This window comes from Microbacterium sp. SD291 (assembly GCF_017355365.1).
In the GTDB taxonomy this organism is placed as follows: Bacteria; Actinomycetota; Actinomycetes; order Actinomycetales; family Microbacteriaceae; genus Microbacterium.
In genome coordinates this window covers 1-187,531 of record NZ_JADIJR010000003.1, presented here as the reverse complement: position 1 = coordinate 187,531, position 187,531 = coordinate 1, and the positions used below count along the sequence as shown (strand labels likewise).

Genomic DNA, 187,531 nt, shown 5'->3' with positions numbered 1-187,531 from the left:
TCGGCTGCTCACCCACCCGATCACCGGGGCGCTGCTCGCGGTGGACCGGTATCGGCCGTCCGCGCACCTGCGACGGTTGCTGCGGGCGCGGGATCAGCGGTGCCGGTTCCCGACCTGCGGATACCCCGCCGCCGGCTGTGACCTCGACCACACCCACGATGCCGCCCACGGCGGCCCCACCAAAGACACGAACCTCGGCGACCTCTGCCGCAGGCACCACGTCTTGAAGCACCACTCCCCGTGGCAGGTCGAACAGGTCGAAGCCGGGGTGTTCGCCTGGACCAGCCCCACCGGCAAGGTCTACATCGACCGGCCGCCACCCCCGAACACCGTCACCTTCACCGAAGACGACACCCCACCACCCTTCTGACCCGGGAGGCGGACGAACGCGGGGAGGCTGAGGAAACCACAGGGCGGCACGCCGACGGGATCCGCGAGGTGCGTCCTCGAGACATGAATCCTGCCCCGGCCATCCGCTCTCGGGCTAGCGTGGAGTCATGACCAGTGCATCCAAGGCCAAGACCCTCGTCGGACTCTACGAAGCACCGCAGATCCTCCGCGTCGTGAACGTGTGGGACGTCGTCACCGCACGCGCGGTCGCGGCATTGCCCGAGACAAAGGCCATCGCCACGGCCGGTCACGGTATCGCCGCATCGTTCGGATACAAGGACGGCGCGATCCCGCGCGACGTCATGATCGACATGATCGGCCGTATCGCGGCATCAGTCTCCGTGCCCGTCACCGCCGATCTGGACGATGGCTACGACGACGCGGGGGAGACGACCCGCCTCGCGATCGCCGCCGGCGTCGTCGGCGCCAACGTCGAAGACCGTCTCAAGCCGCTCGACGAGTCGGTCGCTGCGGTCGAGGCGATCGTGAAGGCCGCTGCCGCAGAGGGCGTGCCGTTCGCGCTCAACGCCCGCACCGACGCCTTCGTCCGCGCCGGTGCGCGCCCGGTGAAGGAGAGCATCGCCGATGCGATCCAGCGCGGCCGCGCCTACCTCGACGCCGGCGCGACCTGCGTCTTCGTGCCGGGCACTCTCGACATGAACGTCACGCGCCAGCTCGTCGAGGGCATCGGAGAGCGCAAGATCAGCGTGATCGGCCTGCCCGGCGCCCTGGCCGCCTCCGACTACGAGAAGCTCGGTGTCGCCCGCATCTCCTACGGTCCGCTTCCCCAGCGCGTCGCCCTGGCGGCGCTGCAGGAGCTCGCCGGAGACCTGTACGCAGGCGGCGTCATCCCGACCGGACTCCCCGCGCTCAACTGACCAGGCCCGCGAAGGCGGGTGATCACGGTTCACTAGACTTGGCCCGTGGTCACTCGTCTCTCGAACTTCTTCCTCCGCACGCTCCGTGAAGACCCTGCCGACGCAGAGGTCACCAGCCACCGTCTGCTGGTCCGCGCCGGATACATCCGCCGCGCTGCGCCGGGAGTCTTCACCTGGCTCCCGCTGGGCCTGAAGGTCAAGGCGCGCATCGAGGCGATCATCCGCAAGGAGATGGGCGACGCCGGTGCGCAGGAGGTCCACTTCCCCGCGTTGCTCCCGCGCGAGCCGTACGAGCTCTCCGGGCGCTGGGAATCCTACGGCGACGGCATCTTCCGCCTGCAGGATCGCAAGGGCGCCGACTACCTCCTCGCCCCGACGCACGAGGAGATGTTCACGCTGCTCGTGAAGGACCTGTACTCCTCGTACAAGGACCTGCCGCTCACGATCTACCAGATCCAGGACAAGTACCGCGACGAGGCACGCCCTCGCGCAGGCCTGCTCCGCGGCCGCGAGTTCACGATGAAGGATGCGTATTCCTTCGACGCCTCGGATGCCGGGCTCGAGGTCAGCTACCAGGCTCAGCGCGACGCCTACGAGCGCATCTTCCAGCGCCTCGGCCTGGAGTACGTGATCGTGAACGCCGACAACGGCCTGATGGGTGGTGCCCGCAGCGAGGAGTTCCTGCACCCCACCCCCGTCGGCGAGGACACCTTCGTGCGCTCGCACGGCGGCTACGCCGCGAACGTCGAGGCCTTCACCACCGCGGCACCCGAGGCCATCCCGTTCGACGCCGACGCGACTCCCGTCGTCTTCGACTCTCCGGACACGCCCACGATCGAGACGCTCGTCGCGCACTGCAACACCCACCTCGAGGGCGAGTACACGGCGGCCGACACGCTGAAGAACGTCGTGCTGGCGCTGACTCACGTGGACGGCACCCGAGAGCTGGTCGTCGTCGGCATCCCCGGCGACCGCGGCGTCGACGAGAAGCGCGCCGAGGTCGCCTTCGCGCCCGCAGAGGTGTCGACCGCGACCGAGGACGACTTCGAGAACAACCCGCTGCTGGTCAAGGGCTACATCGGTCCCTGGTCGCCGACCGGCGCCGTCCTCGGCGAGGAATCGGCCACCGGCATCCGCTACCTGGTCGACCCGCGCGTCGGCGAGGGCACCGCCTGGATCACGGGCGCGAACATCGATCAGAAGCACGCGCACTCGGTCGTCGCCGGTCGCGATTTCTTCGCAGACGGCATCGTCGAGATCGCCGACGTCCGCGCCGGAGACCCGGCGCCGGACGGCTCGGGTCCCGTGGAGCTGGCGCGCGGCATGGAGATCGGCCACGTCTTCCAGCTCGGCCGCTTCTTCGCCGAGACCCTCGGGCTCAAGGTGCTCGACGAGAACGGCAAGCTCGTCACCGTGACGATGGGCTCGTACGGTATCGGCGTCACCCGGATCCTCGCGATCATCGCCGAGCTCCACAACGACGACAAGGGCCTGATCTGGCCGGCTGCCGTCGCGCCCTTCGACGTGCACGTGGTCGCGGCAGGCCGGGACCAGGTCGCGTTCGAGGTGGCCGAGAGCATCTCGGCCCAGCTCGAGGCAGCCGGTGCCGACGTGCTCTACGACGACCGTCCCAAGGTCTCGCCCGGCGTCAAGTTCGGCGACGCCGAGCTCGTCGGCGTCCCGAAGATCGTGATCGTCGGACGAGGAGCCGCAGACGGCCAGGTCGAGCTCTGGGATCGCAGCACCGGCGAACGAGACACACTGTCCGTCGCCGATGCGATCGAGCGGCTCTCGCGCCGCTGACTCCCGCACGCAGCGTCGCGCCCGCCACCCGCGGAGCGCGGCGTTGCGGCGCGCGACCCGGGTCGCGTGACACGCTGGAGACATGACAGACGAACAGCTGCCCGAGGCCCTCAGCGCAGAGATCAACGCCGTGCTCGACGACGCCGGCGTGAACTCGGATCGCCGGCTGATCATGCGGATGCTGCGCACGGCCGTCCTCCTCGGGGAGGACGACACCGACCGGCTCGACCTGAAGATCGCCTCGGCGGCACTCGCCGAGATGCGCGACGCCTTCCGGCTGTTCGCGCCGTACCGCGGCGTGCCGAAGGTGACCGTCTTCGGATCCGCCCGCACCAGGCATGACGACCCGCTGTACATCCAGGCGCGTGACGTCGCCGCAGCCCTCGCCGACGACGGCTGGATGGTGGTGACGGGCGCAGGCCCCGGCATCATGCAGGCCGCAGCCGAGGGCGCCGGCCCCGAGCGGTCGCTCGGCGTGTCGATCCGCCTGCCTTTCGAGGAGAAGGCCAACGCGTTCGTCGCCGGCAACGATCACGTCGTCGCGATGAAGTACTTCTTCACGCGCAAGCTCATGCTCATGAAGGAGTCGCGGGGATTCATCTGCCTCCCCGGCGGGTTCGGCACCCTCGACGAGATGTTCGAGCTGCTCACCCTGCAGCAGACCGGCAAGGCCGAGCCGATGCCGATCGCGCTCCTCGACGCGAAGGGCGGCTCCTTCTGGCAGGGACTGCGCCGCTTCATCGACGAGGATCTCGCGCCGACCGGCGTCATCTCCGCCGGCGACTTCGACCGGGTGGTCATCACCGACTCGATCGAGGCCGCGCGCGCCGAGATCACCGGATTCTGGCGGAACTACGACTCGCTCCGGTGGGTGGGGGACACCCTGGTGATCCGAATCCGGGTCGCGCCGACCGACGACGAGCTCGACACGCTGAACGAGCGGTTCGGCTCGATGCTCGAGTCAGGGCGGATCGAGCGCTCGGCGCCGCTCGCCCCCGAGCGCGCGGACGAGGACCTCCTGGATCTGCCGCGGCTCGTGCTCGACCTCGACCAGCGCCAGGTCGGCAGCCTGTTCCGGCTGATCGGCGCGATCAACGAGCTTCCGTCTGCTCCCGATCTCAACGAGAGCGGTTCAGCCGCCGTTCACCCTGCTGTCACCTGATCCGAGGAAGCTGACCTCCGCAGCATCCCGACGAGGAGGACCCGATGACACTGGCAGACAACATCCGACGCCCGCTTCCGATGGCCGATCACGTGCGCGGCAAGCGCTCGGCCGTCACCTGCGAACTCAAGTGCGCGAACGCGTGTCTTGGGCCGGAATGCAACACTTCCGCCAACCCCGATTTCCGTTCGATCGCCTCCGCGGTGTTCTCGCGCCGTGCCCTGTTCGGCCTCGGTGCCGCCGCGGCCGTGGCGATCGCCGTCGGCGCCGGACGCGAAGCGCCCCTCTCCACCCCCGGGGCCGGCGCCGCCGGAGACCTCGGAGTCTCCCTCGGCAAGCCCGGCAGGGCCGGCCTCGCCTTCGGCGCGATCAAGCCGGTGGCAGCGGACATCGACGCGATCACCGTCCCCGACGGCTACACCTGGAAGCCGATCATCCGCTGGGGCGACCCGCTCTTCTCGCGCACGCCCGCCTTCTCGCTCGCCGCGCAGACGCCCGAGGCGCAGGCGGAGCAGTTCGGCTACAACTGCGACTACCTCGACATCGTCGCAGACCCGAGCGGCAAGACCGGCGTGCTCGTGAACAACCACGAGTACGTCAACCCGAACATCATGTTCCCGGCGACCACGGATGCCGCAGAGCTGCGCCGCCGTGGTGACATCTACAAGGCCGCCCAGGGCATGTCGGTCGTCGACATCTCCCGCGGCGAGGTCGGCGAGCCGTGGTCGTACGTCGTCGACGGGCGCCGGAACCGCCGCATCACGGTCGAGACGGTGTTCGAGCTGACGGGACCCGCAGCGGGCTCCGATCTCGTCAAGACCGCCGCCGACCCCGAGGGCCGCTGGGTCCACGGAACGCTCGGCAACTGCGCGGGCGGCACCACGCCGTGGGGCACCATCCTCTCAGGCGAGGAGAATTTCAACGGATACTTCGCCTGGGCGGCCGACACCGCTGAGCAGAAGCGCTACTCGAGCACGAGCACGACGTCCACGTCGACCGGGTGGGAGACCTACGACCCGCGCTTCGACGCTCACGACGCCGACTTCGTGAACGAGCCGAACCGCTTCGGCTACATCGTCGAGATCGACCCTCAGGACCCGACCTCCACGCCGCGCAAGCACACCGCGATGGGCCGGTTCAAGCACGAGGGTGCGAACGTCCACGTGGCTTCCGACGGACACGTCGTCGCGTACATGGGTGACGACGAGCGCAACGACTACCTGTACAAATTCGTGTCGAAGAACCGCATCTCCGGTTCCCGCAAGAAGAACCTGGGCCTGCTGAGCGAGGGCGACCTGTACGTCGCGAAGTTCAGCGGCAACTCGCCGGTCGCGGAGATCACCGGAACCGGTGCGCTGCCCGCCGACGGCGCGTTCGACGGCACCGGCACCTGGGTCGCGCTGACCAAGGGCGGCAAGAGCGTCGTCCCCGGCTTCACGACCGAGCAGGTGCTCGTCTACACCCGTCTCGCGGCCGACGCCGTCGGCGCGACCAAGATGGACCGCCCGGAGGACGTCGAGCCGAACCCGGTCACCGGCAAGGTCTACGTCGCACTCACCAACAACTCGCGGCGCAGCGCCGTCGACGAGGTGAACCCCGTCACCGGCAACCGCTACGGCCACGTGGTGGAGCTCACCGAGACCGCCGGCCACAGCGGCACGACCTTCGGCTGGAGCATCCTGCTGCTGTGCGGCGACCCCGCCACCTTCGAGAACGCGTACTTCGCCGGCTTCCCGAAGGAGCTCGTCTCACCGATCTCGTGCCCTGACAACGTGGCGTTCGACTCGGAGGGCAACCTCTGGATCTCCACCGACGGAGCGCCGAGCACGATCGGCCTCGCCGACGGCCTGTTCAAGGTCCCGCTCACCGGATCGGAGCGAGGCCACGTGCAGCAGTTCCTCGCCGTTCCGCGGGATGCCGAGACCTGCGGCCCCGTCATCCACGACAAGGAGGGGCTGGTCTTCGTCGCGGTGCAGCACCCCGGTGAGGACGGCACCTTCGAGGCGCCGAACTCGCTCTTCCCCGACTACGGCTCCACCGCACCCGGTGACGTTCCGAACGCACCGCGGCCGGCGGTCGTGCAGGCATATCGCGCCTGAGCGCACCTGACGCGGAGAACGCGGAGACGAAGAAGCGGATGCTCAGGAGCCCTGGGCGTCCGCTTCTCTCGCGAGTATCGCAGCCGCGAAGGCCGTGAGGTCGACCGGCCGATCCAGGATCCGCTCCGCCGCACGGTGCCCTGAGCCGAACGCCGCGCCCACGGTCGCGGGCTCATCGCCCCACGTCGCCTCGCCTGCGAAGTGCAGCACGCCGTCGACGGGACCTGCGAGAGCATCGTGGTCGTGATGCGATGCCCCGATGGGCAGATGCGAGTATGAGCCGAGCGAATACGGGTCGAGGCCCCAGCGGGTGATCCAGTGCGCCGCAGGGTCGCCGACCCGGTCGCCGTACAGCGCGCGCAGCGCCTTCACGGCGTCGGCGACGACCGCGTCATCGGAGAGTTCCTGCACGCGACTGCCGAAGGGCCCTGCGGCGAACGTCAGCAGCGTCGGGCGCCCGCTGATCGCGGACACGTCGTACCAGGAGTGCCAGTGCTCGCCCGCCTCGCCAAGGGCGCGGAGCACGTAGTCGCCCTCCGACCAGAAGCGCTCGGGGAACTGCAGGAAGACTTTGTTGAAGACGCCCATCCCGAGACGCTCGACGGTGCCGGAGAACGAGTCGGGCAGCGGGGGCTCGAATGCGATCGATCCCGACTTGAGCACGCCGAGCGGCACCGTCAAGATGACATGAGCGGCCGTCAGCTCTCCGTGGTCGGTCGAGACGGCGACGCCGCCGTCGGTGCGACGGACGAGACCCGCCATATGGTCGAGACGCACGTCGAGGCCGGCCGCGAGCCGCTTCGGGATCTCGTCGTAGCCCCGCGGGAAGATGACCTCGGCACCGTCGATCGCGTCCTCATCCAGCCCGTGCGCGTCGAGATCGCCGATCCACGCGCCGCACTGCTCCTCGACGCGGTGCCGGAAGAACTCCCTGACGTCGTCGATGCGCTCGGGGTCGAGCCCCGAGCGGTCGAGGGCGCGCTCGGTGACGTCGAGGTAGCTGTCGCCGTCGGCGGAAGCCGCGATCTCCGCGGTGAGGAGCCGGTCGGCCAGCTCGACGTCACCGATCCAGCGGGCGACCGCTGCGGCATCCATCCTCCTGCCGTCGCCGTCGAAGTGCTCCATCGGGCGACCGCCGGCCTGGAAGCTGCCGACGGTGTACTCGATCGTCGGGATGCCGAGCGCCTGCACGAGGTCCCACAGCGGCGAACCCTCGATGCCGTGGATCCAGGACGCACCGAGATCGACGGGAAACCCGGCGGTACGGTCTGTGTGCATCCGGCCACCGATTCGGTCGCGCGCCTCGAGAACGACGACGCGGTGCCCCGCGTCCGCGAGCATCCGCGCACTGGTGAGGCCTGACATGCCTGCGCCGATCACGATCGTGTCGAATGTGCTCACGGCTCTCACGATAGGCGCTCACGGAGGCGGCTGCGGTATCGTTGTACGGATGTCGCGCGTGCGAACAGGCGCGACGAGAGCTGAATAGGGAGCCGTCATGGACATCGAACTGAGTCTTCTGCGTGGGATCGAGAAGGAGAAGGCGATCCCCTTCGACGAACTCGTCGCGATCATCGAGCAGGCCATCCTCACCGCCTACTCCAAGCACGTCGCAGCAGACGGCACCACCCCGGGGGGCGTCCGCGTCGACCTCGACCGCAAGACCGGCCACGTCGCCGTGCTCCAGGTCGTCAGGGACGAAGAGGGCGCCATCATCGGCGAAGAGGATGCCATGCCGGACGACTTCGGCCGGATCGCCGCTTTCGCCGCCAAGCAGGTCATCAGCCAGCGCCTGCGGGACATCGCCGACGACGTCGTGCTCGGCGACTTCAAGGACAAGGAAGGCGACATCGTCGCCGGCGTCATCCAGCAGGGGCCGAACCCGCGGATGATCCACGTCGACCTCGGCTCCGTCGAGGCCATCCTCCCGCCCGAGGAGCAGGTTCCCGGCGAGGAGTACACCCACGGCTCGCGCATCCGCGTCTACGTCACCAGCGTCGCCAAGGGCATGAAGGGGCCGCAGATCACCGTCTCGCGCACGCACCCCGGACTCGTCCGCAAGCTGTTCGCACTCGAGGTCCCGGAGATCGCGGCCGGCCTGGTCGAGATCGTCGCGCTCGCGCGCGAAGCCGGTCACCGCACGAAGATCGCCGTCAAGGCGAACGATCCGTCCATCAACGCCAAGGGCGCCTGCATCGGCGAGCTCGGCCGTCGCGTCCGCGCCGTCACCGAGGAGCTGGCGGGGGAGAAGATCGACATCGTCGACCACGACCCCGACCTCGCGACCTTCGTCGCCCACGCGCTGTCACCGGCGAAGGTCACCAGCTCTTTCGTCCTCGACGCCGGCACCAAGGCCGTGCGCGCCCTCGTGCCGGACTACCAGCTCTCGCTCGCGATCGGCAAGGAGGGCCAGAACGCGCGTCTGGCCGCCAAGCTCACGGGCGCGAAGATCGACATCCAGCCCGACAGCGTCCTCGACTGACGGGATTCCGGTACCCGACCCGCCCGACGCGCGGGCGAGTCGGGGTGAAACGCAGGTGTAAGATGGAACCCGTACGAACGTGCGTCGGCTGTCGCACGCGTGCTCCCCGCGCCGCCCTGCTCAGGGTGGTGGCCCAAGACAACATCCTCGTCGCAGACGAGCGTGCCGTCCTGCCGGGGCGCGGCGCGTGGGTCCATCCGACACAGGAGTGCATGGATGCCGCATTGCGGCGCCGTGCCTTCGGGCGTGCACTCCGTGTGTCCGGAGATCTGGACACGCAGACCATCGAACAGTACCCGCCAATGAACAAGGGCTGAACGGCTATGGAAACAAAGTGAACGGCTCGAAATGAGTCCCGTCCGCGACTAGTGGTCTGCCCTGCCTGGGGCCGACCGACCCAGACAGGAGAATTGTGGCTGCCAAACCACGCGTACACGAGATCGCCGCCGAACTCGGCGTCGACAGCAAGATCGCACTTGCAAAGCTCAAGGAACTCGGAGAGTTCGTCAAGAGCCCGTCTTCGACCATCGAACCGCCGGTGGCGCGCAAGCTGCGCGCGGCGATCGAGGCCGACGCCTCGCTGAAGCCGTCCGCTGACGCGGCCCCGGCTGCGAAGCCCGCCGCCAAGCAGGCTGCCAAGCCCGCCGCGAGGCCCGGTGCACCCACCCCGGGCCCGAAGCCCGGCCCCAAGCCCGCTCCGGAGGCACCCGCGCCCGCAGCGCCTGCTGCGCCCGAGGCCCCGGCCCCGGCCCCGGCTCCCGCGCAGGCCGCGGCGGAGACCACGGCACCTGCCGCTCCTGCCGCTCCCAAGCCGGCCGACGGCGCCGCACCCACGCCGGGTGCACCGCGCCCGGGCAACAACCCGTTCTCCTCGGCGCAGGGGATGGGTCAGCGTCCCGCTGGTCCTCGCCCCGGCAATAACCCCTTCGCCTCGGCGCAGGGCATGGGCCAGCGTCCGACCCCCGGCAACATCCCGCGTCCGCAGGCGCCTCGTCCCGGCGCGCCGCGTCCGGGCGCGCCTCGTCCCGGTGCCACTCGTCCCGGCGCTCCGCGCGGCGGGCAGGGCGGGCGTCCCGGCGGCGCACCGTTCCAGCAGCGTCCCGGCGGCCCCGGTCGTCCCGGCGGTGCCGGTGGCGCCCCCGGTGCCGGTCCCGGCGCACGCCCGGGTGGTGGCGGCGGCTTCGCCGGCCGTCCCGGCGGCGGCGGCGGTCGCGGTCGTGGCCCCGGCGGTGGCACCGCAGGTGCCTTCGGCAAGGGTGGCGGCAAGAGCAAGCAGCGCAAGTCGCGGCGGGCGAAGCGGCAGGAATTCGAGATGCGGAGCGCCCCGGTCGTCGGCGGCGTCAACGTCACGCGCGGCAACGGCGAGATCATCCGCATGCGCCGTGGCGCATCCATCGCGGACTTCGCCGACAAGATCGAGACGCTGACCGGCTACACCGTGCAGCCGGGAACCCTCGTCACCATCCTCTTCAACCTCGGCGAGATGGCCACGGCCACCGAGTCGCTGGACGAGGCGACCTTCGAGGTCCTGGGTGCCGAGCTCGGCTACAAGATCCAGATGGTCTCGCCCGAGGACGAGGACAAGGAGCTCCTCGAGGGCTTCGGCCTCAACCTCGAGCAGGAGCTTGAGGAGGAGGACGAGGACGACCTCGAGATCCGTCCCCCGGTCGTCACCGTCATGGGTCACGTCGACCACGGTAAGACCCGACTCCTCGACGCGATCCGTCAGACCAACGTCATCGAGGGTGAAGCCGGCGGCATCACCCAGCACATCGGCGCCTACCAGGTCTGGACCGAGCACGAGGGCATCGAACGCGCCATCACGTTCATCGACACCCCTGGTCACGAGGCGTTCACCGCCATGCGTGCCCGTGGTGCGCAGGTCACCGACCTCGCGATCCTGGTGGTCGCGGCCGACGACGGCATCATGCCGCAGACGGTCGAGGCGCTCAACCACGCCCAGGCGGCGAACGTGCCGATCGTGGTCGCGGTGAACAAGGTCGACAAGCCGGACGCGAACCCGGCCAAGGTGCGCCAGCAGCTCACCGAGTACGGTCTGGTCGCCGAGGAGTACGGCGGAGACGTCCTGTTCGTCGACGTGTCCGCGCGGGCGAACACCGGCATCCAGGACCTTCTGGACGCTGTGCTGCTCACCGCCGATGCAGGTCTCGACCTGACGGCGAACCCGAACAAGGCCGCTCGTGGTGTCGCCATCGAGGCGAAGCTCGACAAGGGTCGCGGTTCGATCGCCACGGTGCTCATCCAGTCCGGAACGCTTCGGATCGGTGACGCGATCGTCGCAGGCACGGCCTACGGCCGCGTCCGCGCGATGGTCGACGAGAACGGCGATGCGGTCGAAGAGGCCTACCCGTCGCGTCCGGTCCAGGTGCAGGGTCTGAACTCCGTGCCCCGCGCCGGTGACGTGTTCCTCGTCACCGACGAGGACCGCCTGGCCCGCCAGATCGCCGAGAAGCGTGAAGCGGTCGAGCGCAACGCCCAGCTGGCCAAGGCCCGCAAGCGCATCTCGCTCGAGGACTTCACCCGCGCACTCGAAGAGGGCAAGGTCGAGTCGCTCAACCTCATCATCAAGGGTGACGTGTCCGGTGCCGTCGAAGCGCTGGAGGAGTCGCTCCTCAAGATCGAGGTCGACGACTCGGTGCAGCTGCGCATCATCCACCGCGGTGTCGGCGCGATCACCGAGTCCGACGTCAACCTCGCGACGATCGACAACGCGATCATCGTGGGCTTCAACGTCCGTCCCGACACGAAGGCGCGCGAGCGTGCTTCTCGCGAAGGCGTGGACATCCGGTTCTACTCGGTGATCTACAACGCGATCGACGAGGTCGAGAACTCCCTCAAGGGAATGCTCAAGCCGGAGTACGAAGAGGTCCAGTCGGGCGTCGCCGAGATCCGCGAGGTGTTCCGCTCCTCGAAGTTCGGCAACATCGCCGGTGTCATCGTGCGATCGGGAACGATCACGCGAAACGCCAAGGCGCGCGTCATCCGCGACGGAGTCGTCCTCGCGGACGGCCTGGCCATCGAATCGCTCAAGCGATTCAAGGATGACGTCACCGAGGTTCGCACGGACTACGAGGCCGGTATCGGCCTCGGCAAGTTCAACGACATTCAGATCGGCGACGAGATCGAGACCATCGAGCTCATCGAGAAGCCGCGCGGCTGATCAGTTCGATATCTTCGGGCGAGGATGCACTGCGCATCCTCGCCCGAAGGCTTCGTGGAGAGGAAGAGAACAATGGCTGGTGAACGACAGGCCCGTCTCGCCGATCGCATCCGTGTGATCCTCGCCGAGCGGCTGGAGAAGGGGCTGCGCGACCCGCGCCTCGGATTCGTCACGCTCACCGACGTCCGCGTGAGCGGCGATCTGCAGCATGCATCGGTGTTCTTCACGGTGCTCGGCACCGAGGAGGAGCGCGTCGCCAGCGGCGCCGCGCTGGCATCGGCGACCGGGATGCTCCGCAGCGAGGTGGGACGACGGCTCAGCACGCGTCTCGTGCCGACTCTGGAGTTCATCCCCGATGCGCTCCCCGAGAACGCGGACCACATCTCCGCGCTGCTGCGCGAGGCTCAGGAGCGCGATGCGGCAGTGGCAGGCATCGCCGCCGGCGCCGTGCACGCGGGCGACGCGGACCCGTACGTGAAGCCGCGGGAGATCGAAGACGACGAGTGATCCACAGGATGCCGCCCGCGGGCGGCATCCTGGAACCCTGGCATTCCGAACGCGGATTTTGCTAGCCTGAGCGCACTTGCGAAGGCAGCGCCGCCCTCGCTCGGCTGAGGGGGGATCAGCATCGACGTCCACAGTGCGCACGAAAGGCCGGCACCGGCACCGGAGAGGCTTCTGGCGACGCTCGAGACCCTGCTCGTGAACGACGTCGGCTGTGCCCCGCACATCGCGGCCAGGCTCTTCGCCGAGCTCGGCGGCGATCAGGTGACGATCCGCGACGTCGCACTGCGGCTCGATCCGGCTCAGCGCCAGGGGCTGCGACCGCTGCCGTCGCCGCTGCCGATGGTCGCCTCGATCGAGGTCCGCTACGACAGCATGGACCTGCCGCCGCGCGATCTCGATCTGCTCGTCGCCGCCGCGGTCCGCCTCGATGACGATCTCGCTCCGCTGCTCGCGTTCGACGGGCGCTCAGCCGAGGAGATCGCGACGAGCGCGGCCGGCCGTCATCTGCGCGTGCGCGCCGGCCGGGTGCGGCTGCGGGATCCGCTCCTGCTCGTCTGGATCCGCGCGAGCACTCCGCCGTCGGCGGAGGCGAGCGTCCACGAGCGGCTGAGCGCCGTCTTCGACGCGCGAGAGGATCGCGTGAGCGCGGACTGGCACCGCGCGAGGGCGTCGCTGCAAGCCGAACCCGCCACCGCTCCGGAACTCACCAGGATAGCGCGGGAGCTGTCTGAGGCGGGCCACCAGGATCGTGCCCTGCTGCTGGCGGCCGAGGCCGCGGCGCACGCGGAGGGGCGCGACCTCGATGAGGCGCGCCTCGTTGCCGGGGCGACCTCCATCGCGGCCGGGTACGCGACCGAGGCGGCCGCGTGGCTGGGGTCGCTGTTCTCCGATGGGGCTGAGCGGTACCGGCTGCAGGGGCTCGGCGCCCTCATCGTCGCTCAGGCGCATCTTCACGGGGCGGTGCCGGACGTGGAACCGGGTTCCCTCCGGCCGAGCACCGACGACCGCGAGGACTGGTACGGCTGGGCGCGCGCAGCGGCCCTCGGCGCGGTGCTGTGCGCGGAGCGCGGCGATCGCCGCCGGATGCGCTCGTGGCTCGATGCGCTCAGGGAGGGCTGTGCCAGGGTCGGCGCCGAACAGGATCTCCGTGATCCGGTCGTCTCCCTCGCCTGGCTGATCGCCGGCGAGGGGGAGGCGGGGGATGCCGCGGGATCCGGTCCGCTCACGGGAGGGCTACTGCAGGCCCTCCGCTCTGCGATGACGGGGGACATCGACGGCGGCCTCCGGGTGCTCGCGGTCTCCGAATCGGGCATCGGAACTGAGGTCGATCCCTTCGTCGCGGGATTCGAGCACAGCCCGATCGTGAAGGCGTACCGTGCCGTCGTGGAGGCGCTGCTGCTCGTGTGGCGCGGTGATCTCGGCGTGGCACGCGACAACCTGCTGCGGGCGTCGTGCGAACTCCCCGTCGCGCTGCCCTTCGCCGGTCTCGGCGTGATCCTCGCGCGCCGTCTCGATCTCGCGGTGCTCGGGCGACTCGGCCCGTTCGCCCTGTCGCTGACCGGGGCGCTGCCCGCGGCCCTGCGCATCGACCGGTTCGTCGACCGCGGCATCCGCTCCTACCTCGCGGGATCGTTCGAGGAGGCGTCGTCCTACCTGCGGCTGTGGAGCGATCGCGGCGCTCCGCAGGCGTCGCTGTCGGTTCCCGGGCTGGAGGAGATGGCGCTTGGCCCGGACGGCGTCCCGTCCTCCGGCAGGCGGATCGAGCCGCCCGACGCGGCGCTCGCCCATCACCTCATGACGCGGATCGCGACCACGCCCGATTCGCGCTGGCGAGCCGATGGTCCGAACATCGTCGACGCCGCACGCTCGCTCTTCTCACCCTTCGCCAGGGCCCGCGTCGAGACGATGCTCGGCATCCGCGCCGTCATCCGCGAGGATCACGCCGCCGGCCGCTCGCACCTGAGGACCGCTCGGGGCCTGTTCGAGGTGGCGGGCGCGGCGGCATGGGCGCACGCGGTCGATGAACGGCTCGCCCGCGTGGACCCGGTGACCGGCAGCGCACAGGCGATCGCCGACCCGCTGTCCGCATGCCGGAGCATGTGGGAGGCGATGCTGACGGCGCGCGAGCTCGAGGTGGCGATGCTGGTCGTGGGCGGCGCCACGAATCGCGACATCGGAGAGGCGCTGAGCGTCTCGGTGCGAACCGTCGAGGTGCACCTCGGAAGGGTCTTCGTCAAGCTGGAGGTGCGCACCCGTCTCGAGCTGACGGTGCTCGCGCACCGCACGGGTCAGTACGCCTGATCGCCCCGGCGCGGCAGCGAGAGCATCTCTCCGTCGGCCTCGGCCAGCCCGTCGGAGATGAGCGAGTCGATCGCCCTGTCACGCTGGCGCCGGTCGGGCCATTCGGGCAGCACCGCGTCGAGCAGGACGCCCGCCGGCGCGGCTTCGCGCAGCATCCGGAGCACGGCCCCTCTCGCCTGGCGATCCGAGCCCTCGTACGTCGCCTGGCGCCGGCGGGTGTCGCCGGTATCCGGCCGGCCGGCGCCCACCCAGGCGCACGAGCCGAGCAGCGGACACGCCTCGCATCGGGGCGCGCGCGCCGTGCACACCGTGGCGCCCAGTTCCATCGCCGCCGCGTTGAACACGGCCGACTCGGCGGCCGATGCAGGCAGCAGCGATTCCATGAGCGCGAGATCGCGGCGCGACGGGGGAGCGGGGTGAGCAAGGCCGAGGATCGCCCTCGCGAGCACCCTGCGCGTGTTCGTGTCGACGACCGGATGCCGGTCGCCGTAGGCGAACACCGCGACGGCCCTGGCTGTGTAGTCGCCGATCCCGGACAGCGCGAGCAACGCATCGACATCGCGCGGGACGACGCCGTCGTGCCGCTCGGTGATCTCGACAGCGGCACGATGCAACCACAGCGCCCTCCGCGGATAGCCGAGGTTCGCCCACTGCTGCACGACGTCGGCGGGCGCGGCCGCCGCCATCTCGCGTGGTGTCGGCCACCGGGCGAGCCACGCCTGCAGGTGCGGGATCACCCTGATCACGGGTGTCTGCTGCAGCATGAACTCGCTGACCAGAGTGCCCCAGGCCCCGTAATCGTTATGGAACTTCGCCCGTCGCCACGGCAGATCGCGAGCGGCCCCTCGGTACCATTCCGGAAGACGCGGCATCCCCGACGGGGCGGGAGTCGGCATCAGGGACACCCCGACAGCCTAGGCGACTGCCGCACCGGACCGGAGACAAGGGGCATCGCATGAAATGGAAGCACAGCAGCATCCTCGCGGTATCGACTGTGGCGCTCGTCGGCCTCGTCGGCTGCGCGCCGACATCGACCGGCGAGATGCCGACATCGACGCCGACGCAGGAACCGTCCGCAGAGCCGAGCACGGAGCCGAGCACCCCGGCGGAGCCCGACCCTGCGGACCCCTCGACGTGGATCATCAGCGACGCGGGTGTGGGGCCGATCGAGATCGGCGGAGATCTCGCCGCCACTCTCGGCGAGCTGCCGGACACCTGGCGCAACGACACCGAGAACTGCGCCTGGACGGCGTGGTGGAGCGATGCGGATGCCGGGTACGGCATCTTCTTCGTGCGAGGGACTGAGAGCGAGACCTCCCCGATCGGAGAGATCTCGGTGCACCGCGAGGCCGAGGGGACGGTCGAAGGCGTGGGCCCTGTGACGGCGGACGGGCTCGGACTCGGCGCGACGAACGAGGAGGTGCTCGAACAGCACCCCGATGCGCAGGAGGGCACGGCGCAGATCGGCGGCGGCACCTGGATCATGCTCGACGGCGACGCCGAGGCCCATGTCTTCTTCGAGTTCCGCGAAGGGGAGAGTGCGGCCTCCGACGTGACCGTCACCACCCGTTCCGAGCCGTCGTACGAGGTGTGCGGCTGAGCGGCCCGCCGCGCAATAGGCTTGAGGGATGGTCTCGCCCGGCATCCTTCTCGTCGACAAGCCTGCTGGACTGACCAGCCACGATGTCGTCGCGCGCACGCGCCGCGCGTTCGGCACCAGGAAGGTCGGCCACGCGGGCACTCTCGACCCGATGGCGACGGGGCTTCTCGTGCTGGGCATCGAGGGCGCCACGCGGCTGCTCACCTACATCGTCGGCGCCGACAAGACGTATCAGGCGACCATCCGGCTCGGCCAGTCCACCAGCACCGACGACGCCGAGGGCGAGATCCTCACCACGGCGCCCGACGGCTCCTGGGACGGCGTGACCGATGAGCGCGTCGCCGACGGCATCCGCGCCCTCACCGGCGCCATCTCGCAGGTTCCCAGCTCCGTCTCCGCGATCAAGGTCGACGGCAGGCGGGCTTACGACCGTGTGCGAGCGGGGGAGGAGGTGGTCCTCGCCGCGCGGCAGGTCACCGTCTCGAGGTTCGACGTGATCGCGCACCGAAGAGGCGAAGGCGTCTTCGACCTCGACGTGGTCGTCGACTGCTCGTCCGGCACGTACATCCGCTCCCTGGCTCGCGACCTCGGCGCAGGCCTCGGCGTCGGCGGGCACCTGACCGCTCTCAGGCGCACCAGGGTCGGCGACTTCGACGTGACGGATGCCGTCGGCATCGAAGACCTCGCCGGCGCACAGACGCTCACGCCTGCCGCCGCGGCCGTCCGCGTGCTTGACGCGCTCGCCGTGTCGGCCGACGAGGCCAGGGACCTGAGGCACGGCAAGCGCCTCGGCGGGCAGGCTCCGCGCGTCGAGGGGGCCCTCGCTGCGGCCATCGACGAGGACGGCGTCCTCATCGGGATCGTCGAGAAGCGGGGAGACGACCTGAAGAGCGCGATGAACATGCCGGAGGCGGCTCGATGATCCAGTGGCTGAGCATCGTGCAGATCGTCGTCGCCGTTGCGGCCGGCGTGTTCGGCATCGTCGCGGGACTCGCTGGTCGCCGCCCGAGCGACTACACGGTCGGAGCGCTCGCGCTCGTCGAGGTGCTGCTGGTCGTGCAGGTGATCGTCGCGATCGTCGCGCCGCTCGCGGGGAACCCGCCGACGGGAGACCTCCTCGAGTTCTGGGTGTACCTGGTGTCAGCCGTGCTGCTGCCCGTGGGGGCGGTGCTCTGGGCGCTCATGGAGCGCAGCAGATGGAGCACCGTGATCCTCGGGGTCGCCGGCCTCGCCGTCGCGATCATGGTGTGGCGGATGCAGGTGATCTGGACGATCCAGGTCGCGTGAGCGACCAGGGCGCTGAGCCGCCGCAGGCCGGGGGCGCAACTAAGATGGATGAAGCTATGAGCACCTCCGTCCCCTCCTCCAGGATGACCGGCATCGGCCGTGTCCTCGTCATCGTGTACGCGGTGATGGCGCTTGCCGCGACCGGTCGCAGCTTCGTCCAGATCGTGCGACGTTTCGACGAGGCGCCGCTGGCGTACTCGCTCTCCGCGGTCGCCGCCCTCGTCTACATCCTCGCGACGCTCGCGCTCGTGCTCGCGCGGCGACGGGGCTGGTACACGGTCGCGTGGGTCGCGATCGTCTTCGAGCTGACGGGCGTGGTGATCATCGGCGCGCTGAGCCTCCTGCACCCCGAGCTGTTCCTGCACGACACGGTGTGGTCCCTGTTCGGCCGGGGCTACCTGTTCATCCCGCTCGTGCTCCCGGTCTTCGGCATCTGGTGGCTGCGCACGCACCGCCCGGCCGCCGCGGAGGGCTTGGTCGAGCGGGCCGAGGTGAAGGCGTGATCGTCTTCCGGCATCCCGATGAGGTGCCGGACGACTTCGGCCCCTCGGTCGTCGCGATCGGCAAGTTCGACGGTGTGCACGCCGGCCACCGAGCCGTGATCAGGCGGCTGAAGGAGCGGGCCGCGGCATCCGGTGCGCGTGCGGTCGCCGTCACCTTCGACCGCAACCCGCTGGCCGTGCTGCGCCCCGACCGCTGCCCCGAGAACGTCGTCACCGTCGAGCGCAAGCTGGAACTGCTCGGTGAGCTGGCGCTGGACGCGACTCTCGTGCTCACCTTCGACGAGCAGCTCGCCGCGCGCAGCGCAGAGGAGTTCGTGGCCGACATCCTGGTCGGCGCACTCCAGGTGTCGACCGTGCTCGTCGGCGAGGACTTCCGCTTCGGGCACGGGGGAGCGGGCACGCCCGGCCTCCTGCGGGAGCTCGGACCCCGCCACGGCTTCACGGTGGAGATCGTTCCGGACGTCTACCTCGAGGGCTCCGAGCGGCGGGTCTCCTCGACGTGGATCCGCGAGCTGCTCATGGAGGGCGACGTCGCCAGGGCCGCGGAGGTGCTCGGCAGGCTCGTCGACGTGCGGGGCGAGGTGGTGCACGGCCTGAAGCGGGGTCGGGCACTCGGGTTCCCCACCGCCAACCTGTCAGCGATCGTCGACTCCTTCGTGCCTGCCGACGGCGTGTACGCGGGCTGGCTGGTCGATCACGACACCGGCATCCGGCATCCGGCGGCGATCTCGGTCGGCACGAACCCGACGTTCGACGACGTGCTCGAACGGCAGGTGGAGGCGCACGTGATCGGTGAGAGCAGCCTCGATCTGTACGGCCACGACGTGACGGTCGAGTTCGTGCAGCGGCTTCGCGGCATGGTCGCCTTCGAGGGGATCGAGAAGCTGAAGGATCAGATGAAGGCTGATGTGCGCGATGCCGAGCGCGTGCTCGGTGCGAGCGCCTGAGACGCCTGCTGAACTTCCGGGGAACTGTGCGTGTCACGCTCTGCGCCGACCTGCCGGGATGGCGTAGACTGACCAGCGGTTCCTGATGATCCTCGCGCGTCCGTCGCGCATCACCGGGTTCCGGATCTACTGTTCGTACAGTCCGGTGACGCCCACCGACGACGGCGTGATCTCACGCCGCATACGGACATCGAGACGGCCCCGGCATCCAGCGATGCCCCGGCCCTCACGCTCAGGAGGAGCATGCCGACTACGGCAACCGCCGCCACGCGGCGCAGGAAGACGTCCCGTCGCGATGATGAGGCACCGCTCATCCCGATCCTCGCGCGCAAGGTGCGCGAGATCGAGGCGAAGTCCCAGCGCGGGAAGCTCGGTCCCACCAACCGGGTCAAGTTCCAGGTGATCGCCTTCCTGGTGCGCGAGGAGCGCGCCAGGGTGAAGGCGGATGCCGAGCTCGCCGATGCGGCGAGGGCCGAGCTGCTGAAGCGGCTCGACGGCGTCGCCACGATCCTCGCGAAGACGGCGGCGCGGGACACCTCGCTGATCCAGCTGCTCGAGGCCGATCAGGCGACATCGCCGGTGGCCAAGCGGATGCGACGCGACTGGCTGCTCGAATCGGGAGCTGAACTCGCCCCCGAGGAGCTCATCATCGCCGACATCGCCCCGGTGCAGGTGTCTGTCGTGCCCGCGGCGATCGCAGAGCGTCAGGTGACCCCTGCATCCGTTGAGGCGCGCCAGCTCGCGAACCCGTTCCTCGCCCCCGATCTCACCCCGCGTGCCACCGGCACCCCGCGTCGTCGTCTGGACGGCTGGGAGCTGATGGGGCCGCTGTACAAGGCGTTCGAGACCGGTGCCGGCGGATCCGCGGCGACCATGGAGCTGCCTCCCGCGCCCGAGTTCGACCACATCTCGCCCAAGGGGCTCGAGATCATGGTGCATCAGTCGCGCTTCCTCGAGGAGGTGCGCGCCGGGCACCGGAGCTTCCTGCTCGCCGACGAGCCCGGCCTGGGCAAGACCGCGCAGTCGGTGCTGGCGGCATCGGTCGCCGGCGCGTTCCCGCTGCTCGCCGTGGTTCCGAACGTCGTCAAGATGAACTGGGCGCGTGAGGTCGAGCGCTGGACCCCGCAGCGCCGCGCCACCGTCATCCAGGGCGACGGCGACGACATCGACGCGTTCGCCGACGTGTTCATCGTCAATTACGAGATCCTCGACCGGCACCTGTCCTGGCTCGCGTCGATCGGCCTGCGCGGCATGGTCGTCGACGAGGCTCACTTCATCAAGAACCTCTCGTCGCAGCGTTCGCAGAACGTGCTCTCCCTCGCCTCGCGGATGCGCGAGCGCACGCCAGGCGGCAACCCGCTGATGCTGGCGCTCACCGGCACCCCGCTCATCAACGACGTCGAGGACTTCGACGCGATCTGGCGGTTCCTCGGCTGGACGACGGGGGAGAAGCCGGGCCCTGAGCTGATGGAGAAGCTCGATGCGACAGGCCTGACGCCGGCGGACAAGGCGTTCTACCCGGAGGCCCGCGACGCGGTGATCTCCATGGGCATCGTCCGGCGGAAGAAGAAGGACGTCGCGGCCGACCTGCCCGACAAGCTGATCGCCGACCTGCCGGTGCAGCTCGACGACGAGTTCGGCCGCGGCATCCGCCAGGCCGAGCGCGAGCTCGGGGAGCGGCTGGCTGCCCGATACCGGCGAATCCTGGACGCCAGGGGCGACCGGGGTCTCGCGCCCGGCGAGATCGACGAGGACATCGTCAGGCTCGTCGCGCAGAACGAGCTCGAGGAGTCGAAGTCGGCCGGCACCGGGGGAGACAACGTCTTCACGATGGTGCGCCGGATCGGCCAGGCCAAGGCGCAGCTCGCTGCGGACTACGCCGCACAGCTGCAGCGCTCGGTGGGCAAGGTCGTGTTCTTCGCCAAGCACATCGACGTCATGGACCGAGCGGAGGCGCACTTCGCCTCGGTCGGCATCCGCTCGGTCTCGATCCGCGGGGATCAGACCTCCACGACGCGGCAGCAGGCGATCGACGACTTCAACAGCGACCCCGACGTCGGGATCGCGGTGTGCTCGCTCACCGCGGCGGGCGTCGGCCTCAACATGCAGGCCGCGTCCAACGTCGTGCTCGCCGAGCTCTCGTGGACCGCTGCGGAGCAGACGCAGGCCATCGACCGGGTGCACCGCATCGGCCAGGACGAGCCGGTCACGGCATGGCGGATCATCGCCGCGCACACGATCGACACCAAGATCGCCGAACTGATCGATCAGAAGCAGGGGCTGGCCGCTCGCGCGCTCGACGGCGAGCCGCTCGACGAGACCGCCGCAGAGCCGATTCAGCTCGCGGCGCTCATGCACCTGCTTCGCCAGGCACTCGGCGCCGCCTGAGCGGGCGTTAAGAACACTCCTTCTTGTCGCTGTTTCGGCGAAGATCTGGTTGATTCCTCGAATTTCTCCCAGATCGTCTCGAATCAGCGGCAAGATTGCTGGTTTTCGTCGTCTCGAATGGCGCACGGCGGCGTCGGGGCACTAGTGTCGATCGCAGGCAGCGTCGCCGTTACCCCTTTTCCCGAACGTCTGAAGGCACCAGCATGAAGATCGGCATCCTGACGAGCGGCGGCGACTGCCCCGGACTCAACGCGGTCATCCGCGGCATCGTGCTCAAGGGCATCACCACGTACGACCTCGAGTTCGTCGGCATCCGCGACGGCTGGCGCGGCGTCGTCGACGGTGACTTCTTCCCGCTGACGCGGCACGAGGTGAAGGGTCTGTCCAAGGTCGGCGGAACGATCCTCGGCACGAGCCGCACGAACCCGTACGAGGGCGAGCGCGGCGGGGCGGAGAACATCGCCAAGACGCTCTACGGCCACAAGATCGACGGGATCATCGCGATCGGCGGTGAGGGCACCCTCGCGGCGGCCGACCGGCTCGCGAAGGACGGCATCAACGTGATCGGCGTGCCGAAGACGATCGACAACGACCTCCAGGCCACCGACTACTCATTCGGCTTCGACACCGCGGTCAACATCGCGACCGACGCGATGGATCGTCTGCGCACCACCGGCGACTCCCACCAGCGGTGCATGGTCGCCGAGGTCATGGGACGCCATGTCGGCTGGATCGCCCTGCACGCCGGGATGGCCGCGGGTGCGCACGCGATCTGCATCCCCGAGGTGCCGATGTCGATCGACGACATCGCCGAGCTCGTCACGAGCGCGCACGACCGCGGGCGGGCGCCTCTGGTCGTCGTCTCCGAGGGCTTCAAGCTGCTCGGCATGGACGAGGCTTACAGCGACAAGGGCCTCGACGCGTTCAACCGCCCTCGCCTCGGCGGCATCGGCGACCAGCTCGCCCCGGCGATCGAGCGGCTCACCGGCATCGAGACGCGCGCGACCATCCTCGGACACATCCAGCGCGGAGGCTCGCCTTCCGCCTTCGACCGCGTGCTGGCGACGCGACTCGGCCTGCACGCCGCCGACGCGATCGTCGACAAGGCGTGGGGGCAGATGCTGGCGATGCAGGGCACCGACATCGTCCGGGTGCAGTTCGCCGAGGCTCTGGGCGAGCTGAACACTGTTCCGCGCAGCCGCTACGACGAGGCCGCAGCGCTGTTCGGCTGAGGCCCTGGCGCGTGTCGCGCCGAGATCAGGGCGACCATGCGAGATCAGGAAGAATCCTGCGAACGCTCCTGATCTTGCGACGTCGTCCTGAGCTCGATCAAAACCCTGTCAGGCCGCCCGATGCAGGCCCTGTGCCATCGCCGCGCGAACGATCTCCTGGATCAGTTCAGGCTGGAACAGCACCTGCTGGTAGTCGAAGCGCAGCACGGTGTAGCCGCGCAGTCGCAGACGCGCGTCGGCTTCGATGTCACGACGGCGATCGGCCGCGCTGCTGTGATGTGCGAAGCCATCCAGCTGGACGATCAGTCGATCGCCGATCAGCGCGTCGACACGGTGTCCGTCGATCCACACCTGCTGTCGGACGGCGACGCCGATGGCGCGCATCAGTTCGACGAAGTGGGTCTCGAGGCCCGAGTCCGACAGGCCGGTGCAGAGTGATGCGATGCGGCTGGCGCGCTCGCTCCGCCAGGCGATGCGCACCAGGACCGCGTGATCGATGAGCTTCTGCCTGAGGGCGGACTCCCAGATCGCGAGAGCGTGAGCGGGATCCTGGCAGCGAGCCACGTTGTGCAGCACATTGATCAGCGGGTCCATGACGGCGCGCCGTGCCACCGGCGCGGGGCCGGTCGACCAATGCATCCGAAGTCCGGTGGTGCTGATCCGTCCGGCCGACGGAGCGACCGCGACGTGGAGATCCTCATGATCGGGGGTCCAGAGGCCCAGACGCTCGGCCGCAGTGACGCAGGTCAGACGGCCGCCGACGCCGACGGCAGCCAGGACACGCGCATCGCAGTCGCTCAGAGCGATCCACGAGCGGCGGATCCGCAGCATCCTTCCTGTTCTGACGCCCTTCGCGATCGCGTGCCCGCTGAAGCCTGCGGCTCGGATGTCTGAGGTGTGCGCGGCGCCATCGCAAGCAGAGAGCCAGTTCTCGAGAAGCATCCGAACACTCTGCTGTGGAATGCCGCCGCGCGGGCAGCCATCGACTCGTTGTGGAGGGATTCGGTCAGAATCGCGTTCTGTGCAGAGGGAGTCGCCCCTCGTCCGAATCAGGACGACCGAGCCGGATCAGGAGCATCCGCGGGGATTCTCCTGATCTCACGACGTCGTCCTGATCTCGGGGAGGGCGGATGCTGTCAGGAGGCGAGGTCGAGCACGTCCAGGATCCAGGCGAGCTCGAAGGCGCGCTCCTTCCAGGAGTTGTACCGCCCGCTGACGCCGCCGTGACCTGCGACCATCTCGCACTTGAGCAGCACGTCGGATGCTCCCGCCTCACGCAGCCGCGCGACCCACTTCGCCGGCTCGACGTACATCACCCTGGAGTCGTTCAGCGACGTCACCGCGAGGATCCTCGGGTACGCGACACCTTCGCGCACGTTCTCGTACGGCGTGTACGACTTCATGTACGCGTAGACGTCGGCGCCGTGCAGAGGGTCGCCCCACTCGTCCCACTCGATGACGGTCAACGGCAGTGACGGATCGAGGATCGTCGTCAGGGCGTCGACGAACGGAACACCGGCGAGGATGCCGGCGAACAGCTCCGGTGCGAGATTGGCCACAGCGCCCATCAGCAGGCCGCCGGCGCTCGCGCCCTCCGCGACCAGCCGGTCAGGTGAGGTGACGCCGGTCGCGACCAGGTGCTCCGCGCACGCCACGAAGTCGGTGAACGTGTTGCGCTTACTGAGCAGCTTGCCGTCCTCGTACCACTGCCGGCCCATCTCGCCGCCGCCGCGCACGTGCGCCACCGCGAAGATCACGCCGCGATCCAGCTCCGACAGCCGCGCCACCGAGAAGCCGGGGTCGATCGAGTGCTCGTACGAGCCGTATCCGTACAGATGCAGCGGACGCACCTGCGCGCCGGGTTCGCCGAAGGATCGCTTCCACACCAGCGAGATCGGAACCTGCGTGCCATCGGATGCCGCAGCCCACGCGCGCCGCTGGCCGTAGTCGCCCGGCTCGTAGCCGCCCAGCACAGGCACCTGCTTGCGCAGCACCAGCTCGCGGGTCGCGAGGTCGAGGTCGTACACGGTGCCAGGTGTGACGAACGACGCGTAGCCGAGGCGCAGGAAGGGGGAGTGCCACTCGGGGTTGCCGCTGACGCCCGCGGAGTACAGGGGCTCGTCGAAGGCGACGTCATCCAGTGCGTTCGTGGCGTAGTCCAGCAGCGCGACGCGCTCCAGACCCTCGCTGCGGTATTCGACGGTCGCGAAGTCACGGAACGCGTCCATGCCGAGCAGGCGCCGACCCGGTTCGTGGGCGACGACGATGCGTCGCCGGCCCTGCGGGTCGGATGCTGCGACGGACACGAGCTCGAAGTCGAGCGCCTCCTCGTTGTGGAGGATGTAGAGCCGGTCCTCGCCGTCGACGACCGCGTGCTCGAAGGAGTACTCGACACCCTCGTGGCGCGGCCAGATCAGCTGCGGCGTCGCGGTGAGCTCGCCGGTCAGGTCGACGATGTGCTCCTCGCTCGTGATGCTCGAGCCGACGCCGATCACGAGGTACCTCCGGCTGCGGGTGATGCCCGCGCCGAGCCAGAACCGCTCGTCCGGCTCATGGAAGAGCTGCACGTCGTCGGTGACCGGCGTCCCGATGCGGTGCAGCCAGAGCGTATCAGGACGCCAGGCGTCGTCCCTGGTCGTGTACAGGACGCCGGTACCGTCGGGAGTGAAGAAGGCGCCGCTCGTGTTCGGGATCTCGTCTGCGAGGGTCACGCCCGTCGCGAGGTTCCGCACCCGCACGGTGTAGAGCTCGTCGCCCTCGAAGTCCGTCGACCAGAGCAGCTTCGTCGCATCGTCCGAGGTGTCGAATGCGCCGAGCGAGAAGAACTCGTGCCCTTCGGCCTCGGCATTCCCGTCGAGCAGGACGACCTCCCCCGGCACGGGGACGCCGGGTTCCAGCTGCGGGGGAGTCCAGTCGCCTTCGGCCGCTGCGGTGCGGCAGTGGATGCCGTACTGGGCGCCCTCCTCCGTACGGCTGTAGTACCACCAGTCGCCACGGCGGGTCGGCACCGACAGATCCGTCTCCTGGACGCGGCCCTTGATCTCCTGGAAGAGCTCCTCGCGGAGGCCCTCCAGGTGCGCGGTCGCCGCATCCGTGTGCGCGTTCTCGGCCTCGAGATGCGTGGTCACCTCCGGAGACTCCTTGTCGCGCATCCACTCGTACTGGTCGTCGAAAGTATCGCCGTGATGAGTGCGAGGAGAGGAACGTCGGTCGGCGATCGGGGCTTCAGTCACGGAACCAACGCTAGTCCAGGTCGAGTTGACCGGGCACAGGGACGGTGGGAGGATCTATCGGGGCCGGTTAACGGAAGTCAAACCCACGGTGAACTCTTCGTTCATCACGTCGATCCCGTCGACACCCATCTCTTCCTCAACGACCGAAAGCGAACGGTGGAAACCGCAGCCCTCATCGTCGTGCTGGTCATCGCGCTGGCACTCTTCTTCGATTTCACGAACGGCTTTCACGACACCGCCAACGCGATGGCGACGCCCATCGCGACGGGTGCGCTGAAGCCCAAGACCGCGGTCCTTCTGGCCGCAGTGCTGAACCTCGTCGGAGCATTCCTGTCCACAGAGGTCGCCAAGACCGTGTCCGGCGGCATCGTCCGCGAGGACGCGATCCGGGAGATGGGCGCGGAGGTGTTCCTTCCCCTGATCTTCGCCGGCCTCATCGGCGCGATCACCTGGAACATGCTCACGTGGCTGCTCGGCCTGCCGTCCAGCTCCTCGCACGCGCTGTTCGGCGGCCTCATCGGCGCCACGCTCGTCGGCGTCGGCTTCGCGGGCATCGACTTCGGCGTGGTGCTCTCCAAGATCATCCTCCCCGCCATCATCGCCCCGCTCACCGCCGGCCTCATCGCGTTCGTGGCGACGAAGATCGCCTATTCGATCACCCGCCGGTACGACGGGAAGCCTGACGGCCGCGACGGCTTCCGCTGGGGCCAGATCTTCACGTCCTCGCTCGTGGCGCTGGCGCACGGCACGAACGACGCGCAGAAGACCATGGGCATCATCACGCTGGCATTGATCACGATCGGATGGCAGTCCGATGCGCATCACGAGCCGGAGTTCTGGGTCATCGTCGCCTGTGCGTTCACGATCGCCCTCGGCACGTACCTCGGCGGCTGGCGGATCATCCGCACGCTCGGCAAGGGGCTGACGGACGTCAAGCCCGCGCAGGGATTCGCCGCGGAGAGCTCGACGGCGGCCACCATCCTCGCCTCGAGCGCGCTCGGCTTCGCCCTCTCGACCACGCAGGTCGCGTCAGGATCCGTGATCGGCTCGGGTCTCGGCCGTCGCGGATCGATGGTCCGCTGGGCGACCGCCGGGCGCATCGCGATCGGCTGGCTGCTCACGCTTCCGGCTGCGGGTGCGGTCGGCGCGGCCGCCGCGCTCCTCGTGCAGTGGCTCGGCAACTGGGGAGTCGCGATCGATGCGGTGCTGGCGCTCGTCATCATCATCGGACTCTTCCGGCGTTCCCGCCGCGACGCGGTCACCCACGCCAACGCGATGAGCGATGTGGCCGAGTCTGGTCTCGCCGTCGAACTTCCGGACACGCCGCCGCCGACGAAGCGCCAGCAGCGCATCGAACGAGCCAGGGCAGAGGCCAAGGCGAGGGCGGATGCCCGTGAGAAGGCGAAGGCGGATGCCAGGGCCGCGGCCAGGAAGAAGGCCGACGGCAAGGCGGCCAAGAAGAAGGCCGAGGCCAAGAAGCCGGCGGAGAAGAACAAGCCGAAGAGCAGCGAGGAGTCGAAGTGAGCGTCGCAATCGACTGGATCGCATTCGGCCAGGTGTTCCTCGCAGCGCTGATCGGCGCGTGCACGATCGTCACCTTCTACGCGATCGGCCTGCGTCTGCTGGTCCGCAGCGGACACGCTCCTGTGGTGAGTCCGGCCGAGTTCACCGACGCGATCACCGTGATCTCCGACAAGGAGCTCAGGCGCGCGGCGAAGCAGGCGGCCAAGGCCGCCAGGAAGAGCCCCCTGACCGAGGGGCAGAAGAGGCTCGCTCTGCTCGGGGCGTACGGATGCTTCGCCATGTGCGCGGCCGCAGTGATCACGGGCATCGTGATCATCGTCATCGGCCACTGACGATCATGCACGCCGCGGCCTAGGCTGGGGCCATGTCCGCGCCAACCGCCAGCGAGTTCGTCTTCGGCCGTCATCGGCCGGCGTCGCATGTCCTGATCCATGTCAGCGACCCGCATTTCCTCGCGGCGGGCGCGCGACTCGGCGGGCGCTATGACGTCGAGGCCAGCTTCTCCCGGACCCTCCAGGCGATCAGGGCGGTCCATCCGAATCCCTCGGCGATCGTCGTGACCGGGGATCTCACGGATCTCGGGGAGCCGGAGGCCTACCGCCGCCTGCGCGACGCGGTGGAGCCGGTCGCGGACGCACTGGGCACCGAGGTCGTCTGGGTCGCCGGCAACCACGACGAGCGACCCGCCCTCAGAGCCGGCCTTCTCGACGTCGACGCGACGGAGGATCCGGTGACCTCCGTCCGCGACCTCGACGGCCTCCGCGTCATCGCCCTGGACACCAGCGTTCCCGGCTGGCACCACGGCGACATCGACTCGGAGCAGCTCGCCTGGCTCGCGGACGTGCTGAGCGAACCCGCCCCGAACGGCACGCTGCTGGCGATGCACCACCCGCCGCTGCCGAGCCACCTGGCCCTCTTCGACATCCTCGAGCTCCGGCATCAGGACGAGCTCGCCGAGATCATCCGGGGCACCGACGTGCGCGGCATCCTCGCCGGTCACCTGCACTATTCCTCGCACGGCATGTTCGCAGGAGTCCCGGTGAGCGTCGCCTCCGCCACCTGCTACACGATGAACATCGCCCGCCCCGCCGCCGACGTGAACGGGATGGACGCCGCGCAGTCGTTCCAGCTCGTCCACGTCCATCCGGACACGATCACGCACAGTGTCGTCCCCGTCGTCGAGGCGGAGACGGGCGACTACTTCTCGGAGGCATGGCTGCAGCGCATGGCCGTTCTGACACCGCAGGAACGGCTCGAGGCGTTCTCGCGCAAACCGGGCCGCCAGACGGATCTCCCCGCGTTCACGGCGTAGACTGGTGGCATCCCCCGCGTTTCTCACCCGCCACGACCCACAAGGATGTGACATGGCTTCTGCCACGCCCGCCCGCACCCGTACAGAGACAGATTCGCTCGGCAGCATGGAGATCCCTGCCGATGCGTACTGGGGAATCCACACCGCTCGCGCCGACGCGAACTTCCCGATCACGAAGCGCCCGATCTCGGTCTATCCGGACCTCGTCGTCGCCCTCGCGATGGTCAAGCAGGCCAGCGCCCGTGCGAACAGGGAGATCGGAGTCCTCGACGCCGAGCGCGCCGACCTCATCGACCGCGCCGCGCAGCGCGTCATCGACGGCGAGTTCCACGACCAGTTCACGGTCGGCGTCATCCAGGGCGGCGCCGGCACCTCGACGAACATGAACGCGAACGAGGTGATCACCAACATCGCGCTCGAGATGGCCGGGCGCGAGAAGGGCGACTACGCGTTCCTCTCGCCGATCGATCACACCAACCGCAGCCAGTCCACGAACGACGTCTACCCGACGGCCGTCAAGATCGGTCTCTCGCTCACGCTCCGCTCGCTCCTCGACGAGCTGGACATGCTGCGCCAGTCCTTCCTGCGCAAGGCCGGGGAGTTCCACGACGTACTCAAGGTCGGTCGCACGCAGCTGCAGGACGCCGTGCCGATGACGCTCGGCCAGGAGTTCCACGGCTTCGCCAGCACCCTCGGCTACGACCACACGCGCCTCACCGAGAACGCGTGGCTGATGTACGAGATCAACATGGGCGCGACGGCGATCGGCACCGGCATCACCACGCACCCCGACTACGCGACGTCCGTGCTCAAGCACCTGCGCGAGATCTCCGGTCTCGACCTCGCCACCGCCAGCGACCTCGTCGAAGCCACCAGCGACACCGGCTCGTTCATGTCGTTCTCCTCGTCGCTGAAGCGCAACGCGATCAAGCTCTCGAAGATCTGCAACGACCTGCGGCTGCTCTCCTCCGGCCCGCAGGCGGGTCTCGGCGAGATCAACCTGCCCGCGATGCAGGCCGGATCCAGCATCATGCCAGGCAAGGTCAACCCGGTCATCCCCGAGGTCGTGAACCAGGTCGCATTCGCCGTCGTCGGCGCCGACATGACGGTGACCATGGCAGTCGAGGGCGGCCAGCTGCAGCTGAACGCCTTCGAGCCGGTCATCGCGCACTCGATCTTCCAGTCGATCACCTGGATGCGCCAGGCGATGTGGACCCTCCGCGTCAACTGCGTCGACGGCATCACCGCGAACCGCGACCGGCTCGGCGCCATGGTCGGCGCCTCGGTCGGCGTGATCACGGCGCTGACCCCGTTCATCGGCTACGCCGCGGCCGCGGCGCTCGCGAAGACCGCGCTGCTGACCAACCGCAACGTGGCAGACCTCGTCGTGGAAGCCGGTCTGATGTCACGCGAGGAGGTCATCAAGCAGCTCTCTCCCGCGCGCCTGTCTGGACTCGAGGCCGTCACCGCGGCCATCCCGATCATCGCCGCCGAGGATCTCATCGAGCTCTGAGCGCGGACCGCGATCTGACCGGACGAGAAGAGGGGGGATGCGGCAGAGCATCCCCCTCTTCCGCGTCCGGCGTCAGCCCAGGATGCGGCAGTGCGTCGTGAGCTCGCCGATGCCGTCGATGCCGACCGTCACGGTGGAGCGGTCCCGGAGGAAGATCTGCGGATCGCGTGAGTAGCCGGCACCCCCCGGGCTTCCGGTGGAGATGAGCGTGCCGGGCAGCAGCGTCAGCGACTGGGAGAGGTGCGCGATCAGCTTCGCCACCGAGCGGACCATCTGCCCCGTACTGGAGTCCTGCACCGTGTGGCCGTCGACGACGGTCCAGATGTGGAGATCCTGGGGGTCAGGGATCTCGTCGGCCGTCACCGCGAAGGGGCCGGTCGGAGTGAAGCCGTCGAATGACTTGCACCTCGACCACTGCGCCTCGGCGAACTGGATGTTGCGGGCGGTGATGTCGTTCACGGCCGTGTAGCCCCAGACGTGATCCAGCGCGCGATCCTCGGTCACGTCCTTGACGTGCGTGCCGATCAGCACCCCGAGCTCGGCCTCGTAGTCGACGGCCTCGCTGAGAGCGCGCGGCCAGGTCGTGGTCTGCTCGTGGCCGGTGAGGGAGTTCGGCCACAGCGTGAACACGGTCGGCGCGGCGTCGGTCTTGAGCCCGAGCTCGCTGGAGTGCGCCGCGTAGTTCAGGCCGACCGCGAGGACCGCCGGGGGAGCGATCACGGCAGAGGCGAATGCCCAGTCGCCGAGAGGATGCCGTGGCGCAGAGCCCTCGGCGAGGGCCGCGCGCAGGGCGACGAGCGCGTCATCGCCCCTCTCGATCAGGTGCTGCAGGGTGGCAGGCGCGTCGGGAAGGAGGTCAGAGACGAGGATGGCGTCGGCATGCTCCACCACGGCGAGATTCGCAACGGGGGAGTCAGCACGGCGCAGATGAGCGAACCGCATACCTCTACGGTAGCCGGTGGCATGCCGGAAATGGCTGGAGGAAGTCACCAGAGCCCTGAGATCGTGGTTGTGCGCCATATGCTTTGGCTATGAGTTCCGGAGGACCGTCCCAGCCATCGCCGTACACGCCGCCGCCGGCTCCGCAGCCGCAGCTCCCGCACCACGACGTCGCCCCGCAGCCGCCGGCGCTCCAGCCGCCGGCCCCGCATCAGTACTCCGCCCAGCAGTATGCGCAGTCGAGCTACGCTCCCGCGCAGTTCACGCAGCAGCCCGGATACGCCTCGGTGCTGGCGCAGCCGACGCCGTACTCGCCGCCCGCACCCGTCGCGCCGTCGCCCGCGGAGGGTCTTCCGGCACTGCCGGCCGGCCGCCGGGGCGGGCGCATCGCGCTGTACGGCCTGTTCGGGTTCCTCGGCCTGCTGATGCTCGCGCTGATCGCGTACTTCGGGCTCTTCCTCGGCCCGCTCGCCTCGGTCATCGGCCTGGTCCTGGCCCTCGTCCCGCTGGCCGTCGTGTTCTTCGTCGTCCGGATGATCGACCGATGGGAACCCGAACCCAGGACGCTCGTGTTCTTCGCGGTGGCGTGGGGTGCGATCGCGGCGATCGGACTGACGCTGCTCGTCGACCTCGGCCTCACGCTCGCCGTCGGCCCGCGCGGCGAGGTCGCCGGCGCCGTCGTGCAGGCCCCGATCGTGGAGGAGTTCTGGAAGGGCGTCGGAGTCTTCCTGATCTTCCTGATCGCGCGCCGGTCGTTCGACGGTCCCGTCGACGGCGTCGTCTACGGGGCGCTCGTCGGCGCCGGCTTCGCCTTCACGGAGAACATCCAGTACTTCGCGATCAGCCTCATCGAAGGCGGCGGCGAGCAGCTGACGGTGACGTTCATCATGCGCGCCGTGATGTCTCCCTTCGCCCACGCGATGTTCACCTCGCTCACAGGGCTGGCGATCGGGCTGGCGGCTCGTCGCCACGCATCCGCCGGGTCGGCTCTCGGGTTCGGACTCCTCGGCATGCTGGGCGCGATGGTCCTGCACGGGCTGTGGAACGGATCGTCGTTCGCCGACTTCTTCCTGCTGTACTTCATCCTCCAGGTGCCGCTGTTCATCGGCTTCATCCTCGGCATCGTCGCGCTGCGCCGTGAGGAGGCGAGACTCACCAGGGCCCGCCTCGGCGACTACGCCGCAGCCGGCTGGTTCACGCCCGAGGAGATCACCATGCTCGCGACGCCGGCCGGACGCAAGGGCGCTCTCACATGGGCCTCGCAGCTCCGCGGCGATCGCCGGCCGCTGATGCGCGAGTTCATCAAGGACTCCACCGCATTGGCCGCGGTCCGCCAGCGGGCGATCACCGGCCGCGATCCGATGGCGGCGACCGACGAGCAGGCGCTCCTGGTGCGGACCCGGGCCACGCGCGCCGCCCTCCTGGCCTACTGAGCCGCGTCGGAGCCGCGTCGGAGCTGCGCCGGGGACCTGCCCGCAGCAACACTCAGCGCCCGGTGCTGCGGCGATGCCTGCATGTCTACCGGGCGCTGAGTTGATCTGTAAACAGGGTGCACCCGCACCTCAGCGGGTGTCAAGAGATTCTTTTCAACCGTCCATCGGCTCGACGATGACGTCCAGCGCGACGCCGGGGCACGCGACGCGGGGGAGCCCGGCGAGCCTGCTGCCGCGCACGGAGTCCCCGGTCGCGCAGCGGGGGTCGGTCGAGACGACGACGCGGCCGACGCCGTTCGTCAGCGTGACCTGGTGGCCGAGTGCGGCGAAACGGGGCGTGAGCTCCTTCTCGACGGCGGCCACGAGCAGGTCGAGTCCGGCGACGCCGATCAGCTCCCCGCCGATCTCGGCCGGCACGGCGATCGTGATCGTGTACTCGTCGCTGCACAGGTAGTCGACGTACGGACCTGCGACGTGCGGTTCTCCGGAGGTCATCGGCACCCGGTACCACTCGAGGGCGCTGTAGTCGATGTTCTCCTTGTTCACGGACTGCGAGGCGAGCACGAGCTGCCGGCGATCCTCGCCCTGCCACCAGGCGAGGTGGCTGTGCGCGTCCGCGAGCAGATCGATCGCCGCGATGAACCCGGCGCCGTACACCGGGACGCCGCGCAGATCGAGCGTCTCGAGCGCATGAGGCTCGACCAGAGCGTCGATCCTGGCGCTCGTGAGCGGGCCGCTGCGGCGCACCTCGGCGACCTGGTCCGCGAACGGGCCGACCCAGCCGAGCAGCGCCCTGATCGGTGCGGAGAAGTACTCCTGGACGATCTCTGCTGCCGCCTCGATCGCGGTCTCGGTTCCTGTGGTCATCGCGTCCTCCTGTGCACGTCGATGTCGGGCTTCATCTCAGTCGATCCGGGACTGGATGTGGATGAGTGCGTCGATGGTCTCCGCGACCATGAGCTCGGTGCGCTCCCCGGCGGCCACCGCGTCCGCGGCCTCGACCGCGTCGACGACGGCGGCCAGATGCTCGGCCTGCCTCCTGCGGTCGTCGTTCTCGTGGGCGACGAGGCGGAGGTACGGCGAGAGCTCGGCCTGGAGCTTCATCTGCTCCCTGGTGAGCCTCGCCGACTGGCTGAGCGCGACGATCTCGATCTGGATATCGTCGAGCAGCCGGCGCTGGAGTTCTCCGTCGAGCTCGTCGAGGCGCTCCAGGCGCCTTCGCACCTGCTGCGCCTCCGAGGGATCTGCGCGACGGGCAGCGAGTCGCACGCAGGCGCCGGTGATCGCCGCGTAGTGCGCGCCGAGGTCGCGAAGGGCCAGGCGCGAGGTCGAGCGCACGGCGTCGCGCGCGAACGAGAGCGGGTCGGCGTGCTCGGCCACGAAGCTGCCCCCGTTGCGGCCGCGCCGTGTCGTGACGAGGCCGCGGCCCCTCAGCGCGAGCAGGGCTTCGCGCACGGTGACCGGCGCGACGCCGAGGCTCCTGGCGAGGTCGGACTCGGTGGGGAGGCGTTCGCCGGCACGCAGGTGGCCGCGGGTGATCGCATCGACGAGTCGCCGTTCGACGAGCTCCGCCCTGCCCTCGTCGCCGATGGGCTGGAACAGTGCCCCCTGCAGGCGGTGCGGATGCCGCGGGCTCTCAGGACCCCGCTCTGCGGGCGCCATGGAACCGGCGGCCGGACTCGGCGCTGACATCGATCCCATTCTGCGATTCTCCACCCTCGTCGTCGAACGCGGCAAAACTGCTACTTGAAATATTACCTCTATGTTTATATGTTTAGTGAACCTTCCGAGTTCGACGTTGATCGAGGAGCGCGAGATGATCGCCACAGCACCAGCCGCACCCGCAGTCGGAGACGGCCCGAAGACCGACGGGGCCGTCTCGCTGACCGGCGTCACCAAGTCCTTCGGCGACTTCACCGCGGTCAAGGACCTCGAACTCGAGGTGGCATCGGGGGAGTTCCTCTCGATGCTCGGACCTTCCGGTTCGGGCAAGACGACGGTCCTGCGGATGATCGCAGGCTTCGAGGATGCGACCAGCGGCAGCATCCGCCTCTCCGGAGTCGACGTCACGCGCACGCCGCCGCACGCCCGCCCTGTGAACACCGTCTTCCAGGACTATGCGCTCTTTCCGCACCTGACCATCGCGGAGAACGTCGGCTACGGTCTGCGGGTCCGCGGCGAGGGGAGGACGTCGCGAACCGCGCGCGTGACCCAGTCGCTCGAGCAGGTGCGTCTCGACCACGTCGCCGACCGTCTTCCGCATCAGCTCTCGGGCGGCCAGCGTCAGCGCATCGCCCTCGCCAGGGCGCTGATCCTGCGCCCGCAGGTGCTCCTGCTCGACGAGCCGCTCGGTGCGCTCGACAAGCAGCTCCGCGAGCAGATGCAGATCGAGCTCAAGCAGATCCAGCGCGAGGTGGGCATCACCTTCATCTTCGTCACGCATGACCAGGAGGAGGCGCTCACGCTGAGCGACCGCGTGGCTGTGTTCAACAACGGGCGCATCGAGCAGATCGGCACCGCCAGGGAGGTGTACGAGTATCCGCAGACGGAGTTCGTCGCGCGCTTCCTCGGCTTGTCGAACCTGATCGGCGGCGATCTCGCGGAGGATCTCACCGGCGATCGCAGCACCATGAGCATCCGTCCCGAGCGGATCCGGCTGATCGACCGCGAGGACGCGCCGGAGGACGGCGAGGTGTCTCTCGCCGGAACGATCCGCGAGGTCGTCTACACGGGTCCTGCCACCCGCTATCTCGTCTCGACCGGCGCAGGCGCCGACATCATCGCCGAGCGCCCGAACGCGCACGACCCCTCTGCCCGAGCCGCATTGGGCCGGGGGGACCACGTCCGAGTCGCGTGGACCCCCGGTCACGCGGCACGGCTTCCCGGATGACCCCACACCACCCTGCAGCACCTGACACGAAGGAGCGATCCAATGCGTAACAAGATCCTCACAGCCTCGGCGATGGCCGCCGTCGCCGTGCTCTCCCTTTCCGCCTGTTCCGGCACCACCGAGGCTCCGGCAGGGGGAAGCGGCGAACTCCAGATCGACGTCCCCGACATCCCCATGCTCGAGGAGCTCGGTGACAACGAGGGCGAGGTCAACATCGTCGCCTGGAGTGGGTTCGTCGAGACCGACTGGAGCGACGCATTCACCGAGGAGACCGGCTGCGTCGTGAACCGGCGAGTGGCGGGCACGAGCGACGAGATGGTCCAGCTCATGCGCACCGGCGACTACGACCTCGTGTCGGCATCCGGCGACGCGAGCCTCCGGCTGATCGCCGGCGGCGATGTGCAGCCGCTCAACCTCGACCTGATCCCGAACTTCGGCGACGACATCGTCGAGGGGATGAAGGGCCAGATCTACGACACGATCAACGGCAAGTCGTACGGCATCCCGATCGGACGCGGCGCCAACATCCTGCAGTACGACAGCGAAGTCGTCACGGAGGAGCCGACGAGCTGGGATGTCGCGTGGGAGAAGGACAGCCCGTACGCGGGCAAGATCACCGCGTACGACGCCCCGATCTACATCGCAGACGCCGCGGTCTATCTGATGACGCACGAGCCCGACCTCGGCATCACCAACCCCTACGCCCTCGACGAGGAGCAGCTGGCGGCCGCGATCGACCTGCTCAAGCAGCAGAACAGCATCATCTCCGAATACTGGGCCGACCCGGTGGCTCAGATCACCTCCTTCGCCGGAGGCACGACGGTGCTCGGCACCTCGTGGGAGGTGCTGCGCAAGCTCACCGAGGACGACAGGTTCAAGAGCGTCCTCCCCGAGGAGGGCTCGACCGGATGGTCGGATGCCTGGATGCTCGCCGCGGAGTCGAAGAATCCCAACTGCGCGTACGCGTGGATGGACTACGCGTCCTCTCCCGAGGTGAACGGCGCGATCGCGATGAACTTCGGAATGGCTCCCGCGAACGCCGCCTTCTGCGAGACCGGCGACGAGGCGCAGGCGCACTGCGACTACTACCACGCCACGGATGAGGAGTACTTCGAGAAGGTGTGGTTCTGGACCACCCCGATCGAGCAGTGCATCGACGGTCGCACCGACGTGACCTGCACCAACTTCCAGCAGTGGACGGACGCCTGGCTCACGGTCAAGGGCTGATCCACCCGGGGCGGAGTCCGCACGGGCTCCGCCCCTCACCCCATCCGATCTCACGCGACAGGAACGATCATGAAGCGACGCGCACGCATCGCGGGGCTCCTAGCCCTCCCGATGGCCTGGCTCATCGGCATCTACATCTTCTCGCTCGTCATGCTGCTGGTCACCGCGTTCTGGGTGACCGATCCGTTCACGTCCAAGGTGAAGCCCGGGTTCACGCTGCGCAACTTCGAGCAGCTGGTCGTCAACCCGGCCTACCTCTCGACCTCGCTGCGCACGCTCGGCATCGCTCTCGCGGTGACGGTCGTCTGCATCCTGATCTCGGTGCCGCTCGGCATCTTCATGGCCAAGGTTGCTTCGCCGTGGCTCCGCGGCGTGCTCGCGGCATCCATCACTCTCCCGCTGTGGGCCGGCTACCTGGTGAAGGTGCTCGCCATGCGCATCACTTTCACGGAGGAGGGCTTCTTCAACTGGGCCGTCGCCCCGGTGGGCGGGCGCGGCCCCGGTTTCGGGATCTTCACCGTGGTGCTGACACTCACGTATCTCTGGCTGCCGTACATGGCGGTCCCTGTCTACACGGCGATCCGGCAGCTCCCTCCCAATCTGTTCGACGCCTCGGCCGACCTCGGCGCCGGATCCTGGCGGACCATCCGCACCGTGGTGCTGCCGCTCATCAAGCCGGCGATCATCGCCGGATCCGTGTTCACCTTCTCGCTGAGCCTCGGCGACTACCTCGTGGCGAAGTTCGTCGGCGGCTCGACGCAGATGATCGGCAGCGTCATCGCCTCCAACATCAATCTCAACCCGCCGATCGCGGCGGCCTTCTCGCTCGTGCCGATCGCGTTCGTCGTGATCTATCTCGTCGGCGTCCAGCGCACCGGCGCCCTGGAAAGGATGTGAGGCGATCATGCTGAGACTCTCCCGGACCTCGAAGCTGCTCCTCGGAACACTCGTCGCCGTCATCCTCGCGTTCATGTACGTGCCGCTGGGGCTCGTTGTCCTGAACTCCTTCAACGCGGCCAGGATCGCGAGCTGGCCCGTCAGCGAGTTCTCCCTCGAATGGTGGGGGAAGGCGTTCACGAGCGAGCCGGTGCGCGCGGCGCTGCTGAACTCGGTGCTCGTCGCCGCCGGTGCCACGGCCATCGCCCTGGTGCTCGGCACCCTGGTCGCGTTCGCGCTCCAGCGCTACTCCTTCTTCGGACAGCGCGCCGTGAACCTGCTCGTGGTGCTCCCGATCGCCCTTCCCGGCATCGTGACGGGCGTGGCGCTGAGCAACACGTACAACCAGATCCTCGAGCCGGCCGGCATCCAGGTCGGATTCGCCGGCATGATCATCGCGCACGGCACCTTCTGCATCGTGATGGTGTTCAACAACGTCCTGGCGCGGCTGCGCCGACTCAACCCCGGAATCGAGGAGGCCTCCAAGGACCTCGGGGCGACGCCATGGCAGACGTTCCGGCTGGTCACCTTCCCGCAGTTCCGCAGCGCCTTCATCGCCGGCGGAATCCTGGCCTTCGCCTTGAGCTTCGACGAGGTCTACGTCACGATCTTCACCGCTCCGCCCGGCGTCGACACCCTGCCGCTGTGGATCATGAACCAGATGGCCAGGCCCAATGAGGCCAGCGTCGTGAACGTGGTGGCGACCGTCGTCATCCTCGCCTCGTTCATCCCGGTGTGGGTGTCGCAGCGGCTCGCGAGAGACGTCGACGAGCGCGACTGAGTTTTCGCCCTCAGCGGAGCGTTCGCGTTGACCGGGCAGGGGCGGCTCGGGTTGGATGGAGTCATGACTGATCGCACAAAGCCCGAGTTCGACGCCCCCACCGCTCCCGCTCCCTCCGAGCTCGTCGTCCGCGACCTCATCGAGGGCGACGGCGCCGAGGCCAAGCCGGGCGACACCGTGACCGTGCACTACGCGGGTGTCGAGTTCGACTCCGGCGAGGAGTTCGACTCGTCGTGGGGTCGCGGCGAGACCATCCAGTTCCCGCTGCGCGGCCTGATCCAGGGCTGGCAGGACGGCATCCCCGGCATGAAGGTCGGCGGCCGCCGCGAGCTGGTCATCCCGCCGCATCTGGCCTACGGCCCTGCCGGCGGCGGCCACTTCCTCTCCGGCAAGACGCTGATCTTCATCATCGACCTGGTGGCGGTCGGCTGACCCTCCTTCCGCAGCGCGAAGGCGCCCGTCTCCGTCCGGAGGCGGGCGCCTCGTCCGTCCCGCTGAGAAAGATCTGCATTCGCGGGAATATATGCGTCTGCATGTAAGTTGAGACTGGAGATGCCGCGAACGCGGCCACGTCAATCGCCGCACGCGCGGCCCACGTCTCCAGAGGAGAAGCCATGACCAGCATCGACATCCCCGGCTACCGTCCAGGCACCTGGGTCCTGGATCCTTCGCACAGCGAGGTGACCTTCAGCGTCCGTCACATGATGATCTCGAAGGTGCGCGGCTCGTTCGGCATCAAGAGCGCGACTCTCATCGCACCGGAGAACCCGCTCGAGGCGAAGGTCGAGGCGAGCGTCGACGTCACCTCGATCGATACGAAGGACGAGGGACGCGACACGCACCTGCGCTCGGCCGAATTCTTCGACATCGAGAACCACCCGACCATGGAGTTCGTCTCCACCGGAGCCCGTGTCGACGGCGCCGACTTCTACGTCGACGGCGACCTCACCATCCGCGGCATCACGAAGCCGGTCAGCTTCGAGTTCGACTTCGGCGGCTTCGGCTCGGACCCGTGGGGCAACTACAAGGCGGGCGCCTCGGCGAAGACCGTCATCAACCGCGAGGAGTTCGGCCTGACCTGGAACGCCGCGCTGGAGACCGGCGGAGTCCTCGTCGGCAAGGACATCACGATCACCCTCGATCTTCAGGGTGCACTGCAGGCCTGAGTCTGCGCGCAGTCGAGAACCCCGGGTCCGTCAGGGCTCGGGGTTCTCTGCGTCGTACTGGTGGAACCGGGGGCTGCGACGGGCGAGGAACGCGACCAGGGCGATCACGAGGAGTCCGCCCAGCAGCGGCGGGAACCACAGCGTCGTGAGGGTGGCGAGCGTCCCCGCATAGAGCGCTCCGACGCGCGGTCCGCCTGCGACCACCACGATGAACACGCCCTGCAGGCGTCCGCGCATCGCGTCGGGGACGGCTGCCTGCATCATCGTGTTCCGGTAGATGGAGCTGACGTTGTCGCAGGCTCCGGAGAGCGCCAGCGCGATGCACGCGGCGACGATGAGCCCGACGTGCGGCTGACGCTCCGTCGCCGGCGCCGAGAATGCGCCGATCAGCAGCACGACTCCGAACAGCAGAATCGACGCTCCGTACGCCTGGACCGCGCGCTCGATCCCGCGGCCGTGCCAGCGGTACTGCACCACTCGCCCCGAGAGGAGGCTCGAGCCGAAAGCGCCCACCGCGACGGCGGCCGTGAGGATGCCCGTGGTGACGGCGCCGCCGCCCAGCAGCACGGTGCCGAGAGCGGGGAACAGCACGAGGGGCTGGCCGAATGTCATGGCGATGATGTCGAGGATGTACTGCGCGCGGATATTGCCGGCACGCCGGAGGAACCGCCATCCGTCGGCCAGCGACTGCAGTCCGGGGCGGACCGTCTCTCCCTCCGGACGGAGCGACGGCAGGGTCCACAGGCCGAGGAACATCGACAGCATCAGCACGACGTCGATCGTGTACGTCCATCCGTACCCGGTCAGCGCGACGAGGATGCCCGCGAGTGCGGGCCCCGCCATCACCGTCAGCCCGAAGGCGACGCCGTTGAGTGCGGATGCCGCGGCGAGCATGTCCCGCGGGATCAGGCGGGGCACGATGGCGGTGCGGGTCGCCATGCCGACCGAGTTGGCGGCCGAGTTCAGCATGCTGAGCGCGTAGAGCCACCAGATGGTCTCGCCGCCGGTCCAGGTGAGGGTGGCGAGCAGGGCGGTGGACGCGAACGCGACGGTCGCGGCGATCAGGGCGACGAGGCGGCGATCGAACGCGTCGGCGAGCATCCCGCCGTAGAGCCCGGCGAGGATCATCGGCACGAGGCCGGCGACCGCGATCATGGAGACCGCGAAGGTGCTCCCGGTGAGCCCGAACACGTGCAGCATCACGGTGACGATCGTGAGCTGTCCGCCGATGCCCGCGAGGACGGAGCCGATCCACATCCGGGCGAAGGCGGGGCTGCGCCTCAGGGGGCTGAGATCGATCAGATGCCCGCGCGTCGCGTTCACTCGAAGCCCTCGTCCTGCACCCCTCGAGCGTATCCGAGCGGAGCGCGGCGGAGGCTCCTCGCCCGTGTCACTCCCGGGGATCGATCGCTGGTAGACTCTTCAGGTTGCCGTTTGATCGGCCGCGGATAAAGAGAGCTCGCACATCAGGTGCCGGGCACCGCGCAACAAGCAGAGAGGGGATCGAATCTATGGCACTGGAAGCAGACGTCAAGAAGGCGATCATCGAAGAGTACGCGACGCACCCCGGTGACACCGGATCCCCCGAGGTGCAGGTCGCAATGCTGACGCAGCGCATCAAGGACCTCACCGAGCACCTGAAGGAGCACAAGCACGACCACCACTCGCGTCGTGGCCTGTTCCTGCTCGTCGGTCAGCGCCGTCGCCTGCTGGGTTACCTGCAGGACATCGACATCAACCGCTACCGCTCGCTCATCGAGCGTCTCGGCCTGCGTCGATAAGGCATTGAGCCCCGCGTTCAATCGCGCAGAACATTCTTGAGAAGGCCGCCCCACGGTGTGGGGCGGCCTTCATCGTTCTCAGCCGGCGGCGCACGACGAGCGCCACGCCGAGAGCGGTCATCGCGACCAGCAGAGCCCGGGAAGTGCCGATGCGACTCGTGGTCAGCGGGCCGATCGCGGCTGTCAGGCCGATGCCATGATCGGCAGCGTCGCGAGGAGGATCCGGTCGACGTCGCCGAGGTGGAACTCGGCCGAGGTCCGCACGAGCAGCGTCGAGACCGAGGTGATCGCAGGACGAGCGAGGGCTTCGTGCTGATCGAGCGCAACCGCGGGGCGCGCGTGACGCAGGTGACCCGTGCCGACATCGAGGAGATCTTCGACGCCAGGCTCTGCATCGAGCCCTACGCCGCTCGTCGTGCCGCGCTGAGGGTGCACGCGGGGGTGGAGGATGCCGAGCGCCTGCATGCCATCCTCGGGCGCGTGCTCGAGCCTCCTGTCGCGGGCGAGCTCGGCGAGTCCAACCTCGCGTTCCACCTCGAGATCGTCCGTCTCTCCGGCAACCGCATCCTGGAGCGGAGCCTTCGGCCGATGCTCGGACGGATGGAGTGGATCTTCCATCTGACGCAGACGACCAGGGTGACCGAGCACGCCGAGGAGCACCGCCAGCTGCTCGACGCGATCGTCGCCGGACGGGGCGAGGTCGCCGCAGCCCAGTCGTATGCGCACATCGACCAGGCGAGGGTGTCGATCCTCGAGGCGCTGACGCTCGAGTTCGGCTGGTAGCGGCGCCGGGCCGCGATCAGACCGCCGCGCCGACCAGGTCGGGGTGATGGATCGCCGCGACGTCGGGATGCGCCCGCAGCCGTGACTTCAGCGCGTTCTCGCCGTACAGCGCGTGGATCGGGTTGCGAGGATCGTCCGTGACGCCGGTCGCCTCGGCGGCGAGCTCGGCGGGCAGTTCGATCAGTGGCAGCCGCTTGTCCAGCGCGGGGTTGAAGAAGAACGGGATCGAGATGCGCTCGCCGGGGGCCCTGGGGGAGATGACGCGATGATTGGTCGCCTTCAGGTAGCCGCCGGTCGCGTACTCCAGCAGCTCGCCGATGTTCACGACGAACGCACCAGGCACCGGCGGAGCGTCCACCCAGGTGCCGTCGCGCTCGACCTGGAGCCCGCCCTTGCCCGGCTCCACCCAGAGCAGCGTCAGGACGCCGGAGTCCTTGTGCGCACCCACGCCCTGCTGCGGCTCCGGTGCATCCGTGCCCGGGTACCGCACGATCTTGATGAGGGTCGACGGCTCGCCGAAGTGATCGTCGAAGTAGTGCTCGTCGGCGCCGAGTGACTGCGCCCAGGCGCGCAGCAGCCTCCTGGCTACGTCGGACAGGGCCGCATGCCATTCCGCGACGACCTCCTGCAGGCCGGGCTGCGCCTGCGGCCACAGGTTCGGTCCGATCAGCCGGTTGAACGCCGCCCCTCCCGTGACCGGAGCGCGCTCCGGACCGATGTCGATCTGCTCCCGCCAGTCGGCCTCGCCCTGCGTGCGCTCGCCGCCGATGCGCGTGTAGCCGCGGAAGTGCGGGCTCCGGATGTTCTCGATCGCGAGCTTGTCGGCCTCGGGGAGTGCGAAGAAGTCGAGCGCGGCCCGGTGCAGCCGCGCCTCGAGCTCGGGCGAGACCCCCGTTCCGACCAGGTAGAAGAATCCGACGTCGTGGGTCGCCGCCCGCAGGTCGTCACGGAACAGGGCGGCCGCCTCCGCGCCGGCATCGAGCCGGGAGAGGTCGAGGATGGGGAGCGAGAGTTCAGCCATGACCCGAGGCTAGATCGGCTGTCGAGGGAAGGGGCGAGTGTTGCGCCGGATTACTCCCGCTCGCCGCATCGGAATCCGAGGAGCCGTCTGCCGGATGCTAGAGTCTCGTAAGTAAGGGATGCCTTACCTCATTTTCCTCCAGAGAGTTCCATTCCGTGCTCGCCACCTTCCTGATCGGCATTCGTGAGGGCCTCGAGGCCGCGCTCGTCGTCGGCATCCTCATCGCCTACCTCGGCCGGATGGACCGACGCGACGCGATACCGCGACTCTGGGCCGGGATCGGCCTGGCCGTCGCCCTGGCGCTCGGGATCGGCGCGGTGCTCACCTTCGGCGCCTACTCGCTCACGTTCGAGGCGCAGGAAATGATCGGCGGGCTGCTCTCGCTGTTAGCCGTGGGCATGGTGACCTGGATGATCTTCTGGATGCAGAACGCCGGACGCACCATCAGGGCGACGCTCGAGGGCGGGCTCGATCGCGCGCTGACGGAGGGCGGCCTCTGGGCGCTCATCGCGATCGGCTTCGTGTCCGTGGCTCGGGAGGGCATCGAGACCACGCTTCTGCTGTGGTCCATGGTGCAGTCCTTCGGCGACGTCCCCTCGGCTCTCGTCGGCGCGCTTCTCGGTCTCGCAGCGGCCGTCGTCGTCGGGTGGCTGCTCTCCCGCGGTGCCGTCCGGCTGGATCTGCGCCGCTTCTTCGCCTGGACCGGCGGCTTTCTGATCATCGTCGCCGGCGGCGTCCTCGCATACGCCGTGATGGACCTGCAGGAGGCCGGCGTCCTGCCCGGCCCCTTCACGGGGGCAGCGCCGGTCGATGCGGCGACCGGCGCGGTCGCCGTCGGCTGGGCGGCGCTCCCGTTCGGATGGGCCTTCGACGTCAGCGGAGTGATCGCACCGGCCGGCGGATGGGCGGCCGTCCTGCAGGCGACGGTCGGCTTCATGCCCCGGATGACGTGGCTTCAGGTGACGGCGTGGGCGCTGTACATCCTGGTCGTCGGCCTCCTCTTCCTCCGCGGTGTCCGCTCCGGCAGACCCTCTTCAGCTCGCAACCCTGCGCTCGTCGGAACGGGCAGCACGGCTTCCTCCCTCACCCAGCAAGGAGCAGCATGACCATCTCTCGCAGGATCCTCGGTGCCGTCGCGGCCGCCGGCGCGGCAGCCCTCGTCCTCAGCGGCTGCGTCGCCAAGAGCGATGCCTCCGCGGGGGCGGCGTTCGACGTGTCATCGACCGACGCAGACTGCGTCGTCTCGGCGGCCGGCGCGAAGAGCGGCACCCTGACCTTCGACGTCACCAACGACAGCGGGCAGACCTCGGAGTTCTATCTGCTCGCCGAGGACGGCCTGCGGATCGTCGGCGAGGTCGAGAACATCGCCCCGTCGGCATCCCGCACCCTGACCGTCGTCGCGCAGCCCGGCATGTACTTCACGCTCTGCAAGCCCGGCATGATCGGCGACGGCGTCGGCAAGGCGGAGTTCACGGTCACGGGCGAGCGCATCGCCCTCGACGGCGAGGATGCCGAGCAGAAGCAGCAGGCTGTCGCACTGTACGCCGCGTTCGTGAAGGACCAGGTCGGTCAGCTGCTGCCCGCGGTCGATGAGTTCGTCACCGCATACGAGGCCGGCGACGACGAGGCGGCCAGAGCCCTCTTCCCGCAGGTGCGTGCGTTCTATGAGCGCATCGAACCGGTCGCAGAGGCGCTCGGAACGCTTGATCCGCGCATCGACTACCGCGAGGTCGACGCCGTCGCTGAGGGCCTCGACTGGACCGGCTTCCACCGGATCGAGAAGGACCTCTGGGTGCCGGCGGAGGATGCCCTGAACGCCGACGGCGAGACGCCCGCCTGGCAGGACTGGGCGCCGTCCACGCCCGCCGAGCGTGCCGACTACGGCGATCTGCTTCTCGCCGACGTGCAGGAGCTCTACGACTACGTGCACTCAGGGGACTTCACGACCGCGCTCGACGACCAGGGCATCGGCGGCATATCCAACGGCGCGATCGCGCTGCTCGACGAGGTGGCCACCGGCAAGATCTCCGGTGAGGAGGACTGGTGGTCGGGCACAGACCTGTACGACTTCGCCGCGAACGTGGAGGGCTCCAAGATGGCCTTCTCGCTGGTCCAGGACTTCGCCGCCGCGGGGGGAGACGAGGGCGAGGCGCTGGTCTCGGAGATCCAGTCGGGCTACGCGGCGCTCGAGGAGTCGCTCGCCGCGCACGGCTCGCTGGCGGAGGGATTCGTCGGCTACGCGGAGCTCACCGACGACGACAAGCGCGAGTTCACCGACCTCATCAACGCCCTCGCCGAGCCGCTCTCGCAGCTGACCGGCACCGTGCTGGATTGATCCGGCGGTGAGCGAGAGATCCGCGTCCGCCGGCTCGGACGGCGAGCCGGCGGCTGGAGACGCCCCGCAGGCCGGCCTCAGCCGGCGCGGACTCCTGGGGCTGGCGATCGGCGGCGGCGTCGCGAGCCTCGCTGTCGGCGCGGGGGCCGGCATCGCCGGCGGAGCCGCGATGGAGCGAGCACGGGCGGATGCCGAGGCGCAGACCGCGTACGACTTCTTCGGCGCGCATCAGGCCGGAATCACGACGCCTGTGCAGGAGCACCTCCACTTCGCGTCGTTCGACATGATGCCGCGGACCGATCGCGAGGATCTGATCTCGCTGCTGCAGGACTGGTCGTACGCGGCCTCCCGGATGGTCAAGGGACTGGAGGTGAGCGCGACCGGCGCGGTCGGCGGCGACGCCGAGCTGCCGCCGGACGACACCGGCGAGGCGCTGGGCCTTCCCGCTGCGGGCCTCACGATCACCTTCGGATTCGGCCCCGGCCTCTTCCGGAACGAGGACGGAGACCGCTACGGGATCGCCGCACGGCGGCCGGCAGGTCTCGAGCGTCTGCCCGCATTCCTCGGTGACGACCTCGACCCGCTCGCCTCGAACGGGGATCTGTGCATCCAGGCCTGCGCCGACGATCCGCAGGTGGCGGTGCACGCGATCCGCAATCTCAGCCGGATCGCGTTCGGGCGCGCCCGTCTGCGCTGGTCCCAGCTCGGATTCGGCAAGACCTCGCGGACCACGTCCGCGCAGGCGACGCCCCGCAATCTGTTCGGGTTCAAGGACGGCACGGCGAACATCCTCGCGGACGACACCGCGGCCCTCGACGAGCACGTCTGGGTGGCGGCATCAGATGAGCCGGCCTGGATGGCGGGCGGGTCCTACCTCGTCGCCCGCAAGATCGCGATGCTCATCGAGACCTGGGACCGGGTCAGGCTCGCCGAGCAGAACGCGATCATCGGGCGGGACAAGGGCGTCGGGGCTCCGCTGTCCGGCGGTGACGAGTTCACGGCGCCCGATTTCGCCGGAGCCGCGATCGACGCGAACGCGCACGTCCGGCTCGCGCATCCGGAGCAGAACGACGGCATCCGGATCCTGCGACGCGGATTCAACTTCGTGAACGGCAACAACGACCTCGGCCGGCTGGACGCAGGTCTGTTCTTCCTGTCGTATCAGCGCGATCCGGCGCAGTTCATCGCGCTCCAGCGCAGGCTCTCCACCGACGTGTTGAACGAGTACATCAGGCACGTCGGCTCCGGCGTCTGGGCGATCCCGGCAGGGGCGCAGACGGGATCGTACGTCGGAGCCGCGCTCTTCGCGTGATCCCCGGAGCGCCGGTGTGCCGTCAGCGCGGGCGCCGCGATCCGGTCGGGTCGCTGCGATACCCCTCACGCGAGGCGAGCTGCGGGTCGGTGAAGAGCCAGCCGGGACGCGGCTCCACCAGCGGGCGGAACAGTCGGCGCACCGGTCTGGTCGCGAGTGCGAGTGCGAGGAGCACCGACAGCAGGGTGACCAGCGGGAGCCAGATCCACGTCGGATCGAGGTCCCGGAGCACCCCGGACTCCCGGAACGGGTACAGCACGAACGAGTGCAGCAGGAACACGTACATCGTGTAGCGCCCGAACGGGGTCCACCAGTGGGTGCCCCGGGGGATCAGGGTGAAGAAGGCGGCGCTGAGCAGCACTGCGAGCAGCATCAGGGCGATCCGCACGCCGCCGGCCCACCACTGCTCGCCTCCGAGATCGGCATAGGAGTCCTCGTAGAACAGCCAGTGCCGAAGATCGATGCGCTCCCAGACCTCGATCCAATGCAGTGCCGCGAACGCGGTCGCGCCGAGGACGGCGACGGCGATGACGCGGGTCCACCACGGGCGGACCTCCAGCAGGCGCAGGCGGTCGATGATGTCGTGCTCGCGCAGCCACCAGCCGAGCGTGAAGAACGGCAGCAGGCCGAGCGTCCGTGACAAAGAGAACGTGCTGTCGACGTTCGGCAGGTACCCGACGCCGATCGAGATCGCCACGGTCCACAGCAGGGGCCAGCGCAACAGGGCGAGATAGGGCAGCACGAGCCGGAAGATCCCGAGAGCCAGCAGGAACCACAGCGTCCAGGACGGCTTCGTGATGTTGGGGTCAGCCTGTCCCTCGACGAGCCATTTCGTGAGCGTCCAGACGAACTCGAAGATGAAGTAGGGCAGCAGGATGTCGGTGATGACCCGCGCCATCTGCACCTTGGTCGGCGAACCGGACTTCGAGAAGTATCCCGAGATGATCGCGAACGCCGGCATGTGGAACGCGTAGAGCGCGAGGTAGGAGGCCAGCGCGACGTCGGAGTCGTAGATGAGGCGCTGGATCGCGTGCCCGAGTACCACCAGCACGATGCAGGCGTAGCGCGCATTGTCCCAGAAGGGCACCCGGCGCCGGGGCCGGGGGAGGCTTCCGGTGATCGGTCCTGTCGCATCGGCTCCCGCGCTGTTCATCCTCCGAGGCTACTCCCGGGAATAAAGGTGGCGCGGACGCGTTGACTCATATACATTCAAATGAATAGAAGCGGATGCGCAGTCATCCGATTCGGGAGGCATGGAGAATCATGAGCGAGCAGTCAGGCGCACAGGCGATGCAGTTCGGCATCATGTCGGTCAGCGACATCACCCGCGACCCCACGACCGGCGTCACGCCGAGCGAGCAGGAGCGGATCAAGGCGACCCTCGCGATCGGGAAGCACGCGGAAGAGGTCGGCCTCGACGTGTTCGCGATCGGCGAGCACCACAACCCGCCCTTCTGGTCCTCGAGTCCTTCGACGTTCCTGGCGGCTCTGGCCGCGCAGACCGAGCGTCTCATCGTGTCCACGTCGACGACGCTGATCACGACCAACGACCCCGTGCGCATCGCCGAGGAGTACGCGATGCTGCAGCACGTCTCGGACGGCCGCATGGACCTCATGCTCGGCCGTGGCAACACCGGCCCCGTGTACCCGTGGTTCGGCAAGGACATCCGTCAGGGCCTGCCGCTGGCGATCGAGAACTACGCGCTGCTGCAGAAGCTCTGGACCGAGGACGTGGTCGACTGGGAGGGCAAGTTCCGCACTCCGCTCCAGGGATTCACCTCGACGCCCCGTCCGCTCGACGGCATCGCGCCGTTCGTGTGGCACGGATCCATCCGCACCCCGGAGATCGCCGAGCAGGCCGCGTACTACGGCGACGGCTTCTTCGCGAACAACATCTTCTGGCCGAAGGAGCACTACCAGCGCCTGATCGAGCTGTACCGCCAGCGCTTCGCTCACTACGGCCACGGCACGCCGGAGCAGGCGATCGTCGGTCTCGGCGGTCAGGTGTTCATGGCGAGCTCCTCGCAGGATGCCGTCGCGAAGTTCCGTCCGTACTTCGACAACGCACCGGTGTACGGCCACGGCCCCAGCCTCGAGGACTTCAGCGAGATGACCCCGCTCACGGTCGGCTCCCCGCAGCAGGTCATCGACCGCTACGCCGCGATGCGCGACCACTACGGCGACTACCAGCGCCAGCTGTTCCTGATCGACCACGCGGGCCTTCCGCTGAAGACCGTGCTCGAGCAGCTCGACATCCTCGGCGGCGAGGTCGTCCCGGTGCTCCGGAGGGAGCTCGCCGTCAACCGCCCTCAGACCGTTCCGGATGCGCCGACCCACGCCGCGCGCGTGCAGGCGGTGTACGGCGACGGCCCGACCCGTCAGGCACGCCCCGGGGCGAACCGCGGCGACAACCTCACCGGAGACTCGCCGTACCAGGACACTCCGGCGCCGGCCGGCGCCGCGTTCGGACTCGCAGGGAAGGGTGCCTGACATGTCGACTCGCCGCATCGCAGTGGTGTCAGCAGGACTGTCGAACCCGTCGTCCACCCGCATGCTCGCCGATCGCCTGGCCGGCGCCACGGTCAAGGCGCTCGCCGCGCAGGACATCGAGGCGGTCGTCGACGTGATCGAGCTGCGCGACCACGCGCACGCCATCACCGACAACATGCTCACCGGATTCGCGCCCGCCGCGCTGGAGACGGCCATCAACACGGTAGTCTCCGCGGACGCGCTGATCGCCGTGACGCCGATCTTCTCGACGAGCTACTCGGGGCTGTTCAAGTCGTTCATCGACGTGCTCGATCCGGACGCGCTCACGGGCAAGCCGGTGCTGATCGGCGCGAACGCGGGCACGGCGCGGCACTCGCTCGCGATCGACTACGCGATCCGTCCCCTCTTCGCCTATCTGCACGCCGAGGCGGTCTCGACGGGCGTGTTCGCCGCCTCCAGCGACTGGGGCGGTGCGGGCGACGACGTCGCTCCGCTGTCCTCGCGCGTGGAGAAGGGGGCGAGGGAGCTCGCCGACGCGATCGTCAAGCGCGGCGCCGTCACGGTCGTGGATCCGTACGACCCGGCCACCTATCTCGCCGAGGGGCGCTCGTTCGGGCACATGCTCGGCGGCCTCGCGGGGGAGTGATCCTCGGGGGCGTGACGCCATCGACAATGTCCGAGCGGCATCGTACGGTGGCGTCATGTCCCTCTCCTCTGCGCTCGACCCCGTCCGCCGCGCACTGAGCGGCGCACTCCTGCTCCCCGGAGACGACGACTTCGAGACGGCGCGGCAGCCCTGGAATCTGGCGGTGGCTCAGCATCCCGCCGCGGTGGCGAGCCCGGCCGACGTCGCCGATCTCCGCGTCCTCGTCCAGGCCGCGCGCGACTCCGGCGCCACGCTCGCAGTGCAGCCGAGCGGGCATGGCGCCTCCGGCGATCTCGCCGGCTCCGTCCTCGTCCGCATGGCGGCGTTCGACGCTCTCGACGTCGATCTCGACGCCGGCATCCTGACCGTGGGCAGCGGCGTCCGCTGGGGCGCGGTGCTGGCGGCGCTCGAGGGGACGGGATGGGCAGCGCCGTCCGGCACGAGCCCCGTCGTGAGCGTCGCGGGTTACACGCTCGGCGGAGGACACTCGTGGTTCAGCCGCACCGCCGGCCTCGGCTCCGACAACCTGCGAGCGGCGTGGGTGCTCCGCGCCGACGGCGCGCACGGGCGCGTCGACGACGACAGCGACCCCGAGCTCATGTGGGCTCTTCGCGGCGCGGGCGGCATCGTCGGCATCGTGACGGCGCTCGAGATCGATCTCGTCCGCGCCCCGGCGGTGTGGGGCGCCGGTCTCACATTCGACGTCGCGGACGCGGTCGCGGTGATCCGGGCCGTGCGCGACCTCGCGGCAGATGCACCCCCGACGCTCAACGTGTTCGCGAACTCGATGCGCATGCCCGATGCGCCGCAGCTCCCGGAGGAGATCCGCGGGCGCAGCTTCCTCACGGTGCAGGCGCTGTCGGCAGACGGGGCCGCCGAGGAGCTGATCGATCGAGTGCGCCGTGCCGGGTCGGTGCGCCGCGAGGTGTCGGGGCCGACGTCGCCGGCAGTCCTCGCCGCCGCTTCTCCGGAGCCGACGGAGCCGACCCCCGGCCGGGGTCGTTCGATGGCGCTGACGGCGCTCGACGACTCCGCGATCGCCGCCCTCATGGACTTCCGGGAGCGGCCGGAGCAGTGGCCGATCATAGGGATCGATATCCGGATGCTGGGCGGCGCCCTGGACGCGCCGCGGCGATCCGGGTTCGCGTCGCTCGAGTTCGTGGGCTGGCTGCTGCACGCTCTCGCCCCCGTCATCCCCGGAGCGCCGTCAGAGCCCGGCGATGCGAGCCTCGACGTATTCCGCGATCTCCTCGCGCCCTCCGAGGCCGCGCGGACCGTGACCACGTTCCTGGGACCTGGGCAGACCCTCGACCGCTGCGGGACGGAGGCCGAGATCTCCCGGCTCCGCGCGGTGCGCGACGAGGTCGATCCCGATGCCGTCCTGCACGAGGGGCGTCTGCCGCGCTGATCCCGTGAGCCCTCGCAGGCGAACGCGGTGCTCGTCGCGGTAGCGTCGACGAGGGCACCGCACAACCTCGGATGGAGAGCCATGGAGATCGCAGTCGCAGGCGGAACGGGCATCGCAGGCTCTGAAGTCGTGCGCGTCGCGCAGCAGCGCGGCCATCGGGTGCGGGTGCTCACCCGCGGGAACGGCGTGGACGTGCACTCGGGCGAGGGACTCGACGACGCACTCTCCGGAGCGGACACCGTGATCGACGTGCTCAGCACCTCGACGCAGAGCGCCCGCGTGTCGACCGAGTTCTTCACAGGCACGACGTCGCACCTCCTCGCCGCCGGCAGGCGGGTCGGCGTCGGGCACCACCTCGCACTCTCCATCGTCGGGGTCGACCGCGCCCCGCACGGGTACTACGCGGGCAAGCTCGCCCAGGAGCAGGCGGTGCAGTCGGGGCAGGTGCGATGGACCATCCAGCGTGCGACGCAGTTCCACGACTTCGCCTCCCAGATCTTCCGGAACGCGGCGATCGGCCCCGTTCACCCCGCCGTGCGCATGCGCACCCAGCCCGTGTCGATCGTCGAGGTGGCGACTCGCCTGGTCGACCTCGCCGAGGCTGGTCCCTCCGGGCGGGTGCCGGACATCGCAGGGCCCCGGGAGGAGCAGCTCGCGGACATGATCCGCGCGTGGGCGGAGCACATCGGCCATCGGGGGTGGATGCCGTCGCTCTCGCTCCCCGGCGCGTTCGGGCGAGCGATCCGTGACGGGAGGATCCTCCCCGGTGAGGACGCCGACCTCGGCACCGTGACGTTCGCCGACTGGCTGAACGCCCAGCCGCGCGGCTGAGCAGCCCGGCAGTGCCCCGGCCGTCAGGAGTCGCCGGCGGTCCGTATCCAGCTGTACTCGGTCTCCGGGCGCCCGCGCGCACCGTATCTCGCGCCGCGGCTGATGACCCCGTCGGACGCGAGGTGCTCGAGGTAGCGGCGGACCGCGACGCGCGACATGCCCAGCTCATCTGCGGCCTCGCTCGACGACAGCGGGCCGGCGGAGCGCAGCACCGCCGTCACCTTCGCGAGGGAGGCCGCCGAGAGCCCCTTCGGCAGCGTGATCCGTCCGGTCGTGCGGCCGAGGAGGGCGTCGATCTCGGATTGCGTCGCCTCGCCATCGGTGGAGCGCGCCTGCTCCCGATGATCGCGGTAGGCGTCCAGCCGTTCGCGGAACACCGCGAACGGGAAGGGCTTGACGAGGTACTGGAACACGCCGAGCGCCACCATCTGCCGCACCGTCTCCGCGTCCCGGACGCCGGTGATCGCGATCACGTCGACGGCCGCGGCTCTGGCGCGCAGCATCCGGAGTACGTCGATCCCCGACCCGTCCGGCATCGTGATGTCCAGCAGCACCAGGTCGAAGGCGCGCGAAGCGGGCTGGTCCAGCACCGCAGTGACGGCAGCGCGCGCGCCGGTGCACTCGCCGGCGACCTCGAACCCGTCGAGGCGTTCGAGGTAGGTGCGGTGCAGCTCCAGGGTCAGGGCGTCGTCGTCGACGATCAGGGTGCGGATCATGGCCTTCTCCGTCCGTGCGCCGAGGGGAGCGTCACCCGGAAGGTCGTCGGATCGTCGATGAGCTCCACAATTCCGCCGGCCTCCTCGACGACCGATCTCACGAGCGCGAGACCGACCCCGCGCCCCTGCGCGCCTGCGGGTTTCGTCGAGAACCCGTGGGCGAAGACCTGCTCCCGAAGCTCCGCGGGCACACCGGCTCCGCTGTCGGCGACCTCGAGCACGATCCCGCCCTCCGCGGAGGGGCGCAGCACGACCTCCACCCAGCGGTCGTCCGCAGCGCCGGCGGCATCCATCGCATTGTCGATCAGGTTGCCGAGCACCGACACGCTGTCGACGGTCGAGAGCACCGACCGGGGAGTGTCCGGTTCGATGTGCACCCGCCAGTCGATGCCGCGCTCCTTGGCCTGGGAGGCCTTGCCCAGCAGCAGCGCTCCGACGACCGGGTCGCCGTGGCGGCGTGCGGTCACCTGATCGACGAGCGACTGGCTCTGCCGCGAGGTCTCGGTGAGTATCTCGATCGCCTCGGCGGTGCGCCCGAGCTCGAGCAGCGCGACCGCGGTGTGCATGCGGTTACCGTGCTCGTGCGTCTGAGCCCGAAGCGCCTCGCCCAGCGTGCGGATGGACTCGTACGAGGAGACCGCGTCGCGCACCTGACCGGGCGGAAGGTCCCCGGCGATCCTCCTGGTGACCCGCCGCGCGATCCATGCGCCGAGCGCGCCGATCGCGACGAGCACCGCCGTGATCGCGAGGGAGAGCGGCAGCCGGCGCAGCAGCGTGTCGGCGATCGACTCGGTCGTGACGCCGGCCGCCACCCAGCCGGCCGGGGAGCCCGCCGCGTCCAGCACCGGCACGATCGTCCGGACGGAAGGCCCGAGCGTCCCGGTGAACACCTCGGTGAGCTGCTGTGCCTCGCCCGGGATCGTGCCGAGATACGTCCGGCCGATCTCCGTGCGGTCCGGGTGCGTGACGCGGACCCCGTCGACGGTCATGATCGTGACGAAGTCGAGTCCGGCCGCGTCGATCACGGCGAGGGCGAAGGGCTCGAGTGCGCGGGTCGCCGCACCCCGGTCGCCGATCTCGAGTGCGGAGAGGACACCCGGCGACCTCGCGATCGTCGCCGCCGTCGCAGCCGTGACGCGCTCGGCCTCCGCGCGCACCGCGCGCTGGGCCTCGATCGCGAGGAACCCGGCGACGAGGCCGCCGATCACCACCGAGGCGGCTATGAGGACCAGGAACACCCGGGAGGCGGCGCTGCTGCTGCGAGGCGCGAGGGTCATGTCCCGTCCCTTCGATCGCCTGAGGGCCGCGGTCATCGGTGCCGGGCAATGACCAATACGACCACAAATGGTGCCCGGGTGTGAAGTCGGCGAGCGTGGGGGAACCGAAGGCGAGGTCGCCTGCGGACATGACACGACGACGTTCATGACGAAGGAGAAGAACATGGCCATCACAACGGGATTCACGCTTCCGGGGTTCAACTGGCGGCGCGGCAAGCAGGCCTGGGACCGGCACACCTGGCTGTACGTGTCGGTGCTGATCGCGGTCGTGCTCGGCGCCGTCGTCGGGCTGGTGCTGCCCGAGGTCGGGCAGGCCTTCGAACCGCTCGGCAAGGGCTTCGTCGCCCTCATCAAGATGATGATCGCCCCCATCATCTTCTGCACCATCGTCGTCGGAGTCGGCTCGATCGCCAAGGCGGCGACGGTCGGCCGGATCGGCGGCCTGGCGATGCTGTACTTCATGGTGATGTCGACCTTCGCGCTCGCCATCGGCCTGTTCGTCGGCAACATCATCCACCCGGGTGCCGGCCTCGACATGGCCGGCGCCTCGTACGACACGTCCGCGGCAGGCGAGGCGAAGACTACGCAGGAGTTCATCCTGGGCATCATCCCGGCGACGTTCTTCTCCGCGTTCACGGGGGAGAGCGTCCTGCAGGTGCTGTTCATCGCACTGCTCGTCGGCTTCGCCCTGCAGGGGCTCGGCGATCGCGGCACGTCCATCATGGAGGCGGTCAAGCAGTTGCAGAAGCTGGTGTTCCGCATCCTCGGCATGATCCTGTGGCTCGCCCCGATCGGCGCCTTCGGCGCGATCGCCGCGGTGGTCGGCAAGACCGGCGCCGCAGCGATCTGGAGCCTCGGCATCCTGCTGATCGCGTTCTACATCACGTGCATCGCGTTCATCGTCGTCGTGCTGGGCGTGCTGCTCTACGCGGTGACGAAGGTCAACATCTTCAGCCTGATGAAGTACCTCGGGCGCGAGTACCTGCTGATCGTCGGCACCTCTTCGTCCGAGTCCGCGCTGCCGCGGCTGATCGCCAAGATGGAGCACATCGGCGTCTCGAAGCCCGTCGTCGGCATCACGGTCCCCACCGGCTACTCGTTCAACCTCGACGGCACCGCGATCTACCTGACGATGGCGTCGCTGTTCATCGCCACCGGGATGGGCCAGCCGATGTCGCTCGGCGAGCAGATCGGACTGCTGGTTTTCATGATCATCGCAAGCAAGGGCGCCGCCGGAGTCACCGGTGCGGGCCTCGCCACGCTGGCCGGCGGACTGCAGGCCTACCGGCCGGATCTCGTCGACGGCGTCGGCGTGATCGTCGGCATCGACCGGTTCATGTCCGAGGGGCGCGCGCTGACGAACTTCACCGGCAACGCGGTGGCCACGCTCCTGATCGGCACCTGGACCCGCCAGATCGATCGCGATCGAGTCACCAGCGTGCTCCGCGGCGAGCTGCCGTTCGACGAGTCGCTGCTCGACGGCGTCGACGAGCACGGCATGTCGGCCGAGCGCAGCGCCGCGGACGTGCAGGAGCTCAGCGAGTCGGCCGTCACGGAGATGTCGGAGAAGGAGCGGCGCGCGAAGACGCGTGCCGCATCGCACTGAGCCGCATGACAGGGAGATGAGGATGCGGGAGCAGGCGAACGCCTGCTCCCGCATCCGTGCGGTCAACCGCTCTTGCGTCGGAACTCGCGCCGCGTCTGCGGGGCGTGCGCGCCGTGGACGGCGGAGTCGCCGTCGAGGTGGGCTTCGCCCTGCCGGTGGTGCGCGTTCTTCTTCTCGAGCGCTTCCTTGAATTTGCGCTTCATGTCCTCTGACGAGGGGGTCGCGCCTTCTTCGGTGCTCATGTCCGCCAGCCTAGGGCACGACCCGGGCGCAGTGCCGGTCAGCTCCGCGATCTGCGTGTCAGCAGGTCGATCGCCGCTCCCAGCGCGAGGGCGACGCCGATCGAGACCAGCACGGCGACGACGGGTCCGCCGGGGAGGATCGCCGCGACGACCGCGCCGAGCGACGCCTGGTAGGCGGCCCATCCGGTGGCGGCGAGCAGGACCAGGGCGAGGTACCTCGGCGGGTGGATGCGCGACGCCCCGGCGACCAGGTTGATCGCCAGGCGCGCGAACGGCACGAACCTCGCCGTGAACAGCACCGTGGCGGCTCCTGCATCCAGCCGTCCGCCCGCCCAGGCGAGGGCCTGGCGCACACGCGGGGTGCGCATCCAGCGCCAGCGGTCGATTCCCACCGTCCTCCCGATCAGGTAGCAGGCCGCGTCACCGGCCGCTGCGGCGAGCCCGCCGCAGACGATCACCGCCCAGAGCGGCGGAGCACCCTCGGAGACCGCGATCGCACCGAGCGCCGTCACGGCGATCTCGCCGGGGATCACGACGAAGAAGGCGTCCCCGAGGACCAGCACGCTCATGACGGCCAGGGCCCAGGGGCCGGTGAGCAGATCGATCACCTCTCCAGAGTGCGCATCGGAGGTGAACGGGAACCAAAGGCGGGATAGCCGGTGACCGGCCGTCCAGCATCCGGTGAACATCTGGTGGCCTGCCCCGATTCCGGCCGGAACGGGCGATCCGGGGCGTCATCCTGGGAGCGTGAGAGTCGCGATCGTGACCGAGTCCTTCCTTCCGCACATGAACGGCGTCACAGGATCCGTACTGCAGATCCTGCGGCACCTCGAGAGCACCGGTCACGATGCCCACGTGATCGCACCCGATGCCGACGGCATCCCGCAGCGCATCGGCGGCACGACGATCGAGGCGATCCCGAGCCTGGCGCTGCCCGGCTACCGGAACGTGCGGGTGGGGACGTCCCCGGCGCATCGCGTGGCGGCATCGCTGCGCAGGTTCCGGCCCGACGTCGTGCACCTCGCCTCGCCGTTCGCCCTGGGGTGGCGCGGTGTGCTCGCCGCGGAGCGCCTCGGCGTCGCATCCGTCGCCGCGTATCAGACCGACGTCGCCGCCTACACGGAGCGCTACCGGATCCCGGCGACGACCGGCATCGCCCAGAACCACATCGCCCGGCTGCACCGCCGGGCGACGCTCACGCTCGCGCCGTCGGCCGACTCGGCGCAGCAGCTCGAGTCTCTCGGAGTCGACCGGCTGAGGCGCTGGGGGAGAGGCGTGGATGCCGAGCGCTTCCAGCCGGCCAGACGCAGCGCAGCGCTCAGGGCGCACTGGGGTGGAGACGTGGTGATCGGCTACGTCGGCCGGCTCGCACCTGAGAAGCAGGTCGAGGATCTCGCCGCGCTCCGCGACATCCCGGGTACGCGCCTGGTCATCGTCGGCGACGGGCCGAGCCGACCGCGGCTGGAGAGCCTGCTGCCCGAAGCGCTGTTCCTCGGACACCTCGACGGGCAGGAGCTCGCTGCGGCCATGGCGTCGTTCGACCTCTTCGTGCACCCGGGGGAGAGTGAGACGTTCGGGCAGACCCTGCAGGAGGCGCACGCCAGCGGCGTCCCGGTGATCGCGACGGGCCGCGGCGGCCCGCTCGATCTCGTCCGGATGGGGATCGACGGCTGGCTGTACCGGCCGGGAGACCTGGACGATCTCCGGATGCGCGTCGTGGACCTCGCGGGGGACACCCGCAAGCGCCTGGCGTTCGGGGAGGCCGGCCTCGCAGCCGTGCAGGGGCGCAGTTGGGCGAGCGTCTGCGATCAGCTCCTCGGGCACTTCGAGGAGGCTCGGTCGCTTCGCGGGGTCGACGGGATGCTGCGCGCTCGCCGCATGGTCAGGCCCGAGACGCCCGGCGCCGTCGAGGCAGGGGGCTGGCGGCGCTACGTAGCCCTCGGCGACTCGCTCACCGAGGGGCTCTGCGATCCGGCGCCGGACGGTGCTCTGCGCGGCTGGGCCGACCGCCTCGCGCTTCTGCTGGCCGCTCGGGGCGGACTGCACTACGCGAACCTCGCGATCCGCTCCAAGCGGGTGCGCGACGTGTGCGATCTCCAGGTTCCCCGCGCGCTCGCGCTCCGCCCCGACCTCGTGTCGATCCTGATCGGCGCGAACGACCTGGTGAAGCACCGTGTCGACATCCCGATGCTCGTCGCGCGCGTCGAGGACGCTGTCGTCCAGCTCCGCGGGATCGGCGCCGACGTCGTGCTGGTGACGCCGTTCCTGCCCGGCAGGCGCGCAGCATCCATCTACACCCGCCGGTTCGCCGTCTTCGCCACGGCGCTCAGCGGCGTCGCCTCCCGCACCGGCGCGATCCTGATCGACACGGACCTGCACCCGTCGCTGCGCGAGCGGCCGAACTGGGGCGAGGACCTGGTGCACCTGAGCAGTCGCGGGCATCGCTTCCTGGCGTACCGGGCGGGGGAGATGCTGGGCGTCCCGCATGCGGAGGCCCTCGGCGCCCTCGACGCGGCGTTGCACGAGCACGAGCGGATCAGTGCGGGACTGTGGTGGCGCAGGCACGCGCTGCCGTGGGTGTGGCGCCGCCTGCACGGCCGTGCAGCCGGCGACGGGCGAGTCGCGAAGCACGACGACTACGTCTACCTCGGCCGCACCCCCAGCCGCCGGGACGCCCGCGTGCGCTGACCGGCCGGCCGACCTGGCGAACAGGGAGGTCGCTGGTAGGCTGGATGAGGTCGACTGTGTCGATCCCACAATTTCATATCGACTCACGGAGTGATCGGCGGAGAAGCTGGTCCCCTGTGGTGGGTTCCTCGGCATCGGATGTCGGGTGGCTTTCCACCGGTGGCCAGCGCAGGCGACATTCGCGGGATTGCCCGCGCGCCCGAACCCCGCCGTTCCGCTCCTCTTGAACACGCTCGCGCGTCACACGGATTCGCGAGTCTAAACAAAGAAGGAGAGACCTCTTGGAAGGTCCTGAAATCACCGCCACCGAGGCCGTTCTCGACAACGGCCGCTTCGGCACCCGCACCATCCGCTTCGAGACCGGCCGCCTTGCTCAGCAGGCGCAGGGTTCCGTCGCGGCCTACCTCGACGGCGAGACCATGCTTCTCTCCGCCACCAGCGCGAGCAAGAGCCCGCGTGAGGGCTTCGACTTCTTCCCGCTGACCGTGGATGTCGAGGAGCGCTCCTACGCCGCCGGCAAGATCCCCGGCTCGTTCTTCCGTCGCGAGGGCCGTCCCTCCACCGAGGCGATCCTGGTCTGCCGTCTGATCGACCGTCCGCTGCGTCCGTCGTTCGTCGAGGGCCTGCGCAACGAGGTCCAGATCGTCATCACCGTCCTGTCGATCGCTCCGGGCGAGTACTACGACGCCCTCGCGATCAACGCGGCATCCGCCTCGACCCAGATCTCCGGTCTGCCGTTCTCCGGCCCGATCGCCGGCGTCCGCCTGGCGTTCATCCCGGGTCACGGCGAGAACGCCGACCAGTGGGTCGCGTTCCCGACCGCCGAGCAGGTCTCGGAGGCCGTGTTCGACCTCATCGTCGCAGGTCGCGTCGTGACCAAGGCCGACGGCTCCGAGGACGTCGCGATCATGATGGTCGAGGCCGAGGCGACCGAGGGCAGCTGGAACCTGATCAAGGCCGGCGCCACCAAGCCGAACGAGGACATCGTGGCCCAGGGCCTCGAGGCCTCGAAGCCGTTCATCGCGCAGCTGGTGAAGGCTCAGGCGGAGCTTGCGGCGACCTCGTCGAAGGAGCCGGGCGTCTACCCCGTCTTCCCGGCGTACAGCAGCGAGGTCTACGACTTCGTCGCCGGGCGCTCGTACGACGACCTCGTCGGCGTCTTCCAGATCGCTGACAAGAAGGAGCGCCAGAGCGCGGATGACGCGGTCAAGGACCGTGTCCGCGCCCAGCTCATCGAGGCCGTCGAGGCGGGGCACCTGCCCGCCGGCGCTCCGCTGGAGTTCTCCGCCGCGTACAAGTCGGTGACCAAGAAGATCGTCCGCGGACGCATCCTCACCGACGGCGTCCGCATCGACGGTCGCGGACTGGCGGACATCCGCCCGCTCGACGCCGAGGTGCAGGTCATCCCGCGCGTGCACGGCTCCGCGATCTTCCAGCGCGGCGAGACCCAGATCATGGGCGTCACCACGCTGAACATGCTCAAGATGGAGCAGCAGATCGACTCGCTGTCGCCCACGACGAGCAAGCGGTACATGCACCACTACAACTTCCCGCCCTACTCGACCGGTGAGACCGGCCGCGTGGGCTCGCCGAAGCGTCGCGAGATCGGGCACGGCTTCCTCGCCGAGCGCGCACTCGTGCCGGTGCTGCCGAGCCGCGAGGAGTTCCCGTACGCGATCCGTCAGGTGTCCGAGGCTCTCAGCTCCAACGGCTCCACCTCGATGGGCTCGGTCTGCGCATCGACGCTGTCGCTGCTCAACGCCGGCGTTCCGCTGCGCGCAGCCGTGGCCGGCATCGCGATGGGTCTCGTCTCCGACGAGGTCGACGGTGAGACCCGCTACGCGGCTCTGACCGACATCCTGGGTGCGGAGGACGCTCTCGGCGACATGGACTTCAAGGTCGCCGGAACCAGCGAGTTCGTCACGGCCATCCAGCTGGACACGAAGCTCGACGGCATCCCGTCGTCTGTGCTCGCGGGCGCCCTGACTCAGGCGCGCGACGCTCGTCTGACGATCCTCAACGTCCTGAACGCCGCGATCGACGCTCCCGACGAGATGGCGCCGACCGCGCCTCGCGTCATCAGCGTGCAGATCCCGGTCGACAAGATCGGCGAGCTGATCGGCCCGAAGGGCAAGACGATCAACGCGATCCAGGACGAGACCGGCGCGCAGATCTCCATCGAGGAGGACGGCACCGTCTACATCGGCGCGACCGACGGCCCCTCGGCCGAGGCCGCCCGCGCCCAGGTCAACGCGATCGCCAACCCGACCAACCCCGAGGTCGGCGAGCAGTTCCTCGGCACCGTCGTGAAGATCGCCACCTTCGGTGCGTTCGTCTCGCTGCTCCCGGGCAAGGACGGCCTGCTGCACGTCACCGAGGTGCGCAAGCTCGCCGGTGGCAAGCGCGTCGAGAACGTCGAGGACGTGCTCTCGGTCGGCCAGAAGATCCTCGTGAAGATCACGAAGATCGACGACCGCGGCAAGCTGTCGCTCGAGCCGGTCATCGACGAGGCGCCCGCCGCCGAGGCAGCTCCCGCCGAGGAAGCCGTCGCCGAGTAGGCATCACGCTCGAACCGGAACCCGGGTCCGTCCGCACAGGACGGGCCCGGGTTCCGTCGTATCCGATGTGACCAAACCGTTACGCGAAGTTTCCGCGCCGTTCCGCGGATTGGTCAGAGCACTCGCGGATGTCGCTTACCCTCGAAGTACGCACCGGGGGGTGCAGAAACAGGCAGTGACGCAGATCGGGACGAACCCGATCATCGCGGGGGTGAGGAAATGCGGTTGTTCGGCGTAGGCGCAGGAGCGTCGGCAGAGCGCGCGCAGACCGGGGCCAGCGAGCATCCGTCCGCACCCATCCCGATCGTCGGACCCGGCGTCGGAGAGAGCATCCGCGTCCCGCTCGGCGAGACCGGACTCGAGACCTTCCCGCTCATGCTCGGCGCCGCCGAATTCGGCTGGAACGTCGATCTCGAGACCAGCCACGGCATCCTCGACCGGTACGTCGAGTTCGGCGGCAACGCGATCCACACCGCAGACGGCTTCTCCGGCGGCCGCAGCGAGCACATCATCGGCCAGTGGCTGCGCTCGCGCGGCCAGCGCGACCGGACCCTTCTCAGCGTCCGCATCGGCGCGCACGCAGACAACCCCGGCCTCGGATCGGTGAATCTCGTCCGTGCCGTGGAGGGCTCGCTCACCCGGCTCGGAGTCGATCGGATCGACGTCCTGTACCTCGACGCCACCCTCGACGCCACCACCAACCTCGAAGACAGCCTCGCCACTGTGGAGTGGCTGGTCGAGGCGGGCAAGGTCGGCTCGGTGGGCGCGTTCGGGTTCGCCCCTGAGCGACTCGTCGAGGGGCGGATCCTGGCCTCGGCCGGTTACCCGCGCATCGAGGTCATCGACGCGCCATACAACCTGATCCGGCGGCAGCCGTTCGAGGGAGACCTGCGGCTGGTCGCCGGCGCGCAGAACCTCGCGGTCACCCCGTCGCACGCGCTGGAGCACGGCTTCCTCTCCGGGCGCCATCGGCGTAAGGCGGAGACGCAGCGGGGAGTGCGCGGTGATCAGCTGCGCGGGCACCTCAACCGCCGGGGGATCAAGATCCTCCGTGCGCTCGACCAGGTCGCCGCCGAACTCGTCGTGCCCGTCGCCGCCGTCTCGATCGCGTGGCTGCTCGCGCAGCGCACGATCGCCGCTCCCATCGTGAACACCTTCGCGACCGAGCACGTCGACGAGCTGATGCAGGGCGCGGGCGTCACGCTGTCGCGCACGCAGATCGCCGAGCTCACCCGCGCCGGCAACTGAGCGTCGTCACGCGCCTGTCACATACCTGTCATAGGGTGGAGTGAAGCCCGGCGGATGCTGGCGATGAAGCGAGCGAGTTGTGACGCACTACATATATCTGGTCAGACACGGTGAACATCAGGATGCCGAGCACGGCCTCGCCGACGGACCCCTCTCACCGCGGGGGCAGCGTCAGGCCGAGCTGATCGCCGACCGGCTCTCCGGGCTCCCGCTGAACGCGGTCTGGCATTCGCCGCTGCTGCGCGCGAACGAGACCGCGCGTGCGGTCGCGGCGCGCCTTCCCTCCGTCGACCCGGAGCCGACGGCGCTGCTCTTCGACTGCGTGCCCACCGGGATGACCGAAGACACCCCTGCGGCCTTCGAGCCGTTCTTCGGGTCGATCACCGAGGCCGAGATCGAGGCCGGCCGCGCCCAGATGGCCGACGCGGTGAACGAGTTCCTGGTGCGCAAGACCGGCGACGTGCACGAGGTGCTCATCACTCACAACTTCGTGATCTCCTGGTTCGTCCGCGAGGTGCTCGGCGCGCCGGAGTGGCGCTGGATGACGCTGAATCAGGCGCACTGCGGGCTCAGCGTGATCGCGCAGAAGCAGGGGCGTCCGTGGACGCTCCTGACCCACAACGACACGGGTCACCTGCCGGTCGAGCTGCGCACGGGCATCCCCGACGGCATGCCCGTCTGAGTCGCACCGACCGCCGCGCGGCGCGTCTCGGCGCTCCGCCCGCGAAATAGACTGGATGCATGACCACGCAGGTAGCCCTCGTCGGCGGGACCGGGAAGCTCGGCTCGATCATCCACGCGGTGATCGACGAACTCGACGGCTTCGAGGTGAGCAGGGTCCTCAGCTCGTCGAGCGAGATGTCAGAGCTCGACGGCGCGGAGCTCGTCGTCGACGCCACGACGCCGCAGGTCAGCATCGAAGTGGTCCGCGCCGCGATCGAACGCGGCATCAACGTGCTCGTCGCGACCTCCGGCTGGTCGGCCGAGCGCATCGCGCTCATGCGGCCGCTCGTCGAGGCCGCCGGCACCGGCGCCGTGTTCATCCCGAACTTCTCGCTCGGCTCGGTCCTCGGCTCGGCGCTGGCCGCGGCGGCCGCCCCCTTCTTCGGATCAGCCGAGATCATCGAGGCGCATCGCGAGACGAAGATCGACTCGCCGAGCGGCACCGCGGTGCGCACTGCCGAGCTGATCGCGGCCGCCCGTGCGGAGCAGGGACCGGTGAGCGCGCCGCACGCGGATCAGCGGGCACGTGGCCAGCAGGTCGGCAGCGTGCCGATCCACTCGCTGCGCCGCCCCGGCGTCGTCGCCAGGCAGGACGTCATCCTGTCAGGCCCCGGCGAGTCGCTGACGTTCACGCACGACACGATCGAGCCGGCGCTCGCCTATGCGCCCGGCATCCGGCTGGCGGTGCCCTACGCGCTGAGCGCCGAGGGCGTCGTGGTGGGGCTGGAGAACATGATCGACATCGGCATCCGCTCGTGATGTCGCGCATCGGCGTCGCCCTGATGGGCGCCGCCCTGCTGGTCTATCTCGCCGTGGTGGTCTGGCTCGCGGTGATGTTCATCGCGGTGGGCACACCGGTGTCGATCGGAATGGGCGTCGCGCTGATCGTGCTCGCACCCCTGGGGGCGTGGGCGCTGATCCGCGAGATGCAGTTCGGCTTCGCGGCCGACCGGCTCGGCCGCACGCTCGACGATGAGGGCGGGATGCCGCCGGTCGAGACGGAGCTCACACCGAGCGGCAGGATCGCGCGCGCCGATGCCGGCCCGCTGGTCTCCCGGTACACGGCGGAGGCGCATGCCGCGCCTGCGGACTGGCGCGCGCGCTATCGGCTCGGCGTCGTGCAGGATGCGGCGGGGCGTCGCAAGGACGCCCGCGCCAGCATCCGCGAGGCGATCAGCCTCGCACGCGCACGCCGCTGAGCTCAGGCGAGCGTCGCCTCGAGAGTGATCTCGATCGACAGCGCCTGCGACACGGGGCAGCCCGCCTTCGCGCCCTCAGCGAGCTCCTGGAACTTCTCCGGAGAGATGCCGGGGACGACGGCGTTCACGTTGAGGTGGCTGCCGGTGATGCCGGTACCGGGCTTGAACGTCACGGACGCGCTCGTGTTGAGGCTCTCCGGCGGAGTGCCGTTCTCGGCCAGCGCGAGAGAGAACGCCATGCTGAAGCAGGAGGCGTGCGCGGCGGCGATGAGCTCCTCAGGGGTGGTCGTGGTTTCGCTGCCCTCGCTGCGCGCCTTCCAGTTGATCGGGAAGGTGCCGAGGTTCGATGACGAGAACGCGACGGTTCCCGACCCCTCGAAGAGCGATCCGGTCCAGGTGGCTGCGGCTTCACTGGTGACAGGCATGGTTCCTCCGAGTTCTCGCGCTGCCGGTGCGCAGCGTCGCGTCCCGCCAGCCTACCGACGGCTGTGGCGCCGCGGAACCGTCAGGCCGCCGAGGTGTCGCGCCCGACGATCCCCGCTCGCTGCAGCAGCAGGTAGATCTGGCAGCCGAGGCAGAACGCGAATGCGGCGTTCAGGAACGCGGCGATGAAGGCCGCGGCCGTCGCGATCGGCAGCGCCCACGGGACGCCGATCAGGTGCAGGACGATGCCGATTCCGACGACGAGAAGCCCCACACCCTGGGCGAAGCGCGGCGGACGCGGGTCCTCGAGCTCGTCCGGCGGCGTGAGGCGCGGGCGGATCGCGCTGCGGAACAGCGCACCCCACGGTGCGGTCGCGGGGGAGGTCACGCTCCAGAGGAAGAGCGCAGCGATCACGACCGCGAGAAGGAACCCGGGGTCGAGGACTCGCTGCGCGAGGGAAGCGGAGGCCGCATTCGCCGAACTCCCGATCAGCGCGAGGAACGTCGCGAACAGCAGCAGGATCGCGGTGATCGTGGCCGCGAAGCGCGGGCCGCGTGGGTCGATGCCGGCGGGAGGGGTCATCTCTGCTCCAGTCTTCGCGGCTCAGACGGCTGCGAGTGCCTCGGTGAGGGCGTGCCGGTGCGGCACGCCGTGAAAACGTGCGCGCACGGCGCCGGAGCCGTCGACGACGAACGTGGTGGGGGTCGACAGCACCCTGTACCTGGCCGAGAGCTCGGGGCGGTGCGTCAGATCGACCTCGACGTGGGCGAGCCCGTCATGATCGGAGGCGTAGTCGTTCAGCATCCGCCTCACCTGAGGGCAGCGCGCGCACATCTCGGTGCTGAACTGCACGAGGGTCGCCCGCTCTCCGAGCACTGTGGCCGAGGCGTCCGCCGGATCGAACCGGAGGTGACCGCCGCCCCTTCGCCGGCCGTCGAGGAGCCGCAGAACCACGCCGGCCACCACTGCCAGCACCAGGAGCGCTGCGGCGAAGGACAGGGCGAGTACGGGCGACATGGGTCGAGAGTACGTCCGGCGGAGAGATGCCGGGGCCGATGTTTCACATGATGACGAACGGCCGGATGCCGTCGGCGCCGGGTAGTCTGGCAGTCATGAGCGCAGCCGTCCCGACGCCGTATGAAGACCTGCTCCGTGACGTGCTGGAGACCGGCACGCACAAGTCGGATCGCACCGGAACGGGGACGACCAGCGTCTTCGGCCGGCAGATCCGCTTCGATCTTTCCCAGGGCTTCCCGCTGATCACGACGAAGCGCGTGCACTTCAAGTCGATCGCGTACGAGCTGCTCTGGTTCCTCCGCGGCTCCTCCAACGTGCGCTGGCTGCAGGAGAACGGCGTGACCATCTGGGACGAGTGGGCCGATGAGTCCGGCGACCTCGGCCCCGTCTACGGGGTGCAGTGGCGATCCTGGCCGACCCCCGACGGGGAGAGCATCGACCAGTTGTCCGAGGTCATCGAGCAGATCCGGCAGACTCCCGACTCGCGTCGGCTCATCGTGTCCGCCTGGAACCCCGCCGACATCCCCGACATGGCGCTGGCTCCGTGCCACGCGCTCTTCCAGTTCTACGTCGCAGACGGCCGGCTCTCCTGCCAGCTGTACCAGCGCAGCGCCGACCTGTTCCTCGGCGTCCCGTTCAACATCGCGTCCTACGCGCTGCTGACGATGATGATCGCGCAGCAGGTCGGGCTCGAGCCGGGTGACTTCGTCTGGACGGGCGGCGACTGCCACATCTACGACAACCACATCGAGCAGGTGCGCGAGCAGCTGACGCGAGACCCGTTCCCGTACCCGAAGCTGCGCTTCGCCCGCACGCCCGAGTCGATCCTCGACTACCGCTACGACGACTTCATCGTCGAGGACTATCAGCATCACGCCCCGATCCGCGCGGCGGTGGCGGTATGACCTGGGTCGGACTGATCTGGGCCGAGGCGCACGGCGGGGTCATCGGCGCAGAGGGAGGGATGCCGTGGCATGTGCCGGAGGACCTCGCGCACTTCAAGGAGGTCACGATCGGAGCGCCGATCGTGATGGGACGCAAGACCTGGGACTCCCTTCCTGACCGCTTCCGCCCGCTCGCCGGACGCGAGAACATCGTCATCACGCGCCAGCAGGACTGGGCGGCCGACGGTGCGCGGCGTGCCGCGAACGTGGCTGAGGCCGTCCGCGGGCTGGAGAAGGTCTGGATCATCGGCGGCGCGGAGATCTTCCGTCAGGTGATCGGCGAGGCCGACCGGCTCGAGGTCACCGAGCTCGACCTCGACGTCGCGGGCGACGCATACGCGCCGTCCAAGGCAGGATGGCGCCTGGTCGACGAGGGGGAGTGGCAGACCTCCAGAAGCGGCGTCCGCCATCGGTTCCTCGGATACGAGCGCTGAGATGCCGACAGCACTGATCACCGGCGCCAGTGCGGGCCTCGGTGCCGAGTTCGCACGCACGCTCGCGCGGCGCGGTGCCGATCTGGTGCTGGTCGCACGGTCGGCCGAGGCGCTCGAGGAGGTGGCTTCTGGCATCCGCAGCGACCACGGCGTCGCCGTCGAGGTGCTGCCGGCCGATCTCGCGCTCGAGGGCGACGTCGAGCGCGTCGCCGAGCGGCTTCGAGACGCTTCCGACCCGATCGACCTCCTCGTGAACAACGCCGGGTTCGGCCTCCCGCTGCAGTTCGCCGACAACGACATCGCCGAGGAGGCGCGCCATCTTCGCGTCCACGTCGAGGCGCCGATGCGGCTCATGCACGCGGCGCTGCAGACGATGCGCGGTCGCGGAGGGCGGATCATCAACGTCGCCTCCGTCGCCGGCTTCATCTCCCGCTCGACCTACTCGGCATGCAAGGGCTGGGTGATCGGCTTCAGCCGCTGGGCGAACGCCGAGTACTCCCGTGACGGCGTCACCGTGACGGCGCTCTGCCCCGGGTTCACCCACACGACCTTCCACGAGCGCATGGGCCTGGCCCCGGGGCATGAGGGCGTGCCGGGGTTCATGTGGCTGGACGCTGCGGACGTGGTGCGTGCTGGCCTGCGTGATGCCGCACGAGGCAGGGCCGTCTCGATCCCGTCACTGCGCTACAGGCTCCTCGTCGGGCTCTCCGGCATCGTCCCTCCGTCGCTGAGCTCACGCGTCGCACGACGCGGACGGGTCTGAGGCCTGCGCGCCCTCGCCGTCGTGAGTCGTCACAGGCGCCACTGCGTCTGGGTGAGCGGCATCCGAACCGATACGCTGGAGGCATGACGCACTCGGGCAACCCCTTCGGACAGGTTCTCGTCGCGCTCGTCACTCCGATGACGGCCGACGGCGAAGTCGACTGGCCCGCCGTCGAGAAGCACATCGACGACGTCATCACCGCAGGTGCTGACGGCGTCGTCGTGACGGGAACGACCGGCGAGACCTCTACCCTGACGGACCCCGAGAAGCTCAAGCTCGTCGAGGTCGGCAAATCCGTCTCGGCGGGTCGCGCGAAGATCATCACCGGCGGCGGCTCGAATGAGACGGCGCACGCGATCGAGCTCTACAAGGCCAGCGAGAAGGCCGGCGCCGACGGCATCATGATCGTGACGCCGTACTACAACAAGCCGACCCAGGCCGGCATCCTCACGCACTTCCGGCTCGTGGCCGACGCCACCGACCTTCCGGTGATCCTCTACGACATCCCCGGCCGCACCGGCGTGCCGATCATGTACGAGACGATCCTGCGGCTCGCGAAGCACCCGAACATCCTCGCCGTGAAGGACGCCAAGGGCGACTTCTCCGAGGTGAGCCGCGTGCTCAACCAGACCGATCTGATGTACTTCTCCGGTGACGACGCGAACGTGCTCCCGCATCTCGCGATCGGCGCGACCGGTCTCATCGGCGTCACCGCGAACATCACGGCGGCCCCGTACCGCACGATCGTCGACGCCGTGAACCGCGGCGACCTCGCCACCGCGACGGCAGAGCACAAGCGCCTCGAGCCGCTCGTGCGCGCGGCGATGACGCACGTGCCGGGCACAGTGGCGGCGAAGTACATCCTGCACGGACTCGGGCGCATCTCGAGCCCGCGCGTCCGGCTCCCGCTCGTCGGCCCTGAGGAATGGGAGGCCGCGCTCATCGAGGACGAGCTCGCCCTCGTCAAGGACGTTCCCGGTGCCGACTTCTCCAACTTCCGCCCCGACCGCAACGCGGCCGCCGGCGGTGCCCTGCCCAAGGTGCACGGCACGACGCGCTGAGACAGAGGACGCCGACTCGCGTCACCATGAACGAACGGACGCCAGAAGCGTCCGACTGAGGAGACCGCATGTCATTCCCCATCGCAGATCCCGCAGCGCTCGAAGAGGGGACCCTGCGCGTCACGCCGCTCGGCGGCCTCGGCGAGATCGGCCGGAACATGACGATGTTCGAGTTCGCCGGGAAGATCCTGATCGTCGACTGCGGCGTCCTCTTCCCGGAGGAGCACCAGCCCGGCGTCGACCTGATCCTGCCCGACTTCGAGCCGATCAAGAACCGTCTGGACGACATCGTCGGCGTGGTCCTCACACACGGCCACGAGGACCACATCGGCGCAGTGCCATACCTGCTCCGGCTGAAGAGCGACATCCCGCTGATCGGTTCCGGGCTCACGCTCGCGCTCGTCGAGGCGAAGCTCAAGGAGCACCGGATCAAGGCCTTCACGCTCACGGTGAAGGAGGGGCAGCGCGAGCAGGTCGGCCCGTTCGACCTCGAGTTCGTCGCGGTCAACCACTCGATCCCGGACGCCCTCGCCGTCGCGATCCGGACGCCCGCCGGCATGGTGCTCGCCACCGGCGACTTCAAGATGGACCAGTTGCCGCTCGACGGCCGGATCACCGACCTCCGCGCGTTCTCGCGCCTCGGCGAAGAAGGAGTCGACCTCTTCCTGGTCGACTCCACGAACGCCGACGTGCCGGGCTTCACCCCCACCGAGCGGTCGATCGGCCCTGTCCTGGACCAGGTGATCGGGAAGGCACCCCGCCGGGTGATCGTCGCGAGCTTCTCCAGCCACGTGCACCGGGTGCAGCAGGTTCTGGATGCCGCCGCGGCGCACGGCCGCCGCGTGGCCCTCCTCGGTCGCAGCATGCTGCGCAACATGACGATCGCCGAGGACCTCGGCTATCTGAAGGTGCCCGAGGGGCTGCTCATCGACTACAAGAAGGCGCGCGACCTTCCTGACGATCAGATCGTCTACATGTCCACCGGGTCACAGGGCGAGCCGATGGCAGTGCTCAGCCGGATGGCCAACCTCGACCACGCGATCGAGCCAGGTCCCGGCGACACGGTGATCCTGGCGTCCAGCCTCATCCCCGGCAACGAGAACGCGGTCTACCGCGTGATCGACGGTCTCACGAAGCTCGGCGCGAACGTCGTGCACAAGGCGAACGCCAAGGTGCACGTCTCCGGTCACGCCGCGGCAGGCGAGCTGATCTACTGCTACAACATCCTGAAGCCCAAGAACGTGCTCCCCGTGCACGGCGAGTACCGTCACCTGATGGCCAACGCCAGGCTCGCGCAGGACACCGGGATCCCGGCCGAGCGGACGTTCATCGGATCCAACGGCACCGTGATCGACCTCAACGACGGCGAGGCGCGCGTCGTAGGGCAGCTGGACCTCGGCTTCGTGTACGTCGACGGCTCCACCGTCGGCGAGATCACGGATGCCGACCTCAAGGATCGCCGGATCCTGGGCGAGGAGGGGTTCGTCTCGGTGATCGTCGTCGTCGACGCGGGCACCGGCCGGATCATCAGCGGACCGGAGATCCACGCCCGCGGCATCGCCGAGGACGACTCGGTGTTCGACGACGTGGTGCCGAAGATCATCGCGGCTCTCAAGGAGGCCTCGGGCAACGGCGTGCACGACACGCACGCGCTCTCGCAGGTCGTGCGACGCACCATCGGCCGCTGGGTCAACCAGAAGCTGCGCCGTCGTCCGATGATCGTCCCCCTCGTGATCGAGGCGTGACCCCTCGGCTCACAGCCGGGGGACACATCCCCGTAATCGCCGTGCCCTAGGCTCCTCGCATGTCGGAGCCCTTCTAGATCCGTCCTGCGACGCAGGAAGACGGGAGCTTCCTCGGCGAGATGGTGGTCGAGGCGGCCAACTGGCGCGCGGGCTCCGTGCGGGTGCGGCACGAGATCCTCGCCGACGCCGAGCACCGGCGCTACCTCACGGGGTGGATGCGCCCTGCCGATGCCGGCTTCGTCGCGGTGGATGCAGAGGGACTCCCGGTCGGTGCGGCCTGGTACCGGATGCTGCCGCGCAGCGAACCCGGCTTCGGGTTCGTGGGCACGGCGGTGCCTGAGCTGATCATCGGCGTCCAGCCGATCTGGCGCGCCCACGGAGTCGGCCGGACGCTCCTGCGCCGGCTGCTCGTGCACGCGCGCGAACGGGGGCATCCCCGGATCAGCCTGAGTGTGGAGCGGGACAACTTCGCGAGACTCCTGTACCGGTCTGAGGGATTTGCCGTGGTGGAGACCGGGGCCGCGCGCGACACCATGGTCCACAGGCTCTCCTGAGACCGCCGGATCCGCGGAAAGCCGCGTCATTACGCGGCTTCGTCGGCTGTTCGGCGTAACGTGAGGGCATGGCCAGGAGCACCACGAGATCTGCGCGCGCGTCCGAGAGCGCTTCGCCTCGCCCGAAGCGGCAGGCAGCGCCGAAGGCTCAGGCCGCGCCGAAGAAGTACATCGACGAGATCGACAGGCCCCCGGTGGCGGTTCGCGCCTGGGGTGGCCTCGCTCACGGCGTCGGCGGGCTCTTCCGCGCGTTCGGGCCGGAGACCCTCGAGAAGGACGACCGCAGAGACGGCTTCCCGTTCCTGCTCGTGCTGCTGGCCGCCGCCGGCGCGGTGGACGAGTGGTTCTTCATCGGCAACGAGGTCGCGGCGAACATCAGCGCCTACTCGGTCGGGGGACTCGTCGGCCGCGTCGCCTTCGTGATGCCGGTGCTGCTCCTGCTGCTCGCAGGCTGGCTGTTCCGGCATCCGTCCTCCGTGCATGACAACGGGCGGATCGGCATCGGCTTCGGGCTGTTCATCCTCACGCTGGCCGGTTTCTGCCACATCGCAGCCGGGCACGCGGACTCGTCCGGTGACCTGGTGCGAGCGCAGCCGAAGCAGGGCATGCTCGCGCTCAGCGAGGCGGGCGGTCTCTTCGGCTGGATGGTCGGCGAGCCGCTGTCGTACCTGACGCCGGTCGGCGCCTACATCGTGCTGGCGCTGCTCGCGGCGCTCAGCATCCTGATCCTCACGAAGACCCCGCCGAACCGCATCGGGCAGCGACTGGGCGACCTGTACGCGTGGATGTTCGACGCGGAGCGGCCGGAGAAGCCGGCGAAGGATGCCGTCGCCGTCGATGACGCCGACAAGGTCGACGACCCGGACGTGCTGCCCTGGTGGCGTCGCAACAAGACCGGACGCGAAGAGGACCCGGACGAGGGGAACCTCGGCTCCGACGACATCACGGCGCTCCTCACCACGGCCGACGCGACACCCGCCTACGACCAGGCCGTCATCGTCGCCGACCCGTACGACGCCGCGACCGAGGTCCTGTCGGACGTGCGCGCCGTCACGGACGCGCTGGCGGAGCAGCAGAGCACGGCGCTCCTCGACGACGAGTCGGACACCGGCGAGATGCCCGAGCTCCCGGGGCTCGACGGGTTCGGCACCGAGGGGCCGGGGGAGCGGGGGCCGCAGGCGCCCGTCGCGCCGTACCTGCTGCCGCCGACCGACCTGCTCGTCGAGGGCCCGGCGCCGGTGATGCGCTCCGAGGCGACCGACCGGGTGATCGAGCAGATCACCAGCGTGCTGACGCAGTTCAAGGTCGACGCGAAGGTCACCGGCTTCTCGCGGGGCCCGACGGTCACCCAGTACGAGGTCGAGGTCGGCCACGGCGTCAAGGTCGAGAAGATCCTGCAGCTCAGCAACAACTTCGCCTATGCCGTCGCATCGAACGACGTGCGCATCCTCTCGCCGATCCCCGGCAAGAGCGCTATCGGCATCGAGATCCCGAACGCCGACAAGGAGATGGTGGCGCTCGGGGACGTGCTGCGGTCGCAGGCGGCGCAGAAGAGCACCCATCCGATGACCATCGGCGTCGGCAAGGACGTCGGCGGCAACATCGTGATCGCCAACCTCGCCAAGATGCCCCACCTGCTCGTGGCGGGTTCCACCGGCTCGGGCAAGTCCAGCTTCGTGAACTCGATGATCACGAGCCTGCTCATGCGCGCCCGCCCCGCCGATGTGCGGATGGTGCTGATCGACCCGAAGCGCGTGGAGCTCACCAGCTACGCCGGCGTGCCGCACCTGATCACGCCCATCATCACGAACCCGAAGAAGGCGGCCGAGGCGCTGCAGTGGGTCGTGAAGGAGATGGACATGAGGTACGACGACCTCGCGTCGTTCGGCTTCCGGCACATCGACGACTTCAACCGGGCGGTCAGGGCCGGCGAGGTGGACCTTCCGGTGGGCAGCGAGCGCGTGCTCAAGCCGTACCCCTATCTCCTCGTGGTCGTCGACGAGCTCGCCGACCTCATGATGGTCGCCCCGCGCGACGTCGAGGACTCGATCGTGCGCATCACCCAGCTCGCCCGCGCATCCGGCATCCACCTGGTGCTGGCGACGCAGCGTCCGAGCGTCGACGTCGTGACCGGCCTGATCAAGGCGAACGTGCCCTCTCGTCTCGCGTTCGCCGTGACCAGCGTCACCGACAGCCGCGTCATCCTCGACAGCCCTGGCGCCGACAAGCTGATCGGTCAGGGCGACGCCCTGTTCTCGCCGATGGGCTCGTCGAAGCCGTTCCGCCTGCAGGGCGCGTGGGTCGACGAGAAGGAGATCGACGCCGTCGTCAAGCACGTCACCCGCCAGGCGCGACCGGAGTACCGCTCTGACGTGCAGGAGGCCATGGAGCCGGCCAGGAAGAAGGAGGTCGACGAGGACATCGGCGACGACCTCGAGCTCCTGCTTGCGGCGGCGGAGCTGATCGTGTCGTCGCAGTTCGGATCGACCTCGATGCTGCAGCGCAAGCTCCGCGTCGGGTTCGCGAAGGCCGGGCGCCTGATGGATCTGCTCGAGTCGCGTGAGATCGTCGGCCCGTCCGAAGGATCGAAGGCGCGTGACGTGCTCGCCACGCCCGAGCAGCTGCCCCAGGTCATGGCCAAGCTCCGCGGCGACACGCCGAGCACCCCGGCACCCGCGGCGGCTGCTCCGGCGCACGATCCTGTGGAGGCTCAGTTCGAGGGCCTCCCGGAGGTCGAGGCCGAGGGTGACGAAGACGCCTGGGGACTGACGGGGCGCGACTGATGGCCATCCCGCGTCAGCTGCCCAACGCGATCACGGTCGCCCGCATCCCGCTCGCCGTCGTCTTCTTCGTCCTTCTGCTGCTCGGAGGGACCTACGGGGAGGAGAGCGTCGGACTCCGGTGGGCCGCGGCCATCCTCTTCATCGTCGCGATATCGACCGACTGGGTCGACGGCTACCTCGCCCGCAGGTTCGACATCGTCAGCGACTTCGGCAAGCTGTGGGATCCGATCGCCGACAAGCTGCTCACCGGCGCCGGATTCATCGGACTGGCGGTGCTCGGCGAGCTGAACTGGTGGCTCGTCGTGATCGTCCTGGTGCGCGAATGGGGCATCACCGTCCATCGGCTGATGGTCGCGAAGGAGCACGTCGTCGCGGCCGCGTGGATGGGCAAGGTCAAGACCACTGTGCAGGCTGTCGCCCTCTCCTGGGCGCTGCTGCCGCTGTATCTGCTCATCGGGCTCGATCTCTGGGTCCTGGTCACCGGTGTGCTCATGATCGCCGTGCTCGTGCTCACCGTCGCGAGCGGAGTCGACTACATCGTCGCCCAGGTTCGCGGGTCCCGGCAGCGGCCGTGAGCGCGGCAGCCGATCTGCTCGCAGCTCTCGGCGCTCGCGGGTGGACGCTCGGCGTAGCCGAGTCGCTCACCGGAGGTGCGGTCAGCGCCGAGCTGGTGACGGTCTCCGGCGCATCCGCGGTGCTGCTCGGCGGCGTCGTGGCATACGCCACGCCGGTCAAGCACACGCTCCTCGGCGTGGATGCCGGCCTGCTGGAGGCGCACGGGCCGGTGCATCCGCTGGTCGCGCTGCAGATGGCGCACGGGATCAGGGGTGCCGTCGCGGTCGACGGACGCTACGCCGACGTCGGCGTCTCGACGACGGGCATCGCGGGTCCCGACTCGCCGGACGGACAGCCCGTGGGCACCGTGCACATCGGCGCCGTCACACCGGAGAAATCCGTGAGCCGGGCGTTCGCGTTCACGGGGGATCGTGCGCAGATCAGGGCGCAGTCGGTCGACGCGGCCTTCAGGACGCTGCTGGATCTGCTCGGGGAATAGTCAGGCACGGGCCGCCGTTGTCATAAATGTGCTCACAACGAAAGCACAGAGTGAAAAGGTAGATTCTGTGAAGGTCAGAAGGACTAAACTGGCCATCCGATCGGGGGAGACCTCGGGCGGACGACCTGGGAGGAGGTTCCGATGATTCTCGTACGACAGGAAATCGGCGATGTGCTGAGGGACTTCCGTCTGCAGAAGGGCCGTACGCTCCGACAGGTCGCGAGCAGGGCCTCTGTGGCGCTCGGGTACCTCAGTGAGGTCGAGCGCGGTCAGAAGGAGGCATCGAGCGAGATCCTCGCTTCCGTCGCCGACGCACTCGACGTCCCCATCTCGACGATCATGCGCGAGGTCGGCGACCGCATCTCGGTGATCGAGGGCATCCAGGTCTTCCCGGACGTCGTGCCGGACGACCTCGTGGCCTCCATCGAGCCCGAGCTGTCGCTGCGCTGACGCATCCGCTGATCCATGCGACGCAGTGAGTTCTTCCGCGCCGTCGAGACGGAGTTCCCGGGGCGCGGGTCGTCGCTGATCAGCGATCTCGTCCTGACCGAGCTCGGCGGACGCACTGCCACGGAGGCCCTCGACCAGGGTGTCGCGACGCGTGACGTCTGGCTGGCGCTGTGCGTCGAGGCCGATGTCCCGGTGACGCGCAGGCACGGAGCAGGGCGGCTGGAACCGCGCCGGCGCTGAGAGCGGTTCGTTCGAGCGTGTCCGTGTTCCGACACGCCGCCGACGGCGTGTCGTCGAATATGTGTTCGAAGTGGGCGTATTCTTCTGCACAAGTGGTTCGGCGAGCATGTGCTGCACAGTTCCCGGCCCCGAAGACGCAATGTCCGAGGTGCCTCGTACGGTGAAGAACAGGCCGAAAGAGCCATACGCCTTGTCGGAGAGTTCCGCCCAGCCGGGAGGACCGCGACAGCCTACAGGCGGCACCACTCGAGCATAAGGAGCACGTCATGCCATCACCCGCAGACCGCGAGAAGTCCCTCGAGACAGCACTCGCCCAGATCGACCGCCAGTTCGGAAAGGGCTCGGTCATGCGGCTGGGCAGCGACGAGCGCGCACCCGTCGCGGTCATCCCGACCGGCTCCATCGCACTCGACGTCGCACTCGGCGTCGGCGGACTCCCGCGTGGCCGCATCGTGGAGATCTACGGACCCGAGTCGTCCGGCAAGACGACGCTGACGCTGCACGCGATCGCGAATGCGCAGCGTGCCGGCGGCATCGCGGCGTTCATCGACGCGGAGCACGCACTCGACCCTGACTATGCCGCGAAGCTCGGCGTCGACATCGACGCCCTTCTCGTCTCCCAGCCCGACACGGGTGAGCAGGCACTCGAGATCGCCGACATGCTGGTGCGCTCCGGTGCCATCGACCTCATCGTCATCGACTCCGTCGCCGCTCTCGTGCCCCGGGCCGAGATCGAGGGAGAGATGGGCGACTCTCACGTCGGCCTGCAGGCGCGACTGATGTCGCAGGCGCTGCGAAAGCTGACCGGTGGGCTGAACCAGACCAACACCACGATGATCTTCATCAACCAGCTGCGCGAGAAGATCGGCGTGTTCTTCGGCTCTCCCGAGACGACGGCCGGTGGTAAGGCGCTGAAGTTCTACGCGTCGGTGCGCATGGACATCCGGCGCATCGAGACGCTCAAGGACGGCACGGACGCCGTCGGAAACCGCACGCGCGTCAAGGTCGTCAAGAACAAGATGGCTCCGCCGTTCAAACAGGCCGAGTTCGACATCCTGTACGGCATCGGCATCTCTCGCGAGGGCAGCCTGATCGACTTCGGCGTCGATCACGGCATCGTCAAGAAGTCGGGTTCCTGGTACACCTACGACGGCGATCAGCTGGGGCAGGGCAAGGAGAACGCGCGTAACTTCCTCCTCAAGAACCCTGACATCGCGCTGGCGATCGAGACCCAGATCAAGCAGAAGCTCGGCATCGGCGGAGCGGTGGCTGCGGCCCCGGCCGACGAGCTCGCCGAGCGTCGCCCGGCCTGATGTTTCGACGTCGCTCAACAACCGGGGTGTTTCGACGTCGCTCAACAACCGGGGTGAGCTATGCGTGACGGCGGGGGCGAGTCCGAGCGGCTCGCCCCCGTGATCCCGCTGTTCGGCGGCGGCGGTGCGCCGGCGGCCGCCGGGTCCGCGCACGCGAGTCAGCGGCATCCGGCGAACGGCCGCGCCGCCGGGCCGGCTCCGACGCTGAAGGCGCTTCGACCGGACGCCCTGAATCACGAAGCGCCGGCAGATCGCGGTGCACCCGCAGAACATGATGCACCTGAGAAGACTCCCGACGCGACCAGGATCCGTGAGGCAGCGGAGGAGGTGCTGGTGCGGAGACTCCGCACCAGATCGCTCTCGATCGCCGAGGCGCGGACGGTCCTGAAGGGATACGCCCTGCAGGACCAGCGACTCGACGCTGCGCAGGTCGATGACGTCATCGACGACTTCTGCCGTCGCGGCTATCTCGACGACGCGGTCCTGGCGGGTCATCTCGTCACCTCGGGCGTCGAGCGCAAAGGCCAGGGGAGGGTCGCTCTCTCACGCGCACTGGCTCAGCGCGGCATCCCGCGTGACGTGATCGGCGCCGCGCTCGATGAGCTGCCGGACGATGATGCGGATCGCGCGCTGTCGTTCGCCCGCACCAAAGCCGGGTCGCTTGTGCGCCTCGACGGCGACACGGCGCTCCGACGGCTCGTCGGACAGCTGGCGAGGCGCGGCTACAACGGCGCCGTGGCGATGACCGCGGCGAAGACGGCACTGGCAGAGGCTGGTTCCGGCCGGCCGTCGCTCGGCGTGCGCTTCGTCGACTCGGACTGAGCCGTTCTGCCCGAGCAGCTGCTCGCCGCGCTCGTACAATGGGAGCATCATGACTATCCCGCGCAGTGAACCGACGATCATCAGCACCTCGTCGGCGGCAGTCGACGTCGACGGGCGCCGGCGATCCTACGAAGTGCGCACCTTCGGGTGCCAGATGAACGTGCACGACTCCGAACGCCTCTCCGGGTCCCTGGAGAGCGCCGGCTACGTCCGGGCCGAAGACGGCGACGAGCCCGACGTCGTGATCATCAACACCTGCGCGGTGCGCGACAACGCGGCGGGCAAGCTGTACGGCACGCTCGGGCAGCTGGCGTCCGTGAAGCGCCGCAAGGACGGCATGCAGATCGCGGTCGGCGGCTGCCTCGCCCAGATGGACAAGCAGGCGGTGCTCGACAAGGCGCCGTGGGTCGACGTCGTCTTCGGCACCCACAACATGGGCTCGCTCCCCGGTCTCCTCGAGCGCGCACGCCACAACGGCGAGGCCGAGCTCGAGATCCTCGAGTCCCTCGAGGTCTTCCCATCGACGCTGCCAACCAAGCGGGACTCCGCGCACAGCGGCTGGGTCTCGATCTCGGTCGGCTGCAACAACACCTGCACGTTCTGCATCGTCCCGAGCCTGCGCGGCAAGGAGAAGGACCGTCGCCCCGGTGACATCCTGAACGAGATCCGCCTGCTCGTGGAGGACGGCGCGATCGAGGTCACTCTTCTCGGGCAGAACGTGAACTCGTACGGAGTGGAGTTCGGCGACCGGCATGCCTTCGGCAAGCTCCTGCGCGCAGCCGGCGAGATCGAGGGACTCGAGCGCATCCGCTTCACCAGCCCGCACCCCGCCGCGTTCACGGACGACGTGATCGACGCGATGGCGGAGACTCCGAGCGTGATGCCGCAGCTGCACATGCCGCTGCAGTCGGGAAGCGACCGCATCCTCAAGGCCATGCGCCGTTCCTACCGGAGCGAGAGGTTCCTCGGCATCCTTGAGCGCGTGCGCGACCGCATGCCGCACGCCGCGATCACGACCGACATCATCGTCGGATTCCCCGGCGAGACCGACGAGGACTTCGAGGACACGATGCGTGTCGTCGAACAGGCCCGGTTCTCCAGTGCATTCACCTTCCAGTACTCGATCCGCGAGGGCACCCCGGCCGCCACGATGGACGGCCAAGTTCCCAAGGAGGTCGTCCAGGAGCGGTACAACCGCCTGATCGCCCTGCAGGAGCGGATCTCGCTCGAGGAGAACCGGAAGCAGGTCGGCCGCGAGGTCGAGGTGCTCGTCTCCACCGGCGAGGGCAAGAAGGATGCCGAGACGCACCGCCTCACGGGGCGCGGCGAAGACAACCGGCTGGTGCATTTCGAGGTCACTCCGGGCTCGGACCTCCCGCGTCCGGGTGACGTGGTGACGGTGACGATCACGCACGCGGCGCCGTTCCACCTGCTCGCCGACGATCCGACAGGTCAGCCGCTGCGGATCCGGCGCACGCGCGGCGGGGACGCCTGGGATCGTGCACAGGCCGAGTCGTGCGCGGTGCCGGCAGCGTCCACCGACGGCGGCCCGCGGGCGGTCTCGCTGGGGCTGCCGACCCGGCGCGTCGGCGTGTGACGGACCCGTCTGCGCGCGGCATCGCCGGCAGGCCTCGTCTGTGGGCTGTCGTCGGCGCCACCGGAACGGGCAAGAGCGATCTCGCTCTCGACCTCGCCGAGGGGCTGCGGTCGCGAGGGAACCCGGCTGAGATCGTCAATGCCGACGCGATGCAGCTGTATCGCGGCATGGACATCGGGACGGCCAAGCTCGCCCCCGCTGAACGGCGTGGGGTGCCGCACCATCTCCTCGACGTCCTCGAGGTCGAGGAGGAGGCGGCCGTCGCCTGGTATCAGCCCCTCGCTCGTGAGGCCATCGTCGGCGTCCAGAGCCGCGGCGGGGATGCGATCCTCGTGGGCGGCTCCGGCCTCTACATCTCCAGCGTCCTCTTCGACTTCAACTTCCCCCCGCGAGACCCCGTGATCCGCGACCGTCTCGAGCGGGAGCTCGAGACCGTGGGCGTGGAGAGCATGCTCGAGCGGCTTCGCACCCTGGATGCCGTGACTGCAGAGCGTGTGGACCCGCACAACGGCCGGCGGGTGATCCGTGCCCTCGAAGTCCTCGAGCAGGGCAGCGCCACCCACGGCGCGGCGCTGCCCGCGCAGCCGACCCTGTGGCAGCCGGATGCACGCGTGATCGGGCTGCACGTCGATCGCGGCGAGCTCGTGCAGCGCCTCGACGCGAGGGTCGACCGCATGTGGGAGAACGGGCTGGTCGACGAGGTCCGCGGGCTCCGCGATCAGGGCCTCGAACGGGGCGTGACCGCATCGAGGGCGATCGGCTACGCGCAGGCGCTGGGGCAGCTCGACGGACGTCTCACACAGTCGGAGGCGATCGCGCAGACGCAGGCTCTGACGCGGCGCTATGCGCGACGCCAGGTGTCCTGGTTCAAGCGATACCCCAGGCTGACCTGGCACGAGCCGCCCGTCGATGCCACTGCGCTTCTCGCCCGCTGAAACGTGGCGCTGAATCGCACCGCCGAGCGGATGCGGATGGTCCGTGGTCGGTGCGAGAGTGGGCGCATGGCGACTCACTTCTACACAGCAAGCAGCCTCGACGGGTTCATCGCCACCGCGGAGCACTCTCTGGACTGGCTGCTCAAGCAGGACATCGACGAAGACGGGCCGATGGCCTATCCCGCCTTCGAGAAGACCATCGGAGCGCTCGCGATGGGGGCATCGACCTACGAGTGGGTCATGCGCCATGAGGAAGGACGCTGGGGGTACACGCAGCCGACATGGGTGTTCGCGCATCGCCCCCTCACGGTCCCCGAAGGGGCCGACATCCGCGTCGCGCATGGCGACGTCGCCGAGGTGCACTCCGCGATGATCGAGGCGGCGGACGGCAAAGACCTGTGGGTGGTCGGCGGGGGCGACCTCGCCGGGCAGTTCGCTGACGCCGGCCTGCTCGATGAGGTGTGGGTGCAGTACGCACCGGTCACTCTCGGCTCGGGTGCGCCGCTGCTGCCGCGTGCCCTCGACCTGGAGCTCATCGACGTCGCGCGCAACCGCAGCTTCATGTGCGGGCGGTACCGGGTGCTTCGCGGTCCGGGTGTCGAGAGATCGTAGACTCGGGACGTGAGTTGGACGGTCAGGGCATTCGAGCGGGCGGACACCGACTCCGTCGTGGCGCTCTGGGAAGAAGCGGGTCTCACTCGACCCTGGAACAACCCCCGGCTCGACATCGAACGAAAGCTCGCCGTTCAGCCCGAGCTGTTCCTCGTCGCCGAGGACGGCACGTCCGCTCCCGGCGTGCCGGCGATCGTCGGCTCGGTCATGGCCGGCTACGACGGTCATCGAGGATGGCTGTACTACCTTGCGAGTGCTGCGACCCATCGGCGCAGAGGCGTCGCGCGGAGCCTGGTCGGCGAAGCCGAGAGACTCCTGCTCGAGATGGGCTGTCCGAAGGTGCAGCTCATGGTCCGCGAGGGCAACGACGGCGTTCTCGGCTTCTACGACGGCCTCGGCTACGAGCGATTCACTGTGTCGAACACCGGCAAGCGCCTCGTAGTCGACGCATAGCCGGTGTCCCTAGACTGGGCGCATGGTCGCATTCACCAAGGGGCACGGTACCGGCAACGACTTCGTCATCATCGCCGATCCTGACGGTGAGCTCGAACTCAGCACCGAGCAGGTGGCCGCGCTGTGCGACCGCCACTTCGGGATCGGCGCCGACGGCGTACTGCGCGTCGTTCGCTCTGCCGCCATCGCCGACGGGGCCGCCGCTCTGGCCGAGGAGCCGGATGCCGAGTGGTTCATGGACTATCGCAACGCCGACGGGTCGATCGCGGAGATGTGCGGCAACGGCATCCGCGTCTTCGCGCACTATCTGGTGCGCGCAGGCCTTGCCACGATCGAACCGGGATCGACTCTCCCCATCGGGACGAGGGCGGGCGTGCGCGACGTCACCCGCAGCGAGACCGGCTATCAGGTCGACCTCGGCCGCTGGAAGCTCTCTGGCGACGATCCGCTGGTGAAGGCCGACGGGCTTCCGGTGACACGACCGGGTCTCGGCATCGATGTCGGGAACCCGCATGTCGTCGTCGCGCTCGCGTCGGACGCCGAGCTCGCATCGCTCGAGCTGCACCGGCGGCCTGAGCTCGACCCGCCGCTGCCGGCAGGAGCGAACGTGGAGTTCGTCGTCCCGGAGGAGCCGCTGATCCGCGACGGCATCGGTCATGTGAGGATGCGCGTGTCGGAGCGGGGCGTCGGCGAGACGCTCAGCTGCGGCACCGGAGTCGCGGCGACGGCCCTCGCGGTGCGCTACTGGGCGGGGGAGAAGGCGCCGAGCAACTGGCGGGTAGAGGTCCCGGGCGGAGTTCTCGGAGTGCGCATGTTCCCCGCTGAGGACGGCGAGCACGTCGCGCTGTCGGGCCCCGCGCAGCTCGTCTTCACCGGCGAGGTCGACCTCGCCTGACGCGGCGGCTACGGCGTCGCGACGGTGATCGGCTCCGTCGGCGGAGTGCCGTGCCTGCGCACCTTGAGCACGCGGTAGCCCTTGCCCGTCGCGGTGCGGAAGACGCTGTAGCCGGGGTGGAAGGTCGAGCCGATCCATCGCTGCAGGGAGTCCGCACCGAGGTTGCGCTGGACCACGAGCCAGGCGTCGCTGCGCTCGTCGAGCCGCGGGATCCACTTCTCCAGGAGGCCGTGCAGCTCGTTCTTGCCGACGCGGATCGGCGGGTTGGAGCGGATCGTGCGGAACGTCACGTCGTCGGGAACATCGTCGGGCAGCGACGCGTTGACATTGGCGAGTCCGAGCGCCGCGGCGTTCCGGCGCACCAGGTCGAGGGCGCGTTCGTTCACGTCGACGGCCCAGACCGTCGCATGCGGCGCGCTCATCGCCATCGACAGCGTGAGGGGACCCCACCCGCTGCCGAGGTCGAGAAGGTCGCCCCCCGGCGGTACGGGGGGCATGTTGGCGAGAAGCACTGCTGTGCCGGCGTCCAGCCGATCCGGGCTGAAGACGCCACCTGCAGTGGTGACATCCAGCTCACGGCCTGCGAGCGACACATGGATCGTACGCAGATTCTCGGGGCTTGCCGGGGCCGCAGTGAAGTAGTGGTCGGACCCCATACCGTGAGCGTACCGGACAGCGCGGGCTAAGGTTAAGGCTCGCAACAAAACCCCAGAGATCAGGGACGGATGACGGAGACCAGCACACACTCCAGCGACGACGGATCGGTCGATCGCGTTCTCGCGAACGCCGAGAAGCGCACCGAGGCGCGCGTGTTCGGTGCAGCACAGGCGCTGCAGCACGAATCGACGGCGGCGCACTCGTCGTCCGACGGCGACCAGTGGGATCTTGAGGACCGGCACGCCCTTCGGCGCGTCGGCGGACTGTCGACCGAGCTCCAGGACGTCACAGAGGTCGAGTACCGGCAGCTGCGCCTCGAGAACGTCGTTCTCGTCGGCGTCTACCCCCAGGGCGCGCAGGAGGATGCCGAGAACTCGCTGCGTGAGCTCGCGGCCCTCGCTGAGACCGCCGGCGCCGTCGTGCTCGACGGCGTCCTGCAGCGCCGCCCGCATCCGGATGCCGCCACGTACATCGGTCGCGGCAAGGCGCAGGAGCTGAAGGACATCGTCGCGGCGACCGGCGCCGACACGGTGATCGCCGACACGGAGCTCGCCCCGAGTCAGCGGCGCGCCCTGGAGGACGTCGTCAAGGTGAAGGTGATCGACCGCACCACGGTGATCCTCGACATCTTCAGTCAGCACGCGAAGAGCCGCGAGGGCAAGGCGCAGGTCGAGCTCGCGCAGCTCGAGTACCTCCTTCCGCGACTCCGCGGCTGGGGTGACTCCATGAGCCGGCAGGCCGGTGGCCAGGTCGGCGCCGGCGGCGCGGGAATGGGATCCCGTGGTCCCGGTGAGACGAAGATCGAGCTCGATCGACGGCGCATCCGCACCAAGATGGCGCTGCTGCGCCGTCAGATCCGTGACTTCGCGCCGGCGCGGGAGGCCAAGCGCGCCGAGCGCAAGCGCAACACGATCCCCTCCGTCGCGATCGCCGGGTACACCAACGCGGGCAAGTCGAGTCTGCTGAACGCGCTCACCAGCGCCGGCGTCCTCGTCGAGAACGCACTGTTCGCCACGCTGGATGCCACGGTGCGTCGCTCGGAGACTTCAGACGGCCGCGTGTACACGCTCACCGACACCGTCGGGTTCGTCCGCAATCTCCCGCACCAGCTTGTGGAGGCCTTCCGGTCGACCCTGGAGGAGGTCGGCGACGCCGACGTCGTCCTCCATGTCGTCGACGCCTCGCACCCGGACCCCGCAGGCCAGCTGCAGACCGTGCGAGACGTGATGGGCGACGTCGGCGTGCGAGACATGCCCGAGATCGTCGTGTTCAACAAGGCCGATCTGATCCACGAGGATGAGCGGCTCGTGCTGCGAGGTCTCGAGCCGAAGGCGCACTTCGTCTCGTCCCGCTCCGGCGAGGGCATCGAGGAGCTGCGCGCGGCGATCGAGGAGGCGCTGCCGAAGCCTGCCGTCGAGGTGCACGCCGTGGTCCCTTACGATCGCGGCGACCTGATCGCGGCGATCCACGAGACGGGGATGCTGCTGGCGGTGGAGCATCGTGAGGACGGCACGGCCGTGCACGCACGCGTCTCCGAGCGGCTCGCCGCGGATCTCGCGCCCTTCGCCAGCGGGGACTGATCCTCAGCGGGCGAGGAAGCGCGCCTCGACGGTGGCGGAGATGACGATCTCCTCCGGCTCGTACTCCATCGCAGGTGCGGAGTCGGCGGCGAACGCGGCGGCGCCGCGCATCTTGCCCGCGAACGCCGGGGGCGCGGTGGGGGCGATGAGCCCGACGTCGGCGATCTCGACCGGGACGACTTCGCCTCGTCCGAGCGCCGTCGCGTAGGCCTGCGCCCTGGCCACGGCCACGCCGACGGCCTCGGCCGCCACCTCGCGTTCGACGCGGGCGTTCGTCTCCGGCGTGAGATGCCAGTTCACCCAGCCCACCTCCACGCCGTCCCAGGGGGAGACGTCAGAGACCCAGATCGAGAGCTCTGACGCCTCCGCGAAGGTCGCGGTGAAGTCGACGTTCGCGTAGTACACCGGGGCGAGGCGCTTGCCCTCGCCGTTCCAGGGACGCTCCGCCCGCACCGAGAGGCGCTTGCTGGTCCAGTCGACGACGGTGCCGGCATCCTTTCGCTCGGTGATGCTCGTCCGCACCGGTTCTGCGAGGCTCATCACGCGAGCGACGACGGACGAGCGCTCCGGCCCCTCTGCACGCACGGCGACGCTGACGGTGGCGCGCTCCGGCGCGATCCGCGCCTCGTGCTCGCCGCGGACTGTCACGGTGACTTCGCTCATGGCCCGACTCTACGCGAGGCGTCGTGGAATAGCGTGAGGGTCGCAGCCGTTATAGACTGTGACGCTCGGGTGCCATGGCATCCGGACTGAAAATTCCACAGTGCGACAGCGGCTCCTTCGAGAGAAGGACCACGGGGCTGATCGGTTTCGACAGCGCCTGTGAATCCACGAGAAGCGGGCCGAGGATGCAGGGTTATCTCGTGAACGCTCCCTGCAAAACTATAAGTGCCGAAACCAAGCGCACTGACTTCGCCCTCGCTGCATAAGCGAGCCCGATAGTCCGTCAGGCCGTATGTGATTCCGATACGGATCCTGGCGTCATCTAGGAATCTTGCTGCGTGATGGCGTCTGGACGTCACGTGGGACTCTTCCCAGGCTGGGCTTGTCGACTTAGGTGTCTGTGACAAAGGTCGGAGCCGAGTAGAACGTCTGCACAGACTGCGCCCGGAGAAGGCGTGGAGACTCAGCGTTGGACGGGGGTTCGATTCCCCCCAGCTCCACCAGGTCGCTGTCGCAAGGAATGAAGGGGCCTCTCTTCTCGGCGGAAGCCGGGAGAGGGGCCTTTTCGCGTGTCACCGCAGTGCGGCCGGCCTCGCCGGCGTCAGGGCCGCCGGCGCCGGGCGCGGGCGTGCGCAGGAAGAGCCTTCTTCGCGCGCGCGTACGACGCGGGCGTGGCGCCGAACACCTGGCGGAACGCCTTGATGAACCCTGTCGAGGTGGCGTAGCCCGTGCGCTCGGAGGTCTCCTGCACCGAATGGCCCTCAGCCAGCAGTCGTTCTGCCGCGTAGATGCGGGCTCGGGTGCGCCACTGGCTGAAGGTGAGTCCCGTGTCCGCGAGGAACGCGCGATGGAGCGTCTTCGTGCTCACGCCGAGCTGCTGCGCCCAGTCGTCCAGACCCCGCTCCTCGGCGGGATCCAGGAGGATGGCGTCTGCCACGGCCCTGGCACGCGGGTCGTGCGGGACGGCGAGGGCGTCGTAGCTCTCATCTGTGACGGCCAGGATCGCCATCAGCAGAGCGATCGAGGCGTCCACACGGGCACCGTCGATCTTCGAAGTGCACAGGCTCCGCACGATCGCCCCGGCGACGGGGTCGACCGGCAGCGCCAGCGGACGGTTCCACCGGCTCTGCGGCAGGCGGATGCTCGGATCGAGGTACAGGCTGAACATCTCCTCAGCCCCCGACATCTGCATGTCGTGCTCAGCGAGGGCGGGGATCCACGCGAACTGGTCTCCCTGCAGACGCCAGTGCGAGTCGGCCACCCTGATCCTGGCACCTCCTGGGATCCATGCGAGCTGGTCCCGCTCGTGCGAGTGCGCCTCGAAGAACTGATCCGGTGACACCGGTTCGCGATAGGCTGCGAAATTCTTCGATGTCGTCCCAGGCACAGCGTCTCGCTTCTTTCGGCAGATCGGGTTGGAAGAATCTCACTGAACGGACAGGATGCTGTCGAATGACGACGATGATGGTCCACTCAGGATGATAGCGGATTAGGTTAGCCTTCACTATGTTGGAGCTTCGTCCGAACAGTCATCCCACCCGAGGAGTCCCATGACCCGCCCGTCACGGCGTGCCCCGCGCACATCCGCCGCGCTCATCGCGCTGGCACTCTCCGTCGCGTCTCTTGCGGCCTGCTCGACGGCAGCTCCGTCGGCGGAGGGCGGCACGACCGCGGACGCCTCGGGCTCGTACCCGGTGACGATCGAGCACGTCTACGGAGACACGACGATCGAGGAGAAACCGGAGCGCATCGTCACCCTCGGCTGGTATTCGCAGGACGTCGTCGCTGCCCTCGGCGAGGTTCCGGTCGGCGTGGAGGACTTCACCTGGGGGAACGTCGACACCTACCTGCCCTGGTTCAAGGACAGGGTCGAGGAACTCGACGGCGAACTGCCCGAGATCATCGAGTTCACGGATGCGGGCGAGTACGACTTCGAGCAGATCCTGGCGCTGGCGCCCGACGTGATCCTCGCGAACCACTCCGGCATCACGGAGAACGACTACAAGCGGCTGACAGAGATCGCACCGACCATCGGGTACGCGGAGTCGAAATGGGCTTCTGATCGTGAGGACCTGACTCTCGCGATCGGGACGGTGCTCGACAAGGAGGACGAGGCCGAGGCCCTCCTCGAGGAGGCGGATGCCGCGGTCGAGGCGGCCGCCGATGCGCACCCCGAGTTCGAGGACGTCGTCTTCTCCTACGGGTGGTTCCTCGGCCAGGGGGAGACCTCCCTCGGTCTCTATCTTCCGCGCGACCCGCGCGTTCCGCTCATCGAAGAACTCGGCTTCACAGTGTCACCCGACATCGCGGCGCTGGAGTCGACGACCGACGAGTTCTTCGCGAGCGTCAGTCTCGAGGAGCTCGGCGACATCGAATCGCAGTTCCACATCGGATGGGTCAACTCCGCTGAGGACGTCGCGAACACCGTCGACGATCCCCTCGTCGCCCGCTGGACGCCGATCGCCGGAAGCTCGTACTACTTCGTGGACGACCAGCGTCTCGCCTGGGCGACGACGGCACCCAGCGTGCTGAGCATCCCGTCGACCATCGACGACCTCGCCGATGCGCTCTCCGGCGCTCTCGCGTCGGCGAACTGATCGGTGACGACTCCGCGCCGCAGCGCTGACGGCATCCGCGCGGTGTCCGGCGGCGCGGCGGCGCGGGCGGCCGGCCTCGTCATCGCGCTCGTCGCGCTCACGGCTGCCGTGCTGCTGAGTCTGATGGTCGGAGCGAGGGCGCTGCCCGCAGGGACCGTGCTGGGAGCGCTGCTGAACTTCGACGGCTCCGATGCCCAGGCGATCGTCCGCGATTCGCGGCTGCCGCGCACCGTCGTCGGCCTGGTCGCAGGGCCGGCGCTGGGCGTGTGCGGCGCCCTGATCCAGGCGTTCACCCGCAACCCGCTCGCCGACCCTGGCATCCTCGGCGTGAACGCCGGAGCGACCTTCGCCGTGACGATGGGCGTCGGGCTGCTCGGCATCCGCACGCCGCACGCGTACGTGTGGTTCGCGCTGCTGGGAGCCTTCGTCGTCACGCTCGTCGTGTACGTGATCGGCGCCACCGGTCGGGGCGGGCCGTCACCGGGCCGGATGACACTCGCCGGCGTGGCGATCGGCGCTGTGCTCAGCGGCGTCACGTCCATCGTGATGCTGAAGAACATGGAGATCTTCAGCACGCTGCGCTTCTGGGGACTCGGCAGCCTCGGCGGACGCGACGAGAGTGCCGTCGCGCTGATCGCCCCGTTCATCGCGGTCGGCTTGGTGCTGGCTTTCGTCATCGCCCGCCCGCTCAACGCCATCGCGCTCGGCGACGATCTCGGACGGACGCTCGGAGCGGGACTCGTGCGTACACGCATCGCCTCCGTGATCGGCGTCACCATCCTCGCCGGTGGCGCGACCGCGCTCGCAGGGCCGATCGCGTTCGTCGGTCTCATGGTGCCGCACGCGGTGCGCTGGTTCACCGGTCCGGACCAGCGCTGGATCATCGCCTATTCGGCGATCGTCGCGCCAGCCATGCTGCTGCTGTCCGACGTCATCGGGCGCGTCATCCTCCCGAGCGGAGAGCTCCAGGTGAGCATCGTGACGGCGATCGTCGGTGCACCGGTGCTGATCGCCCTTGCACGGCGCAAGCGGGTGAGCGGGCTGTGAGCGCAGGGGCGGCGGAGGCGGGAGCGCCCCGGATCCTCACAGTCAGGACGAGACACGGCCTGTGGCGCCTCGGCGTCCGCGCCCTCGTCGTCAGGACGATCATGGTCGTCGTGCTGCTCGCGCTGGGCGCCGTGGCGCTCACATCCGGCACCTATCAGCTCGACCTCTCCCAGGTGATCGCGGCGATCTCCGGGGGCGGTGAGGACAACGTCCGAAAGCTCGTCGTCGACTGGAGGCTTCCGAGAGTGCTGTTCGCGGTGCTCGCGGGTGTCGCGCTCGGCGTGAGCGGCGCGATCTTCCAGTCCCTCACTCGCAACCCGCTCGGCAGTCCCGATGTCATCGGCTTCGATGCCGGGTCGTATACCGGTGCGCTGGTGGTCATGCTGCTCCTCGGGAGCAGCTCGTATCTGCTCATCGCCACCGGCGCGGCGGCCGGCGGCATTCTCACCGCGATGCTCGTGTACCTCCTGGCCTATCGAGGAGGCATCCAGGGCTTCCGGTTCATCATCGTCGGGATCGGCGTCTCCGCGTTCCTCGTCGGTGTCAACAGCTACGTCCTGATCAGCACCGGCGCGCAGGAGGCGCGAGCCGCCGTCTCGTGGGGGTTCGGCTCCTTCTCGGCGCTCGGCTACGAGCAGCTGATTCCGTTCGCCGTCATCCTCGCCGTCGTCGTGCCGCTCGTCGCCTCGGCCCGGCGCGGATTCGCGCAACTGGAGCTCGGAGATGACGCGGCGAGAGCACTCGGCGTCCGCATCGAAAGCACGCGGCTGAGCATGACCGTACTCGGCGTCGCCCTCACTGCCCTGGTCACAGCCGCGGCCGGACCGATCGCGTTCGTCGCCCTCGTCGCACCCCAGGTGGCGCGCAGGCTCGTGCGCTCGCCCGGCTCGGACATGTCCAGCGCAGGCCTCCTGGGCGCAGTGCTGCTGCTCGGTGCGGACCTCATCGGCCAGCGCATGAACATCACGGTCGGACTCGTCACGGTCGTGCTCGGCGGAGGCTACTTCGCCTGGCTGCTGATAAGGGAAGGATTCCGTCGATGATCGAAGACCGCTCCAGCCGACTGCGTGCAGCGGACGTCACGATCGGCTACGACCGGCGGATCATCTCCACAGAGCTGTCCGTCGCGATTCCCGACCGCTCTTTCACCGTGATCGTCGGGCCGAACGCGAGCGGGAAGTCGACCCTCCTGAGGGCGTTGTCCAGGCTGGTCGTCCCCAGCGCCGGGGAGGTGCTGCTGGACGGGCGGGCGATCCGCAGCTACCGCGCGAAGGAGGTGGCGCGCCGCGTAGGACTCCTTCCACAGACCTCAGTCGCCCCGGACGGGATCCGGGTGCGTGATCTCGTGGCCCGCGGCCGGTTCCCGCACCAGTCGATCATGCGGCCGTGGGCTGAGCGCGACGAGGCGGCCGTCGAGGAGGCGATGAAGGCGACCGGCGTCTCCGATCTCGCCGACCGGCTCGTGGACGAGCTCTCCGGAGGTCAGGCGCAGCGGGTCTGGGTCGCCATGGTGCTCGCGCAGCAGACCCCGTTGCTGCTCCTCGACGAGCCGACGACCTTCCTCGACATCGCCCATCAGATCGAGCTTCTCGAGCTGCTCACCGACCTCCACGAGTCGGGCAGCACGCTGGTGGCGGTGCTGCACGATCTCAACCACGCCGCCCGCTACGCGACCCACTTGATCGCGATGAAGGGCGGTGCCGTGGTCGCGGAAGGTGCGCCCGGTGAGATCGTGACCGCCGAGCTCGTCCACGAGGTCTTCGGGCTCGAATGCGTCGTCGTGCCCGATCCGGTCACCGGCACACCGAACGTGGTGCCGATCGGGCGCCGTCGCGGCAGGGTCTGACCGGCCACGTCCCGGGCCTGGGGTCTCATTCCAGGGCTGACGCGTCGAATCTCACGTAGGCCTCGAATTCGATGCCGTCGGGGAGCGCCTCGGCCGGGACCGGCTCATCGGCGACTGCGGGCGACCAGTCGCAGAGGTCCTCGAAGGAGACCCCGCTCTCCGGGATGTCCGTCCAGAGCTCGCACACGCCGACGATCTGGTCGTCGACGTAGCCGATGAGGTGGACATCAGCGCCGTCGACCGGCCGGCTGAGCGTCGAGGTGAGCTGGACATCTAGGAAGTCGTCGGAGAGCCCGGTGCTCGTCACCGAGACGACCTCGGCGCCGCCGCTGACCGCGGGGGCGAGCCAGTCGATGATCGTCTGCTCGATGACGATCGACACGACGCCACTGAGATCCTCGGGGAGCTCGACCTGCAGTACGCCGGTCTGGCCGGGTGGGACGTAGACGATGTCGAGTCCGCGCTCCACGATGCGGCCGTCTTCGCGGTACGTCGTGACGTCGAAGTAGGCGTCGGCCGCCTGAGACTCGCTCTCGTTGGTCAGGAGGGCATAGATGTTCGCCGTCTCGCTGTGCGAGGGGATCGCGAGTGCGAACTGCTCCACGGAGAGGTCCGAGACCGCGGAGACGTCGAATCCTTGGATCGTGGCGGATGCGTGTCCCGGCGTCGCGGTGGGCGTGGGCGTCGGCGACGCGGAGGGCGCAGCGTCGGCCGTGCCGTTCGTGGCCAGCAGGAAGATCGTCGCCGCGCCGAACCCGACGGTGGTCAGCGTCAGCACGCTGAACGCGATCGACAGGCCGATCAGCAGGCCCTTCCGCTTCTGGACGGGGTCGGTCATGTCACTCCTGCGAGAGCGGGTCGAGCGCGAGGTACGCGCGGAACTCGGCGTCGTCTGGGACCCCGCCGTCGGGGAGGCGGTCATCGGCGGTGACCGGCGTCAGTTCGCAGATCGCAACGAACTCGCCTCCTGCCGGGATGTCCGGGATGTCGGAGCAGTAGCCGAAGAGCACGCCGTCGGAGTAACCCGCGATGAACACGTCGGCGTGTTTCGGCACGACGCTCAGGGTGGACGTGAGATTGCCCCCGGCGAAGATCTTCCGGTCCTCCTCGAGCGCCTCCGAGCGCGTCATCGTGATCGCCCCTGACATGAGAGGCGCCTCGATCGTGGTCGAGGTCTGCTCGACGGAGATCCGCACCACGTCAGACAGGTCCTCGCTGAAGATGCCCTGGAAGAACCCCTCCTGCTCCGGGAGGACGTACACGTTCGTCGGGGTGCGGTCGACGATGTGCCCTTCGGCGTCGTAGGCGGTGACGTCGAAGAACGCGTGGATCCCCGAGGCGGAGTCGGCCCAGGACAAAGGAGCCACGAGGACAGTGAACTTCCCGTCGAGAGTGCCGCTCATCGCGTAGTCGCCGAACTCCAGGTCGGAATGGGTCTCGACCTCGATGCCGCGGACCGTCTGCGCGCTGCTGGCGGACTCGGTCGGCGGGTCTGCGGTCGCGGTGGGAGACGGCGAGGCGATCGCGGAGGCAGGGCGCAGCAGAGACACTGTCGTCAGGCCGAGCGCGATCGTCGCGACGAGCATCACGCAGCATCCGACGATCAGCGCGATGAGGAACGGCCCGACTCTCGACATGACAGCTCCCTCCTGCGCGTCAGCTTCCGTCAGGATAGCCGGACGGGCGAGGGGTTCCGGTTCAGCCGCTCCAGCCGACGAGGAGAAGGCTCTGCCGGGTGTCGGCGAACTTCACCCAGCCGTCGCCGAACAGGTAGGTCATGCCGTATCCGTCCTCATCGACGCCCATCGCGTACTGCGGGTCCTCGGTGATGTAGACGCCCTCCGGGCCGTCCTCGCGCAGCCACCCCGAGCTGAGGAGGGACGACTGCGCTCTCGCCGCGTTCTCAGCGGTGATCTCGGACCACCCGTACAGCTGGCCGTGATCGGACGCGACCGAATAGTCCGCCCAGAAGCAGAGCAGCCCGTCGTCGAGCGTCACATCGCCGATCACGAACTCCTTCTCCTCGAAGGTCCAGCCGGCGTCGGTCAGCACCTTGACCGTGCCCTCTGACACGATCGTGTCGCAGGCGGGCTCCGCCGCAGGAGGCTCGGGGATCTCCGTCTCGACGGGCTGCACGCTCGCCTCGGGCGTCGGCGCCGGTGCCTTCGGTGTCGGGCTCACGGCCTCGTCCGGGGCGCCCGAGCACGCGACGAGGCACGCCGCGAGGAGGAGCGCCGCCGCAGCGGCGGAGATGGTTCGAGGGATCATCGCTGGCCTTCTCGGTGCGGGTCAGTCGTGGAGGAGCGTCAGGAACGAGTCGTGGAGGATGCCGTTGCTGGCGAGTGTCGAGCGGGCGGAGATCGTCTCGGTGCCGTCGAAAGCCGTCATCCGGCCGCCGGCTTCACGCACGATCGGCACTGCGGCGGCGATGTCGTACTCCTTGACGTCGAACTCGGCGACCATCTCGAGGCGTCCCTCGGCGAGCAGCATGTACGCGTAGACGTCGCCGTACGCACGATCGCGCCAGACGCGGTCGGCGAGTTTCAGCAGCGTGTCGAGGCGGCCGGCCTCCGACCACTGGGCGATGCTCTGGAAGCTGACGCTCGCACCGTCAAGCGAGGCGACGGCGGACGTCTGCAGTCGCCGGGGCGCGGCATCCGTCGCCGTCCATGCTCCGGATCCTGCGGCAGCCCACCAGCGCCGGCCGAGCGCCGGCATGCTGACCACGCCGACCTGGGGGACCCCGTCGATCGCCAGCGCGATCATGGTTCCCCACAGCGGGACTCCGCGGAGGTAGTTGGCAGTACCGTCGATGGGGTCGATGATCCACTGGCGGTGCGTGTCGCCTTCGGCGCCGTACTCCTCGCCGAAGATGCCGTCCGCCGGGCGCTCCTGCGCGAGGATCTCGCGGATCGCGCGCTCGGTCGCCAGGTCCGCGTCCGTGACGTGGGAGCGGTCGGCCTTGGTCGAGATCTGGAGCTCGGCACCGTCGAACCGCGGCAGCGACTGCGCGTCGGCGGCGTCGGCAAGACGGAGCGCGAGCTCGAGGTCGCGGGAGTGGTCGTCGGCGCTGGGGGAGGCGGTCACGCCTTCCAGAATAGTAGGCGTCCGCGTGTCGCCACGCAGGAGCGTCGCACGGCGACACGCGCGGCGGAACGGATGCCGGGCTCGATTTCACTTGGCGTCGATCGGCTGGTAATGTAATTCCTCGGCCGGGGGATTCCCCAGGCCACGCACCTCTAGCTCAATCGGCAGAGCAACTGACTCTTAATCAGTGGGTTCTCGGTTCAAGTCCGAGGGGGTGCACGGATTAGCCTCGAAGACTCTCGCCAGTCTCCGGGGCTTTTTCATTCTCCCGCGACATCATCTCCGACGGCGCCGAGGTCGAGCACCCATTCGTTGCAGGTGAGATCGCCTCCGCGGAAGCTCTGCGTCATCGTGCCGGCCAGGATGAAGCCGTTCCTGCGGCACACCCCGTTCGACGGGGCGTTCAGCACCGACGGGAACGCCGTCAGCATCCCTCTGCCGTCGCGATGCTCGCGTACGTCGTCGACGAGCAGCGCGAGCGCCCGTGTCGCGATTCCTCGCCCCTGGAACTCGGGGAGCACGAACCAGCCCGTCTCCAGGGCAGGCCGCCCACGCCGGTCGACCCGCCAGGCGCCGATCGAGCCGACAGACTCCGCGTCGTCGACGATGACGAACATGCGGGCGGACCCCTCGTCCTGAAGGCGGAGATAGCGTGCGTGTCGTTCGGTGAGCTCCTCCTCGTTCTCCGGGCCGTTCTGATTCGCCGTCATCTCGACGGTGTTCGCCCGTTCGAGCAGCCACGCGTCGTCGTCGGCCCAGCGCCTCAGTGCGATCTGATCCATCCGCACAGGATCCCACGTACCGCAGACACTGCGTTATGGTTGCCTGCGTCGAAGGTCGTCGATCGGATCGAGACACGATGAGCACGCTGCGGGAGATCCTGGAAGAACACGTCGCCAGGGGCACGGTTCCCGGAGCCGTCGGCGTCGACGGCGCGCCGGACGGCACGCTCGAGATCGTGCGCGTGGGTGACCTGGCCCCGGACGCGATCGTGCGGATCCAGTCCATGACCAAGCCGGTTCTCGCCGCGGCGGTGCTGCGGCTCGTGCAGAGCGGACGGCTCGGGCTCGACGACCCGGTCGAGACCTGGCTGCCGGAGCTCGCGGACCGCGTGGTGCTGCGACACCCCGCCGCTGCGCTGGACGAGGTCGAGCCGGCGGAGCGTCCGATCACCGTCCGGCATCTGCTCACCTGCACCTCGGGCTACGGCGTGGTGACGGCGCCATGCCCTCTGCAGGAGGCGATGGCCGCCGACGGCACCGCGGCCGGCCTGGGGCCGGTGACGCTCGGCGCTGCGGAGTGGCTTCGCGCCCTGAGCGACCTCCCGCTCGCGTTCCAGCCCGGCACCGGCTGGCGCTACCACCACTCCTTCGGCATCCTCGGCATCCTCCTCTCCCGGGTGGAGGCCGCCGGATCGCGGGAGTCGCTCCTGTCGCGCGAGATCTTCGGGCCGCTGGGGATGATCGACACCGGATATACCATCTCCGCCGACAAGGCCCACAGGCTGCCCGCGGTGCACCGCCGCGACGGCGACGGCGGGCTGGTTCAGGTCGAGCCCGCCGCAGACGGGTTCCACGTCGAGCCCGCGCCGTTCGACGTCAGCCACTCGGAGCTGGTCAGCACGGCCGCAGACTACGCGGCATTCGCGCGGATGCTGGCGAACGGCGGACGGCACGACGGCGGGCAGTTCCTCGCGCCGGAGCTGGTCGAGCTGATGCGGACCGATCAGGTCCCGGCATCCGTGAAGACGCCGGACAGCTTCTTCCCCGGGTTCTGGGACGGAACCGGCTGGGGATTCGGGGTGTCTGTCCGGACCGAGGGGGAGCACGCCGGCAGGTTCGGCTGGGCGGGTGGGCTCGGCACCTACATGTTCATCGACCGCGACGCCTCGTTCCGGATCCTGCTGACGCAGGTCGAGGTCGGGGCCGAGATCGCGGAGCTGTTCGACGACGTCACGTGAGGCACCCTCAGGCGACGGTTACGACTTCGCCGCCGGTGAGTGCCCGGAGGTCGGCGAAGGTCAGCGGCATCACGGTGTGCGGATGGCCGGCAGCGGCCCAGATCTCAGTGTGCTCCGTGAGCGCCTCGTCGATGTAGGTGCGCAGCCGCTGGGGGTGACCCGCCGGTGCGACGCCGCCGATCGCCTGTCCGGTCGCCTCACGGACCACGGATGCCGGAGCCATCACGACCTCGCTCGCCCCGATGCTCCGTGCGACGGTCGTGAGATCCGCGCGGTGCCCGCCGCTCGTCATGACCAGCACCGGCTCGCCGTCGGCGAGGAACACCAGGCTGTTCGCGATCGCGGCGACCTCGCACCCGATCGCGGCCGCCGCTTCCGGCGCCGTGCGCGCGGAATCGGGGAGGACCCGGATGCGGGTGTCTACGCCGGCAGCGGCGAGGTGGCGCTCGACGAGCACGCTGCGTTCGGGAAGGGCGGTCATGGCTCCACGGTACCGAAACCCGGACCGGTGCCGGCTCGGTGATCGGGTCCCGTCACCGCCGCGCGGCTGCGATCCGCGCCGAGAGCTGATGCGCGTGCGCGAGGAGCGTGCGGCCGAGGTCGGCGATCCGGTCCGGTCCGAAGCGGAACTCGACCCCGGTGAGGCTCAGCGCCCACTCAGGGCGGCCCGACCGGTCGAACACCGCGGCGCCGATTCCCCAGCTGCCCTCGACGATCAGACCCGGGTTGACCGCGTAGCCGCGCTCCTTGGTCTCGGACAGCCGTGCGCGCAGCGCGGCCCCGCCGTGCTGCCTGCCCCACCGCTGCTCGATCTCAGGATGGCGCTCGAGGTAGGCATCCACATCGTGGTCAGGCAGGAAGGCAAGGATCGCGAGGCCGGCGCTCGCGACGCCGAGCGGGAATCGCACGCCCTCACTGAGCACGAACGACCGGATCGGGAACGACCCCTCCTCGCGCAGCAGGCAGACGGTCTCATCGGCTCGTCGCACGGAGAAGAACGCGCTCTCCTCGGTCTTCACCGCCAGTGACCGCACGATGTCCCGTGCGAGCGCGGTGACGTCATAGCGCGCCGCCGCCACGGTCCCCATCAGGAAGAGCTCCGGGCCCGGCATCCATCTGCCGCTCTCGCCGTCCCTGTCGACGAGACCCTCCGCCTTCAGTGCGCTCAGCAGCCGATGAGCGGTCGAGCGGGAGAGCCCCGCAGACGTCGACAGCTCCTGCAGCGTCGCGCCGCTCGCCCCTGCGGCCGTGACGAGCCGGAGGAGGTGCGCGGCACGCGCGATCGCCTGCGCGCCGGGGACGATGCGGGTAGCTGGTTCCATAATGTGGACGGTACGCGGATGATCGCCCACATCGCAAGACCCGGCTTCCTGCGGGCGACGAGATGACGGATGCTGGAGGGACGCACGACTTCGAAGGAGCACTCGTGATCGACAAGCAATGGGCTTCAGCGGCCGACGCGGTCGCCGACATCGCCGACGGGTCATCCCTCGCGGTAGGCGGATTCGGCCTCTCCGGAAACCCGATCGCCCTCATCGAGGCGCTGCTCGCGCAGGGCACGAGGGATCTCAGCATCGTCAGCAACAACTGCGGTGTCGACGACTGGGGCCTCGGCATCCTGCTGGCGGCCCAGAGGATCCGGAAGATGACCTCCTCGTACGTCGGTGAGAACAAGGAGTTCGAGCGTCAGTTCCTCTCGGGTGAGCTCGAGCTCGAGCTCACGCCGCAGGGCACCCTCGCCGAGAAGCTCCGCGCCGGCGGCTCCGGCATCGCAGCCTTCTTCACCCAGACCGGGGTCGGCACGCAGGTCGCGGAGGGTGGGCTGCCTCGCCGCTACAACGCCGACGGATCGATCGCGGTGGCGTCTTCCGTGAAGGATGTGCGGACGTTCGACGTGAACGGCGCTCCCAGGGAATTCGTGCTCGAGGAGGCGATCACCACGGACTACGCACTCGTCCACGCCGCCGCGGGAGACCGGCACGGCAACCTGATCTTCAACAAGGCGGCGCGCAACTTCAACCCGCTCGCCGCCATGGCGGGGCGGATCTGCATCGCCCAGGTGGAGCGGCTGGTCGAGCCCGGCGAGCTGGACCCCGACCGCGTCCATCTCCCGGGCGTGTATGTGCACCGCATCGTCGAGGTGGGCACCGACATCCCCAAGCGCATCGAGCGGCGCACCGTCTCCGCAGACGCCGCCGCCGCCACGGAAGGAGCCTGAGATGGCGCTCACCAGAGACCAGATGGCGGCACGCGCCGCCGCGGAACTGCAGGACGGCGCCTACGTGAACCTCGGCATCGGCCTGCCCACCCTCGTTCCGAACCACGTGCCAGCGGGCGTCACCGTCGTGCTCCAGTCGGAGAACGGGATCCTCGGCGTCGGCCCCTATCCCCGCGAGGATGCGGTCGACCCCGACCTCATCAACGCGGGCAAGGAGACGGTCACCACGCTGCCAGGCTCCGCCTTCTTCGACTCGGCGACGAGCTTCGGGATGATCCGTGGCGGCAAGATCGACGCGGCGATCCTCGGTGCGATGCAGGTGTCGGCGGGCGGCGACCTCGCGAACTGGATGATCCCGGGGAAGATGGTCAAGGGGCCCGGTGGCGCCATGGACCTCGTCCACGGCGCCGCGCGGGTGATCGTGCTGATGGAGCATGTCGCCAAGGACGGCACCGCGAAGATCGTCGATCAGTGCTCGCTGCCGCTCACCGGCCGAGGCGTGGTCGACCGGATCATCACCGATCTCGCGGTGATCGACGTCACCGCCGACGGGCTGATGCTCGTGGAGACGGCACCGGGCGTGACCGTCGAGCAGGTCGTCGCGGCCACGGAGCCGCCGCTGCGCATCGCCGCAGAGCTCGAGAACTGACAGACGGAGCAGCAGCAGATGAGAAGGACAGAGAACATGACAGACAACGACATCGTCATCGTCGCCGCCGCCCGCACCCCGCAGGGGCGCTTGAAGGGCCAGCTGGCGTCGTTCACCGCTCCGCAGCTGGGCTCGTTCGCCATCCGCGGCGCGCTCGAGCAGGGGTCGATCGACCCCGGCGAGGTGGATGCGGTCATCGTCGGCCAGGTCCTCGCCGCGGGATCCGGCCAGAACGCGGCGCGTCAGGCCTCGATCGGTGCGGGGATCGGGTGGGACGTCCCCGCGCACTCCGTCAACAAGGTCTGCCTCTCCGGTCTCACCGCGATCATCGACGCGGCCAGGATGATCCGCACCGGCGACGCCGAGGTCGTCGTCGCAGCCGGAATGGAGTCGATGACCCGTGCGCCGCACCTGCTGGTCGGCTCGCGCGACGGGTGGACCTACGGCAGCGTCGAAGTGCTCGACCACATGGCGTACGACGGACTCACCGACGCGTACGACCGGGAGAGCATGGGGGCGTCCACAGAGCGGCACAACGCGCGCTACGAACTGACCCGCCGAGACCAGGATGTCGTCGCCGCGCTGTCGCACCAGCGCGCCGCCGCCGCGCAGGAGTCGGGAGCCTTCGACGCGGAGATCGTGACCGTGGAGGTGCCGCAGCGCCGAGGCGAGCCGGTGCGGGTGACGAAGGACGAGGGCATCAGGCCGGACACGACCGTCGAGTCCCTCGCAGGTCTCCGTGCCGCATTCGCGGAGGGAGGGTCGATCACCGCGGGCAACTCCTCGCAGATCTCCGATGGCGCCTCGGCCGTGGTCGTGACGACACGGGCCAACGCAGCCGCGAAGGGATGGCCCGTTCTCGTCACCGTCGGCGCGAGCGGTCAGACCGCCGGCCCCGACAACTCGCTGCAGGCGCAGCCGGCCCGCGCGATCGAGAAGGCATGCGAGAAGCAGGGCATCACGCCTGCCGATCTCGACCTCGTGGAGATCAATGAGGCGTTCGGTGCGGTCGTGGCCCGCTCGCAGGTGGAGCTGGGACTCGACAGCGCCGTCGTGAACATCCACGGAGGGGGGATCGCCATCGGCCACCCGATCGGCACCTCGGGCAACCGGCTGGTCGTGCACGTCGCACATGAGCTGGCGCGGCGCGGCGGCGGCACGGCAGCGGTGGGCCTGTGCGGCGGCGGCGGTCAGGGCGAGGCGCTCATCCTCACGCGGTGACGGAGGTCCGCGCCGGCGGACGCCCTCCTCAGCGGGCGAGCTCCTTGACCTTCTTCTTGCGGTCCTTCTCCGCCTTGGCGCGCTCCTTGGCCTGCTTGGCGGCGATCGGCGAGTCGTCGGCGACCGGAAGCCCGCGCTCGGCGCGGCGAGCGTCGATCGCGGTGCCGACGGCGAGCGCGAGAGTGATGCCCCAGCTCGCCCAGGCGAGCACGGCCCGCCACGTGATCGGCGCGTCACGAGATCCGCGGAGGAGGGTGGCGCCCGCGGTGATCGCTCCGATGATTCCAGTGCCGAAGAGGTAGCGCATGCCCTTACGCTACCGGGCCGCGCCGAAAGCGGCGTCGAGCCTTGACAAGCCGCCGCGGATGCGTTCAGGGGAGTAGACGCGCGCGCACGCCCCTCGCGATAAACTCGAGTGGTCGCGGCTGGTCCGCGTCCGCAACCGTGTATCCACCGGCCGCCGGCTCTCCGGCGGACAGCGGCGGCACCCGATCCCGCGTCCGCGGACGCGCGAGGGCCATGAGCCAGACCCACACCTCTCCAGAACCGTCACTGCTCCGCATCGCCGGACTGTCGTACTTCGTGATCGCGTTCATCGCACGACTCCCGTTCGCGATGATGGTCGTCGGCGTGCTCACCGTCGTGGTCTCGGCCCGCGGATCCCTGTCGCTCGGAGGGCTGACGTCCGCCGCCGTCGGCATCGGCACCGCCTGCTTCGGCTCGCTTCTCGGCGCCGCGGCCGACCGCTTCGGTCAGCGCTCGGTGCTCGCGATCCTCGCGGTCGCGAACGGCGCGATGCTCCTCCTGTTCACCTCGGTCGTCTACGCGGACGCGGCGGACGCGTTCGTGCTGCTCGCTGCGTTCGGAGTGGGGGCGACGGCGCCTCAGGTCGCCCCGATGTCCCGATCCCGGCTGGTCACGATGATCACCGATCGGATGCCGGAGCAGGGCCGCACCCGCACGATCTCGGGCACCATGGCCTACGAGTCCGCAGCGGATGAGACGGTGTTCGTCTTCGGGCCGTTCCTCGTCGGAATCTTCGCGTCCGCCATCGCCCCGTGGGCACCCCTCGTCGGGGCTGCCGCGCTGACCGTGCTGTTCGTCGGCGCCTTCGCGCTGCACCCGAGCGCCCGCGCCGTCTCCGTGCACCGCGACAGCGAGGGAAGGGCGCCGTCCGCGGTCTCCGAGCTCTTCGCGCCACGTCTGCTGGTCGTCGTGGCGGGGGTGCTCGGCGTCGGGATGTTCTTCGGCACGATGCTCACCGCGCTGACGTCCTTCATGGCGGACCGGGGCGCACCCGAGGAGGCGGGTCTCCTCTACGGGGTGATGGGCGTCGGCTCCGCCGTGCTGGCGCTCGGGGTCGCCTGGCTCCCGCCGCGGTTCTCGATGCGGGCGCGGTGGCTGGTGTTCTCCGGCATCCTGCTGGCGGGTGCCCTGCTGCTGCTCGTGGTCGACTCGCCCGCGATGATGATGCTCGCTCTCGGTATCATGGGCGTCGGCATCGGCCCGACCCTCGTGACGCAGTACAGTTTCGGCGCCGCGTGGAGTCCTCTCGGACGCTCGGCGACGGTCATGACCATGCTCGGCTCCGGGATCATCGTCGGGCAGTCCCTGGGAGCCGCCGTAGCGGGGGAGATCGCCGAGAACACGGGGACGGGAGCGGCTCTCGTGCTGCCGATCATCGCGGCCGGCGTGGCGTTCGCCGCGGGTGTCGTGAACTGGACGGTGAGCGATCCGCGCCGGCGCCGGCCCGTCGTCTCCGGGTGACCGGAGAGTCGGCGGCCGCCATCCTCTGTAGCCTGGGGGAGACAGAACCCCTGGAATGAGGAGTCATCTTGTCCGCTGCAGATTTCGTCGTCGTCGCCAACAGACTGCCTGTCGACCGGGTCTCCGGACCCGATGGTGAGGAGGTCTGGCGCACCTCTCCCGGCGGCCTGGTGGCCGCACTCGAGCCCGTCATGAAGAGCGTGAACGGCGCCTGGGTCGGCTGGGCGGGCCAGGCCGACCTCGACCTGAAGCCGTTCACGGAGGGCGGCATCCGGCTCATCCCGATCCGGCTGAGCGAGCAGGAGATCGCCGAGTACTACGAGGGCTTCTCGAACGACACGATCTGGCCGCTCTACCACGATGTGATCGCGCCGCCGCAGTACCACCGCGAGTGGTGGGAGGCCTACGTGGCCGTGAACCGTCGCTTCGCGGATGCCGCCGCGGCCGCCGTCGGCAAGGGCGGGACGGTCTGGGTGCACGACTATCAGCTGCAGCTGGTCCCGCAGATGGTGCGGGCGCTGCGGCCCGATGTGATCATCGGCTACTTCCACCACATCCCGTTCCCGGCGCATGGCCTGTACGCCCAGCTGCCGTGGCGCGGGCAGGTGCTGCGCGGCCTGCTCGGCGCCGACGTGATCGGCTTCCAGCGGGCGACGGACGCCACCAACTTCCTGAACGCGGTGCGTCGCCGGCTCAAGTACGAGATCCGGTCGTCCACCGTCACTGTGCCGTCGGGCAACGGCGAGATCGACGACAGGGGCGAGGATCGGCGTTCGGTCGTGAAGGCCTTCCCGATCTCGATCGACACCACCCCGTACCTCGAGCTCGCGGCACGACCCGACATCCGGGCGCGGGCGGCGGAGATCCGCGAGGGACTCGGCAACCCGAAGCATGTCATCCTCGGCGTCGACCGGCTCGACTACACCAAGGGCATCGGCCACCGCATCAAGGCATACGGCGAGCTCCTCGCACAGGGGGATCTGAGCGTCGAGGACGTCACGCTGGTGCAGGTCGCCAGCCCCAGTCGCGAGCGCGTGGACGCCTACGTGCACCTGCGTGACGAGATCGAGCTCGCCGTCAGCCGCATCAACGGCGACACCGACACGATGGGGCACACCGCCATCCGCTACCTCCACCAGGGCTTCCCCCGCGAGGAGATGGCGGCGCTGTTCCTCGCAGCCGACGTGATGCTGGTCACCGCGCTCCGCGACGGCATGAACCTCGTGGCCAAGGAGTACGTCGCCACCCGCATCGACAACAGGGGGGTCCTGGTGCTGAGCGAGTTCGCCGGCGCGGCGGATGAACTGGGCAGCGCGATCCTGGTGAACCCTCACGACATCGAGGGATTGAAGGAGGCGATCATGCGGGCGGTGTCGATGCCGCCCAAGGAGCAGTCGCGCCGGATGCGGTCGCTGCGGCGCCGTGTCCTCGACAACGACGTGATCGCATGGTCGAACTCCTTCCTGGCGGCCCTGGAGGTCGCCCGCGAGACACGCTGACCGACACCCGGCAGCCGAATCAGCCCGACAGGAGATGTCCATGACCCGCACCTGGAACCCGGGAACACCCGCCCCCGAGCTGTCCGCGCTGGCGACGACGCCGAGACTCGTCGTCGCGCTGGACTTCGACGGCACCGCGTCGCCGCTCGTCGCCGAGCCGATGTCCGCGCGAGCACTCGCCGAAGTGACGGCGCAGGTCGACAGGCTCGCATCCCTCCCCGACACGATCGTCGCCTACGTCTCCGGCCGGAGCCTGCACGACCTCAGGGTCATCGCGGAGCACACCGACGGCTCGTCCGTCGCGCTCGCCGGGTCGCACGGCGCCCAGTACTGGTACCCCGGCATCGGAGAGCTCGACGAAGCGGGGGAGTCGGAGGCGACGGGGACCCGCGAGGAGCTGTGGGAGGCCGCTCGGCCCATCATCGGCCGGTTCGCAGGCGCCGAGCTCGAGGAGAAGGCGTACGGGATGGGCGTGCACACCCGCAACGCGACCCCGGAGGTCGAGCGGGAGGTGTTCGCCGCGATCGACGCGCTCGTCGCCGAGAGGTTCCCCGGCTGGCGGCGGCGTGCGGGGAACCGCATCCTCGAGTTCTCCTCGCGGAACGAGGGGAAGGATGCGGCGATGACCGCCCTCCGAGAGCGCTTCGACGCCACCGGCATCCTGTTCGCCGGCGACGATGTGACCGACGAGGACGCGATGCGCGTGCTCGGGCAGGGCGACCTCGGGGTCCGCGTCGGGCCGGGGGACACCGCCGCGGCGCTGCGTGTGGACACTCCACAACAGATCGCCGAGCTTCTGGAGGCGCTTGCGGACGAACGGGCCGCCGCTCGGCAATAGACTTCCGTCATGTCCTTGCATGATCCCGGTTCCAACGCGTCCATCGACATCAAGCCCCGCAGCCGTGTCGTCACAGACGGCATCGAGGCGACGACCTCCCGAGGCATGCTCCGTGCCGTCGGCATGGGCGACGCCGACTGGGAGAAGCCGCAGATCGGCATCGCGTCGAGCTGGAACGAGATCACCCCCTGCAACCTGAGCCTCGACCGCCTCGCCCAGGGGGCCAAGGAGGGCGTGCACTCCGGCGGCGGCTACCCGCTGCAGTTCGGCACGATCTCCGTCTCCGACGGGATCTCGATGGGCCACGAGGGCATGCACTTCTCGCTGGTCTCCCGTGAGGTCATCGCCGACTCCGTCGAAACCGTGATGATGGCCGAGCGCCTCGACGGCTCCGTGCTGCTCGCGGGCTGCGACAAGTCGATCCCCGGCATGCTGATGGCCAGCGCCCGGCTCGACCTCTCCAGCGTCTTCCTGTACGCGGGCTCGATCGCCCCCGGCTGGGTGAAGCTCTCGGACGGCACCGAGAAGGACGTCACGATCATCGACTCCTTCGAGGCCGTGGGCGCCTGCCGCGCCGGCCTGATGAGCGAAGAGGACCTCAAGCGCATCGAATGCGCGATCGCCCCGGGCGAGGGCGCGTGCGGCGGCATGTACACCGCCAACACCATGGCGTCGGTGGCAGAGGCCCTCGGTCTCAGCCTCCCCGGGTCCGCAGCTCCCCCCGCGGCCGACCGCCGTCGCGACTACTACGCGCACCGCTCCGGTGAGGCCGTCGTGAACCTGCTCCGCCAGGGCATCACGACGCGCGACATCCTCACCAAGGAGGCGTTCGAGAACGCGATCGCCCTGGCGATGGCGCTCGGCGGCTCGACCAACGTCGTCCTGCACCTGCTCGCCATCGCCCGCGAGGCCGACGTGGAGCTGAACCTGCACGACTTCAACCGCATCGGCGACAAGGTGCCGCACGTGGCCGACATGAAGCCGTTCGGCAAGTATGTGATGAACGACGTCGATCGTCACGGCGGCATCCCCGTGATCATGAAGGCGATGCTCGACGAGGGCCTCCTGCACGGCGATGCGCTGACCGTCACCGGCAAGACGCTCGCCGAGAACCTCGCCGAGCTCGACCCGCAGCCGATCGACGGCACCGTCATCCACACGTTCGACAACCCGATCCACGCCACCGGCGGCCTGACGATCCTGCACGGGTCGCTCGCGCCGGAGGGCGCGGTCGTGAAGACCGCCGGCTTCGACGCCGCCGTCTTCGAGGGCCCGGCCCGAGTGTTCGAGCGCGAGCGCGCCGCGATGGATGCCGTCGCGGAGGGGACGATCGATCCCGGCACCGTCATCGTGATCCGCTACGAGGGCCCCAAGGGCGGCCCCGGCATGCGCGAGATGCTCGCGATCACCGCCGCCATCAAGGGCGCTGGGCTCGGAAAAGATGTACTACTCTTGACGGACGGACGATTCTCAGGCGGCACAACCGGCCTGTGCATCGGCCACATAGCACCCGAAGCGGTGGACGCAGGTCCCATCGCCTTCGTGCGCGATGGTGATCTGATACGGGTCGATATCGCAGCTCGCTCTCTCGACCTACTCGTCGACGAGGCGGAGCTCGCCTCCCGCCGCTCTGGCTGGGAGCCGCTTCCCCCGCGCTATACCCGTGGCGTTCTTGCCAAGTACTCGCGTCTCGTGCGGTCCGCCGCAGAAGGCGCGACGACCGGCTGATCCTTCGACAGGCTCAGGAACCCAGCCAGTCGAAGGCCCCGGCATCCGACGTCGCCCACAGACCACCAAAGGAAAGTCATGACTGCTGACTCCGTCTCGGCCGTGCCGAGGCCGCCCGCCCGTCAATCCGCTGCTCCGGAGATATCCGGCGCCGAGGCCGTCGTCCGCACGCTCGAGCTGCTCGGGGTGACCGACGTCTTCGGCCTGCCCGGAGGGGCGATCCTCCCCGTGTACGACCCGCTGATGTCCGCCACCAAGCTGCGCCACATCCTCGTGCGCCATGAGCAGGGCTCGGGGCACGCGGCCGAAGGCTACGCATCGGCGTCCGGAAAGGTCGGCGTCTGCATCGCGACCTCCGGCCCCGGTGCGACGAACCTCGTCACGGCTATCGCCGACGCGTACATGGACTCGGTGCCGCTGCTCGCGATCACCGGTCAGGTGTTCTCGACGCTGATGGGAACCGACGCTTTCCAGGAGGCCGACATCGTCGGCATCACGATGCCGATCACGAAGCACTCGTTCCTGGTGAAGGATGCCGCGGAGATCCCGAGGGCCCTCGCTGCGGCGTACGAGATCGCCTCGACCGGCCGCCCCGGCCCCGTGCTCGTCGACATCACCAAGGACGCGCAGCAGGCGATGGCGCCGTTCGTGTGGCCGCCGAAGATCGAGCTGCCCGGCTACCGCCCCGTGACCAAGGCGCACGGCAAGCAGATCCAGGCCGCCGCGACGCTTCTCGCCGAGGCCAAGAAGCCGGTGCTGTACGTGGGCGGCGGCGTGGTCCGCGGTCGCGCGTCCGCCGAGCTCCTCTCGCTCGCAGAGACCACCGGCGCTCCCGTCGTGACCACGCTGATGGCTCGCGGCGCGTTCCCCGACTCCCACGAGCAGCACCTCGGCATGCCCGGCATGCACGGCACGGTTCCGGCCGTGCTCGCCCTGCAGGAGGCCGATCTGCTGGTCTCCCTCGGCGCCCGCTTCGATGACCGCGTCACCGGCAAGGCCGCACTCTTCGCGCCGAACGCCAAGGTGGTGCACGTCGACATCGACCCGGCCGAGATCTCGAAGATCCGCACTGCCGACGTGCCGATCGTCGGCGACGTCCGTGATGTGCTGGTCGACCTCGAGACCGCATTCCGCGGCGCCACCAGCGTCACCAAGCCCGACATCGAGGAGTGGTGGTCGTATCTCGACGGGCTCCGCAAGGAGTTCCCGCTCGGCTACGCACCCACCACGGACGGGCTGCTCGCACCGCAGTACGTGATCCAGCGCATCGGCGAGCTCACCGGCCCAGAGGGCATCTACGCCGCGGGCGTCGGTCAGCACCAGATGTGGGCGGCGCAGTTCATCAAGTACGAGCGTCCGAACGCGTGGCTGAACTCCGGCGGCGCCGGCACCATGGGGTACTCGGTCCCGGCGGCGATGGGCGCCAAGGTCGCGGAGCCGCACCGCCCCGTGTGGGCGATCGACGGCGACGGCTGCTTCCAGATGACCAATCAGGAGCTCGCGACCTGCACGATCAACGACATCCCGATCAAGGTCGCGATCATCAACAACTCGTCGCTCGGCATGGTGCGCCAGTGGCAGACGCTGTTCTACGACGGCCGGCACTCCAACACCGACCTGAACACCGGACACGGCACCGTCCGCATCCCCGATTTCGTGAAGCTCGCGGAATCGTACGGATGCCTCGCGATCAGGGTCGAGAAGGAGGAGGAGGTGGATGCCGCGATCAAGCTCGCCCTCGAGACGAACGATCGCCCCGTCGTCATCGACTTCGTCGTCAGCGCCGACTCCATGGTGTGGCCGATGGTGCCGCAGGGCGTGAGCAACAGCTACGTCCAGTACGCCCGTGACCATGCGCCGTCGTTCGACGAGGAGGACTGACCATGTCGACTCACGTGCTGAGCCTGCTGGTGGAGAACACCCCAGGTCTGCTGACTCGCGTCGCGGGGCTGTTCGCCCGTCGCGGCTTCAACATCGACTCCCTCGCGGTGGGCGTCACCGAGGTGCCGGGGATCTCCCGCATCACCGTGGTCGTCGACGTCGAGGAACTGCCGCTCGAGCAGGTCACGAAGCAGCTGAACAAGCTGATCAACGTGATCAAGATCGTCGAGCTCGACCCGTCGAACTCGGTGCAGCGCGACCACATGCTCGTGAAGGTGCGCACCGATAACGCGACGCGGTCGAACGTGATCGAGGTCGTGAACCTGTTCCGCGCCTCGGTCGTCGACTACGCGCCCGACGCACTGGTCGTGGAGGTCACCGGCGACAAGGGCAAGGTCGAGGCGCTGCTGAAGGCGCTCGAGCCCTTCGGCATCAAGGAGATCGCCCAGTCCGGTCTCCTCGCGATCGGCCGCGGCGGCAAGAGCATCACGGAGCGCGTCCTGCGCGGCTGACCCAGAACTTACACACACCACAATCAAGGAGAAGCACAAGTGAGTACCGAGATCTTCTACGACGCAGACGCCGATCTGTCGATCATCCAGGGCAAGAAGGTCGCGATCGTCGGCTACGGCTCGCAGGGTCACGCGCACGCGCAGAACCTGCGTGACTCGGGTGTCGAGGTCGCGATCGCCCTCAAGGAGGGCTCGAAGTCGGCGCCGAAGGCGGAGGAAGCCGGATTCGCGGTCAAGACCGTCGCCGACGCGACGCAGTGGGCCGACCTCATCATGATCCTGGCGCCGGACCAGCACCAGCGCACCATCTACAGCGAGTCGATCGCCCCGAACCTGACCGAGGGCAAGACGCTCGCCTTCGCGCACGGATTCAACATCCGCTTCGGCTACATCGATGCTCCCGAGGGCGTCGACGTGATCCTCGTCGCTCCGAAGGCCCCCGGCCACACGGTTCGTCGCGAGTTCGTCGCCGGCCGCGGCATCCCGGACATCATCGCCGTCGAGCGCGATGCGTCCGGCAGCGCCTGGGCGACCGCGCTCTCCTACGCGAAGGCCATCGGCGGCACCCGTGCCGGCGTCATCAAGACGACCTTCACCGAAGAGACCGAGACCGACCTGTTCGGTGAGCAGGCCGTGCTGTGCGGTGGCGTCAGCCACCTCGTGCAGGCCGGCTTCGAGACGCTGACCGAGGCGGGCTACCAGCCGCAGATCGCGTACTTCGAGGTGCTGCACGAGCTGAAGCTCATCGTCGACCTCATGTGGGAGGGCGGCATCGCCAAGCAGCGCTGGTCGGTCTCCGACACCGCCGAGTACGGCGACTACGTCTCGGGCCCCCGCGTCGTCACCCCCGAGGTCAAGGAGTCGATGAAGGCGATCCTCGCCGACATCCAGAACGGCGCCTTCGCGAAGCGGTTCATCGACGACCAGGACAACGGCGGCGAGGAGTTCCTCTCGCTCCGTGCCAAGGAGGAGACGCACCCGATCGAGGCCACCGGCAAGGAGCTGCGCTCGCTCTTCGCCTGGAAGCAGCAGGACGAGGACTACGTCGACGGCAGCGCCGCGCGCTGATCCGATCCCCGCGAGAGGGCGTCCCTTCGGGGGCGCCCTTTTTCGTGCGCGACGCAGTAGACATCGGATGTCTCGCCCTATGATTGAGGGATGCGACAGGACTGGTTCGACCATGCACGCTTCGGGATGTTCGTGCACTTCGGCATCTACAGCGCCGCGGCGCGACATGAGTGGGTGCAGAACTTCGAACGTTTGACGGATGACGAGTACCGCCCGTACTTCGAGCATTTCGATCCCGATCTCTTCGACGCTCGGGAGATCGCGCGGACGGCGAAAGCCACGGGCATGGGGTATGTCGTCCTCACGACCAAGCACCATGACGGCTTCTGCCTGTGGGACTCCGCACTGACGGATTTCACGTCGACGGTCGCCGCAGGCCGCGACCTGGTCAGGGAGTTCGTCGAGGCGCTGAGGGCGGAAGGCCTCAAGGTCGGCCTCTACCATTCCCTGCTCGACTGGCATCACCCCGATTTCACGGTGGACGCGAACCATCCACGGCGCGACGACGTCGACGCCGCCGCGCTCAACGACGATCGCGACATGAGCCGCTATCGGGAGTACCTGCACGGACAGGTGCGCGAGCTGCTCACGGGCTACGGCGAGATCGACTATCTCTTCTTCGACTTCACCGACGGCGCGGAGAAGAACGGATGGCCGGGCAAGGGGCCGCAGGACTGGGACTCGGAGGGGCTGCTGGCCCTCTGCCGCGAGCTGCAGCCCGGCATGCTCGTGAACGACCGTCTCGGCATCCCCGCGGATTTCGTCACCCCGGAGCAGTATCAGCCCACGTCCCCGCTGGCCCGCGACGGTGAGCCGCTCGTGTGGGAGGCGTGCCAGACGCTGAACGGCTCCTGGGGATATCACCGGGACAACACGGATCAGAAGTCGGCGACCCTGCTCGTGCGGATGCTCGTCGACTCGGTCTCGATGGGCGGCAACATGCTGCTCAACATCGGACCGGACGGCAGGGGAGCTGTCGCACCGCGGGACGCGGGGACGCTGGCCGAGATCGGCGAATGGATGCGACTGCACCGCCGCGCGGTGATCGGCGCCGGTCATGCTCCCTTGTCGCCGCCGCGCGAGGGCGTCTACACGATGCGCGGCGATCGCCTCTACCTGCACCTGTTCGCCTGGCCGCTCGGCCAGGTGCATCTGCCCGAGCTCGCCGGGAAGGTCGCGTTCGCGCGCCTGCTCGATGACGGGTCGTGGCTGAGGATCACGGTGACGGATCCGGAGCAGGAGGCGGATCTGATGACCCCGGCCGGGCAGGCGGAGGGAACCCTGACCGTGCATCTGCCGGTGCGCAGGCCAGACGTGCTGATGCCCGTGATCGAACTCAGGCTGTCGGGGGAGTGAACCGCAGACATCTGACCACTGGTGGAAACGGGAGAGGCCCGGTGCGGATGCACCGGGCCTCTCCTTCATCTTTCAGGGGGCGTCACTCCGCCGGGGCCTCTTCCACCTCGATCGGAGCGTCCGCCGGATCTGCCCAGACCGGAGCAGGCAGGAGCGTGTCGGTCGAGCCGTCGCGGATGGCGCGCAGCGCCTCGACGATCTCGGACGAGTTCTCCGGCACGGCCAGGCCGCACGTGTCCAGCTCCGAGGCGAACTCGAGCGTGAGACGGGTCTTGCCCGCTGCGACGGCCTCCGCCGTGGTGCCGGTGAGCTTCTCGCTGCCCGTCTGGATGTCGGGCACCTCGTCGCACACGTGATAGACGCTGCCGCCGTCGACCCAGACGACTTCGTCCTTGCCGAGCAGCTGGATCACGGTGGACTGGTCGGCCGTGTACTTCTCGACGGACGGCGGGTTGAAGTCGATTCCGAGCACGACGGCGAGGGCCGCGAGGACGATGCCGACGATGCCGGCGGTCGTCTTCTGCCCCTTGTCCATGTCCTTGTTCAGGAAGATGAGGATGATCAGCGGCACGAACGCGATGATCGCGATGATCGCGCCGAGCTGGTTCTGCACGAAGAAGCGGAACGTGTCCGATCTGCGCGCGGGGTCGAGACTGTTCGCCTTCTTCCACAGGAAGGAGCCGGTGATCGACAGTGCGGCGATCACGACGAGCAGCACCAGGAGGGTGATGAACGCCCACTGCGGGAACGTCGCGGTGACGCCCTGCTCCTCGAGGAGGCCCGTGTCCGGGTCGCGGACGAGAGTGCCGTCCTCGCCGACGAAGACGCGCTGACGCAGCAGCCAGAAGATGCCGACGGCCTCGGCCGCGATCGCGATGAACCACAGCACGGCGGCGATCCAGCGGAACGTCGTCGCCTTCGACTTCGCCTCCGGCGTGGGCTTCCAGTTCGCGGGCGGTTCGGCGGTTCCGCCGCTCTCGACGGGACTCTTCTTGCTCTCTGCGGCCACGGTGTTCCTCCCCGAAACGGTATGTCGTCGCCGAGCTTAGTGGATGGGCTCGGCGGGAACTTCGCGCACGTGGAGGAGCATCCGGCAGTCCGTGCCCGCCGCCGGATGCGCGATGAGCGCGCATCCTCTCCTTCGTGGACGATGCCCCCAACCTCCTCCTGCCAGGGCGACATCGGCCCTACGCTGGGGGCATGAGCTCCGATTCCGACGACGCCCTGAACTGGGATGGTGACGAGGGGGCGACCCCGAAGGATCCTGCGCTGCCCGGCGGCTGGAACGCCGTCGGCAAGGGCAGCGAGAAGGTCGGCAGGATCGCGGATGACGGCACGGTCACCGCGCCTGCGGGGGAGGACCGCGGGCCGACGAGCACCGCGCTGCTGCTGACACTCGGGATCGTCGGCGGGATCTATCTGCTCTACAGCGTCGGCTGGGTCGTGGGCGGGCTCCGGCTCAAGCCGCTCGCCAACCTGATCGTCGCGGATGCCATGTACGTCCCGTGGTTCGTGCTGGCGGTCGCGGCCCCCGCGCTGTGGTTCCTGGCAGGCTGGGTGCTCACCCGGGGCCGTGCGGCCTGGATCCGGCTGTCGGTTCTGCTGCTCGGCGTCGTGCTGCTGGTGCCCTGGCCCTTCGTGACGGTGGGAGTGATCGGATCATGAGTGAGACGACCGGTACGGCGTCCGTGTCCGCTGGCTCCCCGCGGTGGCTCGTCGGGTTCGTGCTCGGCCTCGCCGGGCTCTTCTACGCATATGCGATCTGGAACGCGGTCGCCCACCTCGTCTCGATGGCACAGGGCGGGCTCACCGGCGCAGGCTGGGCGACACTGCTCTTCGGCGTCGTCTTCCCCGCGATCGTCTTCGTCTTCGCATACCTGATCGGGCGGCGCCGGAAGGTCGGCGAGCTGTCGCTCGCGCTGCTGGCAGGTCTCGGCATCGTCGCGGTGTTCTGGCTGAGCCTGATCGGCTACAGCATCCTGAACATGGACCAGCTGGTGACGATCGCCACCTGACTCCAGTCGTCACACGGCACGGAGCAGCGGAACCACTCGGGTACAGTTGAGGTGATCGCGCCCCCGACGGTGTGCGGCGCATCGGCCCCTCCCGCCTGTCGTGCTGCCCCGAAGGATCCACTGTGCCGAAGCCCGTCGTGCTCATCGCCGAAGTTCTCTCCCCCGCCACGATCGAGGCCCTCGGGCCCGACTTCGACGTGCGCAACGTCGACGGGACCGACCGCGAGGCCCTGTTCGCGTCGCTCGCCGACGCGGACGCAGTGCTGATCCGCTCGGCGACCCGCATCGACGAGGAGGCGCTGACCCACGCCCCGAAGCTGAAGGTCGTCGCCCGTGCGGGCGTGGGCCTGGACAACGTCGACATCAAGGCGGCCACCGCCGCCGGCGTCATGGTCGTCAACGCGCCGACCTCCAACATCGTCTCGGCCGCCGAGCTCACGGTCGGCCACATCCTCAGCCTCGCCCGCCGCATCCCCGCGGCACACGCGTCGCTGGCGGCAGGGCAATGGAAGCGGAGCTCCTTCACGGGCGCGGAGCTCTTCGAGAAGACCGTGGGCATCATCGGGCTCGGCCGCATCGGCGCCCTCGTCGCAGCCCGCCTCGCCGCGTTCGACATGCGCGTCGTCGCCTACGACCCCTATGTGACCTCCGCTCGCGCCCAGCAGCTCGGCGTGCAGCTGCTGTCGCTCGACGAGCTCGCCGCCGAATCCGACTTCATCACCATCCACATGCCGAAGACCCCGGAGACGACCGGGATGCTCGGCGCCGAGCAGTTCCGGGCGATGAAGCCGACCTCCTATGTCGTGAACGTCGCTCGCGGCGGCCTGATCGACGAGGCTGCGCTCTACGAGGCGCTGGTCGCGGGTGAGATCGCCGGCGCAGGTCTCGACGTGTTCACGTCCGAGCCCCCGGCCGAGGGCGGCACCGCTCGCGCGCTGCTCGATCTGCCGAACGTGGTCGTGACGCCGCACCTCGGCGCCAGCACCGAGGAGGCGCAGGAGAAGGCAGGCGTCTCGGTCGCCCGCTCCGTGCGCCTCGCGCTCGGCGGCGACCTGGTCCCGGATGCCGTGAACGTCGCAGGCGGCATCATCGACCCGTACGTCCGCCCCGGCATCTCCCTGGTCGAGAAGCTCGGTCAGATCTTCTCGGCACTCGCCACCTCGCCCCTCACCAGCCTCGACGTCGAGGTGCATGGCGAGCTGAACGAGTACGACGTGAGCGTGCTGAAGCTGGCCGCGCTCAAGGGCGTCTTCACGAACATCGTCAGCGAGACCGTGTCGTACGTGAACGCGCCGCTGCTCGCCGACCAGCGCGGCATCGCGGTGCGACTGCTGAAGGATGACGTGAGCGACGAGTACCGCAACGTGATCACCCTGCGCGGCGCGCTGTCTGACGGCTCGCAGCTCGCGGTGTCGGGCACCCTGACCGGTCCGAAGCAGACCGAGAAGCTCGTCGGCATCAACGACCACGCGCTCGAGCTGCCGATCGAGAAGCACCACGTCGTGATGCTCTACACCGACCGCCCGGGCATCGTCGCCGTCTACGGCCAGAAGTTCGGCGAGGCCGGAATCAACATCGCCGGCATGCAGATCGGCCGCCTCGCCGCGGGGGACCAGGCGCTCAGTGTGCTGACGCTCGACTCGCCGGTCTCCGAGGACCTGCTCGACGACGTCCGCACCGCGATCGACGCCGACCTGTTCCGTCAGATCGAGCTCACCGAGGTCTGATCGACGGACGGAACGGCGAGGGCGGGGCGCGACGGCGCCCCGCCCTCGCCGCGTCTGCGGTCTAAGCGCTGTCCGGCGTGGTGGAGCGCAGCACGAGCGCGATGAGGTCGGCCAGCTCCTCGCGGCGCGGGACCAGGCGCTCCGGCCCGTGCACGTCGAGCGAGTTGTTGAAGTAGAGGCCGTCGCTGAGCAGCATCACGAGGTCGAGGCCGGCGGCATCCCGCACGTGCGGGCGGATCGCGTCCTCCCACCGGCGACGCACGTGACGAAGCATCTCTGCGGCGGCGGCGGATCCGCCCTGCGCGAGTCGAGACGCGGCGATCAGCGCGCGATCCAGCGCATCGTCCTCCATCACGGACGTGCGGATGTAGTAGGCGACCGGGCCCTCCTCTGCGGATGCCATGCGCTCCAGATCCGCGGTGGTGAGGGCGTCCAGGCGCTCCAGCAGCCCGGCGGCCAGCTCGTCCTTGGATCCGAAGTGATAGAGGAGCCCGCCCTTGGAGACGCCTGCCGCCTTGGCGGTCGCATCCAGGGTCGCAGTGCGCTCGCCTTCGGCGATCACGATGGACTCGAATGCGTCGAGTACGCGTTCGCGGGCGAGTGGAGGTCGGGGCATGTCTGTTACTATACCATCCGGACGGTTCAGTAATGAGGCCGCCACGATCCTGAGAGGTGTTCCATGACGCGCACTGCGTCGATTCCCGCGACCGTCGCCGATGACGAGACGAATGCTCCCCGCGTGGGAGCGCGTGGCTGGGCGGCACTCGTCGTCCTGATGCTGCCGGTTCTTCTGGTGTCGGTGGACAACACGGTGCTGAGCTTCGCGCTGCCCGAGATCTCCATCGCGCTCGCGCCGTCCGGCGCCGAGCAGCTGTGGATCATCGACGTGTATCCGCTCGTGCTCGCGGGACTCCTCGTGACCATGGGCACCCTCGGCGACCGATTCGGACGGCGACGGATGCTGCTGATCGGCGCGACCGGCTTCGCGGCCGTGTCCGTGCTCGCGGCGTTCGCGCCGACGGCCGCCCTGCTCATCACGGCTCGAGCGCTCCTCGGATTCTTCGGCGCGATGCTGATGCCCTCGACGCTCTCGCTGCTGCGCTCGATCTTCCGGAACAGAGACCAGCGGCGCCTGGCCATCGCGGTGTGGGCCGCCGGCTTCTCCGCCGGTTCCGCCCTCGGCCCGATCGTCGGCGGATTCCTGCTCGAGCACTTCGCCTGGGGCTCGGTGTTCCTCGTCGCAGTGCCGGTGCTGATCCCGCTGCTGATCTGTGCACCGCTGCTGGTGCCGGAGAGCCGGGACCCGAAGCCCGGTCGCATCGACCCGATCAGCATCCTGCTCTCGATGGCGGCGATGATCCCCGTCGTCTACGCCATCAAGTCGCTGGCGACCGAGGGTCCGTCGCCGGCCGCTGCCGGGTGGGCGGTTCTCGGCACCCTGATGGGCGTGCTGTTCGTCCGGCGCCAGCTGCGCGCCGACATCCCGATGCTCGACATGGCGCTTTTCCGCCGCGGCTCCTTCTCGGGCGCGATCCTGGTGAACCTGCTGAGCGTCGTCGCGCTGGTCGGATTCCTCTACTTCGTCTCCCAGCACCTGCAGCTCGTGCTCGGCCTCACCCCGATGGTGGCGGGCTTCGCGCTCGTGCCGGGCATGGCGGCGATGATCGTGGCCGGGCTCGCGGTCGTGCCGATCTCGCGCCGGGTCGCGCCCTCCGTGCTCGTGCCTTCGGCTCTCGTGTTCTCCGTCGCCGGATACCTGCTGGTCGCGTTCACGTCGGCCGAGCACGGGGTCGCGCCGCTGGTCATCGCGTTCGTCGTACTCGGCATCGGCATCGGCGCGGCGGAGACGGTCTCCAACGAGCTGATCCTCTCCAGCGCGCCAGCCGAGAAGGCGGGAGCCGCGAGTGCGGTCTCCGAGACCGCGTACGAGCTGGGGGCGGTGCTCGGCACGGCGATCCTCGGCGGCATCATCACCGCGTTCTACCGCGGGGCGCTGGCACTGCCCGACGGGCTCCCTGCCGAGGCTGCTCGCGCCGCGCGCGAGACGCTCGCGGGCGCGTACACGGCAGCCCACGGGCTTCCGGGGAAGATGGGCGACGACCTGTGGGATGCAGCGGCCGCGGCCTTCGGCTCCGGAGTCATGGTGACCTCGCTGATCGGGGCGGGGCTCGTCATCCTGGCAGGGGCGATCGCCGGCGTCACACTGCGCAAGACGCCCTCGCACTGACCAGTACGCTGGGATGACCGGCCCGCTCCGGATCGACCCGAGGCGTGGCCGGCATCATCCCGGTGCAAGGAGTGTCATGTCGCGTGTCGTGAAGCTGGCCGTCATCCCCGGTGACGGCATCGGTCCCGAGGTCATCGCCGAGGCGGAGAAGGTGCTCGACGCAGTGACCGCCGGCAGCGGGGTGAGCTTCGACAAGACCCGCTTCTCGCTCGGCGCCGCGCGCTTCCTCGAGACCGGCGATACGCTCACGGACGACGACCTCGCGGCCATCTCCGCGCACGACGCGATCCTGCTCGGTGCAGTCGGCGGCCAGCCGGGGGACCCGAGACTCAAGGACGCGAACATCGAGCGCGGTCTGCTGCTCCGGCTCCGCTTCACCCTCGACCACTACGTGAACCTGCGCCCCTCGAAGCTGTTCGAAGGAGCGCCCGGCCCGCTGTCGAACCCCGGCGACATCGACTTCGTAGTCGTGCGCGAAGGCACGGAGGGTCCGTACGTGGGCAACGGCGGCGCGATCCGCAAGGGCACCCCGCACGAGATCGCGAACGAGACGAGCGTGAACACGGCCTTCGGTGTGGAGCGCGTCGTGCGGTACGCGTTCGAGCTCGCCGAGCGCCGCCGCAGGGAGCTCACGCTCGTGCACAAGACCAACGTGCTCGTGCACGCGGGCGGCATCTGGCAGCGCATCGTGAACGAGGTCGCTGCAGAGCACCCCGGGGTCGCCGTCGACTACCTGCACGTGGATGCGGCCACGATCTTCCTGGTCACCGACCCGTCGCGCTTCGACGTGATCGTCACGGACAACCTGTTCGGCGACATCCTCACCGACCTCGCCGGTGCCGTCACCGGCGGGATCGGGCTCGCAGCATCCGGGAACATCAACCCCGACGGCGCCTTCCCGTCGATGTTCGAGCCGGTGCACGGCTCCGCGCCCGACATCGCCGGCCAGCAGAAGGCCGACCCGACCGCGGCGATCCTGTCGATCGCGCTGCTGCTCGACCACCTCGGTCTGACCGCGGAGTCGGCTCGCGTCAGCGCGGCCGTGGAGGCCGACATCGCGGCCCGCACGGGCGCGCGCACCACGGCGGAGATCGGCTCCGCGATCACTGCACGCCTCTGACCGGCAGGCGTAGGCTGAAATGGCGCGAAGACGCGCCCACCCACGAGGAATGGATGACGAGATGACGACCATCGATGCGCAGGCGACCGTGGCTCCGCTGGAGTTCGCCGTGACGAAGAACCTGGCAGCGGCCACTCCGGCACGCGTCGCCGAGGTGCTGGAGAATCCCGGGTTCGGCGTCGTGTTCACCGACCACATGGTCGACATCTGCTGGTCGGCGAAGGGCGGCTGGCACCGTCCCCGCGTGCAGCCGTACGGACCGATCGCCCTCGATCCCGCAGCCTCCGTCCTGCACTACGCGCAGGAGATCTTCGAGGGCATCAAGGCGTACCGTCACGCCGACGGCTCGATCCACACGTTCCGCCCCGACCGCAATGCGGCCCGTCTGCAGGCCAGCGCCCGCCGGCTCGCGCTGCCGGAGCTGCCGGCGGAGTACTTCATCCAGTCGCTGCGCGAGATCATCGCCGTCGACGGACGCTGGGTGCCTTCCGGAGCAGACCAGAGCCTGTACCTGCGGCCCTTCATGTTCGCCAAGGAGGCTTTCCTGGGTGTCCGCGCGGCGCAGAAGGTCGCGTACTACGTGATCGCGAGCCCTGCCGGGGCGTACTTCACCGGTGGCGTGAAGCCCGTGCGGATCTGGCTGTCCGAGGAGTACGCGCGCGCGGGCAAGGGCGGAACGGGCAAGGCGAAGACCGGCGGCAACTACGCGTCCAGCCTGCTCGCACAGAGCGAGGCCAGCGCGAAGGGCTGCGACCAGGTCGTGTTCCTCAACGAGCACCGCAACGTCGAGGAGCTCGGCGGGATGAACGTCGTGTTCGTCTTCAAGGACGGCCGCGTCGTGACACCGGAGTCGGACAGCATCCTCGAGGGGATCACCCGCGACTCGCTGCTGCAGCTGGCCGAGGACCGCGGGTACACGGTCGAGAAGCGCCCCATCTCCATCGACGAGTGGCGCGAGGGTGTGGCCTCCGGTGACATCGTCGAGGTGTTCGCGTGCGGCACCGCCGCCGTCGTGACGCCGATCGGCGCGCTGGTCGGCGACGGATTCGACGAGCCGCAGCCGCTCGGTGAGCTCGCGCTTTCTCTTCGCGAAGAGCTGACGGACATCCAGTACGGCCGTCGCGAAGACCGTCACGGCTGGCTCCTCCGCCTCGACGCCTGAGGATCTAGGCTGGACGGGTGAAGATCGCCCGATTCAGCCACGACGACGCCATCATGTACGGGATCGTCGACGAGTCCGACCTGGTCGTGCTCGCCGGTGACCCGCTGTTCTCCGGATACGAGACGACGGGCGCGCGCGTGCCGCTCGCCGATGCCGCGCTGCTCGCGCCGGTGATCCCGCGCTCGAAGGTGGTGTGCGTCGGCAAGAACTATCACGACCATGCGGCCGAGATGGGGGGAGTGGCGCCCGAGGAGCCGCTGCTGTTTCTGAAGCCCAACACCGCGGTGATCGGCCCCGGAGACGCGATCGTCCGGCCGGCGCTGTCCGAGCGAACCGAGTACGAGGGAGAGCTCGCCGTCGTGATCGGCAGGATCGCGAAGAACATCAAGGCGGCGGATGCTCTCGGCCATGTCCTCGGCTACACGATCGGCAACGACGTCACGGCCCGCGACCTGCAGCGCAAGGACGGTCAGTGGTCCAGGGCCAAGGGCTTCGACACGTTCTGCCCTCTCGGCCCGGTCATCGAGACCGACTTCGACCCGGCATCCGCGACCATCGAGACGCGTGTGAACGGCGAGGTCCGCCAGCACGCCCCGCTGACCGACATGATCCACTCCGTGGAGTCGATCATCGAGTACGCCTCAGCAGTGTTCACGCTGCTCCCCGGCGACGTCATCCTCACCGGCACCCCGGCCGGCGTCGGCACCTTCGAAGCCGGTGACACGGTCGAGGTCGAGATCACCGGCCTCGGCATCCTGCGCAACACCGTGCGCGACGCTCAGCCCGTGCCGTGACCGTCGTCCTCACCCCGACGCAGCAGGCGTCCGTCCAGCGGCGGACCGTGCTCATCCTGTCGGTCGGGCAGGTGCTCGGCGGCATCGCCTTCGGGGCGACGGTGTCGCTCGGCGCGCTGCTCGCGGCGGACATCTCCGGCAGCGACGCCCTCTCCGGCCTCGCGACCGCGTCGGTCACGCTCGGGGCGGCGCTGTGCGCGATCCCGCTGGCACGGCTCGCCGCGCGCGTGGGCCGCCGCCGCGCTCTGACCCTCGGCAACCTGTTCGCCCTCGTCGGCATCGCGGTCGTCATCCTCGCGGCATCCGTCCGCGTGTTCCCGCTGCTGCTGGCCGGCATCCTGATGATCGGCGCAGGCAACGCGGGAAACCTGCAGTCGCGCTTCGCGGCGACCGACCTCGCGGCCCCCGCGCATCGAGGACGCGATCTGTCGATCGTCGTCTGGGCGACGACCATCGGCGGGGTCGCCGGGCCGCTGCTGCTCGGCCCCGGCGAGATCGTCGGAGCCGCGATCGGGATGCCGCCGCAGACCGGGTCCTACGTGTTCTCCTTCGTGGCGCAGTGCATCGCCCTGGTGCTGTACATCGTGGCGCTGCGCCCCGATCCGCTTCTCGCAGCGCAGCGGATCGCCAAGGCGGCCGCAGAGGCCACCGGACTCGTGGTCGTGGATCGTCCCGTCGTCGCGCGCTACGCGATCTTCGCCGTCGCGGGCTCGCACGTGGTGATGGCGTCCGTCATGGCGATGACGCCCGTGCATCTGGCGCACATGGCGCACGGGGTGGACGGCATGGACCCGACGCCAGCCGACGTCTCGGCCCTCGTCGGAGTGACCATCGCGCTGCACGTCGGCGGCATGTACGCGCTCTCGCCCCTGTTCGGCATCCTCGCCGACCGCTGGGGGCGCCTGCGGGTCGTGCTGCTCGGTCAGATCCTCCTCGGCGGGGCACTCGCGTTCGCGGTGTTCGCGAACAGCGAGGCGTGGGGAGTGATGGTCGCGCTGATCCTCCTCGGTCTCGGGTGGAGCGCCGCGACCGTCGCCGGTGCCGCGCTTCTCACCGAGGCGTCGGCGCCCGAGCTGCGCACGCGCCGCCAGGGTCGCAGCGACTCCCTGATGAGCCTGTCGGCCGCGGCGGGTGCCGTGCTCGCCGGAGTGATCCTGTCGAACTTCCAGTACGCGGGGCTCGGCGTCGCGGCATCCGTCCTGGTGGTCGCGATCGTGGTGCTGTCGCCGCTCGCACGAGGCGCGTCCGCGATGAGGGACTGAAGCGAGGGCGCACCCGCGCGGCGAGCCGGGGCCGAGCCGTAGGATTGAGGGGCTATGGCTACTCCTCATCCCCTCACCACAACCGCAAGTGGTGCCGACGTCCGCGTCCGCTTCTGCCCCTCGCCGACCGGCCTGCCGCATGTCGGCATGGTTCGCACCGCGCTCTACAACTGGGCGTACGCCCGTCACACCGGCGGCAGGATGGTGTTCCGCATCGAGGACACCGACGCCGCGCGTGACAGCGAGGAGAGCTTCCGTCAGCTCGTCGACGCGCTCACCTGGCTCAAGATCGACTGGGACGAGGGTGTCGAGGTCGGCGGCCCGCACGCGCCGTACCGTCAATCCGAGCGTCACGACATCTACCGCGGCGTGATCGAGAAGCTGGTCGCCACAGGGGCGCTCTACGAGAGCTACTCGACGGCGGAGGAGATCGACGCCCGCAACGAGGCGAACGACCGCGCCAAGCAGCTCGGCTACGACAACTTCGACCGCGACCTCACCGACGAGCAGAAGGCCGCGTTCCGCACCGAGGGCCGCCAGCCGGCGCTGCGCCTGCGGGTGCCGGACGAGGACGTCACCTACGTCGACCTGATCCGCGGCGAGGTCACGTTCCCCGCAGGATCGTTCCCGGACTTCGTGGTCGTGCGCCCCAACGGCGTCCCGCTGTACACGTTCGTGAACCCGGTGGACGACGCGCTCATGGGCATCACCCATGTGCTCCGCGGCGAGGACCTCATGCCGTCGACGGCCCGCCAGCTGTCGCTGTACGCGGCGCTCATCGACGCGGGGGTGACGACCTTCGTGCCGCGCTTCGCGCACATGCCGCTGGTGCTGGGGGAGACCGGCAACAAGAAGCTCTCCAAGCGCGATCCGCAGGCCGACCTGTTCCTTCACCGCGACCGCGGCTTCATCCGTGAGGGACTCCTGAACTACCTGGCTCTTCTGGGCTGGTCGATCGGGCACGACCGCGACGTGTTCTCGCTCGACGAGTTCACCGCGGCCTTCGACATCGTGAACGTGAATCCGAACCCGGCGCGCTTCGATCAGAAGAAGGCCGAGTCGATCAACGGCGACCACATCCGGATGCTCGACGTGAAGGACTTCGCCGAGCGCACGATCCCGTACCTCGCGGCCGCAGGGCTGTTCGACGAGCCGACGCACGAGCAGCTCGTGCTGGCATTCCGCGTGGCGCCGCTCGTGCAGGAGCGCGTGCAGCTGCTCGGCGAGGTCCCAGGGATGGTCGGTTTCCTCTTCACCGACGAGATCACCTACGAGGCCGACGCGCTCAAGGGCCTCCCGGCCAACGCGGCGGACGTGCTCGAAGCATGCATCGCCGCGCTCGAGCCGGTCGAGGATTTCACGCCGGACAAGGTTCAGGATGCTCTCGCGAAGGCGCTCGTCGAGGACCTCGAGCTCAAGCCGCGGGTCGCGTACGGACCGCCGCGCGTCGCGATCACGGGCCGCCGGATCTCGCCGCCTCTGTTCGAGTCGATGGAGCTGCTCGGCAAGGAGGAGTCCCTGCGCCGTCTGCGCGCGCTCATCGAATTCCTCGCGGACTGACGACGCGCCCGGGTGGCGGCGCGGATCGCTCGTTTTGGCGTTCCGGCCGCTGCTCGGGTAAGCTTGACTCTCGGTGCGAGGCGCAGGTTTCGCCCTTGGGGTATGGTGTAATTGGCAACACGGCGGTTTCTGGTTCCGTTGTTCTTGGTTCGAGTCCAGGTACCCCAGCAAGACGAAAACCCCCGCGTGAGCGGGGGTTTCGTCGTTTCCGACGCAGTGAGATCGCCGTCATGAGCGCGACTACGCCGAATGGGTGACCCGTGCGTCCGTCCCTGGGTACATCAGGCCCTCATGCCCGTCGCTCCAGCGGACGAGATACGGCGGGGCTCCGTCTTCGCCGCGCACCTCGAGAACCTCCGCCTCGCGTCTGTGCTCAGAGTCCGTGTGACCCTCCACGATCAGGTGGTCGCCGACCTTCGCCTTCATCGTCCTCACCTCCGGGTTCGACAGGACATTCCCTCGAGACAACTGTCCCGCGGCATCGTGCCGAGGACAAGGGGCTTTCACCGCGGAGATCATGATGACCCGTCTCTCTCGTGAGGTCAACGGGGGTGCGCGCGCGAGCCGTGGCGGACTACTCTCGCCGCGAAAGCGGCGCACCCGGCGCAGCGACTCGGAAGGGAGCGAGGCCATGACCGTGCGGCTGAACGAGAACGCGCTGTCCCACGCAAGGGGGCTCGTGCGCAGCGGGGACATCGTCCACGACGAGCGCGACGACTGGAGCGAGCACGCGCCGACGGCCGACGAGGAGAACGCGTTCATCGAGAGGAACGGGATGGACGAGTTCGCGCGGTGGCACCTCGGCGAGGAGACCTCGGAGACCGAGGGCACCAAAGGACGCTACCGATTCCCGTACGGCGACTTCCGCAGGATCCATCGCTGCGCGGTGATCTCGGCGGAGAGCCGCGCCGGTCAATATCACCACGCCAAGATCGAGAAGGCGTTCAAGGATCTTCTCGAGGCGATCGACGAGAAGGGCGAACGAGACTGAGACCTCAGTCGCATTCCCCGATGAATCCGAGGTAGCAGACCGCCTCGTGCGTCACAGCCGGCTCGTAGTCCTCGTTCGAGACGTCGCGCATCGCGGTCTCGGCGCTCTGATGCAGGCTGCCGAAGGTGCCGAGCGACGCGACGTAGTAGCCGTCGGCATCCTGCGCCTTCATCTCGTCGATCGCGCCGCTGTACTCGGTGCAGATCGCATCGGCGGCCTCGGTCAACTCGACTCCGACGCACGCGGCCGTGTACGTGGCGACCATGAGGTCGGTGCAGTCCGTCCAGTCCTGATCCACATGGCACGGGTTCACGTCATCCATCGTGACGTCGTGCCGGCCGGTCTCGTACTCCTCGCTGTGGAACGTCTCCGGCTGCTCGGGCACATCGACCTTCGTCCAGTGCCGTGCGGTCGCGAAGGCCGCGACCACGACGAGCACCGCGATGAGTATCAGAGCGCCGAGGACCGAGAGCACGATCCAGAGGCCGACGTTCTTCTGCTTCACCGGCTCGACCGCGTCGGCGGGCATGCCTGAGTACGCGGCCGGGTACACGGCCTGCTCCGGGCTGTATCCCGGGTACGCGGCCTGCTGCGGGTCGTGCGGTCGGTACGCGGGAGGGGGCGATGCCAAGGCGGGTGCGGCGATCGGCGCGGGTGGAGCCGACGCGAGCCAGTACGCGTACCAGTTCCGGGAGGCAGCGGGGTCGTCGTGCACGCGACGCGCCTCGTCATCCGTGAGCCGGATGCCGAGCGCGTGCCGATGCTCCGTGCTCAACAGGGACGCGCAGAACTCATCGATCGACATCGGCATGATCGTGATGATGCCAGACTCCGCGGACATCGGACAATCGGCGAATGGGCCTCCAGCCCCCGGATGTCCGAGGCATCGGGCAGAATGCTCGGGTGACCGGTATGAAGGCGTTCTGGAATGCGCTGCCCACGGAGGGGCGCTGGCTGCTGTCGACCGTGGCGATCCAGACCTTCGGGCGCGGAATGACGCTGCCGTTCACCATCATCTATCTGCACGAGGTGCGGGGGTTCGAGCTCGGACTCTCGGGCGCCCTGATGAGCCTGATCGCGATCACGGGCCTCGTCGTCACCGGTCCGGGCGGAACCCTGATCGACCGCTTCGGGGCGCGCCGGGTACTCATCGCGGGGCTCCTCGCGATGATCGCCGGCTGCAGCCTGCTCGCGTTCGCGACGCACCCCGCGATCGCGGCTGTCGCGGTCATGCTGATCGGCGTCAACTTCGGCGTCTCCTGGCCCGGCTTCAATGCCCTGATCGCGAGCGTCGTCGACGGCGAGGTGCGACAGCAGTACTTCGGTGTCAACTTCGCACTCGTGAATCTCGGCATCGGCATAGGAGGAGTGATCGGCGGATTCTTCGTGAACGTCGACGATCCCGCCACGTTCACCGCGATCTTCCTGATCGATGCCGCGACCGCACTCGTCCCGCTCGCTCTGCTGCTCGGTCCGCTGCGCCACGTGCGCACGCAGTCCGACCCCGACGACGGCACCGCCGAAGAGCCGGGCGGCTACCGGGCCATCGTCCGCCGGCCGGCCGTGCTCTGGCTGACCCTGCTCACCTTCCTCGCCGTGTTCATCGGCTACGGCCAGATGGAGGCCGGGTTCCCGGCCTTCGCGCGTCAGGTCGCCGGCGTGTCGACGCAGGTCGTCGGCATCGCCTTCGCCGTGAACACCGCGGTGATCGTGCTGCTCCAGTTCACCGTGCTGAGGCTCATCACCGGCCGGCGTCGCACGCGGGTCATGCAGGTCATGGCGCTCGTCTGGGCGCTCTCGTGGGTCGTGCTGGGGGCGACGGGCCTTCTTCCCGGTTCCGTCGCCGCCGCGATCGGCGTGATCGCCTACATGGGCGTGTTCGCTTTCGGGGAGACGATGCTTCAGCCGACTGTGCCGGCGATCTACAACGACCTCGCGACGGATCGCACCCGCGGCCGCTACAACGCCATCAACTCCGCGGCGTTCCAGGCTGGGGCCATCACGGGTCCGCTCGTTGCGGGAGTCATGCTCGGCGAGGGCCTCGACGCGTGGTTCATCGCTCTCATGGTGGCCGGCAGCCTCGCCGTCGGGCTGCTGGCATCGGCACTGGAGCGTGTCGTGCCCGCCCAGGCGAACGGGGCGCCGTCCGCTGAGGCCGCACCGCGGTGACGCAGCTGCCCGGCTGCGGCAGGGGAGTGGATGCGCACAGCCGGACAGTCCTGGGGTCAGACGCTCAGGTCCGGGTCGTCGCCTCGGACACTCCCGCCGTGGACTTCGCCACGCCAGCCGCCGGTCGGCGTCCGCCGGCTCTCGATGAACTCCTTGAAGCGCTGCAGGTCGCGCTTCACGATCATGTCGTCGACCTGGAGGGCAGCGCCCACCTTCTCGGCGAAGCGCTCAGGCTCCCAGTCCATGCTCAGCTCGATCCGTGTGCGTCCCTCCGGGCCCGGGTGGAATGAGACCCGCCCCTCGTGTGCGACCTCGTTGAGGCTGCGCCAGGTGATGTGGTGATCGGGCACCTGATCGACGATGCGCGCGTCGAACTCGCGCCGGACGCCTCCGACGTTCACGGTCCAGTGCGTGGTCGTGTCGTCCAGCTGCGTCACCTCCTCGACTCCGGTGAGGTACTCCGGGAACGTCTCGAACTGCGTCCACTGCTCGTACGCGGCGCTGATCGGCACGTCCACGTCGATCTCTGAAGTGATGGTGGTGGTGCTCATCTTCTTCTCCTTCCGACGTTGTGCGGCTGAGCGTCCACGGTAGGCGCCGGCGCCGCGGGAGGAGAGGGGGTTGATCATCCGGCGCCCGGCGGCTAGAACGGCGGCTTCGGGCGCGGATCCCCGTAGCATCGGCGGCGTCCGCGTACCAGCCCCTTCGCCACGCCGTGCGGCGACGGCATCCTGAATCGGAACGCGCCGGCGGGCGACGCGGGGAGGAGACGGGGAGATGGCAGCGCTGAGCCGCGCGGTTCCCGGCGAGGACTCCGGGTTCCGTCGTCTCGGAGCGGGGACGGGATTCCGGTATCTGGACGGCGACGGCAGACCCGCTGGCCCCGCTGACCGGGAGCGCATCCGGGACCTCGCGATCCCGCCGGCGTGGGCCGACGTCTGGATCGCGGCCGACCCGCTGGCGCACATCCAGGCCGTCGGCATCGACGACGCGGGGCGGCGGCAGTACCTCTACCACCCGCTCTGGCGGGCGCGCCGCGATCGTCGCAAGTTCGCGCGCGCCCTGAGACTCGCGGAGGCCCTGCCCCTGGCGCGTGCGCGCGTCACCCGGGCGCTGCGGGAGCCGGGGCTGACGCGAGAGCGGGCGCTGGCCGTCGCGTTCCGGCTCCTGGACGACGCCGCCCTCCGTGTCGGATCCCAGCGCTATCTGGTGCGTCACGGCAGCCGCGGCCTGACGACGCTTCGGCGAAAAGACGTGAGTGTCGAGGGCAGTGCCGTCACACTCGGCTTTCCGGGCAAGAGCGGGCGAAGGGCGCACATCGAGATCGCGGATGCCGCACTGGCCGAAGCGCTCGCGGAGTTCGCCGTCGGATCGCCGCGCGCGGCGCTCCTCGCATACCGGAAGGGCCGGCGGCGCGTTCGCCTGACTCCGGCGGAGGTGAACAGCCATCTGAAGGAGGTGACCGGAGGGCTGTTCTCCGCGAAGGACTTCCGGACGCTGCATGGCACGATCCTCGCGGCGGATGCCCTCTCGCGGATCGGCGTGCTCGACACCGGGGCGCAGCGGCGGCGGGCGGAGCGGCTGGCGATCCAGGCCACCGCATCCGCCCTCGGCAACACCACGGCCGTGGCGAAGGCGAGCTACATCGACCCCCGGGTCTTCCGCCGCTACGCACGAGGGCAGACCCTCGACCTGACCGTCGCAGCCGAGACCGCGATCCGCCGTCTGCTCGCCGACGGCGACGCCTAGGCGCGGATCCACCCCGACCGGATGACAGGATGGAGGGATGGATACAGCCAACCTCACCCGGGAGGAGACCGCGGCGCGATCCGCTGCGGTGTCCGTCCGCAGCATCCGCGTCGAGCTCGACCTCACGGGGGCACCGGAGCGGTCCCGGACCGGATTCCCCACCGCGACCACCCTGGAGTTCGACTCCGACGCGCCTGAGACGTGGCTCGACTTCATCGGCGAGTCGGTCGATCGCGTCGTGCTGAACGATCAGGAGCAGGAGGTCGTGTTCGACGGGGCGAGGATCCGGCTGTCCGGCCTCGCGGCCTCGAACACCGTCCGGGTGGAGGCCACCGGAGCGTACAGCCGATCCGGTGAGGGGCTCCATCGCTTCCATGATCCCGCTGACGAGGAGACCTACCTCTACACGCAGTACGAGCCGGCCGACTCGCGCCGGGTGATGGCGTGCTTCGAGCAGCCGGACATGAAGGCGTCGTACACGTTCGTGGTCGATGCGCCGGCGGGGTGGGAGGTGCTGTCGAACCAGGCACCACTGAAGACCGACATCGGTCTCGGCGTGCAGCGCGTCGAGTTCGCGCCGACGCTCCCTGTCTCCAGCTACATCACCGCGGTCGCCGCAGGCCCCTATGCCCGCGTCGACGGCGAGTGGCACCGCGACGAGCAGGGCATCGCCCTCGGTGTGTTCGCCCGTCGTTCGCTGGTGCAGCATCTCGAAGCGGACGAGATCCTCGAGATCACCCGTCAGGGACTCGACTTCTTCACCGACTCCTTCGCGTATCCATACCCGTGGGGCAAGTACGACCAGATCTTCGTCCCGGAGTACAACCTCGGCGCGATGGAGAACCCCGGGCTCGTCACGTTCACCGAGGCCTATCTGTCGCGCGGTGCGGCGACCGACGCACAGCGCGCCGCGCGCGCCAACACGATCCTGCACGAGATGGCGCACATGTGGTTCGGCGATCTCGTCACGATGAAGTGGTGGGACGATCTGTGGCTCAAGGAGTCGTTCGCCGACTACATGGGCTCGCACGCATCGGCGGTGGCGACGCGATTCCACGACGCCTGGGTGAAGTTCGCCGCGAACCGCAAGGCATGGGCGTATCAGCAGGACCAACTGCCGACCACGCATCCGATCGTCGCCGACATCACCGATCTCGAGGCGGCCAAACTCAACTTCGACGGCATCACGTACGCGAAGGGCGCTGCGGTCCTCAAGCAGCTGGTCGCCTTCGTCGGTGACGAGGCCTTCTTCGAGGGCGCCCGCCGCTACTTCGCCGCCAACGCGTTCGGCAACACCACGCTCGACGACTTCCTCGTGCAGCTCAGTGCCGTCTCCGGCCGCGACATGACCGGCTGGTCGAAGGCCTGGCTCGAGACGTCGGGCATGTCCACGCTGTGGACGGAGACGGATGCCGACGGCCGCGCGGTCCTCATGCAGGCCGCCCCTCGCCCACATCGGCTGCGCATCGGCCTGTATGACAGGGTGGACGGCCGGGTCGTCCGCCGTGCGCAGTCGGAGCTGGACATCTCCGAGGAGCGCACGGTCGTGGACCTCCAGGACGCGGATCTCGTGCTCCTGAACGACGACGACCTCACGTATGCCAAGGTGCGGCTCAACGAGCGCTCGCTGGCGACAGTCGAGGCGTCCCTGTCGTCGATCGACGACCCCCTGGCGCGTGCTCTGGTCTGGTCATCACTCTGGAACGCGACGCGCGACGGTGAACTCGACGCGGTGCGCTACGTCGCGATCGTGCGCGAGCACGCCCCGGGCGAGCCGAACATCGGACTGCTCGCCGGCATCCTGCCGCATGCCGCGTTCGCGCTCCGCCATTTCGTCGCAGACGAACGTCGTGCCGACGAGCAGCGGGTATGGACCGAGGCGGCGTGGAACGCGCTCCGACAGGCCGATCCCGGCAGCGACGGGCAGCTCTCCTGGGCGCGTGCGCTGGCGACGGCATCCGCGTTCGATGACGTCCGCAGCGCCGAGATCCGCTCGCTGCTCGACGGTGACGTCCCCGAAGGGCTCACGGTCGACCCCGACCTGCGCTGGCAGCTGCTCACAGCACTGGTGACCACCGGGCACGCCGACGCCGAGGACATCGCCTCGGAGCTGGAGCGCGACGACACCGCCACGGGGCACACCGCGGCACGCCGCGCCCTGGCATCCCGCCCGGACGCCGGGGTCCGCTCGGCCGCGTGGGACGCGGCCTGGAGTGACCTGACGCTGAGCAACGACCACCTGGATGCCGAGATCAGTGGCTTCCGCGCCGGTGGGCGTCGCGATCTGATCGCGCGCTTCGACGAGGAGTACTTCGCTCGCATCGCGGATGCCTGGCACGAGCGCAGCATCGAACTGGCGCAGCGCCTCGTGGTCGGGCTGTTCCCGGCGACGGACGCCCTCGACCTCGCGGACGCATGGCTGGACGCGCACGAGTCGGCGCCCGCGGCGCTACGGCGCGTGGTGATCGAGCAGCGCGACCACCTCGCGCGCGACCTCCGGGTGCGCGCGGCCCTGGCCTAGGCGCTCAGCCCAGGGCGAGCTCGCCGGCTGTGCTCTCGCCGACGGCGAGGTACTCAGGACGGTCGTCGCTCTGCGCGAGGAGGACCAGGGCGAGGTACGCAGCCCAGGCACGTGCGCGAACCCAGGTCGCCTCGTCGTAGCGCGAGCCGCACGCCGCGCGGAACGCGCCGCGCCCTCCCGCGTCGAAGAGCAGCCAGGCGACCGCGATGTCGTACGCGGGGTCGCCGGCCGTCACGTCGCCGAAGTCGATGAAAGCGGCGAGCTCGGCGCCCTCGACCAGGATGTTCCCCGGATGCAGGTCGCCGTGGATCCAGACGCGCTCCGTGGCCGCGGGTGCGCGCAGACCCGCCGACCATGCATCCCTGAGCGCCGTCCGACCGCGGAACCGGTCGAGCCGTTCCCGCATCACGTCGTCGCGCTCCTCGAGTGGCACGCCGCGGACCGGATTCACCGGCGCATCCGCAGGAGCGTCTCGATGCAGGGCGTCGAGGGCTTCGGCGAGGGGTGACGCCAAGGCCGTGTTCTCGTCGCGGGGCCGCCCGAGAGCAGCGGCGCCCTCGATCCACGGAACGACCGACCAGGGCCAGGGGAACCCGGCGGTCGGCGTGCCGCACAGCACCGGCATCGGCGTGCGGATGCCGAGGGCGGCGAGGCGAGGACCCACCTCCGGCAGCGCGCGCTGTTCGTGTGCGATCAGCGGGACGGCGAGCGCGCGTCGGGGAAGACGGACCGCGAGGTCGTCGCCGAGGCGCCAGATCGCGTTGTCCCAGCCCTCCGCGACGAGGCGGAGCGACTGCGCGGCCAGGTGGGGAGCAGCCGCGCGAAGGAGCTCGCGGACCCCGGCCTCATCGAGGGCCCGCTCAGCGGTGGGGGAGTCTGCCACGTTCAGATGTCGAGCGTGTCGCCGGGCTCGAGCGCGAAGAACTCGCCGCCGCCCTGCTCCGTCGCCCACTGGAGGCGCGCCCGGTGCATGCCCTTGCCGATGACGGAGAGCGTCATGTCGTGCGTGCCGAACGCACGTCGCGGCTGCACCGCGAGCACGTAATCCATCGCCTCGCCGATCTTCAGCCAGGGAGCGCCGAGGGGAGCGGCGAGCGTGCGGACGGCGGCCCCTTCGGGAACCGCATAGGAATCCCCGGGGTAATACAGCTCGTCGTTCACCAGCACGCCCACGTTGTCGATCACGGGGATGGAGGAGTGGATGACCTCGTGCACGCCGCCGAAGAACCTCAGCGTGAAGTCGCCGACCTCGATGACGTCGCCCGGTGCCACGACCGTGACGTCGTATCCCTCCGCTGCGCGCGCCACGCCGGCCGGCGCGAAGACCGGAGCTCCCGGGACCACGCGCAGGATGCGGTCGAGATGCTCGGGCGTCCAGTGATCCGGATGCTCGTGCGTGATCACGATGCCGGCGACGTCGCCGAGATCGTCGAGCGGAGTCGTGAACGAACCGGGATCGATCAGGAGGGTCTGGTCGGTCTCGTCGATGCGGAGGCAGGCATGTTCGAACTTCGTGACGCGCATGTGACGAGTCAACTCCTACTTGCGCGCGCGGGCAAACCCTCCGTCCGTCACGCCACGCCCGGGAATCCGAGGTCCCCGGCGTCGATTTGGCGACCTGAGAATCGCCATGGCATACTTGAACAGTTGTCGCGGGACGGAAACGCTCCTGCCAGACGGCCCCATCGTATAGAGGCCTAGTACGCCGCCCTCTCACGGCGGTAACGCGGGTTCGAATCCCGCTGGGGTCACACAGCAGTCGAAAGCCCTCGGTTCGCCGAGGGCTTTCTTCGTGTCCGGCAGCTGCTCCGGGTGAACCGACAGAGCCTGCGAGGGTTCACGCGGGGCGTGACGGTTCAGCGGACGCCGCCGTAACCGAACTGAGCGTCATCCGCCGGAACGCGGCGGTGCGCAGCGGCACGATCATGAGCGCCATCATCGCTCCTCCGAACACGGCGAACGGCACCCACAGTGCGGTGACCGAGGCGAGGGCGCCGAACCCCGCCATCGCCACGGGCATGAGGCAGTCGTCGCCGAGCCGGGTGATCGAGCCCATCCGGCCGAGATAGGCGGTGTCGACGGTCGCCGAGAACGTCGCACTCAGCAGCACCGAGGCGTAGCCGGCCGTCGCGCCGATCGCGAAGGACGCCGCGGCCACGCTCCACGCTGGCCCGAAGCCGAGCGCGGTGATCCCCGCGCCCTGCGCGACGAGCGCCCAGAAGCCCGCGAACGCCTCCCGGCGGGGACGCCATCTCGCGACGGACACCGCGCCGATCGCCGCACCCAGCCCGAGCAGCGCCTCGAACAGGCCGACGGCCTGCGCGCCCCAGCCCTGATCGTGCGCACGCAGCGCGAGCCCGATGCCGACCGCCGGGCCGACCGCGAGGTTGAGCCCCGACAGCGCGAGCACGAGCGTGCGGGTCGCCGGATTATCGCGCAGGTGCGAGAAGCCGTGGGCGATCCCTCGGAGCGCGGACTCCTTCGCCGCCCTGGCGAGCAGGAACCTCGGCCGCAGCCAGATCGCGATGAATGCGACGACCAGCGTGAAGGTGAGCGCGTTCGCCGTGGCGCTCCCGCCGAGTCCGGCATACGCGACGACCACGCCGCCGATCGCGGCGCCCGCCATCGTGCCGAGGCGCGAGGCGGTCTGCGCCACGGCGCCGTAGGAGGGCAGATCCTCAGGCCGTACCAATCGCCGCGCGATCGTCCCGGCAGAGGGTTCGTAGAACGCGTCGCAGACTCCGAACGCGATCGCGGCGAACAGCAGCGCGGCCACGGTCGGCGGGCTCGCCGGCACCCACAGGGCCACGGCGATGAGCACCCCGACCCTCAGGATGTTGAACAGCATCATCACCCGCCGTGCGTCCGAGCGGTCGGCGATCACGCCCCCGAACAGCAGGACCACCGCCCGGGGCACCGTACCCGCGGCGACGATGAGTCCGGCGACGGCAGGGGAGGCGATCTGCACGGCCGTCCAGGCGAGGGCGATCGTCCAGAGAGCGTCGCCGGCGTCGGAGAGCGCCTTGACACCGATCCAGGCGTGCACGCGCACGTCCCGCCGGAAGGCCGGCGGCTCGCTCAGCCGGACGGGCTCGGCGGCGGCCATCACGGTTCCGTGGGGAATGCGTGCGCGAAGAAGAAGACGGGCGTGCGCTCCCGGCCGTCCTCGAGGTCGATCGACGCCTGCCACTCGCGCAGCGTCGTCACGATCCGCTCGGACAGCTCGCGCAGCTCGTCGGGCGACGCCCAGGCGGTCCACTCGGTGTTGGAGGCGTCGTATGCGGAGTACGCCGGATCGCCGTGATGTCGATGCCAGCGCTGCAGGCGATCGATCTGCATCCGGATGCCCTGGCGCTGCGCCTCCCGGGCCAGGAGTGCGTCGGCGGGGGAGTCCGCGAAGTCATCCGCCGACCAGGTGATGCCGCGGCGGGCGAGCTTCCACCAGCTCGTGCGTCTGTCGCCGTGAGGATCCTCTACGCGTTCGACGAGTCCCGCCCGCTCCAGCATCCGCAGATGATGGCTGATGCTCCCGACCTGCGTGTCGAGAGCGCGGGCGAGCGTCGTCACCTGTGAGGTTCCGTACAGCAGCAGGTAGTCGTGCATCCGGCGTCGCAGGGGGTGATGCACGGCAGTGATCACGGAGATGTCTTCCACGAGCAGCAACGCTATGGCCGATCCGAAGACTGCACAAGAGTTCTTGTATACATCGGAAAATCAACGGAGTCGGACCGTCCCGGGGACGGCCCGATTCGGAGCGCCGGATCAGTCTTCGTCGACGGCCGTGGCCGTCGCGCGGCGGTTGCGCGCGGCCCGGCGGATGAGCCAGATGATCAGCACGATGACCGCCGCGACGCCGAGCCAGGGGAGGATGAACCCGAACGCGATCACGATGGCGTTCAGTGAGACGATCAGGCCGTTCCAGCCCGCCAGCAGGCCGTCTGCGAATCCAGCCGGATCCGCCGAGGTCGGAGCGGCGGTGCGAGTGAGCTGCACCTGGAGGCTCGACATCGCCACCTGATCCTCGAGCGCGGCGAGCTGCTGCTCGTACGACTCGAGCTGAGCCTGACGGTCGGTCAGCGCGATCTCCGCCTCGATCAGCTCGGACACGGTGCCCGACTGCGACATCAGCTCGGTCAGCCGCTGCACTGACGCCTTCGTCGCGTCTACGCGTGCTCGCAGGTCGATCGCCGTGGAGGTGACGTCCTGCTGCGAGATGGAGGACGAGACGACCTCACCCGACTCCTCGAGCGAATCGATCACGGCGGTGAGGTCGGCCGACGGCACGCGGATGCTGATCCAGCCGTACCCGGCATCCGGCGGGACGGGCGCCGAGACGTCCTCGACCGCGAGGCTCTTGCCGATCTCCGTGCTCTCGACGTAGCCGCCGTGCGACTCCGCGAGCGCCGCGATCTCATCCGCGGCATCCGAGATGTCCTCGACCTGCACCGTGGCGTTCGCGTTCGCGATGATCTCGCGGCTCTGATCTGCGGACACGCCCTGGATCGCGGAGCTCTCCATGGCGGCGGAGTCCTGCGCCATCTCCGGCGCGACGGCGCCCGACTCCGCGACGTAGCCGCCGTCGGCGGCCGTCATCGGCGAGCCGCCGAGGGCGCCGATGATCGGCGGAGTGACGAGGACGCCGACGGCGAATGCCGCGGCGATCCCGACCCCGGTGAGCCACCGGCGGCGGCGCACCCGCCCGCGGTCGGCGTGCGGCTGCGGCACGGGTCGCTCGCCGTCGATCTCGGCGAACACGGCCGCCTCGATGCGCGCGATCGCCGCGTCGTTCAGCTCGGGGAGGTCATCGATGGTGGTCTGGTCGTTCATGCGTCGCTCGCTTCCTTCACAGCACCGCGCAATTGGGTGCGCACTCGCGAGAGACGATTCCGGACGACGGCGTGGCTCACGCCGAGCTCGTCGGCCGCGGCCTGATACGCGTATCCCTCTGCGGCGCACAGCCGGAATATCTCGCGATCGAGCTCGCTCAGGGTGCCGACCTCGGCCGCGATCCGCTCAGCGAGCGCGGCCGTGATGACCTGCTCCTCGACGCTGATCGTCGACGGGATCATCTCGTCGACCCCGTCCGCCGTGTGCGCCTGGTCGCGCAGTCGCCGACGCAGGCGATTCGCCGCCTGGAAGCGGCAGATCGTCGCGAGCCAGGGCAGGATCGACTCGCCCTGCAGCTCGAAGCCGGGGAGCTTCCGCCAGGCGGCCACGAAGGTCTCCTGCGTCACGTCCTCGGCATCGGCGGCGGAGCCGAGGATGCCGTGCGCGATCCAGTAGACCGGCCGGACATACGCGCGGTACAGATCACGGAAGGCGCTCTCGTCACCTGCCGCAGCCTGAGCCGCCCATCTCTGATCACTCGTCTGCACGGGCATCCTGTTTCCGTTCGATGTCTCTCACCGGGGAAGTGTCGCCGGATGCCTCATCGTCTCAGAATCGGTGCGCCGCGTCTGCGTGCCCCACGACGAGTCGCCTGACAGGCCCTCGCCGACCTTTTTCGTCATGGCCCCCGCGCTCCGGTAGCATTGTCTCTGCGAGAGGGAGTATCCCGGAACCGCGCGGATCGTCATCACGAGCATCGACAGAGCTGCTCCGGTCGCGCGACGCACTCAGTGCGGGGGAGAGACTTTCGGCTTCTTCCCGACCCCTCCCGAAAGGTGCAGTGCGCCCTTGGAAATCCCTGTCTGGTTCGAGATCACCTCGATGATCGTGATGACCGTCATCCTGATCGCCGACCTGCTGCTCGTCCGTCTCCGCCCGCACATCCCGTCCACCAGGGAGTCCACCCTCTGGGTGGCGTTCTACGTCGGCCTCGCGCTCCTGTTCGCCGTGATCCTCGGCAACGTGGCGGGCTGGCGCAACGCCGGTGACTTCATCACCGGCTGGGCGCTGGAATACAGCCTCTCCATCGACAACCTGTTCGTGTTCGTGCTGATCATGGCGCAGTTCGCCGTGCCGCGCCGCCTGCAGCAGCAGGTGCTGATGGTCGGCATCATCATCGCGCTCGTGCTCCGCGGCGCGTTCATCCTCATCGGCGTCGCCGTCATCGAGCACTTCTCGCCGATCTTCTACATCTTCGGCGCCTTCCTGATCTACACCGCCATCAAGCAGGCGATGCCCGACGGCGAGCACGACGAGGAGGTCCAGCGCGAGGCGTTCATCGTGCGCCTGCTCCGCCGCCGCATCGACATCAGCGACGGCTACGACGACGCCAAGGTGCGCACCACGGTCGACGGCAAGCGGATGTGGACGCCGATGATCATCGTCTTCATGACGATCGGCATCACCGACCTGACGTTCGCGATCGACTCGATCCCCGCGATCTTCGACATCACGACGAACGCGTTCCTGGTGTTCGCCGCGAACATCTTCGCGCTGATGGGTCTTCGCCAGCTCTACTTCCTGCTCGGCGATCTCCTCGACCGCCTGCGCTACCTGCACTACGGCATCGCCGTCATCCTCGGTTTCATCGGCGTCAAGCTCATCCTGCACGCGCTGCACGAGAACGAGCTGCCGTTCATCAACGGCGGACAGCATGTCGAGTGGGTTCCGGACATCGACAACATGGTCTCGCTCGGCGTGATCCTGGCCTCGATGACCGTGGCCACGGTCGCGAGCCTCATCGCCTCCTCGCGTGAGAAGCGCGCCGAGAAGCGCGCGGCTATCGCCGAGTAGATGCCAGGGGACCTGCGTCGTGGATCAGACCGCGCGCAGGTCCCAGCCCTGCGTCACGTCGCGTATCCGGGTGTTCCAGCGGTGGTAGCCTGGCCTCATGCGGGTCGTGCTCCTTCTTAGCGGCCGCGACGAGATCTCGTTCTGAGCCCCTCCTCGTCGCGGAGTCCATCGTGGGCCGAACCGCCAGCTTCAGGAGAACCGCAATGAACACCCCCGCAGCAGAAGCCGCTCCCGTACGCCGCAGGACCCTCGCCGAGAAGGTCTGGGACGACCATCTCGTCGTCAAGGGCGAGAACGGCGAGCCGGACCTCATCTACATCGACCTGCACCTGGTGCACGAGGTCACCAGCCCGCAGGCCTTCGACGGCCTCCGTGCCGAGGGCCGCCCGCTGCGCCGGCTCGACCTCACGATCGCGACCGAGGACCACAACACCCCGACCTGGGACATCGACAAGCCCATCGCGGACCTCACCAGCCGCACCCAGATCCAGACGCTGCGCAACAATGCCGAGGAGTTCGGGGTGCGCCTGCACTCGCTGGGCGACGCGGAGCAGGGCATCGTCCACGTCGTCGGTCCGCAGCTCGGACTCACCATGCCCGGCATCACCGTCGTCTGCGGCGACTCGCACACGTCGACCCACGGCGCCTTCGGCGCGATGGCGTTCGGCATCGGCACCAGCGAGGTCGAGCACGTCATGGCCACGCAGACGCTGCCGCTCAAGCCGTTCAAGACGATGGCGATCAACGTCGACGGCACGCTGCGCCCCGGCGTGACGGCGAAGGACATCATCCTGGCTGTCATCGCGAAGATCGGCACCGGCGGCGGCCAGGGCTACGTCCTGGAGTTCCGCGGCAGCGCCATCCGCGCGCTGTCGATGGAAGGCCGGATGACGATCTGCAACATGTCCATCGAGGCGGGCGCGCGGGCAGGCATGGTCGCCCCCGACGAGACGACGTTCGCGTACCTCGAGGGCCGCGCGCACGCGCCCAAGGAGCAGGACTGGGAGGATGCCGTCGCCTACTGGCGCACCCTGCCGACCGACGACGGCGCAGAGTTCGACGCCGAGGTCTTCGTCGACGCCGACACTCTCGAGCCCTTCGTGACCTGGGGGACCAACCCCGGCCAGGGCAGCTCGCTGTCGGCATCCGTTCCCGACCCGGCTGACATCGCCGACCCGAACGAGCGCGCCGCAGCGGAGCGGGCACTGGAGTACATGGATCTGACGCCGGGCACGCCTCTCAAGCAGGTGCCGGTGGATGCCGTGTTCATGGGGTCGTGCACCAACAGCCGGATCGAGGACCTGCGCGCCTTCGCCTCCGTCATCAAGGGCAGGAAGAAGGCCGACGGCGTCAGGGTGATGGTCGTCCCCGGCTCCGCCCGCGTGCGCCTGGAGGCCGAGGCGGAGGGCCTGGACCAGGTCATCAAGGACTTCGGCGCCGAGTGGCGCTTCGCCGGCTGCTCGATGTGCCTCGGCATGAATCCCGACCAGCTCGCCCCGGGTGAGCGCTGCGCCTCCACCTCGAACCGCAACTTCGAGGGCCGCCAGGGCAAGGGCGGTCGCACGCACCTGGTGTCGCCGCTGGTCGCCGCGGCGACCGCCATCCTCGGCACGCTGTCGAGCCCGAGCGACCTGAACGATGCTTCGACAGGCTCAGCAACCCAGGCGGAGGTCTGATCATGGAGAAGTTCACCACGCACACCGGCATCGCGGCACCGCTGAAGCGGTCGAACGTCGACACCGACCAGATCATCCCCGCGGTCTTCCTCAAGCGGGTCACGAAGACCGGCTTCGAGGATGCGCTGTTCCACGCGTGGCGCCAGGACCCGGAGTTCGTCCTCAACCAGGCTGCCTTCCAGGGGGCTTCCGTGCTGGTCGCTGGGTCGGACTTCGGCACCGGATCCAGCCGCGAGCACGCCGTGTGGGCGCTGCGCGACTTCGGGTTCAAGGTCGTGCTCAGCCCGCGTTTCGCTGACATCTTCCGGGGCAACTCCGGCAAGCAGGGCCTGCTCGCCGCCACGATCTCCGAGGAGGATCTCGAGCGGATCTGGGCCGAGATCGACCGGAATCCCGGGGCGCAGATCACCGTGAACCTCGAGGAGCGGATCGCCTCGATCGGTGACGTCCAGGCTCAGATCGGAATCGACGATTACACTAGATGGCGGCTCCTCGAAGGGCTCGATGACATCGGGCTCACGCTGCGCAACGAAGACAGGATCGCGCAGTTCGAGGCCCGTCGCGAGTCGTGGCGGCCACGTACCCTTCCCGTCCAGTAAGACGGAGGGGGCGGGGGAGCCAGGGGCGACCCGCCCCCGATTTCCTTGATGAAGTGAGGCTCCGAATGACGACACCCGTGCGCGATGCTCTTCCGGACGGAGTCCCCGCTCTCACCGGAGACGTTCTCGCCATTCGCGGAGGACGACCGCTGCGCGGCCGCGTCGATGTCAAGGGCGCGAAGAACCTCGCGACCAAGGCGATGGTGGCATCCCTCCTCGGCGAGACGGTCAGCGTGCTCCGCGACGTGCCCGCGATCAGCGACGTCGCCGTCGTCCGGTCGCTGCTCGAGGTGCATGGCGTCGGGGTGACCGAGGGCGACGAGCCCGGCGCTCTCATCTTCGACCCGAGCGATGTCGAGTCCGCGCACTTCGAGGAGATCGACGCGCACGCCGGCGCCTCGCGCATCCCGATCCTGTTCTGCGGTCCGCTGCTGCACCGGCTGGGTCAGGCGTTCATCCCCGACCTCGGCGGCTGCCGCATCGGCGATCGCCCGATCGACTTCCACCTGGACGCCCTGCGCAAGTTCGGCGCCGTCGTCGAGAAGCTGCCCAGCGGCATCCGGCTCTCCCGCCCGAACGGGCGACTGCACGGGGCGAACATCCACCTCCCGTACCCGAGCGTCGGCGCGACCGAGCAGGTGCTGCTCACCGCGGTGCGCGCCGAGGGCACCACGGAGCTGCGCAACGCCGCCATCGAGCCGGAGATCATGGACCTGATCGCCGTGCTGCAGAAGATGGGCGCGATCATCTCCTACGAGCCCAACCGGGTGATCCTCATCGAGGGCGTCGAGCACCTCCGCGGCTACGACCACCGCTCGATCTTCGACCGCAACGAGGCCGCATCCTGGGCTTCGGCCGCTCTCGCGACCGACGGTGAGATCTTCGTCGGCGGCGCCAAGCAGCAGGAGATGCTGACCTTCCTCAACGTCTTCCGCAAGGCCGGCGGCTGGTTCGACATCCAGGAGGACGGCATCCTGTTCCGCCGCGACGGCGAGATCAAGCCGGTCGTCGTGGAGACCGACGTGCATCCCGGATTCATGACGGACTGGCAGCAGCCGCTGGTGGTCGCACTGACCCAGGCGAACGGCCGCTCGGTCGTGCACGAGACGGTGTACGAGAACCGGATGGGCTTCACGGACGCCCTGGTGAAGATGGGCGCCGACATCGTCGTGCACCCGCACGGCCTGCAGGACGGGCCGCGTCGCGTACCCCGCCGCGAGCTCGAGCAGGCGGCCGTGATCACCGGCCCGACGCCCCTGCACGGCGCGGACATCGTCGTTCCGGACCTCCGGGGCGGCTACAGTCACGTCATCGCCGCGCTGACGGCCGAGGGCGAGTCGAAGGTGTCCGGTGTCGACATCCTCAGCCGCGGCTACGAGAAGTTCCTCGCAAAGCTCGACGCCCTCGGCGCCGACTTCGACGTCGTCCGGTGACGGCGATGCGTTCCGGGTCGGAGAAGCGACGGCCGAGCCTCTTCTGGCCGCTCGCCGCGGTCGTCGTGCCGCTGATCTCGGTGCTCGCAAAGATCCGGATCACCGGCCGCGAGAAGCTGCCGAGCGAAGGCGCGTTCGTTCTCGCTCCGAACCACTACTCTGAGTTCGATCCTCTGATCGTCGCGGTCGCGGTCTGGCGGCTGGGCCGCGCGCCCCGGTTCATGACGAAGGACAGCCTGTTCAAGGTCCCGGTGCTCGGCTGGCTGCTGCGCTCGACCGGGATGATCCCCGTCGCCCGCACCTCCTCGGCGTCCGCGGCGAAGCAGACGATGACGCAGTCGGCTGATCTCGTCGAACACGGCCGCGGCGTCATCGTCTACCCGGAGGGCACTCTCACCCGGGACCCCGATCTGTGGCCGATGCGGGGGAAGTCGGGTGCGGTGCGTCTGGCGCTTGCCGGCGACATCCCGCTGATCCCGATGGCGCAATGGGGCACGCAGGCGATCATGGGCCGTTACCAGAAGGGCCTGAGCCTCTGGCCGCCGCGCAAGCCCGTGAACGTCGTGATCGGCGACCCCGTCGACCTCTCCGACCTGCGCGGCCGCGCGGGCGATCAGGCCGCGCTCAGCGAGGCGACCACCCGTCTGATGAACGCGATCACTGCTCTGCTCGAGGGGCTGCGTGACGAGAAGGCTCCCGCCGAGCGGTGGAATCCGGCGTCCCACGGACAGAAGGAGACGGGTCGCCTTGACTAAGCGAAGCGCACCGGCCGGACCCCGCGTCGCGGTCATCGGCGCCGGCAGCTGGGGCACCACCTTCGGCAAGATCCTGGCGGACGGCGGCGCGCAGGTCACCATGTGGGCCCGCCGTGCAGAGCTCGCGCACGAGATCGACGAGGCGAAGCGCAACTCGCGGTACCTCCCCGGCATCAATCTTCCCCGCTCCATGGCGGCGACCCACGAGCTCGCGATCGCGCTGCGGGGCGCCGACCAGGTGTACCTCTCGGTTCCGAGCCAGTCGCTCCGGGAGAACCTCGCGGCCCTGAGGCCGCTGCTCGCCGACAGCGATGCGAAGGTCGTCAGCCTGATGAAGGGCGTCGAGCGGTCGACGGGCCTCCGGATGAGCCAGGTCATCGAGCAGGAGCTGCGCTGCGACCCGGAGCGCATCGCGGTGGCATCCGGTCCGAACCTCGCACTCGAGATCGCCCGCGAGCAGCCGACCGCCGCCGTGATCTCCTCACGCAGTCTCGAGACGGCCGAGGAGATCGCCCGCGCCGCGCGCAACGGCTACTTCCGCACGTTCGTGAACACCGACGTGATCGGCACGGAGTTCGGCGGAGTGCTGAAGAACCTGATCGCGGTCGCGATCGGGATCGTCGACGGCGTCGGCTACGGAGAGAACACCAAGGCGTCGATCATCACCCGCGGGCTCGTGGAGATGACGGACTTCGCCGTCGCGAACGGGGCGCACCCGGAGACGCTGCAGGGACTCGCAGGGCTCGGCGACCTGATCGCCACCTGCCAGTCGCCGCTGAGCCGCAACAACACGGCCGGGCGCCTGCTCGGCCAGGGGTACAGCTTCCAGGACGTCGTGAAGCAGATGCAGCAGACCGCCGAGGGACTCGCGTCCGTCGCGCCGATCCTGCAGCTCGCACGCGAGTCCGAGGTCGACATGCCCATCGTCGAACAGGTGAAGATGGTGCTCGACGGGAAGATGAACCCCCGCGACATCGCACCCCACCTGACGACGGACGATGACACCCCGCAGGGGGAGAGGACCAGCTATGGACAAGCAGACGGTGGTGGTCCTCTTCGGCGGGCGTTCCAGCGAGCACTCGATCAGTTCCGCAACGGCGGGCGGGGTGCTCGGGGCGATTGACCGGGACCGCTACCGGGTGATCCCGGTCGGGATCACCCGCGAGGGCGCGTTCGTCCTCGAGGACGACGACCCGGCGAAGTTCCCGCTGGACGCCGCGCACCTGCCCGAGGTCGCCGACAACGGCACCCGCGTGCTGTGGCCGGAGCCGGGTGGCGACCGGACCCTCCGCGTCGTACGAACGGACGGCGCCACCGAGGTCTTCGGCGAGATCGACATCGTGCTGCCGATCCTGCACGGCACGCACGGCGAGGACGGCACGATCCAGGGCTACTTCGACACGCTCGAGGTGCCCTATGCGGGCGGCGGCGTGCTCGACTCGGCGCTCTGCATGGACAAGCACTTCATGAAGATCGCCCTGCAGGCGGCCGGCATCTCGGTGGCGCCGTGGGTCACGGTGCGCGCCAGGCAGTGGGCAGCGGATGCCGAGGGCGTGCGGAAGTCGGCCGAAGCGCTCGGACTCCCGCTGTTCGTCAAGCCCGCGCGCGCGGGCTCCAGCGTCGGCGTGTCGAAGGTCGCCGATCTGTCCGAGCTCGACGAGGCCCTCGCGGTCGCGTTCGCGGAGGACGACAAGGTGCTCATCGAGACCGGAGTCGTCGGCCGGGAGATCGAGGTCGCCGTCCTCGAGGGCGCCGACGGCGTCCGCGCCTCGCTCCCCGGCGAGATCGTCCTCACGTCGCGCGGGTTCTACGACTTCGAGGGCAAGTACCTCGGCGGCGACGGTGTCGACGTGATCTGCCCCGCGGATCTGACGGATGCCGAGATCGCGGCGATCCAGGACGCCGGGATCCGCTCGTTCGAGGCCGTCGACGGCCGCGGACTCGCGCGGGTCGACATGTTCCTCACACCTGCGGGAGAGCTCGTCGTGAACGAGCTGAACACCATGCCAGGCTTCACGCCGATCTCGATGTTCCCGAAGTGCTGGGTCGCCTCAGGGCTCGACTACGGCGACCTGATCTCGGAGCTCATCGAGGCGGGACTGCGCCGCTGAGCGACCTCCGGCCGGCCTTGCTCAGCTCGGCCGGTCGGAGCAGGTCACGGTCGCCGGCTGCAGTCCGGCCTGGATGCTGGTCGAGATGCTCTCGACCACGGTCGCGAAGTCGAGCTCCTCGCCGCGCCGGATGATCACCTCGATCGCGGGGTCGCGGCCGAACGACACCAGCCGCTGCCGCTCGTCCTCCTGGTCGAGGACGAGCCAGTCGACGCCGCCGAGCGTGACGCACTCCAGCGCTGAGGGCGCAGGCGGCTGGACGCCGCACCGGAGAACGACCGTCGGCTCGCCCCAGGCGCCGGTGGCCTGCGCATCCGTCCACACCCTGTCGAGCTCGCCGATCGCGTCGGGGAGCAGCACCGACACGTCGGCGCACGCGGGGTTGTTCGCATCGTCCGCCGGCTCGAGGTGGACCGTGCTCGAGCATCCGGCCAGCGTCGAGAGGAGCGCGACGGCGCCCGCGGCGACTGCGAAGCGACGAGAACGGGGCATGGTTCCAGGCTACCTTTGACTCCATGCCCTCCCGACCCGAAGACGATGGCCCGCGCCTCGGCGACCTCTCCGAAGGGGAGATCCTGCGGGCGATCCTCGTCCGCACCGCCCCCGGCTCGCACACGCTGATCGGCCCGGGAGACGACGCCGCCGTGATCGCCGCACCGTCCGGCACGGTCGTGGCCACGACGGACACGCTCGTGCACGGCCCCGACTTCCGCCTCGCATGGTCGAGCGGCTACGACCTCGGCTGGAAGGCGGCCGCAGTGAATCTCGCCGACGTGGCGGCGATGGGGGCGCGGCCCACGGCGCTGCTCGTGGCGCTCGCGGTGCCTCGCGATCTGCGTCTGTCGTTCGTCGAGCGCCTCGCCGACGGATTCCGCGAGGCGTGCGCCGCGCTCGCCCCCGGCTGCGCGGTCGTCGGGGGAGACCTCACCGTCTCCGACGTCCTCACCGTGGCGGTGACGGCCCTCGGTGATCTGGAGGGCCGTCGCGCAGTGACCCGCGACGGCGCGAGCCCCGGCGAGGTGGTGGCCGTCGCCGGAGAGCTCGGGCACGCGGCGCGCGGACTGGCTGTCCTGTTCGGACGATTCCGCGACGGGGAGACGCCGATCCCCGTCGACCTCGCACGACTCGCCGAAGGAGAGAGCTCCGCGCTCTCGGCACAGCTCCGGCCGAACCCGCCGATCGGTCTGGGGCCCGTCGCGGCGACGGCCGGCGCGACCGCGATGATGGACATCTCGGACGGACTCGCGCTCGATGCGCGCCGCCTTGCGGCAGCATCCGGCGTCACCATCGCGCTCGACCGCGCCGCACTCGGAGACGATCCGGCACGGGCACTGGCCGGGGGAGAGGACCACGCGCTCCTCGCCACGTTCCCCTCGGGCATCCTGCCACCCGGCTTCCGGGTCATCGGCGAGGTCCGCACGCGCGGCGACCACGATCTGCTCTGCGACGAGCAGAAGGTCGACGTATCCGGCTGGGATCCCTACCGGGACTGGGACTCCGCGTCCGGCTGAGCCTCGCGGGCGACCGCGGGCGCCGCCCACCACAGGGTGGTGTCGCCGTAGTTCCGATCGCGGATCGACTCGAGTGCCGCGGCGGCGAAATCCGGCGGCGTCGAGCGACGTGCGCGTTCGACGATCACGACGGCGTCCTCGGACAGGAGCGGTGCGAGGGCGATCAGGTCAGCCGTCATCGCCTCGTCGTCGAGGTCGTACGGCGGGTCGGAGAAGACCAGGTCGAACGGCCCGGAGGCGCGCTGCAGGAAGCTGCGGACGGCGCTCTCGTGCACCCGGGCGGTCGTCAGGCCGCTCGCCTTGGCGACTGCGGCCGCGTTGCGGCGCACGATCGCGGCTGCGGGGCGTCCGCGCTCGACGAGGTCGACCGCCGCCGCCCCGCGGCTGAGGGACTCGAGGCCGAGCGCGCCGGACCCCGCATAGAGGTCGAGCACGCGGGCGCCGTCGATGGCGTCGGCGGATTCGAGGGCGCCGAAGAGGGACTCGCGCACGCGATCGCTGGTCGGCCTGGTTCCTGCGCTCGGCACCTCGAGCCGGGCGCCCCGAGCACGCCCTGCGATGATCCTGGTCACCCGTTCACGATACGACAGACCCCGCGCCTCGTGAGGCAGTCGCCGCGGCGGGATCGCAAGGCGACCCGGTGACGTGCGACGTCGGCGGGCATCGGTAGAGTCGAGGCCATGCCGCTCACCCTCGATTCGTCGCTGGAGGACGCGCTCGGCGCCGCCCCCGCGAAGACCCTGAACCGGGCGTTCGGCATGCTCAGCGTCGGCGATCTGCTCTCGCACTACCCACGGCGCTACGCGGATCCGGGTGAGCTCACGCCGATCAGGGACCTGCCTCTCGGCGAGACGGTCACGATCGTCGCCGAGGTGCTGTCCTCGAGCGCCCGCGCGATGCGCAACCGCAAGGGTGCGATGGTCGACGTGATCATCGGCGACGGGATCGGCCGGATGTCGCTCACCTTCTTCGCGAAGCACCTGAGCGCCGCCAAATGGCGCTCGGACGAGCTGGCCGTCGGGCGCCGGGGGGTCTTCTCCGGGAAGGTCGGCGAGTTCAACGGCGTCACCCAGTTCGCTCACCCGGAGTACGAGCTCTTCGACGATGAGGACGCCGCGCGCAGGCGGGCGGACGCCAGGGCGGCGGTGCTGATCCCGATCTACCCCGCCACCGCGAGCCTGCAGACGTGGCAGATCGCCAAGTTCGTCGGTCGCGTCCTGGATGCGCTGGTCGACGTGCCCGACCCTCTCACGGACGACGTCAGGGCGCGGGAGGAGCTGCTCACGGCGCGCGAGGCGATCGAGCTGATCCACAGGCCGCGCACCCGCAATGACATCGACCCCGCCGTCCGGACACTCCGGATGCACGAGGCGCTCACGCTGCAGACCGCGCTCCTCCAGCAGCGCGAGGCGGTCAGGGCACTGGCTGCGACCTCCAGGCCGGCGAAGCCGGGAGGACTCCTCGAGCGGTTCGACGCGACGCTGCCGTACACGCTCACCGCCGATCAGGAGACGGTGGGCGAGCAGATCGCCTCCGACCTGGTCGGCTCATGGCCGATGAACCGTCTCGTCCAGGGCGAGGTCGGCTCCGGTAAGACGCTCGTCGCGCTCCGCGCGATGCTGCAGGTCGCCGAGTCGGGCGGCCAGGCCGCGCTCATCGCGCCGACCGAGGTGCTCGCCGGCCAGCATCTGAGATCGATCGCGAAGATGCTGGGGCCGGTGCTCGCGCCGCTCGTGATGCCGACGCTGCTCACAGGGCAGATGCCCGCGGCCGAGCGGCGCAGGGCCGCGCTCCGCGTGGCGTCGGGGCAGGCGCTCATCGTGATCGGCACCCATGCGCTGCTCGGCGAGAAGACGACGTTCGCCGACCTCGGGCTCGTCGTGGTCGACGAGCAGCACCGCTTCGGCGTCGAGCAGCGCGAGGCGCTCCGTGCCAAGGGATCGAGCCCGCACGCGCTGGTGCTCACGGCGACGCCTATCCCGCGGACCGTCGCGATGACGGTCTTCGGCGATCTGGACACCTCCGTCATCAGGACGATGCCGGCCGGGCGCGCAGGCATCGAGACGTTCGTGGCGCCGCTCACGGAGCACCCCGGGTGGTTCAACCGCGTCTGGGGGCGCGCCGCCGAGGAGATAGCACAGGGCCGTCAGGTGTTCGCGGTGTGCGCCGCGATCGACACCGCGAAGAAGACGGCCGAGGCGGGGGAGCAGCTCGCCCCGCAGCCCGAAGGCGCGAACGGCCCGCGATGGGGAGTCGTCCAGCTCGACGAAGCGCTGTCCACCCATCCGACACTCGGCGGGCTTCGACGCGCCGTCCTGCACGGGCGCATGCCTTCGGACGAGAAGGATGCCGTGATGCAGTCCTTCGCCCGCGGTGACATCGATCTGCTGGTCGCCACCACGGTGATCGAGGTCGGCGTCGACGTACCCAACGCCTCGACCATGATCGTGCTCGACGCCGACAGGTTCGGCGTGTCGCAGCTGCATCAGCTGCGCGGCCGTGTCGGCCGCGGCGGAGTGCCGGGCCTCTGCCTGCTGGTCACCGAGGCCGACGCCGGGTCGGTCGCCAGGGACCGCGTCGACGCGGTCGCATCGACTCTGGACGGGTTCGCCCTCGCCGAGGTCGATCTCGAGCTCCGGGGCGAGGGGGACGTGCTCGGCGCGGCGCAGGCGGGCGCGCGCTCCTCGCTCAAGCTGCTGCGCGTGGTGAAGGACTCCGGCCTCATCCTCCGCGCGCGAGAGCTCGCCGAGGGCATCCTCTCGGCCGATCCCGATCTCGCCGCACATCCTGGCCTGCGTGACGCGATCGCGCGCCAGGTGAGCGAGGACGATCGGGCGGCGCTGGCGAAGAACTGACGTGCCCTAGGCTGGTTCCATGTCGTGCGCCGAGCGATCGAAGGAGTCTGAATGAGCAGTCGGATCGCCGTCGTCCCGGGTTCGTTCGATCCGCCGACACTCGGTCACCTCGACGTGATCCGCCGGGCGGCGTCGCTGTACGACGAGCTGCACGTGCTGGTCGTGCACAACCCCGGCAAGGAGGCGATGCTTCCGATCGCGCAGCGACTCGCCCTCCTCGAGCAGTCCATCGCCGAAGACGGCATGGCCGGCGACATCGTCATCGGGTCGTGGAGCATGGGTCTCCTGGTCGACTACGCACGCGATGTAGGCGCCGGAGTCCTGGTCAAGGGCATCCGCTCGCAGATCGATGTCGCCTACGAATCACCCATGGCGATCGTCAACCGCCACCTCGCAGGCATCGAGACGGTCTTCCTGCTGCCGGACCCGTCGCACGCCATGGTATCCAGCTCGCTCGTCCGCCAGGTCGCGGGTCTCGGCGGCGACGTGACGCCGTTCGTCCCGCGGGCGGTGGCGGCCTTCCTCGACACCGGCGGCCGCGGCATCTGACCGACGGAGTCCCTGGCCGGGCGATTCCCAGAGGGGATCGTTAGACTGGAACCGTGCGATCCCGAATGAGCGGCCCTTTCGTCCTCCCCGTCCGCGACATCGTCCGCCGGCCGGGGGAGATGCGCGAACACGCCTTCACGGTCTCCCTGGCCGAGCAGTGGGGCGAGGGGATCGTCACCTACGAGAAGGGCTCCGAGATGCATCTCGACGTCCGTCTGGAGTCCGTCCACGAAGGCATCCTCGTCTCCGGAGCAGCGGATGCGGAGTACTCCGGGGTGTGCGGAAGATGCCTCCTCGAGATCACTCGGCCGGTCGAAGTCGAGTTCCAGGAGCTTTTCGCGTATCCTGGTCAGGAAGAAACTGACTTCGAGGTTCAAGACGACCACGTGGATCTTGAAACTCTCGTCAGGGATGCGGCCGTATTGTCGCTTCCATTTCAGCCGGTGTGTCAGCCGGATTGCCCGGGTCTCGACCCGAATACGGGCGAAAGGCTGACCGAGAGCACCGGGACGGAGCAGGCCGCTCCCATCGATCCTCGATGGAGTGCGCTCCAGCAGATCACAGACCAGGACGGCAAGGCAGAGAGCCGTGCCGCCGAGAAAGAAGAGAGCTAGTCATGGCTGGTAACCCCCCGAAGCGCAAGGTATCCCGTTCGAACACCCGCTCGCGTCGCGCGCAGTGGAAGGCGGCGCCCATCGCGCTCGTCAAGACGATCGAGAACGGCAAGGTCGTCTACAGCCGCCCTCACCAGGCGAAGGTCGTCACCGACTCGCAGGGCACCGAGCTCTTCCTGGAGTACAAGGGCCGCAAGGTCGCAGACGTCTGAGTCGCGAACCATCGTGACAGAGGTCCCTCGGGGGACGAGACCTCTCCCTGAGAAGCTCCGCGTCGACATCGACGCGGAGCTTCTGGAGTTGGCTCTCACCCACCGCTCCTACGCGTACGAGCACGGCGGCATTCCGCACAACGAGCGACTCGAGTTCCTCGGCGACTCGGTGCTCGGCCAGGCCGTCACCGTGATGCTGTTCACCACGCATCCCGGTCTCGATGAGGGCGAGCTGGCGAAGCGGCGCGCGAGCGTCGTCTCCACCGTCGCCCTCGCAGAGGTCGCCCGTGCGATCGATCTGGGCAGCCATCTGCGGCTCGGCCGAGGCGAGGAGCAGACCGGCGGGCGCGACAAGGACTCGATCCTCGCAGACACCATGGAAGCGGTCATCGGCGCGACGTACCTCTCGGCCGGCCCTGAAGCGGCGACCACCCTGGTACTGCGACTGACCGAGCCGCTGCTCGCGGACCCGGAGCGCTACGGCGCGGCGATGGATCCGAAGACGAGCCTGCAGGAGCTCGCTGCGCGACTCGGAGCGACGCCCCCGCAGTACTCGGTCGAGGCGAGCGGACCGGATCACGACAGGCGCTTCACCGCGACCGTGCTCGTCGGAGACGTCAGCATGACCGGCAACGGCAGCAGCAAGAAGACGGCGGAGATGGCTGCGGCGCTCAGCGCCTGGCGCCTTCTCGGCGATCGTGCCTGAGCTTCCCGAAGTCGAGGTCGTGCGCGCGGGCCTCGCACCTGCCGCGATCGGCTCGCTGATCACGGCAGTGAGCGTCTTCGACGAGCGCGCGCTGACCAGGCACCCCGCGGGGGCCGCCGACTTCGTCGCGCGCCTGGAGGGTCGCACCTTCACGGCGGCGGAGCGTCGCGGCAAGTTCCTCTGGCTGCCGGTCGATGCCGGTGACGCCGCGCTGATCGCCCATCTCGGCATGAGCGGGCAGATGCTGCTGCGCACGCCCGATGCGGCCGCAGAGCGGCATGAGCGCGTCCGCATCCATCTCGAGCATCCGGTGCACGGCGAGCTCGCCGTCGTCTTCTCGGACCAGCGCACGTTCGGCTCTCTCGCTGTCGATGCCCTCGTCTCCGACGGCGGGTCGCTGATCCCGTCGCAGGTGGCGCACATCGCCCGTGACCCGATCGATCCCGAGTTCGACGACGAGGCCTTCCGCGGGTCGCTGCGGCGCCGTGGCAGCGCGATCAAGCGGGTCCTGCTCGATCAGGGGGTGATCAGCGGCATCGGCAACATCTACGCCGACGAGTCGCTGTGGGCAGCCCGCATCCATCCGGAGACCCCCGCGAGCGCGCTGTCGACCCAGGCGGTCCGGCGACTGCTGGCCGAGGTCCGCGCTGTTCTCGTGAAGGCGCTGGCCGAGGGCGGCACCAGCTTCGATGCGCAGTACGTCAACGTGAACGGGCAGGCGGGGTACTTCGCGCACTCGCTGAACGCCTACGGTCGCGGCGGGCAGCCGTGCCCCCGCTGCGGCGGAGACGTCCGACGCGAGGCGTTCATGAACCGCTCGAGCCACTACTGCCCGAGGTGTCAGCGACGACGCTGAGCGGGCGAGGAGTACGCTCGGATCCGTGGGGCGAATCACGACACGACGACCAGTGCTGACGATCACGCTGGACGGGGACTCGCATCGGCGACCCGACACGCTCGCCGTCGAGGAGCCGCTGGAGATCAGGGTCCTCGGCGAGCCGCTCGCGGTGACGATGCGCACTCCGGGCCATGATGTCGAGCTCGCAGCCGGTTTCCTCGTCTCGGAAGGCGTCATCTCCGCGGGGTGGGAGTTCCGGTCGGCGATCCACTGCGGCGGCCCAGGCACCGGAGGCGCCGAGAACACCTACAACGTGCTCGATGTCTCGCTCGCTCCCGGCGTGCAGCCGCCCGCTCCCGACCTCGCCCGCTCGTTCTACACCACGAGCTCGTGCGGCGTATGCGGCAAGGCGAGCATCGAGGCGGTGGAGACGGTGTCACGGTACGACGTCTCCTGCGACGACGCCTCCGTCTCGGCGCAGGACCTCGTCGGCTACCCGGATCGACTGCGCGCGCGTCAGGACGCCTTCGACAAGACCGGCGGCCTGCACGCCGCCGCGCTGTTCGACACCGCGACCGGTGAGATGCTCGTGCTCAGGGAGGATGTCGGGCGGCACAACGCCGTCGACAAGGTCATCGGATGGGCGGTGCTGAACGACAGGCTTCCGCTGCGCGGCACAGTGCTGCAGGTCTCCGGGCGGGCGAGCTTCGAGCTCGTGCAGAAGGCGGCGATGGCGGGCATCCCGGTCCTCGCCGCAGTCTCCGCGCCGTCGTCGCTCGCCGCGGAACTGGCCGAGGCCCGCGGCCTGACCCTCGTCGGATTCCTGCGCGGGCGGTCGATGAACGTCTATTCGCACCCTTACCGGGTGACAACCGAGATCGGAGCGCCGTGAATCCTGAAGACACGAAGCAGGGAGTGGCGCTCGGACTCATGCCCGACGTGCCGCGCCAGGGCGGATACGGACCCCGGACGGATCGCCCCTGGTCCTGGAGCGAGTACGACCACCCGGCCGCGGGCTGGGGTGCCGCGCTCTCTGTCGGCGAGGTGCTCGTGCGGTCGCAGGCCCCGGTGACCGGCGCCCTCGCGATGCTCACGATGAACCACCCGATCAAGGGCTTCGACTGCCCCGGGTGCGCATGGCCAGACGATCAGAAGGGCCTCCGGCTCGACATCTGCGAGAACGGCATGAAGCACGTCACGTGGGAGATGACCCACAAGCGCGTCGGCAGCGGCTTCTTCTCGAAGCACACCGTCACCGAGCTCGCCGGATGGACCGACTTCGATCTCGAGAACGCCGGGCGCCTCACCGAGCCGATGGCATACGACCCGGAGACCGATCGGTATGCGCCGATCAGCTGGGACGACGCGTTCGCCCTCATCGGCGAGGAGCTGAGACGGCTCGACAGCCCTGACGCGGCTGCGTTCTACACCTCGGGCCGACTCAGCAACGAGGCGTCATTCATCTATCAGCTGATGATGCGCGAGTACGGCACCAACAACATGCCGGACTGCTCGAACATGTGCCACGAGGCCTCCGGCCGCGCGCTGAAGGCGTCCATCGGGACGGGGAAGGGCACGACCACTCTCGAAGACTGGGAGCAGACCGACCTCCTGTTCCTGATCGGCGTGAACGCGGCATCGAACGCACCGCGGATGCTCACGGCGCTCTCCGACGCGGTGAAGAACGGCGCACAGGTCGTGCACGTCAATCCGCTCGTGGAAGCGGCATCCCGGCGCACGATCGTCCCGCACGACTTCATCGACATGGCGTTGTTCAAGACGCACGCGACCGGGACGCTCGATCTGCAGGTGCGCCCCGGCGGCGACATGGCGCTGATGCGCGCCGTCGCGAAGGTCGTGTTCGAAGCGGCAGAGACCGACCCGTCGGTGCTCGCCGCCGACTTCATCGAGCGGCACACGCAGGGATTGGACGAGTACCGCGCTCTCGTCGACGCGACGTCGTGGCAGGATCTCGTGCTGCAGTCCGGCCTGACCGAGGGGCAGCTCCGGCACGCCGGCGACCTGTACCTGAAGGCGGACAGGACGATCATCAGCTGGTGCCTCGGCGTCAGCCAGCAGGAGCACGCGGTCGACATGGTGCGCGAGTTCACGAACGTGCTGCTGCTCCGCGGCAACATCGGCCGCCCCGGCGCAGGGCCGGCTCCCGTGCGCGGGCACAGCAACGTCCAGGGCAACCGCACCTGCGGCATCGATCACCATGCACCGGCCGCACTTCTCGACCGGCTCGACGAGGTCCTCGGGATCACCTCGCCGCGAGAGCCGGGACTCGACACCGTCGCGAGCATCCGCGCCATGCACGAGGGTGCCGTCAAGGTGTTCATCGCGCTGGGCGGCAACTTCGTCGCGGCCGTCCCCGACCCCGTCTACACGGCGGAGGGCATGAGCAGCTGCGAGCTCACAGTGCAGGTCAGCACCAAGCTCAACCGCAGTCACCTGGTGCACGGGAAGAAGGCGCTGATCCTGCCGTGCCTCGGGCGCACCGAGGCGGACGAGCAGTCGTCAGGCCTCCAAGGGCAGACCGTGGAGGACGCCATGAGCATGGTGCATCTCTCGGTGGGGAAGAAGAAGCCGGCATCCGAGCACCTGCGGTCGGAGCCCGACATCATCGCGCGCATCGCGAGGGCCACGATGCCCGACAGCCCTCTGCCGTGGGAGTCGTACGTCGCTGACTATGACGTCATCCGTGATGTGATGGCGCAGGTCCTGCCCGGATTCGAGGGGTTCAATGAACTCGTGAGGCAGCCGAACGGCTTCCGCATCCCGCAGCCGGCGCGCGACCTCGACTTCCGTACCCAGTCGGGGAAGGCGGAGTTCTCCTCGCCGCCGCTGCATGACGTGCTCCCGCCCTCCGATGACATGCTCGTGCTGCAGACGATGCGCTCCCACGATCAGTGGAACACCACGATCTACTCGAACAACGACCGCTACAGAGGCGTGAAGAACCTGCGGGAGCTGATCTTCATGAACGCGGCCGACATGCAGGACCGTGGAATCGGGCACGGGGATCTCGTGGACATCGTCGCCACGTCGAAGGACGGCTCGCAGCGCGCGCTGCGGCAGTACCGCGCCGTCGCGTACGACACCCCGCGAGGGAGTGCGGCCGGCTACATGCCGGAGATGAACGTCCTGATCGGCCCTGCGGATTACAGTGCGCAGAGCGATCAGCCGCTCATGAAGAGCATCCACGTGAGGGTGCGGCCCGCCGCGACGACCTGACCGCGGCCGGCGTCATGCCGACCGGAACGAGCGGGCGAGGAGCGGCCGTGTCGCCAGGGTGCTGAACCAGACCACCCCGATGCCGGTGCCGACCACGAGGCAGATGGTCAGGATCGACAGGGGAGCGGTGAGCAGCGCGAACCCCAGCAGCGGGAACACCAGGATCGCAGCGCACAGCGCCGAGCCGGCCGCGGTGAGGAGCAGCGGCGACATGATGGCGCGACGTCGCGCCCGCTCGACGGTCTCCAGCGGCATGCCGAGGTGGTGAAGGCTGCGGTGCAGCTCGCGCTCGTCGAGGATCGCTGACGCCTGGTTCACTCCGACCGAGGCGGCGACCATGAGGAAGGAGGCGATCAGCGTGATGACCAGTCCCGTGCGCATGTCCTGCACCAGGGCGACATCATCGGATGCCGCGTCCGCGCTGCTCATGACGTTGATCAGCGACACCCCGGTGCCGGCGAAGACCGCCATGAAGCTCGCCATCGCGATGCCGCTCACCTCGCGCCACGCCGCCTTCGGGGAATCCAGCACGGTGCGAGCGGCCAGGAGTCGGTCGGCCCGCTCGGCGCGACGGAGCTGCCGGGTGGCCGCCACCTTCAGCGTCCAGGGGCCGACGAGATTGAGCACGGCGAGTGCGGCGCCGAACAGGGCCGCGAGCACCACGATCACCGTCACCACGCCGCCGATCGACGGGAAGACCTTCACCAGCGCGAACGCCGCGGCGATGACGGACACGGCGATCACCGCACGCAGCCAGTGGACGCCCGACACGGTGCTGCGCATCCGCACACCCAGCGGCGAGATCACCACGCGCCGAAGACCGAGAGCGGCGCTGCCCGCGGCGAGGATCAGCACTGCGCCGAACACCGCGAGGATTCCGAGCGGCGACAGCAGCACGGCGTGCAGGCCGAGCGGCTCGCCGCGGAACGGGATCAGGCCGATCAGCGGGCTGACCAGAAGGTAGCCGACCATGCCGGCGATCGCGCCGGCGCCGGCGATCAGGGCCGATTCGACGACGGTCGCCGCAGCCACGCCGAGGGGAGTCGCCCCGAGCAGCCGCAGGGTCGACAGCCGCTCATCCCGCCGGCGTGCCGAGAGCCGTGCCGCGGCTCCGCCGAGATTCATCAGCGGGACGACCAGGAGCACGAGGGCGATCGCGGCCAGTGCCTGATAGATCGGCGCGTAGTCGTCCGTCCACGACCAGAAGGACTGCGCACCGCCGATCACCGTCAGCACCAGCGCGGTGACGACGCCGAAAGCCACGATCGGCAGCACGAGCACGCCGTTCCGCCCCGGTGCCGGACGAAGGAGAAGAGCGAGGACCCGACAGTTCACGCCGCCACCGCCGACGAGATGATCCGTCCGTCGCGCATCGCCACCGTGCGCGAGCAGCGTGCGGCGACCTCCGAGTCGTGCGTCACGACCAGCAGGGTCCTGCCATGGCCCGTGGTCGACCACAGCAGCGCGTCCATCACCTCACGGGAGGTGTTCGAGTCGAGCGCGCCGGTCGGCTCATCCGCGAAGACGAGCTCGGCGCCGGTCGCCTGGGCCCTGGCGATGGCGACCCGCTGCGCCTGCCCGCCGGAGAGCTCTCCGATCCGGCGCTCCTCCATGCCCGCGAGGCCCAGCGCGGCGAGCCAGGATGCCGCGTGCTGCACGGCATCCGCTCTCCGCACCCCGTTGATCATCGACGCGAGGGCCACGTTCTCGACCGCAGTGAGCTCGGGGATCAGGAGTCCCTGCTGGAAGACGAAGCCGAACCGCTCCCGGCGAAGTCGTGACCGCGCCGATTCGCGGAGACCCGTCAGCTCGACCGGTGCACCGGTCGACGGGTGGAACGAGACGGTGCCGGAGTCCGGCGAGATGATGCCCGCCAGCACGTGCAGAAGCGTGGTCTTGCCGGATCCGGAGGCGCCCATGATCGCGACCGACTCTCCACGGCGCACAGTGAGGTCGACGGTGGCGAGGGCGCGGGCGGTGCCGTACGTCTTGGCGAGGGCATGGGAATCGAGGACCGGATCGTTCATGGTTCCAGCCTCGCCCCGCGCCCTCGCCGACGCATCGGCCTGCGGGCTGATCGTCGTACACCCTGCGGATGAGCTCAGATCTTCTTCTGCCAGGCTCCCGCGTACGAGACCGGGACGAAGCCGATCGCCTCGTTGATGTTCAGCATCGGACGGTTCTCCTCGGCGTTGAAGGTGGAGACGACCGGAGAGTCCGGCATCCGCTCCCGCCAGCGCAGCAGGTTCGCGCACTTGACGATCGTGCCGAGACGGTGGCCGCGGTGCTCCCTGGCGACGAGAGTGCCGAACTGATGCGTCACACCGGCACGGTCGGCTCCGATGACGAGCTCGTTGTATGCGACCAGGTCACCGGTGGGCACATGCTGCACGGCGACCACCGAGATCTCCTGGCCGGCGCCGAGCAGGCGCGCCTCACGACGCACGACGCGGTCGGCATCCCACTCCTCGGCGACGAAGTCCATGTCGCCGCTCGGTGCGTCCGTCGACAGCCGGGCGAGCACGGCCGCGAAGCCGTCGCGAAGCTCCGGCGGAGTCGGCATCAGCCAGTCCACGATCCGATAGTCAGGACCGGCAGCCGCCTCCGCATCCGCCAGCGCCGCGCGCAGCGGCTCGGCGTCTCGGCGCAGGTCGAACTCGCTGTTGCGCTCGACCTGCTCGAGAGTGAAGCCGTCGGCCGCGACCAGCTCTGCGAGCGGAGTCGCGGGGACGCGTCCCCAGCCGGTGCGAGGCACGAGCATCCGATCCGCCTGCTCGGGTCGATGCAGCGTCCAGAGCTGGAGGACGCTGCGCCCGTGGGCCCGTGCCTCGTCCTCGGCACGCGACAGGAGCGCCTCCTCGACGCCCATGCCCCAGTGCTCTGCGGGAACCAGCATGTCGATCTCGGCGGCGTGCGCCTCGGCCTCCTGGGCGAAGGAGATCGTGACCATGCCGACGATCCCGTCGTCGGTGCGCGCCACGAACCCGGTCTGCAGCGTGTCGGTGCCGTCCTGCCAGGCGGGGAGCATCTGACGCGCGTCCGGCGCGAGATCGGGAAGCCCGACCTCCTCGGCGCAGATGCGCTTGTTGAGCTCGCCGTAGGCGAGGAACTCCGCGGCGTCGGCGTCGTCGAGAGACCCGGGGACGACGAGCGGGGTGATGGTCAGGGCGACGGTCTTCATGACAGCTCCTTCTTCCAGGCGCCTTCGTAGGCGATGGCGGTGAAGCCCATGGCTTCGTTGATGGAGAGCATCGGCCGGTTCTCCTCGGCGTTGTACGTGACGATGCGCGGAGAATCCGGCACCTCCTCCTTCCAGGTGAGCAGGGCTGCGCACTTGACCAGCTGGCCCAGGCGATGACCGCGGTGCTCCTTCAGCACGAGCGTGTCCTCCTGGTGCGTCGTGGCGGCAGGATCGGGGCCGATCGCGAGTTCGGTGAATGCGGTGAGCTCGCCGGAGTCGATGTGCTCCGCAGCGGTGACGAGGATCCTGCGGCCCATCTGCCGAACACGGCACTCCATCGCCCTGACCCGATCGGCGTCCCATCTCTCCTCATCGGACTGGAGACCGGCAGAGGGCGCGTCCGTCGACATGCGCGACTTCAGCCACGCGTACCCGTCGATGCGGTGGTCGGGCGTCGGCTGCATCCACTGCACGACGCGGTAGCCGGCGGAGGCGTCACCGACCTCGTCGCGCAGCGACCTCGCACGCGTGAGCGCCGCATCCGAGAGGTCGAGATGGCTCACCCTGTACACCTGCTCGAGCGTGAACCCGTGGCGGGTGAGGAACCGCGCGACGTGATCGTGAGGCACGCTGCCGTACCCGGTCGGGGCCTCGAGACGAGGGGCCTCGCTCGGCTGCTGCTCCGTCCAGTTCTGGATGATCGGACGGCCGTGCTCGCGAGCCACGGCCTCGATGTGCGGCATCATCGCTGTGCCGATGCCGAGTCCCCACACCCGGGGCAGGATCTCGATGGACGCGATCGCGACGCGCGAGCCCTCCTCATGGGGGATGTCGAGGACCGCTCGTCCCACGATCTCGTCGCCGAGACGAACCGCCCACACGTAGGTCGTGCGCTCACGGCGAGAGCGGAGGATCGTCAGCAGCGCCTCCGGAGTCAGATCCTGCTCGTCGCGACCGGTCAACTCCCGGTAGACGAGGTTGCGGACGCGGGCGAGCTCGCGGAACTCGCCCGCGTCCACTGCATCCGCCCGTGCCGGAAGCACGAGCGGATGCAGGGTCGCACCTGCGGTGAGAGGAATGCTCATCTCGACCTCCCGGTCAGCGCAGCTGACGCTGCAGGTCGTGGGCGAGCAGGATGGCGTAATGCCTGGCCGTCAGGTTCTGCTCTCCGAGGAGCAGGCCCTCGGCGTGTGTGATCGTCGGGGCCGTGCGCTGCGGACGCGGGCGCTGCGCCCGCTGGAGCAGCCAGACCCCGATCCGGAGCGACAGGCGGTCGACGAGTGCGAGTTCACGCAGTTCGCCGGGTGCGGGGATCTGGAGGACCTGGCGGTCCTCGATATCCGGTGGGTGGGTGATGCTGCGGTGCAGCGTGGTGTTCACGGTGATTCCTTCTGGTGGATGTGAGGGATGGGTGCGGCGAGCACGACCGTCGGCAGCCGGATGGTGACCGGCGGGCGTGCGGTGGGATGGCGGAACCCGGGTGCCGCGGGAGCGGCGAGTGCCGGGTTCGGCGGTGGGGACGGTCCGAGGGCGGACCGGCGGGCCATGACCTGAGATCAGGTCAGAGGGCGGTGCGCCGAGAAGCGGAGACGAGAACGGGAGCCCGGCTACGGGCAGAGTCCTCCGGCTGCGGTTCTACGAGAGCGCGCTGTGACGGACGCCGGCGGTCACCGAGTACGCAAAGCGCGGCGCAGTGTGATGCGCGGCGAGGCCAGTGGCCTGTGCGTTGAGCTGAATCATCATCGGTAACCTCCTTTCGTGTGGCGATCCGGTGGATAAGGTAGCGAAGTCGAACCGCTCGAGTCAAGCATCCGCGTTCCCGACCGGCGTGTCGCACGCGAATCCGGTTCGCCGTCACCCGCGCGGGATGCCGGCCGCGGCGGGGGTTTCCGGTAGCGTATGGGCGTGATTCTCCCCGTATCGGCGGTGCCCGCATGCATCTGAAGAGCCTGACCCTCAAGGGGTTCAAGTCCTTCGCGCAGCCGACGAGCTTCGTCTTCGAACCGGGGGTCACCTGCATCGTGGGCCCGAACGGGTCGGGCAAGTCGAACGTCGTCGACGCCCTCGCCTGGGTGATGGGCGAGCAGGGTGCCAAGACCCTGCGCGGCGGCAAGATGGAGGACGTCATCTTCGCCGGCACCTCGACCCGCGGACCGCTCGGCCGCGCCGAGGTCCAGCTCACGATCGACAACGGCGACGGGGCGCTGCCGATCGAGTACGCCGAGGTCACGATCAGTCGCACGCTGTTCCGCAACGGATCCAGCGAGTACGCGATCAACGGCGAGAACTGCCGCCTCCTCGACGTGCAGGAGCTGCTCAGCGACTCGGGTCTCGGCCGCGAGATGCACGTGATCGTCGGTCAGGGCAGGCTCGACACGGTCCTGCAGGCATCGCCCGAGGATCGTCGCGGCTTCATCGAGGAGGCAGCGGGCATCCTCAAGCACCGCCGCCGCAAGGAGAAGACCCTTCGCAAGCTCGACGCGATGGAGACCAACCTCACCCGGCTCAGCGATCTGGCCGGAGAGATCCGCCGGCAGCTGAAGCCCCTCGGTCGCCAGGCGGAGATCGCCAGGGAGGCGCAGACCATCGCCGCCGTCGTGCGGGACGCGAAGGCCCGGATCTTCGCGGATGACGTCGTAGCGCTGCGTACGGCCCTCGCCGACCACACGCGCACGGAGCACGAGCGGCACACCGAGCGGCTCGTGCTGTCCGACCAGGCGGAGGCCGTCAGGGCGAGCATCGCCCGCCTCGAGCAGGATCAGAACTCGGTCGCCGTCGACCGCGCACGCGGCGTCGCGTTCGGTCTCGAGCAGGTGCAGGAGCGGATGCGGGGGCTGTACACGCTCGCGAACCAGCGACTCGCGCTGCTCGGCTCCGAGGAGGACGACGCCGCTGTCACAGCGGTCACGGTCACGCAGAGCACGATCGACGACGCCAAGGATGAGATCACCGCGATCTCCGAGGGGCTCGGCGACGCGCAGGATGCCGCGACGGTCGCGAGTCGCGAGGTCATGCACGCGAGGGCCGAGCTCGACACCCTCGACGTCGACATCGCCGAGCAGAGCGCCCTCGTGTCGGAGTACGACATGCGGCTGACGACGCTGCGCGGAACGGCGGATGCCGCGGCATCCGCGCTGGCGGCGGTGCGCGGTGCCGTGCTCCGTCAGGAGAACGCGCTCGAGGCGGCGAACGCACGCCGGCGGGAGGCCGCCGAGGCTCTCGAGTCGATCGAGGATGCGGAGGCACCCGAGGGTACGGCGGCCGAGCATTCCGCCGCTTACGACAGCGCGCAGCGGGCGGCGACGGCCGCGGAGTCCGAACGCGAGACCCTGCGGGAGCGACTCCATGCAGCCGAGCGCGAGGTGGACGCCCTCACCGCCAAGGCCGCGGCTCTCGGCAGCGCCCTCGCCATCTCGGGTGGCGCCGCCGAGATCGTCAGGACCGGGGGACCAGGTGTCCTGGGCCTGGTCGGGGATGCGGTACAGGTCCGGTCCGGGTTCGAGGCCGCGATCGCCGCCGTCCTCGGCCCGCTCGCCGAGGGCGTGCTGGTGGAGGCCGCAGCCGACGCCTTCGCACTCGCGGCCGACGGAGCCGAGCGGGGCAGGGGCGTCGTCGACTTCGTCGTCGCCGGCGGGCTCCGGCCCGCCGTGGAGCTGCCGGCGCTTCCCGGCGTGACGCCGGCAGTCGACACCGTCACGGCGCCGGACGGCGTACTCGGCATCCTTTCGCACGTGCTTCTCGCCGACGACCTGGAGTCGGCGCGTTCCGCCAGGGCGGCGCTCGATGCCGCGGGCGACACCACCACGACCATCGTCACGCTCGCAGGGGATGTCATCACCGCTCAGACGCTCCGCACCGGCTCCGGAGGGGAACGCTCACGCCTCGAACTCGCCGCCGAACGGGACGCCGCGACCGAGCGCCTCACCGAGGTGCAGGTGATCGTGGACTCCCTCCGTGAGGCTCGCGAGGACGCGAACGAGGCTGTCGAGACGACCAGGCGCCACGCCAAGGACGCGCTGCGTGCGCTCCGCGAGCACGACGCGGCGCTGGCCAGCCATGCCGAGCAGGTCAACCGGATCACGGTGCGCCATGAGTCCGCAGTGGCGGAGTGCGAGCGTCTGGAGTCCGGCCTCGCGCAGGCGCAGGCCGCCGTCGCCGACGCGGAGGCGAAGGCGGAGGCCGCGAAGTCCCTCCTCGACGAGGCCGTCTCCGCTCCGCGCCCTGTGCTCGACGCATCCGCGCGCGACGGTCTGCTGGAGGCGCTGGAGCAGGCGAGAGAAGGCGAAGTCCGCGCGCGGCTGGAGATCGAGACGCTGCGCGAGCGCGTCCGTGCCGCGCAGGCGCGGGTCGCGAGCCTCGAGCGTCAGCGCGAGCAGGAGCGGGATGCCGCGGCCGAGGCCGCGCGGCGAGCAGTGATCCGGCGTGCACAGCGGGAGTCGGCATCCGGGGTGGCGGAGGAGCTGCCGCGAATCCTCGACTCGCTCGACCGCTCGGTCACCGAGGCCCGCGTGGCGCTGGCCGAGGCGGAAGCCGCGCGCTCGGCGCAGAACGAGGAGCTCACGACTCTGCGGTCGCAGGAGACGTCGCTGCGAGAGCGCCTTGCCGGCCTCACCGAGAGCGTGCACGGTCTCGAGCTGCAGATCCACGAGAAGAAGCTGCACCTGAACAGCCTGCTCGAGCGAGTCTCGTCGGAGCTCGCTCTCGACGAAGATATTCTTGTTGCGGAATATGGGCCTGATCAGCTCGTTCCCCGCGATCCTGGCGTCGAGGCGGCCGCCGGCGAGCTGCTCGACGACACGGCGATCCCGTTCGATCGGCGTATCCAGCAGCGGCGCCTTGCCGACGCCGAGCGCAAGCTCGCGCAGCTCGGACGGGTGAACCCGCTCGCGCTCGAGGAGTTCGCGGCTCTCGAGCAGCGCCACGCGTTCCTCACCGAGCAGCTCGCCGATCTCACCCAGACGCGCCAGGATCTGCTGACGATCATCGCCGACCTCGACGAGCGCATGCAGACGATCTTCGCGAGCGCGTTCGAGGACACGAAGGAAGCGTTCGGGCAGGTCTTCCCGCTCCTCTTCCCCGGCGGCGCCGGGAGCATCTCGCTCACCGACCCGGACAACATGCTGACCACAGGCATCGAGGTGTCGGTGCGACCGGTGGGCAAGAAGATCGAGCGTCTGTCCCTGCTGTCGGGTGGCGAGCGGTCGCTGGCCGCGGTCGCGCTGCTCGTTGCGATCTTCAAGGCGCGGCCCAGTCCGTTCTACATCCTCGACGAGGTCGAGGCGGCGCTCGACGACGCCAACCTCGGCCGGCTGCTGTCGGTGTTCGAGCAGCTGCGGGAGAGCTCGCAGCTGCTCATCATCACCCACCAGAAGCGCACCATGGAGATCGCCGACGCCCTCTACGGGGTCTCGATGCGCCAGGACGGCGTCTCGGCCGTCGTCGGCCAGCGCGTGGGCGATCGAGCCGCAGCCGCCGCAAGCTGAGAGGCGGCGCGCCTTCCTGCCCGTAGGCTGGAGGCATGGCGGAGAAGTCCTGGTCCCTCACCCGCGCTCTGCGCGGGATGTTCGTCAAACCCACGATCGATGAGACGACGTGGGAGGACCTCGAGACGGCGCTCATCACCGCTGACTTCGGTCCGGACATCAGCGAGCGCGTCGTCGAGGAGCTGCGGGAGAAGGTCGAGCGCTTCCGCACCACCGACCCGCAGGACCTGCAGCGGATGCTGCGGGAGACCCTCGAAGAGCATTTCGCGAAGTTCGACACCACACTGAAGCTCACGGAGCGCCCGGCGGTCGTGCTCGTGGTCGGCGTGAACGGTGTCGGCAAGACCACCACGATCGGCAAGTTCACGAAGTTCCTGCGCGGCTATCAGCGCAGCGTCGTCGTCGGCGCGGCCGACACATTCCGCGCGGCGGCGGTCGATCAGCTCGCCACCTGGGCGCAACGCGGGGGAGCGGCGATCGTCCGTCCCCAGCAGGAGGGGCAGGACCCCGCCTCCGTGGCGTATCAGACCGTCGAGTTCGCCCAGCGAGAGGGCATCGAGATCGCGATCATCGACACGGCCGGTCGCCTGCACACCAAGGGCGGGCTGATGGACGAGCTGTCCAAGATCCGCCGGGTGATCGAGAAGCAGGCCCCGATCAGCGAGGTGCTGCTCGTGCTCGACGCCACCACCGGCCAGAACGGCGTCATGCAGGCCGAGGCGTTCCTCGAGCACGCCGGCGTGACCGGGCTCGTGCTCACGAAGCTCGACGGCTCGGCCAAGGGGGGCTTCGTGCTGGCGGTCCAGGAGCGCACCGGCATCCCGGTCAAGCTTCTCGGACAGGGCGAGGGGATCGACGATCTGACCGGATTCACGCCCCACCTCTTCGTCAAGTCGATGGTCGGCTGAGGACGGGACTACCGCAGTGGACGAGAGGCTGGTTTCATAGCGTTATGGCGATCGAACACGACTACTTCGGGCTCCTCTCCTCCGGTCCAGACGGCTCGATCTTCTGGTCTGAGACCGTCGAGCTCGGCGACCAGAACGTCACGGTCGACCTCACGGCCCCGGACCAGGAGGACGTCTCCCCGGAGGCCCTCGACATCGCCGCGTCGCTGATCGCCGGGCTCGAGAACGTCGACGCCGTCGCGCGCCGAGGGATGCTCTCGGAGGTCGACGACCGGACCAGCGAGGTCACCGAATACATCCTGCAGCAGCAGGAGCAGTACGGCGACGAGCTGGTCGACGTCCTGGTCGACGTGAGCGGCGACGCAGCCGTCGACATCATCCGCTCGCTGCGTCTGATGAGCATGACGATCCTCGCTGACGAGCACGGCGGCTCAGAGCCGTTCGCCGTGCTCGAGTACGCGCTCGACGACAGCTCGACCGATGACGTGCTGCTGGTGAATCTCGGATCCGACGGCAGCGTCCAGTCGGTGATGAGCGCCGACTAGACCGCCTGGGCGAACCCGAGGTCCGCGCTCTCCGCGATGTGCGCCAGGTGCGGCGGGATCTCGCGTCCCTTGGACACCATCGACTGCGCCCACAGGCGGCCGGCGCGGTAGGACGAGCGCACCAGGGGACCGGCGAGGACCCCGAGGAATCCGATCCGCTCGGCCTCTTCCTTGAACTCGACGAACTCGTCCGGCTTCACCCAGCGTGCGACCGGGAGGTGCCGGGGAGAGGGCCGCAGGTACTGCGTGATAGTGATGATGTCGCAGCCGGCGTCGTGCAGGTCGTTCAGCGCCTGTACGACCTCTTCGGGCTCCTCGCCCATGCCGAGGATCAGGTTCGACTTCGTGATGAGGCCGGCGTTGCGCGCCTGCGTGATCACGTCGAGCGACCGCTCGTACCGGAAGGCCGGGCGGATGCGCTTGAAGATGCGAGGGACGGTCTCGACGTTGTGTGCGAACACCTCGGGGCGTGCATCGAAGATCTGACCGAGGAACGCCGGATCGGCGTTGTGCTCGTTGGCGAGCAGCTCGACGCCGGTGTTCGGGTTGAGCTCGTGGATCTTCCGCACCGTCTCGGCGTTGAGCCATGCTCCGGTGTCTGGCAGATCGTCACGCGCGACGCTCGTCACCGTCGCATACCGGAGGTTCATCCGCACCACGCTCTCGGCGACCCGGCGCGGTTCGTCGGTGTCGTACGCGTCGGGCTTCCCGGTGTCGATCTGACAGAAGTCGCAGCGTCGCGTGCACTGCGAGCCGCCGATCAGGAACGTCGCCTCGCGGTCCTCCCAGCACTCGAAGATGTTGGGACAGCCTGCCTCCTGGCACACGGTGTGCAGGTCCTCGCTCTTCACGAGCGAGTGCAGGGCGGTGTACTCCGGCCCCATCTTGGCTTTCGTCTTGATCCACTCGGGCTTGCGCTCGATGGGCGTCTCGGCGTTGCGGATCTCGAGGCGGAGAAGCTTGCGGCCATCGGGGGCGGCGGTCATGCGGGAACTCCTGTGTACTCGGCCGACGCGTATTCGTCGGTGAATGCGTTGATGACTCCGGCGAGGATGTCGGCGGGGGAGATGTCGGCGCCGATGACCTCGCTCACCGTGGTCACGCCGGCGTCGGTGATGCCGCACGGGATGATGCCGCGGAAGCCGGCGAGGGTGTTGTCGCAGTTGATCGCGAATCCGTGCATGGTCACGCCCTGCTGCACGCGCACGCCGATCGCGGCCACCTTGTCCTCCGTCAGGGGGCGGCGCACCCAGACTCCGCTGCGGCCCTCGACCTGGTAGCCGTCGACGCCGAGGGGCTGGAGGACCCCGATCAGGAGCCGCTCGAGGCGCCGCACGTGCGCGACGACATCCATCGGCTCGGGGAGCCGCACGATGGGATAGCCGACGAGCTGTCCGGGGCCGTGCCAGGTGATCTTCCCGCCGCGGTCGACGTCGACCACGGGCGTGCCGTCCTGCGGGCGCTCCTGCGGCTCGGTGCGCTTGCCCGCCGTGTACACCGCCTCGTGCTCGAGAAGGATGAGCGTGTCCGGCCGGGTGCCGGCGACGACCTCGGCGTGGACGCTTCGCTGCAGGTCCCAGCCGTCGGTGTACGGGACGAACTCCGGTGCGATGCCGGCGTTGAGGATGTCGAGCATGCTCGCAGGCCCTCTCTCAGTCATTAGTTGGATGCCGTCTAACAATACTCCTTCTTCCATGGATCGTTCGTGGGCGTGACGCGCGGTAGCGTGAGGGGATGACCAGCACGAGCCGGGCGGGGCGCCCGAAGGCCTCTTCGCGAGAGACGCTCGCGGAGGCCGCGTGCGAGCTCTTCCTGGAGCGCGGCTACGAGGCGACCTTGGTCGCGGACATCACACAGCGCGCCGGAGTCAGCCGGTCGAGCTTCTTCAACTACTTCTCCTCGAAGAGCGACGTGCTGTGGTCGGGACTGGATGCCCGGATCGCAGCCGCGACCGAGGCCTTGGCGGCGCTGGGGGCGGAAGCCGACGGTGAAGCGGTGCGCTCGGTGCTGCGCGGGATCGTGCACGGATTCGCACCCGACCCGCTGGCGCTCGCACTGCGGAACAGATCCGCGATGGGACTGGACGAGGAGCTCGTGCGCGACACCGGAGTGCGTCACGTGCGGCTCGCATCGGCGATCTCAGATGCCGCGCGTGCCACGGGCATGGCAGTCATCCACGCCGACATTGTGGGGGCCGCACACGCTGCCGCACTGCTGTCGTCGCTGCGCGTCTGGGCGGAGCAGGGTGCCGGGTTCGGCTCGCCTGAGGCCATGGTCGACGAGGCGCTCCGAAACGTCGATGATCTTCGCTGGGAGTGACCGCGGACGTACCGGGCCGTGCCGGACACGTACTGAGTGAACCCACTCTGAAGGGAAGCACTCATGGACGCTGAACAGCTGGACGAGATCCTGAACGCGTCGGCGTGGCCCGCTCGAGCCGTCGAACTCCCTGCCATCCGCTCGATGATGGCGGATGCCGCGGAGGTGGCGCGACCGGCACGGACGCGGCGGCGGGTCAGGGCCGGTGTCGCGGCCGGGGCCGCACTCGCGCTGATGATCGGCGGTGGCGGAGTCGCCGTCGCCTCGGGGCTCGTGTCGTGGCCGACCGGCTTCGAGGACCCGGACGGGTCCTATGCGTTCACGCTTCCGAGCGGTCGGGGCTGCGAGGTGCGGCTGATCATCGAGGACCAGACCGATCCCGCCGAACCCAGCCCAGACGACGCCGGAATCCGTGCTGTCCAGGAGTCCGTCGCCACCTGGCTGCGTGAAGGCGCGCTGGATCGGGACCTGGATCTCGGCGCGGCGGACGCCGAGGCGGCGCGCATCCTCGCCGAGCAGGAGGAGGAGTACAGGATGACCGTCCTGATCGGTGCAGACGGATGGCTGACCGACGCCGCGGTCACCCCGGGACGCCCGGATGCCGACGACGCGCGCGCATTCGCGGTGGACAGGGCGGTCCGTGCGGCGATGGGGGAGCACCTCCTGGAGGCGGGATTCCCCGACAACACCTGGACCGGCAGCACGAACGGCGGTGTCAAGTGCGAGGCCGAATGAGCGGGAAGGACGATGACGCCCGTCTCGTCGTCGCTTTCGAGTCCTCGGCATCCGACCTTCTGGCCTATCTCGAGCGTCGTGTCGGCGCGGACGACGCCCCCGATCTCCTCGGCGAGACGATGGTCGTCGCGTGGCGCCGAGTGCGCGAGCTCCCCGACGACGCTGAGCGAGCACGGATGTGGCTGTTCGGCATCGCCCGCGGCACCCTGATGAACCACGCCCGCGGCAGCCGCAGACGATGGGCTCTGGCAGATCGCATCCGCGTGCAGGTTCGCGAGAGTGCGACGGCTCCTCCCTCGGATGCCGGCGCCGAAGTGCGCGATGCGATCGCACGTCTCGATCCCGACCTGGCGGAGATGATCCGCCTGGTGCACTGGGACGGCTTCTCGCTTGCGGAGGCCGCAGAGCTCCTCGGCATCCCGGCATCCACCGTCCGTGGCCGCCACCAGCGCGCGAAAGCGGAACTCCGGGCGGCGCTGAGCGTGGAGGCGCCGCTCGCGTAGAATCGAAGCACCATGGCAACCTTTGGCACGCTCTCCGATCGGCTCACCGAGACCTTCCGCAACCTGCGCACGAAGGGAAAGCTCACACCCGCCGACGTCGACGGCACGGTGCGCGAGATCCGTCGGGCGCTGCTCGACGCCGACGTCGCGCTCTCCGTCGTCAAGGAGTTCACCGCGAGCGTGCGCGAGCGGGCGCTCGGCGACGAGGTCAGCAAGGCGCTGAACCCTGCGCAGCAGGTCGTCCAGATCGTCAACGAGGAGCTCGTGAAGATCCTCGGCGGCGAGCAGCGGCGTCTGCAGTTCGCCAAGACGGCGCCGACGGTCATCATGCTCGCCGGTCTCCAGGGCTCCGGCAAGACGACCTTCGCCGGCAAGCTCGCCAAGCAGCTCGAGGGCGAGGGGCACACCCCGCTGCTCGTGGCGGCCGACCTCCAGCGACCGAACGCCGTGAACCAGCTCCAAGTGGTCGCAGAGCAGGCGGGAGCGACCGTCTACGCGCCCGAGCCCGGCAACGGCGTCGGCGACCCGGTCAAGGTCTCCCGCGACGGCGTCGAGCACGCCCGCCGCCACCAGCACGACGTCGTCATCATCGACACCGCCGGCCGTCTCGGCGTCGATGCCGAGCTCATGAAGCAGGCCGCCGACATCCGCAAGGCGACGGACCCCGATGAGGTCCTGTTCGTGATCGATGCGATGATCGGCCAGGACGCCGTGAACACGGCCAAGGCCTTCCAGGAGGGCGTCGACTTCACCGGCGTCGTCCTCTCGAAGCTCGACGGCGACGCCCGAGGCGGCGCGGCACTGTCCGTGGCATCCGTCACCGGCCGTCCCATCATCTTCGCCTCGACCGGCGAGCGCCTGGAGGATCTCGAGCCGTTCCACCCCGACCGCATGGCGAGCCGCATCCTCGACCTCGGTGACATCCTCACCCTCATCGAGCAGGCCCAGCAGGCCTTCGATGAGGAAGAGGCCATGAAGATGGCCGAGAAGCTCGCCACCGAGCAGTTCACGCTCGAGGACTTCCTCGACCAGCTTCAGCAGATGAAGAAGATGGGCTCGATGAAGAAGATGCTGGGGATGCTCCCCGGCATGGGGCAGATGAAGCAGCAGCTCGACGACTTCGACGAGCGCGAGATCGACCGCACCGAGGCGATCATCCGCTCGATGACGCCGGGGGAGCGCCGCAACCCGAAGGTTCTCAACGGCTCACGCCGCCTGCGCATCGCACGCGGTTCCGGCATGACGGTGACCGATGTCAATCAGCTCGTGCAGCGCTTCGAGCAGGCCGCGAAGATGATGAAGACGGTCGCCCGCGGTGGAACCCCGAACATCCCGGGGATGGGGCCCATGCCGGGAATCGGCCGCACCGGTGCGTCGGCGAAGCGCGGCAAGAAGGGCAAGTCGTCCGGGGGGTCGCGGTCGGGCAATCCCGCCAAGCGTGCGGCCGAGAACGCGGGACTGCCGGCTGCGGCGAACCCGACGGGCTCCGGCTTCGGTCTGGGCGGCGGAGCCAAGGCTCCCAGCGAGGCGGACCTCGCCGAGATCCAGAAGCTCTTCGGAAAGGGCTGATCCGCCTCAGCGTCGGATGGCGAGCGCTGCGCGCTGCTCTTCCGGGGCGAGCGGTGCGCTCGTCGCGCGCGCGGCGAGCTGACCTGAGACGAGCGCGGCGAGCACGATCGCCAATCCGACGACCTGAATGGCAGAGAAGGTCTCGCCGGCGACCGCGGCTCCGAGGAGCGTCGCGACGACCGGGGACAGCAGAGCGAGCAGACCCGGTGCGATCACCGGAAGCTGCTGGATGCCGCGGAACCACAGCGTGTAGGCGAACAGCCCGCCCACGGTTCCGAGCCACAGGTAGCCGAGCGCGGCGCCGACGTCGATCGACGGGGGTGCGCCCTCGGCCAGGAGCGTGAGCGGCAGCAGGAAGAGGCCGCCGGCCGTCAACTGCCATCCGGCGTAGGCGACGGGTCCGACACCGGACGGGCGGCCCCACCGCTTGGTCAGGACCATGCCCGCGGCGGTCGCGGTGACGCCGCCGAGCGCCGCGAGGACGCCGAGCGCGTCGAGGTGCGCCGAGGGCCCCAGCACGACGAGGGCGACGCCGCCGGCGCCGGTCACTGCTGTGGCCGCAGTCAGAGGGCGGATCCGGTCCCGGAGCACGAGAGTGCCGAGGCCGAGGATCATCAGCGGCTGCACGCCCGCGACAGCGGCGGCCGCACCGCCGGGGAGACGCTCCGCCGCGACGAAGAGCAGCGGGAAGAATGCGCCGATGTTGAGCATGCCGAGCACGAGCGACTTGAACCACCACGATCCGCGGGGCAGCGAGCGGGCGACGGCGATGGCGACGATCCCTGCAGGCAGCGAACGCAGAAGCCCTGCGAGCAGAGGATGCCCGGCCGGCAGGAGCTCAGTGGTCACGAGGTAGGTGGTGCCCCACGCGATCGGCGCGAGGGCGGTCAGGAGCAGGGTGGTCGATCGGTTCATGGTTCCAGCGTCCTCGCTGCGCGGGGATGAGTCCAACGCATAGTTGTCACAACACCCATGATTGGAGATCATGAATACATGGACCTTCAACAGTTGCGATACGTGGTCGCGGTCGCCGAGTCGTCGAGCTTCACCCGCGGTGCAGAGCGCCTCTTCGTGACGCAGTCCGCACTGAGCCACCGGATCGCCGCCCTCGAGCGCGAGCTGGGTCAGCGGCTCTTCGCTCGCACCAGCAGGAGCGTCCGGCTCACGGAGGCAGGGGAGGCGTTCGTGCGGCAGGCCCGGACAGCCGTGACGGCCGCGGACGGCGCGCGGGAGGACGCCGCGGCAGCGGGAGGGCAGGTCATCGGCACGCTGCGGCTCGGGGTGATCCCCACGGTGGCGGCGGTCGACGTGCCGGCGCTCATCGCGCGCTTCCGCATCGCGCATCCCGTCGTGCGCGTGGAACTCACGGTCGGCAACAGCGACACCCTGATCGCCTCGATCAGGTGCGGCGACCTCGACGTGGCTCTGCTCGGGCTGCGGGAGGAGAGCAGGCCGGGAGGTGTCGCGCTGCGGGTCCTTGCGCGGGAGCGACTCGTCGCGGCCGTGCCCCGCTCGCACTCGCTGGCCCTCAGTGCGAGCATCGACCTGGCGGACCTGGCCGGCGAGGTTTTCGCAGACTTCCCTGCGGGCACCTCCGGACGCGCGCAGAGCGACACCGCCTTCGCCGCCGCGGGGGTCCCCAGGGACGTCGCGTTCGAAGCGGACTCGGCCGAGCTGATCCTCGGGCTCGTGAGCGCGGGACTCGCAGTGACACTCCTTGCACCCGGGGTGGTCGCGAGAGCGCATGCCGACGTCGCGGCGGTCGCGGTCGCCGACGGACCGGTTCGAGTGGAATACGCGGCGTGGGACGCACAGGCACCTCGGAGCGTCGCGGGCGCCTTCCTCCGCGAGATCGACGTCGCGCTGCCTGCCGGCGCATGAAAGAGGCGGGCCCGGAGGAATCCTCCGGACCCGCCTCTCAGCGATGTGCGATCACTTCACGTCGTCGTCGACCCAGTCCATCGACTTCGTGACGGCCTTGCGCCACAGCCTCAGCTGACGGTCGCGCTCGGCATCCTCCATCGACGGCGCCCAGCGCCTGTCCTCCTGCCAGTTGGCGGCGAGATCGTCGAGACCGTTCCAGAACCCCACGGCCAGGCCTGCGGCGTACGCCGCGCCCAGAGCCGTGGTCTCCGCGACGACCGGGCGCACCACCGGCACGCCGAGGATATCCGCCTGGAACTGCATCAGCGCGTCGTTGGCGACCATCCCGCCGTCGACCTTGAGTTCCGTGAGGTCGACACCGGCGTCCGCGTTGACGGCGTCCAGCACGTCGCGGGTCTGGTAGGCGACGGCCTCGAGTGCCGCGCGAGCGATGTGGTTCTTGTTCGCGTAGCGGGTGAGCCCGACGATCGCGCCGCGGGCGTCCGGGCGCCAGTACGGAGCGAACAGCCCAGAGAACGCCGGCACGATGTACACGCCGCCGTTGTCGTCGACCTGCTTCGCGAGCTCTTCGACCTCAGGCGCCGAGCCGATGATCCCCAGCTGGTCACGCAGCCACTGGATCAGCGATCCGGTGACGGCGATCGAGCCCTCGAGCGCGTAGTGGGTCGGACCGTCGCCGAGCTTGTACCCGACGGTGGTGAGCAGCCCGTTCTTCGAGTGGACGATCTCCTCGCCCGTGTTGAAGATCAGGAAGCAGCCGGTGCCGTAGGTGTTCTTGCTCTCACCGGTGTTGAACGCGGCCTGGCCGAAGGTCGCCGCCTGCTGGTCGCCGAGGATTCCGGCGATCGGCGTCTCACGCAGCAGCGAGGAGTCCTCCGCCGCGCCGTAGACCTCGGAGGACGACCGGATCTCCGGCATCATCGAGCGCGGCACGCCGAACGCCTCGAGGATGTCGTCGCGCCATTCGAGCGTCTCGAGATCCATGAACATCGTGCGGGAGGCGTTGGTGACGTCGGTCGCGTGCACGCCGCCGTCGACGCCGCCGGTCAGGTTCCACAGCACCCAGCAGTCGGTCGTCCCGAACAGCAGGTTTCCTGCCTCCGCCTTCTCGCGAGCACCCTCGACGTTCTCGAGGATCCAGGCGATCTTGGTGCCGGAGAAGTAGGTCGCGAGCGGAAGGCCGACGACCTGCTTGAACCGCTCGACGCCGCCGTCGGCCGCGAGGCGGTCGACGATGGGCTGCGTGCGGGTGTCCTGCCAGACGATCGCGTTGTAGACCGGCTCACCGGTGGTCTTGTCCCAGACCACGGCGGTCTCGCGCTGGTTGGTGATTCCGACCGCGGCGATGTCGTGACGGGTCAGGTCGGCGCGGCTCAGCGCCAGCCCGATGACCTCCTGGACGTTGCGCCAGATCTCGGCAGGGTCGTGCTCGACCCAGCCGGCCTGCGGCAGGATCTGCTCGTGCTCCTTCTGACCGGTCTCGACGATGCTGCCCTTCTTGTCGAAGATGATCGCGCGGCTGGAGGTCGTTCCCTGATCGATGGCGATGATGTAGTCAGCCATTGGTTTTCTCCTTTGAGTTCAGGATGCGGTTGACGGGAGAGTCAGGCGAGGTTCAGCAGGACGGGTGCTGCGAGAGCGGCGAGTGCACCGCCGATGAGGGGGCCGACGACCGGCACCCACGAGTACGACCAGTCGCTCGAGCCCTTGCCCTTGATGGGCAGGATCGCGTGGGCGATACGCGGGCCCAGGTCACGGGCGGGGTTGATCGCGTAGCCGGTGGGGCCACCGAGCGAGGCGCCGATCGCGACGACGAGCAGGGCGACGGGGAGAGCCGAGAGCGGGCCGAGGCCACCGGGCGTGCCGATCTCGATGTCGCCGTAGTCCGCGAACGCGAAGATCACGAAGACGAGGACGAACGTGCCGATGATCTCGGTGATGAGGTTGTGGCCGTAGGAGCGGATCGCCGGTCCGGTGGAGAACACGCCGAGCTTGTTCGCCGGGTCCTCCTCGGCGTCGAAGTGCTGGCGGTACGCCGCCCACGTCAGGATCGCACCGATGATCGCACCGAGCAGCTCAGCGCCGGTGGCGACGAGGAACATCGTGAAATCGATCTTGCCGGCGACCAGCAGACCCATGCCGACGGCGGGGTTCAGGATAGCGCCGGAGTAGGCGGAGACGAGCACACCGGCGAAGACCGCGAGGCCCCATCCCCAGTTGACCAGCAGGAAGCCGCCGCCGTATCCCTTGTTCTTGGCGAGGGCGACGTTGGCCACTACGCCGCAGCCGAGCAGGATGAGCATCGCGGTGCCCACGAGTTCGGAGAGGAAGTAGAGACCGAGATTGACGTCAGTCATGTCTTCATTGACCTTTCTTGCGTGTCAGGGCCCCTCTGCCCTGTCACTTCCTTGGGAGATACGCCGCGAGGAGGGCGACGGTCGGAACCTCGTCAGCCGCGGGTGCGGGACGAGATGTGAAGTCCATGCCTTTCGTTCAGCAGCGCGCGCGTCTGCTCCAGCTCCGCGTCGTGACGCGCACGGTCCCAGCCCAGCAGCGGGGCCAGGGCGTCCGCGAGCTCGTCGAGGACCTCCGAATTCACCCGACCGGTGAAGGCGAGGCTGGTGCGGCGCAGGATGACGTCTTCGAGGCGCGTGACGAGTTCGTTCTGCACCATCCACTCGAGCTCCCGGGAGGACAGGTCGCCGCTTGCGAGCGGAGCATCCGCCCCCTGCTCGACGAAGTCCCAGACCTGCGCTGCGCGGGTGCCGTACCGCGCGAGCAGATGCTCGGCGCGGTCGCCGGCGCCGGCGAGGTTCTCCTGGATCCAGATGCGGCGCGCCTTCTCCGTGCGGGGGAAGTCGCGGCCGCCGCCGATCGCGCGGCCGGCCGTCGACACGGTGCGGGTGCGTCCGATGAGACCCAGCACCACGTCTGAGAGGGATTCACCGAGCGCGCGGAACGTCGTCCACTTGCCTCCGACGAGGCTGACCAGCGGGACGGCGCCCTTCTCGTCGACCTCGATGCGGTAGTCGCGGGAGACGAACCCGGGGGCGGTGTCCTCGTGGCGCGGCAACGGGCGGATGCCGGAGAAGTTGTAGACGATCTGCTCGCGCGACACGGGGATCTGCGGGAACACGTGATGGATGAGCTCGAAGAAGTAGTCGATCTCCTCCTCGGTGCAGACCGGGACCTCGCGCGGGTCGGCGTCGATGTCGGTGGTGCCGACCAGGACGCGACCCTTGAGCGGGTAGATCAGCACGATGCGGCCGTCGGAGTGCTCGAAGAAGATCTCGCGGCCCCGCGTCGCCTCGAGGAGCTCGGGGTGATCGAGGACGATGTGCGAGCCCTTCGTGCCGCCCATGAAGCGCGTCTCCGCCCCGAGCGCGTCGTTGGTGATGTCGGTCCACGGACCGGATGCGTTGACCACGACATCCGCGGTGACTGCGAACTCGGTGCCGCTCTCGCGGTCGCGCAGCAGGACCCTGCCGCCGTCGCGTCCGACGGCCTCGACGTAGTTGAGTGCGACCGCCCCCGGGTGCGCCGCGCGACCGTCCTGGAGGACGTCGAGCGCGAGTCGCTCCGGGTCGTGCATCGAGGCGTCGTAGTACGTCGCGGTGTACTTGATGTCGGGGTCCAGCGCAGGCAGCTCGGCGAGGGAGCGCTTCCGGCCGAGGAAGCGGTGCCGCGGAACCACTCCGCCGTCACGCGAGAACGTGTCGTAGATCATCAGGCCGACCTTGATGAGGAAGGCGCCGCGCTCCTGCGGCTTTCCGCTGCGGTGCGTCAGGAAGCGGAGCGGGGCGGCGAGGATGCCCGAGAACGTCGAGTAGATCGGGATCGTCGTCTGCAGCGGCTTGACGTAGTGCGGGGCGATCTTGAGAAGACCGTTGCGCTCCTCGACCGACTCCCGCACGAGGCGGAACTCGCCGTTCTCCAGATAGCGGATGCCGCCGTGGATCATGTGGCTCGACGCGGACGACGCGCCGGAGGCGAAGTCGCCGCGCTCGACGAGAACGACGTCCACGCCCTGGAGTGCCAGATCGCGGAACGTCGAGATGCCGTTGATACCGGCACCGATGACTAGGACGCTCGTACGTCCGGATTCGCGGACCGCGCGGACCTCAGCGCGCTCCGGCGAGGAGTGTGTCGACTCGATCATCCTCGACCTCTCTTCTTTGCTTGCCCCCAGCATCGACCCGACGACCGTGGCGCGCAAGGCGGTTGCACATATGTGCAAGGATCGGGGTCGAGGAGGATGTCATGACCCAGGCGGATGCGAGATCACGGGACTCGAAGCTGGTCGCCGCGCTCACCGCGGCGCAGCTCTACTACATGCAGGACAAGACGATGGAGGTGATCGCGCAGGAGCTCGGGACCTCCCGGTCGTCGGTGTCGCGACTCTTGAGCTTCGCGCGGGAGAGCGGGCTGGTGGACATCCGGATCAATTCGCCGCTCGAGCGGCTGGGCATGCTCGAGCAGCGAATCCGCGACCGCCACCACCTCGTCGCCCACGTCGTCCCGATCCCGGAGATCGTCAGCGAGGTCGAGCGTCTCGAGCGCGTCGCGCTCACGGCAGGCCGCCTGCTGTCCCAGTTCGTCGACTCGAACATGGTCATCGGCGTCGCGTGGGGGTCGACGATCAGCGCGGTCAGTCGCGGCCTCACGCAGAAGGAGACGCACAACACGACATTCGTGCAGCTCAACGGCGCAGGCAACACCCAGACCAGCGGCGTGGAGTATTCCAGCGACATCCTGCAGCGCTTCGGCAGCGCGTTCGGCGCGCAGGTGCAGCAGTTCCCGGTTCCGGCGTTCTTCGACGACCCCTCCACGAGAGAGGCGATGTGGCGGGAGCGGAGCACCCTCCGGGTGCTCGACCTGCAGTCGAAGCTGGACATCGCCGTGTTCAGCCTCGGCTCACCGGCGGCCGAAGTGCCCAGCCGCGTCTACGTCGGCGGCTACCTCGGACGCGAGGACTACCGGAGCCTCCGCGAGGACCACGCGATCGGGGACGTTGCGACCGTCTTCTTCCGTGCGGACGGATCCTGGCGGGACATCAGGGTCAACGCGCGAGCGACCGGCCCCGGCCTCGATCGCCTACGGCGAGTTCCTCGACGAGTGTGCGTGGTGTCGGGCATCCCGAAGCTCGCGAGCCTGCGCGCCGCTATCTCCGCAGACCTGATCACCGATGTCGTGCTCGACGAGGGACTGGCCCGTCAGCTCGTGGAGGACTGAGAACAGCCCTGCGGGATGGACGACTCGGGCCCGGAGCGGAACTCGCGGATGAGATGCTGCACGACCGCGGTCAGTTCGCCGCCTTCGGCATCCGCCACCGCGAGCTGCCTGGCGTAACTGGCGCCGTCGGCGAGGATCGTGCCGACGCCGCTGAACTCGCGCCCGCAGCCGAGATCGGCGGCCACGGGTGCGAGCAGCTCCAGAGTCTCGGCGAGGTGGTCGCGTACAGGGCGCTGCGTGCCGGCGGCATCCACGATCACCCGTGCATCGAGGCCGTATCGCGCGGCGCGCCACTTGTTCTCGCGGTGGAACCAGGCGGGCATCTCCGGCAGCGAGCGCCCCTCGTCGAGAAGGCGGGAGAAGTGCTCCACCAGCACCTGCACGAGCGCCGCGACGGACGCCAGCTCCGGGAGCGTCGACATGCCGTCGCAGGCGCGGACCTCGATCGTCCCCCAGCGCGGAGCCGGCCGGATGTCCCAGCGGACCTCCGACGCGTCGGCCATCACGCCGGTGCGCACCATGTCGTCGAGATACGACTCGAACTGCGACCAGTCGTGCAGCGGCCAGGGGAGTCCGGCCGTCGGCAGCTGCTGGAACACGAGTGCGCGATTCGATGCGTATCCGGTCCGCTCGCCGGCCCAGTACGGACTCGACGCAGCGAGCGCCTGCAGATGCGGCAGGAACCCGGCGAGTGCGTTGATGATGGGGAAGACCTTGCGATGGTCCTCGACGCCGATGTGGACGTGGATGCCCCAGATCATCATGTTGCGCCCCCACCACTGGGTGCGCTCGATGAGCGTGTGATAGCGCGTCTTGTCCGTCACCTGCTGGTCGAACCACTGGGCGAACGGGTGACTGCCGGCCGAGAGCAGCTCGATGCCGGCAGGATCCGTGGCCGAGCGCACGGCGGAGATGGCCATGGCGATGTCGTCGACCGCCTGCGCCACGGAAGACCCGACGCCGCTGGTCACCTCGATCGTGTTGGTGAGCAGCTCGCCGGTCACGGTATGCCGCTCGTGGGCGCTCTCCGCCTCGAGCGCGGAGAGCAGCTCGGGTGCGCGCCCGACCAGATCACCGCTCGCGGGATCCGCGAGCATGATCTCCCATTCCAGGCCGACGGTGGAGCGGTCCGAGTGGGCGAAATCGAGTTTCACCCGCACAGTCTGGCACGCGGCGCACGCGACACGGCAACGCTGTGTCGTCTCGTTTCGCGCCTGGCGCAGGCATCTGGCAGAATAGAAGGTCGGACGACGTGCTCGACCCTCTATCCAGCACTTGTCCTCCCTTTCAGAGCTTCCGCCGGGTGTGCACCCCACTCTCCAGGCGATCGGTTCGTTTCCTTCCACACAATTCAGGAGAATCGTGGCTGTCAAGATTCGTCTCAAGCGCCTGGGCAAGATCCGCGCGCCGTACTACCGCATCGTCGTCGCCGACTCGCGCACCAAGCGCGATGGTCGAGTGATCGAGGAGATCGGCAAGTACCACCCCACCGAGGAGCCCTCGTTCATCGAGGTCGACTCCGAGCGTGCCCAGTACTGGCTCTCCGTCGGCGCTCAGCCGACCGAGCAGGTCACCGCCCTGCTGAAGATCACGGGCGACTGGGGCAAGTTCAAGGGCGACAAGGACGCGAAGTCCACCCTCAAGGTCGCCGAGCCCAAGGCGCCGTTCGAAATCGACGCCGCCAAGAAGTCCGTCGTCAAGCCGAAGGCGGAGAAGAAGGCCGAAGCTCCGGCTGAGGCTCCTGCCGCCGACGCGGAGGCCGCTGAGGCTTCCGCCACCGACGCAGAGTAATCCGCCGTGCTCGCCGCCGCGCTCGAACACATCGTCAAGGGGATCGTCGATCACCCCGAGGATGTCCGCATCAACGCCTCCACATCGCCTCGCGGCGATCTCCTCGAGGTGCGCGTGCACCCCGATGACCGTGGACGCGTGATCGGGCGCGGCGGACGCACCGCGAAGGCACTGCGCACTCTCATCTCCGCTCTGGCGGATGGGCGTCGCGTCCGCGTCGATGTCGCGGACGACTGACGTGGTCCCGCAGGACCGGAACCAGGGCAAGAACCAGCTGCGCGTAGGCCGTCTCGTCAAGGCGCACGGCCTCAAGGGCGGCCTCAAGCTGGAGCTGTACACCGACAACCCGGAGCGGCGCTTCGTGACCGGGGCCGAGTTCACGCTGCAGGTGCCCGAGGCATCGCCGTGGCACGGAAAGACCGTCACCGTGCGCGAGTACCGCGTGATGAACGGCAATCCCGTCGTCTTCTTCGACGATGTCGACGATCGCTCCGGGGCCGATAGCCTCGTGCGCGCGATCCTCTGGATCGACCAGGATGTCGAAGAGGTCGAGGATGATGCGTGGTTCGACCACCAGCTGGTCGGGCTCGACGTCGTTCGTGACGACGTCGTCCTCGGCAGGGTCATGCGCGTGGAGCACTTCCCGGCGCAGGATCTGCTCATCGTCAAGGCGGGAGACCGCGAGGTCATGGTCCCGTTCGTGAAGGCGATCGTCCCCACGGTCGATGTCGCCGCCGGTCGCGTGATCGTGACCCCGCCGCCCGGCCTGTTCGAAGAGCTTCCGGATGCCGCGAACGACGCTGCGGACGACGAGACCGGCGAATCCTCGGACGCCGACGCGGCCGAGTGACCGCTGATACGGTTCCTCCGTGCGCATCGACGTCGTCTCCATATTCCCGTCCTACTTCGACGGGCTGAAGCTGTCGCTGCTCGGCAAGGCGCAGGACGCCGGCATTCTCGAGCTCGCAGCGCACGACCTGCGCGGCTGGACGCACGACCGTCACCGCACCGTGGACGACACTCCATACGGCGGGGGCGCCGGAATGGTGATGAAGCCGGAGCCGTGGGGTCTCGCGATCGACGAGCTCGCGGCGGCATCCGATCGGCCCACGATCATCTTCCCGTCGCCGGCAGGAGAGCTGTTCACCCAGAAGACCGCCAGGGAGCTCGCAGGTCTCGAGCACCTGATCTTCGGCTGCGGGCGGTACGAGGGCATCGACGAGCGCGTGTTCGAGTACGCGGCGTCGCTCGGGCAGGTGCGGCTGATCAGCCTCGGGGACTACGTGCTGAACGGGGGAGAGGTGGCCACGATGGCCATGATCGAGGCCATCGGGCGTCTGATCCCCGGTGTGGTCGGCAACCCCGAGAGCCTGGTCGAGGAGTCGCACGAGGACGGCCTTCTCGAATACCCCTCGTACACGAAGCCGTCGGTGTGGCGGGACAGGCAGGTTCCCGACGTGCTGCTCAGCGGCAACCACGCCGTCATCGCTGCCTGGCGCAGAGAGCAGCAGTTCGAGCGCACGCGCAGCCGCCGCCCGGATCTGCTCCCCGCGGACGACGCAGAGGGCTGAGCCCGGAGGGCGCCGCGTCCGCTGGTAGCGTCGAAGAATGGTCGATGAGGTGCTGGCGAAGTCGTTCGAGCGGATCGGCGCGGACTACGACCGCTACCGTCCGGGTTTTCCCGCTGAGGCGGCCGAGCACATCGTCCCCGTTCGCGTCAGGACCGCGCTAGACCTCGGTGCGGGCACCGGCAAGTTCACCGAGCTGCTCACGGCTCGCGCCGATCGGGTGATCGCGGTCGAGCCGTCGGTCGCGATGCTCGACGTGCTCAGGACGAAGCTCCCCGATGCGGTCGCGCTCGAAGGCAGCGCGGAGCGCATCCCCGTCGAGGACTCCTCGGTCGACGTCGTCTCCGTCGCGCAGGCGTTCCACTGGTTCGATCGCGAGTCCGCGTGCGCTGAGATCTCCAGGGTGCTCCTGCCGGGCGGCACGCTCGGCCTGATCTGGAATCACTCGGATCCGGACTGCGCCTGGGATCGCGCGGCACATCGCATCGCGCATCCGGCGGTCGCCGACCTGGATGCGACCACTGACTCCGCGGCCGAGGAGCTTCCCGGGTTCCAGCTCGTGCGCCGGGAGGAGCTCTGCTGGCGCGAGAGCATCACCAGGACCGACTACCTCAGCCGCTGGTGGACCGTCAGCAGCTTCATCGTCGCCGACGACCGCACCCGATCCGAGATGACGGCAGCCGTCGAGCGGGTGCTCGACGAGGATCCGGCCACGCGGGGGCGCGCCGAATTCGAGCTGCCCCAGGTCACCGACGTCTTCCTGTATCGGCGCGCATGAGGATCTGGTCGCTGCATCCCGCGTACCTCGACCGTCAGGGGCTCGTGGCGTGCTGGCGCGAGACGCTGCTCGCCCAGGCGGTGCTGGCCGGCCGGACCCGCGGCTACCTGAACCACCCTCAGCTCGAGCGCTTCCGGGCCGCACCCGAGCCGCTGAGGGTGGTAGGCGCCTACCTGAGTGCGATCGCGACAGAGGCCGATGCCCGCGGGTACCGGTTCGACCGGGCGAGGGTCGACCACCCGGATGCGACGGGCTCAGGTGACATCGCCGTGACGACCGGACAGCTGGCGCTGGAGTGGTCGCATCTCTCGGGCAAGCTCAGGACACGGGATCCCGAGCGGCTCGCCCTGTGGACGCAGGTCACGGTGCCGGAACCGCATCCGCTCTTCCGGGTCGTCGAAGGACCTGTCGCCTCGTGGGAGCGTGCGAGCCCCTCGCCGTAGCGGGGCGGCTCAGTCGACGCCGAGGAACGAGCGGTCGGTGAGGATGATCGGCCCTTCGTCAGTGACTGCGACGGTGTGCTCCGAGTGGGCACCGCGGGAGCCGTCGACGCTGCGCAGCGTCCAGCCGTCCGGATCCGTGACGAGCTCGTCGGTCGTCGCGAGCAGCCACGGCTCGAGCGCGAACACGAGGCCGGCGCGCAGCGGGAACCCGCGTCCGGCGCGGCCGTCGTTCGGGACGTGCGGATCGCCGTGCATGATGCGTCCTACGCCGTGCCCGCCGAAGTCGGTGTTGATCGAGTATCCCTCGCCGTGCGAGATCTCGGCGATCGCCGCGGAGATGTCGCCGATGCGGTTGCCCACGACGGAGGCCGCGATCGCGGCCTCGAGAGCGCGCTCGGTGGTGTCGATGAGCCGGAGGTCCTCGTCGCGGGGGGTGCCGACGACGAACGAGACGGCCGAGTCGGCCACCCAGCCGTCCACGGAGACGGCGAAGTCGAGCGAGACCAGGTCGCCGTCACGCAGCACGTAGTCGAACGGCAGGCCGTGCAGCACGGCGTCGTTCACCGACGTGCAGATGACCTTGCCGAAGGGGCTCGCACCGAACGACGGGTGGTAGTCGATGTAGCAGGACTCGGCACCCGCCTTGCGGATCAGGTCGTGGGCGCGGCGGTCGATGGCGAGCAGGTTGGTGCCGACCTTCGTCTCGTCGCGCAGGGTCGCCAGCGTCTCGGCGACGAAGCGGCCTGCGGCGCGCATCTCGTCGATCTCGGCAGGGGTGCGCAGTTCGATCATCGGTTGTCCTCTCGTCGGCATCCATTCTCCCCGATGCGGCGGGCCGCGGAGTCCGCGCGCTCACAGCGAACACCGGGGCGGACCCGGTCAGCCCGACGTACGATCGGAGCATGTGGTTGCGACAGGCATTCTTCCGCTGGCTGGTTCCGGCGGCCTTCGTGCTGCCGCTCTGGCTCCTCATCGGCTGGGGCGTCTTCCAGGGCGGCTGGTCGATCGTCTGGGTGCTGCTCATGGCGGTGCCGTCGGTCTTCGCCGGTCAGCTGCTGCTCACGCTGCTCACGCGGTCCCGCCCGTCCGTCAGGGCGGAGCGCGCCGTCTCGTGGTGGGATGTCGGCGGCTTCACGCTGTGGCACGCGCTGACGATCGCCGTCGGATTCTTCATCGACGGCGCCTTCGGCTGGCTGCTCACCGGCGCCATCCTCGCGGGCATCGCGCTCATCTGGCTGCAGCTGTGGCAGCTCTGGAACGAGGCGAAGGGGAGCGGAGCGCGCCTGCGGGAGACGATCTCCTGGTCGACCGTCCCCGCCGCCGATGACAACGTTCCGCCCACCCGCGCGCACGAGGTGATCGTGATCAGGGAGAACGACGCCCGCGGCTGAGCGGGAACGGCGCGTTTGGCGGCACGGCGCATCCATGGCAGAATGAATCCTTGTGCCGTCACCGGCTCTGCCTCAGGGGAGCCCGCGGACGCGTTAGCGCCGTAGAGCACGAATCCATTCTTGTTCCTTCCAGAATCATGTATCCGACCTGTGGCGGGTGCAGAGAGAGACGATCATGCAGATCCTCGACGCCGTCGATGCGGCTTCGCTCCGTTCCGACATCCCCGCCTTCGGCCCCGGTGACACGGTCAACGTGCACGTGAACATCACCGAGGGCACCCGCTCCCGCATCCAGATCTTCAAGGGTGTCGTCATCGGCCGTCAGGGCGACGGCGTGCGCGAGACCTTCACGGTCCGCAAGATCAGCTTCCAGGTCGGTGTCGAGCGCACCTTCCCCGTGCACTCCCCGGTGATCGACCACATCGAGGTCGTCACCCGTGGTGACGTGCGCCGCGCGAAGCTCTACTACCTCCGCAACCTCCGCGGCAAGAAGGCGAAGATCAAGGAGAAGCGCGACAACCACTGACGCGCAGTTTCTCCACAGCACCCCGGGACACGATGTTCCGGGGTGCTGTGTTCTGTTCCGGGTGTGCGACCCTAGATGATGCCGTCTCTGAGCGGTGCGAGACTGCGAAGGATTCCCGATGACGACTCACCCCGCGCCCACGCCACGCCGTGCGGCCAGACGCCGCCGGGGTCTGATGGTGTTCCTGCGGGACATCCTGATCATCGTGGTGATCGCGGCGCTGGTCTCCTTCGTCGTGAAGACGTTCGTCGTCCGCTCGTTCTACATCCCGTCCGCGTCCATGGAGCGCACGCTGCTCGTGAACGATCGCATCCTGGTCGACGAGCTCACCCCGCGCTGGACCGAGTACGCGCGCGGTGACGTCGTCGTGTTCAAGGATCCGGGCGGATGGCTCGACGGGCAGGTGAACCCGCCGGACGGACCGCCGCTCGTCCAGGCGGTCGACTGGGTGCTGAACCTCGTCGGCATCTCCGCCACCGATTCCCAGGACCACCTGGTGAAGCGCCTGATCGGCCTCCCCGGAGACCACGTCGTCTGCTGCAACGCGCTCGGGCAGATCACGATCAACGACGCGCCGATCGACGAGCTGTCGTACCTGAACCTGCCCGACGGCGACACGGCCGCCTCGAACGAGCCTTTCGACATCGTCGTCCCTGCGGACTCGCTCTGGCTGCTCGGAGACAATCGCGACCGCTCGCGGGACTCGCGGGCGCATCAGGATCTCCCGAGCGGCGGATTCGTGCCGCTCGACAACGTCGTCGGCAAGGCTTTCTTCACGACCTGGCCGCTGGACCGCATGGGAACCATCGACGGCCATCACGACAGCTTCAACGGCGTCCCGGGCCCGGAATGACGGTCGTCGCACCCAAGCTCACCCTGGAGCGCAGGCTCCTGGGCGAATGCGAGCTGATCATCTCGCTCGACGAGGTGGGCAGGGGCGCGCTGGCAGGACCCGTCGCGGTCGGGGCCGCCGTGATGGATGCCGCGGGCGCGCGACGCCGCGTGCCCGAGGGGCTCCGTGACTCGAAGCTGGTCACCGAGAAGCGTCGCCCCGACGTCGCTGCGCGCGCTGCCGCCTGGGTGCAGGCCTCGGCGGTCGGCTGGGCCAGTGCTGCGGAGATCGACGAGGTCGGCATCATGCGAGCGCTCGGGCTCGCCGCGTCGCGCGCGGTGCAGAGCGTGGTCGATCAGGGCGCTGCGCTCGAGACGGCACTCGTCCTGCTCGACGGGAATCACGACTACGTCTCGGCGGTGCACCCGGTGCCGCTGCGTGTGCGGCCGGTGATCAAGGCCGACCGCGACTGCGCATCGGTGTCGGCGGCATCCGTCATCGCCAAGGTCGCACGCGACTCGCACATGACCGCGCTGCACGAGGGGCATCCGTCGTACCAGTGGGATCGGAACAAGGGGTACGCGAGCACCGAGCATCGCGACGCCATCAGGATGCTGGGCCTCTCGCCGTATCATCGGGCATCGTGGGCCATCACGGACGCGCCCACGCTGTTCTGATCCCGTGCACGGTGCGGCATCGACCCGCCGTCGACCCTAGGATGGACTCATCATGGATGAGGAAGCCTTCGACGATTACGACCGCGAGCTCGAGCTGGCGCTTTTCCGGGAGTACCGAGACGTCGTCGCGCAGTTCCAGTACGTCGTCGAGACCGAGCGCCGGTTCTACCTCGCCAACGAGGTCAACGTGGTGCGTCGCGACACCGAGCACGACTTCTACTTCGAGATCTCGATGAGCGACGTCTGGGTGTGGGACATCTACCGCGCCGATCGCTTCGTCAAGGCGGTGCGCGTGCTGACGTTCAAGGACGTCAACGTCGAGGAGCTGCAGCGTCGCGAGTTCGAGATCCCGCAGGAGCTCTCGCTCGACGGAGAGTGACGGCGGTCGACTGCGACTGACACTGCACAGAGCGCCGTGCTCGGCGACTTGTGCAGAACCCCCGTTCCGGGGCTCCGCGCCGGCGACTCGCCGTCCGCACCTGGCGGCAGTCTGTCGTCATGGCAGCGAAAGACATCCTCGGCAGAGCGGGTGAGGACCGTGCCGTCGGTCACCTGACCGCGCGGGGCTACGACATCATCGACCGCAACTGGCGGTGCGCTCAGGGTGAGATCGACATCGTCGCGCTGAGCGGAGCATCGCTCTGCGTCGTCGAGGTGAAGACTCGGCGTTCCGCCGCGTTCGGGCACCCGTTCGAGGCGGTCGACGCCCGCAAGAGACGCCGGCTGTGGCAGATCGCCCAGGCCTGGATCGCCGCTCATCCCGAGATCGCGAGAGGCCGCTCGCTCAGGCTCGAGGCGATCGGGATCATCGGCGCCGATCCGGCCATCGGCTCGCTCGAGCACCTCGTGGACCTGACATGAGGACGGCGCGGACCTGGGCTGTCGCCCTCACGGGCGTGGACGGCCACCTCGTCGAGGTCGAAGCGGATCTCTCGAACCAGACGCCGGAGTTCAAGATCATCGGGCTTCCGGACAAGTCGCTGGGCGAGGCCGTGCAGCGGGTCCACAACGCGTGCAAGAATGCCGGGCTCGACCTGCCCCGCCGCCGGCTCACGGTGAACCTGTCGCCTGCGAGCCTGCCGAAGCAGGGTTCGGGTTTCGACCTCGGCATCGCGGTCGCGACGCTCGCCGCCGGGGGAGCTCTTCACGTCGCGTCGATCGCGGACACCGTGCACATCGGCGAGCTGGGTCTCGACGGCAGGGTCCGCCCGGTTCCCGGCGTGCTGCCCTCGGTGTTCGCGGCCGCGCGCGCCGGCTTCGGCACCGTGATCGTCCCGCACGCCAACGAAGCCGAGGCGCGCCTGGTGCCAGGGATCGAGGTCCGCGCCGCGTCCAGCCTCGCCCAGGTCGCCGCGTGGCACGGAGCCGAGGTGGAGGTGCCCGACATCGATCCTGTCGGCTCGGCCGTGCAGGGCTCGGATCCGGCGGACCTTCTGGATCTCGCGGATGTCGTCGGGCAGGAGGATGCTGTCGCCGCGCTCATCGTGGCGGCGGCTGGCGGACACCACATGCTGCTCAGCGGACCGCCGGGCGCGGGAAAGACGATGCTCGCCCGCCGCCTGCCGGGGGTGCTGCCGCCGCTCGCAGAGGATGAGGCGCTCGAAGTCGCCTCGATCCGCTCGCTCACAGGCGAGCCGGTGGCGCGACTCGACACGACGCCGCCGCTGGAGGCTCCCCACCATAGCGCCTCCGTGGCGGCTCTCGTCGGCGGCGGGTCACGCGTGGCGCGCCCTGGATCGATCGTGCGGGCGCACCGCGGGGTGCTGTTCCTCGACGAGGCGGCGGAGTTCTCCAGGGTCGCGCTCGACGCGCTGCGCCAGCCGCTCGAGTCGGGCTCGATCGAGGTGAACCGGTCCGGATTCACCGCGAGGTTCCCCGCTCGGTTCCAGCTCGTGCTCGCGATGAACCCGTGCCCCTGCGGCAATTACGGCGTCAGAGGTGCCGAGTGCGTGTGCCCGTCGCTGGCGATCCGCCGCTATGCCACCAGGCTCTCCGGACCGCTGCGCGATCGGATCGACATCGAGCTGCAGGTGGCGAGGGTCGCGGCGTCACGGGCGACCGGCGGTGGCAGGGCGGAGGTCACGACGGCCGTGGCACGCCGGCAGGTGCAGACGGCGAGACAGCGCGCCGCCGAACGCTGGACGGGCACCCCCTGGCGGCGGAACGGCGACGTGCCAGGGACCTGGCTCCGGCAGGGCGAACTCCGCCTCGGCAGCGACGCGCGGGCTCCGCTCGATCGAGCTCTGGAACGCGGCGCACTCACGCTGCGCGGATACGACCGGGTGCTGCGACTCGCCTGGACCATGGCTGATCTGGCCGGCATCGAGCGTCCAGGACGGGACGAGATCGGCCGCGCCCTCTACCTGAAGAAGGGGATGACCTCATGATGGAAGCGCTGCTGGCGGATCGCGAGCTGACGGACGCCGCGCGGCGGCTCCATGGCGGCGACGATGTCGAGGAGACGATCGCCCGTGTGGCCTGGTGCGTCCTCGCGGAACCGGGAGACGGCGTCGCGGGAGCGCTCATCGGAGAGCTGGGCGCCGCCGACGCCCTGCGCACGGCGCTCGGAGACGATCCGCGTCTCGCTCCTCCCGGACCAGGCGTCCGCGCGCTCTCAGAGGCGCTCGCTCGATGGCGTCCGCGCGCGTCGCCGCGTGCGGTGCTCGAGGCGGTGCGCGGTGCGGGGGACGTCGGCGCGCGTCTGCTGATGCCGGGTGATCGCGCCTGGCCCGGCGCTCTGGACGATCTGCGCGCACACGCGCCCGTCGTGCTCTGGGTGCGCGGCGACGTCGGCCTGCTCACGGTCGAGCCGCGTGTGGCGATCGTGGGCGCGCGTGCCGCGAGCGGGTACGGCGAACTACTCGCCGCCGAGTTCGCGGGTGATCTCGCCGCTGCCGGAGCCGTGATCGTGTCCGGCGGTGCGTACGGCATCGACGGTGCCGCCCACAGGGCCGCCCTCGGCGTCGACGGCGCGACGATCGCGTTCCTCGCCGGCGGTGTGGATCGCGCCTATCCGCAGGGACACCAGCAGCTTCTCCGCCGCATCGCGGAGCGCGGCGCGGTGGTCAGCGAGGTGCCGTGCGGTGCGGCTCCGACGAAGTGGCGCTTTCTGTCCCGGAACCGCCTGATCGCGGCCCTCAGCGACGCCACGGTGGTCGTCGAGGCCGGGTGGCGCAGCGGATCGCTGAACACGGCCGGACATGCCGCCGCGCTGGGACGGCCGCTCGGCGCGGTGCCGGGACCT

At 69.2% G+C, this 187,531-nt stretch carries 184 protein-coding genes, 3 tRNA genes, 1 other RNA gene and 1 pseudogene; 135 read left to right on the top strand and 54 right to left on the bottom strand.

Annotation, left to right across the window (positions count from 1 at the left end; all coding sequences use genetic code 11):
* The 5 genes from IPV10_RS03375 to IPV10_RS03355 form a co-directional block, all read left to right on the top strand.
* Positions 1 to 370, top strand: a 370-nt coding sequence (locus IPV10_RS03375) for an HNH endonuclease signature motif containing protein (protein ID WP_207480414.1), incomplete at its 5' end; no start/stop codon positions are given.
* A gap of 127 nt (positions 371 to 497) precedes the next feature.
* On the top strand, positions 498 to 1,268 hold the full coding sequence (locus tag IPV10_RS03370) for an isocitrate lyase/phosphoenolpyruvate mutase family protein (RefSeq protein ID WP_207480412.1): 771 nt from the start codon (positions 498 to 500) through the stop codon (positions 1,266 to 1,268).
* Between the two features lie 45 nt (positions 1,269 to 1,313).
* Positions 1,314 to 3,071, top strand: coding sequence for a proline--tRNA ligase (locus tag IPV10_RS03365; protein ID WP_207480410.1), 1,758 nt, complete (start codon positions 1,314 to 1,316; stop codon positions 3,069 to 3,071).
* 82 nt (positions 3,072 to 3,153) lie between these two features.
* Positions 3,154 to 4,233: a TIGR00730 family Rossman fold protein gene (locus IPV10_RS03360; RefSeq protein ID WP_207480408.1), complete on the top strand. Its 1,080-nt coding sequence runs from the start codon at positions 3,154 to 3,156 to the stop codon at positions 4,231 to 4,233.
* Positions 4,234 to 4,277: 44 nt separating this feature from the next.
* Positions 4,278 to 6,332: a PhoX family phosphatase gene (locus IPV10_RS03355; protein ID WP_207480406.1), complete on the top strand. Its 2,055-nt coding sequence runs from the start codon at positions 4,278 to 4,280 to the stop codon at positions 6,330 to 6,332.
* A gap of 42 nt (positions 6,333 to 6,374) precedes the next feature.
* On the opposite strand, the gene IPV10_RS03350 is transcribed toward IPV10_RS03355, so the two are convergent.
* A complete protein-coding gene (locus IPV10_RS03350; protein ID WP_207480404.1) occupies positions 6,375 to 7,733 on the bottom strand; it encodes an FAD-dependent oxidoreductase in 1,359 nt (452 codons plus the stop codon).
* 97 nt (positions 7,734 to 7,830) lie between these two features.
* On the opposite strand from IPV10_RS03350, the gene nusA reads away from it, so the two are divergent.
* From nusA to IPV10_RS17280, 5 genes are all read left to right on the top strand, one after another.
* A complete protein-coding gene (gene nusA / locus IPV10_RS03345; protein WP_207480402.1) occupies positions 7,831 to 8,814 on the top strand; it encodes a transcription termination factor NusA in 984 nt (327 codons plus the stop codon).
* 62 nt (positions 8,815 to 8,876) lie between these two features.
* Positions 8,877 to 9,131 (top strand): YlxR family protein, encoded by a 255-nt coding sequence (locus tag IPV10_RS03340; RefSeq protein ID WP_207480400.1) that lies wholly within the window; start codon positions 8,877 to 8,879, stop codon positions 9,129 to 9,131.
* A gap of 95 nt (positions 9,132 to 9,226) precedes the next feature.
* Positions 9,227 to 11,995, top strand: a complete 2,769-nt coding sequence (gene infB, locus IPV10_RS03335; RefSeq protein WP_207480398.1) for a translation initiation factor IF-2 — start codon at positions 9,227 to 9,229, stop codon at positions 11,993 to 11,995.
* 72 nt (positions 11,996 to 12,067) lie between these two features.
* Positions 12,068 to 12,502, top strand: coding sequence for a 30S ribosome-binding factor RbfA (gene rbfA / locus IPV10_RS03330; RefSeq protein WP_207480396.1), 435 nt, complete (start codon positions 12,068 to 12,070; stop codon positions 12,500 to 12,502).
* Between the two features lie 195 nt (positions 12,503 to 12,697).
* On the top strand, positions 12,698 to 14,803 hold the full coding sequence (locus tag IPV10_RS17280) for a helix-turn-helix transcriptional regulator (RefSeq protein WP_207480394.1): 2,106 nt from the start codon (positions 12,698 to 12,700) through the stop codon (positions 14,801 to 14,803).
* On the opposite strand, the gene IPV10_RS03320 is transcribed toward IPV10_RS17280, so the two are convergent.
* Positions 14,791 to 15,699 (bottom strand): A/G-specific adenine glycosylase, encoded by a 909-nt coding sequence (locus tag IPV10_RS03320; RefSeq protein ID WP_242684608.1) that lies wholly within the window; start codon positions 15,697 to 15,699, stop codon positions 14,791 to 14,793. The two genes, IPV10_RS17280 and IPV10_RS03320, sit on opposite strands and share 13 nt — an antisense overlap.
* A 59-nt stretch (positions 15,700 to 15,758) precedes the next feature.
* Here IPV10_RS03320 and IPV10_RS03315 point away from each other — a divergent pair, with 59 nt between their 5' ends.
* From IPV10_RS03315 to IPV10_RS03285, 7 genes are all read left to right on the top strand, one after another.
* The gene (locus IPV10_RS03315; RefSeq protein WP_207480392.1) at positions 15,759 to 16,403 is read left to right on the top strand and encodes a hypothetical protein; all 645 of its coding nucleotides are present in this window, start codon (positions 15,759 to 15,761) and stop codon (positions 16,401 to 16,403) included.
* Positions 16,404 to 16,431: 28 nt separating this feature from the next.
* Complete coding sequence (gene truB, locus IPV10_RS03310; RefSeq protein ID WP_207480390.1) at positions 16,432 to 17,325, top strand: tRNA pseudouridine(55) synthase TruB; 894 nt, start codon at positions 16,432 to 16,434, stop codon at positions 17,323 to 17,325.
* Positions 17,322 to 17,690: a hypothetical protein gene (locus IPV10_RS03305; RefSeq protein ID WP_207480388.1), complete on the top strand. Its 369-nt coding sequence runs from the start codon at positions 17,322 to 17,324 to the stop codon at positions 17,688 to 17,690. The genes truB and IPV10_RS03305 overlap by 4 nt, the downstream gene beginning before the upstream one ends.
* An 83-nt stretch (positions 17,691 to 17,773) precedes the next feature.
* Positions 17,774 to 18,193, top strand: coding sequence for a hypothetical protein (locus IPV10_RS03300; RefSeq protein WP_207480422.1), 420 nt, complete (start codon positions 17,774 to 17,776; stop codon positions 18,191 to 18,193).
* The gene (locus IPV10_RS03295) at positions 18,190 to 19,140 is read left to right on the top strand and encodes a bifunctional riboflavin kinase/FAD synthetase (RefSeq protein ID WP_207480386.1); all 951 of its coding nucleotides are present in this window, start codon (positions 18,190 to 18,192) and stop codon (positions 19,138 to 19,140) included. The genes IPV10_RS03300 and IPV10_RS03295 overlap by 4 nt, the downstream gene beginning before the upstream one ends.
* 243 nt (positions 19,141 to 19,383) lie before the next feature.
* Positions 19,384 to 21,528, top strand: a complete 2,145-nt coding sequence (locus IPV10_RS03290; RefSeq protein WP_207480384.1) for a DEAD/DEAH box helicase — start codon at positions 19,384 to 19,386, stop codon at positions 21,526 to 21,528.
* 203 nt (positions 21,529 to 21,731) lie between these two features.
* Complete coding sequence (locus IPV10_RS03285) at positions 21,732 to 22,760, top strand: ATP-dependent 6-phosphofructokinase (protein ID WP_207480381.1); 1,029 nt, start codon at positions 21,732 to 21,734, stop codon at positions 22,758 to 22,760.
* Between the two features lie 108 nt (positions 22,761 to 22,868).
* Here IPV10_RS03285 and IPV10_RS03280 read toward each other — a convergent pair whose 3' ends face one another.
* Complete coding sequence (locus tag IPV10_RS03280; RefSeq protein WP_207480379.1) at positions 22,869 to 23,702, bottom strand: endonuclease domain-containing protein; 834 nt, start codon at positions 23,700 to 23,702, stop codon at positions 22,869 to 22,871.
* Between the two features lie 194 nt (positions 23,703 to 23,896).
* Complete coding sequence (locus tag IPV10_RS03275) at positions 23,897 to 25,993, bottom strand: S9 family peptidase (RefSeq protein ID WP_207480377.1); 2,097 nt, start codon at positions 25,991 to 25,993, stop codon at positions 23,897 to 23,899.
* A 156-nt stretch (positions 25,994 to 26,149) separates the two neighbouring features.
* On the opposite strand from IPV10_RS03275, the gene IPV10_RS03270 reads away from it, so the two are divergent.
* The 4 genes from IPV10_RS03270 to IPV10_RS03255 are packed head-to-tail and all read left to right on the top strand — an operon-like array spanning position 26,150 to position 30,342.
* Positions 26,150 to 27,517 (top strand): inorganic phosphate transporter, encoded by a 1,368-nt coding sequence (locus IPV10_RS03270; protein ID WP_207480375.1) that lies wholly within the window; start codon positions 26,150 to 26,152, stop codon positions 27,515 to 27,517.
* Positions 27,514 to 27,849, top strand: coding sequence for a peptidase (locus IPV10_RS03265; protein ID WP_207480373.1), 336 nt, complete (start codon positions 27,514 to 27,516; stop codon positions 27,847 to 27,849). Before IPV10_RS03270 ends, IPV10_RS03265 begins: the two co-directional genes overlap by 4 nt.
* Before the next feature lie 32 nt (positions 27,850 to 27,881).
* On the top strand, positions 27,882 to 28,829 hold the full coding sequence (locus tag IPV10_RS03260) for a phosphodiesterase (RefSeq protein ID WP_207480371.1): 948 nt from the start codon (positions 27,882 to 27,884) through the stop codon (positions 28,827 to 28,829).
* A gap of 52 nt (positions 28,830 to 28,881) precedes the next feature.
* Entirely contained in the window at positions 28,882 to 30,342 is a 1,461-nt protein-coding gene (locus IPV10_RS03255; RefSeq protein WP_207480369.1) for an aspartate ammonia-lyase, read from the top strand.
* A 72-nt stretch (positions 30,343 to 30,414) separates the two neighbouring features.
* Here IPV10_RS03255 and IPV10_RS03250 read toward each other — a convergent pair whose 3' ends face one another.
* Positions 30,415 to 31,284 carry a fumarylacetoacetate hydrolase family protein gene (locus IPV10_RS03250; protein ID WP_207480367.1) on the bottom strand — a complete coding sequence of 290 codons (870 nt, stop codon included), beginning with the start codon at positions 31,282 to 31,284 and terminating at the stop codon, positions 30,415 to 30,417.
* A gap of 89 nt (positions 31,285 to 31,373) precedes the next feature.
* Between IPV10_RS03250 and IPV10_RS03245 the strand changes: the two genes are divergently transcribed.
* Positions 31,374 to 32,714 (top strand): PrsW family intramembrane metalloprotease, encoded by a 1,341-nt coding sequence (locus tag IPV10_RS03245; RefSeq protein ID WP_207480366.1) that lies wholly within the window; start codon positions 31,374 to 31,376, stop codon positions 32,712 to 32,714.
* Between the two features lie 153 nt (positions 32,715 to 32,867).
* Here the strand turns inward: IPV10_RS03245 and IPV10_RS03240 are convergent, their stop codons facing one another.
* Complete coding sequence (locus IPV10_RS03240; protein ID WP_207480364.1) at positions 32,868 to 33,581, bottom strand: cache domain-containing protein; 714 nt, start codon at positions 33,579 to 33,581, stop codon at positions 32,868 to 32,870.
* Positions 33,582 to 33,617: 36 nt separating this feature from the next.
* Entirely contained in the window at positions 33,618 to 34,406 is a 789-nt protein-coding gene (locus IPV10_RS03235; RefSeq protein ID WP_207480362.1) for a FadR/GntR family transcriptional regulator, read from the bottom strand.
* Positions 34,407 to 34,530: 124 nt separating this feature from the next.
* Here IPV10_RS03235 and IPV10_RS03230 point away from each other — a divergent pair, with 124 nt between their 5' ends.
* The 6 genes from IPV10_RS03230 to IPV10_RS03205 all read left to right on the top strand — a co-directional run bounded on the left by IPV10_RS03230 (position 34,531) and on the right by IPV10_RS03205 (position 39,714).
* Positions 34,531 to 35,604: an ABC transporter ATP-binding protein gene (locus tag IPV10_RS03230; RefSeq protein WP_207480359.1), complete on the top strand. Its 1,074-nt coding sequence runs from the start codon at positions 34,531 to 34,533 to the stop codon at positions 35,602 to 35,604.
* Positions 35,605 to 35,646: 42 nt separating this feature from the next.
* A complete protein-coding gene (locus tag IPV10_RS03225; RefSeq protein ID WP_207480357.1) occupies positions 35,647 to 36,831 on the top strand; it encodes an extracellular solute-binding protein in 1,185 nt (394 codons plus the stop codon).
* 69 nt (positions 36,832 to 36,900) lie between these two features.
* Complete coding sequence (locus IPV10_RS03220; protein WP_207480355.1) at positions 36,901 to 37,728, top strand: ABC transporter permease; 828 nt, start codon at positions 36,901 to 36,903, stop codon at positions 37,726 to 37,728.
* Between the two features lie 7 nt (positions 37,729 to 37,735).
* The gene (locus tag IPV10_RS03215; protein ID WP_207480353.1) at positions 37,736 to 38,548 is read left to right on the top strand and encodes an ABC transporter permease; all 813 of its coding nucleotides are present in this window, start codon (positions 37,736 to 37,738) and stop codon (positions 38,546 to 38,548) included.
* A 63-nt stretch (positions 38,549 to 38,611) separates the two neighbouring features.
* Entirely contained in the window at positions 38,612 to 38,980 is a 369-nt protein-coding gene (locus IPV10_RS03210; protein ID WP_207480351.1) for an FKBP-type peptidyl-prolyl cis-trans isomerase, read from the top strand.
* A gap of 182 nt (positions 38,981 to 39,162) precedes the next feature.
* Entirely contained in the window at positions 39,163 to 39,714 is a 552-nt protein-coding gene (locus IPV10_RS03205) for a YceI family protein (protein WP_207480349.1), read from the top strand.
* 30 nt (positions 39,715 to 39,744) lie between these two features.
* On the opposite strand, the gene IPV10_RS03200 is transcribed toward IPV10_RS03205, so the two are convergent.
* The gene (locus IPV10_RS03200; RefSeq protein ID WP_207480347.1) at positions 39,745 to 41,037 is read right to left on the bottom strand and encodes an MFS transporter; all 1,293 of its coding nucleotides are present in this window, start codon (positions 41,035 to 41,037) and stop codon (positions 39,745 to 39,747) included.
* Between the two features lie 188 nt (positions 41,038 to 41,225).
* Here IPV10_RS03200 and rpsO point away from each other — a divergent pair, with 188 nt between their 5' ends.
* Both rpsO and IPV10_RS03190 read left to right on the top strand, forming a co-directional pair.
* Complete coding sequence (gene rpsO / locus IPV10_RS03195; protein WP_005048780.1) at positions 41,226 to 41,495, top strand: 30S ribosomal protein S15; 270 nt, start codon at positions 41,226 to 41,228, stop codon at positions 41,493 to 41,495.
* Between the two features lie 309 nt (positions 41,496 to 41,804).
* Positions 41,805 to 42,278, top strand: a complete 474-nt coding sequence (locus IPV10_RS03190; RefSeq protein ID WP_207480345.1) for a GntR family transcriptional regulator — start codon at positions 41,805 to 41,807, stop codon at positions 42,276 to 42,278.
* Between the two features lie 16 nt (positions 42,279 to 42,294).
* Here the strand turns inward: IPV10_RS03190 and IPV10_RS03185 are convergent, their stop codons facing one another.
* Positions 42,295 to 43,299, bottom strand: coding sequence for an isopenicillin N synthase family oxygenase (locus tag IPV10_RS03185; RefSeq protein WP_207480344.1), 1,005 nt, complete (start codon positions 43,297 to 43,299; stop codon positions 42,295 to 42,297).
* A 155-nt stretch (positions 43,300 to 43,454) separates the two neighbouring features.
* Here IPV10_RS03185 and efeU point away from each other — a divergent pair, with 155 nt between their 5' ends.
* The 3 genes from efeU to efeB are packed head-to-tail and all read left to right on the top strand — an operon-like array spanning position 43,455 to position 46,946.
* Complete coding sequence (gene efeU, locus IPV10_RS03180; RefSeq protein WP_207480342.1) at positions 43,455 to 44,405, top strand: iron uptake transporter permease EfeU; 951 nt, start codon at positions 43,455 to 43,457, stop codon at positions 44,403 to 44,405.
* Entirely contained in the window at positions 44,402 to 45,634 is a 1,233-nt protein-coding gene (gene efeO, locus IPV10_RS03175) for an iron uptake system protein EfeO (RefSeq protein ID WP_207480340.1), read from the top strand. The genes efeU and efeO overlap by 4 nt, the downstream gene beginning before the upstream one ends.
* Positions 45,635 to 45,641: 7 nt before the next feature.
* On the top strand, positions 45,642 to 46,946 hold the full coding sequence (gene efeB / locus IPV10_RS03170) for an iron uptake transporter deferrochelatase/peroxidase subunit (RefSeq protein WP_207480338.1): 1,305 nt from the start codon (positions 45,642 to 45,644) through the stop codon (positions 46,944 to 46,946).
* A 22-nt stretch (positions 46,947 to 46,968) separates the two neighbouring features.
* Here the strand turns inward: efeB and IPV10_RS03165 are convergent, their stop codons facing one another.
* Positions 46,969 to 48,099, bottom strand: coding sequence for an acyltransferase family protein (locus IPV10_RS03165; protein ID WP_207480336.1), 1,131 nt, complete (start codon positions 48,097 to 48,099; stop codon positions 46,969 to 46,971).
* Positions 48,100 to 48,209: 110 nt separating this feature from the next.
* On the opposite strand from IPV10_RS03165, the gene IPV10_RS03160 reads away from it, so the two are divergent.
* The 4 genes from IPV10_RS03160 to IPV10_RS03145 all read left to right on the top strand — a co-directional run bounded on the left by IPV10_RS03160 (position 48,210) and on the right by IPV10_RS03145 (position 52,321).
* Complete coding sequence (locus IPV10_RS03160; protein ID WP_207480334.1) at positions 48,210 to 49,436, top strand: LLM class flavin-dependent oxidoreductase; 1,227 nt, start codon at positions 48,210 to 48,212, stop codon at positions 49,434 to 49,436.
* 1 nt (position 49,437) lies between these two features.
* Positions 49,438 to 50,082, top strand: a complete 645-nt coding sequence (locus IPV10_RS03155; protein ID WP_207480332.1) for an FMN reductase — start codon at positions 49,438 to 49,440, stop codon at positions 50,080 to 50,082.
* A 55-nt stretch (positions 50,083 to 50,137) separates the two neighbouring features.
* Positions 50,138 to 51,490 carry an FAD-binding oxidoreductase gene (locus tag IPV10_RS03150; protein ID WP_207480330.1) on the top strand — a complete coding sequence of 451 codons (1,353 nt, stop codon included), beginning with the start codon at positions 50,138 to 50,140 and terminating at the stop codon, positions 51,488 to 51,490.
* An 81-nt stretch (positions 51,491 to 51,571) separates the two neighbouring features.
* Entirely contained in the window at positions 51,572 to 52,321 is a 750-nt protein-coding gene (locus IPV10_RS03145) for an SDR family oxidoreductase (RefSeq protein ID WP_207480328.1), read from the top strand.
* Between the two features lie 23 nt (positions 52,322 to 52,344).
* Here the strand turns inward: IPV10_RS03145 and IPV10_RS03140 are convergent, their stop codons facing one another.
* The gene (locus tag IPV10_RS03140) at positions 52,345 to 53,037 is read right to left on the bottom strand and encodes a response regulator (RefSeq protein ID WP_207480325.1); all 693 of its coding nucleotides are present in this window, start codon (positions 53,035 to 53,037) and stop codon (positions 52,345 to 52,347) included.
* On the bottom strand, positions 53,034 to 54,314 hold the full coding sequence (locus IPV10_RS03135) for an ATP-binding protein (protein ID WP_207480323.1): 1,281 nt from the start codon (positions 54,312 to 54,314) through the stop codon (positions 53,034 to 53,036). Before IPV10_RS03135 ends, IPV10_RS03140 begins: the two co-directional genes overlap by 4 nt.
* 163 nt (positions 54,315 to 54,477) lie before the next feature.
* Here IPV10_RS03135 and IPV10_RS03130 point away from each other — a divergent pair, with 163 nt between their 5' ends.
* Positions 54,478 to 55,920, top strand: coding sequence for a cation:dicarboxylate symporter family transporter (locus IPV10_RS03130; RefSeq protein WP_207480321.1), 1,443 nt, complete (start codon positions 54,478 to 54,480; stop codon positions 55,918 to 55,920).
* A gap of 62 nt (positions 55,921 to 55,982) precedes the next feature.
* Here IPV10_RS03130 and IPV10_RS03125 read toward each other — a convergent pair whose 3' ends face one another.
* Positions 55,983 to 56,162, bottom strand: coding sequence for a DUF5302 domain-containing protein (locus IPV10_RS03125; RefSeq protein ID WP_207480320.1), 180 nt, complete (start codon positions 56,160 to 56,162; stop codon positions 55,983 to 55,985).
* 38 nt (positions 56,163 to 56,200) lie between these two features.
* A complete protein-coding gene (locus IPV10_RS03120; RefSeq protein WP_307861042.1) occupies positions 56,201 to 56,770 on the bottom strand; it encodes a VTT domain-containing protein in 570 nt (189 codons plus the stop codon).
* Between the two features lie 154 nt (positions 56,771 to 56,924).
* On the opposite strand from IPV10_RS03120, the gene IPV10_RS03115 reads away from it, so the two are divergent.
* The 6 genes from IPV10_RS03115 (at position 56,925) to IPV10_RS03090 (ending at position 64,578) form a co-directional block, all read left to right on the top strand.
* Positions 56,925 to 58,850, top strand: coding sequence for a GDSL-type esterase/lipase family protein (locus tag IPV10_RS03115; protein ID WP_307861041.1), 1,926 nt, complete (start codon positions 56,925 to 56,927; stop codon positions 58,848 to 58,850).
* Between the two features lie 281 nt (positions 58,851 to 59,131).
* Positions 59,132 to 61,408, top strand: coding sequence for a polyribonucleotide nucleotidyltransferase (locus tag IPV10_RS03110; RefSeq protein WP_207480313.1), 2,277 nt, complete (start codon positions 59,132 to 59,134; stop codon positions 61,406 to 61,408).
* A gap of 219 nt (positions 61,409 to 61,627) precedes the next feature.
* The gene (locus IPV10_RS03105) at positions 61,628 to 62,656 is read left to right on the top strand and encodes an aldo/keto reductase (RefSeq protein ID WP_207480310.1); all 1,029 of its coding nucleotides are present in this window, start codon (positions 61,628 to 61,630) and stop codon (positions 62,654 to 62,656) included.
* Between the two features lie 79 nt (positions 62,657 to 62,735).
* On the top strand, positions 62,736 to 63,338 hold the full coding sequence (locus IPV10_RS03100; RefSeq protein ID WP_207480308.1) for a histidine phosphatase family protein: 603 nt from the start codon (positions 62,736 to 62,738) through the stop codon (positions 63,336 to 63,338).
* Between the two features lie 59 nt (positions 63,339 to 63,397).
* Positions 63,398 to 64,138 (top strand): 4-hydroxy-tetrahydrodipicolinate reductase, encoded by a 741-nt coding sequence (dapB, locus tag IPV10_RS03095; protein WP_207480306.1) that lies wholly within the window; start codon positions 63,398 to 63,400, stop codon positions 64,136 to 64,138.
* On the top strand, positions 64,138 to 64,578 hold the full coding sequence (locus IPV10_RS03090) for a hypothetical protein (RefSeq protein WP_207480304.1): 441 nt from the start codon (positions 64,138 to 64,140) through the stop codon (positions 64,576 to 64,578). Before dapB ends, IPV10_RS03090 begins: the two co-directional genes overlap by 1 nt.
* A gap of 2 nt (positions 64,579 to 64,580) precedes the next feature.
* Here IPV10_RS03090 and IPV10_RS03085 read toward each other — a convergent pair whose 3' ends face one another.
* From IPV10_RS03085 to IPV10_RS03075, 3 genes are all read right to left on the bottom strand, one after another.
* Complete coding sequence (locus tag IPV10_RS03085; RefSeq protein ID WP_207480302.1) at positions 64,581 to 65,003, bottom strand: OsmC family peroxiredoxin; 423 nt, start codon at positions 65,001 to 65,003, stop codon at positions 64,581 to 64,583.
* Between the two features lie 80 nt (positions 65,004 to 65,083).
* Complete coding sequence (locus IPV10_RS03080; RefSeq protein WP_207480287.1) at positions 65,084 to 65,584, bottom strand: DUF4395 domain-containing protein; 501 nt, start codon at positions 65,582 to 65,584, stop codon at positions 65,084 to 65,086.
* A 21-nt stretch (positions 65,585 to 65,605) separates the two neighbouring features.
* Complete coding sequence (locus tag IPV10_RS03075; RefSeq protein WP_207480285.1) at positions 65,606 to 66,019, bottom strand: thioredoxin family protein; 414 nt, start codon at positions 66,017 to 66,019, stop codon at positions 65,606 to 65,608.
* A 95-nt stretch (positions 66,020 to 66,114) separates the two neighbouring features.
* On the opposite strand from IPV10_RS03075, the gene IPV10_RS03070 reads away from it, so the two are divergent.
* From IPV10_RS03070 to dapF, 18 genes are all read left to right on the top strand, one after another.
* Positions 66,115 to 66,924, top strand: coding sequence for a thymidylate synthase (locus tag IPV10_RS03070; protein ID WP_207480283.1), 810 nt, complete (start codon positions 66,115 to 66,117; stop codon positions 66,922 to 66,924).
* Positions 66,921 to 67,397: a dihydrofolate reductase gene (locus tag IPV10_RS03065; protein ID WP_207480281.1), complete on the top strand. Its 477-nt coding sequence runs from the start codon at positions 66,921 to 66,923 to the stop codon at positions 67,395 to 67,397. Before IPV10_RS03070 ends, IPV10_RS03065 begins: the two co-directional genes overlap by 4 nt.
* A gap of 1 nt (position 67,398) precedes the next feature.
* On the top strand, positions 67,399 to 68,160 hold the full coding sequence (locus tag IPV10_RS03060) for an SDR family oxidoreductase (protein ID WP_207480279.1): 762 nt from the start codon (positions 67,399 to 67,401) through the stop codon (positions 68,158 to 68,160).
* Positions 68,161 to 68,243: 83 nt separating this feature from the next.
* Positions 68,244 to 69,221: a 4-hydroxy-tetrahydrodipicolinate synthase gene (gene dapA, locus IPV10_RS03055; RefSeq protein WP_207480277.1), complete on the top strand. Its 978-nt coding sequence runs from the start codon at positions 68,244 to 68,246 to the stop codon at positions 69,219 to 69,221.
* A 68-nt stretch (positions 69,222 to 69,289) separates the two neighbouring features.
* On the top strand, positions 69,290 to 70,966 hold the full coding sequence (locus IPV10_RS03050; protein WP_207480275.1) for a ribonuclease J: 1,677 nt from the start codon (positions 69,290 to 69,292) through the stop codon (positions 70,964 to 70,966).
* Positions 70,967 to 71,085: 119 nt separating this feature from the next.
* Positions 71,086 to 71,520: a GNAT family N-acetyltransferase gene (locus IPV10_RS03045; protein ID WP_207480273.1), complete on the top strand. Its 435-nt coding sequence runs from the start codon at positions 71,086 to 71,088 to the stop codon at positions 71,518 to 71,520.
* A gap of 68 nt (positions 71,521 to 71,588) precedes the next feature.
* Positions 71,589 to 74,303, top strand: a complete 2,715-nt coding sequence (locus tag IPV10_RS03040) for a DNA translocase FtsK (RefSeq protein ID WP_207480271.1) — start codon at positions 71,589 to 71,591, stop codon at positions 74,301 to 74,303.
* On the top strand, positions 74,303 to 74,878 hold the full coding sequence (pgsA, locus tag IPV10_RS03035) for a CDP-diacylglycerol--glycerol-3-phosphate 3-phosphatidyltransferase (protein ID WP_207480269.1): 576 nt from the start codon (positions 74,303 to 74,305) through the stop codon (positions 74,876 to 74,878). The genes IPV10_RS03040 and pgsA overlap by 1 nt, the downstream gene beginning before the upstream one ends.
* The gene (locus IPV10_RS03030) at positions 74,875 to 75,357 is read left to right on the top strand and encodes a CinA family protein (RefSeq protein WP_207480267.1); all 483 of its coding nucleotides are present in this window, start codon (positions 74,875 to 74,877) and stop codon (positions 75,355 to 75,357) included. The genes pgsA and IPV10_RS03030 overlap by 4 nt, the downstream gene beginning before the upstream one ends.
* Before the next feature lie 141 nt (positions 75,358 to 75,498).
* Positions 75,499 to 75,807, top strand: coding sequence for a helix-turn-helix domain-containing protein (locus tag IPV10_RS03025; protein ID WP_207480265.1), 309 nt, complete (start codon positions 75,499 to 75,501; stop codon positions 75,805 to 75,807).
* Positions 75,808 to 75,822: 15 nt separating this feature from the next.
* Positions 75,823 to 76,047, top strand: coding sequence for a DUF3046 domain-containing protein (locus IPV10_RS03020; RefSeq protein WP_207480263.1), 225 nt, complete (start codon positions 75,823 to 75,825; stop codon positions 76,045 to 76,047).
* 266 nt (positions 76,048 to 76,313) lie between these two features.
* On the top strand, positions 76,314 to 77,360 hold the full coding sequence (recA, locus tag IPV10_RS03015) for a recombinase RecA (protein ID WP_207480261.1): 1,047 nt from the start codon (positions 76,314 to 76,316) through the stop codon (positions 77,358 to 77,360).
* 60 nt (positions 77,361 to 77,420) lie between these two features.
* Positions 77,421 to 78,182, top strand: a complete 762-nt coding sequence (locus tag IPV10_RS03010; RefSeq protein WP_207480259.1) for a regulatory protein RecX — start codon at positions 77,421 to 77,423, stop codon at positions 78,180 to 78,182.
* Between the two features lie 49 nt (positions 78,183 to 78,231).
* Positions 78,232 to 79,779, top strand: coding sequence for a tRNA (N6-isopentenyl adenosine(37)-C2)-methylthiotransferase MiaB (miaB, locus tag IPV10_RS03005; protein WP_207480257.1), 1,548 nt, complete (start codon positions 78,232 to 78,234; stop codon positions 79,777 to 79,779).
* The gene (miaA, locus tag IPV10_RS03000; RefSeq protein WP_307861040.1) at positions 79,776 to 80,714 is read left to right on the top strand and encodes a tRNA (adenosine(37)-N6)-dimethylallyltransferase MiaA; all 939 of its coding nucleotides are present in this window, start codon (positions 79,776 to 79,778) and stop codon (positions 80,712 to 80,714) included. Before miaB ends, miaA begins: the two co-directional genes overlap by 4 nt.
* 66 nt (positions 80,715 to 80,780) lie before the next feature.
* Positions 80,781 to 81,326: a dihydrofolate reductase family protein gene (locus IPV10_RS02995; protein WP_207480255.1), complete on the top strand. Its 546-nt coding sequence runs from the start codon at positions 80,781 to 80,783 to the stop codon at positions 81,324 to 81,326.
* A 9-nt stretch (positions 81,327 to 81,335) separates the two neighbouring features.
* Positions 81,336 to 81,779: a GNAT family acetyltransferase gene (locus tag IPV10_RS02990; RefSeq protein WP_207480253.1), complete on the top strand. Its 444-nt coding sequence runs from the start codon at positions 81,336 to 81,338 to the stop codon at positions 81,777 to 81,779.
* A gap of 22 nt (positions 81,780 to 81,801) precedes the next feature.
* Positions 81,802 to 82,674, top strand: a complete 873-nt coding sequence (dapF, locus tag IPV10_RS02985; protein ID WP_207480250.1) for a diaminopimelate epimerase — start codon at positions 81,802 to 81,804, stop codon at positions 82,672 to 82,674.
* An 8-nt stretch (positions 82,675 to 82,682) separates the two neighbouring features.
* Here dapF and IPV10_RS02980 read toward each other — a convergent pair whose 3' ends face one another.
* A complete protein-coding gene (locus IPV10_RS02980) occupies positions 82,683 to 83,330 on the bottom strand; it encodes a class I SAM-dependent methyltransferase (RefSeq protein ID WP_207480248.1) in 648 nt (215 codons plus the stop codon).
* Between the two features lie 69 nt (positions 83,331 to 83,399).
* Between IPV10_RS02980 and hflX the strand changes: the two genes are divergently transcribed.
* On the top strand, positions 83,400 to 84,911 hold the full coding sequence (gene hflX, locus IPV10_RS02975; protein ID WP_207480246.1) for a GTPase HflX: 1,512 nt from the start codon (positions 83,400 to 83,402) through the stop codon (positions 84,909 to 84,911).
* 3 nt (positions 84,912 to 84,914) lie between these two features.
* Here the strand turns inward: hflX and IPV10_RS02970 are convergent, their stop codons facing one another.
* The gene (locus IPV10_RS02970) at positions 84,915 to 85,574 is read right to left on the bottom strand and encodes an SIMPL domain-containing protein (RefSeq protein WP_207480244.1); all 660 of its coding nucleotides are present in this window, start codon (positions 85,572 to 85,574) and stop codon (positions 84,915 to 84,917) included.
* 133 nt (positions 85,575 to 85,707) lie between these two features.
* Between IPV10_RS02970 and ssrA the strand changes: the two genes are divergently transcribed.
* Positions 85,708 to 86,077: a transfer-messenger RNA gene (gene ssrA, locus IPV10_RS02965) on the top strand.
* A gap of 98 nt (positions 86,078 to 86,175) precedes the next feature.
* Here the strand turns inward: ssrA and IPV10_RS17275 are convergent.
* Complete coding sequence (locus tag IPV10_RS17275) at positions 86,176 to 86,916, bottom strand: AraC family transcriptional regulator (protein ID WP_207480242.1); 741 nt, start codon at positions 86,914 to 86,916, stop codon at positions 86,176 to 86,178.
* Positions 86,917 to 87,124: 208 nt separating this feature from the next.
* Between IPV10_RS17275 and IPV10_RS02955 the strand changes: the two genes are divergently transcribed.
* The 4 genes from IPV10_RS02955 to IPV10_RS02940 are packed head-to-tail and all read left to right on the top strand — an operon-like array spanning position 87,125 to position 91,064.
* A complete protein-coding gene (locus tag IPV10_RS02955; protein WP_207480240.1) occupies positions 87,125 to 88,171 on the top strand; it encodes an ABC transporter substrate-binding protein in 1,047 nt (348 codons plus the stop codon).
* A 3-nt stretch (positions 88,172 to 88,174) separates the two neighbouring features.
* Entirely contained in the window at positions 88,175 to 89,218 is a 1,044-nt protein-coding gene (locus IPV10_RS02950) for an iron chelate uptake ABC transporter family permease subunit (RefSeq protein ID WP_307861039.1), read from the top strand.
* Positions 89,215 to 90,261 carry an iron chelate uptake ABC transporter family permease subunit gene (locus IPV10_RS02945; RefSeq protein ID WP_207480238.1) on the top strand — a complete coding sequence of 349 codons (1,047 nt, stop codon included), beginning with the start codon at positions 89,215 to 89,217 and terminating at the stop codon, positions 90,259 to 90,261. The genes IPV10_RS02950 and IPV10_RS02945 overlap by 4 nt, the downstream gene beginning before the upstream one ends.
* Positions 90,258 to 91,064 carry an ABC transporter ATP-binding protein gene (locus IPV10_RS02940; protein ID WP_207480236.1) on the top strand — a complete coding sequence of 269 codons (807 nt, stop codon included), beginning with the start codon at positions 90,258 to 90,260 and terminating at the stop codon, positions 91,062 to 91,064. Before IPV10_RS02945 ends, IPV10_RS02940 begins: the two co-directional genes overlap by 4 nt.
* A 25-nt stretch (positions 91,065 to 91,089) precedes the next feature.
* On the opposite strand, the gene IPV10_RS02935 is transcribed toward IPV10_RS02940, so the two are convergent.
* The 4 genes from IPV10_RS02935 to IPV10_RS02920 form a co-directional block, all read right to left on the bottom strand.
* Complete coding sequence (locus IPV10_RS02935) at positions 91,090 to 91,902, bottom strand: hypothetical protein (RefSeq protein ID WP_207480234.1); 813 nt, start codon at positions 91,900 to 91,902, stop codon at positions 91,090 to 91,092.
* Between the two features lies 1 nt (position 91,903).
* Positions 91,904 to 92,701 carry a hypothetical protein gene (locus IPV10_RS02930; RefSeq protein WP_207480232.1) on the bottom strand — a complete coding sequence of 266 codons (798 nt, stop codon included), beginning with the start codon at positions 92,699 to 92,701 and terminating at the stop codon, positions 91,904 to 91,906.
* Positions 92,702 to 92,762: 61 nt separating this feature from the next.
* A complete protein-coding gene (locus IPV10_RS02925) occupies positions 92,763 to 93,332 on the bottom strand; it encodes a hypothetical protein (RefSeq protein WP_207480230.1) in 570 nt (189 codons plus the stop codon).
* Positions 93,333 to 93,353: 21 nt separating this feature from the next.
* The gene (locus tag IPV10_RS02920) at positions 93,354 to 94,151 is read right to left on the bottom strand and encodes an inositol monophosphatase family protein (RefSeq protein ID WP_207480228.1); all 798 of its coding nucleotides are present in this window, start codon (positions 94,149 to 94,151) and stop codon (positions 93,354 to 93,356) included.
* A gap of 146 nt (positions 94,152 to 94,297) precedes the next feature.
* Here IPV10_RS02920 and IPV10_RS02915 point away from each other — a divergent pair.
* Positions 94,298 to 94,370 (top strand) — tRNA-Lys (locus tag IPV10_RS02915).
* 41 nt (positions 94,371 to 94,411) lie between these two features.
* Here IPV10_RS02915 and IPV10_RS02910 read toward each other — a convergent pair.
* Positions 94,412 to 94,933, bottom strand: a complete 522-nt coding sequence (locus tag IPV10_RS02910) for a GNAT family N-acetyltransferase (RefSeq protein WP_207480226.1) — start codon at positions 94,931 to 94,933, stop codon at positions 94,412 to 94,414.
* 77 nt (positions 94,934 to 95,010) lie between these two features.
* On the opposite strand from IPV10_RS02910, the gene IPV10_RS02905 reads away from it, so the two are divergent.
* Complete coding sequence (locus tag IPV10_RS02905; RefSeq protein WP_207480223.1) at positions 95,011 to 96,111, top strand: serine hydrolase; 1,101 nt, start codon at positions 95,011 to 95,013, stop codon at positions 96,109 to 96,111.
* Positions 96,112 to 96,118: 7 nt separating this feature from the next.
* Here IPV10_RS02905 and IPV10_RS02900 read toward each other — a convergent pair whose 3' ends face one another.
* On the bottom strand, positions 96,119 to 96,592 hold the full coding sequence (locus IPV10_RS02900) for a YbaK/EbsC family protein (RefSeq protein ID WP_207480222.1): 474 nt from the start codon (positions 96,590 to 96,592) through the stop codon (positions 96,119 to 96,121).
* A gap of 52 nt (positions 96,593 to 96,644) precedes the next feature.
* A complete protein-coding gene (locus IPV10_RS02895; protein ID WP_207480220.1) occupies positions 96,645 to 97,433 on the bottom strand; it encodes an IclR family transcriptional regulator in 789 nt (262 codons plus the stop codon).
* A gap of 104 nt (positions 97,434 to 97,537) precedes the next feature.
* On the opposite strand from IPV10_RS02895, the gene IPV10_RS02890 reads away from it, so the two are divergent.
* The 3 genes from IPV10_RS02890 to IPV10_RS02880 are packed head-to-tail and all read left to right on the top strand — an operon-like array spanning position 97,538 to position 100,199.
* Entirely contained in the window at positions 97,538 to 98,329 is a 792-nt protein-coding gene (locus IPV10_RS02890) for a CoA transferase subunit A (RefSeq protein ID WP_207480218.1), read from the top strand.
* 1 nt (position 98,330) lies between these two features.
* Positions 98,331 to 98,978 carry a CoA transferase subunit B gene (locus IPV10_RS02885; RefSeq protein WP_207480216.1) on the top strand — a complete coding sequence of 216 codons (648 nt, stop codon included), beginning with the start codon at positions 98,331 to 98,333 and terminating at the stop codon, positions 98,976 to 98,978.
* Between the two features lie 36 nt (positions 98,979 to 99,014).
* A complete protein-coding gene (locus tag IPV10_RS02880) occupies positions 99,015 to 100,199 on the top strand; it encodes an acetyl-CoA C-acetyltransferase (protein ID WP_207480214.1) in 1,185 nt (394 codons plus the stop codon).
* Positions 100,200 to 100,227: 28 nt separating this feature from the next.
* Here IPV10_RS02880 and IPV10_RS02875 read toward each other — a convergent pair whose 3' ends face one another.
* A complete protein-coding gene (locus tag IPV10_RS02875; protein WP_207480212.1) occupies positions 100,228 to 100,506 on the bottom strand; it encodes a hypothetical protein in 279 nt (92 codons plus the stop codon).
* A gap of 212 nt (positions 100,507 to 100,718) precedes the next feature.
* Between IPV10_RS02875 and IPV10_RS02870 the strand changes: the two genes are divergently transcribed.
* The 8 genes and pseudogenes from IPV10_RS02870 (at position 100,719) to IPV10_RS02835 (ending at position 110,848) form a co-directional block, all read left to right on the top strand.
* A complete protein-coding gene (locus tag IPV10_RS02870) occupies positions 100,719 to 101,966 on the top strand; it encodes an MFS transporter (RefSeq protein WP_207480210.1) in 1,248 nt (415 codons plus the stop codon).
* 68 nt (positions 101,967 to 102,034) lie between these two features.
* Entirely contained in the window at positions 102,035 to 103,465 is a 1,431-nt protein-coding gene (locus IPV10_RS02865) for a trehalose-6-phosphate synthase (protein WP_207480208.1), read from the top strand.
* A gap of 40 nt (positions 103,466 to 103,505) precedes the next feature.
* Positions 103,506 to 104,303, top strand: a complete 798-nt coding sequence (gene otsB, locus IPV10_RS02860) for a trehalose-phosphatase (protein ID WP_207480206.1) — start codon at positions 103,506 to 103,508, stop codon at positions 104,301 to 104,303.
* A gap of 9 nt (positions 104,304 to 104,312) precedes the next feature.
* Positions 104,313 to 106,031: a dihydroxy-acid dehydratase gene (gene ilvD, locus IPV10_RS02855; protein WP_207480205.1), complete on the top strand. Its 1,719-nt coding sequence runs from the start codon at positions 104,313 to 104,315 to the stop codon at positions 106,029 to 106,031.
* Positions 106,032 to 106,109: 78 nt separating this feature from the next.
* A complete protein-coding gene (locus IPV10_RS02850) occupies positions 106,110 to 107,912 on the top strand; it encodes an acetolactate synthase large subunit (RefSeq protein ID WP_207480203.1) in 1,803 nt (600 codons plus the stop codon).
* A 2-nt stretch (positions 107,913 to 107,914) separates the two neighbouring features.
* Entirely contained in the window at positions 107,915 to 108,424 is a 510-nt protein-coding gene (ilvN, locus tag IPV10_RS02845; RefSeq protein WP_207480201.1) for an acetolactate synthase small subunit, read from the top strand.
* 24 nt (positions 108,425 to 108,448) lie between these two features.
* A pseudogene (ilvC, locus tag IPV10_RS02840) lies at positions 108,449 to 109,492 on the top strand (ketol-acid reductoisomerase); the annotation flags it as partial.
* A gap of 90 nt (positions 109,493 to 109,582) precedes the next feature.
* Positions 109,583 to 110,848, top strand: coding sequence for an alpha-L-fucosidase (locus IPV10_RS02835; RefSeq protein WP_207480197.1), 1,266 nt, complete (start codon positions 109,583 to 109,585; stop codon positions 110,846 to 110,848).
* A gap of 82 nt (positions 110,849 to 110,930) precedes the next feature.
* Here the strand turns inward: IPV10_RS02835 and IPV10_RS02830 are convergent, their stop codons facing one another.
* Positions 110,931 to 111,857, bottom strand: coding sequence for a hypothetical protein (locus IPV10_RS02830; RefSeq protein WP_207480195.1), 927 nt, complete (start codon positions 111,855 to 111,857; stop codon positions 110,931 to 110,933).
* 191 nt (positions 111,858 to 112,048) lie between these two features.
* Between IPV10_RS02830 and IPV10_RS02825 the strand changes: the two genes are divergently transcribed.
* The 3 genes from IPV10_RS02825 (at position 112,049) to serA (ending at position 114,590) form a co-directional block, all read left to right on the top strand.
* A complete protein-coding gene (locus IPV10_RS02825) occupies positions 112,049 to 112,513 on the top strand; it encodes a hypothetical protein (protein ID WP_207480193.1) in 465 nt (154 codons plus the stop codon).
* Positions 112,510 to 112,863 carry a hypothetical protein gene (locus IPV10_RS02820; RefSeq protein ID WP_207480191.1) on the top strand — a complete coding sequence of 118 codons (354 nt, stop codon included), beginning with the start codon at positions 112,510 to 112,512 and terminating at the stop codon, positions 112,861 to 112,863. The genes IPV10_RS02825 and IPV10_RS02820 overlap by 4 nt, the downstream gene beginning before the upstream one ends.
* A 122-nt stretch (positions 112,864 to 112,985) precedes the next feature.
* Positions 112,986 to 114,590, top strand: coding sequence for a phosphoglycerate dehydrogenase (serA, locus tag IPV10_RS02815; RefSeq protein WP_207480188.1), 1,605 nt, complete (start codon positions 112,986 to 112,988; stop codon positions 114,588 to 114,590).
* A gap of 61 nt (positions 114,591 to 114,651) precedes the next feature.
* Here the strand turns inward: serA and IPV10_RS02810 are convergent, their stop codons facing one another.
* Positions 114,652 to 115,206: a TetR/AcrR family transcriptional regulator gene (locus tag IPV10_RS02810; RefSeq protein ID WP_207480186.1), complete on the bottom strand. Its 555-nt coding sequence runs from the start codon at positions 115,204 to 115,206 to the stop codon at positions 114,652 to 114,654.
* Positions 115,207 to 115,269: 63 nt separating this feature from the next.
* On the opposite strand from IPV10_RS02810, the gene IPV10_RS02805 reads away from it, so the two are divergent.
* The 7 genes from IPV10_RS02805 (at position 115,270) to IPV10_RS02775 (ending at position 122,883) form a co-directional block, all read left to right on the top strand.
* Positions 115,270 to 116,817 carry an MFS transporter gene (locus tag IPV10_RS02805; RefSeq protein WP_207480184.1) on the top strand — a complete coding sequence of 516 codons (1,548 nt, stop codon included), beginning with the start codon at positions 115,270 to 115,272 and terminating at the stop codon, positions 116,815 to 116,817.
* A 76-nt stretch (positions 116,818 to 116,893) separates the two neighbouring features.
* Entirely contained in the window at positions 116,894 to 117,937 is a 1,044-nt protein-coding gene (locus IPV10_RS02800) for a 3-isopropylmalate dehydrogenase (protein ID WP_207480182.1), read from the top strand.
* 61 nt (positions 117,938 to 117,998) lie between these two features.
* Positions 117,999 to 119,099 carry a branched-chain amino acid aminotransferase gene (locus tag IPV10_RS02795; protein ID WP_207480180.1) on the top strand — a complete coding sequence of 367 codons (1,101 nt, stop codon included), beginning with the start codon at positions 117,999 to 118,001 and terminating at the stop codon, positions 119,097 to 119,099.
* Positions 119,100 to 119,116: 17 nt separating this feature from the next.
* Positions 119,117 to 119,893 (top strand): fumarylacetoacetate hydrolase family protein, encoded by a 777-nt coding sequence (locus IPV10_RS02790; RefSeq protein ID WP_207480178.1) that lies wholly within the window; start codon positions 119,117 to 119,119, stop codon positions 119,891 to 119,893.
* The gene (locus IPV10_RS02785) at positions 119,890 to 121,155 is read left to right on the top strand and encodes an MFS transporter (RefSeq protein WP_207480176.1); all 1,266 of its coding nucleotides are present in this window, start codon (positions 119,890 to 119,892) and stop codon (positions 121,153 to 121,155) included. The genes IPV10_RS02790 and IPV10_RS02785 overlap by 4 nt, the downstream gene beginning before the upstream one ends.
* 54 nt (positions 121,156 to 121,209) lie before the next feature.
* Positions 121,210 to 122,715: a glutamate--tRNA ligase gene (gene gltX, locus IPV10_RS02780; RefSeq protein ID WP_207480175.1), complete on the top strand. Its 1,506-nt coding sequence runs from the start codon at positions 121,210 to 121,212 to the stop codon at positions 122,713 to 122,715.
* Positions 122,716 to 122,811: 96 nt separating this feature from the next.
* Positions 122,812 to 122,883, top strand: a tRNA-Gln gene (locus IPV10_RS02775).
* Positions 122,884 to 122,955: 72 nt separating this feature from the next.
* Here the strand turns inward: IPV10_RS02775 and IPV10_RS02770 are convergent.
* A complete protein-coding gene (locus IPV10_RS02770; protein WP_207480173.1) occupies positions 122,956 to 123,141 on the bottom strand; it encodes a DUF1918 domain-containing protein in 186 nt (61 codons plus the stop codon).
* Positions 123,142 to 123,346: 205 nt separating this feature from the next.
* Between IPV10_RS02770 and IPV10_RS02765 the strand changes: the two genes are divergently transcribed.
* Positions 123,347 to 123,706 carry a hypothetical protein gene (locus IPV10_RS02765; protein WP_207480171.1) on the top strand — a complete coding sequence of 120 codons (360 nt, stop codon included), beginning with the start codon at positions 123,347 to 123,349 and terminating at the stop codon, positions 123,704 to 123,706.
* Positions 123,707 to 123,710: 4 nt separating this feature from the next.
* On the opposite strand, the gene IPV10_RS02760 is transcribed toward IPV10_RS02765, so the two are convergent.
* Entirely contained in the window at positions 123,711 to 124,547 is an 837-nt protein-coding gene (locus IPV10_RS02760) for a hypothetical protein (protein ID WP_207480169.1), read from the bottom strand.
* Positions 124,548 to 124,618: 71 nt separating this feature from the next.
* Between IPV10_RS02760 and IPV10_RS02755 the strand changes: the two genes are divergently transcribed.
* Positions 124,619 to 125,875, top strand: a complete 1,257-nt coding sequence (locus tag IPV10_RS02755) for an MFS transporter (protein ID WP_242684591.1) — start codon at positions 124,619 to 124,621, stop codon at positions 125,873 to 125,875.
* Positions 125,876 to 125,931: 56 nt separating this feature from the next.
* Here the strand turns inward: IPV10_RS02755 and IPV10_RS02750 are convergent, their stop codons facing one another.
* Entirely contained in the window at positions 125,932 to 126,426 is a 495-nt protein-coding gene (locus IPV10_RS02750) for an SRPBCC family protein (protein WP_207480166.1), read from the bottom strand.
* A gap of 226 nt (positions 126,427 to 126,652) precedes the next feature.
* Here IPV10_RS02750 and IPV10_RS02745 point away from each other — a divergent pair, with 226 nt between their 5' ends.
* On the top strand, positions 126,653 to 127,624 hold the full coding sequence (locus tag IPV10_RS02745) for a DNA topoisomerase IB (protein ID WP_207480164.1): 972 nt from the start codon (positions 126,653 to 126,655) through the stop codon (positions 127,622 to 127,624).
* Between the two features lie 37 nt (positions 127,625 to 127,661).
* Positions 127,662 to 130,145: an aminopeptidase N gene (gene pepN / locus IPV10_RS02740; protein ID WP_207480162.1), complete on the top strand. Its 2,484-nt coding sequence runs from the start codon at positions 127,662 to 127,664 to the stop codon at positions 130,143 to 130,145.
* Between the two features lie 4 nt (positions 130,146 to 130,149).
* Here pepN and IPV10_RS02735 read toward each other — a convergent pair whose 3' ends face one another.
* Complete coding sequence (locus IPV10_RS02735) at positions 130,150 to 131,028, bottom strand: aminoglycoside phosphotransferase family protein (protein ID WP_207480160.1); 879 nt, start codon at positions 131,026 to 131,028, stop codon at positions 130,150 to 130,152.
* 2 nt (positions 131,029 to 131,030) lie between these two features.
* Positions 131,031 to 131,669, bottom strand: coding sequence for an MBL fold metallo-hydrolase (locus IPV10_RS02730; RefSeq protein ID WP_207480157.1), 639 nt, complete (start codon positions 131,667 to 131,669; stop codon positions 131,031 to 131,033).
* A 154-nt stretch (positions 131,670 to 131,823) separates the two neighbouring features.
* Here IPV10_RS02730 and IPV10_RS02725 point away from each other — a divergent pair.
* A tRNA-Glu gene (locus tag IPV10_RS02725) sits at positions 131,824 to 131,896 on the top strand.
* 86 nt (positions 131,897 to 131,982) lie between these two features.
* Here the strand turns inward: IPV10_RS02725 and IPV10_RS02720 are convergent.
* The 4 genes from IPV10_RS02720 to IPV10_RS02705 all read right to left on the bottom strand — a co-directional run bounded on the left by IPV10_RS02720 (position 131,983) and on the right by IPV10_RS02705 (position 135,526).
* Positions 131,983 to 133,251, bottom strand: a complete 1,269-nt coding sequence (locus tag IPV10_RS02720; RefSeq protein ID WP_242684579.1) for an MFS transporter — start codon at positions 133,249 to 133,251, stop codon at positions 131,983 to 131,985.
* Positions 133,251 to 133,799 (bottom strand): helix-turn-helix domain-containing protein, encoded by a 549-nt coding sequence (locus tag IPV10_RS02715; protein WP_207480153.1) that lies wholly within the window; start codon positions 133,797 to 133,799, stop codon positions 133,251 to 133,253. Before IPV10_RS02715 ends, IPV10_RS02720 begins: the two co-directional genes overlap by 1 nt.
* Positions 133,800 to 133,907: 108 nt before the next feature.
* Complete coding sequence (locus IPV10_RS02710) at positions 133,908 to 134,972, bottom strand: DUF4349 domain-containing protein (RefSeq protein WP_207480151.1); 1,065 nt, start codon at positions 134,970 to 134,972, stop codon at positions 133,908 to 133,910.
* On the bottom strand, positions 134,969 to 135,526 hold the full coding sequence (locus tag IPV10_RS02705) for an RNA polymerase sigma factor (protein ID WP_207480149.1): 558 nt from the start codon (positions 135,524 to 135,526) through the stop codon (positions 134,969 to 134,971). The genes IPV10_RS02710 and IPV10_RS02705 overlap by 4 nt, the downstream gene beginning before the upstream one ends.
* Before the next feature lie 295 nt (positions 135,527 to 135,821).
* On the opposite strand from IPV10_RS02705, the gene IPV10_RS02700 reads away from it, so the two are divergent.
* From IPV10_RS02700 to IPV10_RS02670, 7 genes are all read left to right on the top strand, one after another.
* A complete protein-coding gene (locus IPV10_RS02700; RefSeq protein ID WP_207480147.1) occupies positions 135,822 to 136,826 on the top strand; it encodes a TerC/Alx family metal homeostasis membrane protein in 1,005 nt (334 codons plus the stop codon).
* 203 nt (positions 136,827 to 137,029) lie between these two features.
* On the top strand, positions 137,030 to 138,502 hold the full coding sequence (gene leuC / locus IPV10_RS02695; protein WP_207480145.1) for a 3-isopropylmalate dehydratase large subunit: 1,473 nt from the start codon (positions 137,030 to 137,032) through the stop codon (positions 138,500 to 138,502).
* A 2-nt stretch (positions 138,503 to 138,504) separates the two neighbouring features.
* Positions 138,505 to 139,101, top strand: coding sequence for a 3-isopropylmalate dehydratase small subunit (leuD, locus tag IPV10_RS02690; RefSeq protein ID WP_207480143.1), 597 nt, complete (start codon positions 138,505 to 138,507; stop codon positions 139,099 to 139,101).
* A 65-nt stretch (positions 139,102 to 139,166) separates the two neighbouring features.
* Positions 139,167 to 140,534 carry a UDP-N-acetylglucosamine 1-carboxyvinyltransferase gene (gene murA / locus IPV10_RS02685; protein WP_207480141.1) on the top strand — a complete coding sequence of 456 codons (1,368 nt, stop codon included), beginning with the start codon at positions 139,167 to 139,169 and terminating at the stop codon, positions 140,532 to 140,534.
* Positions 140,535 to 140,539: 5 nt separating this feature from the next.
* On the top strand, positions 140,540 to 141,289 hold the full coding sequence (locus IPV10_RS02680) for a 1-acyl-sn-glycerol-3-phosphate acyltransferase (protein ID WP_207480139.1): 750 nt from the start codon (positions 140,540 to 140,542) through the stop codon (positions 141,287 to 141,289).
* The gene (locus IPV10_RS02675) at positions 141,282 to 142,412 is read left to right on the top strand and encodes an NAD(P)H-dependent glycerol-3-phosphate dehydrogenase (RefSeq protein ID WP_207480137.1); all 1,131 of its coding nucleotides are present in this window, start codon (positions 141,282 to 141,284) and stop codon (positions 142,410 to 142,412) included. The genes IPV10_RS02680 and IPV10_RS02675 overlap by 8 nt, the downstream gene beginning before the upstream one ends.
* The gene (locus IPV10_RS02670) at positions 142,318 to 143,400 is read left to right on the top strand and encodes a D-alanine--D-alanine ligase family protein (protein WP_207480135.1); all 1,083 of its coding nucleotides are present in this window, start codon (positions 142,318 to 142,320) and stop codon (positions 143,398 to 143,400) included. Before IPV10_RS02675 ends, IPV10_RS02670 begins: the two co-directional genes overlap by 95 nt.
* 21 nt (positions 143,401 to 143,421) lie before the next feature.
* Here IPV10_RS02670 and IPV10_RS02665 read toward each other — a convergent pair whose 3' ends face one another.
* A complete protein-coding gene (locus tag IPV10_RS02665) occupies positions 143,422 to 143,892 on the bottom strand; it encodes a DUF3515 family protein (protein WP_207480133.1) in 471 nt (156 codons plus the stop codon).
* Between the two features lie 23 nt (positions 143,893 to 143,915).
* Between IPV10_RS02665 and thiL the strand changes: the two genes are divergently transcribed.
* Positions 143,916 to 144,911: a thiamine-phosphate kinase gene (thiL, locus tag IPV10_RS02660; RefSeq protein WP_207480131.1), complete on the top strand. Its 996-nt coding sequence runs from the start codon at positions 143,916 to 143,918 to the stop codon at positions 144,909 to 144,911.
* Here thiL and rsmD read toward each other — a convergent pair.
* Positions 144,881 to 145,483: a 16S rRNA (guanine(966)-N(2))-methyltransferase RsmD gene (rsmD, locus tag IPV10_RS02655; protein WP_207480128.1), complete on the bottom strand. Its 603-nt coding sequence runs from the start codon at positions 145,481 to 145,483 to the stop codon at positions 144,881 to 144,883. The genes thiL and rsmD overlap by 31 nt on opposite strands.
* A gap of 108 nt (positions 145,484 to 145,591) precedes the next feature.
* Here rsmD and IPV10_RS02650 point away from each other — a divergent pair, with 108 nt between their 5' ends.
* The 8 genes from IPV10_RS02650 to IPV10_RS02615 all read left to right on the top strand — a co-directional run bounded on the left by IPV10_RS02650 (position 145,592) and on the right by IPV10_RS02615 (position 153,922).
* Entirely contained in the window at positions 145,592 to 147,766 is a 2,175-nt protein-coding gene (locus IPV10_RS02650) for an ATP-dependent DNA helicase RecG (protein WP_207480125.1), read from the top strand.
* Between the two features lie 51 nt (positions 147,767 to 147,817).
* The gene (gene coaD / locus IPV10_RS02645) at positions 147,818 to 148,315 is read left to right on the top strand and encodes a pantetheine-phosphate adenylyltransferase (protein WP_207480123.1); all 498 of its coding nucleotides are present in this window, start codon (positions 147,818 to 147,820) and stop codon (positions 148,313 to 148,315) included.
* Positions 148,316 to 148,380: 65 nt separating this feature from the next.
* Positions 148,381 to 148,929, top strand: a complete 549-nt coding sequence (locus tag IPV10_RS02640) for a DUF177 domain-containing protein (protein ID WP_207480121.1) — start codon at positions 148,381 to 148,383, stop codon at positions 148,927 to 148,929.
* A gap of 2 nt (positions 148,930 to 148,931) precedes the next feature.
* Entirely contained in the window at positions 148,932 to 149,141 is a 210-nt protein-coding gene (gene rpmF, locus IPV10_RS02635; protein ID WP_105668338.1) for a 50S ribosomal protein L32, read from the top strand.
* Between the two features lie 13 nt (positions 149,142 to 149,154).
* Positions 149,155 to 149,847 (top strand): ribonuclease III, encoded by a 693-nt coding sequence (gene rnc, locus IPV10_RS02630; RefSeq protein WP_207480119.1) that lies wholly within the window; start codon positions 149,155 to 149,157, stop codon positions 149,845 to 149,847.
* On the top strand, positions 149,840 to 150,703 hold the full coding sequence (mutM, locus tag IPV10_RS02625) for a bifunctional DNA-formamidopyrimidine glycosylase/DNA-(apurinic or apyrimidinic site) lyase (RefSeq protein ID WP_207480117.1): 864 nt from the start codon (positions 149,840 to 149,842) through the stop codon (positions 150,701 to 150,703). The genes rnc and mutM overlap by 8 nt, the downstream gene beginning before the upstream one ends.
* Before the next feature lie 25 nt (positions 150,704 to 150,728).
* A complete protein-coding gene (gene fdhD / locus IPV10_RS02620; protein ID WP_207480115.1) occupies positions 150,729 to 151,577 on the top strand; it encodes a formate dehydrogenase accessory sulfurtransferase FdhD in 849 nt (282 codons plus the stop codon).
* Positions 151,574 to 153,922 (top strand): FdhF/YdeP family oxidoreductase, encoded by a 2,349-nt coding sequence (locus IPV10_RS02615; RefSeq protein WP_307861038.1) that lies wholly within the window; start codon positions 151,574 to 151,576, stop codon positions 153,920 to 153,922. Before fdhD ends, IPV10_RS02615 begins: the two co-directional genes overlap by 4 nt.
* 12 nt (positions 153,923 to 153,934) lie before the next feature.
* Here the strand turns inward: IPV10_RS02615 and IPV10_RS02610 are convergent, their stop codons facing one another.
* The 5 genes from IPV10_RS02610 to IPV10_RS02590 form a co-directional block, all read right to left on the bottom strand.
* Positions 153,935 to 155,257, bottom strand: a complete 1,323-nt coding sequence (locus tag IPV10_RS02610) for an FtsX-like permease family protein (protein WP_207480113.1) — start codon at positions 155,255 to 155,257, stop codon at positions 153,935 to 153,937.
* On the bottom strand, positions 155,254 to 155,949 hold the full coding sequence (locus tag IPV10_RS02605) for an ABC transporter ATP-binding protein (RefSeq protein ID WP_207480111.1): 696 nt from the start codon (positions 155,947 to 155,949) through the stop codon (positions 155,254 to 155,256). Before IPV10_RS02605 ends, IPV10_RS02610 begins: the two co-directional genes overlap by 4 nt.
* A 74-nt stretch (positions 155,950 to 156,023) precedes the next feature.
* Positions 156,024 to 157,103, bottom strand: coding sequence for a GNAT family N-acetyltransferase (locus tag IPV10_RS02600; RefSeq protein WP_207480109.1), 1,080 nt, complete (start codon positions 157,101 to 157,103; stop codon positions 156,024 to 156,026).
* On the bottom strand, positions 157,100 to 158,188 hold the full coding sequence (locus IPV10_RS02595; protein ID WP_207480106.1) for a GNAT family N-acetyltransferase: 1,089 nt from the start codon (positions 158,186 to 158,188) through the stop codon (positions 157,100 to 157,102). Before IPV10_RS02595 ends, IPV10_RS02600 begins: the two co-directional genes overlap by 4 nt.
* A 13-nt stretch (positions 158,189 to 158,201) precedes the next feature.
* Positions 158,202 to 158,483 carry a hypothetical protein gene (locus tag IPV10_RS02590; RefSeq protein ID WP_207480104.1) on the bottom strand — a complete coding sequence of 94 codons (282 nt, stop codon included), beginning with the start codon at positions 158,481 to 158,483 and terminating at the stop codon, positions 158,202 to 158,204.
* A gap of 554 nt (positions 158,484 to 159,037) precedes the next feature.
* Here IPV10_RS02590 and smc point away from each other — a divergent pair.
* The 3 genes from smc to IPV10_RS02575 are packed head-to-tail and all read left to right on the top strand — an operon-like array spanning position 159,038 to position 164,039.
* The gene (gene smc, locus IPV10_RS02585) at positions 159,038 to 162,586 is read left to right on the top strand and encodes a chromosome segregation protein SMC (RefSeq protein WP_207480102.1); all 3,549 of its coding nucleotides are present in this window, start codon (positions 159,038 to 159,040) and stop codon (positions 162,584 to 162,586) included.
* Between the two features lie 35 nt (positions 162,587 to 162,621).
* A complete protein-coding gene (ftsY, locus tag IPV10_RS02580; protein WP_207480100.1) occupies positions 162,622 to 163,494 on the top strand; it encodes a signal recognition particle-docking protein FtsY in 873 nt (290 codons plus the stop codon).
* Between the two features lie 44 nt (positions 163,495 to 163,538).
* On the top strand, positions 163,539 to 164,039 hold the full coding sequence (locus IPV10_RS02575; protein ID WP_207480098.1) for a DUF2004 domain-containing protein: 501 nt from the start codon (positions 163,539 to 163,541) through the stop codon (positions 164,037 to 164,039).
* On the opposite strand, the gene lipA is transcribed toward IPV10_RS02575, so the two are convergent.
* A complete protein-coding gene (gene lipA, locus IPV10_RS02570) occupies positions 164,036 to 165,025 on the bottom strand; it encodes a lipoyl synthase (RefSeq protein WP_207480096.1) in 990 nt (329 codons plus the stop codon). The two genes, IPV10_RS02575 and lipA, sit on opposite strands and share 4 nt — an antisense overlap.
* Positions 165,022 to 165,675, bottom strand: a complete 654-nt coding sequence (gene lipB, locus IPV10_RS02565; protein ID WP_207480094.1) for a lipoyl(octanoyl) transferase LipB — start codon at positions 165,673 to 165,675, stop codon at positions 165,022 to 165,024. The genes lipA and lipB overlap by 4 nt, the downstream gene beginning before the upstream one ends.
* A 98-nt stretch (positions 165,676 to 165,773) precedes the next feature.
* Here lipB and IPV10_RS02560 point away from each other — a divergent pair, with 98 nt between their 5' ends.
* From IPV10_RS02560 to ffh, 4 genes are all read left to right on the top strand, one after another.
* Positions 165,774 to 166,358: a TetR/AcrR family transcriptional regulator gene (locus IPV10_RS02560; RefSeq protein WP_207480092.1), complete on the top strand. Its 585-nt coding sequence runs from the start codon at positions 165,774 to 165,776 to the stop codon at positions 166,356 to 166,358.
* Between the two features lie 63 nt (positions 166,359 to 166,421).
* Positions 166,422 to 167,093: a hypothetical protein gene (locus IPV10_RS02555; RefSeq protein ID WP_207480090.1), complete on the top strand. Its 672-nt coding sequence runs from the start codon at positions 166,422 to 166,424 to the stop codon at positions 167,091 to 167,093.
* Positions 167,090 to 167,596: an RNA polymerase sigma factor gene (locus IPV10_RS02550; protein ID WP_207480088.1), complete on the top strand. Its 507-nt coding sequence runs from the start codon at positions 167,090 to 167,092 to the stop codon at positions 167,594 to 167,596. Before IPV10_RS02555 ends, IPV10_RS02550 begins: the two co-directional genes overlap by 4 nt.
* Before the next feature lie 12 nt (positions 167,597 to 167,608).
* A complete protein-coding gene (gene ffh, locus IPV10_RS02545) occupies positions 167,609 to 169,165 on the top strand; it encodes a signal recognition particle protein (RefSeq protein WP_207480086.1) in 1,557 nt (518 codons plus the stop codon).
* A gap of 6 nt (positions 169,166 to 169,171) precedes the next feature.
* Here ffh and IPV10_RS02540 read toward each other — a convergent pair whose 3' ends face one another.
* Entirely contained in the window at positions 169,172 to 170,080 is a 909-nt protein-coding gene (locus tag IPV10_RS02540) for an EamA family transporter (protein ID WP_207480084.1), read from the bottom strand.
* 78 nt (positions 170,081 to 170,158) lie between these two features.
* Here IPV10_RS02540 and IPV10_RS02535 point away from each other — a divergent pair, with 78 nt between their 5' ends.
* Positions 170,159 to 171,046, top strand: a complete 888-nt coding sequence (locus tag IPV10_RS02535; RefSeq protein ID WP_207480082.1) for a LysR family transcriptional regulator — start codon at positions 170,159 to 170,161, stop codon at positions 171,044 to 171,046.
* Positions 171,047 to 171,097: 51 nt separating this feature from the next.
* Here the strand turns inward: IPV10_RS02535 and glpK are convergent, their stop codons facing one another.
* From glpK to IPV10_RS02520, 3 genes are all read right to left on the bottom strand, one after another.
* The gene (gene glpK, locus IPV10_RS02530; RefSeq protein ID WP_207480080.1) at positions 171,098 to 172,612 is read right to left on the bottom strand and encodes a glycerol kinase GlpK; all 1,515 of its coding nucleotides are present in this window, start codon (positions 172,610 to 172,612) and stop codon (positions 171,098 to 171,100) included.
* A gap of 41 nt (positions 172,613 to 172,653) precedes the next feature.
* Positions 172,654 to 173,406 carry an MIP/aquaporin family protein gene (locus IPV10_RS02525; RefSeq protein WP_207480078.1) on the bottom strand — a complete coding sequence of 251 codons (753 nt, stop codon included), beginning with the start codon at positions 173,404 to 173,406 and terminating at the stop codon, positions 172,654 to 172,656.
* Positions 173,407 to 173,498: 92 nt separating this feature from the next.
* On the bottom strand, positions 173,499 to 175,208 hold the full coding sequence (locus IPV10_RS02520) for a glycerol-3-phosphate dehydrogenase/oxidase (RefSeq protein WP_207480076.1): 1,710 nt from the start codon (positions 175,206 to 175,208) through the stop codon (positions 173,499 to 173,501).
* 101 nt (positions 175,209 to 175,309) lie between these two features.
* Here IPV10_RS02520 and IPV10_RS02515 point away from each other — a divergent pair, with 101 nt between their 5' ends.
* Positions 175,310 to 176,281: a sugar-binding transcriptional regulator gene (locus IPV10_RS02515; protein ID WP_207480074.1), complete on the top strand. Its 972-nt coding sequence runs from the start codon at positions 175,310 to 175,312 to the stop codon at positions 176,279 to 176,281.
* Here IPV10_RS02515 and IPV10_RS02510 read toward each other — a convergent pair.
* A complete protein-coding gene (locus IPV10_RS02510) occupies positions 176,263 to 177,435 on the bottom strand; it encodes a glutamate--cysteine ligase (RefSeq protein ID WP_207480072.1) in 1,173 nt (390 codons plus the stop codon). The two genes, IPV10_RS02515 and IPV10_RS02510, sit on opposite strands and share 19 nt — an antisense overlap.
* Before the next feature lie 208 nt (positions 177,436 to 177,643).
* Between IPV10_RS02510 and rpsP the strand changes: the two genes are divergently transcribed.
* The 6 genes from rpsP to IPV10_RS02480 are packed head-to-tail and all read left to right on the top strand — an operon-like array spanning position 177,644 to position 180,861.
* A complete protein-coding gene (gene rpsP, locus IPV10_RS02505; protein ID WP_207480070.1) occupies positions 177,644 to 178,072 on the top strand; it encodes a 30S ribosomal protein S16 in 429 nt (142 codons plus the stop codon).
* Positions 178,073 to 178,078: 6 nt separating this feature from the next.
* The gene (locus IPV10_RS02500; protein WP_042541671.1) at positions 178,079 to 178,309 is read left to right on the top strand and encodes an RNA-binding protein; all 231 of its coding nucleotides are present in this window, start codon (positions 178,079 to 178,081) and stop codon (positions 178,307 to 178,309) included.
* Positions 178,293 to 178,922 carry a ribosome maturation factor RimM gene (gene rimM, locus IPV10_RS02495; protein WP_242684578.1) on the top strand — a complete coding sequence of 210 codons (630 nt, stop codon included), beginning with the start codon at positions 178,293 to 178,295 and terminating at the stop codon, positions 178,920 to 178,922. Before IPV10_RS02500 ends, rimM begins: the two co-directional genes overlap by 17 nt.
* 19 nt (positions 178,923 to 178,941) lie before the next feature.
* On the top strand, positions 178,942 to 179,643 hold the full coding sequence (gene trmD, locus IPV10_RS02490) for a tRNA (guanosine(37)-N1)-methyltransferase TrmD (protein ID WP_207480066.1): 702 nt from the start codon (positions 178,942 to 178,944) through the stop codon (positions 179,641 to 179,643).
* Positions 179,644 to 179,680: 37 nt separating this feature from the next.
* On the top strand, positions 179,681 to 180,418 hold the full coding sequence (locus IPV10_RS02485) for a class I SAM-dependent methyltransferase (RefSeq protein ID WP_207480064.1): 738 nt from the start codon (positions 179,681 to 179,683) through the stop codon (positions 180,416 to 180,418).
* The gene (locus tag IPV10_RS02480) at positions 180,415 to 180,861 is read left to right on the top strand and encodes a pyrimidine dimer DNA glycosylase/endonuclease V (RefSeq protein WP_207480062.1); all 447 of its coding nucleotides are present in this window, start codon (positions 180,415 to 180,417) and stop codon (positions 180,859 to 180,861) included. The genes IPV10_RS02485 and IPV10_RS02480 overlap by 4 nt, the downstream gene beginning before the upstream one ends.
* A gap of 9 nt (positions 180,862 to 180,870) precedes the next feature.
* On the opposite strand, the gene map is transcribed toward IPV10_RS02480, so the two are convergent.
* Complete coding sequence (gene map, locus IPV10_RS02475; protein ID WP_207480060.1) at positions 180,871 to 181,653, bottom strand: type I methionyl aminopeptidase; 783 nt, start codon at positions 181,651 to 181,653, stop codon at positions 180,871 to 180,873.
* Positions 181,654 to 181,763: 110 nt separating this feature from the next.
* On the opposite strand from map, the gene IPV10_RS02470 reads away from it, so the two are divergent.
* From IPV10_RS02470 to dprA, 8 genes are all read left to right on the top strand, one after another.
* A complete protein-coding gene (locus tag IPV10_RS02470) occupies positions 181,764 to 182,252 on the top strand; it encodes an MFS transporter permease (RefSeq protein WP_207480058.1) in 489 nt (162 codons plus the stop codon).
* A gap of 175 nt (positions 182,253 to 182,427) precedes the next feature.
* On the top strand, positions 182,428 to 182,778 hold the full coding sequence (gene rplS, locus IPV10_RS02465; protein ID WP_207480056.1) for a 50S ribosomal protein L19: 351 nt from the start codon (positions 182,428 to 182,430) through the stop codon (positions 182,776 to 182,778).
* 118 nt (positions 182,779 to 182,896) lie between these two features.
* Complete coding sequence (gene lepB, locus IPV10_RS02460; RefSeq protein ID WP_207480055.1) at positions 182,897 to 183,631, top strand: signal peptidase I; 735 nt, start codon at positions 182,897 to 182,899, stop codon at positions 183,629 to 183,631.
* Entirely contained in the window at positions 183,628 to 184,287 is a 660-nt protein-coding gene (locus IPV10_RS02455; protein WP_207480053.1) for a ribonuclease HII, read from the top strand. The genes lepB and IPV10_RS02455 overlap by 4 nt, the downstream gene beginning before the upstream one ends.
* A 52-nt stretch (positions 184,288 to 184,339) precedes the next feature.
* Positions 184,340 to 184,666: a DUF2469 family protein gene (locus IPV10_RS02450; protein WP_056419488.1), complete on the top strand. Its 327-nt coding sequence runs from the start codon at positions 184,340 to 184,342 to the stop codon at positions 184,664 to 184,666.
* A 119-nt stretch (positions 184,667 to 184,785) separates the two neighbouring features.
* A complete protein-coding gene (locus IPV10_RS02445; protein ID WP_207480051.1) occupies positions 184,786 to 185,148 on the top strand; it encodes a YraN family protein in 363 nt (120 codons plus the stop codon).
* Complete coding sequence (locus tag IPV10_RS02440) at positions 185,145 to 186,674, top strand: YifB family Mg chelatase-like AAA ATPase (protein ID WP_207480049.1); 1,530 nt, start codon at positions 185,145 to 185,147, stop codon at positions 186,672 to 186,674. The genes IPV10_RS02445 and IPV10_RS02440 overlap by 4 nt, the downstream gene beginning before the upstream one ends.
* A partial coding sequence (dprA, locus tag IPV10_RS02435; protein WP_207480047.1) for a DNA-processing protein DprA occupies positions 186,671 to 187,531 on the top strand: 861 nt, incomplete at its 3' end. The genes IPV10_RS02440 and dprA, both read left to right, overlap by 4 nt.

Bases quoted from the DNA above. Each gene is read 5' to 3' on its own strand.
- IPV10_RS03370 (WP_207480412.1), top strand. From the start codon at position 498: ATGACCAGTGCATCCAAGGCCAAGACCCTCGTCGGACTCTACGAAGCA.
- IPV10_RS03360 (WP_207480408.1), top strand. From the start codon at position 3,154: ATGACAGACGAACAGCTGCCCGAGGCCCTCAGCGCAGAGATCAACGCC.
- IPV10_RS03355 (WP_207480406.1), top strand. From the start codon at position 4,278: ATGACACTGGCAGACAACATCCGACGCCCGCTTCCGATGGCCGATCAC.
- nusA (WP_207480402.1), top strand. From the start codon at position 7,831: ATGGACATCGAACTGAGTCTTCTGCGTGGGATCGAGAAGGAGAAGGCG.
- IPV10_RS03340 (WP_207480400.1), top strand. From the start codon at position 8,877: ATGGAACCCGTACGAACGTGCGTCGGCTGTCGCACGCGTGCTCCCCGC.
- rbfA (WP_207480396.1), top strand. From the start codon at position 12,068: ATGGCTGGTGAACGACAGGCCCGTCTCGCCGATCGCATCCGTGTGATC.
- IPV10_RS03320 (WP_242684608.1), bottom strand. From the start codon at position 15,699: ATGCCGACTCCCGCCCCGTCGGGGATGCCGCGTCTTCCGGAATGGTAC.
- IPV10_RS03315 (WP_207480392.1), top strand. From the start codon at position 15,759: ATGAAATGGAAGCACAGCAGCATCCTCGCGGTATCGACTGTGGCGCTC.
- truB (WP_207480390.1), top strand. From the start codon at position 16,432: ATGGTCTCGCCCGGCATCCTTCTCGTCGACAAGCCTGCTGGACTGACC.
- IPV10_RS03305 (WP_207480388.1), top strand. From the start codon at position 17,322: ATGATCCAGTGGCTGAGCATCGTGCAGATCGTCGTCGCCGTTGCGGCC.
- IPV10_RS03300 (WP_207480422.1), top strand. From the start codon at position 17,774: ATGACCGGCATCGGCCGTGTCCTCGTCATCGTGTACGCGGTGATGGCG.
- IPV10_RS03290 (WP_207480384.1), top strand. From the start codon at position 19,384: ATGCCGACTACGGCAACCGCCGCCACGCGGCGCAGGAAGACGTCCCGT.
- IPV10_RS03285 (WP_207480381.1), top strand. From the start codon at position 21,732: ATGAAGATCGGCATCCTGACGAGCGGCGGCGACTGCCCCGGACTCAAC.
- IPV10_RS03280 (WP_207480379.1), bottom strand. From the start codon at position 23,702: ATGCTTCTCGAGAACTGGCTCTCTGCTTGCGATGGCGCCGCGCACACC.
- IPV10_RS03260 (WP_207480371.1), top strand. From the start codon at position 27,882: ATGTCCGCGCCAACCGCCAGCGAGTTCGTCTTCGGCCGTCATCGGCCG.
- IPV10_RS03255 (WP_207480369.1), top strand. From the start codon at position 28,882: ATGGCTTCTGCCACGCCCGCCCGCACCCGTACAGAGACAGATTCGCTC.
- IPV10_RS03250 (WP_207480367.1), bottom strand. From the start codon at position 31,284: ATGCGGTTCGCTCATCTGCGCCGTGCTGACTCCCCCGTTGCGAATCTC.
- IPV10_RS03245 (WP_207480366.1), top strand. From the start codon at position 31,374: ATGAGTTCCGGAGGACCGTCCCAGCCATCGCCGTACACGCCGCCGCCG.
- IPV10_RS03240 (WP_207480364.1), bottom strand. From the start codon at position 33,581: ATGACCACAGGAACCGAGACCGCGATCGAGGCGGCAGCAGAGATCGTC.
- IPV10_RS03235 (WP_207480362.1), bottom strand. From the start codon at position 34,406: ATGTCAGCGCCGAGTCCGGCCGCCGGTTCCATGGCGCCCGCAGAGCGG.
- IPV10_RS03230 (WP_207480359.1), top strand. From the start codon at position 34,531: ATGATCGCCACAGCACCAGCCGCACCCGCAGTCGGAGACGGCCCGAAG.
- IPV10_RS03225 (WP_207480357.1), top strand. From the start codon at position 35,647: ATGCGTAACAAGATCCTCACAGCCTCGGCGATGGCCGCCGTCGCCGTG.
- IPV10_RS03220 (WP_207480355.1), top strand. From the start codon at position 36,901: ATGAAGCGACGCGCACGCATCGCGGGGCTCCTAGCCCTCCCGATGGCC.
- IPV10_RS03215 (WP_207480353.1), top strand. From the start codon at position 37,736: ATGCTGAGACTCTCCCGGACCTCGAAGCTGCTCCTCGGAACACTCGTC.
- IPV10_RS03210 (WP_207480351.1), top strand. From the start codon at position 38,612: ATGACTGATCGCACAAAGCCCGAGTTCGACGCCCCCACCGCTCCCGCT.
- IPV10_RS03205 (WP_207480349.1), top strand. From the start codon at position 39,163: ATGACCAGCATCGACATCCCCGGCTACCGTCCAGGCACCTGGGTCCTG.
- rpsO (WP_005048780.1), top strand. From the start codon at position 41,226: ATGGCACTGGAAGCAGACGTCAAGAAGGCGATCATCGAAGAGTACGCG.
- IPV10_RS03185 (WP_207480344.1), bottom strand. From the start codon at position 43,299: ATGGCTGAACTCTCGCTCCCCATCCTCGACCTCTCCCGGCTCGATGCC.
- efeO (WP_207480340.1), top strand. From the start codon at position 44,402: ATGACCATCTCTCGCAGGATCCTCGGTGCCGTCGCGGCCGCCGGCGCG.
- IPV10_RS03165 (WP_207480336.1), bottom strand. From the start codon at position 48,099: ATGAACAGCGCGGGAGCCGATGCGACAGGACCGATCACCGGAAGCCTC.
- IPV10_RS03160 (WP_207480334.1), top strand. From the start codon at position 48,210: ATGAGCGAGCAGTCAGGCGCACAGGCGATGCAGTTCGGCATCATGTCG.
- IPV10_RS03155 (WP_207480332.1), top strand. From the start codon at position 49,438: ATGTCGACTCGCCGCATCGCAGTGGTGTCAGCAGGACTGTCGAACCCG.
- IPV10_RS03150 (WP_207480330.1), top strand. From the start codon at position 50,138: ATGTCCCTCTCCTCTGCGCTCGACCCCGTCCGCCGCGCACTGAGCGGC.
- IPV10_RS03145 (WP_207480328.1), top strand. From the start codon at position 51,572: ATGGAGATCGCAGTCGCAGGCGGAACGGGCATCGCAGGCTCTGAAGTC.
- IPV10_RS03140 (WP_207480325.1), bottom strand. From the start codon at position 53,037: ATGATCCGCACCCTGATCGTCGACGACGACGCCCTGACCCTGGAGCTG.
- IPV10_RS03135 (WP_207480323.1), bottom strand. From the start codon at position 54,314: ATGACCCTCGCGCCTCGCAGCAGCAGCGCCGCCTCCCGGGTGTTCCTG.
- IPV10_RS03130 (WP_207480321.1), top strand. From the start codon at position 54,478: ATGGCCATCACAACGGGATTCACGCTTCCGGGGTTCAACTGGCGGCGC.
- IPV10_RS03125 (WP_207480320.1), bottom strand. From the start codon at position 56,162: ATGAGCACCGAAGAAGGCGCGACCCCCTCGTCAGAGGACATGAAGCGC.
- IPV10_RS03105 (WP_207480310.1), top strand. From the start codon at position 61,628: ATGCGGTTGTTCGGCGTAGGCGCAGGAGCGTCGGCAGAGCGCGCGCAG.
- dapB (WP_207480306.1), top strand. From the start codon at position 63,398: ATGACCACGCAGGTAGCCCTCGTCGGCGGGACCGGGAAGCTCGGCTCG.
- IPV10_RS03090 (WP_207480304.1), top strand. From the start codon at position 64,138: ATGTCGCGCATCGGCGTCGCCCTGATGGGCGCCGCCCTGCTGGTCTAT.
- IPV10_RS03085 (WP_207480302.1), bottom strand. From the start codon at position 65,003: ATGCCTGTCACCAGTGAAGCCGCAGCCACCTGGACCGGATCGCTCTTC.
- IPV10_RS03080 (WP_207480287.1), bottom strand. From the start codon at position 65,584: ATGACCCCTCCCGCCGGCATCGACCCACGCGGCCCGCGCTTCGCGGCC.
- IPV10_RS03075 (WP_207480285.1), bottom strand. From the start codon at position 66,019: ATGTCGCCCGTACTCGCCCTGTCCTTCGCCGCAGCGCTCCTGGTGCTG.
- IPV10_RS03070 (WP_207480283.1), top strand. From the start codon at position 66,115: ATGAGCGCAGCCGTCCCGACGCCGTATGAAGACCTGCTCCGTGACGTG.
- IPV10_RS03065 (WP_207480281.1), top strand. From the start codon at position 66,921: ATGACCTGGGTCGGACTGATCTGGGCCGAGGCGCACGGCGGGGTCATC.
- IPV10_RS03060 (WP_207480279.1), top strand. From the start codon at position 67,399: ATGCCGACAGCACTGATCACCGGCGCCAGTGCGGGCCTCGGTGCCGAG.
- dapA (WP_207480277.1), top strand. From the start codon at position 68,244: ATGACGCACTCGGGCAACCCCTTCGGACAGGTTCTCGTCGCGCTCGTC.
- IPV10_RS03050 (WP_207480275.1), top strand. From the start codon at position 69,290: ATGTCATTCCCCATCGCAGATCCCGCAGCGCTCGAAGAGGGGACCCTG.
- IPV10_RS03045 (WP_207480273.1), top strand. From the start codon at position 71,086: ATGGTGGTCGAGGCGGCCAACTGGCGCGCGGGCTCCGTGCGGGTGCGG.
- IPV10_RS03040 (WP_207480271.1), top strand. From the start codon at position 71,589: ATGGCCAGGAGCACCACGAGATCTGCGCGCGCGTCCGAGAGCGCTTCG.
- pgsA (WP_207480269.1), top strand. From the start codon at position 74,303: ATGGCCATCCCGCGTCAGCTGCCCAACGCGATCACGGTCGCCCGCATC.
- IPV10_RS03025 (WP_207480265.1), top strand. From the start codon at position 75,499: ATGATTCTCGTACGACAGGAAATCGGCGATGTGCTGAGGGACTTCCGT.
- IPV10_RS03020 (WP_207480263.1), top strand. From the start codon at position 75,823: ATGCGACGCAGTGAGTTCTTCCGCGCCGTCGAGACGGAGTTCCCGGGG.
- recA (WP_207480261.1), top strand. From the start codon at position 76,314: ATGCCATCACCCGCAGACCGCGAGAAGTCCCTCGAGACAGCACTCGCC.
- IPV10_RS03010 (WP_207480259.1), top strand. From the start codon at position 77,421: ATGCGTGACGGCGGGGGCGAGTCCGAGCGGCTCGCCCCCGTGATCCCG.
- miaB (WP_207480257.1), top strand. From the start codon at position 78,232: ATGACTATCCCGCGCAGTGAACCGACGATCATCAGCACCTCGTCGGCG.
- IPV10_RS02995 (WP_207480255.1), top strand. From the start codon at position 80,781: ATGGCGACTCACTTCTACACAGCAAGCAGCCTCGACGGGTTCATCGCC.
- dapF (WP_207480250.1), top strand. From the start codon at position 81,802: ATGGTCGCATTCACCAAGGGGCACGGTACCGGCAACGACTTCGTCATC.
- IPV10_RS02980 (WP_207480248.1), bottom strand. From the start codon at position 83,330: ATGGGGTCCGACCACTACTTCACTGCGGCCCCGGCAAGCCCCGAGAAT.
- hflX (WP_207480246.1), top strand. From the start codon at position 83,400: ATGACGGAGACCAGCACACACTCCAGCGACGACGGATCGGTCGATCGC.
- IPV10_RS02970 (WP_207480244.1), bottom strand. From the start codon at position 85,574: ATGAGCGAAGTCACCGTGACAGTCCGCGGCGAGCACGAGGCGCGGATC.
- IPV10_RS02955 (WP_207480240.1), top strand. From the start codon at position 87,125: ATGACCCGCCCGTCACGGCGTGCCCCGCGCACATCCGCCGCGCTCATC.
- IPV10_RS02940 (WP_207480236.1), top strand. From the start codon at position 90,258: ATGATCGAAGACCGCTCCAGCCGACTGCGTGCAGCGGACGTCACGATC.
- IPV10_RS02935 (WP_207480234.1), bottom strand. From the start codon at position 91,902: ATGACCGACCCCGTCCAGAAGCGGAAGGGCCTGCTGATCGGCCTGTCG.
- IPV10_RS02930 (WP_207480232.1), bottom strand. From the start codon at position 92,701: ATGTCGAGAGTCGGGCCGTTCCTCATCGCGCTGATCGTCGGATGCTGC.
- IPV10_RS02925 (WP_207480230.1), bottom strand. From the start codon at position 93,332: ATGATCCCTCGAACCATCTCCGCCGCTGCGGCGGCGCTCCTCCTCGCG.
- IPV10_RS02910 (WP_207480226.1), bottom strand. From the start codon at position 94,933: ATGGATCAGATCGCACTGAGGCGCTGGGCCGACGACGACGCGTGGCTG.
- IPV10_RS02905 (WP_207480223.1), top strand. From the start codon at position 95,011: ATGAGCACGCTGCGGGAGATCCTGGAAGAACACGTCGCCAGGGGCACG.
- IPV10_RS02900 (WP_207480222.1), bottom strand. From the start codon at position 96,592: ATGACCGCCCTTCCCGAACGCAGCGTGCTCGTCGAGCGCCACCTCGCC.
- IPV10_RS02895 (WP_207480220.1), bottom strand. From the start codon at position 97,433: ATGGAACCAGCTACCCGCATCGTCCCCGGCGCGCAGGCGATCGCGCGT.
- IPV10_RS02885 (WP_207480216.1), top strand. From the start codon at position 98,331: ATGGCGCTCACCAGAGACCAGATGGCGGCACGCGCCGCCGCGGAACTG.
- IPV10_RS02880 (WP_207480214.1), top strand. From the start codon at position 99,015: ATGACAGACAACGACATCGTCATCGTCGCCGCCGCCCGCACCCCGCAG.
- IPV10_RS02875 (WP_207480212.1), bottom strand. From the start codon at position 100,506: ATGCGCTACCTCTTCGGCACTGGAATCATCGGAGCGATCACCGCGGGC.
- IPV10_RS02870 (WP_207480210.1), top strand. From the start codon at position 100,719: ATGAGCCAGACCCACACCTCTCCAGAACCGTCACTGCTCCGCATCGCC.
- otsB (WP_207480206.1), top strand. From the start codon at position 103,506: ATGACCCGCACCTGGAACCCGGGAACACCCGCCCCCGAGCTGTCCGCG.
- ilvD (WP_207480205.1), top strand. From the start codon at position 104,313: ATGTCCTTGCATGATCCCGGTTCCAACGCGTCCATCGACATCAAGCCC.
- IPV10_RS02850 (WP_207480203.1), top strand. From the start codon at position 106,110: ATGACTGCTGACTCCGTCTCGGCCGTGCCGAGGCCGCCCGCCCGTCAA.
- ilvN (WP_207480201.1), top strand. From the start codon at position 107,915: ATGTCGACTCACGTGCTGAGCCTGCTGGTGGAGAACACCCCAGGTCTG.
- IPV10_RS02835 (WP_207480197.1), top strand. From the start codon at position 109,583: ATGCGACAGGACTGGTTCGACCATGCACGCTTCGGGATGTTCGTGCAC.
- IPV10_RS02825 (WP_207480193.1), top strand. From the start codon at position 112,049: ATGAGCTCCGATTCCGACGACGCCCTGAACTGGGATGGTGACGAGGGG.
- IPV10_RS02820 (WP_207480191.1), top strand. From the start codon at position 112,510: ATGAGTGAGACGACCGGTACGGCGTCCGTGTCCGCTGGCTCCCCGCGG.
- IPV10_RS02810 (WP_207480186.1), bottom strand. From the start codon at position 115,206: ATGCCCCGACCTCCACTCGCCCGCGAACGCGTACTCGACGCATTCGAG.
- IPV10_RS02805 (WP_207480184.1), top strand. From the start codon at position 115,270: ATGACGCGCACTGCGTCGATTCCCGCGACCGTCGCCGATGACGAGACG.
- IPV10_RS02800 (WP_207480182.1), top strand. From the start codon at position 116,894: ATGTCGCGTGTCGTGAAGCTGGCCGTCATCCCCGGTGACGGCATCGGT.
- IPV10_RS02795 (WP_207480180.1), top strand. From the start codon at position 117,999: ATGACGACCATCGATGCGCAGGCGACCGTGGCTCCGCTGGAGTTCGCC.
- gltX (WP_207480175.1), top strand. From the start codon at position 121,210: ATGGCTACTCCTCATCCCCTCACCACAACCGCAAGTGGTGCCGACGTC.
- IPV10_RS02770 (WP_207480173.1), bottom strand. From the start codon at position 123,141: ATGAAGGCGAAGGTCGGCGACCACCTGATCGTGGAGGGTCACACGGAC.
- IPV10_RS02765 (WP_207480171.1), top strand. From the start codon at position 123,347: ATGACCGTGCGGCTGAACGAGAACGCGCTGTCCCACGCAAGGGGGCTC.
- IPV10_RS02760 (WP_207480169.1), bottom strand. From the start codon at position 124,547: ATGTCCGCGGAGTCTGGCATCATCACGATCATGCCGATGTCGATCGAT.
- IPV10_RS02755 (WP_242684591.1), top strand. From the start codon at position 124,619: ATGAAGGCGTTCTGGAATGCGCTGCCCACGGAGGGGCGCTGGCTGCTG.
- IPV10_RS02750 (WP_207480166.1), bottom strand. From the start codon at position 126,426: ATGAGCACCACCACCATCACTTCAGAGATCGACGTGGACGTGCCGATC.
- IPV10_RS02745 (WP_207480164.1), top strand. From the start codon at position 126,653: ATGGCAGCGCTGAGCCGCGCGGTTCCCGGCGAGGACTCCGGGTTCCGT.
- pepN (WP_207480162.1), top strand. From the start codon at position 127,662: ATGGATACAGCCAACCTCACCCGGGAGGAGACCGCGGCGCGATCCGCT.
- IPV10_RS02730 (WP_207480157.1), bottom strand. From the start codon at position 131,669: ATGCGCGTCACGAAGTTCGAACATGCCTGCCTCCGCATCGACGAGACC.
- IPV10_RS02720 (WP_242684579.1), bottom strand. From the start codon at position 133,251: ATGGCCGCCGCCGAGCCCGTCCGGCTGAGCGAGCCGCCGGCCTTCCGG.
- IPV10_RS02710 (WP_207480151.1), bottom strand. From the start codon at position 134,972: ATGAACGACCAGACCACCATCGATGACCTCCCCGAGCTGAACGACGCG.
- IPV10_RS02705 (WP_207480149.1), bottom strand. From the start codon at position 135,526: ATGCCCGTGCAGACGAGTGATCAGAGATGGGCGGCTCAGGCTGCGGCA.
- leuC (WP_207480145.1), top strand. From the start codon at position 137,030: ATGAACACCCCCGCAGCAGAAGCCGCTCCCGTACGCCGCAGGACCCTC.
- leuD (WP_207480143.1), top strand. From the start codon at position 138,505: ATGGAGAAGTTCACCACGCACACCGGCATCGCGGCACCGCTGAAGCGG.
- murA (WP_207480141.1), top strand. From the start codon at position 139,167: ATGACGACACCCGTGCGCGATGCTCTTCCGGACGGAGTCCCCGCTCTC.
- IPV10_RS02680 (WP_207480139.1), top strand. From the start codon at position 140,540: ATGCGTTCCGGGTCGGAGAAGCGACGGCCGAGCCTCTTCTGGCCGCTC.
- IPV10_RS02670 (WP_207480135.1), top strand. From the start codon at position 142,318: ATGGACAAGCAGACGGTGGTGGTCCTCTTCGGCGGGCGTTCCAGCGAG.
- IPV10_RS02665 (WP_207480133.1), bottom strand. From the start codon at position 143,892: ATGCCCCGTTCTCGTCGCTTCGCAGTCGCCGCGGGCGCCGTCGCGCTC.
- thiL (WP_207480131.1), top strand. From the start codon at position 143,916: ATGCCCTCCCGACCCGAAGACGATGGCCCGCGCCTCGGCGACCTCTCC.
- IPV10_RS02650 (WP_207480125.1), top strand. From the start codon at position 145,592: ATGCCGCTCACCCTCGATTCGTCGCTGGAGGACGCGCTCGGCGCCGCC.
- coaD (WP_207480123.1), top strand. From the start codon at position 147,818: ATGAGCAGTCGGATCGCCGTCGTCCCGGGTTCGTTCGATCCGCCGACA.
- IPV10_RS02640 (WP_207480121.1), top strand. From the start codon at position 148,381: ATGAGCGGCCCTTTCGTCCTCCCCGTCCGCGACATCGTCCGCCGGCCG.
- rpmF (WP_105668338.1), top strand. From the start codon at position 148,932: ATGGCTGGTAACCCCCCGAAGCGCAAGGTATCCCGTTCGAACACCCGC.
- IPV10_RS02605 (WP_207480111.1), bottom strand. From the start codon at position 155,949: ATGAACGATCCGGTCCTCGATTCCCATGCCCTCGCCAAGACGTACGGC.
- IPV10_RS02600 (WP_207480109.1), bottom strand. From the start codon at position 157,103: ATGAAGACCGTCGCCCTGACCATCACCCCGCTCGTCGTCCCCGGGTCT.
- IPV10_RS02595 (WP_207480106.1), bottom strand. From the start codon at position 158,188: ATGAGCATTCCTCTCACCGCAGGTGCGACCCTGCATCCGCTCGTGCTT.
- smc (WP_207480102.1), top strand. From the start codon at position 159,038: ATGCATCTGAAGAGCCTGACCCTCAAGGGGTTCAAGTCCTTCGCGCAG.
- ftsY (WP_207480100.1), top strand. From the start codon at position 162,622: ATGGCGGAGAAGTCCTGGTCCCTCACCCGCGCTCTGCGCGGGATGTTC.
- IPV10_RS02575 (WP_207480098.1), top strand. From the start codon at position 163,539: ATGGCGATCGAACACGACTACTTCGGGCTCCTCTCCTCCGGTCCAGAC.
- lipA (WP_207480096.1), bottom strand. From the start codon at position 165,025: ATGACCGCCGCCCCCGATGGCCGCAAGCTTCTCCGCCTCGAGATCCGC.
- lipB (WP_207480094.1), bottom strand. From the start codon at position 165,675: ATGCTCGACATCCTCAACGCCGGCATCGCACCGGAGTTCGTCCCGTAC.
- IPV10_RS02560 (WP_207480092.1), top strand. From the start codon at position 165,774: ATGACCAGCACGAGCCGGGCGGGGCGCCCGAAGGCCTCTTCGCGAGAG.
- IPV10_RS02555 (WP_207480090.1), top strand. From the start codon at position 166,422: ATGGACGCTGAACAGCTGGACGAGATCCTGAACGCGTCGGCGTGGCCC.
- IPV10_RS02550 (WP_207480088.1), top strand. From the start codon at position 167,090: ATGAGCGGGAAGGACGATGACGCCCGTCTCGTCGTCGCTTTCGAGTCC.
- ffh (WP_207480086.1), top strand. From the start codon at position 167,609: ATGGCAACCTTTGGCACGCTCTCCGATCGGCTCACCGAGACCTTCCGC.
- IPV10_RS02540 (WP_207480084.1), bottom strand. From the start codon at position 170,080: ATGAACCGATCGACCACCCTGCTCCTGACCGCCCTCGCGCCGATCGCG.
- IPV10_RS02535 (WP_207480082.1), top strand. From the start codon at position 170,159: ATGGACCTTCAACAGTTGCGATACGTGGTCGCGGTCGCCGAGTCGTCG.
- glpK (WP_207480080.1), bottom strand. From the start codon at position 172,612: ATGGCTGACTACATCATCGCCATCGATCAGGGAACGACCTCCAGCCGC.
- IPV10_RS02525 (WP_207480078.1), bottom strand. From the start codon at position 173,406: ATGACTGACGTCAATCTCGGTCTCTACTTCCTCTCCGAACTCGTGGGC.
- IPV10_RS02520 (WP_207480076.1), bottom strand. From the start codon at position 175,208: ATGATCGAGTCGACACACTCCTCGCCGGAGCGCGCTGAGGTCCGCGCG.
- IPV10_RS02515 (WP_207480074.1), top strand. From the start codon at position 175,310: ATGACCCAGGCGGATGCGAGATCACGGGACTCGAAGCTGGTCGCCGCG.
- rimM (WP_242684578.1), top strand. From the start codon at position 178,293: ATGTCGCGGACGACTGACGTGGTCCCGCAGGACCGGAACCAGGGCAAG.
- IPV10_RS02485 (WP_207480064.1), top strand. From the start codon at position 179,681: ATGGTCGATGAGGTGCTGGCGAAGTCGTTCGAGCGGATCGGCGCGGAC.
- IPV10_RS02480 (WP_207480062.1), top strand. From the start codon at position 180,415: ATGAGGATCTGGTCGCTGCATCCCGCGTACCTCGACCGTCAGGGGCTC.
- map (WP_207480060.1), bottom strand. From the start codon at position 181,653: ATGATCGAACTGCGCACCCCTGCCGAGATCGACGAGATGCGCGCCGCA.
- IPV10_RS02470 (WP_207480058.1), top strand. From the start codon at position 181,764: ATGTGGTTGCGACAGGCATTCTTCCGCTGGCTGGTTCCGGCGGCCTTC.
- rplS (WP_207480056.1), top strand. From the start codon at position 182,428: ATGCAGATCCTCGACGCCGTCGATGCGGCTTCGCTCCGTTCCGACATC.
- lepB (WP_207480055.1), top strand. From the start codon at position 182,897: ATGACGACTCACCCCGCGCCCACGCCACGCCGTGCGGCCAGACGCCGC.
- IPV10_RS02455 (WP_207480053.1), top strand. From the start codon at position 183,628: ATGACGGTCGTCGCACCCAAGCTCACCCTGGAGCGCAGGCTCCTGGGC.
- IPV10_RS02450 (WP_056419488.1), top strand. From the start codon at position 184,340: ATGGATGAGGAAGCCTTCGACGATTACGACCGCGAGCTCGAGCTGGCG.
- IPV10_RS02445 (WP_207480051.1), top strand. From the start codon at position 184,786: ATGGCAGCGAAAGACATCCTCGGCAGAGCGGGTGAGGACCGTGCCGTC.
- IPV10_RS02440 (WP_207480049.1), top strand. From the start codon at position 185,145: ATGAGGACGGCGCGGACCTGGGCTGTCGCCCTCACGGGCGTGGACGGC.